The 223,280-nt window shown below is 73.6% G+C and carries 220 protein-coding genes, 2 tRNA genes, 1 other RNA gene and 3 pseudogenes (2 of these 226 only partly in view); 114 read left to right on the forward strand and 112 right to left on the reverse strand.

Translation table 11 applies throughout. From position 1 onward, the window contains the following. Positions 1-452: the 3' portion of an ABC transporter ATP-binding protein gene (locus tag NXY84_RS03135; RefSeq protein ID WP_258725715.1), read on the forward strand. The gene continues 289 nt to the left of window position 1, outside the view; only the last 452 of its 741 coding nucleotides appear in the window; its start codon lies off the left edge, out of view; it ends in the stop codon at positions 450-452. Then, positions 449-1,804 (forward strand): FtsX-like permease family protein, encoded by a 1,356-nt coding sequence (locus tag NXY84_RS03140; protein ID WP_258725716.1) that lies wholly within the window; start codon positions 449-451, stop codon positions 1,802-1,804. The genes NXY84_RS03135 and NXY84_RS03140 overlap by 4 nt, the downstream gene beginning before the upstream one ends. Before the next feature lie 98 nt (positions 1,805-1,902). On the opposite strand, the gene NXY84_RS03145 is transcribed toward NXY84_RS03140, so the two are convergent. Together NXY84_RS03145 and NXY84_RS03150 are read right to left on the reverse strand one after the other, a co-directional pair. Further along, complete coding sequence (locus NXY84_RS03145) at positions 1,903-3,060, reverse strand: hypothetical protein (RefSeq protein WP_258725717.1); 1,158 nt, start codon at positions 3,058-3,060, stop codon at positions 1,903-1,905. Positions 3,061-3,184: 124 nt separating this feature from the next. Then, on the reverse strand, positions 3,185-4,003 hold the full coding sequence (locus NXY84_RS03150) for an SGNH/GDSL hydrolase family protein (RefSeq protein ID WP_258725718.1): 819 nt from the start codon (positions 4,001-4,003) through the stop codon (positions 3,185-3,187). A 147-nt stretch (positions 4,004-4,150) separates the two neighbouring features. Here NXY84_RS03150 and NXY84_RS03155 point away from each other — a divergent pair, with 147 nt between their 5' ends. After that, the gene (locus tag NXY84_RS03155; protein ID WP_258725719.1) at positions 4,151-5,290 is read left to right on the forward strand and encodes a hypothetical protein; all 1,140 of its coding nucleotides are present in this window, start codon (positions 4,151-4,153) and stop codon (positions 5,288-5,290) included. Positions 5,291-5,346: 56 nt separating this feature from the next. Further along, a complete protein-coding gene (locus NXY84_RS03160) occupies positions 5,347-5,721 on the forward strand; it encodes a VOC family protein (protein WP_258725720.1) in 375 nt (124 codons plus the stop codon). A 106-nt stretch (positions 5,722-5,827) separates the two neighbouring features. Here the strand turns inward: NXY84_RS03160 and NXY84_RS03165 are convergent, their stop codons facing one another. After that, a complete protein-coding gene (locus NXY84_RS03165; RefSeq protein ID WP_258725721.1) occupies positions 5,828-7,126 on the reverse strand; it encodes a glycoside hydrolase family 16 protein in 1,299 nt (432 codons plus the stop codon). Between the two features lie 311 nt (positions 7,127-7,437). Between NXY84_RS03165 and NXY84_RS03170 the strand changes: the two genes are divergently transcribed. Continuing rightward, positions 7,438-10,878 carry a hypothetical protein gene (locus NXY84_RS03170; protein WP_258725722.1) on the forward strand — a complete coding sequence of 1,147 codons (3,441 nt, stop codon included), beginning with the start codon at positions 7,438-7,440 and terminating at the stop codon, positions 10,876-10,878. 55 nt (positions 10,879-10,933) lie between these two features. Here NXY84_RS03170 and NXY84_RS03175 read toward each other — a convergent pair whose 3' ends face one another. Next, complete coding sequence (locus tag NXY84_RS03175) at positions 10,934-11,692, reverse strand: class I SAM-dependent methyltransferase (protein WP_258725723.1); 759 nt, start codon at positions 11,690-11,692, stop codon at positions 10,934-10,936. A 108-nt stretch (positions 11,693-11,800) separates the two neighbouring features. Between NXY84_RS03175 and NXY84_RS03180 the strand changes: the two genes are divergently transcribed. The 3 genes from NXY84_RS03180 to NXY84_RS03190 all read left to right on the forward strand — a co-directional run bounded on the left by NXY84_RS03180 (position 11,801) and on the right by NXY84_RS03190 (position 13,541). After that, positions 11,801-12,223 carry a hypothetical protein gene (locus tag NXY84_RS03180; protein ID WP_258725724.1) on the forward strand — a complete coding sequence of 141 codons (423 nt, stop codon included), beginning with the start codon at positions 11,801-11,803 and terminating at the stop codon, positions 12,221-12,223. Beyond that, positions 12,223-12,474 carry a helix-turn-helix transcriptional regulator gene (locus NXY84_RS03185; protein WP_258725725.1) on the forward strand — a complete coding sequence of 84 codons (252 nt, stop codon included), beginning with the start codon at positions 12,223-12,225 and terminating at the stop codon, positions 12,472-12,474. The genes NXY84_RS03180 and NXY84_RS03185 overlap by 1 nt, the downstream gene beginning before the upstream one ends. Positions 12,475-12,659: 185 nt before the next feature. Beyond that, complete coding sequence (locus NXY84_RS03190; protein WP_258725726.1) at positions 12,660-13,541, forward strand: DUF4386 domain-containing protein; 882 nt, start codon at positions 12,660-12,662, stop codon at positions 13,539-13,541. A 52-nt stretch (positions 13,542-13,593) separates the two neighbouring features. On the opposite strand, the gene NXY84_RS03195 is transcribed toward NXY84_RS03190, so the two are convergent. The 5 genes from NXY84_RS03195 to NXY84_RS03215 form a co-directional block, all read right to left on the reverse strand. Beyond that, positions 13,594-14,103: a septum formation family protein gene (locus tag NXY84_RS03195; protein ID WP_258725727.1), complete on the reverse strand. Its 510-nt coding sequence runs from the start codon at positions 14,101-14,103 to the stop codon at positions 13,594-13,596. A gap of 256 nt (positions 14,104-14,359) precedes the next feature. Continuing rightward, positions 14,360-14,803 carry a hypothetical protein gene (locus NXY84_RS03200; RefSeq protein WP_258725728.1) on the reverse strand — a complete coding sequence of 148 codons (444 nt, stop codon included), beginning with the start codon at positions 14,801-14,803 and terminating at the stop codon, positions 14,360-14,362. Positions 14,804-14,875: 72 nt separating this feature from the next. Then, positions 14,876-15,883 carry an NAD(P)-dependent alcohol dehydrogenase gene (locus NXY84_RS03205; RefSeq protein ID WP_258725729.1) on the reverse strand — a complete coding sequence of 336 codons (1,008 nt, stop codon included), beginning with the start codon at positions 15,881-15,883 and terminating at the stop codon, positions 14,876-14,878. Then, complete coding sequence (locus NXY84_RS03210; protein ID WP_258725730.1) at positions 15,883-16,176, reverse strand: hypothetical protein; 294 nt, start codon at positions 16,174-16,176, stop codon at positions 15,883-15,885. The genes NXY84_RS03205 and NXY84_RS03210 overlap by 1 nt, the downstream gene beginning before the upstream one ends. Then, a complete protein-coding gene (locus NXY84_RS03215; RefSeq protein ID WP_258725731.1) occupies positions 16,173-16,526 on the reverse strand; it encodes an ArsR/SmtB family transcription factor in 354 nt (117 codons plus the stop codon). The genes NXY84_RS03210 and NXY84_RS03215 overlap by 4 nt, the downstream gene beginning before the upstream one ends. A 145-nt stretch (positions 16,527-16,671) precedes the next feature. On the opposite strand from NXY84_RS03215, the gene NXY84_RS03220 reads away from it, so the two are divergent. From NXY84_RS03220 to NXY84_RS03230, 3 genes are all read left to right on the forward strand, one after another. Beyond that, on the forward strand, positions 16,672-16,827 hold the full coding sequence (locus tag NXY84_RS03220; protein WP_258725732.1) for a hypothetical protein: 156 nt from the start codon (positions 16,672-16,674) through the stop codon (positions 16,825-16,827). 337 nt (positions 16,828-17,164) lie between these two features. Then, the gene (locus tag NXY84_RS03225) at positions 17,165-19,771 is read left to right on the forward strand and encodes a SpoIIE family protein phosphatase (protein WP_258725733.1); all 2,607 of its coding nucleotides are present in this window, start codon (positions 17,165-17,167) and stop codon (positions 19,769-19,771) included. Positions 19,772-19,804: 33 nt separating this feature from the next. Continuing rightward, positions 19,805-20,254, forward strand: coding sequence for an ATP-binding protein (locus NXY84_RS03230; RefSeq protein ID WP_258725734.1), 450 nt, complete (start codon positions 19,805-19,807; stop codon positions 20,252-20,254). Position 20,255: 1 nt separating this feature from the next. Here NXY84_RS03230 and NXY84_RS03235 read toward each other — a convergent pair whose 3' ends face one another. The 3 genes from NXY84_RS03235 to NXY84_RS03245 form a co-directional block, all read right to left on the reverse strand. After that, positions 20,256-21,443, reverse strand: a complete 1,188-nt coding sequence (locus tag NXY84_RS03235) for a low temperature requirement protein A (RefSeq protein WP_258725735.1) — start codon at positions 21,441-21,443, stop codon at positions 20,256-20,258. Between the two features lie 378 nt (positions 21,444-21,821). After that, positions 21,822-21,906: transfer RNA gene (locus tag NXY84_RS03240), tRNA-Ser, on the reverse strand. 44 nt (positions 21,907-21,950) lie between these two features. Then, a complete protein-coding gene (locus NXY84_RS03245; RefSeq protein ID WP_258725736.1) occupies positions 21,951-22,571 on the reverse strand; it encodes a helix-turn-helix domain-containing protein in 621 nt (206 codons plus the stop codon). 65 nt (positions 22,572-22,636) lie between these two features. Between NXY84_RS03245 and NXY84_RS03250 the strand changes: the two genes are divergently transcribed. The 3 genes from NXY84_RS03250 (at position 22,637) to NXY84_RS03260 (ending at position 26,207) form a co-directional block, all read left to right on the forward strand. Beyond that, positions 22,637-23,695 (forward strand): NAD(P)/FAD-dependent oxidoreductase, encoded by a 1,059-nt coding sequence (locus NXY84_RS03250; protein ID WP_258725737.1) that lies wholly within the window; start codon positions 22,637-22,639, stop codon positions 23,693-23,695. Continuing rightward, positions 23,695-24,468, forward strand: coding sequence for a class I SAM-dependent methyltransferase (locus NXY84_RS03255; protein WP_258725738.1), 774 nt, complete (start codon positions 23,695-23,697; stop codon positions 24,466-24,468). The genes NXY84_RS03250 and NXY84_RS03255 overlap by 1 nt, the downstream gene beginning before the upstream one ends. A 209-nt stretch (positions 24,469-24,677) precedes the next feature. Beyond that, positions 24,678-26,207: a DUF4232 domain-containing protein gene (locus NXY84_RS03260; protein ID WP_258725739.1), complete on the forward strand. Its 1,530-nt coding sequence runs from the start codon at positions 24,678-24,680 to the stop codon at positions 26,205-26,207. A gap of 72 nt (positions 26,208-26,279) precedes the next feature. On the opposite strand, the gene NXY84_RS03265 is transcribed toward NXY84_RS03260, so the two are convergent. Beyond that, the gene (locus NXY84_RS03265) at positions 26,280-27,545 is read right to left on the reverse strand and encodes a hypothetical protein (protein ID WP_258725740.1); all 1,266 of its coding nucleotides are present in this window, start codon (positions 27,543-27,545) and stop codon (positions 26,280-26,282) included. 94 nt (positions 27,546-27,639) lie between these two features. Here NXY84_RS03265 and ffs point away from each other — a divergent pair. The 6 genes from ffs (at position 27,640) to NXY84_RS03300 (ending at position 36,330) form a co-directional block, all read left to right on the forward strand. Beyond that, positions 27,640-27,736, forward strand: an RNA gene (gene ffs, locus NXY84_RS03270) — signal recognition particle sRNA small type. A gap of 219 nt (positions 27,737-27,955) precedes the next feature. Continuing rightward, a complete protein-coding gene (locus NXY84_RS03275; protein WP_258725741.1) occupies positions 27,956-31,057 on the forward strand; it encodes a hypothetical protein in 3,102 nt (1,033 codons plus the stop codon). A 152-nt stretch (positions 31,058-31,209) separates the two neighbouring features. Beyond that, positions 31,210-33,726, forward strand: a complete 2,517-nt coding sequence (locus NXY84_RS03280; RefSeq protein ID WP_258725742.1) for a DNA polymerase III subunit gamma and tau — start codon at positions 31,210-31,212, stop codon at positions 33,724-33,726. A 331-nt stretch (positions 33,727-34,057) separates the two neighbouring features. Continuing rightward, positions 34,058-34,657 (forward strand): recombination mediator RecR, encoded by a 600-nt coding sequence (recR, locus tag NXY84_RS03290; RefSeq protein ID WP_034634711.1) that lies wholly within the window; start codon positions 34,058-34,060, stop codon positions 34,655-34,657. Positions 34,658-34,742: 85 nt separating this feature from the next. Beyond that, entirely contained in the window at positions 34,743-35,348 is a 606-nt protein-coding gene (locus NXY84_RS03295) for a DUF5063 domain-containing protein (protein WP_258727105.1), read from the forward strand. Between the two features lie 352 nt (positions 35,349-35,700). Then, positions 35,701-36,330: an HAD family acid phosphatase gene (locus NXY84_RS03300; RefSeq protein WP_258725743.1), complete on the forward strand. Its 630-nt coding sequence runs from the start codon at positions 35,701-35,703 to the stop codon at positions 36,328-36,330. Positions 36,331-36,476: 146 nt separating this feature from the next. Here the strand turns inward: NXY84_RS03300 and NXY84_RS03305 are convergent, their stop codons facing one another. Both NXY84_RS03305 and NXY84_RS03310 read right to left on the reverse strand, forming a co-directional pair. After that, complete coding sequence (locus tag NXY84_RS03305; protein ID WP_258725744.1) at positions 36,477-37,634, reverse strand: ABC transporter permease; 1,158 nt, start codon at positions 37,632-37,634, stop codon at positions 36,477-36,479. Continuing rightward, positions 37,631-38,665, reverse strand: a complete 1,035-nt coding sequence (locus tag NXY84_RS03310; protein ID WP_258725745.1) for an ABC transporter ATP-binding protein — start codon at positions 38,663-38,665, stop codon at positions 37,631-37,633. Before NXY84_RS03310 ends, NXY84_RS03305 begins: the two co-directional genes overlap by 4 nt. A gap of 325 nt (positions 38,666-38,990) precedes the next feature. On the opposite strand from NXY84_RS03310, the gene NXY84_RS03315 reads away from it, so the two are divergent. From NXY84_RS03315 to cbhB, 8 genes are all read left to right on the forward strand, one after another. Continuing rightward, positions 38,991-40,274 carry an aspartate kinase gene (locus NXY84_RS03315; RefSeq protein WP_258725746.1) on the forward strand — a complete coding sequence of 428 codons (1,284 nt, stop codon included), beginning with the start codon at positions 38,991-38,993 and terminating at the stop codon, positions 40,272-40,274. 2 nt (positions 40,275-40,276) lie between these two features. Next, positions 40,277-41,350: an aspartate-semialdehyde dehydrogenase gene (locus NXY84_RS03320; protein WP_258725747.1), complete on the forward strand. Its 1,074-nt coding sequence runs from the start codon at positions 40,277-40,279 to the stop codon at positions 41,348-41,350. A gap of 172 nt (positions 41,351-41,522) precedes the next feature. Continuing rightward, the gene (locus NXY84_RS03325) at positions 41,523-41,930 is read left to right on the forward strand and encodes a GntR family transcriptional regulator (RefSeq protein ID WP_258725748.1); all 408 of its coding nucleotides are present in this window, start codon (positions 41,523-41,525) and stop codon (positions 41,928-41,930) included. After that, complete coding sequence (locus NXY84_RS03330; RefSeq protein ID WP_258725749.1) at positions 41,927-42,931, forward strand: ABC transporter ATP-binding protein; 1,005 nt, start codon at positions 41,927-41,929, stop codon at positions 42,929-42,931. Before NXY84_RS03325 ends, NXY84_RS03330 begins: the two co-directional genes overlap by 4 nt. Next, positions 42,928-43,704 carry a hypothetical protein gene (locus tag NXY84_RS03335; RefSeq protein ID WP_258725750.1) on the forward strand — a complete coding sequence of 259 codons (777 nt, stop codon included), beginning with the start codon at positions 42,928-42,930 and terminating at the stop codon, positions 43,702-43,704. The genes NXY84_RS03330 and NXY84_RS03335 overlap by 4 nt, the downstream gene beginning before the upstream one ends. 187 nt (positions 43,705-43,891) lie before the next feature. Beyond that, positions 43,892-44,866, forward strand: coding sequence for an ABC transporter ATP-binding protein (locus NXY84_RS03340; protein ID WP_258725751.1), 975 nt, complete (start codon positions 43,892-43,894; stop codon positions 44,864-44,866). Position 44,867: 1 nt separating this feature from the next. After that, positions 44,868-45,698, forward strand: coding sequence for an ABC transporter permease (locus NXY84_RS03345; protein WP_258725752.1), 831 nt, complete (start codon positions 44,868-44,870; stop codon positions 45,696-45,698). Between the two features lie 488 nt (positions 45,699-46,186). Next, entirely contained in the window at positions 46,187-49,162 is a 2,976-nt protein-coding gene (gene cbhB / locus NXY84_RS03350; protein WP_258725753.1) for an exoglucanase CbhB, read from the forward strand. Between the two features lie 121 nt (positions 49,163-49,283). Here the strand turns inward: cbhB and NXY84_RS03355 are convergent, their stop codons facing one another. From NXY84_RS03355 to NXY84_RS03370, 4 genes are all read right to left on the reverse strand, one after another. Then, entirely contained in the window at positions 49,284-50,159 is an 876-nt protein-coding gene (locus tag NXY84_RS03355) for a hypothetical protein (protein ID WP_258725754.1), read from the reverse strand. After that, positions 50,156-50,704: an RNA polymerase sigma factor gene (locus tag NXY84_RS03360; RefSeq protein ID WP_258725755.1), complete on the reverse strand. Its 549-nt coding sequence runs from the start codon at positions 50,702-50,704 to the stop codon at positions 50,156-50,158. Before NXY84_RS03360 ends, NXY84_RS03355 begins: the two co-directional genes overlap by 4 nt. Positions 50,705-50,790: 86 nt before the next feature. Continuing rightward, complete coding sequence (locus NXY84_RS03365; RefSeq protein WP_258725756.1) at positions 50,791-51,996, reverse strand: RNA polymerase sigma factor; 1,206 nt, start codon at positions 51,994-51,996, stop codon at positions 50,791-50,793. A 22-nt stretch (positions 51,997-52,018) separates the two neighbouring features. Then, on the reverse strand, positions 52,019-52,417 hold the full coding sequence (locus tag NXY84_RS03370; protein WP_258725757.1) for a YciI family protein: 399 nt from the start codon (positions 52,415-52,417) through the stop codon (positions 52,019-52,021). Positions 52,418-52,596: 179 nt separating this feature from the next. Between NXY84_RS03370 and NXY84_RS03375 the strand changes: the two genes are divergently transcribed. Beyond that, complete coding sequence (locus NXY84_RS03375) at positions 52,597-52,827, forward strand: hypothetical protein (RefSeq protein ID WP_258725758.1); 231 nt, start codon at positions 52,597-52,599, stop codon at positions 52,825-52,827. Between the two features lie 64 nt (positions 52,828-52,891). Here the strand turns inward: NXY84_RS03375 and NXY84_RS03380 are convergent, their stop codons facing one another. Together NXY84_RS03380 and NXY84_RS03385 are read right to left on the reverse strand one after the other, a co-directional pair. Further along, positions 52,892-53,518, reverse strand: a complete 627-nt coding sequence (locus NXY84_RS03380; protein ID WP_258725759.1) for a TetR/AcrR family transcriptional regulator — start codon at positions 53,516-53,518, stop codon at positions 52,892-52,894. After that, positions 53,511-54,371 (reverse strand): alpha/beta fold hydrolase, encoded by an 861-nt coding sequence (locus NXY84_RS03385; RefSeq protein ID WP_258725760.1) that lies wholly within the window; start codon positions 54,369-54,371, stop codon positions 53,511-53,513. Before NXY84_RS03385 ends, NXY84_RS03380 begins: the two co-directional genes overlap by 8 nt. A 147-nt stretch (positions 54,372-54,518) precedes the next feature. Between NXY84_RS03385 and NXY84_RS03390 the strand changes: the two genes are divergently transcribed. After that, positions 54,519-55,040, forward strand: coding sequence for a DinB family protein (locus tag NXY84_RS03390; RefSeq protein ID WP_258725761.1), 522 nt, complete (start codon positions 54,519-54,521; stop codon positions 55,038-55,040). Positions 55,041-55,069: 29 nt separating this feature from the next. On the opposite strand, the gene NXY84_RS03395 is transcribed toward NXY84_RS03390, so the two are convergent. After that, positions 55,070-55,465, reverse strand: a complete 396-nt coding sequence (locus NXY84_RS03395; RefSeq protein WP_258727106.1) for a RidA family protein — start codon at positions 55,463-55,465, stop codon at positions 55,070-55,072. 122 nt (positions 55,466-55,587) lie between these two features. On the opposite strand from NXY84_RS03395, the gene NXY84_RS03400 reads away from it, so the two are divergent. From NXY84_RS03400 to NXY84_RS03430, 7 genes are all read left to right on the forward strand, one after another. Further along, positions 55,588-56,592, forward strand: coding sequence for a helix-turn-helix transcriptional regulator (locus tag NXY84_RS03400; protein ID WP_258725762.1), 1,005 nt, complete (start codon positions 55,588-55,590; stop codon positions 56,590-56,592). Positions 56,593-56,779: 187 nt separating this feature from the next. Continuing rightward, on the forward strand, positions 56,780-58,414 hold the full coding sequence (locus tag NXY84_RS03405; protein ID WP_258725763.1) for a sensor histidine kinase: 1,635 nt from the start codon (positions 56,780-56,782) through the stop codon (positions 58,412-58,414). After that, the gene (locus tag NXY84_RS03410) at positions 58,402-59,070 is read left to right on the forward strand and encodes a response regulator transcription factor (RefSeq protein WP_258725764.1); all 669 of its coding nucleotides are present in this window, start codon (positions 58,402-58,404) and stop codon (positions 59,068-59,070) included. The genes NXY84_RS03405 and NXY84_RS03410 overlap by 13 nt, the downstream gene beginning before the upstream one ends. Continuing rightward, positions 59,067-60,323, forward strand: a complete 1,257-nt coding sequence (locus NXY84_RS03415; RefSeq protein ID WP_258725765.1) for a DUF4097 domain-containing protein — start codon at positions 59,067-59,069, stop codon at positions 60,321-60,323. The genes NXY84_RS03410 and NXY84_RS03415 overlap by 4 nt, the downstream gene beginning before the upstream one ends. Positions 60,324-61,258: 935 nt before the next feature. Further along, entirely contained in the window at positions 61,259-61,852 is a 594-nt protein-coding gene (locus NXY84_RS03420; protein WP_258725766.1) for an ATP-binding protein, read from the forward strand. Between the two features lies 1 nt (position 61,853). Beyond that, positions 61,854-62,687, forward strand: a complete 834-nt coding sequence (locus NXY84_RS03425) for a bis-aminopropyl spermidine synthase family protein (RefSeq protein ID WP_258725767.1) — start codon at positions 61,854-61,856, stop codon at positions 62,685-62,687. Continuing rightward, complete coding sequence (locus tag NXY84_RS03430; RefSeq protein WP_258725768.1) at positions 62,680-63,258, forward strand: hypothetical protein; 579 nt, start codon at positions 62,680-62,682, stop codon at positions 63,256-63,258. The genes NXY84_RS03425 and NXY84_RS03430 overlap by 8 nt, the downstream gene beginning before the upstream one ends. A 10-nt stretch (positions 63,259-63,268) precedes the next feature. On the opposite strand, the gene NXY84_RS03435 is transcribed toward NXY84_RS03430, so the two are convergent. Further along, positions 63,269-63,919 (reverse strand): hypothetical protein, encoded by a 651-nt coding sequence (locus NXY84_RS03435; protein ID WP_258725769.1) that lies wholly within the window; start codon positions 63,917-63,919, stop codon positions 63,269-63,271. 1 nt (position 63,920) lies between these two features. Next, complete coding sequence (locus tag NXY84_RS03440) at positions 63,921-64,466, reverse strand: ImmA/IrrE family metallo-endopeptidase (protein ID WP_258725770.1); 546 nt, start codon at positions 64,464-64,466, stop codon at positions 63,921-63,923. A 494-nt stretch (positions 64,467-64,960) separates the two neighbouring features. Here NXY84_RS03440 and NXY84_RS03445 point away from each other — a divergent pair, with 494 nt between their 5' ends. After that, entirely contained in the window at positions 64,961-65,608 is a 648-nt protein-coding gene (locus NXY84_RS03445; RefSeq protein WP_258725771.1) for a hypothetical protein, read from the forward strand. A 202-nt stretch (positions 65,609-65,810) separates the two neighbouring features. Here the strand turns inward: NXY84_RS03445 and NXY84_RS03450 are convergent, their stop codons facing one another. After that, positions 65,811-66,053, reverse strand: a complete 243-nt coding sequence (locus tag NXY84_RS03450) for a hypothetical protein (protein ID WP_258725772.1) — start codon at positions 66,051-66,053, stop codon at positions 65,811-65,813. Positions 66,054-66,372: 319 nt separating this feature from the next. On the opposite strand from NXY84_RS03450, the gene NXY84_RS03455 reads away from it, so the two are divergent. Further along, entirely contained in the window at positions 66,373-66,801 is a 429-nt protein-coding gene (locus NXY84_RS03455; RefSeq protein ID WP_258725773.1) for a tyrosine-type recombinase/integrase, read from the forward strand. Continuing rightward, entirely contained in the window at positions 66,798-66,953 is a 156-nt protein-coding gene (locus tag NXY84_RS03460; protein WP_258725774.1) for a hypothetical protein, read from the forward strand. Before NXY84_RS03455 ends, NXY84_RS03460 begins: the two co-directional genes overlap by 4 nt. 101 nt (positions 66,954-67,054) lie before the next feature. On the opposite strand, the gene NXY84_RS03465 is transcribed toward NXY84_RS03460, so the two are convergent. After that, positions 67,055-67,128, reverse strand: a tRNA-Pro gene (locus NXY84_RS03465). A gap of 322 nt (positions 67,129-67,450) precedes the next feature. On the opposite strand from NXY84_RS03465, the gene NXY84_RS03470 reads away from it, so the two are divergent. The 6 genes from NXY84_RS03470 to NXY84_RS03495 all read left to right on the forward strand — a co-directional run bounded on the left by NXY84_RS03470 (position 67,451) and on the right by NXY84_RS03495 (position 77,164). Then, positions 67,451-68,521: a hypothetical protein gene (locus tag NXY84_RS03470; protein ID WP_258725775.1), complete on the forward strand. Its 1,071-nt coding sequence runs from the start codon at positions 67,451-67,453 to the stop codon at positions 68,519-68,521. Positions 68,522-68,535: 14 nt separating this feature from the next. Further along, positions 68,536-70,932 (forward strand): glycoside hydrolase domain-containing protein, encoded by a 2,397-nt coding sequence (locus NXY84_RS03475; protein WP_258725776.1) that lies wholly within the window; start codon positions 68,536-68,538, stop codon positions 70,930-70,932. Positions 70,933-71,386: 454 nt separating this feature from the next. After that, positions 71,387-75,487 carry an SGNH/GDSL hydrolase family protein gene (locus tag NXY84_RS03480; protein WP_258725777.1) on the forward strand — a complete coding sequence of 1,367 codons (4,101 nt, stop codon included), beginning with the start codon at positions 71,387-71,389 and terminating at the stop codon, positions 75,485-75,487. Further along, positions 75,484-75,942 (forward strand): hypothetical protein, encoded by a 459-nt coding sequence (locus tag NXY84_RS03485; protein ID WP_258725778.1) that lies wholly within the window; start codon positions 75,484-75,486, stop codon positions 75,940-75,942. Before NXY84_RS03480 ends, NXY84_RS03485 begins: the two co-directional genes overlap by 4 nt. A gap of 26 nt (positions 75,943-75,968) precedes the next feature. Beyond that, a complete protein-coding gene (locus tag NXY84_RS03490; protein WP_258725779.1) occupies positions 75,969-76,574 on the forward strand; it encodes a peptidoglycan-binding domain-containing protein in 606 nt (201 codons plus the stop codon). A 137-nt stretch (positions 76,575-76,711) separates the two neighbouring features. Next, positions 76,712-77,164, forward strand: coding sequence for a peptidoglycan-binding domain-containing protein (locus tag NXY84_RS03495; RefSeq protein ID WP_258725780.1), 453 nt, complete (start codon positions 76,712-76,714; stop codon positions 77,162-77,164). 183 nt (positions 77,165-77,347) lie between these two features. Here the strand turns inward: NXY84_RS03495 and NXY84_RS03500 are convergent, their stop codons facing one another. Both NXY84_RS03500 and NXY84_RS03505 read right to left on the reverse strand, forming a co-directional pair. Next, complete coding sequence (locus NXY84_RS03500; RefSeq protein ID WP_258725781.1) at positions 77,348-78,286, reverse strand: metallophosphoesterase; 939 nt, start codon at positions 78,284-78,286, stop codon at positions 77,348-77,350. After that, positions 78,286-80,718: a transglycosylase domain-containing protein gene (locus NXY84_RS03505; RefSeq protein ID WP_258725782.1), complete on the reverse strand. Its 2,433-nt coding sequence runs from the start codon at positions 80,716-80,718 to the stop codon at positions 78,286-78,288. The genes NXY84_RS03500 and NXY84_RS03505 overlap by 1 nt, the downstream gene beginning before the upstream one ends. Before the next feature lie 313 nt (positions 80,719-81,031). On the opposite strand from NXY84_RS03505, the gene NXY84_RS03510 reads away from it, so the two are divergent. Genes NXY84_RS03510 through NXY84_RS03520 form a run of 3 tightly spaced genes read left to right on the forward strand, consistent with a single transcriptional unit; the run spans position 81,032 to position 81,958 of the window. Beyond that, positions 81,032-81,322: a WhiB family transcriptional regulator gene (locus NXY84_RS03510; protein ID WP_034630741.1), complete on the forward strand. Its 291-nt coding sequence runs from the start codon at positions 81,032-81,034 to the stop codon at positions 81,320-81,322. Positions 81,323-81,332: 10 nt separating this feature from the next. Further along, positions 81,333-81,491 (forward strand): DUF4177 domain-containing protein, encoded by a 159-nt coding sequence (locus NXY84_RS03515; protein ID WP_141371944.1) that lies wholly within the window; start codon positions 81,333-81,335, stop codon positions 81,489-81,491. Next, positions 81,491-81,958 carry a RidA family protein gene (locus NXY84_RS03520; protein ID WP_258725783.1) on the forward strand — a complete coding sequence of 156 codons (468 nt, stop codon included), beginning with the start codon at positions 81,491-81,493 and terminating at the stop codon, positions 81,956-81,958. The genes NXY84_RS03515 and NXY84_RS03520 overlap by 1 nt, the downstream gene beginning before the upstream one ends. A gap of 136 nt (positions 81,959-82,094) precedes the next feature. Here the strand turns inward: NXY84_RS03520 and NXY84_RS03525 are convergent, their stop codons facing one another. Together NXY84_RS03525 and NXY84_RS03530 are read right to left on the reverse strand one after the other, a co-directional pair. Further along, positions 82,095-82,772 (reverse strand): Crp/Fnr family transcriptional regulator, encoded by a 678-nt coding sequence (locus tag NXY84_RS03525; protein WP_309485051.1) that lies wholly within the window; start codon positions 82,770-82,772, stop codon positions 82,095-82,097. A gap of 54 nt (positions 82,773-82,826) precedes the next feature. Continuing rightward, the gene (locus NXY84_RS03530; protein ID WP_258725784.1) at positions 82,827-83,246 is read right to left on the reverse strand and encodes a hypothetical protein; all 420 of its coding nucleotides are present in this window, start codon (positions 83,244-83,246) and stop codon (positions 82,827-82,829) included. Positions 83,247-83,406: 160 nt separating this feature from the next. Here NXY84_RS03530 and nth point away from each other — a divergent pair, with 160 nt between their 5' ends. Then, on the forward strand, positions 83,407-84,111 hold the full coding sequence (nth, locus tag NXY84_RS03535; RefSeq protein WP_258725785.1) for an endonuclease III: 705 nt from the start codon (positions 83,407-83,409) through the stop codon (positions 84,109-84,111). Positions 84,112-84,165: 54 nt separating this feature from the next. Here nth and NXY84_RS03540 read toward each other — a convergent pair whose 3' ends face one another. Both NXY84_RS03540 and NXY84_RS03545 read right to left on the reverse strand, forming a co-directional pair. Further along, complete coding sequence (locus NXY84_RS03540; RefSeq protein WP_258725786.1) at positions 84,166-85,095, reverse strand: alpha/beta fold hydrolase; 930 nt, start codon at positions 85,093-85,095, stop codon at positions 84,166-84,168. Positions 85,096-85,241: 146 nt separating this feature from the next. Then, positions 85,242-85,988 (reverse strand): winged helix-turn-helix transcriptional regulator, encoded by a 747-nt coding sequence (locus NXY84_RS03545; RefSeq protein ID WP_258725787.1) that lies wholly within the window; start codon positions 85,986-85,988, stop codon positions 85,242-85,244. A 200-nt stretch (positions 85,989-86,188) separates the two neighbouring features. Between NXY84_RS03545 and NXY84_RS03550 the strand changes: the two genes are divergently transcribed. Then, positions 86,189-86,953, forward strand: coding sequence for a hypothetical protein (locus NXY84_RS03550; protein WP_258725788.1), 765 nt, complete (start codon positions 86,189-86,191; stop codon positions 86,951-86,953). A gap of 20 nt (positions 86,954-86,973) precedes the next feature. Here the strand turns inward: NXY84_RS03550 and NXY84_RS03555 are convergent, their stop codons facing one another. Continuing rightward, positions 86,974-87,345 carry a DsrE family protein gene (locus tag NXY84_RS03555; RefSeq protein ID WP_258725789.1) on the reverse strand — a complete coding sequence of 124 codons (372 nt, stop codon included), beginning with the start codon at positions 87,343-87,345 and terminating at the stop codon, positions 86,974-86,976. A gap of 211 nt (positions 87,346-87,556) precedes the next feature. On the opposite strand from NXY84_RS03555, the gene NXY84_RS03560 reads away from it, so the two are divergent. From NXY84_RS03560 to NXY84_RS03585, 6 genes are all read left to right on the forward strand, one after another. Next, a complete protein-coding gene (locus NXY84_RS03560) occupies positions 87,557-88,162 on the forward strand; it encodes an FABP family protein (RefSeq protein ID WP_258725790.1) in 606 nt (201 codons plus the stop codon). Next, the gene (locus tag NXY84_RS03565) at positions 88,162-89,457 is read left to right on the forward strand and encodes a YgfZ/GcvT domain-containing protein (protein ID WP_258725791.1); all 1,296 of its coding nucleotides are present in this window, start codon (positions 88,162-88,164) and stop codon (positions 89,455-89,457) included. Before NXY84_RS03560 ends, NXY84_RS03565 begins: the two co-directional genes overlap by 1 nt. 22 nt (positions 89,458-89,479) lie before the next feature. Further along, positions 89,480-90,610 (forward strand): FUSC family protein, encoded by a 1,131-nt coding sequence (locus NXY84_RS03570; protein WP_258725792.1) that lies wholly within the window; start codon positions 89,480-89,482, stop codon positions 90,608-90,610. A gap of 218 nt (positions 90,611-90,828) precedes the next feature. Beyond that, positions 90,829-91,173, forward strand: a complete 345-nt coding sequence (locus NXY84_RS03575; protein WP_258725793.1) for a DUF2516 family protein — start codon at positions 90,829-90,831, stop codon at positions 91,171-91,173. A gap of 25 nt (positions 91,174-91,198) precedes the next feature. After that, entirely contained in the window at positions 91,199-91,639 is a 441-nt protein-coding gene (gene dtd / locus NXY84_RS03580) for a D-aminoacyl-tRNA deacylase (RefSeq protein ID WP_258725794.1), read from the forward strand. Positions 91,640-91,927: 288 nt separating this feature from the next. Continuing rightward, positions 91,928-93,871, forward strand: a complete 1,944-nt coding sequence (locus NXY84_RS03585) for a hypothetical protein (protein WP_258725795.1) — start codon at positions 91,928-91,930, stop codon at positions 93,869-93,871. A 27-nt stretch (positions 93,872-93,898) separates the two neighbouring features. On the opposite strand, the gene NXY84_RS03590 is transcribed toward NXY84_RS03585, so the two are convergent. Next, positions 93,899-94,189, reverse strand: coding sequence for a hypothetical protein (locus NXY84_RS03590; protein WP_258725796.1), 291 nt, complete (start codon positions 94,187-94,189; stop codon positions 93,899-93,901). Between the two features lie 168 nt (positions 94,190-94,357). On the opposite strand from NXY84_RS03590, the gene NXY84_RS03595 reads away from it, so the two are divergent. Next, positions 94,358-94,885, forward strand: a complete 528-nt coding sequence (locus NXY84_RS03595; RefSeq protein ID WP_258725797.1) for an O-acetyl-ADP-ribose deacetylase — start codon at positions 94,358-94,360, stop codon at positions 94,883-94,885. A 24-nt stretch (positions 94,886-94,909) separates the two neighbouring features. Here NXY84_RS03595 and NXY84_RS03600 read toward each other — a convergent pair whose 3' ends face one another. The 6 genes from NXY84_RS03600 to NXY84_RS03625 all read right to left on the reverse strand — a co-directional run bounded on the left by NXY84_RS03600 (position 94,910) and on the right by NXY84_RS03625 (position 99,585). Beyond that, positions 94,910-95,119 carry a hypothetical protein gene (locus tag NXY84_RS03600; RefSeq protein ID WP_258725798.1) on the reverse strand — a complete coding sequence of 70 codons (210 nt, stop codon included), beginning with the start codon at positions 95,117-95,119 and terminating at the stop codon, positions 94,910-94,912. A gap of 107 nt (positions 95,120-95,226) precedes the next feature. Then, positions 95,227-96,093: an aldo/keto reductase gene (locus NXY84_RS03605; protein ID WP_258725799.1), complete on the reverse strand. Its 867-nt coding sequence runs from the start codon at positions 96,091-96,093 to the stop codon at positions 95,227-95,229. Positions 96,094-96,277: 184 nt separating this feature from the next. Then, complete coding sequence (locus NXY84_RS03610; protein ID WP_258725800.1) at positions 96,278-96,778, reverse strand: AAA family ATPase; 501 nt, start codon at positions 96,776-96,778, stop codon at positions 96,278-96,280. Between the two features lie 66 nt (positions 96,779-96,844). Next, complete coding sequence (locus tag NXY84_RS03615) at positions 96,845-97,282, reverse strand: protein-tyrosine phosphatase family protein (RefSeq protein WP_258725801.1); 438 nt, start codon at positions 97,280-97,282, stop codon at positions 96,845-96,847. Between the two features lie 165 nt (positions 97,283-97,447). After that, positions 97,448-98,290 carry an SDR family NAD(P)-dependent oxidoreductase gene (locus tag NXY84_RS03620; protein WP_258725802.1) on the reverse strand — a complete coding sequence of 281 codons (843 nt, stop codon included), beginning with the start codon at positions 98,288-98,290 and terminating at the stop codon, positions 97,448-97,450. Between the two features lie 122 nt (positions 98,291-98,412). After that, positions 98,413-99,585, reverse strand: coding sequence for an ROK family transcriptional regulator (locus tag NXY84_RS03625; RefSeq protein WP_258725803.1), 1,173 nt, complete (start codon positions 99,583-99,585; stop codon positions 98,413-98,415). Positions 99,586-99,764: 179 nt separating this feature from the next. Here NXY84_RS03625 and NXY84_RS03630 point away from each other — a divergent pair, with 179 nt between their 5' ends. From NXY84_RS03630 to NXY84_RS03650, 5 genes are all read left to right on the forward strand, one after another. Next, positions 99,765-101,249, forward strand: coding sequence for a sugar ABC transporter ATP-binding protein (locus NXY84_RS03630; protein ID WP_258727107.1), 1,485 nt, complete (start codon positions 99,765-99,767; stop codon positions 101,247-101,249). Further along, positions 101,246-102,322 (forward strand): ABC transporter permease, encoded by a 1,077-nt coding sequence (locus tag NXY84_RS03635; RefSeq protein WP_396126367.1) that lies wholly within the window; start codon positions 101,246-101,248, stop codon positions 102,320-102,322. The genes NXY84_RS03630 and NXY84_RS03635 overlap by 4 nt, the downstream gene beginning before the upstream one ends. 96 nt (positions 102,323-102,418) lie before the next feature. Next, complete coding sequence (locus NXY84_RS03640) at positions 102,419-103,501, forward strand: substrate-binding domain-containing protein (protein WP_258725804.1); 1,083 nt, start codon at positions 102,419-102,421, stop codon at positions 103,499-103,501. Positions 103,502-103,539: 38 nt separating this feature from the next. Continuing rightward, positions 103,540-104,793 carry a Gfo/Idh/MocA family protein gene (locus NXY84_RS03645; RefSeq protein WP_258725805.1) on the forward strand — a complete coding sequence of 418 codons (1,254 nt, stop codon included), beginning with the start codon at positions 103,540-103,542 and terminating at the stop codon, positions 104,791-104,793. A 1-nt stretch (position 104,794) separates the two neighbouring features. Then, on the forward strand, positions 104,795-105,799 hold the full coding sequence (locus tag NXY84_RS03650; protein ID WP_258725806.1) for a sugar phosphate isomerase/epimerase family protein: 1,005 nt from the start codon (positions 104,795-104,797) through the stop codon (positions 105,797-105,799). Here the strand turns inward: NXY84_RS03650 and NXY84_RS03655 are convergent. Together NXY84_RS03655 and NXY84_RS03660 are read right to left on the reverse strand one after the other, a co-directional pair. Further along, on the reverse strand, positions 105,786-106,016 hold the full coding sequence (locus NXY84_RS03655; protein WP_258725807.1) for a hypothetical protein: 231 nt from the start codon (positions 106,014-106,016) through the stop codon (positions 105,786-105,788). The two genes, NXY84_RS03650 and NXY84_RS03655, sit on opposite strands and share 14 nt — an antisense overlap. Positions 106,017-106,160: 144 nt before the next feature. Then, a complete protein-coding gene (locus NXY84_RS03660; protein ID WP_258725808.1) occupies positions 106,161-107,165 on the reverse strand; it encodes a CAP domain-containing protein in 1,005 nt (334 codons plus the stop codon). A gap of 111 nt (positions 107,166-107,276) precedes the next feature. On the opposite strand from NXY84_RS03660, the gene NXY84_RS03665 reads away from it, so the two are divergent. Further along, positions 107,277-108,137, forward strand: a complete 861-nt coding sequence (locus tag NXY84_RS03665; RefSeq protein ID WP_258725809.1) for a formate/nitrite transporter family protein — start codon at positions 107,277-107,279, stop codon at positions 108,135-108,137. Positions 108,138-108,218: 81 nt separating this feature from the next. Here NXY84_RS03665 and NXY84_RS03670 read toward each other — a convergent pair whose 3' ends face one another. Further along, complete coding sequence (locus tag NXY84_RS03670; protein ID WP_258725810.1) at positions 108,219-108,671, reverse strand: DUF6069 family protein; 453 nt, start codon at positions 108,669-108,671, stop codon at positions 108,219-108,221. A 97-nt stretch (positions 108,672-108,768) separates the two neighbouring features. Here NXY84_RS03670 and NXY84_RS03675 point away from each other — a divergent pair, with 97 nt between their 5' ends. From NXY84_RS03675 to NXY84_RS03690, 4 genes are all read left to right on the forward strand, one after another. Next, on the forward strand, positions 108,769-109,215 hold the full coding sequence (locus tag NXY84_RS03675) for a MarR family winged helix-turn-helix transcriptional regulator (RefSeq protein WP_258725811.1): 447 nt from the start codon (positions 108,769-108,771) through the stop codon (positions 109,213-109,215). A gap of 140 nt (positions 109,216-109,355) precedes the next feature. After that, positions 109,356-110,378: a LacI family DNA-binding transcriptional regulator gene (locus NXY84_RS03680; RefSeq protein WP_258725812.1), complete on the forward strand. Its 1,023-nt coding sequence runs from the start codon at positions 109,356-109,358 to the stop codon at positions 110,376-110,378. Between the two features lie 197 nt (positions 110,379-110,575). Next, positions 110,576-110,977 (forward strand): RidA family protein, encoded by a 402-nt coding sequence (locus NXY84_RS03685; protein WP_258725813.1) that lies wholly within the window; start codon positions 110,576-110,578, stop codon positions 110,975-110,977. 309 nt (positions 110,978-111,286) lie between these two features. After that, positions 111,287-112,576: a glycoside hydrolase family 6 protein gene (locus NXY84_RS03690; RefSeq protein ID WP_258725814.1), complete on the forward strand. Its 1,290-nt coding sequence runs from the start codon at positions 111,287-111,289 to the stop codon at positions 112,574-112,576. A gap of 99 nt (positions 112,577-112,675) precedes the next feature. Here NXY84_RS03690 and NXY84_RS03695 read toward each other — a convergent pair whose 3' ends face one another. Further along, the gene (locus NXY84_RS03695; RefSeq protein ID WP_258725815.1) at positions 112,676-114,646 is read right to left on the reverse strand and encodes a sensor domain-containing diguanylate cyclase; all 1,971 of its coding nucleotides are present in this window, start codon (positions 114,644-114,646) and stop codon (positions 112,676-112,678) included. 111 nt (positions 114,647-114,757) lie between these two features. Continuing rightward, the gene (locus NXY84_RS03700) at positions 114,758-115,474 is read right to left on the reverse strand and encodes an NUDIX domain-containing protein (protein WP_258725816.1); all 717 of its coding nucleotides are present in this window, start codon (positions 115,472-115,474) and stop codon (positions 114,758-114,760) included. A gap of 49 nt (positions 115,475-115,523) precedes the next feature. On the opposite strand from NXY84_RS03700, the gene NXY84_RS03705 reads away from it, so the two are divergent. Further along, entirely contained in the window at positions 115,524-116,279 is a 756-nt protein-coding gene (locus NXY84_RS03705) for a DeoR/GlpR family DNA-binding transcription regulator (protein ID WP_258725817.1), read from the forward strand. 9 nt (positions 116,280-116,288) lie between these two features. Here the strand turns inward: NXY84_RS03705 and NXY84_RS03710 are convergent, their stop codons facing one another. The 4 genes and pseudogenes from NXY84_RS03710 to NXY84_RS03720 all read right to left on the reverse strand — a co-directional run bounded on the left by NXY84_RS03710 (position 116,289) and on the right by NXY84_RS03720 (position 119,272). Then, complete coding sequence (locus NXY84_RS03710; protein WP_258725818.1) at positions 116,289-116,477, reverse strand: hypothetical protein; 189 nt, start codon at positions 116,475-116,477, stop codon at positions 116,289-116,291. Positions 116,478-116,482: 5 nt separating this feature from the next. Beyond that, positions 116,483-116,908, reverse strand: a pseudogene (locus NXY84_RS21825) (DinB family protein); the annotation flags it as partial. 205 nt (positions 116,909-117,113) lie between these two features. After that, positions 117,114-118,175 carry a lytic polysaccharide monooxygenase gene (locus NXY84_RS03715; RefSeq protein WP_258725819.1) on the reverse strand — a complete coding sequence of 354 codons (1,062 nt, stop codon included), beginning with the start codon at positions 118,173-118,175 and terminating at the stop codon, positions 117,114-117,116. Between the two features lie 200 nt (positions 118,176-118,375). Beyond that, positions 118,376-119,272 (reverse strand): Cof-type HAD-IIB family hydrolase, encoded by an 897-nt coding sequence (locus NXY84_RS03720; protein WP_258725820.1) that lies wholly within the window; start codon positions 119,270-119,272, stop codon positions 118,376-118,378. Between the two features lie 41 nt (positions 119,273-119,313). Between NXY84_RS03720 and NXY84_RS03725 the strand changes: the two genes are divergently transcribed. After that, positions 119,314-120,153 carry a PhzF family phenazine biosynthesis protein gene (locus NXY84_RS03725; RefSeq protein ID WP_258725821.1) on the forward strand — a complete coding sequence of 280 codons (840 nt, stop codon included), beginning with the start codon at positions 119,314-119,316 and terminating at the stop codon, positions 120,151-120,153. 174 nt (positions 120,154-120,327) lie between these two features. Next, positions 120,328-120,711 (forward strand): hypothetical protein, encoded by a 384-nt coding sequence (locus NXY84_RS03730; RefSeq protein ID WP_258725822.1) that lies wholly within the window; start codon positions 120,328-120,330, stop codon positions 120,709-120,711. A gap of 69 nt (positions 120,712-120,780) precedes the next feature. On the opposite strand, the gene map is transcribed toward NXY84_RS03730, so the two are convergent. Further along, positions 120,781-121,563 (reverse strand): type I methionyl aminopeptidase, encoded by a 783-nt coding sequence (gene map, locus NXY84_RS03735; protein ID WP_258725823.1) that lies wholly within the window; start codon positions 121,561-121,563, stop codon positions 120,781-120,783. Between the two features lie 66 nt (positions 121,564-121,629). On the opposite strand from map, the gene NXY84_RS03740 reads away from it, so the two are divergent. After that, entirely contained in the window at positions 121,630-121,926 is a 297-nt protein-coding gene (locus NXY84_RS03740) for a helix-turn-helix transcriptional regulator (protein WP_258725824.1), read from the forward strand. A 78-nt stretch (positions 121,927-122,004) separates the two neighbouring features. Here the strand turns inward: NXY84_RS03740 and NXY84_RS03745 are convergent, their stop codons facing one another. Next, positions 122,005-122,949, reverse strand: coding sequence for a GlxA family transcriptional regulator (locus NXY84_RS03745; RefSeq protein ID WP_258725825.1), 945 nt, complete (start codon positions 122,947-122,949; stop codon positions 122,005-122,007). A gap of 70 nt (positions 122,950-123,019) precedes the next feature. On the opposite strand from NXY84_RS03745, the gene NXY84_RS03750 reads away from it, so the two are divergent. Continuing rightward, entirely contained in the window at positions 123,020-124,072 is a 1,053-nt protein-coding gene (locus tag NXY84_RS03750; protein WP_258725826.1) for a saccharopine dehydrogenase family protein, read from the forward strand. Here the strand turns inward: NXY84_RS03750 and NXY84_RS03755 are convergent. Next, positions 124,039-124,437: a VOC family protein gene (locus NXY84_RS03755; protein WP_258725827.1), complete on the reverse strand. Its 399-nt coding sequence runs from the start codon at positions 124,435-124,437 to the stop codon at positions 124,039-124,041. The two genes, NXY84_RS03750 and NXY84_RS03755, sit on opposite strands and share 34 nt — an antisense overlap. A 101-nt stretch (positions 124,438-124,538) precedes the next feature. Between NXY84_RS03755 and NXY84_RS03760 the strand changes: the two genes are divergently transcribed. Next, complete coding sequence (locus NXY84_RS03760) at positions 124,539-125,489, forward strand: helix-turn-helix transcriptional regulator (protein WP_258725828.1); 951 nt, start codon at positions 124,539-124,541, stop codon at positions 125,487-125,489. 26 nt (positions 125,490-125,515) lie between these two features. Here the strand turns inward: NXY84_RS03760 and NXY84_RS03765 are convergent, their stop codons facing one another. After that, positions 125,516-126,184: an NADPH-dependent FMN reductase gene (locus NXY84_RS03765; RefSeq protein WP_258725829.1), complete on the reverse strand. Its 669-nt coding sequence runs from the start codon at positions 126,182-126,184 to the stop codon at positions 125,516-125,518. A gap of 100 nt (positions 126,185-126,284) precedes the next feature. Between NXY84_RS03765 and NXY84_RS03770 the strand changes: the two genes are divergently transcribed. Continuing rightward, the gene (locus NXY84_RS03770) at positions 126,285-127,136 is read left to right on the forward strand and encodes a helix-turn-helix transcriptional regulator (RefSeq protein WP_258725830.1); all 852 of its coding nucleotides are present in this window, start codon (positions 126,285-126,287) and stop codon (positions 127,134-127,136) included. 69 nt (positions 127,137-127,205) lie between these two features. Here the strand turns inward: NXY84_RS03770 and NXY84_RS03775 are convergent, their stop codons facing one another. After that, entirely contained in the window at positions 127,206-127,721 is a 516-nt protein-coding gene (locus NXY84_RS03775) for a hypothetical protein (RefSeq protein WP_258725831.1), read from the reverse strand. 123 nt (positions 127,722-127,844) lie between these two features. On the opposite strand from NXY84_RS03775, the gene NXY84_RS03780 reads away from it, so the two are divergent. Both NXY84_RS03780 and NXY84_RS03785 read left to right on the forward strand, forming a co-directional pair. Continuing rightward, positions 127,845-128,294 (forward strand): hypothetical protein, encoded by a 450-nt coding sequence (locus NXY84_RS03780; protein WP_258725832.1) that lies wholly within the window; start codon positions 127,845-127,847, stop codon positions 128,292-128,294. Between the two features lie 491 nt (positions 128,295-128,785). Beyond that, a protein-coding gene (locus NXY84_RS03785; protein WP_258725833.1) for an IS5 family transposase occupies positions 128,786-129,686 on the forward strand; the annotation gives its coding sequence in 2 pieces (ribosomal slippage) (positions 128,786-129,136 and positions 129,138-129,686; 900 coding nt in all). An 83-nt stretch (positions 129,687-129,769) separates the two neighbouring features. On the opposite strand, the gene NXY84_RS03790 is transcribed toward NXY84_RS03785, so the two are convergent. From NXY84_RS03790 to NXY84_RS03815, 6 genes are all read right to left on the reverse strand, one after another. Continuing rightward, complete coding sequence (locus NXY84_RS03790; RefSeq protein ID WP_258725834.1) at positions 129,770-130,129, reverse strand: hypothetical protein; 360 nt, start codon at positions 130,127-130,129, stop codon at positions 129,770-129,772. A 616-nt stretch (positions 130,130-130,745) separates the two neighbouring features. Continuing rightward, positions 130,746-131,234: a hypothetical protein gene (locus NXY84_RS03795; protein WP_258725835.1), complete on the reverse strand. Its 489-nt coding sequence runs from the start codon at positions 131,232-131,234 to the stop codon at positions 130,746-130,748. Between the two features lie 326 nt (positions 131,235-131,560). Next, a complete protein-coding gene (locus tag NXY84_RS03800; RefSeq protein WP_258725836.1) occupies positions 131,561-132,901 on the reverse strand; it encodes an NtaA/DmoA family FMN-dependent monooxygenase in 1,341 nt (446 codons plus the stop codon). A 196-nt stretch (positions 132,902-133,097) separates the two neighbouring features. Continuing rightward, positions 133,098-133,628 carry a flavin reductase family protein gene (locus tag NXY84_RS03805; protein WP_258725837.1) on the reverse strand — a complete coding sequence of 177 codons (531 nt, stop codon included), beginning with the start codon at positions 133,626-133,628 and terminating at the stop codon, positions 133,098-133,100. A 17-nt stretch (positions 133,629-133,645) separates the two neighbouring features. Then, entirely contained in the window at positions 133,646-134,431 is a 786-nt protein-coding gene (locus tag NXY84_RS03810) for an SDR family oxidoreductase (RefSeq protein ID WP_258725838.1), read from the reverse strand. Continuing rightward, on the reverse strand, positions 134,428-135,900 hold the full coding sequence (locus NXY84_RS03815) for a DHA2 family efflux MFS transporter permease subunit (protein ID WP_258725839.1): 1,473 nt from the start codon (positions 135,898-135,900) through the stop codon (positions 134,428-134,430). Before NXY84_RS03815 ends, NXY84_RS03810 begins: the two co-directional genes overlap by 4 nt. 127 nt (positions 135,901-136,027) lie before the next feature. On the opposite strand from NXY84_RS03815, the gene NXY84_RS03820 reads away from it, so the two are divergent. Then, positions 136,028-136,630 carry a TetR/AcrR family transcriptional regulator gene (locus tag NXY84_RS03820; RefSeq protein ID WP_258725840.1) on the forward strand — a complete coding sequence of 201 codons (603 nt, stop codon included), beginning with the start codon at positions 136,028-136,030 and terminating at the stop codon, positions 136,628-136,630. 204 nt (positions 136,631-136,834) lie between these two features. On the opposite strand, the gene bglX is transcribed toward NXY84_RS03820, so the two are convergent. The 7 genes from bglX to NXY84_RS03855 form a co-directional block, all read right to left on the reverse strand. Beyond that, the gene (bglX, locus tag NXY84_RS03825) at positions 136,835-139,093 is read right to left on the reverse strand and encodes a beta-glucosidase BglX (RefSeq protein WP_258725841.1); all 2,259 of its coding nucleotides are present in this window, start codon (positions 139,091-139,093) and stop codon (positions 136,835-136,837) included. Between the two features lie 147 nt (positions 139,094-139,240). Continuing rightward, entirely contained in the window at positions 139,241-140,242 is a 1,002-nt protein-coding gene (locus tag NXY84_RS03830) for a formylglycine-generating enzyme family protein (RefSeq protein ID WP_309485052.1), read from the reverse strand. Then, positions 140,190-141,839 (reverse strand): sulfatase family protein, encoded by a 1,650-nt coding sequence (locus tag NXY84_RS03835; protein WP_258725843.1) that lies wholly within the window; start codon positions 141,837-141,839, stop codon positions 140,190-140,192. The genes NXY84_RS03830 and NXY84_RS03835 overlap by 53 nt, the downstream gene beginning before the upstream one ends. 124 nt (positions 141,840-141,963) lie before the next feature. Continuing rightward, the gene (locus NXY84_RS03840; protein WP_258725844.1) at positions 141,964-142,293 is read right to left on the reverse strand and encodes a DUF202 domain-containing protein; all 330 of its coding nucleotides are present in this window, start codon (positions 142,291-142,293) and stop codon (positions 141,964-141,966) included. Then, entirely contained in the window at positions 142,290-142,649 is a 360-nt protein-coding gene (locus tag NXY84_RS03845; protein WP_258725845.1) for a YidH family protein, read from the reverse strand. Before NXY84_RS03845 ends, NXY84_RS03840 begins: the two co-directional genes overlap by 4 nt. Before the next feature lie 53 nt (positions 142,650-142,702). Beyond that, positions 142,703-143,341: a PadR family transcriptional regulator gene (locus tag NXY84_RS03850; RefSeq protein ID WP_258725846.1), complete on the reverse strand. Its 639-nt coding sequence runs from the start codon at positions 143,339-143,341 to the stop codon at positions 142,703-142,705. Positions 143,342-143,415: 74 nt separating this feature from the next. Then, positions 143,416-144,876: a glycoside-pentoside-hexuronide (GPH):cation symporter gene (locus tag NXY84_RS03855; RefSeq protein ID WP_258725847.1), complete on the reverse strand. Its 1,461-nt coding sequence runs from the start codon at positions 144,874-144,876 to the stop codon at positions 143,416-143,418. Positions 144,877-145,787: 911 nt separating this feature from the next. Here NXY84_RS03855 and NXY84_RS03860 point away from each other — a divergent pair. Then, positions 145,788-146,855 (forward strand): alkene reductase, encoded by a 1,068-nt coding sequence (locus NXY84_RS03860; RefSeq protein ID WP_258725848.1) that lies wholly within the window; start codon positions 145,788-145,790, stop codon positions 146,853-146,855. 22 nt (positions 146,856-146,877) lie between these two features. Next, positions 146,878-147,327: a MarR family winged helix-turn-helix transcriptional regulator gene (locus NXY84_RS03865; protein ID WP_258725849.1), complete on the forward strand. Its 450-nt coding sequence runs from the start codon at positions 146,878-146,880 to the stop codon at positions 147,325-147,327. A 169-nt stretch (positions 147,328-147,496) separates the two neighbouring features. Here the strand turns inward: NXY84_RS03865 and NXY84_RS03870 are convergent, their stop codons facing one another. The 5 genes from NXY84_RS03870 to NXY84_RS03890 form a co-directional block, all read right to left on the reverse strand. Beyond that, positions 147,497-148,066: a DUF6368 family protein gene (locus tag NXY84_RS03870; RefSeq protein ID WP_258725850.1), complete on the reverse strand. Its 570-nt coding sequence runs from the start codon at positions 148,064-148,066 to the stop codon at positions 147,497-147,499. A 136-nt stretch (positions 148,067-148,202) separates the two neighbouring features. After that, positions 148,203-148,436, reverse strand: coding sequence for a hypothetical protein (locus tag NXY84_RS03875; protein WP_258725851.1), 234 nt, complete (start codon positions 148,434-148,436; stop codon positions 148,203-148,205). 186 nt (positions 148,437-148,622) lie between these two features. Further along, positions 148,623-148,883 (reverse strand): DUF7660 family protein, encoded by a 261-nt coding sequence (locus tag NXY84_RS03880; protein WP_258725852.1) that lies wholly within the window; start codon positions 148,881-148,883, stop codon positions 148,623-148,625. Between the two features lie 146 nt (positions 148,884-149,029). After that, positions 149,030-149,638 (reverse strand): ankyrin repeat domain-containing protein, encoded by a 609-nt coding sequence (locus NXY84_RS03885; protein ID WP_258725853.1) that lies wholly within the window; start codon positions 149,636-149,638, stop codon positions 149,030-149,032. 144 nt (positions 149,639-149,782) lie between these two features. Continuing rightward, on the reverse strand, positions 149,783-150,460 hold the full coding sequence (locus NXY84_RS03890; protein WP_258725854.1) for a hypothetical protein: 678 nt from the start codon (positions 150,458-150,460) through the stop codon (positions 149,783-149,785). A gap of 479 nt (positions 150,461-150,939) precedes the next feature. Here NXY84_RS03890 and NXY84_RS03895 point away from each other — a divergent pair, with 479 nt between their 5' ends. Further along, positions 150,940-151,233, forward strand: a complete 294-nt coding sequence (locus NXY84_RS03895) for a hypothetical protein (protein WP_258723440.1) — start codon at positions 150,940-150,942, stop codon at positions 151,231-151,233. A 118-nt stretch (positions 151,234-151,351) separates the two neighbouring features. Here NXY84_RS03895 and NXY84_RS03900 read toward each other — a convergent pair whose 3' ends face one another. After that, positions 151,352-151,516 carry a hypothetical protein gene (locus tag NXY84_RS03900; protein ID WP_258725855.1) on the reverse strand — a complete coding sequence of 55 codons (165 nt, stop codon included), beginning with the start codon at positions 151,514-151,516 and terminating at the stop codon, positions 151,352-151,354. Positions 151,517-151,712: 196 nt separating this feature from the next. Here NXY84_RS03900 and NXY84_RS03905 point away from each other — a divergent pair, with 196 nt between their 5' ends. Then, entirely contained in the window at positions 151,713-152,189 is a 477-nt protein-coding gene (locus tag NXY84_RS03905; RefSeq protein WP_258725856.1) for a hypothetical protein, read from the forward strand. Positions 152,190-152,308: 119 nt separating this feature from the next. Continuing rightward, the gene (locus tag NXY84_RS03910; protein WP_258725857.1) at positions 152,309-152,830 is read left to right on the forward strand and encodes a hypothetical protein; all 522 of its coding nucleotides are present in this window, start codon (positions 152,309-152,311) and stop codon (positions 152,828-152,830) included. Between the two features lie 223 nt (positions 152,831-153,053). Here the strand turns inward: NXY84_RS03910 and NXY84_RS03915 are convergent, their stop codons facing one another. The 4 genes from NXY84_RS03915 to NXY84_RS03930 all read right to left on the reverse strand — a co-directional run bounded on the left by NXY84_RS03915 (position 153,054) and on the right by NXY84_RS03930 (position 155,915). Continuing rightward, a complete protein-coding gene (locus NXY84_RS03915; RefSeq protein WP_258725858.1) occupies positions 153,054-153,425 on the reverse strand; it encodes a hypothetical protein in 372 nt (123 codons plus the stop codon). A 220-nt stretch (positions 153,426-153,645) separates the two neighbouring features. After that, entirely contained in the window at positions 153,646-154,029 is a 384-nt protein-coding gene (locus NXY84_RS03920; protein WP_258725859.1) for a hypothetical protein, read from the reverse strand. A 179-nt stretch (positions 154,030-154,208) separates the two neighbouring features. After that, positions 154,209-155,237: a suppressor of fused domain protein gene (locus NXY84_RS03925; protein ID WP_258725860.1), complete on the reverse strand. Its 1,029-nt coding sequence runs from the start codon at positions 155,235-155,237 to the stop codon at positions 154,209-154,211. A gap of 216 nt (positions 155,238-155,453) precedes the next feature. Then, complete coding sequence (locus tag NXY84_RS03930; RefSeq protein WP_258725861.1) at positions 155,454-155,915, reverse strand: hypothetical protein; 462 nt, start codon at positions 155,913-155,915, stop codon at positions 155,454-155,456. A gap of 274 nt (positions 155,916-156,189) precedes the next feature. Between NXY84_RS03930 and NXY84_RS03935 the strand changes: the two genes are divergently transcribed. Beyond that, positions 156,190-157,050: a hypothetical protein gene (locus NXY84_RS03935; RefSeq protein WP_258725862.1), complete on the forward strand. Its 861-nt coding sequence runs from the start codon at positions 156,190-156,192 to the stop codon at positions 157,048-157,050. Between the two features lie 284 nt (positions 157,051-157,334). Next, positions 157,335-157,664: a hypothetical protein gene (locus NXY84_RS03940; protein ID WP_258725863.1), complete on the forward strand. Its 330-nt coding sequence runs from the start codon at positions 157,335-157,337 to the stop codon at positions 157,662-157,664. A gap of 78 nt (positions 157,665-157,742) precedes the next feature. On the opposite strand, the gene NXY84_RS03945 is transcribed toward NXY84_RS03940, so the two are convergent. Continuing rightward, positions 157,743-158,048, reverse strand: a complete 306-nt coding sequence (locus NXY84_RS03945) for a hypothetical protein (RefSeq protein ID WP_258725864.1) — start codon at positions 158,046-158,048, stop codon at positions 157,743-157,745. A 317-nt stretch (positions 158,049-158,365) separates the two neighbouring features. On the opposite strand from NXY84_RS03945, the gene NXY84_RS03950 reads away from it, so the two are divergent. From NXY84_RS03950 to NXY84_RS03960, 3 genes are all read left to right on the forward strand, one after another. Beyond that, positions 158,366-158,803: a hypothetical protein gene (locus NXY84_RS03950; protein ID WP_258725865.1), complete on the forward strand. Its 438-nt coding sequence runs from the start codon at positions 158,366-158,368 to the stop codon at positions 158,801-158,803. Between the two features lie 120 nt (positions 158,804-158,923). Continuing rightward, positions 158,924-159,733: a hypothetical protein gene (locus tag NXY84_RS03955; protein ID WP_258725866.1), complete on the forward strand. Its 810-nt coding sequence runs from the start codon at positions 158,924-158,926 to the stop codon at positions 159,731-159,733. 318 nt (positions 159,734-160,051) lie between these two features. After that, the gene (locus tag NXY84_RS03960; protein WP_258725867.1) at positions 160,052-160,573 is read left to right on the forward strand and encodes a hypothetical protein; all 522 of its coding nucleotides are present in this window, start codon (positions 160,052-160,054) and stop codon (positions 160,571-160,573) included. A 211-nt stretch (positions 160,574-160,784) separates the two neighbouring features. Here NXY84_RS03960 and NXY84_RS03965 read toward each other — a convergent pair whose 3' ends face one another. From NXY84_RS03965 to NXY84_RS03995, 7 genes are all read right to left on the reverse strand, one after another. Beyond that, positions 160,785-162,023 carry a PQQ-binding-like beta-propeller repeat protein gene (locus tag NXY84_RS03965; RefSeq protein WP_258725868.1) on the reverse strand — a complete coding sequence of 413 codons (1,239 nt, stop codon included), beginning with the start codon at positions 162,021-162,023 and terminating at the stop codon, positions 160,785-160,787. A 491-nt stretch (positions 162,024-162,514) separates the two neighbouring features. Then, positions 162,515-162,886 carry a hypothetical protein gene (locus tag NXY84_RS03970; RefSeq protein WP_258725869.1) on the reverse strand — a complete coding sequence of 124 codons (372 nt, stop codon included), beginning with the start codon at positions 162,884-162,886 and terminating at the stop codon, positions 162,515-162,517. A gap of 284 nt (positions 162,887-163,170) precedes the next feature. After that, on the reverse strand, positions 163,171-163,953 hold the full coding sequence (locus tag NXY84_RS03975; RefSeq protein ID WP_258725870.1) for an alpha/beta fold hydrolase: 783 nt from the start codon (positions 163,951-163,953) through the stop codon (positions 163,171-163,173). Further along, positions 163,950-164,525: a helix-turn-helix domain-containing protein gene (locus NXY84_RS03980; RefSeq protein ID WP_258725871.1), complete on the reverse strand. Its 576-nt coding sequence runs from the start codon at positions 164,523-164,525 to the stop codon at positions 163,950-163,952. The genes NXY84_RS03975 and NXY84_RS03980 overlap by 4 nt, the downstream gene beginning before the upstream one ends. Before the next feature lie 263 nt (positions 164,526-164,788). After that, on the reverse strand, positions 164,789-165,367 hold the full coding sequence (locus NXY84_RS03985; protein ID WP_258725872.1) for a recombinase family protein: 579 nt from the start codon (positions 165,365-165,367) through the stop codon (positions 164,789-164,791). Positions 165,368-165,611: 244 nt separating this feature from the next. After that, on the reverse strand, positions 165,612-166,283 hold the full coding sequence (locus NXY84_RS03990; RefSeq protein ID WP_258725873.1) for an SMI1/KNR4 family protein: 672 nt from the start codon (positions 166,281-166,283) through the stop codon (positions 165,612-165,614). After that, entirely contained in the window at positions 166,283-167,782 is a 1,500-nt protein-coding gene (locus NXY84_RS03995; RefSeq protein WP_258725874.1) for a NucA/NucB deoxyribonuclease domain-containing protein, read from the reverse strand. The genes NXY84_RS03990 and NXY84_RS03995 overlap by 1 nt, the downstream gene beginning before the upstream one ends. Positions 167,783-168,153: 371 nt before the next feature. Between NXY84_RS03995 and NXY84_RS04000 the strand changes: the two genes are divergently transcribed. The 3 genes from NXY84_RS04000 (at position 168,154) to NXY84_RS04010 (ending at position 171,434) form a co-directional block, all read left to right on the forward strand. Beyond that, positions 168,154-169,332 (forward strand): ATP-binding protein, encoded by a 1,179-nt coding sequence (locus tag NXY84_RS04000; RefSeq protein ID WP_258725875.1) that lies wholly within the window; start codon positions 168,154-168,156, stop codon positions 169,330-169,332. A gap of 141 nt (positions 169,333-169,473) precedes the next feature. Continuing rightward, positions 169,474-170,922 (forward strand): helix-turn-helix domain-containing protein, encoded by a 1,449-nt coding sequence (locus NXY84_RS04005; RefSeq protein WP_258725876.1) that lies wholly within the window; start codon positions 169,474-169,476, stop codon positions 170,920-170,922. A 35-nt stretch (positions 170,923-170,957) separates the two neighbouring features. Continuing rightward, complete coding sequence (locus tag NXY84_RS04010; protein WP_258725877.1) at positions 170,958-171,434, forward strand: hypothetical protein; 477 nt, start codon at positions 170,958-170,960, stop codon at positions 171,432-171,434. On the opposite strand, the gene istB is transcribed toward NXY84_RS04010, so the two are convergent. From istB to NXY84_RS04040, 6 genes and pseudogenes are all read right to left on the reverse strand, one after another. Next, on the reverse strand, positions 171,418-172,248 hold the full coding sequence (gene istB, locus NXY84_RS04015) for an IS21-like element helper ATPase IstB (protein ID WP_258725878.1): 831 nt from the start codon (positions 172,246-172,248) through the stop codon (positions 171,418-171,420). The genes NXY84_RS04010 and istB overlap by 17 nt on opposite strands. Beyond that, positions 172,248-173,914: pseudogene (gene istA, locus NXY84_RS04020) on the reverse strand (IS21 family transposase). The gene istB and the pseudogene istA overlap by 1 nt, the downstream one beginning before the upstream one ends. A gap of 95 nt (positions 173,915-174,009) precedes the next feature. Next, a complete protein-coding gene (locus NXY84_RS04025) occupies positions 174,010-174,420 on the reverse strand; it encodes a hypothetical protein (protein ID WP_258725879.1) in 411 nt (136 codons plus the stop codon). Positions 174,421-174,764: 344 nt separating this feature from the next. Next, entirely contained in the window at positions 174,765-175,325 is a 561-nt protein-coding gene (locus tag NXY84_RS04030; protein ID WP_258725880.1) for a recombinase family protein, read from the reverse strand. Positions 175,326-175,917: 592 nt separating this feature from the next. Continuing rightward, positions 175,918-176,238, reverse strand: coding sequence for a hypothetical protein (locus NXY84_RS04035; protein ID WP_258725881.1), 321 nt, complete (start codon positions 176,236-176,238; stop codon positions 175,918-175,920). Between the two features lie 53 nt (positions 176,239-176,291). Then, positions 176,292-176,741 carry a hypothetical protein gene (locus NXY84_RS04040; protein WP_258725882.1) on the reverse strand — a complete coding sequence of 150 codons (450 nt, stop codon included), beginning with the start codon at positions 176,739-176,741 and terminating at the stop codon, positions 176,292-176,294. A gap of 422 nt (positions 176,742-177,163) precedes the next feature. Between NXY84_RS04040 and NXY84_RS04045 the strand changes: the two genes are divergently transcribed. Continuing rightward, positions 177,164-177,724: a recombinase family protein gene (locus NXY84_RS04045; protein WP_258725883.1), complete on the forward strand. Its 561-nt coding sequence runs from the start codon at positions 177,164-177,166 to the stop codon at positions 177,722-177,724. Between the two features lie 30 nt (positions 177,725-177,754). Here NXY84_RS04045 and NXY84_RS04050 read toward each other — a convergent pair. The 7 genes and pseudogenes from NXY84_RS04050 to NXY84_RS04080 form a co-directional block, all read right to left on the reverse strand. Continuing rightward, a pseudogene (locus NXY84_RS04050) lies at positions 177,755-178,082 on the reverse strand (ATP/GTP-binding protein); the annotation flags it as partial. Between the two features lie 114 nt (positions 178,083-178,196). Beyond that, the gene (locus NXY84_RS04055) at positions 178,197-179,408 is read right to left on the reverse strand and encodes a YeiH family protein (RefSeq protein WP_258725884.1); all 1,212 of its coding nucleotides are present in this window, start codon (positions 179,406-179,408) and stop codon (positions 178,197-178,199) included. Continuing rightward, on the reverse strand, positions 179,408-179,572 hold the full coding sequence (locus NXY84_RS04060; RefSeq protein ID WP_258725885.1) for a hypothetical protein: 165 nt from the start codon (positions 179,570-179,572) through the stop codon (positions 179,408-179,410). Before NXY84_RS04060 ends, NXY84_RS04055 begins: the two co-directional genes overlap by 1 nt. Positions 179,573-180,066: 494 nt before the next feature. After that, on the reverse strand, positions 180,067-181,056 hold the full coding sequence (locus NXY84_RS04065) for a cutinase family protein (protein ID WP_258725886.1): 990 nt from the start codon (positions 181,054-181,056) through the stop codon (positions 180,067-180,069). A 209-nt stretch (positions 181,057-181,265) separates the two neighbouring features. Then, positions 181,266-181,649: a VOC family protein gene (locus NXY84_RS04070; protein WP_258725887.1), complete on the reverse strand. Its 384-nt coding sequence runs from the start codon at positions 181,647-181,649 to the stop codon at positions 181,266-181,268. A gap of 39 nt (positions 181,650-181,688) precedes the next feature. Next, a complete protein-coding gene (locus tag NXY84_RS04075; RefSeq protein ID WP_258725888.1) occupies positions 181,689-182,000 on the reverse strand; it encodes an ArsR/SmtB family transcription factor in 312 nt (103 codons plus the stop codon). 101 nt (positions 182,001-182,101) lie between these two features. Next, complete coding sequence (locus NXY84_RS04080; RefSeq protein WP_258725889.1) at positions 182,102-182,698, reverse strand: SAP domain-containing protein; 597 nt, start codon at positions 182,696-182,698, stop codon at positions 182,102-182,104. Between the two features lie 44 nt (positions 182,699-182,742). On the opposite strand from NXY84_RS04080, the gene NXY84_RS04085 reads away from it, so the two are divergent. Beyond that, positions 182,743-183,219 carry a hypothetical protein gene (locus tag NXY84_RS04085; protein ID WP_258725890.1) on the forward strand — a complete coding sequence of 159 codons (477 nt, stop codon included), beginning with the start codon at positions 182,743-182,745 and terminating at the stop codon, positions 183,217-183,219. 190 nt (positions 183,220-183,409) lie between these two features. Continuing rightward, complete coding sequence (locus tag NXY84_RS04090; RefSeq protein ID WP_258725891.1) at positions 183,410-183,826, forward strand: acyl-CoA thioesterase; 417 nt, start codon at positions 183,410-183,412, stop codon at positions 183,824-183,826. 58 nt (positions 183,827-183,884) lie between these two features. On the opposite strand, the gene NXY84_RS04095 is transcribed toward NXY84_RS04090, so the two are convergent. The 6 genes from NXY84_RS04095 to kdpF are packed head-to-tail and all read right to left on the reverse strand — an operon-like array spanning position 183,885 to position 191,613. Then, positions 183,885-184,562: a response regulator gene (locus tag NXY84_RS04095; protein ID WP_258725892.1), complete on the reverse strand. Its 678-nt coding sequence runs from the start codon at positions 184,560-184,562 to the stop codon at positions 183,885-183,887. After that, on the reverse strand, positions 184,559-187,153 hold the full coding sequence (locus NXY84_RS04100) for an ATP-binding protein (protein WP_258725893.1): 2,595 nt from the start codon (positions 187,151-187,153) through the stop codon (positions 184,559-184,561). The genes NXY84_RS04095 and NXY84_RS04100 overlap by 4 nt, the downstream gene beginning before the upstream one ends. Positions 187,154-187,160: 7 nt before the next feature. Beyond that, on the reverse strand, positions 187,161-187,736 hold the full coding sequence (kdpC, locus tag NXY84_RS04105; RefSeq protein WP_258725894.1) for a potassium-transporting ATPase subunit KdpC: 576 nt from the start codon (positions 187,734-187,736) through the stop codon (positions 187,161-187,163). 30 nt (positions 187,737-187,766) lie between these two features. Beyond that, on the reverse strand, positions 187,767-189,863 hold the full coding sequence (kdpB, locus tag NXY84_RS04110; RefSeq protein WP_309485053.1) for a potassium-transporting ATPase subunit KdpB: 2,097 nt from the start codon (positions 189,861-189,863) through the stop codon (positions 187,767-187,769). Further along, positions 189,860-191,524, reverse strand: coding sequence for a potassium-transporting ATPase subunit KdpA (gene kdpA, locus NXY84_RS04115; RefSeq protein ID WP_258725895.1), 1,665 nt, complete (start codon positions 191,522-191,524; stop codon positions 189,860-189,862). Before kdpA ends, kdpB begins: the two co-directional genes overlap by 4 nt. Next, complete coding sequence (gene kdpF / locus NXY84_RS04120) at positions 191,524-191,613, reverse strand: K(+)-transporting ATPase subunit F (protein ID WP_258725896.1); 90 nt, start codon at positions 191,611-191,613, stop codon at positions 191,524-191,526. The genes kdpA and kdpF overlap by 1 nt, the downstream gene beginning before the upstream one ends. Positions 191,614-192,036: 423 nt before the next feature. Here kdpF and NXY84_RS04125 point away from each other — a divergent pair, with 423 nt between their 5' ends. Further along, entirely contained in the window at positions 192,037-192,315 is a 279-nt protein-coding gene (locus NXY84_RS04125) for a hypothetical protein (protein WP_258725897.1), read from the forward strand. Positions 192,316-192,387: 72 nt separating this feature from the next. Here the strand turns inward: NXY84_RS04125 and NXY84_RS04130 are convergent, their stop codons facing one another. Beyond that, the gene (locus tag NXY84_RS04130) at positions 192,388-193,050 is read right to left on the reverse strand and encodes an HAD family hydrolase (protein ID WP_258725898.1); all 663 of its coding nucleotides are present in this window, start codon (positions 193,048-193,050) and stop codon (positions 192,388-192,390) included. A gap of 530 nt (positions 193,051-193,580) precedes the next feature. Between NXY84_RS04130 and NXY84_RS04135 the strand changes: the two genes are divergently transcribed. Then, positions 193,581-194,231 (forward strand): DedA family protein, encoded by a 651-nt coding sequence (locus NXY84_RS04135; RefSeq protein ID WP_258725899.1) that lies wholly within the window; start codon positions 193,581-193,583, stop codon positions 194,229-194,231. 123 nt (positions 194,232-194,354) lie between these two features. Here NXY84_RS04135 and NXY84_RS04140 read toward each other — a convergent pair whose 3' ends face one another. Beyond that, positions 194,355-195,335 carry a hypothetical protein gene (locus tag NXY84_RS04140; protein WP_258725900.1) on the reverse strand — a complete coding sequence of 327 codons (981 nt, stop codon included), beginning with the start codon at positions 195,333-195,335 and terminating at the stop codon, positions 194,355-194,357. 113 nt (positions 195,336-195,448) lie between these two features. Next, positions 195,449-195,709, reverse strand: coding sequence for a hypothetical protein (locus NXY84_RS04145; RefSeq protein ID WP_258725901.1), 261 nt, complete (start codon positions 195,707-195,709; stop codon positions 195,449-195,451). 226 nt (positions 195,710-195,935) lie between these two features. On the opposite strand from NXY84_RS04145, the gene NXY84_RS21835 reads away from it, so the two are divergent. From NXY84_RS21835 to NXY84_RS04170, 5 genes are all read left to right on the forward strand, one after another. After that, a complete protein-coding gene (locus NXY84_RS21835; protein ID WP_396126368.1) occupies positions 195,936-196,262 on the forward strand; it encodes an NUDIX hydrolase in 327 nt (108 codons plus the stop codon). Between the two features lie 208 nt (positions 196,263-196,470). Then, positions 196,471-199,056, forward strand: coding sequence for an ATP-dependent Clp protease ATP-binding subunit (locus NXY84_RS04155; RefSeq protein ID WP_258725902.1), 2,586 nt, complete (start codon positions 196,471-196,473; stop codon positions 199,054-199,056). A gap of 252 nt (positions 199,057-199,308) precedes the next feature. Beyond that, a complete protein-coding gene (locus NXY84_RS04160; RefSeq protein ID WP_258725903.1) occupies positions 199,309-200,109 on the forward strand; it encodes an IclR family transcriptional regulator in 801 nt (266 codons plus the stop codon). Positions 200,110-200,238: 129 nt separating this feature from the next. Beyond that, a complete protein-coding gene (locus tag NXY84_RS04165) occupies positions 200,239-201,591 on the forward strand; it encodes a sensor histidine kinase (protein ID WP_258725904.1) in 1,353 nt (450 codons plus the stop codon). Next, positions 201,588-202,235 carry a response regulator gene (locus tag NXY84_RS04170; protein WP_258725905.1) on the forward strand — a complete coding sequence of 216 codons (648 nt, stop codon included), beginning with the start codon at positions 201,588-201,590 and terminating at the stop codon, positions 202,233-202,235. The genes NXY84_RS04165 and NXY84_RS04170 overlap by 4 nt, the downstream gene beginning before the upstream one ends. Before the next feature lie 109 nt (positions 202,236-202,344). Here NXY84_RS04170 and NXY84_RS04175 read toward each other — a convergent pair whose 3' ends face one another. After that, positions 202,345-203,298 (reverse strand): DUF4862 family protein, encoded by a 954-nt coding sequence (locus tag NXY84_RS04175; protein ID WP_258725906.1) that lies wholly within the window; start codon positions 203,296-203,298, stop codon positions 202,345-202,347. Positions 203,299-203,588: 290 nt separating this feature from the next. Here NXY84_RS04175 and NXY84_RS04180 point away from each other — a divergent pair, with 290 nt between their 5' ends. From NXY84_RS04180 to NXY84_RS04215, 8 genes are all read left to right on the forward strand, one after another. Next, positions 203,589-204,629, forward strand: coding sequence for a TRAP transporter substrate-binding protein (locus NXY84_RS04180; RefSeq protein WP_258725907.1), 1,041 nt, complete (start codon positions 203,589-203,591; stop codon positions 204,627-204,629). A 39-nt stretch (positions 204,630-204,668) separates the two neighbouring features. Continuing rightward, positions 204,669-205,271 carry a TRAP transporter small permease gene (locus tag NXY84_RS04185; protein WP_258725908.1) on the forward strand — a complete coding sequence of 201 codons (603 nt, stop codon included), beginning with the start codon at positions 204,669-204,671 and terminating at the stop codon, positions 205,269-205,271. Further along, entirely contained in the window at positions 205,268-206,575 is a 1,308-nt protein-coding gene (locus NXY84_RS04190) for a TRAP transporter large permease (RefSeq protein WP_258725909.1), read from the forward strand. Before NXY84_RS04185 ends, NXY84_RS04190 begins: the two co-directional genes overlap by 4 nt. Positions 206,576-206,660: 85 nt before the next feature. Further along, positions 206,661-207,500, forward strand: coding sequence for a 5-dehydro-4-deoxy-D-glucuronate isomerase (gene kduI / locus NXY84_RS04195; RefSeq protein WP_258725910.1), 840 nt, complete (start codon positions 206,661-206,663; stop codon positions 207,498-207,500). A gap of 28 nt (positions 207,501-207,528) precedes the next feature. Beyond that, on the forward strand, positions 207,529-208,362 hold the full coding sequence (locus tag NXY84_RS04200) for an IclR family transcriptional regulator (protein WP_258725911.1): 834 nt from the start codon (positions 207,529-207,531) through the stop codon (positions 208,360-208,362). 39 nt (positions 208,363-208,401) lie between these two features. Then, positions 208,402-209,208 carry an SDR family oxidoreductase gene (locus NXY84_RS04205; RefSeq protein WP_258725912.1) on the forward strand — a complete coding sequence of 269 codons (807 nt, stop codon included), beginning with the start codon at positions 208,402-208,404 and terminating at the stop codon, positions 209,206-209,208. 133 nt (positions 209,209-209,341) lie between these two features. Next, complete coding sequence (gene eda / locus NXY84_RS04210) at positions 209,342-209,971, forward strand: bifunctional 4-hydroxy-2-oxoglutarate aldolase/2-dehydro-3-deoxy-phosphogluconate aldolase (protein WP_258725913.1); 630 nt, start codon at positions 209,342-209,344, stop codon at positions 209,969-209,971. Positions 209,972-210,108: 137 nt separating this feature from the next. Then, positions 210,109-211,212: a sugar kinase gene (locus tag NXY84_RS04215; protein WP_258725914.1), complete on the forward strand. Its 1,104-nt coding sequence runs from the start codon at positions 210,109-210,111 to the stop codon at positions 211,210-211,212. A gap of 132 nt (positions 211,213-211,344) precedes the next feature. Here the strand turns inward: NXY84_RS04215 and NXY84_RS04220 are convergent, their stop codons facing one another. Beyond that, positions 211,345-212,502 carry a hypothetical protein gene (locus tag NXY84_RS04220; protein WP_258725915.1) on the reverse strand — a complete coding sequence of 386 codons (1,158 nt, stop codon included), beginning with the start codon at positions 212,500-212,502 and terminating at the stop codon, positions 211,345-211,347. Between the two features lie 178 nt (positions 212,503-212,680). On the opposite strand from NXY84_RS04220, the gene NXY84_RS04225 reads away from it, so the two are divergent. Together NXY84_RS04225 and NXY84_RS04230 are read left to right on the forward strand one after the other, a co-directional pair. Beyond that, on the forward strand, positions 212,681-213,640 hold the full coding sequence (locus NXY84_RS04225; protein ID WP_258725916.1) for a hypothetical protein: 960 nt from the start codon (positions 212,681-212,683) through the stop codon (positions 213,638-213,640). Positions 213,641-213,802: 162 nt separating this feature from the next. Then, positions 213,803-214,843 carry a LacI family DNA-binding transcriptional regulator gene (locus tag NXY84_RS04230; protein WP_258725917.1) on the forward strand — a complete coding sequence of 347 codons (1,041 nt, stop codon included), beginning with the start codon at positions 213,803-213,805 and terminating at the stop codon, positions 214,841-214,843. 76 nt (positions 214,844-214,919) lie between these two features. Here the strand turns inward: NXY84_RS04230 and NXY84_RS04235 are convergent, their stop codons facing one another. Then, positions 214,920-215,603 carry a GAF and ANTAR domain-containing protein gene (locus NXY84_RS04235; protein ID WP_258725918.1) on the reverse strand — a complete coding sequence of 228 codons (684 nt, stop codon included), beginning with the start codon at positions 215,601-215,603 and terminating at the stop codon, positions 214,920-214,922. A gap of 274 nt (positions 215,604-215,877) precedes the next feature. Between NXY84_RS04235 and NXY84_RS04240 the strand changes: the two genes are divergently transcribed. Continuing rightward, complete coding sequence (locus NXY84_RS04240) at positions 215,878-216,924, forward strand: aldo/keto reductase (RefSeq protein ID WP_258725919.1); 1,047 nt, start codon at positions 215,878-215,880, stop codon at positions 216,922-216,924. After that, on the forward strand, positions 216,921-219,608 hold the full coding sequence (locus NXY84_RS04245) for a glycoside hydrolase family 95 protein (protein ID WP_258725920.1): 2,688 nt from the start codon (positions 216,921-216,923) through the stop codon (positions 219,606-219,608). The genes NXY84_RS04240 and NXY84_RS04245 overlap by 4 nt, the downstream gene beginning before the upstream one ends. Positions 219,609-219,724: 116 nt before the next feature. Here the strand turns inward: NXY84_RS04245 and NXY84_RS04250 are convergent, their stop codons facing one another. Both NXY84_RS04250 and NXY84_RS04255 read right to left on the reverse strand, forming a co-directional pair. Continuing rightward, positions 219,725-220,594, reverse strand: a complete 870-nt coding sequence (locus NXY84_RS04250; protein ID WP_258725921.1) for an amidohydrolase family protein — start codon at positions 220,592-220,594, stop codon at positions 219,725-219,727. A 131-nt stretch (positions 220,595-220,725) separates the two neighbouring features. Next, positions 220,726-222,201, reverse strand: a complete 1,476-nt coding sequence (locus NXY84_RS04255; protein WP_258727110.1) for an alpha-N-arabinofuranosidase — start codon at positions 222,199-222,201, stop codon at positions 220,726-220,728. Positions 222,202-222,526: 325 nt separating this feature from the next. Between NXY84_RS04255 and NXY84_RS04260 the strand changes: the two genes are divergently transcribed. Next, a protein-coding gene (locus NXY84_RS04260; protein ID WP_258727111.1) for a Gfo/Idh/MocA family protein crosses the window boundary here: on the forward strand, positions 222,527-223,280 show its 5' portion. Its footprint extends 617 nt past the window's final position; the window shows 754 of its 1,371 coding nt (coding positions 1-754); its start codon is at positions 222,527-222,529; its stop codon lies off the right edge, out of view.

Here is a 223,280-nt window from a genome sequence, read left to right on the forward strand (position 1 = left end):
GGTCGATGCTGCGCCGCCGCCGGCTCGGGTTCGTGTTCCAGTTCGGCCAGCTGCTCAGCGAGCTGCCCGCCGTCGAGAACGTCGCGCTGCCGCTCATGCTGCAGGGCGTCGGCCGCGCGGAGGCGACGCGCCGGGCCGCCGAGTGGCTGGGGTCGCTCGGGCTCGCCGGCAAGGAGGGCCGCCGGCCCGGCGAGCTGTCCGGCGGCGAGGCCCAGCGTGTCGCGGTCGCCCGGGCGCTCGTCACGGGGCCCGAGGTGGTGTTCGCCGACGAGCCGACCGGCGCGCTCGACCAGGCCACCGGGGCGGACGTCATGCGCGCGCTGACCGGCGCGACCGCCGCGGCCGGCGCGAGCCTCGTGCTCGTCACGCACGACGAGCAGGTCGCCGCGTGGTGCTCGCGCCGCATCCACGTGCGTGACGGGCACGTGACCGACGGCGGCGGCGCCCGGTGAGGGCGGTCCTCGCACTCGCCCCCCGGCTGCACCGCTCGGGCGGGTCGCTCACCACGGGCCTCGCGGTCGCGGCGTTCGGGGTGACGACGGCGTTCACGCTCAGCGTGCTCGGGGGCCTGCTCGGCTTCGTCGAGCGCGCCGACGACCCGCCCGCGCCCTTCACCCCGTTCGACGCCGGGCCGTACGTGATCATGGCCGCGATCGCGGCGGTCCTGCTGCTCGTGCCGCTGGTGTCGCTCGGCGGCGCGGCGGCGCGGCTCGGGGTCGCGCGGCGCGATGCCCGGCTCTCCACGCTGCGGCTCCTCGGGGTGACGCCGGCCGAGGTCGTCGCCCTGACCGTCGTGGAGACCGCGCTGCAGGGGTTCGTGGGCGCGCTCGCCGGGGCGGTCGGCTACGCCGCGCTGATGCCGGTGTGGACGCGGATCCCGTTCCAGGGCGTGCCGTTCACGGCCGGGGAGCTGTGGGTCGGCGTGCCGGCGCTGGCTGCGGTGCTGCTCGGGGTCCCGCTCCTCGCGGCGGTGAGCGGCACGGTCTCGCTGCGCCGGGTCGTCGTCTCGCCGCTCGGGGTCGCCCGTCGCCAGACGCCGCCCGGGATGCGCTGGTACCGCGCACTGCTGCTGGTCGTGGCGCTCGGCGGGTTCGTCGCCGTGACCAAGGTGGTCAGCGACCTCGAGGCCGCCGTGGTCTACGGGGTCATGCTCGGGATGCTGGCGCTCGCGTTCGTCGGGCTCAACCTCGTCGGGCCCTGGATCATCGGTCTGACGGGCCGGCTCATGGCGTGGCGCGCCCGCAGCCCCGCGACGCTGCTCGCGGCCCGGCGCCTCGTCGACGACCCGCGCGCGTCGTGGCGCGTCGTCGGGGGCCTGGGCCTCGCCGCGTTCGTGGCCGGGTGCCTGTCGATCCTCCCCGCGATCGCCTCGACGGACCCCGTCGGCACGGACCCCGTCGAGAGGCTCCTGCTGCAGGACGTCGTCACCGGAGGGCTCCTGACGCTCGCGATCTCGTTCACGGTCGCGGCCGTCTCCGCGGGGATCCAGCAGGCGGCCTCGGTGCTGGACCGGCGCCGCGAGCACGCCCTCCAGCGCCTCGCGGGCGTCCCGGTCGAGCTCTTCGACTCGGCGCGGCGACGTGAGGTGCTGCTGCCGCTCCTGCTCGTGGCCGGCACGTCCGCCGGTGTCGCGCTCGTGCTGTCGGCGCTCGTCTTCGGCGCCGCGAGCGCGACCGACGGCTCGGGGCTGCTGCTCGTGCTCGGCTTCCTCGCGGGCGGCGTGCTGCTCATGCTCGCCGCGACGGAGACGAGCCGGCCCCTGCTGCGCTCGACGCTGCGCGACACCGTCGTGCGGGCGGACTGAGACGTGCACCGCCCGGGCCGGAGGGGGCCCGGGCGCTGCGCACGAGGGACAGCGGGTGCGGGCGGCCGGAGGGACCGTCCCGCACCCGCTGCTCCGTGTCAGGACCGGCGCTTCGGGGGGACGTGCAGTACCGCGCGCACCCCGTCGTCGTACACCATGGAGAGCACGTGGCCCGCCCCGCTCTGGTCGGTCACCGCGACGGCGCGGTGCGTGGCGCCGAGCGGCGTCAGCGTGCCGTCGACCCAGGCGAACGCCTGCTGGACGGGGGTGCCGTCCGGCCGGGCGAAGCCGATCCGCCCGGAGACCTGGCCGCGGTCGTTGACCTCGGACGCCTCGCTCCAGGCGCCCTCCGGCGTCCCGATCGGGTCCATGTACCCGTCGGCCCACACGAACGCGCGCCGGCCCGAGTCCGTGGGGTCGGCGCCCTGGCTCCAGCCGACGACCACGTCGTGCTCGTTGACCGCGTTCGCGCTGGCCCACACGTCGCCGGGCAGCGTCCCGAGGTCCTCGGCCGCGCCGTCGCGCCACAGCACGGCGGACAGCAGGCGGTCCGCCTCCGAGGCGCGGCCCACGACGTGCCCGCGGTCGCTCAGGTCGGTCGCGAAGAACCGCCCGTCCGCGTCACCGAGGCGCGTCATGGTCCCGTCCCGCCACACGTAGCTGACCTCGCGGTCGTCGAAGTCCTCGGTCCGGCCGAGCACCGTCCCGGACCGGTTGAGGTCGACGATCCCGCTCGACGTCCACGTCGAGGGGTAGGGCACCGGCCCGACCTCGACGAGCGTCCCGGCCGTCCACACGAACGGCGAGGTCGTCCACGGGTCGGTCTCCGACGGCTGCGCGGTGCCCCCGACCTGCCCGCGCTCGTTGATCTCGGAGCCGTACTCCGTCCCCGGGAGCAGCGTCGTCGTGCCGCGGTACCAGCGGAACGCCTGGGTCGGCTGCCCCTCGGCGAGCTGCACGTAGCCCGCGATCTCGCCGCGCTCGTTGATCGCGGTCGCCCCGCTCTGCCACGCGTTCGGGGTCAGGTCCGTCAGCACGCCGTCCCGCCAGAGGAAGGCGTGCCGGAGGCCGCCGGCGGTCTCGGACTGCCCCACGACGTGGCCCTTGTCGTTCACGTCGGTCGCGTCGGTGCGCGGCCCGCCGAGCGTCCCGAGGTCGACCGACGTCCAGCCGGCCGGCGGTGGTGCGCTCCACGCGGTGGCCGCGAGCGGTCCGGCGAGCGCGAGGCACGCCGTGAGCGCCCCGACGGTGGTCACGGCGACGAGTCTTCTCCGCATAGGTGATACCCCCTGGAAACGGCCACCGCCGTGTGCGGTGTCCGGTTCGTCCCGTTCTACGGGGTGCGCGGTGACCCGGACAAGGCACGCCGCGGGTGAAGACTCACGGCACGAGCGTGGGCAGCCGCTCCGCGAGCGCGCCGGCGAGGACGGCGTACCCGGTCTCGTTGGGGTGCAGCCCGTCGGCGCTCAGGTACGGGCGCAGGCCCTGCTCGCCCGAGGTCGCGGAGGCCACGAGCTCGGCCGCGTCGACGAACGGGACCCCGGCCGCCTCGGCCGCGGCCCGGACCGCCGCGGTCGTCGCGTCCTCCTGCGTGCCGCCCAGCAGCACCGACACGAACGGCCCGAGCACGACGACCGTCGCCTCCGGGAGCCCGGTGCGCAGGTCGGCGAGGACCTGCGTCGCGGCCGCCTGCACCTCGGCGGGCTCGTAGCCGCGGAACGCGTCGTTGCTGCCGCCCGCGACGACGACGACCTCGGGGGCCGCGGCGACGACGTCGTCGACCCGGTCGGGCATGGCCTCCCCGCGGCCCGGCGCGACGAAGCCGCTCCCGGAGACGCCGTCGACGACCGCGATCGGCCAGCCCAGCGCCTCCGCCGTCTGCCACGCGTACCCGCGCTCGGGCGGCGCACCGACGCCGACGGTCAGCGAGTCGCCGAGGAACGCGATCGACGGGGCGTCGGGGTCCGGCAGCGCCGCGGGGCCCGGGGCCGGGGGGCTGGACGCGGGGGGAGCGGACGGGGTGGGCGCGGGCGTCGTGGGCGACGGGGTGGCGGTGGCCGTGCGGGACGGCGCGTCCGCGGCCGGCGACGACGTGCGCCCGGGCCCCAGCAGCGCCCAGCCCGCGGTGCCGACGGCCACGACGGCGAGCGCGGCGAGCGGCACGGCGACGCGGCGGGACGGGGGCGTCAGCTCGGGCACGCCTCACGGTAACCGGCGGGCGCGGATCGCTCCTGCGCAGGGCAGGATCCGCACCGACCGGCGTCCCGCGTCGCGTCGACCTCGGGCGGGCACCGGCCGACCGGCGGCCGATGCACCGGCGACCGGCGCGCTCCTAGCGTCGGAGCCGTGACCGACGCCGTGCAGGAGCCGCAGCCAGCACCGGGACCCGGGGGACGGGAGCCCGCCGGGCGGCCCTCCCGCAGCGCGGACGCGCACGGGATACCGCGCCGTCGCGTCCGCTGGGCGCTCGCGGCCGGCCTGCTCGTGCTCTCGCCGGTGGGCGCCGAGTACCTCGTCGGCTACGACACGAGCACCGGCGGCCCGGCGGCGCTGCTCGCCGGGCTGCTGTTCTTCGTGCCGCTGTACGGCGCGCCGGCGCTCCTGCTGCGCGAGGTCGCGGTGCGCGCCGGGCTGCGCTGGCCCGGGGTGCTGCTGCTCGCGACGGCGCTCGGCGTCGTGCAGGCCGGCGTGGTGGACCAGTCGCTGTTCAGCCTGTCGTACCGCCAGATCGAGGGCTGGGAGGAGGCGGCGCGCGCGACCCTGGTCGAGCCGTGGGGCGTCGCGGTCGGCAACGCGAGCAGCTTCCTGGTCGGGCACGCCGTGTGGAGCTTCACGGTCCCGATCGTGCTGGTCCAGTCGCTGCGGCCGGACGCCGCCCGCCGGCCGTGGCTGCGGGTGCCGGGGCTCGTCGTCGCGGCGCTGCTCTACGCCGCGGCCGCGCTCCTGGTGCACCTCGACCACCTCGAGACCGAGACCGACCACGCGTCGACCGGGCAGGTCGCGGGTGCGTGGGCCGTCGCGGTGCTGCTGGGCGTCGCCGCGCTGACGCTCGGCCGTCGCGTCGCCCCGCGCCGGTCCGGGCGGGTCCCGCCCGTCGGCGTGCTCGCGGGCGCGGGCCTCGCCGGCGGGCTGCTCGTGACGCTGTCCGGCGAGACGTGGGCCGGGGTCGCCGTCACGGCGGCGGGGCTCGTCGCGGCCGGCCTCGCGCTGCGGCGGTGGGCGCGCACGGAGGGCTGGGCGGGCCGCCACGTCGCCGCGGTCGCCGCCGGGGCGCTCGTCGCGAGGGCGGCGGTGGGGTTCCTCGTCGCGCCGCTCGGGGACGTGCCCGCCGGGCCGAAGTACGCGCACAACGCGGTCGCCGTGCTCGGGTCGGCGGCGCTCGGCTGGTGGGCGGTGCGGCGCAGCGGTCGCTCGGGCGACCCGTGGGACGGGGAGCGGCGGGCGGGCGGCGATGACTTCGCCCGGAGCCGACGGTCTACCCCGTGAGCCCGGCCCTCCCGGCGCGGGCCGCGACGGTGCCCCGGCACCCGGAAGGAGCGACCATGCTGCGCGAGTCGAAGGCGTTCAGCGGGTTCTCGGTCGACGACGTCCCGCGGGCGCGGGAGTTCTACGCGGAGACCCTCGGGCTCGACGTCACCGAGGAGAACGGCATGCTCACGCTCCGGCTCGGCGGCGGGGCGCACGTCCTCGTCTACCCGAAGCCGGACCACGTGCCCGCGACGTTCACCGTGCTGAACTTCCCCGTCGCGGACGTCGAGGCCGCCGTCGCGTGGCTCGGTGGGCGTGGCGTCGCGTTCGAGCACTACGAGGGCACCGAGATCGAGACCGACGCGCAGGGGGTCTTCCGGGGTGGCGGGCCGCTGATCGCGTGGTTCACGGACCCGGCGGGCAACGTGCTCTCGGTGATCGAGGACTGAGGCGGGCTGCTGCCGGCTCGGGCGGCGCGGGGCTCGGGGTGCGGACGGCGCGGGGTGCGGCCCGGCTCCGGACCGCACCCCGTCGCTCACCCCGTCGGGCGCCCGGTCAGGAAGTCGAGCAGGGCCCGAGGTCCTGCCACGCGCTGCTCGTGCCCGGGGCGGCCCGGCGGGTCGCCCGCGTCGCACGCCAGGCGTGGTCGGCGTGCGTGATCGTCGCGCCCGGCCAGTAGAGCCGGTTGCGGGCCCACGAGCGCAGGTGGTCGCACAGCGGCGCGGCCGGCGGGTTCGGCGCCACGGTCGGCACCGGGGTCGGGGTCGCGCTCGGCGTCGGCGCGGGCGTGCTCGCAGTCGGCGTCGGTGCGGGGGTCGGAGTGCCCGGCGGCGTCGCGGGAGGCGTCGTCGGGGTGCACGTCCCGAGCTTCACGGTGTCGGTGTGGCTCGTCCCGGCGGCGCGCAGGGCGGCGATCCGGGCGCTCACGTCGGCGGGCGCGAGCACCTCGCGGTCCGCGTGGAACACGTAGTCGATTTCCTGCTCGTAGCGGCTCACGCCGCCCGTGTGCGACGCGAGGTCGATGAACCAGAGGTTCGCGTTGAGCGACATCGGCGTCTCGGGGTAGACGTGCCCCGTGTGGTCGGCGACGAGGCGGCCGTCGAGGTAGTACCGCACGTGGCCGGAGTCGACCTGCAGCACGAGGTCGTGCCAGCCCTCGAGGCTCCCGGGGATCGTGCTGCTGACGTTGTCGGCCTTCCAGGGGTCGTTCTGGTAGGTCTCGTAGGTCGTCGTGAACAGCGTGGGCCTCGTCGCGCCCCAGCCGCCGTTGGGCAGGTACTCGAAGTCGGCCTCGCCGTACGCCGGGTCGTTGGGGAAGTCGAGCGGCGTGATCGTGAAGAGCGTCTGGACGACGGGGTCGCCGTCGGCCCCGCTGATCGGGGCGTCCGTGAACCGCACCCGGCTCGCGTAGGTGCCCTCGAAGAACTTGCGCTGCTGGTAGACCTCGGCGTTGACCGTGCCGGCGGCGGTGCCGTCGGTCTGGGCGCGCAGGCGCATCGTCCGCGCCGCGCCGCTGCCGGGGAAGTCGACGTTGGCCGCGGACCACGTGTTCCCGGAGACGCCGGGGCCGCCCGCGCCGGTGCGGACGGTCCAGCCGCGCGAGCGCAGCGCGGGGTCGGACGAGGACGTGTAGGCGAAGTCGTCGAACAGCTGGCCGCAGCCGCCGGCGACGGCGGCGGGGCGGACGCCGGGGGACTGCGCGACGGGGCCGGCGGGTGCCGCGCCGGGGGCCGACGCGGCCGGTGGGGCGGTGAGCAGCGTCGCGGTGAGGACGCCGGGGAGCAGCCCGACGAGGGCGGCGCGGCGGGCGGCGGACGTGCGGGTGGTGAGGGGTGCAGCGCTACGTGAGGTCACGGCGGCGCCTTCCTGTCGGGGTCAGGGATGGTCGGCAGAATGTCACGTTTCGGTCACGGTCCGGTCAGTAAGCAGATGAGACCTCTCTCATGCTCGGCGGGCACCCGGAACCCGCCGGCGAGCCCCGCGGCCCGGTGCCCGCATCGGGCCGGCGCCGGCCGAGGTCCCGCGTCGGGTCCTTGCCCGCACCGGCACCGGCATGACACGCTGGCGTGAGAGCGCTCTCTCGGAGCCGGTCCCGCACGGTCGCGGAACCGCCGGGGACGCGCGCCCGACGAGTCCGCCGCACCAACCCGACGCAAGGAACCCGCATGTCCCTGCAGGTCGCCGCACCCCTGTCCGCCACCGACGCCGGCCCGGTCACCGGACGCACCCTCGAGATCGAGGGCCGGCCGTTCTACCAGATCACCGCGTACGACCAGATCCCGCCGTTCTTCATGACGCTCGTCGGCGCGAGCGACCTGTGGGTCTTCATCTCGAGCAGCGGCGGCCTCACCGCCGGCCGCGTCGAGGCCGAGCACGCGCTGTTCCCGTACTACACCGAGGACAAGGTCGCCGAGGGCGCCGGCCGCACCGGCGGGCTCACGCTGCTGCGCGTCACCGGCGCCGACGGGGGCACGACCGTCTGGCAGCCCTTCGCCGAGACGCGCCCGGGGGACCCCGCGGCCCGGCGCACGCTGTCCAAGGACTACCTCGGCACGACCCTCGTCTTCGAGGAGGTCCGCCCCGACCTCGGCCTGCGCGTGCGCGTCACGTGGCAGACCAGCGCCCGCTACGGCGTCGTGCGCACGGGCGAGCTCACGTCCACCTCCGACGAGCCGGTCGACGTCGAGCTGCTCGACGGGTTCGTCAACCTGCTGCCCGCGGGCGCGACCGTCCAGGTCCAGAACGAGCTCAGCTCGCTGCTCGACGCGTACAAGCGCAGCGAGGTCGACGGTGCGACGGGCCTCGGGATCCTGTACCTGAACTCGAAGCTCACCGACAAGTCCGAGCCGAGCGAGTCGCTGCGCGCGAACGTCGCGTGGTCCCTCGGGCTCGAGGCCGCCGACCGGCTCGTCTCGACGCGCCAGGTCCGGGCCTTCGCCGCCGGGCAGCCCGTGCACGGCGAGATCGACGTGCGCGGCGAGCGAGGCGCCTACCTCGTGCGGACGGGGTTCCGGCTCTCGCCGGGGGAGACGCGCCGCTGGCAGGTCGTCGCCGACGTCGAGCACAGCGCCGCCGACGTCGTCGCGCTGCGCACCGAGCTCGCCGAGCCGGCCGCCGTCGCGCAGCGTCTCGCGGCCGACGTCGAGGAGACCCGCACCGCGCTCGAGGCGCTCCTCGCGACGGCCGACGCCGCGCAGCTCACGGGCGACGAGCTCGCCGCCGCCCACCACGCAGCGAACGTCCTGTTCAACACGATGCGCGGCGGGGTGCCCGTGGACGGCTACACGGCCGAGGCGGAGGACGTGCGCCGGTTCGTCGCCGAGCGCAGCCCGCGGACCGCCGAGCGCTGCGCGGACCTGCTCGCCGGGCTGCCCGAGCGCTTCGGCATCGACACGCTCGTCGCGCTCGCGGACGAGCACGGCGACGCGGACCTCGGGCGGCTCGCGCGCGAGTACCTGCCGCTCATGTTCAGCCGCCGCCACGGCGACCCGAGCCGCCCGTGGAACAAGTTCCGGATCGCGCTGCGCGACGCCGACGGGCGCACGCGCGTCGACTTCCAGGGCAACTGGCGCGACATCTTCCAGAACTGGGAGGCGCTCGCCTGGTCGTTCCCGGAGTACGTCGAGTCGATGGTCACGGTGTTCCTCGACGCGACCACCGCGGACGGCTACAACCCGTACCGGATCTCCCGCCAGGGCATCGACTGGGAGGTCCCCGAGCCCGAGAACCCGTGGGCCAACATCGGGTACTGGAGCGACCACCAGATCGTCTACCTGCTCAAGCTGCTGGAGACGTCCCGGCGCTTCCACCCCGGGCGGCTCGACGCGCTCGTCGACCGGGCCGTCTTCACGCACGCCGACGTGCCGTACCGGATCGCGTCGTACGCGAAGACCCTCGAGGACCCGTACGACACGATCGCGTTCGACGACGCGGCGCAGGCGGCCATCGAGCGCCGGGTCGAGCGCGAGGGTGCGGACGGGCGGCTCGTGCACGGGCCCGACGGCGAGCTCGTGCGCGTGACGCTCGCGGAGAAGCTGCTGCTGCTGCTGGCCGCGAAGCTCGTCAACCTCGTGCCCGAGGGCGGGATCTGGATGAACACCCAGCGGCCCGAGTGGAACGACGCGAACAACGCGCTCGTCGGGCGCGGGCTCTCGGTCGTGACGCTCGCCTACGTGCGGCGCTACCTCGACGTGGTCCGCGACCTGCTCGTCGACGACGTCGTCGTGACCACCGAGCTGCGCCAGCTGCTCCGGGACGTGACCGACGCGCTCGGCCGCCACGCGGGCGGCACCGAGACCGGCTTCGACGACGTGGCGCGCCTCGCGGTCATGGACGAGCTCGGCGCGGCGGGCACCGCCTACCGGTCGCGCGTCTACGACGGGTTCAGCGGCGCCGTGACCACGGTCGCCGCGGCGGACGTGACCGCGTTCCTCGACGTCGCGCAGCGCTACGTCGACTCCGGGCTGCGGGCCAACCGGCGCGACGACGCGCTGTCCCACTCCTACAACCTGCTCGACCTGCGGCCGGACGGCGCCGGGGTGCGCCGGCTGAGCGAGATGCTCGAGGGCCAGGTCGCGGTGCTGTCGTCCGGGGTGCTGAGCCCGGCCGAGGCGGTCGAGCTGCTCGACGGCCTGCGGCGGTCCGCGCTGTACCGCGCGGACCAGCACAGCTACATCCTCTACCCCGACAAGGACCTGCCGAGCTTCCTCGACCGGAACACCGTGACCGCGGCCGACGCCGCCCGGGTGCCGCTCGTCGAGCGGCTCGTCGCCGCCGGGGACCGGTCGGTCGTGCTGCGCGATGTGGCGGGCGACGTGCACTTCGCCCCGGACGTCCACAACGCGGGTGACGTCGCGGCGGCGCTCGACCGGGTCGGCGTCGAGGTGTCCGACGAGGACCGTGCCGCGCTGCTCGGGCTGTTCGAGGACGTGTTCCACCACGCCGAGTTCACGGGCCGGTCCGGGACCTTCTTCGCGTACGAGGGGCTCGGCTCGATCTACTGGCACATGGTCTCCAAGCTGTTGCTCGCGGTGCAGGAGAACCACGAGCGCGCGGTCACGGAGGGCGCGGACCCGGGCGTCGTCCGGCGGCTCGCCGAGATCTACGAGGACGTGCGCCGCGGGCTCGGGTACTGCAAGACCCCCGAGGTCTACGGCGCGTTCCCGATCGACCCGTACTCGCACACGCCGGCCGGCAAGGGAGCACGCCAGCCCGGTATGACCGGTCAGGTCAAGGAGGAGGTGCTCACGCGCCTCGGAGAGCTCGGGCTGCGCGTCGAGGACGGCCGCGTCGTGTTCCGGCCGGTGCTGCTGCGCGCCGAGGAGTGGACGAGCGCGCCCGCGACGTTCCGCCACCTCGACGTCCGGGGCGCGACGCAGCACGTCGAGCTGCCCGCGGGGTCGCTCGCGTTCACGTTCTGCCAGGTGCCGGTCGTGTACCGCCGGGCGGCGGCCGGGGCTCCGACCGCCGTGACGGTCGAGCGGGCCGACGGGTCGTCGGTGGCGCTGCCCGACGCGGCGCTCGACGCCGGGCTGAGCGCAGAGGTGTTCCGGCGGACGGGCGAGGTCGTGCGGATCACGGTCGAGACGCCGGGTCCGGTCGGCTGACCGAGGCGCCCGACGCGGCGGGGGCACCCACCGCGTCGGGCGCGGCTTCCGTCCCTCACGCCCGGCCGCGCGCGCTCCACGCCGACGCGCGGACCTCGAACGGCGCCGTCGGCAGGAGCTCCGCGCACCGGGCGCGCAGGGCGGCGCGCCCGTCGGCGTCGAGGCCCGCGACGTGCGCCCCCGCCGGGCCGACCCCGAGCGTGAACGGCTCCCACCAGTCGTCGAACGACGCGAACGGCACCGAGACGCTCAGGCACGACTGCTCGACGTCACCGATCCCCGCCGCGACGAACAGCTCGGCGAGGTGCCCGGCGCGCGCGCCCGCGAGCCCCGACTCGTCGCGCGCCGCCGGGGTGAGCTCGTGGACCGCGCCCCAGAACGCCGCGAGCGGGCCGCCGCCGCCCGCGTGGTCCCACACGCACGCCGCGACGACGCCGCCCGGCCGCGTCACGCGCGCCATCTCGCGCAGGCCGCGGACCGGGTCGGCCAGGAAGTGCACGACGAGCTGGGCCAGCGCGGCGTCGACCGTGTCGTCGTCGAAGGGGAGGTCCTCGGCGGACGCCGCGCGCACGTCGACGCCGGGCAGCCGCGCGCGCACCGCCTCGACGAACGTCGGTGAGGGCTCGACGGCGTGCACCGCGCCGGCGCCGAGGCGCCCGACGAGCTCCGCGGTGAGGGCGCCGGGGCCGGAGCCGACGTCGAGCGCGCGCATCCCGGGCCGCACGCCCGCCCAGTCGGCGAAGCACGCGGCCAGCGGTCCGGAGAAGCGGCCCATGAACCGGTCGTAGGCGTCGGCGGCGACGTGGAAGGTCACCTCCCGAGAGTAGGGCTGCAGACCGCGTCGCGGTGTCAAAGATTATTGACACGGTGTCTGGTCTGGCATACTTCGGACCGTCACCACCCCCCGTCCGAGGAGCCCGGCATGTCGTTCGAGGAGAAGGGCGCCTGGCTCTACCTCGGCGCGGCCGTCGTCACCTACGTCGGGTACGTCGTCGCGCTGCTCGTGCGTGCCGGCGGGTCGGCGCTCAGCCAGGCGCCCTGGGTCTCGACGATGCTCTGGGCCATCGGCGCGTCGATCGTCCTCAGCGTCGCCGGTCAGGTGGTGCTCGGCGTCGCGCGCCCGTCCGAGGCGCACGAGAAGGACGTGCGCGACGAGGAGATCAACCGGCGCGGGGAGTTCGTCGGCGGCATGACGCTCGGCGTGGCGATGGTCGTGCCGTTCGCGCTCACGCTGCTCGAGCAGCCGCACGTCTGGGTCGCGAACGCGATGTACCTCGCGTTCACGGTCGCGGCCGTCGTCGGGAGCGTCGCCAAGCTCGTCGCCTACCGCCGGGGCTTCCGGTGATGGCGAAGCAGACGCGGGTCACCAACCGGATCCGCACGCTGCGCTTCACGCACGGCGAGATGACGCAGGCCGAGCTCGCGCGCCGGGTCGGCGTGACCCGCCAGACCGTCCTCGCGATCGAGCAGGGCCGGTACTCGCCGTCCCTCGAGGTCGCGTTCCAGATCGCGCACGTCTTCGGGGTCCCGCTCGACGACGTCTTCCAGTACCCCGACGGCGACGCGGCCGACGTGCCGGACCGACGGGTCGACTGACCCCCGGCCGCGCTGGGCGATCCACCACTCGCGCTTCCGTGGCCACCGGTCCCGCGCCGCCTCGGTTGCGTGGCGGCTCCTCGCCGTCGGCGGCGAGCTCCGTCAGCCCTGCCCTGCCCTTGCGCCGGACCACGACGCACCCTGCCCGTGGCCCTCCCCCGCCGCACCCAGAACCAGGAGTCGTCATGCCCACGACCGAGCCCGCGACGCACGCCGCCCCGCCCGCTCCCGCATCGGCAGCGCCCGCCGCCGCGCCCGCAACGCCCGCCGCCGCGTCCCCAACACCCGCCGCGCCCGCCCCGGCGTCCGACCCGGCCGCAGCCCTCGCGCCTGCCGCCGCCGCGCCGCCGTCGTCCGCGCTGCGGCACCCGCAGCCCGTCGCGCGGCTCGCCGCCCTGCTCTACCTGCTGCTCGCCGTGCTCGGCGCGTTCGCGCACCTCGGGGCCCGGGCGGCCGTGCACGTGCCCGGCGACGCGGCCGGGACGGCGGACCGGGTGCGTGCGCACGCGTCGCTCGTGCGGGTGGCCTTCGTCGCGGACCTCGTCCAGGCGACGATCCTGCTGTTCGTCGGCGTCCTGCTCTACGCGCTGCTCGGGCACGCCGCCCGGGCCGTCGGGCGCGTGATGGTCGGGCTCGTCGGGGTCGCGACGGCGATCATGTGCCTCAACCTCGTGCACCACCTCGGCGCGCTGCTCGTCGCGACCGAGCCGGCGTACGCCGCCGCGTTCGGGCCGTCGGGGGCGGACGGCGTCGTGCTCCGGCTCCTCGACCTGCACCGGAACGGGTACCTCGTCGCGCAGGTGTTCTTCGGCCTGTGGCTCGCGCCGCTCGGGTGGCTCGTGCTGCGCTCGCGGATGGTGCCGCGCGTGATCGGGGTGCTGCTGGTCGTCGGGTGCGCGGGGTACCTCGTCGACCTGCTGGTCGGGTTCCTCGCGCCGGCTGCGGCGTCGGCCGTGACGCCGTTCGCGACCGTGCCCGCCGCGGTCGCGGAGCTGAGCCTCATCGGGTGGCTGCTCGTCCGCGGAGTGCGGGTGCAGGGGCGACCCGCCGGAGCCCGGCCCCGCTGAGCGCTGCCGCCGCCGGCGACGGGCCGCTCGGGCCCGCCGCCGGCCTGCGGGATCAGCGCTGGGCGCCCGCGAGCGTGCCCGTGACCTGCCCGTCCGGGGAGGAGACGAAGCAGAGGATCTCGCGGTCCTCGTTCTCGTCCCACGAGACCTGCGTCGGGAAGAACGACGCCAGCTCGAGCACGGACTCGTCGTAGGACATGCCCACGAACGTCGCGAACTCGTCGTAGCAGAAGGAGTCGGCCGCCTCGGCGACCGCCTCGTCACCCGGGTAGTCGCCCTCGGGCAGGTCCGTGCGCGCGTACGCCTCGCTGTCGTGCGGCTCGCCACAGGGGACGGTCGGCACGGAGGAGACCTCCTCGACCTCCTCGGTGACGGTCTGGTTGAGGCAGTCGCCGACCTTCAGCGAGAAGACGTCCGCCTCGCTCGACTCGACGATCTCCCCGGACGTCTCGTCGCGGACGGCCGGCTCGGCCTCGGGCTCCAGCAGGCCGCAGCCGGTGAGGCCGACGAGCACGGCGGCGAGCAGCAGGGGGGAGGTGACGCGGGGGCTGAGGGTGCGCATCTTCTTCTTCTCGATCGAGGGTGAGCGCACCGGTGCGACGCGCCCGCGCGAGGCTAGCGAGCACGCGCGGCGACGCGCCCGGTCTTTTGGTCACGATTCGGCTCCGGGTGCGCGATCTCACCCGGCCACGCGATGCGAGGGACGCGGCGCGACACGGCCCGGGGGGGCCGGGTCGGCTCAGGCGGGTGACGGGGCCGACCCGGCTCCAGGGCTGTCTCGCGCCGGTGCGCGGCGTCAGCCTCGGGTCCTGCCGGCGTCAGCTGCAGTAGTCGCAGACGCCCGTCGCCGGCAGGACCATCGAGCACGTCGGGCACAGGACCGGGGTCGCCTCGCGCGTGGCGCTGGCCCGCGGCGTGGTGGTGCGCGGCGTGGACGTGCGCGGGGCCCGGGGGGTCTTGACCGGGGCCGCGCGGACGACGCCGGCCGGCTCGGTCACGTCGAAGCCGCGCTTGCGCAGGATCGCGACGGCGTTGGCCATGCCGCTGCTGAAGGCGTCGGGGGTCGCGAGCCGTCCGGTGGCGAACCGGTGCGCGACGCCGAGGACCGCCGTCACGTCGTAGGGGCGGCCCTCGTGGAGCAGCGCGTAACCCGGGGTCGGGGCGAACCCGTAGAGGTTCAGGAACGCGTCGCCGCCGCGCTCGTCGTACTCGGCGAGGGCCTGCAGGACGTGCTGCCGCGACACGGAGGAGAAGGTGGCCACGAACAAGGAGCCTAAGCGGGGCCCCGACCTCGCCGCACACCGCGCGACGACGCGCGGGGCGCCGGCCGGGCCTCAGGCCACGACCACGACCTTCCCCGCGACGTGCCCGCCCGCGACGTGCTCGATCGCGGCGGCCGCCTCGGCCAGCGGGTACGTCCGCTCGACGACCGGGGTCAGTGCTCCGGCGTCGACGAGCTCGGTCAGGGCGACGAGGTCGGCGGTGGTCGGGGACATGGTGAACGGCCGGATCGTCCGGCCGCCGACGAGCGACAGCGCCGCGCCGCGCGCCATGCGGGGGAGCGGGCCGAGGACGCGGCCGCCGTGGCCGCTGTTCATGAGCAGCGTCCCGCGGGGCGTGAGCAGCCGGCGCAGGCGCCGCAGCGGGACGGTCGCGACGTTGTCGAGGATCACGTCGTACCGCTCGGCGCGCTCGGTGAGGTCTTCGCGCGTGTAGTCGACCACGTGCGCCGCCCCGAGCCCGCGCACCAGCTCGACGTTGCGTGTGCTGCACACCCCCGTCACCTCGGCCCCGAGGGCCACGGCGAGCTGCACGGCGGCGTGCCCGACGCCCCCGGACGCACCGATCACGAGCACCCGCTGCCCCGGCCCGACCTGGGCGACCTGCAGCGCGCGCCGCGCGGTCAGCCCCACCATCGGGACGGCGCCCGCCTGGGCGAACGTCAGCCGCTCGGGCTTCGGGGCGAGCACGGTGTGCGGCAGCCGGGCGTACTCGGCGTACGACCCGGTCGTCTTCCCGAAGTCCCCCTCGCCGTAGACGTCGTCGCCGGGACGGAACGTCGACACGTCCGCGCCGACCGCCACGACCGTGCCCGCGACGTCCTGGCCGCGCGTCGCAGGCCTCGGACGACGCAGGCCGAGGACGACCCGCATCATCGCCGGGCGCCCGGTCGTGAGGAACACGTCCGCCGGGTTCACGCCCGCGGCGCGCACCCGCACGAGCACGTCGCCGGGCCCGAGCGCCGGCACCGGGACCTCGCGCACCGTGAGCACCTCGGACGGCGTCCCGTAGCGGTCCTGCGCGACCGCCGACATCGTGCGCGGTACCGCCTCCGTGGCCATCACTCCACCGTCCGCAGGATCTGCTCGATCGACGCCGTCCGGCTGCGGAGCTCCGCGACGTCCGCCGCGGTGCGCTGCTGGGCGTCCATCGTCTTCTCGGCGAGCTGCTCGTACCGGTCGACGAGCTGGCGCAGGTCGTTCTCCCGGGCGGCGTCGACCTTGAGCTTCCGGTTCTCGGAGACGAACGCGATCACCGCCGCCGTGAGGAGGAAGACGAACAGGACGATGCCGAGGGTCAGGACGACGTTCGGCCAGGGGTTCGGCGCCGGCAGCGCGAGGCTCAGGTGGGTCACGTGGGCTCCTTCGGGGCGGGACCCGCGGCGGGGTCCGACGGGGTGAGGGTCGACGCGGCACGGGCCAGCGTCGCGGGGGTCAGGCTGAGCGCGAAGTCGGCGACCTCGAAGAACTTCATGGCCTTGCCGTCGGCGGAGAGCTCGAGGCTCCCGACGACGAGCCCGACGGCCTCGAGGCGCTGCAGGTGCATGTGCAGCAGGGGACGGCTGATACCGATCTCGCGGGCCAGGTGGCTCACGTAGTCCCGGCCGCTGGTCGTCAGCGTGGCGAGGACGCGCAGCCGGATCGGGTTGGCGAGCGCGGACAGCACGGCGACGAGCTCGTCACCGGTGGGCGGGGGTGCTGTCATCGGGCTCCGTCATGTGTCAGACAATTCTTACGGGTGGAAGGTAGCGCGTGGGCTCGGTCGCGCACAAGAGCACGTCTCCGTGGCGACGTGCCGTGCCGGCCTGTGCCGCACGGACACCGGGGTCCCCCGGCGAGCGTGGCTGCTCATGGCTGCCGGCGACGATCGCGGTCATGGCGGCAGCTCCGGCTACGACGACCAGGTCGACGCCTACTCGTGGGACAGCAAGGTCCCGAACCACACGAAGCTGTCGGTCGGCGATCACATCGCGTGTGTGGGACACGAAGCTCTTGTGCAGGCGTGAGACGGTGGTGGGGGCGATGGCTCGTGCGGGACTCGTCGCGGCCGGTGGGGTCCTCGGCGCGCTCGGCGCCGTCGCGCGGACCGGTCAGGGCGGACCACCCCTCAGCTGGAGAGCGTGACCCTCTGCAGCTCCCCGAGAAGCACCCCACGGCCAGGACGGCGACCGTCACCTCGTGAGCCGGTCCCGCATGTCACGCGCTCGTCCGTGCGCTGCGACCGTCGTCGGCCCGTGCGCGCCCGGGTGTGCGGGTGCACAGCGGTGGATCGACCTGCGTGCGCGATCGGGAAGCCGGATGCTAGGCAGGTGCCGCACCGCGGCACCGGAGAAGGGAGACGGTGTGACCGACCCGGCAGGCAGCCCGGACGACGTGACGGCTGCGCGTGCGCTGACCGCGGACGGTGACCGGACCGCTGCCGCGCACCGGCTGCTGCGGTCGGGCCAGGCCGAGGCGTCGTTGCAGTCGCTCACCGTGCTGGCGACCCGGTTGCTGGGCGTGCGGTCGGCGGAGATCTCGTTGCTGACCGACGAGCGGGTCATCGTCGCCGCGGTGGACGCAGAGCCGGGCCCGGCGGGGACGCGCACTGCACTGGAGGGCTCGCTGTGCGCTCGGGTGGCGGCCGCTGGTGAGCGCCTCGTCGTGCATGACGCCGCCCATGACGCTCGGGTCGCCGGCGCGGCCGGGCTCGCCGCGGGGCAAGTCGGTGCCTACCTCGGGGTGCCGCTGATCAGCGACGACCGGCGTGTGGTGGGTGCGATGTGCGCGTACGACCCGCAGGTGCGCGCGTGGTCGGAGCGCGACGTGCGAACCCTGGAGCACCTCGCTGCGGCCGCGGTCGCGCAGCTGGAGGTCACCGCGCTGCGTGCCGTGTTCGCGGCCGCCGACCAGGGTGAGCTGCTGACCGCCGCCGCGCAGGCGGCCGGGATAGGCACGTTCCAGTGGGACCTGCGCACCGGGGCGTTGCGATGGGACGCGGCTCTGCTGGAGGTGTTCGGGTACGACGAGGAGTCCTTCGGCGGCACGATCCAGGCGTTCGACGCCCGGGTGCACGCCGATGACCTGGCGCCGGTCACGGCGGCGCTGAACGCGGCGATCGCCGCGTGCGGGGTGTACGAGGCGGAGTTCCGGGTGCAGCGCCCGGACGGCACGGTGCGTTGGCTGGTCGCACGCGGGCAGGCCCTGCCGGGCCCGCACGGGACGGCGCAGGAGGTCATCGGCGTCACCACTGACGTCACGGCGCTGCGCCAGGGCGAGCAGCGTGTTCGCCAGGTGCTCGAGGACATGACCGTCGCGTACTACCACCTCGACGAGGCCTGGCGGTTCACCTACGTCAACGCCGAGGCCGAGCGCGTCCTGGACAGCACACGCGACCGTCTGATCGGCGGTGTCGTGTGGGAGCTCTTCCCCGCAGCGGTGGGCTCCACGATCGAGGAGAGCTACCGCGCCGTGGTCCGGACCGGGGAGCCGGTCGTGTTCGACGCGTACTACCCCGCGCCGCTCGACGCCTGGTACGAGGTGCGGGCAGTGCCCGAGCGCGGCGGGGTCGCGGCGTACTTCACCGACATCACCGACCGCCAGCGGGCACTGGCGGTCGCCGAGCGCGCGCGTGCCCGGTCGGCTCTCCTGGCCGACGTCGCCACGAACCTCGCGGAGGTCCTCGACCCGACCCAGGCGTTGGAGGCGGTGCTCCCGCACCTGGTCCCGCAGCTGGGCGACTTCGCGATCGTCAGTCTGCTCGAGGAGGGCCACGGCCCGTGGCGGCACCGTCTGCGTGACGTCGCCGCTCTGCACGCCGACCCCCGCCTGCAGCCGGTGCTGGAGGGCTACCTGCGTGCGCGGCTCCCCGCGCTGACCGAGACGTCCCCGGTCGCGCGCGCCCTGACCGGCGGCCGCCCCGTCAGGCTGACGGGCTCTCCTGCGCACGTCGGCATCGTCGACGCCGGACCCGCGCGGGAGCTCCTCGATCGTCTCGCGCCGCACGCGAGCCTGGCCCTGCCGCTACGAGGGCGGGGGCGCACCCGGGGGCTGCTCACGCTCTACCGCGGAGCAGGACGGGGGCCCTTCACCGACGGTGAGCTCATCACCATGCGGGAGGTCGTCGCCCAGGTCGGCCTGGCACTGGACAACGCGCACCTGCACGCCACCCGCCGGCACCTGGCCGAGGAGCTGCAGCGCAGCCTCCTGACCGCGCTGCCGGAGCCCGACCACCTGCACCTGGTCGCCCGGTACGCGCCGGCCGCGACCGGCGCGCAGATCGGCGGTGACTGGTACGACGCGTTCGTCGTCCGCGACGGCAGCACCTGCCTGGTCATCGGCGACGTCGTGGGGCACGACCTGCGGGCCGCCGTGACCATGGCCCAGGTCCGCAACGTCCTGCGCGGCGGCGCCCACGCCGTCGTCCAGCCGCCGGCGCACATCCTGTCCTCCCTCGACTGGGCCATGCACGACCTCGCCGTCGGATCGTTCAGCACCGCGATCCTGGCCAAGATCGAGCAGACGCCCGAGCAGGCCGAGGCGGGCCTACGGATGCTGCGCTGGTCCAACGCCGGGCACCTGCCCCCCGTGCTGCTGCACCCCGACGGGCGCGCCGAGCTGCTCGAACGCCCCGCCGACCTCCTGCTCGGGATCCGCGCCCACACCCGACGGCACGACCACACCCACGAGCTTCCGCCGGAGTCGACCGTCCTGCTCTACACCGACGGGCTCGTCGAGCGCCGCGGCGAACCCCTGAGACGCGGGCTGGAGCGACTGCGTCAGCACGTCGAGACGCTCGCCGACCTGCCGCTCGAGGACCTGTGCGACCGCCTGGTCCAGGACCTCGCAGCCCACACCGAGGACGACGTCGCACTCCTCGCGGTCCGGGCCCACCGCGAGGACCGACCTCGCCCCGCCTCGGCCGGCCCTCGACGCACGCCCCGCGAGGCCGCGCAGCAGGAGGGGCCATGAGCCGTCGCCGCGCTTCACGGGCAGGAACGGCGCGTGGCTGACCGACGCACGGCCCGCGACCACGCCATGCCCGCACGCCTGCCGACGGGCACCTACCGTGCGCTCCGAGGATGGGTGCTCGACAGCCCCGCGGAGCTCACCTCGCTCCGGCACGGCGTCGTGGACGCCGTCACCGGCCACGCCGGCTCGGCGCCTGTCTCGGCCCGGCTCTGCGACGCGATCGCGCTGGTGGTCTCCGAGCTCGCGACCAACGCCCTGCGGCACGCCGGCCCGCCCGCCGTCGTCGAGCTGCGTACCGACGCGACGTCCTACCTGCTCGACGTCGCCGACAGCGCCGTGAACGCCGGTCCTGTTCTCGCGGGGATCAGGCGGGCGGGCGAGGGTGGCTTCGGCCTGCAGATCGCCCACCAGCTCGCCCAGGAGGTCGGCTGGTACGCCGGGGCGACCACCAAGCACGTGTGGGCGCGGTTCCCGGCCGCCTGAACTAGGCGTTCTCGTCGACGGGGAGCTTGCCGCGTCGTTGCTCGCGCAGGCCCGCGAGGATGACGACGATCATGGCGACGCCGATCGCCGTCACCGAGACGGCGGGGATCAGCTCGTCCACGTACCCGACAGCGAGGACGACCGGGACCGCCGCGGCGGGCCAGGGCCACACGGCGCGCCACCCGTGGTCGCCGGAGATCATCACCGCGGTGCCGACGAGGAACAGCGCCGCACCCCCGCACAGCGCCCACCGCCCGCCCGGGCTGAGCTCACCGGCGGGGTGGACGATGTACTGCTCGATCCCGACCCCCACGGCCGCCAGACCCAGGGTCAGCGGCAGGTGGCCGTAGGCGTACCGGTCGGCGCTGGGCGTGCGCTGCGGTCGGTCGCTGGAGGTCAGCCGCTCCTTGCCGGCCGCCGCCCCGAGGTCGAAGTAGTTCCACCACAGGGCCGCCGCCACGGTGAACCCGACCGCGGCGACGAACACGGAGGTGGGGTTCCAGTGGGTGTCGTGCATGCCGACCACGACCGAGGCGATCGACTCGCCCAGGACCAGGATGACGAACAGCCCGAACCGCTCGGGCAGGTGCTCGACGTGCAGGGGGGCGTTGTCTCCCTTGCGGGTGGCGATCAGCGGTGCGGTCGCCTCCAGCGCGACGCCCAGGCCCCACAGCCAGAACTTCGCCGGGCCGGGCACGAACAGCGACGCCGCCCACAACGCCGCCCCGACCGTCGTGCCGGCCAGGTAGATCGTGATCGTCGTGCGCGCCTCGTGGACGTGTCGCCACGCCCGGGCGTACAGCGCGAGCAGGAGCACCCGGGTGATGAGGTAGCCGACGGTGAAGGCCGTGGTCTCGGCGCCGGTGGGGTCGCTCGCCGCTGCGGCCATGATCGCCACACCGAACGCGCCGGCGAGCTTCGCCAGCCGGTACAGGACGTCGTCGGTGTCGAACCGGTTGGCGTACAGGGTGATGGTGACCCACGACCACCACGTGATGGTGAACATCGCGGCGAACACCGCCGCTCCGTGCCACGTGAGGTCGAGCGCGAACGCGCCGGCGATCTCAGCGACCACCAAGACGTACGCAAGGTCGAGGAACAGCTCCAGCCGGGATGCCGAGCGGTCCTCGCCGGTGCGCAGCTGGGGTGGGCGGATGAGCCGGGTCGACTGCTCGCTGTCGTTCGTCATACGGGCTCCTGACGGCTGGGCTGTGCGGTCGCTGGTGGTGCTCGTGCCGGTGCACGAGGCGGAGGAACGTGGTCCAGGCGCTCGCACCCGGGGGACGCATCGACCGCCGCTCACAGGAGCCGGGTCGAGCCACGAGCTGGTCGGCACGAGCGTGACGGCGCGGGTGCGCACGACGCGTTCGGTCCGGATGGGGTGCGCACGCCCTCCGAGGGGCGGGCTCGTCGACGACGCCCGACCTTCCTTCGGATCCCCTCCAGGATGCGATCGACCCGAGCAGCCCGCATCCGCAGCACCGCGCGGACCCGACCGGGGCCGGTGCCTCGGCACGACGAAGGGCCCGTGACCTGCATGTCTGCAGGTCACGGGCCCATCGACCGGCGGAGGATGGGGGATTCGAACCCCCGAGGGCTTTCACCCAACACGCTTTCCAAGCGTGCGCCATAGGCCACTAGGCGAATCCTCCCGGCCGCACGAGGATACCGGAGGTCGCGCCCGCTGCCGAACGGCTCACCCGCCGGCCGCGTCGGCCGCCCCGGCGCTGCCTCGCCGCCGGGGCCGCGCGCGCACGTGCATCCGCTCGCCCTGCCGGCCGAACAGCGACAGGAACTCGACGGGCTCCCCGACGACGGCGGGCCCGAACCAGTGCGGCGTGCGGGTGTCGAACTCGGCCACCTCGCCGGGCTCGAGGACGATGTCGTGCTCGCCGAGGACGACGCGCAGCCGCCCGTGGAGCACGTACATCCACTCGTACCCCTCGTGGACCTTGGGCTCGGGCTCGGGGAGCGTGTCCTGCGGGGCGATGCGGTGCTGGAACGCGCGGGGTCCGCTGGCCTGGCGGCTCAGGGGGACGGTCGTCAGGTAGCCGTGGGTGGTCGGGCGGCCGTGCACGCGGGGATCGCCGGTGGGTGGGGCGCCGACGAGGTCGTCGAGGGCGACGTTGTGGGCCTTGGCGAGCGGGAGCAGCAGCTCGAGGGTCGGGCGGCGCTGGCCGGACTCGAGCCGCGAGAGCGTGCTGAGCGAGATCCCGGTGGCCGTGGCGAGCTGGGTGAGCGTCACGCCGCGGCGCAGCCGCTGGGCGCGGAGCCGGGGGCCGACACCGGTGAGCACCTGGTCGAGGTCGTCCGTCATGCCGACATCTTGCTGTTCCGGCAAGGAGTGTTGTCAAACGGGAGCGTCCGCGCGACAGTCGACCCATGAACACGAGAACGAGTCCCAGCAAGGAGTCGGGCGCCCTGCTCGACGCGGTCGTCGTCGGCGGCGGAGCGGCCGGGCTGAGCACCGCCGTGACCCTCGGCCGCGCGCACCGCTCGGTCGTCGTCGTCGACGCCGGCCACCCGCGCAACGCCCCCGCGACGCACATGCACAACTTCCTCTCGCGCGACGGCATGAACCCCGCCGAGCTCCTCGAGATCGGGCGCGACGAGGTCGCCCGTTACGGCGGCACGGTCCTGAACGGGCTCGCCGTGAACGCGGAGCGGCACGACGACGGCACCTTCACCGTGACGCTCGACGACGGCCGCACCCTCCGCTCGCGCCAGCTCGTCGTCGCCACCGGCCTGACCGACCGGCTGCCCGACGTGCCCGGCGTCGCCGAGCGCTGGGGCCGCGACGTCCTGCACTGCCCCTACTGCCACGGGTGGGAGGTCAGCGGACGGGCGATCGGCATCCTCGGGCGCGGTGCCTTCTCCGCGCACCAGGCGCTGCTCTGGCGGCAGTGGAGCGACGACGTGACGCTCTTCCTCGACGAGACCCCCGAGCTCGCCGACTCGGCGTGGGAGGAGCTCGCGGCGCGCGGTGTGCGCGTGGTCGAGGGTGCGGTCGAGCGGCTCGAGGTGGCCGACGACCGGCTCACCGGCGTGCGGCTCGCGGGCGGCAGGGTGCTGCCGGTCGACGCGCTCGTCGTCCCCTCCCGGATGCACGCCAACGCCGAGCTCCTCGCGGGCCTCGGGGTCGCGACCGAGGACGTCGAGATGCAGGGGTCGGTCGTCGGCTCGCGAGTCCCGACCGGGCCGATGGGCGCGACGGACGTCCCCGGGCTGTGGGTCGCCGGCAACACCGCCGACGTCGCAGCGCAGGTGATCGTCGCGGCGGCCGACGGCGTGCGCACCGGCGCGGCCGTGAACTTCGCACTCGTCGCGGCCGACACGCAGGCCGCGGTCGCCCGGCGCCGCGAGCCGTTCTCCGCGCAGGACGAGCGCGAGCTCGACGACCTTCGGACCGGCTCGGGTCTCCGTGGGCTGGGGGTGGCCTGATGACGACGCAGCACCCCGCCGGCGACCACGACGCGGCGCACCACCACCGCACGCACGCGGTGCCCGACGACGCGGCCGAGGCTCCCGAGACCTCAGCCCCCGCGCCGCACGGTCACGCCCACACCCACGCCGGCCCCGACGACGACGTCCCCGTCTTCGACGCGGAGTTCTGGGAGAACCGCTACGCCTCGATGCCGCGCGTCTGGAGCCGCCGCCCCAACGCGCACCTCGTCACCGACACCGCCGCGCTGCCGCCGGGCCGCGCGCTGGACGTCGGCTGCGGCGAAGGGGCCGACGCCCTGTGGCTCGCCGAGCGCGGCTGGCAGGTGCTCGCCGTCGACCTCTCGCCGACGGCCCTCGCCCGTGCCGCCGAGCACGCCGCCGAGCGCGGGCCGGAGGTCGCCGGACGCATCGTCTGGCAGGAGGCGGACCTCACGGCGTGGACGCCGCCCGCCGGCGACTTCGACCTCGTGACCGCGCACTTCGTGCACCTGCCTGCCGGCACGCGCGAGGGCGTGCTCGCCGCGCTCGCGGCGGCGGTGGCGCCGGGCGGCACGCTGCTCTACGTCGGGCACGACGTGTCGGACCTGCAGACGACGATCGGCCGACCGAACGTGCCGCACATGTTCTGGGCGGCGGAGGACGTCGCGGCGGCGCTCGACCCGGCGGCGTGGGAGGTCGAGGTCGCCGAGGCCCGCCCGCGCGACGCCACCGACGCCGAGGGCCGGACGGTCCGCATCCACGACGCGGTCACCCGGGCACGCCGCCGGTGACCCCGAGGCCCCGACCGGAGCCGGACCGGCACCGGTCGGCGGTCACGGATCCGTCGTCGTGAGGGCCCGCACGCCGTGACGGACGTGGCGAGCGACGGACCGCCGCCCGGACCCCCTTCCCGGCCGCCCGCGTGAGGGTTCCGTGCGCGCGGCGCGCGGGTCCTGGTCAGTCCCCGCGGCGCCCGGACGCCGCTGGCTAGCGTCCGGGCATGCCCTCGCCCGCGACGCCCGACCGACGACGGCTCTCCCTGGCCTGGCGGCTCGGCGCGCTCGCGGTCGTGGCGCTGCTCCTGACCGCGGCCGTCGCCGCGGGCCGCCGCCCGCCCGCGACCGTCGCCGACCCCGTCGCGCAGGCGCTGGCCGAGCTGCGGGAGGTGCCCGGCGTCGCGCACGCGGGCGTGCGGCTGACCCGCCCCGATGACAAGCCGCGGTACGACGCGCTCCCGCCCGACGGCCTCGACGACGACCACGACGAGGCGCGGCGCGAGCCGGGCGCGTGGCTCGCGACGGTCAGCGTCGAGCCGCGCAGCGCCCTGACCGTGTCCGACACCGTCGAGGTCGCCGAGCGCGTCGACGCCGTCATGGCGGGCGTCGCGGCCCGCGTCGCGGCGGTCGACCTCGCGTGGGAGGTGTGGCTGCACGACGACGCCGACCTCCGTGCGACCGAGGTCCGGCTCACGGGGGTCGACGACGTCGGGGAGGCGGTGCGCGGGGCCCGTGCGCTCGCGGACCGCGACGGCGTGCGGCGTGTGCGCGTCGACCGCGGGCGCGCTGACGTCGTGGTGGTCCGCCTGGCGCGCGCCCCCGGGCTCCCGTCGGCGGCGGCCCGCCACGGGCTCGAGCTCGCGAGCGTCGTGACCGTCGACGGGCGGGGCGACGTGCGGGTCGGCTCCCCGCAGCAGGCGCTCGCGGACCCGTTCGTCGAGCTCGCCGCCGCGGTGGAGCTCGTCCCGTCGGTCACGCGCGTCGCGCTGTCCGACCTGGGCGAGACCTCCGGGGCGTACCTGTCCGTCGAGGTCGCGGACGACGCGGCGACCGACCGGGTCGACCGGTGGCTCCGGGCGCCGAGCCGAGCGCCGGCCTCGGGCCGCACCGTGTCCTACGAGCTGCACGCGCCCGGGCGCACGTCCACCGGGTACATGGGCGGCGTCGAGCCCGAGCTGCCCGAGCCGGTCCCGGTCGAGCCGTCGGTGCCGGCCACACCCGACGACGCGCTGCCCGACGACGCGATCCCCGACGACGCGCGCGCCGGAGCGTCGGCCGGGCCGGACGCTCCGTCGTATGCCGACGACCCCACCGCACCCGCGTGCACCGGCGCCGACCTCGGCGTGCGGATCGGCGGGTCCGACGCCGCGCTCGGGTCGCGCTTCCTGCAGCTCGTCGCGACGAACGTCTCCGGACGGCCGTGCGCCGTCGAGGGGGCTCCCGCGCTCGGCTTCCGCGGCCGGTCCGGCGCGCTGCTCGCGGGCGTGACGACCCCGCCGCGCGACGACGAGGTCGCCGCGACCCGGCGCGTCGTGGTGCCGTCCGGCGCGGAGGTCCGATCCACCATGAGGTGGGGCGCCTCGTCGGTGGGGGAGCACAGCGACCCGGCGACCGCCGTGCTCGTGACGCCGGCTCCGGGGGCGCCCGTCGTCGAGCTGCCGGTCGCCGGCGAGGCCGGGATCACGAGCTACCTCGACCTCCTGGACGGTGCCGTGGTCGACGTGCAGCCCTGGGGCATCGGCGCGGGGGGCTGACCGCCGCCGACCGGCGTCGGGCTCCCGGGCCGGGCTGCCGGCCCGCACGGCTCGGCCTGTCGGCCGCGGACCTCACCCCGGGGTGTGCCAGCGGTGCACCGTGCCGTCCGCGAGCGCGAGCAGCCCACGCGTCCCGCGCAGGGTCGCGACCCACTCCACGGCCGCGGTGCCGCGGGCCACGGCGGCACGGGCCCAGACGTCGGACCAGACGAGCGACGGCCCCACGACGGTCGCGGCCAGCACGGTGGGCTCCGGGATCCCGGACCGCAGGTCGACGGCGGGGGCGACGTCCGGCGCCACCGCGGTCGCGACGCCGCCTGCGGCCACGGGCAGGGTCGCGAGCACGAGCCGCCGGTCGCGCGGGTGCTCGATCTCGACGTGCCACGGCTCGCGCTCCACCGGTCGGTGGGCGGTCCCCTCCCTGGCGTCGGCGTCGGCGGCGGCACCGGCGTCGAGGCGGTCCGGGGCGCCGGTGGCGTGGTCGTTCCCGGAGCGGGCACGGGCTACGGCGTCGAGCCCGGGGCGGGCGGCAGCGACGGCGGTCGTCGTCGTCGTCGTCGTCGTTGTCGTTGTCGTTGTCGTTGTCAGAGCGTCGGGTGCGGTCACGCCCCCGAGCGCCGCAGCGGCCGTCGCCGCGGGACCCGCGGCGAGCCCGGGCTGCGGACCGCGGAGCAGGAGGTCACCCCCGGCCTCGACCGCGAACGCGAGACCCGGGGCGCCCGCGAGGTGCCGCGCGGCACGCTCGAGGGCCCACGTGGTCACGAGCCCGCCGGGGGCGAAGACGCCCTCGGTGCCCCCGTCGCCGGCCCACGCGTCGACCGCGCCGTCGGTGCGCACGTGCGCCGCGACGCACAGCTCGTGGAGCTCGCGCAGCACCGGGTGCGCGTCGGCCAGCGCGAGGTCGCCCTGCGCGAGCCGCGTCAGCTGCGACCCCGGACGGTCGGTGCCGACGAGGCGCTCGACGGCCGAGAGCTCCGCGAACATCGAGCGCACGGCGCCGTCCGCGTCGGGTCCGTGCGCGGCGGGCCCGCGCGCGTGCACCGAGACGGTGACCCCCAGCACGCGGCGCACCCAGTCGCGCCGCTCGGCGTCGTCACCGGCGGTGCGACGCGTGCCGAGCGCGCCGTCGAGGACGGGGTGACGCGGGACGTCGGCGACGTCGGGGGAGCCTGCGGGCCCGGTCGTCCCCGCCGGCGCGACGGAGAGGACGGTGCCCGGACGACCGCCGCGGCCGTCCTCCCGCGGCGCCGAGCGGCCCGGTGCGGCGACGAGCGTCAGGCGCGCTCGACCGAGGGTCGCAGGGGCGCGGGAAGCGGTGCGGCTCGTCGTCGTCGTCATCCCCCGACGTTTCCCGGACATCCTGGGACGAGCCTGGCGCGAACCTGGGAGGAACCTGGGGATCGGGTGGTCGGGGGACTGCGTTAGGCTTGTCGTCGACCCCTCGTGCGGCGTCATCTCGCTGAACCCCCCCAGGGCCGGAAGGCAGCAAGGGCAGGTGAGCTCTGGCGGGTGTGCGGGGGGTCCTTGCATGCCCGACGCCGTCCGCGCCCGGGCGTGGCCTGCCGCCGCGCGTGCGCCGCTGCCTCGCGACCCCGGACCGCCGCCACCCCGGCGTGCGTCCCCGGACCTGCACCGTGTCCCGCGTATCAGGCAGCCCGCCCCTGGCTCTCCTTCTCTGCGCGACCGGGCGCGCGTGCGCGACGAGGCGCCGCCGCAGCACCGGTCGCCCGGCCCGAGGGGTTGAGGACATGCCGGTTCGCCCGTCCTACGTCGAGCTCCGCATCCACGGGGTGTCCGGGACGACGCCCGAGGACATGCTCGGGACGACGCAGGTGGAGGATGTCGCGGGCGACGAGCTCGTGCGCTTCGTGCGCGCCGCCGAGCCGTCCGCGCGGGAGCTGCCCGGTGACGGGGTGCTCGAGGCGGTGAGCTGGGGGCGGCTCACGTCCGGGCTCGCCGCGCAGGCCGCGTGGGTCGTCATGCTGCCCTTCGCGCTCGTCAACCTCGCGATGTGGACGAGCCGGTCGTTCACGGAGACCGGATCCCGACCCCGGGCCGCCCGGGCGCGCGCCGCCGCCTCGCGCGGGTGCGTGCGCCTGCTCGGGCTCACGATCACCGTCGTCGTGACGCTCGCAGCCGCACTCCTCGCGATGGACCTCGTCGGCTGGCAGTGCGGGCGGGTCGCGTGCGCCGTCGTGAGCGACCGGCTGGCGTTCGCCGAGGGGTGGTCGCGCGGGGCCCGCGTCGCCGCCGCCTCCGCCGTGCCCGTCGTCGTCCTCGCGGCGATCGCGTGGCTCTCGCACCGGGTGAGCCTGCGCTACGAGGCGGCCTCGCCGTCCGACGTCGCCGCACCGCGCGCCGCAGGCCCGGCGTCCGGCACGAGCGCGGGGGCCGGTCCGCATGCGGGCGCGGGCACCACGTCCGGCGACGGCGCGACCTCCGCCACCGGCACGGTCACGGCTCCTGATCGTGGGACGGCCGCCGCGCTCTCGGGCGGTGCGACGGCCGGGACGAACGCGCACCCGCACCCCACCACCCCGCTCGTCGAGCAGCAGCCCACCCTCTTCTCGCCCCTCATGTGGCACGCCGAGCCGATGGTGCAGCGCCTGCGGTGCGTGCACCTGAGCGTCGGGTGGGCGTCGGTCGGGGTGCTGCTCGTGTGGGCGGTCCGCGACCAGGTCGGCGCCGCGGTGCTGCACGGCGGCGCGGACTCGGCGCTGTGGTGGGCGGCGACCGTCTGCCTCGTGCTGGTCATCGTCGCGGGCGGCCTGCTCGTCGCGCTCCCGACGCGGTGGGTGGCCTGGACCGAGCGGCCGCTCCGGCGCCAGGGTTCCGTCGCGACCGCGCTCCAGGTGCTCGCGCTCGCCGGGGTCGGGCTCGCGGCGGCGTCGTTCGCGCGGACCGTCGACGGGCTCGCGGAGGACGTGACCGGGCCGATCCCGGGGCTCGGGGGCGTGCTCGCCGTCGTCGTGTGGGTGCAGGTGGGGGTGCTGCTGGTGCTCGGCGGCGTGCAGCTGAGCTGGTCGCGGATCGAGCACGCGGTCGACCGCGCGGCCGTCTGGCTGCTCGACCGCGTCGTCCCGCGGCGGGTGCGGCGGCTGCTCACGACCCGGGCGGCCCTGCGGCACCCGGTCCGTACCGCGCGTGCGCTGCGGGGCCTGCGCGACCGGGCGCGCACCCGCTCCGCCGACCGCGCCGAGCCGCAGCCGGACCGCGCCGAGGCGCAGCCCGACCGCGCCGACGGGCACCCGGCCGGTGGCGACTCGCAGCCGGACCGCGCCGACGCGCGCCCCGGCCGCCCGCGCCGCACGCTCACCGCGCGCCTGCGCCACGGCGTCGTGCGGCGCCGGGCCCGCGCGCAGCGGCGTGCCGAGCGCCGGGCCGCACCGGTGGCCCCACGACCCGAGTCGCAGCTGCCCGCGTTCCTCGGGCTCGCGCCGTGGGTCGTCGCGGCGAGCGGCGTCCTGCTCGCGTACGTCTACACGGCCGGGGTCACGCTGCGGGTCGGCGCGCTGCTGACCCCGACCGACCCCGACGAGGGTGCGCTCGCGGTCCCGGCGCTCCTGACGTGGGCGTCGGGCGGGTTCGCGGTCGTCGTGGCGCTCGCCGTGCTCGCGGGCGCCGTCGCGTTCCTGCTCGTCTCGCGCGTCCCCGCGCGGGACGTCGTCGGCGTCGTCGAGACGTTCGTCCACCACCACGCCCTCCCGTCAGCCGAGCGGCCGGCCGCCCACCGGGCGTGGCGCGACGACTTCCGGATCCGGCGCATCGTGCGCGCCCGGCGGCTGCAGCGGCTCGTGCAGGCCCGGTGGATCCTCGACGGGCTCGGGTGCGCGGGCGTCCTCGGCGTGCTCATCGCCGTCGCGGCTCTCACGTCGAGCATCGAGCCGCTCGCGAGCCTCATGCGCGGGCGGCCTGCGCCCGGAGCGGTGCCCGAGGTCACGGTCGCCCCCGACGCCGCGGCCACGGACCTCACCTGGCCCGTCACGGTCGGCCACGGGCTCAGCGCGGCCGGCTCGTGGGCGCTGACCGCGCTGGCCGTGAGCGTCATCGGGCTCGTGGTCGCGGGGTGGCGCTCGCCCGTCGTGCGCCGGCGGGTGGGGGTCGCGTGGGACGTGCTGTCCTTCTGGCCGCGCGGCGGGCACCCGTTCGCGCCGCCGAGCTACACCGAGCGCGCCGTCCCGCAGATCGTCGCGCGCACCCGGTTCCTCGCCCGCGAGCCCGCGCACCGTCCTCGCGTGCTGCTCTCGGGCCACTCCCAGGGATCGGTCCTCGCGGCGGCGGTCGTCGCGCAGCTGCGGACGCTCGACGCCGCCGAGGGGTCCGCCGTCGGTGACGGCACGCTCGCCCGCGTGGCGCTCCTCACGCACGGCAGCCCGCTCGGGCGCCTCTACCAGCCGCTGTTCCCGCAGTACTTCGGCGGTGCCGAGCTCGTCCGGACCACCGCGCAGCCGGACGACGACGCGGGCGGCCGGTCCGCGCGGCACGAGGTCGGCGGACCGGAGCAGCTCCGCGCGCTCGACGCCGCGCTCGGCGGGCGCTGGCTCAACCTGTGGCGCGACACCGACCCGATCGGCTCGAGCCTCGCCTCGGCGCTGAAGGGCCACGACATCGAGTGCCGGGACCCGCTCGACTACCTCCTCGACGAGGAGCGCGCGGCGTACCCGACGGTGCACGGGCACAGCGACTACCCGGGCGCGCGCGAGTACGGCCGGGCGCGCGAGCACCTCGTGGGGGTACGGGCGTCGCTCGCGGACCTCGACGGGTGCACGCGCTGCGTGCGGAGGACCGGGCGGACGACGACGAGTGCGGGCGACCCGGTCGTGGAGCCGTTCCCGGTGCCCGCGCCCTGAGGCCGTCGGCTCGTGCTCGGCGCGCGTCCGGCGCCGTCCCTCGGGCCCGACCAGGGCCGTCACCGCCGGAGCGGCGGTGCGCCCGGCCGTGCACCCTCCGGGGTGCTGCTCGGGCGCTCCCCGGTGTCAGCGGCGGCGTCTAAGGTTCGTCTGTGACGACTGCGCTGTACCGCCGATACCGGCCCGAGACGTTCGCGGAGGTCGTCGGGCAGGACCACGTCACGGCCCCGCTCCGGCAGGCGCTGCGCAGCGGCCAGGTCAACCACGCGTACCTGTTCTCCGGGCCGCGCGGGTGCGGCAAGACGACGTCCGCGCGCATCCTCGCGCGCTGCCTGAACTGCGCCGAGGGCCCGACGGACACCCCGTGCGGCGTGTGCGAGTCGTGCGTCGAGCTCGCGCGCGGCGGCCCGGGCAGCCTCGACGTCGTCGAGATCGACGCGGCGAGCCACGGCGGCGTCGACGACGCCCGTGACCTGCGCGAGCGCGCGACGTTCGCCCCCGCACGCGACCGGTACAAGATCTTCATCCTCGACGAGGCCCACATGGTCTCGCCGCAGGGCTTCAACGCGCTGCTGAAGATCGTCGAGGAGCCCCCGCCGCACATCAAGTTCATCTTCGCGACGACCGAGCCGGACAAGGTCATCGGCACCATCCGCTCGCGCACGCACCACTACCCGTTCCGGCTCATCCCGCCGGACGTGCTCGTGACGTACCTCGAGCAGCTCTGCGCGACCGAGGGCGTCACGGTCGGCGCGGGCGTGCTCCCGCTGGTCGTGCGCGCGGGCGCCGGGTCGGCGCGCGACACGCTCTCGGTGCTCGACCAGCTGGTCGCCGGGTCCGGCCCGGGCGGGATCGACTACGAGGGCGCCGTCGCGCTGCTCGGCTACACGCACGCGTCCCTGCTCGACGACCTGGTCGACGCCATCGCCGCGCGTGACGGCGCGAGCGCGTTCCGCGTCGTCGAGCGCGTGATCTCGACCGGGCACGAGCCCCGTCGCTTCGTCGAGGACCTCCTCGAGCGGCTGCGCGACCTCATCGTCATCGCGGCGTCGGGCGAGGCCGCGGGAGCCGCGCTGCGCGACCTCCCCGCCGACCAGCTCACCCGCATGCGCGCCCAGGCGGCGCACCTCGGCGGTTCCGAGCTCTCGCGCTCCGCGGACCTCGCGAACGCGGCGCTGAGCGAGATGACCGGCGCGACGTCGCCGCGCCTGCACCTCGAGCTGCTCATCGCACGCCTGCTGCTCCCGGCGGTCGACGACTCGCTGTCCGGCCTCGGTGCGCGGCTCGACCGGCTCGAGCGCGGGCTGCCGGCCGGTGCCGGGTCCGGCGCGACGTCTCCCGTGCCACCTGCGCCCAGGACCGCGGTCGCCACGCCGGCGGTCGCGCCGACCCCGGCTCCCCTCGCGCCGGCCGCTCCCGCGGTGCCGCCGGCGAAGGCGCCCCCGGCCCTCGCCGCGTCGGTCCCGCCGACCGACGCCGAGCCGCCGCAGCCCGCGCGCGCGGCCGAGTCGGCCGTGCCGGCTCCGGAGCCCGCCGACGCCGTCGATCCCGCGGCCCCCGGCCCGCCCGCGGCCGGCCCGGCACCGGTGTCTCCGGCCGCAGCCGCACCCGCGTCCGCCTCGACCCCGGACCGCGCTGCCCCGGACAGCCCTGCCCCGGAGCCCCCCGCCTCGGACCGCCCCGCCCCGGAGCGCCCGGCCGTCGCTCCGGCTGCACCGACCCCCGCCTGGGGCGCCGGCGCGGCGGTCGAGGTCCCCGCGGTCGCCGCGCCGGCACCTGCGGCGGCCGGCGCCGGGCAGGACACGGAGATGCTGCGTCGCCGGTGGCCCGAGGTGCTCGACACCCTGAACCGCCTCAAGAAGGCGACCTGGGTGCTCGTGAGCCAGAACGCGCAGGTCGCCGACCTCGACGCCTCGATGCTGCGCCTCGCGTTCACCGCGCCAGGCATCGCGACGGCGTTCCGCGGCGGCCAGCACGCCGAGATGGTGCAGCGCGCGGTCCGCGAGACGCTCGGCTTCGACGTGCGCGTCGAGCCGGTGCTGCACGAGCCCGGCGCGACGGGCGGAGCCGGGCCGGCCCCAGCCCCGGCCGGCGCCGGGGCGGGCGGTGCACCGGGCTCCGCACGCCCGGGCGGCAGCGGACCCACGATGTCCGCCGCCGAGGCCGCGGCGTCGTGGGACACCCCCGCGCGTCCGCCGGTCCCGCCTGCCCCAGCCCCTGCCGCCGGCGCCCGACGTCCCGGCGCGGGAGGTCCCGCGGCGCCCGGGGCGTACGACGACGACCCGGGTGCCTCCGAGCCGCCGCACGACCTCGCCGACGGCGACCCCTACGCGGGCATCCCGATCCCGCCGGCCGACGACCCGTACGACGACGCGCCCCCGGCGCGCCCGAGCGGCTCGGCCACAGGCCCGCGCGCGGCCGGCGGAGGCCATACCCCTGCGGGTGGCGCCGCCGGCGGCGGACCCGCCGAGCCCCCCGTCACGGCCCGGGTCGCCGCCGAGCGCGCGTACGCCGCGAGCCGGGGTGCGACGCGGAGCGCGCCCGTCGAGGACTTCCCGTCGCCCGACGACCCGGACCTCGCGACGTCGGGCCTCACCGGTGCGCCGCTCGTCGCCCAGCTCCTCGGCGGCACCATCATCGACGAGCAGACCGACGACCCGATGGGCTGAGTGCCCGGGAACGACGCTCGGGCCGGGGCACTCCCACGTCTGGACGTGCGTCCGCACAGCGGGTGACCCACTGCGCCGTCGGCACGCACAGCGCGTGGCACTCGGCGACGGGCTTGCCGAGGAGGTCGACGAGCGCCGCGTGCAGCGTGGGGGTCGGTGACCCCGCCGGACGTCAGCAGCAGCTTCACGGTGCCTCGCGGCTTCCGGGGGAGCGGCCGCCGCGGTGGACCGCGGTGGGCGCGGGAACTCATCGACGTCCGGCGGGCTGCCCGGCGGGCGGTCGTCGGCGCGCTCCCGGTCCGCGGGGTCCCCGGGCACGTAGGGTGGGTGTGTGTACGAGGGTGCGGTCCAGGACCTGATCGACGAGCTCGGGCGGCTGCCCGGCGTCGGTCCCAAGAGCGCGCAGCGGATCGCGTTCCACGTGCTCGCCGCGGACCCCGCGGACGTGCGGCGGCTGGTCGACGCGCTGACCGAGGTCAAGGCGCGTGTCCGGTTCTGCGAGGTCTGCGGGAACGTGTCGCAGGAGCCGCAGTGCCGCGTCTGCCGCGACCCGCGCCGCTCGCCGACCACGATCTGCGTCGTCGAGGAGCCCAAGGACGTCGTCGCGATCGAGCGCACGCGCGAGTTCCGCGGCAAGTACCACGTGCTCGGCGGCGCGATCAACCCGATCGCAGGCATCGGGCCGGACGACCTGCGGATCAAGGACCTGCTCACGCGCCTGCAGGACGGCACGGTCACCGAGGTGATCCTCGCGATGGACCCGAACGTCGAGGGCGAGGCGACCGCCACGTACCTCGCACGGATGCTCGTGCCGATGGGCCTCACGGTGAGCCGGCTCGCGTCTGGCCTGCCCGTGGGCGGGGACCTCGAGTACGCGGACGAGGTGACCCTCGGCCGGGCGTTCGAGGGCCGACGACGGATCAGCGCGTAGGGGAGTGGCGACGATGGCGGACGAGACGACGCAGGGCCCGACGGACGGCGGCGCGGTCGCCGGGGCGGACCTGCCCGGCGTGGACATGAGCGGCGAGCCCGGGCGTGCGGCGGTGACCCCGCCCGCGGTCGACGAGGACCTCGCGGACCTGCTGGGCGTCGCGCAGTCCGTCGCCGAGGAGTCCCGGAGCTTCCTGACGACGATCACCGAGGTCGGCGCCGGCACGAACCCCGAGGCCGCGATCCCGCTGCTGCTGCTCGCGGTGTCGGACGTGCTCGCGGTCGGGGCCCGGCTCGGCGCGATCGTCGACGTCGTGCCGCCGGACCGCTACGAGCCGGACATCGGGCCCGACCCGGACGTCGACCCGCTGCGCGTCGCGCTCGCGAACGTGCTCGAGGGCATCGACGAGTACGCCGAGGTCGTCGACCCGGTGCTGGGCGCCGAGCTCACGGGCTCGACGCTGTCGGGCGAGCTCGTCGCGATCGCGGGCGCGCTGGTCCAGGGCCTGCGCCACCACGAGCAGGGCCAGGAGCTCGAGGCGCTGTGGTGGTGGCAGTTCTCGTACCTGTCGAGCTGGGGCGAGCGCGCGTCGAGCGTGCTGCGCGTGCTGCAGGTCGTGCTCGGGCACCTGCGGCTCGACGTCGAGGACGACGTGGCGGCCGAGGCGGAGTACGACGCGCTGCAGCCCTGACGTCCGCGGGCGGGGACCTGCGGCTCGCGGGAGGGAGCCGGGGGACGACGGCGGCCCGACGAGCCCCGCAACCGTCGGCACCCGCACCTCGCCGTCGGCGTCTGCGGCGTCGGCCGCGAGGCTGGGTCGTCGACCTTGCCCTGATCCGGAGCCGCGGCTAGCGCTGCTGGCGGGGACCTCCCCTTCGGGCACAACTGGGCCGTGACCTGCAGCGCAACGCTAGTTACTGATCGGTATCAACCCGTAGCGTGCGGACGGCCCGGCCCTCCTGCCCGTGCAGCGGCCGAGCATCCTCATCCGGACGACTCAGGGGGTTGTGACCATGCGTGGACTTCGTCGAGCAGCGGGTGTCGTGGCGGTGGCGGCGGTTCTGGCCTCGGGGGTGCCGGCCCCTGCCGTCGCCGCTCCGGACGGCGGGACCGCCGGCGAGGTCACGTCCGTCGACCCCACCCGGCCGGGTCCGCTCACGCAGCAGGACCTCCAGGCCCTCGCCCTCCCGCCGTACTCCCAGTGGCTCGCCGACGTCGCGGCGGTCACGGACGAGGCCGCGTTCCACCTGGGCACCCGGTTGCCCGACCCGTCGGGCGCCCGGACGGCGATCGTCCTCGACATCGACAACACCGCGCTGCAGACGACCTACCGTCCCGGGCTGACGAGCCCGGCGACGCCCGGTGTGCTCGAGCTCGCGCGGCAGGCCGACGCCGCCGGCGCGGCCGTGTTCTTCGTGACCGCCCGGCCGGAGATCCTGCGCGGCCAGACGCGCGCCAACCTCGACCGGGTGGACTACCCGCGCGACGGTCTGTACATGCGTGGCTGGTTCGACTTCCGCTCCGACACGGACCTCAAGACCGCGAACCGCGCCGCGATCGAGCGGCAGGGGTACACGATCGTCGCCAACATCGGCAACAACGACAGCGACCTCGCCGGGGGTCGCGCGGAGCGCACCTTCAAGCTGCCGGACTACGGCGGCCAGCTGTCCTGAGGGTGCCTCGCGAGCCGCTCGGTCCGGTACCACGCGGTCGTGACCCGGTCACTGCACGAGCCCGGCGCCCTCCGGGGTGGGAGCGCCGGGCCCGTCGCCCGCGCGGCCCCCGCGGCCACGCAGGTCCTCCGGGGAGCCCACGTCCGTCAGGCCACGCGGGTCCCGCGGGCGAGGCTGCGCTGCGGGATCCGCAGCCGCCGCACGGCGAGCACGACGGCCGCCGCCCCGAGCAGCAGGTTCGCGGCGAGCCCCCACGGCCACACCGCGCTGTCGTCGACGTCGCGCTCGGCGACCGGCGAGACGTACGACTCCCCGCGTTCCTGACCCGTCCAGCAGTAGTCCTGCTCCGGCGCCGGCCCGGCGCGCAGGCTGCGGACGCCCTCGCGGATGCCGCCGAGCAGGTCGACCCCGGTGGACGCGTCGTCCCGGTCGGCCGCGGGGGCGGCGTCCGCGACGACGACGAACGGGTTGACCGCGAGCAGCCACCACGTGCGCTCGGTGTGGCTCACGTACTGGGTCTGCGTCTCCCAGACGCACTCGGGGACGCGCTCGTCCTCCCAGTCGTAGGTGCTCGGCACGGTCCAGACGCGCACCTCCTCCGCCTGGTTCGACACCGCCGGGATCGTCAGGCCGAAGACGAGCAGGCTCAGCACGGTGAGCCCCGCGACGGCGAGGTACGTGAGCACCGCGGAGCCGGCCGAGCGGGCGGTGAGCGCCGAGAAGCCGAGGCCGATCGCGCAGACCGCGGCGAGGAGCAGCGCGAGCACCACGAGGCAGACGACGACGCTGAGCACCGGGGTGCCGCCCGCGGCGAGGCCGGCGACGAGGACGGGCACGCTCACGACGAGGAACGCGAGCGCCGCGGTCCAGGACGCGAGCAGCTTGCCGAGCACGATCTCGGCCGGGGACAGGAGCGTGACCTGCAGGATCGCGAGCGTGCCGGCCGAGCGGTCTCCGTTGATCGCGGTCGCGCTCAGCGTGGGCGCGACGACGAGCCCGAGGAACAGCACGAAGAACACGACGAGCCCGAAGATCGCGGGCCCGAACGGCTCCTGGTCGACGCCCGTCCCGGACGACACCGACGCCATCGCGGCCCAGCCGAGCGCGGTGATCGCGCCGACGACGAGGAACCACACGAGCAGCGCGACCTTCCACCGCGTCGAGCGCACGCGCTGGCGGAGCTCGAGCGTCGCGACGGTCCGCACGCCGTGCCACGTGACCCGCCAGGTGCCGGGTCCGGAGGGGACGCCGCGGGCGCCGGGCGCGGCGGGGACGGCCCCGCCGCCGGTCGTGACCGTGCTCATCGTCGCTCCTCGTCCAGCGTCAGGTAGGCCTGCTCGAGCGCTCCGCCGGCGGGCGCGAGGGACACCAGGGGGACGCCCGCGGCGACGGCGTCTTGCACGAGCCGGGCGGCGCCCTCGTCACCGTCGACGTCGAGCAGCACGCTCCCCGGGTCGGGTGCGCCGGGCTCGGGCGGCGCGAAGCCCGTCGGGGGCTCGCCCGCGTCGTCGGGCGCCCAGGCGGCGCCGACCGACGTGAGCCACGTGGTGAGCGCCGTGCGGGAGAGCGCGCGCACCCGCCACGGTCGCCGGCTGCCCGGTGCCGTGAGGACCTCGGGCGTGACGGTGCGTCCGCGCGAGAGGAACACGGCGTCGTCCACGAGCTCGTCGAGCTCCGAGAGCACGTGGCTCGACACGAGCACGGTCGTGCCGCGCTCGGCGAGCGAGCGCAGCAGGACCCGCAGGTCGACGCGGCTGCGCGGGTCGAGGCCGCTCGCCGGCTCGTCGAGCAGGAGCACGTCGGGGGAGTGCACGAGCGCCCGCGCGAGCCCGAGGCGCTGCTTCTGCCCCCGCGACAGGACGCTCGCGGGGCGGTCGGCGTACTCGGTGAGGTGCACCGTCTCGAGCAGCTCGGCGGCACGCGCTCGGGCCGGCACCGGCGGGATCCGGTACGCGGCGGCGAACGTCAGCAGGACCTCGCGCGCCGTGAGCGAGTCCCAGGTGCCGAACACGTCGGGCATCCACCCGGTGCGGGCGCGCGCGGCGACGCCGTCGGTCACGGGGTCGTGGCCGCCGACGCGCACGTGCCCCGCGTCCGGCACGAGGAGCCCCGCGAGCACGAGCAGCAGCGTCGTCTTGCCCGAGCCGTTGGGCCCGATGAGCGCGGTCACGCGCCCGGGGCGGGCCTCGAACGAGACGCCGTCGAGCGCACGGACCGCACCGAACGCGCGGTGCACGTCGTGCACGACGACGCCCGCGTGCGCGCCGGGACCCGGCGGTGCGGGCTGCGGCGCGGCGGCGGGCGGGGGCGCGGCATCGTCCGTGGTGAGCGACATGGCGTCACGCTAGGGCAGCGACCGGGGGAGCCGGGGGCGGACGCTGTGCACATCCTGTGCGCGCCGCGGGGCGGTACGGAGGCGTCACCCGGACGGCCCCGGGCGCGAGCGGCGACCCGGTCGGCGGAGAGCCGGTCGACCCGCCGGCCACGCACCCGTCCAGCGAGCGGTCCCGCCATGCGAAATCGCGACGGTCCGTCCACCGGACCGATCTACACTCGCCCCGTCCTGTCCGGCAGCGGTGCGTCCGCCCGCACCCCGCCCCGCCGGGCGCCGCCGGCCCCCGCCGTCGACCGCCCCCGTCGACTCCCCCGGAGCACACCCCGTGGCCCTCATCGTGCAGAAGTACGGCGGCTCGTCCGTCGCCGACGCGACCAGCATCAAGCGCGTGGCGAAGCGGATCGCGGAGGCCAAGCGCGCCGGCAACGACGTCGTCGTGGTGGTCTCCGCCATGGGGGACACGACGGACGAGCTCATCGACCTCGCGAACCAGATCACGCCGCTGCCGCCGTCGCGCGAGATGGACATCCTGCTGACCGCGGGCGAGCGCATCTCGATGTCGCTGCTCGCGATGGCGATCGCCAACCTGGGCGTCGAGGCGCAGTCGTTCACCGGGCAGCAGGCCGGTGTCATCACCGACACCGCGCACGGCAAGGCGCGCATCATCGACGTCACGCCGAGCCGCATCCGCGCGACGCTCGACGACGGGTCGGTCGCGATCGTCGCCGGGTTCCAGGGCGTCACGCAGCACACCAACGACGTCACGACGCTGGGCCGCGGCGGCTCGGACACGACCGCGGTCGCGCTCGCGGCGGCGCTCGACGCGGACGTCTGCGAGATCTACACCGACGTCGACGGCGTGTTCAGCGCAGACCCGCGCATCGTTCCGTCCGCCCGCAAGCTCGACCGGATCAGCTACGACGAGATGCTCGAGATGGCGGCGAGCGGCGCCAAGGTGCTCGTGCTGCGCTGCGTCGAGTACGCGCGCCGCTACGGCGTGCCCGTGCACGTGCGCTCGTCGTTCTCGGGCCACACCGGAACACTGGTGACGAACAGTCCCGCCGAGGGACCCGAAGGAGAAGGCCAGATGGAGCAGCCGATCATCGCGGGCGTCGCGCACGACCGCAGCGAGGCCAAGGTCACGGTCGTCGGCGTCCCCGACGTGCCGGGCAAGGCCGCGCGCATCTTCCACGTCGTCGCGGCCTCGGGCGCGAACATCGACATGATCGTGCAGAACGTCTCGGCCGCCGCGACGGGCCGCACGGACATCTCGTTCACGCTGCCGCAGTCGGACGGCGCCGCGGCCATCACGGCGCTCACGGAGCAGCAGGGCGAGATCGGCTTCGCGTCGCTGCAGTACGACGACGCGATCGGCAAGCTCTCGCTCATCGGGGCGGGCATGAAGTCGCACCCGGGCGTCTCCGCGAAGCTCTTCGAGGCGCTCTCGGACGCCGGCATCAACATCGAGATGATCTCGACGTCGGAGATCCGCATCTCCGTCGTCACGCGCGCGGAGAGCCTGGACGACGCGGTGCGCGCCGTCCACACCGCGTTCGAGCTGGACTCCACCGAGGACGAGGCCGTGGTCTACGGCGGGACGGGGCGTTGAGCATGACCGAGGGAGCAGCCCAGCAGCACGGCCTGCGCGTCGGCGTCGTCGGTGCGACCGGGCAGGTCGGTGCGGTCATGCGCCGCCTGCTCGAGGAGCGCGACTTCCCGGTCGCCGAGATCCGCTTCTTCGCCTCCGCGCGCTCGGCGGGCACCACGCTGCCGTGGAAGGGCACCGACGTCGTCGTCGAGGACGCCGCGACGGCGGACCCCACGGGGCTCGACATCGCGCTGTTCTCCGCCGGGGGCGCGACGTCCAAGGCGCAGGCGCCGCGGTTCGCGGCCGCGGGCGTCACGGTGATCGACAACTCGTCGGCGTTGCGCATGGACCCCGACGTGCCGCTCGTCGTCTCCGAGGTCAACCCGGACGCGATCCGCGAGGCGCGCAAGGGCATCATCGCGAACCCGAACTGCACGACGATGGCCGCGATGCCGGTGCTGCGCGTGCTGCACGAGGAGGCGGGCCTGCAGCGGCTCGTCGTCTCGACGTACCAGGCGGTCTCGGGCAGCGGGCTCGCGGGCGCCGAGGAGCTCGACTCGCAGGTGCGCGCGGTGCAGGACCAGGACACGGTGGCCCTCGTGCACGACGGCCGCGCGGTGACGTTCCCGGACCCGCAGAAGTACGTCGCGCCGATCGCGTTCAACGTGATCCCGCTCGCGGGCAACCTGGTCGACGACGGCTCGCACGAGACCGACGAGGAGCAGAAGCTCCGCAACGAGTCGCGCAAGATCCTCGGCCTGCCGGAGCTGCTCGTCTCGGGCACGTGCGTGCGCGTCCCCGTCTTCACCGGGCACTCGCTGTCGATCAACGCCGAGTTCGCCCGCCCGCTCTCGCCCGAGCGCGCGCGCGAGCTGCTCGCGGACGCACCGGGCGTGGAGCTCGCGGACGTCCCGACGCCGCAGCTCGCGGCCGGTGCCGACCCGTCGTTCGTCGGCCGGCTGCGCCAGGACCCGGGCGTGCCCGAGGGGCGCGGGCTGGCGCTGTTCATCTCCAACGACAACCTCCGCAAGGGTGCCGCGCTCAACGCGGTGCAGGTCGCGGAGCTCGTCGCGGCGGGGCTGCGCACGGGGGTCTGACCCGCACGAACCTGCACCTGCACGCATCGCCACGAAGGCCCGGTCCACGTCGGACCGGGCCTTCGTGCGTCCGCGCCCGCCCGTCGGGGCAGCACCCCTTGTGCCGGCGGCGGTCCTGTGGTTCATTAGTCCAGTAACGAACCACTAGACCAGAGACGAGGGGGCGGACGCCGTGTTCGATGGCCGGGACCCCATCTACCTGCAGATCGCCGATCAGATCCGCAGCAGCATCCTCGACGGGACGCTGCAGGAGGAGGAGCAGGTCATGTCCACCACGCAGTACGCGACGACGTACCGCATCAACCCGGCAACCGCCGCGAAGGCGTTCGCCGAGCTCGTCGACGAGGGCGTGCTCTACAAGCGCCGCGGCGTCGGCATGTTCGTCGCGACGGGCGCCCGCAGCGCGCTGCAGGCCGACGGGCGCGAGCGCTTCTTCGCCGAGGTCGTCGACCCGGTCGTCGACCAGGCCCACGTGCTCGGCATCGAGGTCGCGGACGTGGTCAAGCGCATCGAGGACCGTGCCACCCGGCTCGGCTCCGAGGGCGAGACGCGCGGCGTCGCGCAGGGAGGTGCCCGATGAGCGGCTTCGGCGTCCAGGTCCGCGACCTCACCGTGCGCTACGGCGACGCGACCGCGGTCGACGGCCTGACCCTCGACGTCCCGGCCGGCGCGATCACCGGGCTGCTCGGCCGCAACGGCTCGGGCAAGACGACGCTCCTGTCGACGCTCGCGGCGTTCCGGCTCCCGACGTCGGGCCGGGTGCTCGTCGACGGCGAGGACCCCTGGGAGAACGAGCGGGTCATGGCCGGCACGTGCCTGATCCGCGAGAGCGGCGACGTGCTCGCCGACGAGAAGCTCGCGGCGACCCTCGACTTCGTCGAGCAGGCCCGCCCGCACTTCTCCCGCGAGCTGGCCGAGCGGCTGCTCGACACCTTCGAGCTCGACCCGAAGGCCAAGCAGAGCAGGCTCTCGCGCGGCAAGAAGTCGGCGTTCGGCGCCGTCGTCGGGCTCGCGACCCGCGCCGAGCTCACGATGCTCGACGAGGTGTACCTCGGCATGGACGCCCCGTCGCGGTACGCGTTCTACGACGCGCTGCTCACCGACTACGTCGAGCACCCGCGCACGATCGTGCTCTCGAGCCACCTCATCGAGGAGATCGAGCGGCTCTTCGAGCACGTCGTCGTGATCGACCACGGCACGCTGCTGCTCGCCGAGCCCGCCGACGAGCTGCGCACCCGCGGGCTCACCGCGACCGGCCCGTCCGACGCCGTCGAGCGGTTCGCCGTGGGGCGCACCGTGGTCGGGCGCCAGCAGCTCGGCCGCACCGCGCAGGTCACGCTGTTCGGCCCGCCGGCCCGCGACGACGACGCGCGCGCCCGGGAGCTCGGCGTCGAGCTCGGGCCCGTCGACCTGCAGGACCTGTTCGTGCACCTCACGGCCCGGGCCGGCGCGACGGGCGACACCGCCCGCACCGGCGGCCTCGGGGCCGCACCGTCCGACGACCCTGCCGGGGACCCCGGCTCGCTGACCGGGACCGGTGCCGCCGGCTCCGACCCGACCGTCACGGAGGTCCCGCGATGAGCGCCACGACCCTCGCCCGCCCGACCGTCCGCCGCCGGACCCCGACGGCCCGCACCGTGCGGCACCTGCTCACGATGCTGCTCTACCTCGCGGTGTGGTTCTGGGGCATCGCCGTCGTCGTCCTGACCGTCGCGATCCTGCTGGTGAACCGGTTCGGGGACGTCACGACGAGCGTCGTGCAGTTCTCCCGGCAGGGCGGCATCTGGTTCCCGTTCTCGCTCACGATCATCATCGCGACGACCTACCTGCCGACGCACGTCGCCGCCGGGATGACGCGCCGGGCGTTCGCCACCGCCGCCCTCGTCGCGGCGGGCGTCACCGCCGCCGTGTACGCGGCGGTGCTGACGCTGCTGATCCAGGCCGAGCGCGCGGTCTTCGACCGGGCGGGATGGACGCACACGCTGTCGGACGTCGGGCTCTCGGCGACGTCCTCGGGCACGGCGGTCGACATCGGCCGGCTGTTCCTCGACTACCTGCTGATGTTCGGCAGCGGCGCGGTGTCCGGCCTGCTCGTCGGCATCGTCTACTACCGGGCCGGCGGGTGGTGGGGGACCCTCGCGCTCCCGCTGACCATCGGTCCCCTGTTCCTCGTCACCGCGCTCCTCGCGAGCGACGCCGGGCCCTTCGACCTGGCCTGGGTCGTCGAGCGGTTCGGGCCCGGCGGGGACGACGCGCCCGCCCGCGTGGCGCTCTGCGTGCTGATCCTCGCCGCGCAGGCCACGGCGTTCCACCGCCTCACCCGGCGGGCCGCGCTCAGTCCCGTCACGACCTGACCCCCGGGCGGGCCGTCACGGCGGCCCGCCCGCACCACCCGCAGTCACAGCTCCACGGGACGGCACCCCGCCGCACCCGCGGGTCCGCACACCCTCAGCACGCCCTCAGGCATTAGCACGCACCGCCGGCGCACCGCCCGTGCGCACCTCGCCACCACGCGAACCACCCGAACCCCGGAGGGACGACATGACCGCCACACCCGTGATCCAGGTCGAGCACCTGCGCAAGTCGTACGGCTCGACGCTCGCCGTCGAGGACGTGAGCCTCACGGTCCACCGCGGCGAGATCGTCGGGATCCTCGGCCCGAACGGCGCGGGCAAGACGACGACGGTCGAGTGCCTCGCCGGGCTGCGCGACCGCGACTCCGGCCGCGTCGACGTCCTCGGTCTCGACCCCGCCCGGGACCGTGCGGCGCTGCGCGAGGTGCTCGGCATGCAGCTCCAGGAGAGCGAGCTGCCCGCCCGCATCACGGCCCGCGAGGCCGCCGAGCTGTACGCGTCGTTCTACGCGGACCCCGCGGACCCGCTCGAGCTGCTCGACGACCTCGGGCTCGCGGACCGGCGGGACGCGCAGTTCCGGGCGCTCTCGGGCGGCCAGAAGCAGCGCCTGTCGATCGCGCTCGCGCTCGTCGGCAACCCGCAGGTCGCGGTGCTCGACGAGCTCACGACGGGCCTCGACCCGCAGGCGCGGCGCGACACGTGGGACGTGGTCCGCAAGGTCCGCGACCGCGGCGTGACGATCCTGCTGGTCACGCACCTCATGGAGGAGGCGGAGCGGCTGTGCGACCGCATCGTCCTCATCGACGCGGGCCGGGTCGTCGCGACGGGCACCCCGGCCGAGCTCGCGGCGCAGTCGGCCGGGGAGCACGTGCTGCGGTTCCGGTCGCCGGAGCCGGGCGTCGCGGCGGTCCTCGCGGGGGTCCCCGGCGTGCACGGGGTCGACGGGCCCGACGACGGCCTCGCGTACGAGGTCCGCGGCGGCCCGGAGATCGTGCAGGACGTCATGGTCGCGCTGTCGGCCGCGGGCGTGCGCGCGAACGACGTGCGGCTCGAGCGCGGCACCCTCGAGGACGCGTTCCTCACCCTGACCGGCCAGGACCGGTCCCGCGACGCCGGCGCCGGCCGTCGCTCCCGTTCCCTGCTGACCCGTTCGGAGGCCTGACATGACCGCCGCCCCGCTCACCCCGACCCCCGCGCCCGCCCCGGCGGCGCGCACCGCGGCCACGACCGCGACGAGCGCACGCGTGCTCGCGCACGTGACCCGCACGGAGGCCCGGCTGTTCCTGCGGGAGCCGTCGGCCGCGTTCTTCGGGCTCGCGTTCCCCGCCGTCCTGCTCGTCGTCCTCGGGCTGTTCATGCCATGGGCCGACCAGCCGTTCGACGACAAGGACCCGGTGCTGTCGCAGATCACGGCCATCACCGGCTACACCCCGATCGTGCTGGCGCTGGCGATCGCGACGGTCGGGTTCTCGACGTTCCCGACCCCCATCGCGACGTACCGCGGCAACGGCGTGCTGCGCCGGCTCGCCACGACGCCGCTGCCGAGCTCGCGGGTGCTCGCCGCCCAGGTGCTCGTCAACGTCGCGACGCTCGTCGTCGCCTCGGTCCTCGCCGTCGTCCTCGGCGTCGTGGTCCTCGACATCTCGCTGCCGGCCGACCCGCTCGCGCTGGTCCTCGGCTTCGTGCTCGGCGCCACGTCGACCATGGCGGTCGGCTGCCTCATCGCGGCCCGGGCGCCGAACACGTCCTCGGCGAACGGCGTCGGGATGCTGCTGTACTTCGTGTCGCTGTTCTTCGCCGGCGTGTGGATGCCGCTCCCGCTGATGCCGGAGATCGTGCAGACGATCAGCCAGTACACCCCGGTCGGCGCCGCGTCGCAGGCGATGGGCGCCGCCTGGTACGGCCAGCCGTTCCCGGCGACCGAGCTGCTGGTCATGGCGGCGTGGACGCTCGTCGGGGTGCCGGTCGCCGCGAGGATCTTCCGCTGGTCCTGAGACCCGCTCCACGACGCCCGGGCGACCCGTCGCCCGGGCGTCGTCGCGCCCCGGCGCACGCCCGTCCCGAGCACCCACGAACGCCGAATCGTTTCACGGGGCTGTCGCCGGTGAGGGCGGGTGCCACTGTGGGCGCTGTTCGCGCGCCGGGCGCACGGACCGTGCCGACGACGGCCGGTCCGCGGGTCCGCCGCACGGACGGCCCCGGACGAAGGCCCGTGGCCGCGAGGTTGTAGGAGCGCTCCCATCGACGTCGATCGCGAGCGTGCACGAGGTCCCCGCTGCCGCGGCGGGGGCGACGCAGGGCAGCACGCGCAGACCGGCACCGCAGCGACGCGGGCCGGTCCGACGCGGAGAGCCCGTCCCCCCGGTCGAGCCAAGGACGGCACGGCCGGGACGGCCCGGCGGCGGGGCCACCGGCGTTCCCGGCGCAGCGGGACCGCGTCCCGGGCACCCTCACCGGCGCCCTTCGACGAGAGGAACTTCGCATGTCAGGACTCACCCGACGACGTGTCGCCTGGGCGGTCTCCGCCCTGGGCGTGTCGTCGCTCGTAGCCGTGTGCGGGATGCAACCCGCGCTGGCGTCACCCGCGCCCGCGGCCGCCGCTCCCGCGGTCGCGCCTGCCGCGATCGAGGAGGGGGGCGAGTACCAGCAGCGCTTCCTCGAGATGTACCAGGACATCAAGGACCCGGCGAGCGGCTACTTCAGCCCGCAGGGCATCCCGTACCACTCGGTCGAGACGTTCATCGTCGAGGCCCCGGACTACGGGCACGAGACCACGTCGGAGGCGTACAGCTTCTGGATCTGGCTCGAGAGCGCCTACGGCGAGGCGACCGGCGACTGGAAGCCGCTCAACGACGCGTGGGCCACGATGGAGAAGTACATGATCCCGCAGGCTGCGGACCAGCCCACCAACTCGTTCTACAAGCCCTCGGCGCCGGCGTCGTACGCGAGCGAGTACAACCACCCGAGCAACTACCCGTCGGCGCTCGAGTCGGGTGTCTCGGTCGGCCCCGACCCCATCGCGGCGGAGCTCAAGGCCGCGCACGGCACCGACGACATCTACGGCATGCACTGGCTCGCGGACGTCGACAACGTCTACGGCTTCGGAGCTTCCCCGGGCGCGGGCTGCACCAACGGCCCCGGCGCGGGCACGTCGTACATCAACACGTTCCAGCGCGGCCCGCAGGAGTCGGTCTACGAGACCATCCCGCAGCCGTCGTGCGACGAGTTCGAGTTCGGCGGCAAGAACGGCTTCCTCGACCTGTTCACCAAGGACGCGTCGTACGCCAAGCAGTGGAAGTACACCAACGCCCCCGACGCCGACGCGCGTGCGATCGACGCCATGTACTGGGCCAACCAGTGGGCGACCGACCAGGGCAAGGCGTCCGAGATCTCGGGCACCGTCGCGAAGGCCGCCAAGATGGGCGACTACCTGCGCTACGCGCTGTTCGACAAGTACTTCAAGAAGATCGGCTGCACCTCGAAGAGCTGCGCCGCCGGCACCGGCAAGGACAGCGCCCACTACCTGCTCTCCTGGTACTACGCCTGGGGCGGCGCGACCGACCCCAGCGCCGGCTGGGCGTGGCGCATCGGCTCGAGCCACAACCACTTCGGGTACCAGAACCCGATGGCGGCCTGGGCCCTGTCGACCGACTCGGCGCTCAAGCCCAAGGGCGCGACGGCCGTGTCCGACTGGACCAAGAGCCTCGAGCGCCAGCTCGAGTTCTACCAGTGGCTGCAGTCCGCGGACGGCGGCATCGCCGGTGGCGCGACGAACAGCTGGGACGGCGCGTACGCGACGCCGCCGGCCGGCACGTCGACGTTCTACGGCATGGGCTACACCGAGGCCCCCGTCTACCACGACCCGCCGTCGAACTCCTGGTTCGGCATGCAGGTGTGGTCGATGGAGCGCATCGCGCAGCTCTACAACGCGTCCGGCAACCCGAAGGCCAAGGCGCTGCTCGACAAGTGGGTCCCGTGGGCCCTCGCGCACACCAAGGCGAGCGGCGCCGACTGGGCCGTCCCGTCGACGCTCAAGTGGACGGGTCAGCCGGACACCTGGAACCCCGCGAGCCCCGGCACCAACGCCGGTCTGCGCGTCGAGGTCGCCAGCCAGGGCCAGGACGTCGGCGTCGCCGGCGCGCTCGCCCGGACGCTCATGTACTACGCCGCCGAGGCCGACCACGCCGAGGCTCAGGCCGCGGCCAAGGGTCTGCTCGACGCGATCTGGACCAACAACCGCGACTCGATCGGCGTCTCCACGACGGAGACCCGCGAGGACTTCAAGCGTCTCGACGACGTCATGACCTCGACGACCGGCGACGGCGTCTACGTCCCCGCCGGTTGGACGGGCACGATGCCCAACGGCGACGTCATCAAGCCGGGCGTGAGCTTCCTCGACATGCGCAGCTTCCTCAAGAACGACCCGGCGTGGCCCAAGGTCAAGGCGTACCTCGACGGCGGACCGGCCCCGACGTTCAACTACCACCGGTTCTGGGCGCAGACGGCCATCGCGACCGCCCTGGCCGACTACGACCGCCTGTTCGGCGACGGCGGCACCGTGCCGCCCGTCGACACGCAGAAGCCGACGGTCCCCACCGCCCTGACCTCGACGGCGAAGACGGCCACGAGCGTCACGCTGGGCTGGACGGCCTCGACGGACAACGTCCGTGTGACGGGGTACGACGTGTACCGCGGCACGACGCGGGTGGGCTCGGCGACGGGCACGACCTACACCGACACGGGCCTCACGGCCGCCACGGCGTACTCGTACACCGTGCGGGCGAAGGACGCGGCCGGCAACGTCTCCGACCCGTCGACGGCGCTCAGCGTCACCACGAACGAGGGTGGCGGCACCGTCGACACGACACCGCCGTCGGCGCCGCTCGGCCTCGTGTCGCCGAGCAGGACGACCACGTCGGTCGCCCTGACGTGGCAGCCGTCGACCGACAACGTGGCCGTGACCGGGTACGACGTGTACCGCGGCACGACGCGGGTCGGCTCCACGACGACCACGTCGTACAGCGACACCGGCCTGACGGCGAGCACCGCGTACTCGTACACCGTGCGCGCCAAGGACGCCGCCGGGAACGTCTCGACGCCGTCCGCGGCGCTGAGCGTCACGACGAGCCCCGACGTCACGCCGGGCGCCTGCAAGGTCACCTACACGACCAGCGACTGGAACTCCGGGTTCACGGCGTCGGTCAAGGTCACCAACACCGGCGCGGCGCTCTCGAGCTGGAAGCTCGGCTTCTCGTTCGCGGGCGGCCAGAAGGTCCAGCAGGGCTGGAGCGCGGTCTGGTCGCAGAGCGGCACGGCCGTCACCGCGGACAACGCGCCGTGGAACGGCACCCTCGCCGCGGGCGGGACCATCGACGTCGGGTTCAACGGGTCGCACACCGGCTCGAACCCGAAGCCGACCGCGTTCACGCTCAACGGGGCTCCCTGCACCGTGGGCTGACGCCCGCAGCACGGAGCACCACGCACGCCCCGCAGGGTCGGTCCGCTCGTCCGGACCGGCCCTGCGGCCGTGCGCGCCGACCGGCCCGACCGTCGCCGTCCTCAGCAGCCCACCCTCGCGGTCACTCGCCGCACTCGTACCCGCCGGACATGGCCGTGACGACGGCGTCGGGCCCGCCCCCGACCGACGCGAACGCGTACGTCATCGGGAAGTCTCCGGTGGACCAGTGATACACGGACGGGCTGAACCAGGACTCCCCTCCGTCGAGGTCCGGGTACAGCGCGCGGGCCGCGGAGACGGTCTCGCCCAGACGCAGGCCCTCCGCGGTGCGGGTCCCGACCGCACGCCACGGGCCGTCCCACCCCGGCTCGTCCGGCGCGAGCTGCTGCACGCTCCACCCGGCGACGGTGGGCTCGACGGGCGCGCCGGTCGCGTCCCGGGTGCGCAGCAGGAGCGCGACGTTGCCCCACCGCAGGCTCGCCCCGGGGTCGCCGTTCGCGGGGCAGCGTCCCGGGCCCTGAGCGTTGACGTCCTCGGGCGCGGCGCCGAACAGCCCGGTGAGGTGCGCGACGACGGCGCCCGCGTCGGCCCCGGCCCCGAAGCCGGCGACCGCCCCGCCTTTGCCGAGCACGAGCTCCGGCTGCTCCACGACGGGCGGTGCCGCGGACGTCGGCTCGCTCGACGTCCGCGCGGGGCTGGCGGACGGCGTAGGGGTCGGCTCGGGTGCCGTGCTCGGGCTGACGCTGACCGCGGGGCTCGGCGTGAGGGCCGGGGGCGCTGGACGTGGTCCGACGAACCCCTGGGCGGCGAGCACGCCGACGAGCGCCACCACGGCGACCCCGGTGCCCGCAGCACCTGCACGGAGCGTGCGACGCCGGACGACGCGGCGCGCGACGCGCTGGACGTGCACCCCCGGGTCCGGTGCGCTCCGGGCGGCCAGCGCGCGGCCGCTCTCCTCGCCGAACTCCTCCAGCACGGACCGCAGGTCGCGGGTCATGTCGCGCTCCTTCCGCTGCGGGTGTCGACCGGGACGGTCATCGGGTCCGTCACGGTGATCTCGTCACCGAGGACGGCACGCAGAGCACGCGTGCCGTCCGAGAGGTATCGCTTCACGGCCCCCTCGCTGATCCCGAGCCCGGCAGCGATCGCCGGCACGGTGAGGTCGTCGATGTGGCGCAGCACTACGCAGGCACGCTCCCGCGCGGGCAGCGTCGCGAGGGCCGCCCGCACGTCCAGCCCGGCCACGGCGACGTCGTCCGGTGAGCGGCGCCCGTGGTCCTCCACGAGCAGGTGCGCCTTGCCCCAGCGCGAGCGCCGCCGACGCACGCCGTCGAGGAACCCGCTGCGGATCGCGGCCCGGACGTACGCCTCGGCGCCCCGCGGGTCGTCGAGAGCGCGTCGCCGGGCGAACACGCGCACCAGCGCCTCCTGCAGGAGGTCCTCCGCCTCGTCCGCGTCGAGCGTGAGCACGTACGCGTACCCGAGGAGCGACGCGCGCCGGGTGCGCACGACCTCCTCGAGCAGCTGTCTCCACTGCGGCACCGTGCGTCCCCTCCCCGTCGCGACCCTCGTCACCACCTAGAACGCGCCGGGTGCTCGAACCGTTGGGCAGCGGACGGCCGGGCGGCTCAGGCCAGGCGGGCCGCCCGGAGAGTGAGGTACTCGCGCTCGCGGAGGTTGGTCGCGGCGGCGGCGGCGTGCCGGTAGGCGTCGACGGCGTCGCGCGGTCGCCCGTCGAGCTCGAGCAGGTGGGCCCGGACGGCGTGCAGCCGGTGCCCGCTGCCGAGGCGCTCGGCCACACCGTCGAGCGCGGCCAGACCGCGTGCGGGGCCGTGCACCATCGCGACGGCGACGGCCCGGTGCAGCGCCACGACGGGGCTGCCGGTCAGCGCGAGGAGGCGGTCGTACAGCGCGAGGACCTGGGGCCAGTCGGTCGCCCCGGAGCTCGGCGCCTGGTCGTGCAGCACCGCGATGCAGGCCTGGAGCGTGTGCTCGCCCGGGCGTCCGGCGCGCAGCGCGTCGGTCGCGAGACGGACGCCCTCGACGACGAGGGCCCGGTCCCACAGCGAGCGGTCCTGCTCGGCGAGCGGCACGAGCTCCCCGTGCGGGCCGGACCGCGCGGGCCGGCGGGCCTCGGTGAGCAGCAGCAGCGCGAGCAGGCCGGTGACCTCCGCGTCGTCCGGCACCGCGGCGTGCAGCAGGCGGGTCAGCCGGATCGCCTCGCCGGTGACGTCGACCCGCAGCAGGTCGGGGCCGGCGCTGGTCGCGTAGCCCTCGTTGAAGAGCAGGTAGAGGACGTGCCGGACGAGGGCGAGGCGCCGCGGGACGTCGTCGGGCGCGGGCATCGCGAACGGGACGTCCGACGCCCGCAGCGTCGCCTTGGCGCGGCTGATGCGCTGGGCCATGGTCGCCTCCGGCACGAGGAACGCCGCCGCGATCTCGCGCGTCGTCAGGCCGCCGACCGCGCGCAGCGTGAGCGGGATCGCCGCGGCGGGAGTCAGCGCCGGGTGGCAGCACAGGAGCATGACGGTGAGCGTGTCGTCGTGCTGCTCGACGTCGTCCGGCGGGCGCTGGTCGCGTGCGGCGGCGACCTCCTCGCGGCGCCGGCGGGCGGTGACCTCGCGGTGCTCGTCCGCCAGCCGCCGCGCCGCGACCCGCACGAGCCAGCCGACCGCGTTGTCCGGGACGCCGTCGCGCGGCCACTGCTGCGCCGCCGCGAGCAGCGCCTCCTGCACGGCGTCCTCGGCGGCGGCGAAGTCCGCGTGCCGCCGCGCGACCGCCCCGAGGGCCTGCGGCGCGCACCGGCGCAGCAGGCCCTCGACGTCGGTGGTCATGGTGGCGGTGCCTGTCGGCTCGTCACTCGGGCGACGGCGCGCTCATGACCTCGCGCACCTCGATCCGCTGCTGGATCGGCCGGCCGCCCTGGGCCGGCGCCGCCGACGCCCTCGCGGCGATCTCGACGGCGCGGTCGACCGAGTCGACGTCGACCAGCCAGTAGCCCGCGAGCAGCTCCTTGCCCTCGGGGTAGGGCCCGTCGACGACGACCGGTGCCCCGACGCCGTCGCTGACGACGAACTTCGCCTGGTCGGGCGACGCCAGCCCCTGCCCGTCGACGAACTCGCCCCGCTCGACGAGCTCCTCCTGGAGGGCGGCCTGGAACGCGAAGTGCGCCTGCAGCTCCTCGGGGGTCCAGCGGTCCATCGGCTCGCACGCGGACTCCACGCCGCCGTAGTCCATCATGATCATGTAGCGCATCGCGCGTCTCCTTCGTCGTGACGGCCCTCGGTGGTGCCGTTCGACAGGGTGTCGCACCCGGCCCTCCGTTCTCGACATCGTGCCCGCGACAGCCCGTGGGATGGCGCGGCACGGCGCGGACGCCGACGATGGGATCGACCTGGTCCGCGACGGCCCGGGCACGGCAGGGGAGGACGACCATGAGCGACGCACCGCAGGCACCGGACGCCGGGGAGCCCGACGGCGGCTACGGGTACCCGACCCTCGAGCAGGAGGTCACCCCGGAGGTGCTCGAGTCGGGCGCCGAGCCGGACGGGTCGGGCGACTCCCCGGAGGGCGGCGCCGGGTCCACGGAGGACAGCGGCGAGGCCGACGTGCCGACGCCGGGCGAGCTCGAGGACGACCCGTCGGCGGTCGAGCCGACCGACTGAGAGGGAGGGCGGACGCCCCCGGCGCGGCGGCTGCCTGCTGGCGAGCGCCGGCGGCGTCGCTCGCTCAGGGCGTCGGCCCGGCGCCGTGCGGTGCGGCGGGTGGCGGCGCGTCCGCCGCGGTGGCGGAGGCGGTGGCGTGGAGGCCGTGGTCGATGAAGTCGATCAGCCACGCGAAGCTGTCGTCGACGTCCGTGTCGTACCGGAAGCCGGTGGCCACCTCGAGGGTGACGAAGCCGTGCAGCACGCTGCGCAGCATCCGCAGCGCGTGGATCTCCTCCTCCGGGGGCAGGCCGTACCCGCGCAGCACCGCCGTCAGGGCGCTCAGGGCGCGGCGGCTCGCGGCGACGAACGGGTCGTCGGGCCCGCCGGGTCGAGCGCTGTTGATCGCGGCGTAGCGGCCGGGGTGCTCCTTGACGTAGGTGCGCATCGCCTGGGCGGCGGCGGCGAGGGCCTCGCTGCCGGCCCGGCCCTGGATCGCGTCGCCCATGGCGTCGCCCAGCTCGTCGGAGGCCAGGACGGCGATGCGGTGGGCCAGGTCGGCCTGCCCGTCGACGTGCTTGTAGAGGGAGGGCGTCTTCACGCCGAGCCGCTCGGCGACCAGGCCCATGCTGAGCCGGGTGAAGCCGACCTCGTCGGCCAGGGCGGCGCCGGCCTCGGTGACGACGGCGGGGACGAGACCTGCCCTAGGCACGGGCCAGCGTCCGGGTGAGGAAGGGCAGGACGAGGGCGAGGAGCTCCTCGGGGGTCTGCGCGTGCGGGTAGTGGCCGGCGCCGTCGATCACGGCGAGCTCACCGAGACCCGGGGGCAGGTCGGCGAGGATGCGCTCGCCCTCGGCGCGGGGGTCGGCCCAGTCGGGGTCGAGGCTGCCCTCCACGACGAGGACCGGGCACGTGACGTCGGGCAGCCGGGCGCCGGCGTCGGCGGGGCTGGACTTCGCCATGGCCTGCAGCACCTTCATCCGCGCGGGCTCGCTCATCGAGGTGCGGATGCGGTCGCGCTCGTCGGCCCAGTCGGCCGGGGTGGTGGGGTAGGCCAGCTCGAGGTACTTCATCCACGACGGCACGCTGCCCAGCAGGAGGGTCCGGGCCAGCAGGGTCCCCGAGGCGCGGTACCGCTTGCTCCGCAGCAGGCCGCCCAGGTCGGCGGACTGCGCGCGGGTGAAGGGGGCGAGCTCGACGACGCCGGCGATCAGGTCGGGGGCGTCGGCGGCGGCGATGGTGGCGGCGCCGCCGCTGATCGACTGGCCCACGAGGACGGCCCGGTCGCTCGAGGTGCCGACGAGGTGGCGGACGAGGGCGAGGAGGTCGCCGGCGATGTCGGTGCGGCTGTAGCCCGTCCACCCGTGGCTGGAGTCACCGCAGCCGCGGAGGTCGAGGTTGGCGACGCGGTAGCCCGCGGCAGCCAGGGCGGGGACCAGGAAGCGGTACGAGCGGCGGCTGTCGCCCATGCCGTGGGCGAGCACGACGAGGGGCCCCTCGCCGAGGACGTCGTACACGAGGGTGCCCTCGTCCAGGTCGAGGCGGTGGGTCGTGGGTCCGGTCATGATGCCCTCCAGTGGCTAATGGGTGTAGCCAAAAGCTATCGACGTTAGCCACGGAAGTCAATGGGCTCGCGCACTCCTCTTCCCGGGCGAGCCGCGCGACGCGACGGCCCGGCGGTCGCGACGCGGCTCTCCGGCTACGGTCGCCGTATGGCTGTCTCGGGCGGGGAACCGCAGGTCGACTCCGCTGACGCGGCGGTGCAGCTCGTCGCGTACCTCGACTTCTGCCGCGACGCGGTGGCGCGCAAGGTGTCCGGGCTCGCGGAGCCCGACCTCCGCCGGTCGGTGCTGCCGTCCGGCTGGACCCCGCTGGAGCTGCTCTGGCACCTCGTGCACATGGAGCGCCGGTGGTTCGTGTGGGGCTTCCTGGCTGAGCAGGTCGACGACCCCTGGGGCGACCACGCCGACGGGGTCGACGGCGGTCGGTGGGCGGTGCCGGAGACCGTGACGGTCGCGGACGTCGTCGAGCGGCTGCATGCGGGCGGCAGACGGACGACGGCGATCCTCACGTCCGTGCCGCTCGGCGAGCGCGGCAGCCAGGGCGGGCGGTTCACCGCGGAGCCGACCCCGACGCTCGCGTGGATCGCCTTCCACGTGCTCCAGGAGTACGCCCGCCACGCCGGCCACCTCGACGTCGCGCGCGAGCTCGTCGACGGGGCGGCCGGCGAGTAGGGCGGCGCCCCGGCTCGCCGGTCGCGCCGTCATGCGACGGCGGTGCCCTCGAGCTCGACCATCAGGCCGGGGACCGCGAGGCGCGTGACCCCGAGCAGCGTGCTCGCGGGGGCGACCCCGGCGGCGGCGAGCCGCGACGCGAGCACCCCGTAGTGCTGCAGGAGCAGGTCGACGTCGGTCGTGAAGACGTTCAGCCGCACGAGGTCGGCCAGCGACAGGCCGGCACCACCGAGGACGGCCTCCAGGTTGTCGAGGCTCAGCGCGACCTGCGCCGCCATGTCGCCCCCGTGCTGCGGCGCCCCGTCGGCGTCCGTCGCGGTCTGCCCGGAGCAGTACAGCGTGCGGGTGTGCCCGGAGACGAGCTCGCCCTGGTGGAAGCCGAGCTGCTGGGACCACGTCACCGGGTTCACTGCCGTTCGTTCGATCGTCACGTCGGGTCCTTCGGTCGTCGGGAGGTGCGGACGCCGGCCGGCAGCACGCCGGCCCGCACGAGCAGGCTCTCGACGAATCACGACACCCTCTGTCGTGTATTCGTTACGGTCGTCGGGTGCGCGCCGACCGGCTCGTCTCGCTCGTGCTGCTGCTCCGCCAGCACGGCCGCCTCTCCGCGGAGGCGCTGGCCCGCGAGCTCGAGGTCTCGACCCGCACCGTGCTGCGCGACGTCGAGGCGTTGTCCGCGGCCGGCGTCCCGGTGTACGCCGAGCGCGGCCGGCACGGCGGCTTCGCGCTGCTGCCCGGCTTCCGGACGGAGCTGACCGGCCTCAACCACGACGAGGCGCTGGCGTTGCTCGTCGCCGGGTCGCGGCGAGGCGCGGAGGCGTTCGGCCTCGGGGCGGCGCTCGCGTCGGCCGTGCTCAAGGTCGTCGACGCGCTCCCCGCGAGCAGTCGGGCCACCGCGGCGCGGGCGGCCGAGCGCCTGCTGGTCGAGCCGGACACCGACCTGCTGGCGCGCCGGGCGGACGTCGACGACGTCCCGGGCGCCGTCACCGCGGCGGTCCGGCGGGCGGTGCTCGCCGGGCTGCGGCTGCGGCTGCACTACGCCGCCGCGGGGCAGGCGCCGGACTGGCGGACGGTGGACCCGGTCGGCCTCGTCACCGTGCGCGGCCGGGCCTACCTGCTGGCCGCCAGGTCCGGCGCCGACCGCACGTACCGGCTGTCCCGGGTCCTCGCTGCCGAGGTCCTCGACGAGCCCGCGCAGCGCCCCGAGAGCGTCGACCTGGAGCGCGCGTGGCTCGACCGCAGCGCCCGCTTCCGGGCCGGCGACGACCAGGTGACGGTGGGCATCCGGGTGCGGGTCGCGCGGCGCGACGAGCTCGTGGGCACCGCGCTCGCCGTCGCGGGCGAGGAGACCGACACCGACGGCTGGCTGCGGGTCGAGGCCACGTTCCAGGACCCGCGGCACGCCGAGTGGGTGGTGTGGCAGCTCGGCGTGGACGCCGAGGCCCTGTCCCCGCCGTGGTTGCGGGCGGCCCTGCACGAGCGCGCCTCGGCCGTCGCCGACCGCTACCGGGAGGCCGCGCCGCCCGGCGACCGCCGCGGACCCAGCGACTGACCCGGAGCGGCCGCCCGTGCGTCCGACGAGGCGCCGGCGCCGTCGACGCGGAACGGGCCGGGCGGTCGGGCGCCCGGACGGACGCCGCGCCCGGCCGGACGGGCACCCGGGGTGGGGGAGCCCCCACCCGGCACGAGGGGGACCGCAGGCTGGGGCAGCGTGCACGCCGGGGCCTAGCGTCGTCCCCATGACCTCCGACGTCCCCGCGCCGACCCCGGCGCCGGCCCCACCGAGCGGCGCCGACGCGCCCGCGGACCCGGCCACCGAGCCGTCCGCGGCGTCCGCGCCCCCCACCGCCCCGACGCCCGCCCCGATCCCCGCCGGCGCACCTGCTGCGGGCGCGACGACCGCCGTGCAGGGGGTCCCCGCGTACGCACGCCCGGCCCTCGCGACGCCGGGCTCGACCCCGACAGCCGTGCTCACCGCCCCGGCGCCGGGCGGCGGCGTGCGGCCCGCCGGCGCCCCCGCCGCGTCCGCACCGGCCCCCACCCAGAGCGTCGACGACGACCTGCGCGTCGTCGCCCCGGCGCTCACCGGCGGCCGCGAGCTGCTCCGGGCGCCGGTCAGCGCCGCGACGTGGCGCGCCGTGTCGCAGGCGACCGTCGGCCTGTGGCTCCTGCTGGGCGCCTCGATCGCGCTGGTCCTCGCGCTGGGCTTCTCGATCGCGTTCGCGGTGCTCGTCGTCGGCATCCCGCTGCTCGTGCTCACGCTGCTCGTCGCCCGGCCGCTCGCCGGGCTCGAGCGCAGCCGCCTGCACGCCCAGCTCGGCGTCGACATCCCCGCACCGGAGTACCGCAGCCCCGTCCAGGCGCGCCTGTGGCGTCGCGCCTGGGGCGTCCTGACCGACGTCCGGAGCTGGGCCCACCTGGCGTACGCGCTCCTGGGCCTCGGGGTCACCGTCCTGCAGGCCCTGCTGGTCTGGGTGCTCGGCGGGTTCGCGCTCGCGATGGTCTTCTTCCCGCTGTACGTGGCGTCCACGGACGTCCCCGTCAGCCGGGTCCCGTTCCTCGTCGTCGTCGGGCTCGTCGGCACCTGGGTGTGGCCGCTCGCGCTGCAGGCCCTCACGCTGCTGCACGTGCGCCTCGCGCGGGGCCTGCTCGGGTGGCCCCGGAGCGCCGCCGCCGTGCAGGCCGCCCGCGTCGCCGCGCAAGCGGCGCAGGACCGGGCGTCGCAGGCCGAGGTCCGCGCCGTGCAGCTGCGGGAGACCCGCACGCGTGCGGTCGGCACCGCGGAGGACGACCGCCGCCGCATCGAGCGCGACCTGCACGACGGCGCCCAGCAGCGCCTCGTCGCGCTCGGCGTCGAGCTCGGTGTCGCCAAGCGCGCCGCCGCGCAGGACCCGGTGGCCGCCGCCGCGGCGCTCGACCACGCGCACCGCGAGGTCAAGGAGACGCTCGCCGAGCTGCGCGACCTCGTGCGGGGCATCCACCCGGCCGTGCTGACCGACCGCGGGCTCGACGCCGCGCTCTCGGCGCTCGCCGCGCGGTGCACCGTCCCGGTCACGGTCGACGTGCCCGACCCGGCGTCGCTCGCCGCCGCCGGCCCGAGCGCGCAGGCGGCCGCCTACTTCGTGACCGCCGAGGCCCTCACCAACGTCGCCCGGCACTCGGGCGCCCGCACCGCGACCGTCCGTGCCACGGTGCGCGACTCCGTGCTCCGCCTCGAGGTCGTCGACGGCGGCCGCGGCGGCGCGACCGCCCGGCCCGGCAGCGGGCTCGACGGCCTGCGCAGCCGCGTCGAGGTGCTCGACGGCACCCTGACGCTCGACAGCCCCGTCGGCGGCGGCACCCGACTCACCGTGGAGGTGCCGTGCGCATCGTGATCGCCGAGGACTCCGTCCTCCTGCTGGACGGCCTGACCCGGCTGCTCGAGGCCGAGGGCCACGAGGTGACCGGCCACAAGACCGCCGACGAGCTCGTCGCCGCGATGAGCCGCGCCGACGCCCTCCCGGACCTGCTCGTGACCGACGTCCGCATGCCGCCGTCGCACACCGACGAGGGCCTGCGCGCCGCGGTCCACCTGCGCAGCATCCACAAGCGGCTCCCGGTGCTGGTCCTCTCGCAGTACGTCGAGCAGCGCTACGCCGCCGAGCTGTTCGCGGGGGACGTGCGCGCTCTCGGCTACGTGCTGAAGGACCGCGTCGCCGACGTCGACGAGTTCCTCGACGTCGTCGGCCGGGTCGCCGGGGGCGGCACCGTGATCGACCCCGAGGTCGTCGCGCAGCTGCTCGCCCGCGGCCGCCGCGCCGGGCTCGACGCCCTCACGGCGCGCGAGCGCGACGTCCTGGGCCTCATGGCGGAGGGCCGCTCGAACGCGGCCATCGCCGAACGTCTCGTGATCGGCCTCGGCGCCGTCGAGAAGCACGTGACATCCATCCTGACCAAGCTCGACCTCGCCCCCGACGGTGACGACCACCGCCGCGTGCTCGCGGTCCTGCGCTGGCTCGAGCACGCACCCACCGGAGGAGACCGACCATGACCACGCACCACGAGCCGCTCGCGGACACCGCGGTCCTCACCCCGGAGGTCCCCGGCGCCCCGCACACGCCCGACGCACCCCCGCCCGGTGGCGGGAACCCGCCGACGGGGCTGCCGCCCGCGCCGTCCCCGCGCGGGCCCGGCGCCCGGGCGCTCACCTGGGCCGGGGGGATCGTCGGCGGAGGGCTGCTGGTGCTCGCGGCGTTCCAGGGGTCCGACGCGCTCGCGCAGAGCACCGCCACGGAGCAGCGCGACTTCGCGCCGGCCGACGTCGTCGAGCTCGTCGCCGACGGCCCCGTCGACGTCGCGGTCGGGACCGGGGACGTCGAGGTCGTGGCGCGCAGCCGCTCGGGGTTCGTCGACCCCGTCTTCGGCGGCCAGCTCGAGGGTGACCGGCTCGTCGTCGAGCACCGGTGCACGGGCATCTGGTTCGGGAGCTGCACCGCGGGCCTCGACGTGCGGGTCCCCGAGGGCACCGAGCTGGTCGTGCGGTCCTCGTCCGGCAGCATCGTGGCGTCCGGGATCGTGGGTGACGTCGACCTGAGCTCGGGGGACGGGAGCGTGACGGTCGACGGTGTCGACGGCACCGTGCTCGCCGTCTCCGGCTCGGGCGGGGTCGAGGTGCACGACGCGACGGGCGGCGTCGAGGCGCGCTCGTCGGACGGGCACGTGCGGGTCGTCGACGCGGGCGGTGACGTCCTCGCCGGCTCCGGGTCCGGCGGCATCGAGGTCGTGGGCGTGCGAGGGAAGGTCGACGCCCGCACCAGCGACGGGTCGGTCGACGTGCGGGACTCGGGCGGCGAGGTCATGGCCCGCTCCGGCAGCGGGCGCGTCGCGGTGGCGGACGCCGGGGGCCGGGTCGAGGCGCAGAGCTCGGACGGGTCCGTCGAGGTGCTCGGCGCGGACGGCGACGCGCTCGCGGTCTCGGGCAGCGGCCAGGTCTCGGTCGTCGGCGCCCGCGGACGGGTCGAGGCCCGCTCGTCCGACGGCCAGGTCGACGTGAGCGACGTCACGGGCGACGCGACGGCCGTGTCCGGCAGCGGCTCGGTCACGGTCGCGGGGGTCCGGGGGAACGTCGAGGCGTCCTCGAGCGACGGCCCCGTGACGGTGCACGGCACGGGCACCCCGGTCCGGCTCGAGATCTCGACCGCCGACGGCCAGCAGGTCGTCGAGGCCGCGACCGACCCGTCGGCGTCGCGCTCGGTGTCGATCCGCTCGGGCAGCGGCACCGTGTCCTACCTCGGGCCGCGCTGACCCGGAGCGCCACCGGGTCGGTCGGGCGTCGACCGCCCGGCCCGGCGAGCGCGGCACCGGGTCCCGGCGAGCAGGACCCTGCTGCGGGTGGCACGACAGAGGGCCCGGACCAGCGTTCGCTGGTCGGGGCCCTCTGCTCTCTCCCGGTCGGGGGGCGGGATTCGAACCCACGACCTCTTCGTCCCGACCGGGTCCGCGGCCCTGTCTCGCAGGGTCCGTACGGGCTGCGTGAGTTGCGATCGTCGGCTCAGTTTCGGTTCGCGTCGCCGCGGTGGTGGCGCGAGTAGTCCCCCTTGTCGTGAATCAGAGTCGGACGTCGTTCGGATACCCGCATGCCTTTGTCGCCGTGTGGTCGGGTCAAGGGGGGGCCGCCTTCGGCCATCGCGTAGCGACGCGGAGCGCCCTTGACGCGACTGCGCGGTGGCAAAGACCGTCGTGGAGCCGATCGCCGTCTGTGGTGAGGAGTCGACGAGCTGCGAGCCAGCTGCGTCTCCGTCGGGATGGCGCGTGGGTGGGGTGGGGTGCGGCGGGGTGCGCGGAGGGAGCGCAGCGACCGCAGCGCGGGGCTCCTGCCGCGGGGCCTCGACCTACCCACGCGGCGCCGCGCGGAGCGCGGCCTTGAGTCAGTAAGGAACTTCCTCCCCGGGCAGGTCGGATTGAGAGGTCGAATCACAATCGGGTCCGTGGCCTGGCTCAGCGCCTGGCTTAGCGCAGGGGCCAGGCAGCCTAGCGGGGGTGTAGTCAACGTCCGGGGACCACGCGGCACGCGCCTCTTGCTTAGCTGCCCTCCGAAGCGGCGTGGTGCCTGGCTCGGCTCGTGCGGCGTATCTCTCGTGGAGGGTGGCCCAACGACATGCCGGGCACCCCGTTGCAGAGGATTTGCCCGCCTCTCGGTGCAAGCGCTGCTAAGTTCACCGGAGCGAAAGGGGGCGAGCATGCTCGGCACCGAGCGCAGTCATCGGCAGGTCATCTACCTCACCGGTGCTCCTGCCACGGGCAAGACGACTACTGCAACCCTGTTGGGGGGAATGGTCGACGCAAAGGTTCTCAGCTATGGCGCACTGCTGACCGAGCGAACGGCGAGCGTGGCGTCGCAGAGCGAACTCAGGGAACGCTCGGCCCAAGTCATCGAAGAGCGCGATGTGAAGGACCTAGACGCTGAGATTGCGGCGCTCATTCGCGAATCTACGGCACCATGCATCATCGACTCGCACGCCGTGACGAAGGAAGCGTGGGGGTTCAGAGCCGTACCGTACAGCCACGAGACGATCAGGCAGCTGGGCATTACGTCGATTGTCGTACTCTACGCCTCACCGCAGGAGATTGGGCGGCGGATTGGCAGCGACTCGCAAGGGCGGCCTCTCCCCGACGAGCTCGACCTTCGGATTCACCAGGACCTGCAGATGAACTTGGCGCTAACGTACGCGCACACATGCCATGTACCGGCGTACTTCGTGAAGTCGGAGGGAGAGCCCGCGGCGGTGGCCAGGCAAGTGGCCAGGGCCTGTGGTTTCGAGGATCGGGGTTGAGTTGACCACTAACGGCGAGATCGACCTCAAGGCGGCAGTGAACGCTATTTCTGACGTGATCACGAATCGCCCGCGCCCGCTGCGCGAATTCGACCAAATTCACATGAAGGCCGGCGACATGGTGATGCAGGCCGAGTTCGTTGCACGGTGGGCGGCGGGCAAGCGGCTCGTCTTCATTGGGGACGGAGATGCGATCAGCGTCTGCGTGGCCTACCTGTGTGAGCGAGGCATTTTTCCCTACGGCCCCACGCAGATACTGGTGCTCGATTTCGACGAGCGCGTGATCGGGGCTGTGAAAAGATTTGCGGATAAGGAAAGAATACCGACGCTCGATGCAACCCTCTACAACTGTATTGACGAGCTCCCGCCGTTGAGCGACTTTGACGCCTTCTACACGAACCCGCCGTGGGGTGCGAGCAACGGTGGTACCAGCGTTCACTTGTTTGCGTACCGCGGGATGCAAGCGACAAACTTCGCCGGGGAAGGACTCGTCGTCATAGCCGACGACGAGGAGTTGGATTGGGCGCAGGCTGTCCTCGGTGCGACCCAGCGGTTCGCGTCGGACCAAGGATTTTATGTGAAGCGTATGACGCCTCAACTGCATGCCTACCACTTGGACGACGCGCCCGACCTACTTTCTTGCAATCTGGTGTTTCGCGCCTTGCCGCGCTCGGCGCGCCCGGAGTCGCAGCCGCTGGTGGTGGATGCCGCGTTGCTCGAGAACTTCTACGGTGCCGGAAAGGCGCCGCGCGTACACTACGTGCGTGAACTGAAGCGGCTCGACTACGGTAAGGCCCACCAGGACGAGTACAGGTTGGAGTTGCTTGATGGGTAGCATCCCTTGGGCGGAGGCGCAGGATCCCCGCACCGGCATTTTGTTCATGAAGGTCGGGACTCACGCGAATGAGTCGCTTGACGAGATCATTACGCGCAAGCAGAAAGAGATCGAGCGTGCCGGCTTTGCCCTGTGGGGCTACGGGGGCAACACGTGCCACCCGACGTCGATGGTACAGCCGTTCGCTCAGTCGCTCGCTTCTCGGGGATCCCAGCTTGTGCTTGCGATGAAGCCCATGGAGTCGAAGCACTTTGCGGAGCCCCTGCGTGCAAGCGAGTACTCCGTCGATGGGCTGGAGTGGGAAGCGATTCCGGAAGCCGTCAACGCGCTGGGGTCTCGGTATGCGCTTTGGATTGATAGCCTCGAAGAAGCGGACCTAGAGCTACCCCTTGACATGACTAAGGTGGGCCTAGGGCCGAGTGCTGGCCGCGCTGGAGACCGGTACGTGAAGGGGCGCGTGGATAAGGCCTGCCTGGAGTACGATCCCACGCTCATGAGCGAGGGTACCCAGGTAGCGTCGATCGGCTTGGTTGCCCATATGGCTGAGCCCTACGCGGTGTTCCTCCGCTAGTCCGGAGTGTTTATCTCATAAGCACAACGGGACACGACTTGCGCAAGTGCTCGATGTAGGAAGTAAGTCCCGTCGCCACGTCGTCAAGTGTGACTACATCTTGGTTGCACGCGAACGCTAGAGCAACGGCGAGGTCGGCGGCGCGGTCAGTGCAAACCCCTTGCCTGCACGCGTCGACGCCGATTTCTTGCGCGAGTCGGAGGATAATCTGCTCGAAGCAGATGGCGACGCCGGTGATTAGAGCGGCGTCGAGCACCAGCGGACCGACCACTTCGAGGGCGCCTAGGGCCCTTTTGTCGCCTGTAAGGAAGTGAGCGAAGCGGCGGTCCGCCACGATGGCGATGAGCTGGCTCTCTCCTGTGTCGAGAGGCAAGCCGAGCTCTTGGGCACGATCCTCCAGGGCGGCCGCCACGGCAAGCTCGGATGAACTTGGCTCTAACAGTTCCGCTGTCGCCATGAAGTCCTGGAACTGTGCCAGCGCTGCTGCGCGGGTTTCGATCGGCGTCTTCTTCTGCAATCGCGCGCCGACGACGAATGGTGCCGCGCCAAGGACCCCGGCGGCCTCTGGCCCGATCAGCCCTTGGAAGGACTCGGAGGTTAGGAATAGGTATCTCGACAGCTTGATCAGGACATCATTGTCGACGGCGCTTCGCTGGGCCAAGTCACTTCCCCATGACTGTATCGAGGTATTCCTGCTGGTCCATGCCGAGCGCATCCCAATGCAACATCTTGCGAGCGAGTCGGTTGATCGCCCCACCGACGTCACCCTCGCCGAGGATTTTCAGCGCGGCCGTTCCTCGCGCCCACTCGTTGTGCTGGCGCGCGAAGATGAGCGCAATGGTCCCTGGGTCGATGCCCCATTCCCTAGAGTAGTCGACTGCAGCGGTCGCTAGCTGAGCCGGATTGAAATCACCCGGAGGGCGGGTGATGTCCAATTCAGTCCTGCCCGTTAGGAGCTGTAGCGCGAAGGCATTTGCTGCCTCCTCCTCGTCATCCGGCTGCTCCCTGGCAGGATCCTCAATGTCGAGCAAGCTGGATGAGGTCCCGGTGTGGCCCAGGAATATGTGGCCCAGTTCGTGGGCGACGGTGAAGGCCGCCTTTGCAGGGAACCGCGTGCTTTCGCCGATGATAATGGCGAAACCGTCGTGCCATTGCGCGCAAACAGCGTGCATGCGCTTCTGGGGGAGAGGAAAGACAAGCGTCTGCACAACTGGTATACCACAAGCCCAGCTCAGCGTTAGGACGTCCCGTAGCGAGTACCCGGCCAGAAGTCGGCGAAGGTCAAGGGCGCCTTGCCTTGCTACTGGTACTCGTGGTCGAGGCGCACCGGCGGCGAGGATCGACGCCAGTGAAACCGCGAAGGAGCTGAGGATGTCCTGCTCAGTGGCTGATGTGCTTCCGAGGTTCTTGAAGCGGGCTGTGTCCTTCCAAGCGAACACGGGCTCTGTGTCGCCGAGCAAGGAGGATGGCTTGATCCCTAGCCGCCTTGCGATCGTCAGTTTCAACTCGGCGCGCGCGGAGATTGAGGCCTCCGCAGCGGCGCTCCACCACTCAGGCCAGACGGCGTCTATTGCTAGGTCCGAATAGCCGACCGAGTGGAGCGTTTGTCGGAGCGAGTTCTCGTTCTCGTTGATGGCGGCACCTCCCCATTTATTCGCGTGGCGCGTTGTGCCTGGCGGGCTGAGTCTAGTACCCTCTAGGCATGGCTGTGGAGGATATTGCGCCCCCGTCTTGCTTCTGTTGGACCAAGTTCGGCACTGAGGCCGGCGACACGATAGATGTCATACGTGCGCGGAAGGAGAGTGAGCGACAAGCTGGAGGCGGCCTCTTCTACTGGGGTATTGGCAACAGTATCGCCCCGTCGATCCAGGCGCTCGTAGAGACTGCGTCTAATCCAGAGGTGCTATTCACGCCGATGCTGTCGAAGCCGGCTGTCGGGGATGTCGCCCCAGAGCGCGTCGTCTCGTGGCGCTCCGGGTTGGGTATCGATGGGCGGCCTTATTCGCTGCGGAGCGGCGTCGTCACTAGTAAGGCCAGTGCCGCTTCCTCTCCCAAGAGGCACTATGCGTTGGTGTGCTACTCGGTCGATCCGCTCGATGTAGACGGCTTTCCGGTCAACTTTGCCGCGGAGTCTGTAGTGAACCTCCGTTCTGGTGCTCCAGTGGGTTCTTCGCAAGTGACATCGGTGGTGCGCTATGTCGATGATGCGCCGGCAGCGAGGCGGCGGTACACCGTCGCGTTCCGTGCGACGCTCGTTGCCCCGTATTTTGTCACGCTGCTTGACGCCGGCACCGCCGTGCAGGGGACGAAGGTTAGTGCGGACTACGAGCAGGAACTTCTCTGGGCTTAGCCCGAGGTACCCCCTATTGGGTCGAGGTCGCTGTCGTGTGTGCGGCGCTTGCTCGTGCTCGGCACGAGGCGCGCGCGGTGCTCGCGGCTTGCGCGGTGCGCTAGGCTTGCGAGCGGTGCCGTACTGGTCGGCTACGGGACGCCGCGAGGTGGTCATTCTTCTCGGTCGCCGCCGCCCCCCACTCGCCGTAGGCGCGTTTGCATCAGAGGTCGGGTCGGGGAGGGGCCGGGTGCAGCTGCGCAACCGCGCGCACGGCGTCATCGGTCCAGTAGTCGGCACGGACGCGGTCGACCATTCCCTCGTCGTCGACGACGTAGGCAGTGCCGGGCTGGCCGCGCCCGATGCTGTGGGCCGGCGCGACCGCGGCCATGGAGCTGGGTGATGCCCGGGCGAGCGCGAAGACGGTGGAGAAGAACAGGTTCTGGCGAAGCGCGTAATCGAGCACCTGGATGGGCGGAAGTTCAAGGACCTGCGGGCTGAGGAAGTCGAACGCTGGTTGCAGGTCCTTGCCGGGGCGCTGTCGACTCGATCCCTGGCTGACGTGCGCTCGGTGCTCAACCGCTCGGTCAGGCGAGCGATGTCCCGCGGTCTAGTGGCGCGGGTCGTCGTCGAGTTCGTGGAAGTGCCAAGGGGGCGTGCCGGGCGCGCGTCACGGTCGATGACCGTTCAACAGGCTGCCGATGTGCTGACCCTCACGGCGGGTCATCCAATGCACGCGTGCATCGTCGTGTCGCTGGTGACGGGCCTGCGGACGGAGGGAGTCCGTGCCCTGCGTTGGGTTCACCTGGACCTGGTCGGCGAGCGGATGCGGGTCGCCCGGCGTCGGTTGCGGTGTGGCGGTCTGCCGGGTCGGAGGCGACACCAAGACGGCGAAGTCGCGACGGACGATCGCGCTCTCGGGTCTCGCCGTTGCGGTGCTGCATCGGCACCGAGCGGCCCAGACCGCGGCGCGCTTCGCGGCCGGCTCCAGCTGGCAGGACTCCGGGCTGGTCTTCACGTCACGGGTCGGGACGATGCTCGACGCGTCGAACGTGCGTGACGCGTTCCGGTCTGCCCTGACGTTGGTGCCGGGCATCGAGCCGGCGGAGTGGACTCCGCGGGACCTACGTCATTCGTTCGCCTCGATCATGTCCGAGCGCGGTGTGCCGCTGGAGGAGATTCGCGGCTGCTCGGCCACTCGGGCACCGCCGTGACAGAGGCGGTCTACCGCGAGGAACTGCTGCCGGTGATCCAGACCGGCGCGCGGGTGATGGACAGCGTCTTCTTGCACGTCGAGGTGGACCCGCTGTCGGGCATGGAAGCGCTGTTCAGCGTCGCGGAGGCGATGGGTCGAGAGCCCGCGTAGTCCCCGGCAGTCCCCCAGGTCATTGCGAGGCGGGATGGGCCAGGGAACGACGAAGGCCCGCAGCCAGCGTTTCCGCTGACCACGGGCCTCTGCCCATCGAGTCGGGGTGGCGGGATTCGAACCCACGACCTCTTCGTCCCGAACGAAGCGCGCTACCAAGCTGCGCCACACCCCGGTTGAGCCTGCTCAGGATAGCGGAGTCGGAGGCGCAGGTCGAAACGGGCCCGACCGGCCCGCCCCCGCCCGCCCCGGCCGCGCCGCAGAGCCACCCCGACCTCGGACGCGGACCGGCCGTGCGCGGGGGGCGCCGCTACGCACAGCGCGCGCACAGGCTGCGCGGACACCCGACTACGCGCTCCGCGGAACCTCCGCGACGCACCGTGCGTGAGGGTTGCCTCATCCGGTGGGCGTCTGACACCGTGTTTCGTCGCGGCGGCTCCGGTCGTCGCTCGTTGTCGTCGACAGGGTCGTCGCCGGCCTGGACCTAGGGGGGCACAGTGGACATCACCCGTCGCACCGCGCTCGCGGTCCTCGGCGCCGGGGCCGGCGCGGTCAGCCTCGCGACGACCGCGCACGGTCACGACGGGCCCCCGGCCGAGCCGGTACCCGCGGCGGGCCCGTGGTCGTCGACCGCGGTCGAGACGACGACGCTCGCGTGGTTCGACGCCGCCTTCACCACCGAGACGCTCGCCGAGGTGCCCCGGGTCCTCGAGGTGCGGGGCCTCACGCCGTCGACGCCGGAGCTCACGGGCGTCCTGGTGTTCGACCCCCGGCTCCTCGCACGCCGTGGCGACGTGATGCTGTCGAGCGCGGGTCGTGTCTGGACCGTCCCGGTCGCGGAGCACCGCACGGCGGAGGGCGTGACGGAGCTGCGGTTCGGGCTCACGAGCGCGCCGGGCGCCGCGCCGGACGACGTGCCGCACGACGCGCCGACGCTCGTGCTCCTGCCGCTCGTGCCGCGCGCGCTGTACCCGGCGGAGAACGTCGCGGACGTCGTCCCGTTGACGCTCACGCTCACGGGCGGCGCGGGCGAGTACCGCTGGGCCGACGTGTCGACGAGCACCCCGCGCGCGCCGTGGGGCGCCGAGCTCGCCGCCGCGTGGACGTCGTGCGGCGTGGGCGCAGCCGGTGCGGCGCGCAGCTACCGATTCCCGGTGGGCGTCCGCGTCGCCGGCGTCGGGCCGGGTCCGGTCCCGGCGGGCACCCGGCTCACGGTCGACCTCGACGCCCGGCTCGTCGCCGCGGTGGCCGCGCCCGAGCTGCGCCTCGACGGCGCCCCGCTCGACCGCTCGCGCGCGGAGGTCACCTCGACGCGCGCGGGCGACCTGCTGCGGACGGTCGTGCGCCTGCGCGACGAGGTCCCGGCGGGCACGGTGCTCGACGTCGCGCTCGACGTGACGCCGTCCGGCTCGGCGCAGGACGTCGCGGGGCTCCACTACGCCACGGTGACGCTCGCCGGGGTCGACGACGCGGCCCGCCCGCAGCGCGCGACCGGCCGGTGCTCCGTGAGCGACCTCACGTCCTCGGGGACCCCGCACGCCGAGTCCGCCACGTGCGGCACGACCTGAGCGGGGGACGGACGATGGCGGACTTCTGGGTCCAGGAGGCGCAGGCCTGGGTCAACGGCACCTACGGCGGGGTCGCCGGCTACACGCCGGTCGAGGTCGACGGGGTCACGGGCTGGCGCACGGTCTTCGCCCTCACGCGCGGGCTCCAGGTCGAGCTCGGCATCACGGCCCTCTCGGACAACTTCGGCGCGACGACGACCGCACGGTTCGCCGCCCAGGTCGGGACGCTGACCCCGCAGAGCCCCGCGTCGAACGTGGTGCGGATCCTGCGGTGCGCGCTGTGGTGCAAGGGCTACCAGGGCGGCGACGTGCGCGACGGCGCGTTCGACGACGCGCTCGCGCTCTCCGTGGTCCGCGTCCTGCAGGACCTCGGGCTCCCCGGCACGACCCCCGCGGTCGACGTCAAGGTCATGAAGAGCCTGCTCAGCATGGACGCCTACCTCACCGTGCCGGGCGGGCGCGACGGGGTCCGGGCGTTCCAGCAGTGGCTCAACTCGCGCTACCTGACCCGGCTCGACTTCGCGGTCGTCCCCTGCGACGGGCGCTACGCGCGGGACGTCCAGCGCGGGCTCATGCTCGGCGTCCAGTACGAGATCGGGATGGCCGACGGCGTCGCGAACGGGAACTTCGGCCCCGGGACGCAGGCCGGCCTGCGGGGACCGGCGTACGTCGAGCCGGGCAGCACCGACGACCGTGCCGCGTTCGTGCGGCTCTTCCAGGGCGCGCTGCTGTGCAACGGCTACGCCTCGCCGTTCGACGGCACGTTCGGCGCCGGGACCTCGGAGGCCGTCGCGGCGTTCCAGGACTTCGTGCAGCTCGCCCCGACGGGCGTCGGGGACTTCGCCACGTGGGCGTCGCTCCTCGTGAGCTCGGGCGACCCGGACCGCCCCGGCACCGCGGCGGACACCTCGACGCCGCTGACCCCCGCCATGGCGGCCGCCCTGCGCGAGGCGGGCTACCGGACCGTCGGGCGGTACATGAGCGTCGCGACGAAGCGCTACCGCCGCGCGGAGCTCGACGACGTGCTGGCCGCCGGGCTCGCCACGTTCCCGATCTACCAGGAGTTCGGCAACGAGGCGAAGTACTTCACCGACGAGATCGGCTACGGCCACGGGCTGGCCGCCGCCCGCCGCGCCCGCCAGCTCGGGTTCCGGCCCGGCGCGGTGATCCACTTCGCCGTCGACTACGACGCCACGAACGACGACATCGACGCGCGCGTCCTCCGGTACTTCGAGGGCGTCAACCGCGGGATCGGCGCCGCGCGGGCGGGGGAGTACCGGGTCGGGGTGTACGGCTCGCGGAACGTGTGCGCCCGGGTGTGCGCCCGCGAGCTCGCGATGAGCGCGTTCGTCGCGGGCATGTCCCGCGGCTGGAGCGGCAACCTCGGCTTCCCGCTGCCCCCGCAGTGGGCGTACGACCAGGTGCAGACCCTCACGGTCGGGGCCGGGGCCGGCGTCGTGACGATCGACAAGGTCGTCCGCTCGCCGCGCGCCGAGCCGGTCGCCGCCGACGGGCTCGTCGAGACCCCGCGCGGCACCGACGACGCGGGCTTCCACCAGATGTTCTGGTCCCTGACCCAGCTCCGCTTCGAGGCCGAGGTCGCGCTCCGCGGGGCGTCCGACGAGGCCCGCGCCCAGGCCGACGACCTCGTGCTGCACCACGCGCAGACCGGCCGGTACGCGACCGCCGCGTGGGTCGCGTCAACGCCGCTCGCAGAGACCAGGCTCTCCGACCCGCCGGCGTCCGAGCTCGCGGCCGCACGCGCCCGGTTCCTCGCGACCCCCCCGCCCGCCGCCAACCCAGCCGACTACGACGGCGACCTGGCGCACCTCGCGGCGAGCGCACGCGTCTGGTCGATCGCGGGCTTCGCCGACGACCCAGCGACCGTGGGCCGCGGCGACCTCGGCAGCTGGGCCCTCGACCTCGTCGCGCTCTGGGCCCAGTACGTCACGGTCCGCGAGTCCGGCCCCGAGCCGCGCGGCGGTGCCCAGGCCTGGCTCGCCGAGCGGATCGGCACGGGGACGGGCGCGCTCACCCGCGCCGACCTCGTCGCGGACGTCGACGCCTACCTCGTCTCGCGGGCCCGGGAGGCGGACCCGTCGCGGGGCGTCGCGGACGTCGTGCGCGAGATCCTCGTCCGGTCCGAGCAGGATCCGACGTGGCGCTTCGCGGAGTTCCTCGACGCACGCTTCGGCGGCCGGCACGTGACCGCCCGCAGCGCCGTGGCGGCCCTCGTCGACCCCCGGACGCCGTGGCGCGACGGCCCGGTGGCGCAGTTCTCGGGCACCCGACGACCCGGCGAGCGCAGCTCCGCGGTCACGAGCCGGCGCGAGCTCGGGGGCGAGCCCCGGGCGGTCGCCCAGGCGTTCGTGACCGTGCTGTGGCGGCTCGCGGGGCGCCCGCTGAGCTGAGTGGCCCCCCCGTGCGCCGGACTCGATCCTGGGCGTGAGGACGGCCGGCGCCGTCGCGGTCATGGCCCGGGCAGCCGGAGCGCCGCCTGCCACCCCTGTCGTCGGCATCGGCGCCTCAGAACCCGAGGCGGTGTCGCGCTCGAGCCCGGCCTGACGTGCCGGCCGGACCCATCCGAGGGGCGACGGCGGGACGCCTGGGTGCCGCCGCCCGAAAGGGGCGCGGGTCATGCGTGCGTGCGCCGGCCGGTCCTACGGAAAGCGGGATCCGCACAATAGTTATTACCAATATTACCCCTTGTCTCAACCAATGTGACTGTGCCAGTCTTTCGTGCGCCCCGGTGCCCGGGGCAACGACTCGCTCATCGTGAGTGCACAGCTGCACTCGTCTGGGTACGTCGTCGACGTGCCCGAGACGGCGAGTCGGCGGTCCGCCCTGTCAACGGTTGGAGACCGCGTGAACCGGAACCGCGTCCGCAGCATCGTCGCGCTGGGCGTCGGCCTGTGCCTGATCCCGTGGGGGGCCGTCGCGGCGCCGGACGCAGGTGGCGCGGCTGACCCGAACAGCGCGGAAGCCCCGTCGACCGACCCCACCGAGGCGCCGGTGCTCGTCCCGGTCGTGCCCGAGGAGCGACGCGAGGACGTCCTCGGAGCGGAGTGGCGTGACTCCGGCGACCGGGCCTGGCTCCTGCACGGTGACGCCGACGGACTTCATGTGATGGTCGCCGAGGCGGCGGAGGCGTTCGCGTGGCGGAGCGTCGCTGCGCTGTGGGAGCCGGGGTACGACACCGACCGCTGGATCGGCAACGCGTGCGCGACGGCGAGCGGTGAGCGGCTCGTCGTGACCTACGCGCCACGCCACTTCACCAACCACCACGACGCATTCCTGCGAGGTGCGTTCACCGCGGTCGTCGACCTGGACGCCGGAACCGTGACCCGGCTTCCCACGAGGGCCAGCCTCGAGTACTTCACGCCGACGTGCGGCTACGGCGAGGAGGCGCTGCTGACCCTGTCGACCGAGGAGGGCGCGCCCGCGACGAGGCTCGTGACCGTCGACGCCGAGCACCTCACGGTCGCTGAGCCGGTCGACGTCGAGGCGCGCCTGACCTCCGGAGTGCTGACCGGAGCGGGCCTCGTGGCCTCCGCCGGCGAGTCGCTCGTGCGCGTGGCTGACGACGGCGCCTTGGAGACCCTCGTGGCGACGACGGCCGTGCCCTTCGCACTCACGGCAGACGCCGACGGCGGTGTCGTCTACGCCGACCACGACGGCACGGAGGCGACGCTGCACCGCATCGACGTCGCCCGCGTCGAGAGTCCCGAACCCGACGTGGAGGTCGAGGCGTTCGCCAGCGCGCCGCTCACGGGTCTCGGCGTGCACGGCACGGTGGACGGCGAGGTGGTCCTCACCGGCGACGTCGACGTGACCGGCCCGCTCCCTGTGCACGTCACGACGGCCGAAGCCCCGGCCGACGCTGTCCCGACGATGCTGGGGGAAAGCACCCTCGACGTGACCGCCACCGTGACGAGCGAAATTTCCACCGAGGACGACGACGCCGGGCTCGGCACGCTCTCGCGAGTGGACGTCACACTGCGGAACCGCGCGACCGGCGAGTCCGAGGAGCTCACCGCGTCTCCTGACGTGGACGCCACCGCGCCCGACCTCGGCCTGGGCGCGACGGGCCAGGCCGACCCTGCGGGTACGACGACAGGCGTCCGCGAGGGTGCGGACGCCCTGTCCCGTGCCGCAGCGGAAGGTGCCCCACCCGTCAGTGCAGCGGCGGCTCCCACGGACGCGCGTGCGGGCGACCCGAACAGCCCCATCGAGGCGGAGCGCACGTGCTCCGTGCCACGTAACGACCCCCAGAGCCAGGCGATGCAGCCCAAGCCCCGACAGGTGGAGTGGGCCGTCAACCAAGCGATCAAGAACAACCTGCGGATCCCCCGCCCGGCCAACTGGATGGATCTCGGGATGCCGGCGTACAGCGCCCAGGGACTCTTCCCGCGCGTCGAGCTCGACGGTGGCGGGGAGATCCCGGCGCAGATCGTCCTGGGAGTCCTGATGCAGGAGTCGAACCTGTGGCAGGCCTCCGGCCAGGTCCCGCCGGGGATGGCAGGGAACCCGCTGACCGGCAACTACTACGGCTTCGACAACCGGGCGTCCTCCCCGGACGACCGCTGGGCGGTCCGGTGGTCGAAGTCGGACTGCGGGTACGGCGTCGGACAGATCACCGACGGGATGCGCCTCGCGGCCTTCAACGAGGTGGGCAAGCCACAGGCGTACGCGCACTCCACGCAGCGTGCCATCGCGCTCGACTACACCGTCAACGTCGCACTCGCCGTGCGCATGCTCGCGCAGAAGTGGAACCAGACGCGGGCGGCGGGACTCGTGGTGAACGACGGCAACCCCGCCCGGATCGAGAACTGGTTCTTCGCGACCTGGGCGTACAACTCCGGCTTCTACCCGGAGTCCGCGAAGGCGACGGAGAACAGGAACGGAGCGTGGGGCGTCGGGTGGTCGAACAACCCGGCGAACCCGAGCTACAACCCGACACGCAAGATGTTCGGCCGGTCGTCCGCCGACGCGGCGAAGCCGCAGGAGTGGCCGTACCCGGAGAAGGTGATGGGTTGGGCGGCGTATCCGCCGCAGCTGCTGGAAGCACCCGAGAAGTTCGTCGTCGGGTACCGGCAGGCGTCGTGGAACGGGGCGACGACGGACGAGGCCAACGCGCGGCGCGAGGCGGCACTGCCTCCGAAGCACACCTTCTGCACCACGGCCAACGACTGCTACCCGGGGACGAAGCACACGGGTGAGGCCCCGGACGTCGCGGGGTACGACGTCGGGGCCTGTGCGCACCGTGACGCCCAGGGGAAGTACGACGGGCGGTGCTGGTTCCACGGTCCGGTGACGTGGAAGGCGGACTGCTCGGTCTCGTGCGGACGCGGATTCATCAGGTTCGACGCCTCGTACAAGGACGAGGAACAGGCGTGGGGTGACCCGTACCCCGGGAACTGCGCCCTGGACGGGCTGCCCGAGGACGCCCTCGTGGTCGACGACATCGCGGACTACGTGCCGATCGTCCAGCCGGGCTGCGAGAGAGCGGGCCGGAACGCGGGAAAGTTCACGCTCAGCTTCGCGGACGACGGCGGCCTCTACCCGTCCAAGTCCGACTTCCATCAGATCGGTGGAGGCTTCAACGGCCACTTCTGGTTCGGGCACACACGTACCGCGCACCTTCGAGGCGGCACCATGCAGGTCGAGGGCAGCTGGGAGCTCGACGACGCCGTCCAGGGGTGGACCCGGGTCTTCGTGCACATGCCGGACCTCGGGGCGCACACCCAGCAGGCGGTCTACACCATCCACACCGGCGTGGGTGCGCCTCAGCAACGAGTGCTCCTCCAGCGAACCCTCGAGAACCGGTGGGTCTCCTTGGGTGTCTTCGAGATGCAGGGCCGCCCGAAGGTCACTCTGACGACCACGACCCGGAACGGCGACTCGCAGTCGTACGACCCGAACGGCACGTACGTCCCGAAGAGCGAGGACATCGCGTTCGACGCCGTGGCGTTCCAGACCCTCGATGCGAAGCCACGGGACATCGTCGTCGCGCTCGGCGACTCGTACTCGTCCGGGGAGGGTGCCTCCGCCGAGTTCGGGGTCGACTACTACCGGGAGACCGACAACAACGGCGGGAAGCCGCTGATCCGCAACGCGTGCCACCGGTCGCCGTTCACCTGGTCGCGCGTGGCGACGCTCCCGGACAGGACGCAGAGCGTCGGTGAGCTGCTGGACGACCATGACGAGACGATCGATTACCAGCTGCTCGCGTGCTCCGGCGCACGGGTGCACAACGTGCTCGCGAACTACACCGTGCAGCTCGACGACGCCCACTACAGGGACGCGTGGAACCTGCTCAACTCGGGGATGTACGGCGAGGTCAGCCAGATCGACCGCGGGTTCCTCACCTCGGACACCACGCTCGTCACGCTCTCCATCGGGGGCAACGACGCGAAGTTCAGCGACGTGCTCCAGAAGTGCCACCTCGACCTGATCGAGACCTGTCAGAAGGCCCGGCTCGGCACCGACACCGATCCGATGGAGGTCACGATCCCTCAGCGGATCGAGGGTCCAGTCAAGGACTCCGTCGTCACAGCCCTGAGGGCCATCCACGACCGCGCACCGAACGCTCGCGTCGTGCTGATGGGATACCCCGAGCTCCTCAGCCGCGACGGCTTCTGCGCGGAGATGATCGGGCCCTCGGAAGCGGTGTGGCTGAACGGGCTCGCGGACACCCTCGCAGACAGCATGTTCGAAGCCGTCGCGATCGCGAACTCGGGACCTGGGCCGGACTACGCGGACTTCGCCGACCCCAGGAGGGAGTTCGACGGGATCGGGGTCTGCGGTACGCCCGAGACCATCCACGGGCTGGTGCTCGGGCGTACGCCGGGCGATCGTCCGTTCACCGAGTCGCCGATCTCCGCGCAGTCCTTCCACCCCAAGATCGAGGGCTACGAGCACTACGCCACGGTCCTCGAGCGGACGCTCGCCGGAGACGCGGGATGACGGCGCTGCGCCGGGTCGTGCTCGCTGCCGGGCTGGGGGTTCTCGCGCTCAGCATCAGCGGCTGTGGACCGGACGAGTCGGTCTCGGTGGGCATGGCGACGACCGAGGCCCGCTCGCTCGCCCGGGACGACGCGACTGCGCTCCAGGAGGCGTTGAGCGCCGGGGGCGACGCGGCGGCGGTCCGTGACGCGGTTGAGTCCTGGGCGCGTACGGCCCTGGGCGAGCAGGCGGGGATCCAGGAGCGCAGCGACGGTGCGGAGCTGGTCATGGTCTACGACGTCTTGGAGAACCAGGGAGGGGGGTGGTTCTCCAGTGAGGTCGTCGTCCGCTTGTGCACGCGACTTCTCGTGCAGGGTGCGGGCGACGTCCGGGTCGTCCTCGAGGGGGCCGAGTGTCCCGCTGACCTGTCCGCTCCCGGGTACGGGGACAGCTTCACCGAGGTGGGGCTCGAATGAGGCCACCTCCCCCTCCCGCCTCCGACATGACGAATCAGCTGCGCACGCTCGGCGCCCGTCACGCACGACCGCACGTCGAGCGGAAGTTCTCGTCCGTGCTCACCCTGCGTGAGCACGGCGCAGGGGGCGGGTTCGGATCCCGCTCGGCCGTTCACCCAACCCGTCTCGAAAGGACGACGATGAAGCGAATCATCTCCAGTGCCGCTGCACTCACGGTGGCGCTGCTCGGCGCAGTCGCGATGCCGACGGCGGCGCAGGCCGCCGGCATCGGCGCGTGCAGCCACTCCGGTCTGCAGAGCACGTACGCCTATGCGGGCGCGACCGGGGTCAACGCGTGGATGACGCAGCCGATGACGCACTCGGGATCGGGCTACCTGGCCACCGACTGCTACGTGCACCGTGGCGCGGCCGGGCCCCACGTGGTCGCGATCCAGAACGCACTCAACGCCTGCCACGGGGCTGGACTCGTGGCCGACGGCATCTTCGGACGGGCCACCGAGTCCGCGCTCCTGGCGGTCCAGGCCTCCCGGGGCATCGGGCAGGACGGAAGGTACGGGCCGCAGACCCGGGACCACATGAGCTGGGTCGCGACCACGAGCCTGAACGCAACGACCTGCTGGCACCGGTTCTGAGCCACGCAGGGCGAGGTGGACCCCGAGGGAACCATCAGGCCGGGCCACCGTGGCGGCGCGCCGCCTGTGTGCTCTCCGTCCGTGCCGGCGCCCTGCGCGTCCCCGTACGACACACCACCGAAGAGAAGGAGAACCACATGAAGCGCATCATCTCCGGCGCGGCCACGGTCGTCCTGGCGAGTCTCGCCGCAGTCGTCCTGCCGACGACCGCACAGGCTGCAGGGATGCCCGCATGCGACTACGCAGGTCAGCAGAGCACCTACTACTACGCGGGCTCGGTCGGAGTGAACGCGTGGACGAGCCAGCCGATGGCGTCCTGGCACCCGGGTTACGCAGCGACGGACTGCTACGTCCACCGGGGAGCCTCGGGGCCTGAGGTGGTCGCGATCCAGTCGGCGTTGAACACCTGCCACGGCGCCGGCCTGGTCGTCGACGGGATCTTCGGCCGGGCCACCGAGTCCGCACTGTTCGCGGTGCAGGCGTCCAGGGGCATCGGGCAGGACGGAAGGTACGGGCCGCAGACACGCGACCACATGAGCTGGGACGCCGTCACCTCGGCGAACTCGCACAGCTGCTGGCACCGGTACTGAGGATCGGTCGACGCCCGACGGTTCCCGTCGCCAGAACGGGGAGGCAATGAATCGAGCGCGGGACGCTGACGACGGCTGAGGGAGGGCCCAGGTTGCGGGTCGTGGGCGACCGGGGGCGGCAGCCGAGAACGAGGGCTGCCGCCCCCGGTCGTCCTGCGCCACGGGACGCCGAGGAGGGGCGTGTCAGCGCGCGACGAGCGTGATCAGCGTCGCCTCCGGGCGGCACGCGAAGCGCACGGGGGCGTACGGCGACGTCCCGAGCCCCGCGGAGATGTGCAGCCACGTCGACCCGTCGCCGCCCGAGCGGTCCGGTCGCGCCCCCGGCCAGCCGTGCAGACCCTTGGCGCGCCCCCGGTCGAGGTCGCAGTTCGTCACGAGAGCGCCGTAGAACGGCACCGCGAGCTGCCCGCCGTGCGTGTGACCGGCGATGACGAGGTCCGCGTCGTCGGCGTGCATCGCCTCGAGCACCCGCCGGTACGGCGCGTGCGTGACGCCGAGGTGCAGGTCGACGGGCGTCCCCCCGGTGCGCGCGTCGTCGGCGTCTCCTGCCTCGGGGAAGCGGTCCTGGTCGAGGTGCGCGTCGTCGACCCCGACGAGCGAGACCCGCCGCCCCGCCACGTCGAGCACGTCGCGCCGGTTGGTCAGGTCCTTCCACCCCGCGCCACGGAAGCGCGCAGCGAGCTCGCGCCAGGGGAGCTCCGTCGACGTCCGTCGGGTCCCTCGCGAGTCCGGGAGGAGGTAGCGCCCGGGGTTCTTCGGGACGGGCGCGACGTAGTCGTTCGAGCCCATCACGAACGCGCCGGGCTTCGCGAGGTGCGGCTCGAGCGCGTGCAGCAGGGGACCCATCGCGCCGACGTGCGCCCAGTTGTCGCCCGTGTTGATCACGAGGTCGGCGTCGAGCGACGCGAGGTCGCGCACCCAGTCCACCTTGCGGCGCTGGCCGGGCACCAGGTGCAGGTCCGCGAGGTGCAGGACGCGCAGCGGCGCCTCGCCCGCGGGCAGCACCGGGACCGTGACCTCACGCAGGGCGTACCAGCGCACCTCGACGAGCGAGGCCCAGGCGAGCGCGCCCACGCCACCGAGCGCGAGCCCGCCGAGGGCTCGCGCCGTACCGGACGGCATCAGGGCTGACCGGGGTTGGGCTGCCCGTTGCCGTTGCCGCCGCCGTTGCCCGGGCGGCCCGGCTGCTGGCCGCCACCCTGGTCCGGAGCTGCGCCGCCCTGCGGCTGCTGCCCGTTGGAGAGGGTGAGCGTGATAATCGCGCCGGACGGCGCCTCGCCGCCGGGTGACTGCGCGGCGACCCGTCCCCCGGCCTGGAACGAGGGCACCTGGTTCGGGTCGATGCTCACGGTGAAGCCAGCCTGCTCGAGGCGACGGGTCGCCTCGCCGACCTCCCAGCCGATGACGCCGGGGACACCGACCTGCTTGCCGTTGAGCTCGTTCGACGAGACCTCGCCGAACCCTGGCACTGCCTGGCCGGCGAGCGCCTGGTCCATGAACCGCTTCCACGTGGGCGCCGCGATGGAGGCGCCGTACATGTTCGGGATCTTCTTGCCGTTGACCCAGACGTCCTGCATCGGCTTCCAGTTGTCGGGGTACCCGACCCACACCGCCGAGGCCATGACGGGGGTGTACCCGACGAACCAGGTGTGCTCGTTCTCCGACGTGGTGCCCGTCTTGCCGGCGGACGGGTACGCGGGCCGGTCGACGCTGCTCGCCGTGCCGTCCCAGACGTTGCTGAGGGCGTAGTTGACGGCGTTCGCGATCCGCGGCTCGAGCGCGGCGTTGTTGCAGTCCGCCGCCGGCACCGGTAGGTCCGCGCCCGCCGCGTCCTGCACCCGCAGGATCGCGATCGGCTTGCAGAACGTGCCGCCCGAGGCGAACGCCGCGAACGCGCCGGCCATCGCGAGCGGCGACGCGGAGTCGGAGCCGATGACGTTGGACGGGTACGCGTTGAACGGCTCGCCGTAGCCGGCCTTGTTCGCCTTGGTGACGCCGAGCTGGGCGGCTCCGTCCATGACCGCGCACAGGTCGAGCTGCATCGCCATGCTCATGTACCCGCGGTTCACGGAGTTCTTGGTCGCGTCGAGCACGCTCATCATCGAGCCGCCGCCCTCGGAGTTGCGCGCGGGGAACTCCTGCGACGACAGGCGGGAGCCGCACGCCCGGAACTGGTTCGTGTTGAGCTTCTTGTTGCCCTCGCTGCCGTTGACCTGCTCGCGGAGGCTGTGGCCCTGCTTGAGCCACTCGACGAGCGTGAACGGCTTGAACGTCGAGCCGGGAGGGAACCCGTTGCCGGCGCCGTACTGGAAGTCGGCGTTCCAGTTGACCGACGTGTCCGTGGGGCTGGGGGTGTTGCTGTAGTTGCGGTTCTGCGCCATCGCGAGGATCTTGCCGGTGCCGGGCTCGACGACGGAGATCGCGGACCCGATCCCGGACGCGTCGTCGATCGGCACGCCCGCCTTGACCTCGGCGTCCGCGACGGCCTGCAGGCGCGGGTCGAGGGTCGTCGTGATGGTCAGGCCACCGCGGTAGAGGAGGTCGGTCCGCGCCTTCTTGTCCGCGCCGAACGCGGGGTCGTTCGCGATCACCTTGGTCACGTAGTCGCAGAAGTAGCCGGACCCGGGCACGGCCTCGCCCGCCGAGCTGCAGTCGAGCTTGGTGTTCTGGACGCGCAGCGTGGCCTCGATCGGCGTCGCGACGCCCGCGTCGTGCTCCTCCTGCGTGATCAGCTTCTGGTCGAGCATGAGCCCCAGGACGGTCGCGCGGCGGTTCGTCGCGTCGGCGGGGTTCTTGACGGGGTCCCACTTGGTCGGCGCCTGCGTGATCCCGGCGATCGTCGCGGCCTCGAGGTAGTTGAGCTCGGCCGCGGGCTTCGTGAAGTAGTACTGCGACGCCGTCTCGACGCCGTAGATCGCGATGCCGAACTGCGCGATGTTGAGGTAGTTCTCGAGGATCTGGTCCTTCGGCATGCTCTTCTCGAGCGCGATCGCCAGCTTCGCCTCGCGGAGCTTGCGGCTGATGCCCTCGGCGCCCTCGGCGGTGCGGGCGGCCTCCAGGGCCTCGCGGTCGTCCTCACGCTTGGCCTTCTCGATGAGCACGTTCTTGACGTACTGCTGCGTGAGCGTCGACGCGCCCTCCTTCTGGTCGCTCAGGAGGGTCTTGACGGTCGCGCGCGCCATTCCGGTCGGGTCGATGCCGCCGTGCTCGTAGAACCGCTTGTCCTCGACTGCGAGGACGGCCTGGCGCATGATCGGCGCGATCTGGTCGAGCGGGACGACGATGCGGTTCTCGTCGTAGAAGGTCGCGAGCACCGAGCCGTCGGCCGCGAGCATCGTCGACTTCTCCGACAGCGGCCGCTGCTCGCCGAGCTCCGACGGCAGGTCGTCGAACGCGGTGACCGTCAGGTCGGTCGCGCCGTTCGTGACGGCGACGGCGGGCAGGATGAGCCCGGCGGCGAGCAGCCCCCCGACGCCGGCCATGAGGATGAACGCGAGCAGCAGCGCGAGCGCCTGGAACGCGTTGACCTGACGGCCGCGCACAGAGGTAGCCATGATCCGTAGGGTACGTGAGGCGGCTGACGACGCGACGTGGCGACCGTCACGCGGGTCCCCGTCTTTACGCGACCTGCACACCTCCTCCGCCGCTCCTCCCGCGCCCGCACAGGATCGCGAGCCGTCGCGGTGCTGTCCGGCGGGCGGCCAATAGCCCTGCACGGGGCAAATCGGGTGAAAACGGCAGAAGATGACCCGATCGGAGGACTGTGGGTTGGTGTCACCAGGCACTACGGTCCCCGCAGGGCGCTCAGGCGCTACGGGGCGCCGGATCGACCGGCGGAGGTCGACGAGAGGTATCTGCGTGGCGACGATGCTGCAGGACGCGCACTGGGTCGCTGGGGCCGCGTGCGGCGTCGGCAAGGTGTCCCCGGACGCGCTGTTCGTCGAGGGAGCCGCCCAGCGGGAGGCGAGATCGGTGTGCACCGGGTGCCCGGTGCGGCTGGAGTGCCTCGCGGACGCGCTCGACAACCGGATGGACTTCGGGGTCTGGGGAGGCATGACGGAGCGCGAGCGCCGGGCTCTGCTGCGCCGACGGCCCGAGGTCCGGTCGTGGCGGGCGGAGCTCGTCGGGACGGGGGAGCCGGTCGGGGCCTCCCGCTAGGGTGTGGCCCATGGCCACCACGTGGGAGTACGCGACCGTCCCCCTGATCATCCACGCCACCAAGGCGATCCTCGACCAGTGGGGCGCTGACGGCTGGGAGCTCGTCCAGGTGATCCAGGGGCCCGATGCGGGCCTCGTGGCGTACCTCAAGCGACCCAAGGGCGCGTGATGGGGGCGTCCGAGCGGCTCGCCGAGCTCGGCCTCGAGCTCCCGCCCGTCGCGGCGCCCGTCGCGTCGTACACGCCGGCGGTCCGGACCGGGCAGTACGTCTACACCTCGGGCCAGCTGCCGTTCGTCGACGGCGCGCTGCCTCGGACCGGCAAGGTCGGTACCGGCGAGGGCCTCGTCGACCCGGCCGACGCCGCGGAGCTCGCACGCACGGCCGCGCTCAACGCCCTCGCCGCGGTCGCGTCCGTCGCCGGCGGCCTCGACAACGTCGTCCGGATCGTCAAGGTCGTGGGCTTCGTCGCGAGCGACCCGACGTTCACCGGGCAGCCCGCGGTGATCAACGGCGCGAGCGACCTGCTCCGGGACGTCCTCGGGGACGCGGGCGTGCACGCGCGCTCGGCGGTCGGCGTCGCGGTCCTGCCGCTGGACTCGCCCGTCGAGGTCGAGGTCGTCGCCGAGATCGCCTGACGGCACCGCCTGACGGCGCCGCTCGACCGGCAGTGCCCGACCGGCACCGCCTGACCCGCGCACCCGAAACGACGAGGGCCCCGACCGCACGTGCGGTCGGGGCCCTCGTCGCCGCGTGCGTTGTGCGACGTGCGGCTCAGCGCGCGCGGCGCTCCAGGCGGTCGACGTCGAGGAGCACGACCGCGCGGCCCTCGCGCCGCACCCAGCCGCGCGCGGCGAAGTCGGCCAGCGCCTTGTTCACCGTCTCGCGGGAGGCGCCCACGAGCTGGGCGAGCTCCTCCTGCGTCAGGTCGTGCGCGACGCGGATGCCCTCGTCGACGGTCTCGCCGAAGCGGGTCGCGAGGTCCAGCAGCGCCTTGGCGACGCGGCCGGGCACGTCGGAGAACACGAGGTCCGCGAGCGCCTCGTTGGTGCGCCGGAGCCGGTGCGCGAGCGCCTTGAGCAGGTGCATCGCGACGGTCGGGTTGGCCTCGAGCCACGCGATGAGCGCCGAGTGCGCGAGCTCCAGCAGGCGCGCGTCGGCGACGACGGTCGCGGTCGCGGTGCGCGGGCCCGGGTCGAACAGCGAGAGCTCGCCGAACATCTCGCCCGGCCCCTGCACCGAGAGCAGGTTCTCGCGGCCGTCGCTCGAGCGCCGGCCGAGCTTGATCTTCCCGGACGTGATCACGAAGAGCCGGTCACCGCGCTCGCCCTCGTGGAAGAGCACGTCACCCCGGCTGACCTCGATCGGGGACATCGACGCGATCAGTGCACGGGCCGCCTCGGGGTCCATGTTCACGAACAACGGGGCCGACAGTACGACGTCGTCCTCCACGCTGGACCTCCACCCGCTCCGCCGGACACTGCTGCCAGGGGACAGTCTGCCGCATCAGCCCCGGTCAGGGCGGACGAGGGTCCGGGCGGGCGGCGCGGCGGGCTCCTCGGCGAGGTGCTCGACGAAGCGGTCGGTCGCCGCGGCGAACGCCACGTCGACCTCCGCCTGGTAGCGCGCGAGCCGGCCGTCGAGGTCGCGCAGCGCCTCGAGCTGGTGCACCTCGGCCATCGGGAGACCGGCTCGCAGCGAGCGGAGCAGCTCCACGTGCCGCGGCACGTCGTGGTCGGCGCCGGCCGGGAGGAGGGTCTCGCCGTCGACGCCGAGCGGCTCGGGGACCGTGATGACCGCGATCGCGACGTCGAGGCGGGCCCGGACGAGCCGGCGCCAGTGCGCGACGCGCCGACGCTCGGCGTTGAGGGCCGCACGGTGGTCGCTCAGCCGGTCGGCCGTGGACGTCTCCACCACCAGCGACATCCGTCCGCTCCCGTCTCCGCGCCGCCGCCGGTCGGCGGTTCACCCGGTAGTTCGACGCGGGAGGGGGCGGACTTGAGGTCCCGGGGCGTCCGGGCAGGTCACGATCACCCGGCGGGCCCAACGAGGACCACGCGGACGCCCCGCCCCGTAGGCTGCCCGTGTGACGACGCGCCGGTGGAACACCGAGACCCACCTGGCGCGCGTGCGCCGGGCCCGGCGCATCAACCGGGTGCTCGCCCTGCGCTACCCCGACGCGCACTGCGAGCTCGACTTCACGACGCCGCTCGAGCTGCTCGTCGCGACCGTGCTCTCCGCGCAGACCACCGACGTGCGGGTCAACCAGGTCACCCCCGAGCTGTTCTCGCGCTACCCCGACGCCGCGGCGTACGCGTCGGCGAACCGCGAGGACCTCCAGGACGTGCTGCGCCCCACCGGGTTCTTCCGCGCCAAGGCGGACGCGGTCATCGGCATCGGGCAGGCGCTGGTCGAGCGGTTCGGCGGCGAGGTGCCGGCGCGGCTCGACGACCTGGTGACGCTCCCGGGCGTCGGCCGCAAGACGGCGAACGTCGTGCTCGGCAACGCGTTCGGCGTCCCCGGCATCACGGTCGACACGCACGTCGGCCGGCTCGCGCGACGGCTCGGCTGGACGGAGTCGGAGGACCCCGTCAAGGTCGAGCAGGAGCTCGGCGAGCTCGTCGAGAAGCGCGAGTGGACCATGGCGTCGCACCGGCTGATCTTCCACGGGCGGCGCACGTGCTTCGCCCGGAACCCGGCGTGCGGGGCGTGCCCGGTCGCGCTCGACTGCCCGTCGTACGGGGTGGGCGAGACGGACCCGGAGCGCGCCGAGGCGATGCTCAAGGGCTGACCCGGCTGACCCGGCTGACCCGGCTGACCCGGGCTGACCGCGGCTCCCGCGGCGTCAGACCGGCGCGACCTCGCGGAGCCAGCGCAGCAGCAGCTCGTTGACCCGCTCGGGCGCCTCCTCGGCGAGGAAGTGCCCGGTCCCGGGGATGAGCTCGAACCGGTACCCGGCGCCGAGCCCGCGGGCGACCCGGCCCGTCGCCGCGGCGTAGGGCGCGGAGCGGCAGCCGTCCGCACCGCCGTGGAGCTGCAGCACCGGGACGGCCTCGGCCGCCCGCAGCGCGGCGAGGTGGCGCTGGCCGTCCATGCGGGGCCCCGAGCGCACGAGCCAGCGCACCTGCTCCATCGCCGAGTGCGCCGCGAACGGGACCGACGCCGCGCGCCGGTACGTCGTCGCGACCTCGGGCGTGAGCCACGCGGTGCCACCCGACCACTCCCGCAGGAGGCGGACCACGAGGTCCGTGCGGGTCAGCGCGCGCTCGGGCAGGAGCGGGAGCTGGAAGAACGCGAGGTGCCGGGCCGCGCGCAGCCGGAGCGCCGCGCCGCGCTGCGAGCGGGCCTGCAGGGGATGCGGGGCGGAGAGCGCCGCGACCGCGAGCGTCACGTCGGGCTGGTAGGCGGGCATGGCCCACGCGACCTCGCCGCCCGTGCCGCTGCCGACGACGACCGCGCGGTGCGAGCCGAGCGAGCGCACGAGCCCGGCGACGTCCCGGACGAGGGTCGGCACGTCGTAGCCGATCGGGGGCTTGTCGGAGCCGCCCGACCCGCGCAGGTCCATCGCGGCGACCCGGTACCCGGCCTCCGCGAGCGCGGGGACCTGGTGGCGCCACGCCCACCAGAACTGCGGGAACCCGTGCAGGAGGACCACGAGCGGGGCGTCGTTGTCGTCCGGCCCGGCGAGGGCGACGTGGAAGCGGGCGCCGTTCGCGGCGACGTGCTGGTGCCGCCAGGGTCCGTCGATGAGCAGGGTGGAGGAGTCGACGGTCACCCCGGGGAACCTACCGCCTGGCGGGGTCCGCGGGGTGCGCCGTCATCCGTCCGGGGTGCACCCGGGCAGCACGCGAGGAGCACGCGAGGAGCACGCGAGGAGCACGCGAGGAGCACGGTGCTGCCCGGGCGGGCGGGCGGGCGCCGTCAGGCGTCCGAGGGGAGCCCGGCGTCCTCGAGCGGCTCGGCGTCGGCCTCGAGCGAGGCGGCCGTCCGGCGGTCCTTGGGCGGGTCGAACCGGTAGCCGACGTTCCGCACCGTGCCGATGAGCTGCTCGTGCTCGGGCCCGAGCTTGGCGCGCAGCCGCCGGACGTGGACGTCGACGGTCCGGGTGCCCCCGTAGTAGTCGTACCCCCAGACCTCCTGCAGCAGCTGCGCGCGCGTGAAGACGCGGCCCGGGTGCTGCACGAGGTATTTGAGGAGCTCGAACTCCTTGTAGGTGAGGTCGAGCGGGCGCCCGCGCAGCCGTGCGGTGTACCCGCCGGCGTCGATCGTCAGCTCGCCCGAGGAGATCTCCTGCGGCGCGTCGTCGTACCCCGCGGTCGCCGCGCGCTCCATGACGAGCCGGAAGCGGGCCTCGACCTCGGCCGGGCCGGCGTGCTCGAGGACGATGTCGTCCGCGCCCCACTCGGCGGTGACGACCGTGAGGCCGCCCTCGGTGAGGACGAGCACGAGCGGGACGGTCAGCCCGGTGGCGCGCAGCAGCCGGCACGTCGTGCGGGCGTTGACGAGGTCGCGGCGTGCGTCGAGCACGAGGATGTCGGCGTCGGGCGCGTCGACGAGCGCCGACGGCTCGACCGGGAGGACCCGCACCCGGTGCGACAGCAGGCCGAGTGCCGGGAGCACCTGTGCCGAGCCCCCGGAGGACGGTGTGAGGAGCAGCAGATCTGCCACCGGCGGACCTCCTAGCCTGGGAGTGGCCTTCACGGTACAGGCTCGGCGCGGTCCTCGACGCGGCTGTCCGGGTGGGCCGGTCTGCGACAATCGTCGCCGTGCCCCGCTCCTCGACCCCGTCCGTGCCCGTGACCCGTCCCCTCGTGGCGCCCTCCGCGGCGTGCGCGGCGGCGGTCCCCGGACGGGTCGGGTAGGTCCCGGTGCAGGTCTCCACCCGTGCGGTCAGCACGGCCGTGCTCGCGGCGCTCGTCGCCGTCGCCGGCTACGTGAGCGACCCGACCGTCCTCGACGTCCCGTACGCGGAGTACGCGCTGCCCGGTGTCGTGGCGCTCCTCACGGTCACGTTCGCGATCGGCTGGCCGGTCCTCGCCCAGCTCCCGGGCCGAGTGGGGTCCTCGATCGTCATCGCGCTCGTCGGCGTCGGGTCCGTGGCCGTCGTCCAGCGGACCGTCGACGAGCCGTACCTGCGCGGCCTGCCGATCGTGTTCGCGTTCTCGGTGCTGCTGGCGTTCGTCAACGAGCTCGCGCGGCGCGGCGGGCGCGAGCGGCTCGTCGAGTCGGTCACCGGCACGGTCGCCGGGACGCTCATCGCGGTCACCGCCGCGGGCTGGGTCGCGACGCAGCACACGCCGGGCGGGGCCAGCCTGCTCGTGGCCGGGGCGCTCGCGCTCGCGGCCGGCTCCGCGGCGTCCGCCCTGCCGTTCCACGGCTGGGCCGGCGCCGGCGTGACGACCGGTGCCGCCGCGGCGGCGGGTGCCCTCGGCGGGCTCGTGCTGCCCTCGATCGACCCGCTGGCCGGTGCGCTGCTGGGCGTCGGGGTCGGGGTGCTCGTGAGCTCGCTCCAGGAGCTGTTCGACCGGCTGCCCGCGCTCTCGCGCCGGCCCGCGGCGATCGCGGCCCTCGTGGTGCCCGTGCCCGTCACGGGGATCCTCGTGTACGTCGTCGGGCGCGTGCTCGTCGGCTGAGCCGGCCGGCGCGCGACCCGTCAGTAGACGAGCGCCTGCGCGCCCTCGGCGAGCGACTCCTCGACGAACACCGCCGCACCCGCGATCCGCACGCCGGGCAGCACGTCGTCGGGCCCGATGCCGCGGCGCGCCGCGCACTGCGTGCAGACCGTGACCCGGCCGCCCTCGAGCACCGTCTCGATCAGGTCCGGCGCGGCGGCCGCGTGCTCGAGCACGAGGTCGGCCGCGCGGCCCGGGACGCCGAACCACGCCGACTCGCCGGTCAGCCACAGGCTCACGTCCACGCCCGCCGCGACGCCGGCGGCGGCCACGGTCAGGGCCTGGTTCGCGGCCTCGGGCCGGTCGGTGCCGGATGTCGACTTGATCACGAGCGAGCGCCTGGGGGTCGTCACGGGAAGAGCGTAGGGGTGGGGGTCGTTAGGATCGGGGGATGCACACGCTCGAAGCAGTGTTCATCGGTCTCCTGGTCGCTTCCGCGCTGACCATCGGCTGGTTCTCGGTGTACGTGGTGTACCGGCTGTTCAAGGGCCAGCGCTGACCACCGGGTCCTGAGGCCGGGCTGCTGCGGGCGCGTCCCGCACGGTCCGACAGAGGAAGGCAGCCATGGCATTCACCCTGCCCGAGGGACTCGCTCCCGAGGTGTACCCGCTCGCGTGGCTCGTCGGGCGCTGGTCCGGCGAGGGCGTCGTCGGGTACCCCGGCATCGAGGAGGCTCCCTTCACGCAGGAGGTCGAGTTCACCCACGACGGCGGCCCGTACCTCGCGTACACGTCGACCATCCGCCTCGTGGAGGTGCCCGACGACGCGGCCGCGCTGGTCGCGGACGGCGTGGCGCCCGACGGTCCCGCGCACGACGACGTGCCGCCCGGTCCCGTCGACGGCCCGGGGCCCGTGTGGGCCACCGAGTCCGGCTACTGGCGCGTCCCGCCGGAGCGGACGGAGGAGCTGACCGACGAGCAGCACCCCGTCGAGGTGCTCCTCTCCGACCCGTCCGGCCACGTCGCGCTCTACGTCGGCGCGGTCGGCAAGGGGCGCATCGACCTCGTGAGCGACCTCATCGCGCGCACCGCGACCGGTGCCGAGGTCAGCGCGGGCAAGCGGCTCTACGGGCTCGTCGAGGGCGACCTCATGTGGGCCCACGACATCGCGGCGTTCGGTCACCCGATGCAGTCGTACGCGTCCGCCCGCCTCGTCCGCGACGAGTCCTGATGACTACGGGCACCGGGCCGGAGCTCGGGCAGGCCGTCACGGGGACGCCGGACACCCCGCTCGCCGAGGGCGCCGGGACGCTGACCGGGGCCGGTGGCGCCGTCGGGCACGGGATCACCGAGGGCGACGCGACCGCCGTCGTCGCCCCGCCCCGGCACACCTCGCCGCTGCTGCGCCGCCGCGGGGCCGTCGCCGGCGCCGGGCCGGACGCGGGCGTCGCGTGGCACTACGGGGACCCCACCGCCGAGCAGCGCGCGCTGACCCGCGGGGGAGCGGTCGTCGACCAGTCGCACCTCGGTGTGGTCCGCGTCGCCGGCCCGGACCGGCTCACGTGGCTGCACTCGATCACGTCGCAGCACCTCACCGGCCTCGCGCCCCGGACCTCGACCGAGCTGCTCGTGCTGAGCCCGCAGGGGCACGTCGAGCACGCCGCGGGCGTCGTCGACGACGGCGAGGCGACCTGGCTGGTCACCGAGGGCGCGCACGCCCCGACCCTCGCGGCGTGGCTGGACCGCATGCGCTTCACGCTGCGTGTCGAGGTCGCCGACGTGACCGACGACTGGGCCGCGATCGGCGAGCCGGTCTCCGCCGAGGGCGCCGAGGGCGAGCCGATCACCTGGCGCGACCCGTGGCCGCACACCGCCCCGGGCGGCACCCGCTACGGGCCCGACGACGCGCAGCACCCCGGGCTCGACCGCGCGTGGCGGCTCGTGCTCGTGCCGCGCGCCGAGCTCGCCGAGGCCGTCGCCGCGCGCGAGGCCGCCGGCTGGCCGCTCGTCGGCACGTGGGCCAGCGAGGCCGTGCGCGTCGAGGCGTGGCGCCCACGGCTCGGCCGTGAGGTCGACCACCGCTCGATCCCGCACGAGCTCGACTGGCTCCGCACCGCGGTGCACCTCGTCAAGGGCTGCTACCGCGGGCAGGAGACCGTCGCGCGCGTGCACAACCTCGGGCGGCCACCGCGCCGGCTCGTGATGCTGCACCTGGACGGGTCCGGTCACCTGCTGCCCGAGCCGGGTGCGGAGGTCCGCGAGCTCGGGGACCTCGCGAGCGGCGGGCAGGCCGGACGCGCGGTGGGTCACGTGACGAGCGTCGCGCGGCACCACGAGCTCGGCCCCGTCGCGCTCGCGGTCGTCAAGCGCTCGACCCCCGTCGACGCCCAGCTCGTCGTCGACTGCGACGGCGGCGCCGTCGCAGCCGGGCAGGAGGTCGTCGTCGCGGGTGAGGGGGTCTCGGCCGACCGGCCCGCCGCCCGCGGACCCCTGACGCGCGGCCTGGGGCAGCGCCCCAGCCTGTGACCGTCCGGGCGGTGGTGCGCGCGTGAGCGAGGCAGCCGCGCCGGACGAGCCGGGGCTCCGCCGCGCGGCTCGCGTGCTCGTCTCGGCGCGCGTGCGCCAGGGCCGGGCCCGCGTGCGGACGTCGTTCGTGCCGACGCTGCAGGCCGCCGTCGCCGCCGGGCTGTCGTGGGCGCTCGCGTACTACGTGCTCGGCCACGAGTTCCCGTTCTTCGCGCCGGTGTGCGCGTGGGTCGCGCTGGGCTTCAGCGCGGACCGCCAGGTGCGCCGCGTCGCGGAGCTCGCGGTCGGCGTCGCGATCGGCGTCGGGCTCGGGGACCTCGTCGTGCACGCCATCGGGAGCGGCTTCTGGCAGGTCGCGCTCGTGCTGTTCGTGTCCGCGATGCTGGCCCGGTTCATCGACCGCGGGCCGGTGCTGACCACGCAGGCGGGCGTGCAGGCGATCGTCATCGTCGGCCTGCCGGCGCTCGCCGCGTCCGGCAGCAGCCCGCTCGGGCGGTGGACCGACGCGCTCGTCGGCGGTCTCGTGGCGCTCGCGGTCGCGGCGCTGAGCCCCGACGACCCCCGCCGCCGGCCGCGCGCGCAGGCCCGGCAGGCGGTGCTCGAGCTCGCCGGGATGCTCGACGTGCTGGCCCGCGGGCTGCGGACCGGCTCGGCGCACGACGTCGAGGACGCCCTGATCCGGGGCCGCGCGTCGCAGCCCGCGCTCGACGACTGGCGGGAGGGCGCCGCGAACGCCCGGAACCTCGCGCGGGTCTCGCCCGCGGGCCGCCGGCACCGCGACGAGCTCGGCGCGCTCGGGGCCTCGGCGGTCTACGTCGACCGGGCGATGCGCAACGCGCGGGTGCTCGCCCGGCGCGCGCTGTCCGCGGTCGAGGGCGGCCGCGACCGGGACCTCGCCGGGGCCGCCGCGACCGTCGACTCCCTCGCGCGCGCCGCGGAGCAGCTCGCGGGGGACCTCGGGGCGGGCACCGACGCCGAGGGGACCCGCCGGGCGCTGCTCGCGGTGGCCCAGCGCCTCGACCCGTTCCGGCTCGCGCCCGACGACTGGCAGGTGCAGAGCCTCGTGCTGCTCGTGCGCTCGCTCACCGTGGACCTCCTCGAGGCCGCGGGCGTGCCCGAGGGGCAGGCGCGCGAGGCGCTGCCGGAGCTCTGAGGGGCGCCGCGCTCCGAGGCCCCGGCCCTGGTGCGATCCCGCACCTGGACCCGGACCTGGACCGGACCTGGACCGGGGACCGCGGACCCGCTCCCGGGACCCTGGTACCGCTGCCGCTCCCGGGACCCTGGTACCGCTGCCGCTCCCGGGACCCCGGTTCCGCTGCCGGTCCCGTGGGCCGCTGGGTCCGCTGCGCGCCGGGCACGTAGGCTCAGCCCGTGATCGGTGCCGTGCAGACCCTCGTCTACGTCGCGTTCTACGTCGTCATCTTCCTGCTGGCGGTGTGGGCGCTGATCGACCTGCTGCGCCGGCCGGCCGGGGCGTTCGTGAGCGCCGGCAAGCGGACCAAGAAGTTCTGGGGGATCCTCCTGGGCGCCGCCACGCTGCTCGCGTTCGTCGCGCTGCCCTACCCGATCGGCTACGGGTACCTCAGCTTCCTCGCGCTCGGCAGCGCCGTCGCCGCCGTCGTGTACCTCGTCGACGTGAAGCCGGCCATCACCCCGTACTCGGGCGGACGCGGACCTCGTGGGCGTGGACCGTCGGGCCCGCGCGGCGGCTGGTGACCGGTCCGGCGCGGCGGTCGCGGCCGTGAGGGCCGTGGTCCAGCGCGTCACGCGCGCGTCGGTCACGGTCGACGGGGAGGTCGTCGGGCGGCTCGACCAGCCGGGGCTCGTCGCCCTCGTCGGGGTGACGCCCGGCGACGGGCCGGCGCAGGTCGAGCTCGTCGCCCGCAAGATCGCGGACCTGCGGATCCTGCGCGACGAGCAGTCCGTGCTCGACGCGGGCGCGCCCGTGCTCGTCGTCAGCCAGTTCACCCTCTACGCCGACACCCGCAAGGGCCGCCGGCCCACGTGGAACGCCGCCGCGCCCGGGCCCGTCGCCGAGCCGCTCGTGGACGCCGTCGTCGAAGCGCTGCGGGCGCGGGGCATCGAGGTGGCGACCGGGGTGTTCGGGGCCGACATGGCCGTCGAGCTCGTCAACGACGGGCCCGTGACGATCCTGCTGGAGTCGGTGCCCGAGCCCGCGTGAGGTCAGGCGGTGCCCGCAGCGGCGACCGCGAGCGTCCCGGACAACCGTCCACATTCCGGGCGCCTTTGCTCCCGGAATGCCCTGCGGCGCACGTTCCTCCAGGTCAGAGCCGTTGCGCCGGTCGGGTGAACACCGGGTCGCCCCCGTGGACACCGCACCGGGCGGTGCCATCGTGAGCGCCGCGCACGGTCCCACGGTCTTCCGGCGGAGTCACCGGCGGACGAGGGCACCGGGTCGGGGTGGGTCGGTGCGCGCCCGGCGGCCGGCGCACCGGCAGGGGGACAGCACATGCACGAGACAGCCATCCGGACCGCGAGGGTCGTGCTCGGCCCGTTCGTCGACGACGCCGGGGCGCCGTGGAGCGGCGCGGTGACGGTCACGTCGTCGACCGCGCGGGTCTGGGCGTCCACCGGAGCCGTCGTCGCGCCCCGGCCGGTGCCCGTCGCGCTCGCCGCCGACGGGACGGCGACGCTCGACCTGCCCGTCACGGACCAGCCGGGCTTCACCGACGGGGCCGGGCGCGCGCTCACCGGGTGGACCTACACGGTCGACGTCGCGCTCGACGGGGCGCCCTACGCCCGGCACACGTTCGCCCTGCCGTCGCGGGTCGCGGCCGGCGGGCCGGTGCGGCTCGTCGTGCTGCCCGACGGCGGCAGCGTGGCGGCTCCGGTCGGCGTGCCGGCTCCGGTCGGCGTGCCGGCTCCGGTCGGCGCGCCGGTTGCCGCGACCGGGACGGGACCTGGCTCGGCGGTGGCGTCGGTGCCCGCGTCCGGACCGACCTCGGCGGGCGCGTCGGGCCCCGCGCCGGTGCCGGACCGCACCGAGGTGCCCGCGTCGGGCCTCGCGTCCGCGCCCGGCCCGACTCCCGTGCCGGGCGCACGGCCGGCGTGGCCGGCCCTGAGCCCGCCGCCGGGGGCCCGCCCGGCACCCGGACGCGCCCAGGACCGCGCGCTGTCGCGGCGGGAGACGTTCCGCGCGGGTGCCGTCGCGCTCGGCGCCGCGGCGCTGACCGGGTGGGCCGCGTCGCCCGTCGGTGCGGCGCCCACCGCCCGCACCGCCGCCGCGCCGAGCCCGGAGCCCGTGGTCCCGGCGCTCGCCGGGGCCGTGACGCTCGGGCAGGTCGTCGAGCAGGACGTGACGATCGGGTCGGTCGAGAAGCCGCGGACGCTGCGGATCAGGTCGTCCGGCGCCGGGGGGAGCGAGCGCAGCCCCGACCAGTACGACTCGACGGGGCGGATCGTGCTCGAGTCCTACCAGCCGCACTTCAAGTGGTACGGGGAGTCGATCCGGGTCCAGCTCAAGGACCCCCGCGCCAAGGGGATGCTCGCGTACCAGGCGCACTGGCCGACCCCGCACTACGCCGGCGGCGACTTCTCGGGGCGCGCGGTGCACCCGAAGGACCCGGTCACGATCGCCTGGATCGGCGCGCACTTCCTCGACAACGACGACCCCATGCAGCTGCGCAACAACCTGCGCCACGGGCACCTGAACTTCGAGGTGCCCGACTCGCGCGGCGACCTGCAGACGCGCTTCGAGATCAAGCTCATCGACACGGTCACGGGCAGGATCGGCACGGACCGCTCGGCGATCCGGACGAACCTCGCCGACTTCGAGCACCAGGTCGGCGCCGCGGGCGAGCAGCTGCGGATCGTGGGCAGCGACAGCCGGAACAAGGACCTCGCGTTCAGCCTCGAGCACGGGCCGAACCAGCCGCGGTGGGTGCTGCGGGCGGCGGCGGGTGGCGCACGGCTGCAGTTCCGGCGGTACGCGCCCGGCGCGGTGCACGTCGACTCCCCGCTGCAGCTCGACCCGGGTGACGGGCGGGTCCTCGTCGGCGGCGACGAGGGCTCGGCGGGCGGACTCGTCGTGCGACGGCGCGACGGCGTGGCGCTGACCGTGCAGACCCTCCTGCCCGGTGGGCACGGGATCCTGGTGAGCGGGCCAGCCGGGGACCCGACGGCGCGGGTCGTCGAGGGGGATGCGACCGGGGACGCGATCCGGCGCTTGGTCGTCCAGGTCGACGGCACGATCGCGTGGGGCGACGGGAGCGCCGAGCGCGACACCCTGCTCTACCGGCGGGGGCCCCACCAGCTCGGGACCGACGGCGGGGTGTTCCTGCGCGACAGCGGCGTGCCCGACGCGGCCCCCACGGGCGGGGTGCTGTTCGTGCAGGACGGCGCGCTGAGGTACCGCGGGTCGGCGGGGACGGTGACGACGCTCGCGGCGGCCTGAGCGGCCGGCTTCAGGAGGGGACCGGGTTCAGGAGGGGCTCGACGCCTCGCCCGGGTGGTCGTCGGCGGCGTGCGACGGCGCAGGGTGCGACGAGGCGTCGTGCGGTGGGGTCGTGTCCGGCGTGGGCGCCGGCCCCCGCTCGATCCGCCACCCGCCGACCTCGGCGTACGACGAGTCGCGGATCGTGTCGTGCTGGCCGTCGGTCAGGGGGTAGTGCTTGAGGTTGCCGGCCCAGTAGCGCAGCGCGCGGCCGAGCTCGTCGAGCACGGTCTGGTCGGGTGTCGCGTCGTCGAGCTCGACCTCGAACGTGAAGCGCATGGCGGGTCCTTCCTCGTCGGGGGTGGACGTCCCGATCGTCCCGCGGGGTGGGCGTCCGCGAAAGCCGGGGCGGGTTCGGGCGGGGCGGGGACGCCAGCGCGCGGCTCTGCCACGGCGCTCGCGCGGTCCGGCGTCGCGGTAGCCGCAGGTCCGGGGCAGCATGGCCGCATGAAGATCGACGCGGTCCAGGGGGACCTCACGCGGGAGCGGGTCGACGCGATCGTCAACGCCGCGAACTCGACCCTGCTCGGCGGCGGCGGGGTCGACGGCGCTATCCACGCCGCCGCCGGACCGGCGCTGCTCGAGGAGTGCCGGCGCGTGCGGAGGACCGCGTTCCCGGACGGGCTCCCCGTCGGAGAGGCGGTCGCGACGGGCGCCGGGGCGCTCGCGGCGCGGTGGGTCGTCCACACCGTGGGGCCGAGCTGGAACCGGGGGCAGCGCGACGAGGCGCAGCTCGCGTCCTGCTTCACGCGGTCGCTCGACGTCGCCGCCGAGGTCGGGGCGCGGTCCGTCGCGTTCCCCGCGGTGAGCGCCGGCGCCTACGGCTGGGCGATGGGCACCGTCGCCGCCGTCGCGGTGCGGGCGGTGCGGGACTGGGACGCGGCGCGGCCCGGGGAGGTCGACCTCGTGCGGTTCGTGCTGTTCGGCACGGCGGCGCTCGCGGAGTTCGAGCGGGCGCTCGGCACGGAGGTCTGAGCGGCGGGCCCGCGCGTCGTGCTGTCAGCGGCGCGGCGCGCTGTGCCAGCGGAGGGTGAGCCAGCCTGCAGCCGCGAACGCGACCCAGGAGAAGCTCGCCGACGGGCCGAGCGGCGGCGCGTCCCGGGCGCCGAACCACCACATCGCGCAGCCCAGGACGAACAGGCCGACGGCGGCGGAGATCAGCGCGGAACGGTTCGGGACGTAGCGCGGGCGGCGGTCGGCGGGGTGCACGGGCACACCGTAGGGGACGACGCGCGTCGCCCAGGGCCTGCAGCGGCGCGACGCGCGTCGGGCCGCCCGCGGGGAGGCGGGCGACCCGACGTCGGTGGTGCGGTGGGTCAGGCGACGGCGGCGTCGAGCTCCGCGATCTCCTCCGGGCCGAGGATCAGGTCTGCGGCCTTGACCGAGTCCTGGATCGTCTCGGGGCGCGACGAGCCCGGGATCGGGATGACGACCGGTGCCTGCGCGAGCTCCCACGCGAGCGCGACCTGCTGCGGGCTGACCCCGTGCGCGGCCGCGACGCGCTCGAACGCGCCGTGCGTGTCGCCGAGCGAGGACGCCTTCGAGATCCCGCCGAGCGGGCTCCACGGCAGGAACGCGAGGCCGAGCTGAGCGCACAGCTCCAGCTCGGGCTGCGACGATCGGAACGCCGGGGAGTACTGGTTCTGCACCGACGTCAGGCGCCCCCCGAGCACGTCCTGGGCCTCGCGGATCTGCTCCGGGTTCGCGTTCGAGATGCCGGCGAGGCGGATCTTGCCCGCGTCGAGGAACTCGTTGAGGACCCCGACCGACTCGGCGTAGGGGACCTCCGGGTCGGGGCGGTGGAACTGGTAGAGGCCGATCGCCTCGACGCCGAGCCGCTGGAGCGACGCGTCGAGCGCCTTGCGGAGGTGGTCGGGCGAGCCGTCGACGTACCAGGAGCCGTCGCCGGGGCGCAGGTGGCCGCCCTTGGTCGCGACGAGCACCTCGGAGGCGTCGCCGCCCCACGTGCGCAGCGCCTCCGCGATGAGCTCCTCGTTGTGGCCGACGTCGGTCGCCGTCAGGTGGTACGCGTCCGCGGTGTCGATCAGCGTGACGCCCGCGTCGAGCGCGGCGTGGATGGTGGCCAGGGCGCGGTCGCGGTCGGGGCGGCCCTCGATCGACAGGGGCATCCCGCCGAGTCCGATGGCGCTGACCGTGACGTCTCCGAGCTGTCGTGTCTGCATGCGGTCCAGTCTGCGTCGTATCGGTTCGACCGGCAGCGCGAGCGTGCGCAGGTTCGCGGGGAGCGGAGCCGGTCCCCCGGGGAGCCGTGCCGGACCGGGGTCGGACCGCCCGGCTGCGTCGTCCGCGTCGGCGGGGCGAGCGGGGACCGCGGCCCGTCGGTGCCCGCTCCTCGTGCGACGCCCGCTACCCCGGCTCCGCGCACCGGCGGAGGATCTCGTCGACGACCTGCTCGACCGGGGCGGTGGAGTCGATCGGGATGCCGTCCGCCGGGACGTCCGACCTCGTCGCGTGCCACCGGACGATGCGCTCTCGTTCCGTCGGCCGGCCGCCGCCCCACTCCCCGTCCGGCCGCGCGTCGAGCCGCCGGTGCAGCGTCTCCAGGTCGACCTCGAGGACGAAGACGCCGTCGAACAGGTCGAGGAACGCCGGGAAGTTCCGTGAGCCGCCGCAGAAGAACGTGGCCTCGTGGCGCTGGTCGGTGGCGAGGGCGCGGACCCGGGTCACGTCCCAGAGGTGGTTCTCGTGGGCACCGACCTCCGTCGGCTCACCGGTGCGCGGGTCGCCCTGGTAGGCGAGCTCCCGGTCCCCGTGGACGACGTGGTGGCCGCGCCGCTCCAGCTCCTCGGCCACGGTGGTCTTGCCGGTGCCGGAGAGGCCCTCGACCAGGTAGTTCCGTATGCCCATGCGGGACGGTACGACGAGGGAGCGCGAGGCGCCGACCGCTTTTCCGAGAGGGAAGCCCGCCGGGCGTCAGCCCCGTCCCGGTGCGAACCGGCGCACGAACAGCCACTGACCCGGGGTCTCGACCGCGCGCGGGTGGTACCCGCGGCGCACGTACGAGACGGCCTCCCGGGCGGGGAGCCCGTCGAGCACCGCGAGGCACGCGAGCGCCGTCCCGGTGCGCCCGCGCCCGCCCTCGCACGCGACCTCGACCCGCTCGTCGGCCGCCCGGCGCAGGACCTCGCGCAGCGCGTCCTCCGCGTCGGCGGGGTCGCTCGGTGTGCGGAAGTCGGGCCACCGCACCCAGCGCGACGGCCAGGGCAGCGGGTCCGGCGGGCTGCCGAGGAGGTAGACGCCGGAGTCGGGGTCCGGGCCCGCGGGCGTCGGTCGGCGCAGGCCTCGCCCGCGGACGCGCAGCCCGCTCGGCAGCGTGAGGGCGCCCTCGTCGGACGGGTCCCAGGTGCTCATGGGCGGACGCTAGCGAGCCGGGCCCGGCCGGGACCAGGGCCGGGTCGGGGCCGGGACCAGGACCGGGCCGCGGCCCGGACCAGGAGCACGCCCGAGACCAGGACCGGCACGCCGGATCGGGACCACGACCGGCGTCGTCCGGCCGCGTCCAGGGCCCCGGCGCGCTCAGCGACCCCGGACCCGGGGGGCCTGCGTCGGCTCGGCGTCGTCCTCCGGTCGCCGCATGAGGGAGCCCATGAGCAGGGCGAGCCGGCGCCGGGTCACGAGCCGGCTCACGGCGACGAAGGCCCGGTTCGCCGCGCCGGAGACGACGCTGGGCGGCGGGTTGCGGCGGTCGAGCGTGCGCAGCGCCGTGGCGACGACCTGCTCGACCGTCTGCCGGCGGGTCCCGTCGCCGCTCGTACGCCACTGCGCGACGTCGAAGAACTCGGTCTCGGTCGCGCCGGGGGACAGCGCGAGCACCCGCAGCCCCGTCCCGCGGGCCTCGCCCCACAGGGCCTCGGTGAAGCTGAGCACGAACGCCTTCGTCGCGCCGTAGACCGCGAGGTTGGGGTTGCCCTGGTACGCCGCGATGCTCGACAGGTTGACCAGCACACCGGTCCCCGCCGCGCGCAGGTCGTCGATCAGCGCGTGCGTGAGCTCGACGAGCGCGAGCACGTTGAGCGTGATCTCCTCGCGCACCCGGTCCGGGTCCTCGTCGTGGAACGGGCTGTGCGTCGCGAAGCCCGCGTTGTTGACGAGGCTCGTGACGCGCAGCCCCTGGCGGTCGAGCTCGGCGACGAGGTCCGCGACGGCGGACGGCTCCCCGAGGTCGAGCGGGATCACGGTCGTCCGGACGCCGTGCGCGGCGACGAGCTCCGCGGCGAGCGCGTCGAGGCGGTCGCGCCGCCGGGCGACGAGGACGAGGTCGGAGCCGCGCGCCGCGAGCTGCCGGGCGAACTCCGCGCCGATGCCCGAGCTGGCGCCCGTGACGAGCGTCGTCTGGTCGCGGTAGTCGACTGCGGGCATGGCGGGTCCTCCGGGCGTGCGCGGGCTCCTCGGACGCCGGTCGGCGGGGGAGCGGTGCTCCCACTCTGCGCGCGCGTGCGCCTGGGGGCACCTCGGCGCGTGGGCGGCCTGTCCCGTCGGGCTCAGCCCAGCAGCTCCTCGAGCGCGCCGCTCGTGAGGAGGTGGTCGACGACCATCGTGCTGGCCCCGAGCACCCCGGCGCGGCCCTTGGTGCGGCTCGACACGATGCGCAGGTGCTGCGTCGCGAGGGGCAGCGAGCGGCGGTAGACGACCTCGCGGATCCCGGCGAGCAGGTGCTCGCCGGCCTCGGCGACGCTGCCGCCGAGCACGATGACCGACGGGTTGAGCATGCTCACGCACGTCGCGAGCACCTCGCCGATGGCCCGGCCGGCGTCCCGGACGGTGCGCAGCGCCGTCACGTCGCCCGAGCGGACCAGCGCGACGACGTCGGCGCTCGTGAGCGCGGGCAGCCCGGCGGCGGCGAGCTCGGCGGCGATGGCCCGGCCGCCCGCCACGGCCTCGAGGCACCCGGTGTTGCCGCAGCGGCACAGCACGTCGCGCCCCCCGGGGACCGCGATGTGCCCGACGTCGCCCGCAGCGCCCTGGGCCCCGCGCCGGATCGCGCCGTCGCTGATGACGCCCGCGCCGATGCCCGTCGCGACCTTGACGAACAGCAGGTGGTCGACGTCGGCGAACTCGGTGGCGTGCTCGCCGAGCGCCATGACGTTGACGTCGTTGTCGACGAGGACGGGCGTGCCGAGCAGCGCGCCGAGGTGCCCGGCGACGTCGGCGTCGTCCCAGCCGGGCATGATCGGCGGGTTCGTGGGCCGTCCGGTCGCGTGGTCGACGGGTCCGGGCAGCCCCACGCCGGCGCCGACGAGCTCGGACGTGTGCCGCCCGGTGTGCTCGACGAGCTTCGCCGCGACGGTCGCGACGTGGTCGAGCACCGGGCCGGGGCCGTCGGAGATCGCGATCGTGTCGAGGTGCTCGGCGAGCACGGTCGAGGCGAGGTCCGTCACGGCGACGCGCGCGTGCGTCGCGCCGAGGTCGATCGCGAGCGTGATGCGGGCGCCGGGGTGGAACGCGAGCGTCGCGGGCGGGCGGCCGCCGGTCGAGCTGGCCTCGCCCGCGGGGGTCACGAGGCCGGCGGCGAGGAGCTGGTCGACGCGCGCGGAGACGGTCGAGCGGGCCAGGCCGGTGAGCTGGCCGAGCTCGGCGCGGGTGCGTGGCTGCCCGTCGCGCAGGAGCTGGACGACACCGCTGAGGTCCCCGGAACGCCGTTCACCTGCACCCATGCACGTCAGTCAAGCACATCTGCAGAAGTCCGTCGGTGGTCAGGCAAGTTTTGCTTGACATCCGGCAGAAGTGGACTAGCGTCCGTCGCATGGTCGACGACGACTCCCGCTCCGGCGCTGCCCGCCCCGGCGATCCCCGCTCCGCGGAGACCCGCGACAGCGGTGCCCCGCTGCTCCAGATGCGCGGCATCGTGAAGCACTTCCCCGGCGCCAAGGCCCTCGACGGCGTCGACCTCGACATCCTCCCGGGCGAGGTGCACTGCCTCCTCGGCCAGAACGGCGCGGGCAAGTCGACGCTCATCAAGGTCCTCGCCGGTGCGCACAAGCCCGACGCCGGCACGCTCACCTGGCGCGGCGACCCGCTCGCGGTCACGACCCCGGTCGCCGCGATGCGCGCGGGCGTCGCGACGATGTACCAGGAGCTCGACGTCGTCGACGGGCTCACGGTCGCGGAGAACGTGTACCTCGGCCACGAGCTCACGAGCGGCGGCTTCACGCAGCGCCGTCGGGCCCACGCCCGGACCCGTGAGCTGCTCACGCGGCTCGGGCACGGCGACATCCCCCCGCACCGCGAGGTCGGGCACCTGTCGGCCGCGGGCAAGCAGGTCGTCAGCATGGCGCGCGCGCTGTCGCACGACGCCCGGCTCATCGTCATGGACGAGCCCTCGGCGGTGCTCGACTCCGAGGAGGTCGCGAACCTCTTCCGGGTCGTGCGCGAGCTCACCGCGGCGGGCGTCGCCGTCCTCTACATCTCCCACCGGCTCGAGGAGATCCGCCAGATCGGCGACCGCATCACGGTGCTCAAGGACGGCCGGACGGTCGCCTCGAACCTCCCGGTGGCGACGACCCCGACCGCCGAGCTCATCCGGCTCATGACCGGGCGCGCCGTCGAGCAGGTGTTCCCCGCCCGGCCCCCCGTCGCGCCCGACGCCCCGACGCTGCTGAGCGTCGACGGCCTCGCGCTGCACGGGGTGTTCCACGACGTGTCGTTCAGCGTGCGGGCCGGCGAGGTCGTCGGGCTCGCGGGCCTCGTCGGGTCCGGGCGGTCGGAGATCCTCGAGACGGTCTACGGCGCGCGCAAGGCCACCGCCGGACGGGTCGAGGTCGCCGGGACCGCGCTGCGGCGCGGGTCGGTCGACGCCGCGGTGCGCGCCGGGATCGGGCTCGCCCCCGAGGAGCGCAAGAGCCAGGGTCTGCTGCTCGACGAGCCGCTCTACCGCAACGTCACGCTGTCGACGTTCGGGCGGTTCGCGCGCGGGCCGATGCTCGACGAGCCGGGCGAGCGTGCAGCAGCCCGCGCGCAGATCGAGGCGCTCGAGCTGCGCCCCGCCGACCCGGACCGCGCGACCCGCACGCTCTCGGGCGGCAACCAGCAGAAGCTCATGCTCGCGCGCTGGCTCGTGCACGGCTGCAAGGTCCTGCTGCTCGACGAGCCCACGCGCGGCGTCGACGTCGGTGCGCGCGCCGAGATCTACGCGCTCGTCCGGGCGCTCGCGGACGCCGGGACGGCCGTCGTCGTCGTGTCGAGCGAGATCGAGGAGGTGCTCGGGCTCGCGCACCGGGTCCTCGTCGTGGCCGACGGCCGGGTGCTGCACAGCGGCCCGGCGGAACAGATCGACGAGCACCGCGTCCTCGACCTGATCATGGAAGGAAGTGCCGCGTGAGCGAGCAGATCCCCCCGCTGGCCACCGCCGGCTCCGTCCCGCCCGACCCGGACCACCCCTCGCCGCTGCAGCGCACGGGCCAGACGCCCGGCGCGAGCGGATCCGGCCCACGTGGCCTCCTGCACGGCGCCGCCGGGCGCAACATCGGCCTCGTCATCGCTCTCGCGCTGCTGTGCGTGGTGGGCGTCGCGACCGCCGGCGACCGGTTCGCGAGCCTCGACAACGTCATGACGATCCTGCGGCTCGCCGCCGTGATCGGCGTGCTCAGCATCGGGATGACGTTCGTCATCACGGGTGGCGGGATCGACCTGTCCGTCGGGTCGGTGCTCGGGCTCGCGTCGGTGTGGGCGACGACGGTCGCGACGCAGACGATGGCGCAGGACACGCACTGGATCGTCATGGTGCTGACCGCGCTCGCCGTCGGCACGGTGTGCGGGCTGGTCAACGGGGTCCTGATCGCCTACGGGCAGGTCGTGGCCTTCATCGCGACGCTCGCGATGATGGTCGGCGCGCGGGGCCTCGCCGAGGTCATCGCGAACCGGCGGACGCAGATCGTCCGGGTGCCCGAGTTCCTCGACGTGTTCCGCGCCGAGCCGCTCGGTGTCTCGGTGATCGTCTGGATCTTCGTGGTCGTCGCGGTCGCCGGCTGGGTCGTGCTCAACCGCACGACGTTCGGTCGCCGGACGCTCGCTGTCGGCGGCAACCCGGAGGCCGCGCGGCTCGCGGGCATCCGGATCCGCCGCCACACGATGTACCTGTACGCGATCTCGGGCCTGACCGCCGGGATCGCCGGCGTCATGATGCTCGCCCGCACGACCGCCGGCTCCTCGACGAACGGCCAGCTCTACGAGCTCGACGCCATCGCGGCCGTCGTCGTCGGCGGGACGCTCCTCGCCGGCGGGCGCGGCACGATCGTCGGCACCGTGTTCGGGGTGCTGATCTTCGCGACGCTCACGAACGTCTTCACGCAGAACAACCTGTCGATCTCGGCGCAGTCGGTCGCGAAGGGCGCGATCATCGTGCTCGCCGTGCTGCTTCAGCAGCGGTTCGCGGCCCGCTCCCGCAGCAGCTGAGCCACCCCCATCCCACCCGCGCATCGCCCCCGGGCCGCTCCGTCCGAGCACGCCCGCACCCCCGCACGGCCACCGCAGGAGTCAAGGAGGATTCCCATGTCCGCACGCACCGTCCGACCCACCGGGACCACCACCCGCACCGCCCGCCGCCGACTGCTCCTCACCGCCGGCGCGCTGCTCACGACCGCCGGCCTCGTCGCCGGCTGCACGTCCAACGAGCCCGCCGAGGACGACGACGCCCCGCAGGCCGAGTCGAACTCGGGCGGCGAGAACGACGAGTCGGGCGAGACCGTCCGCATCGGCTTCTCGGCGCCGGCCGCGGACCACGGCTGGATGGGCGCCATCACGAAGGCCGCGGTCGACGAGGCCGACAAGTACGACGACGTCGAGCTGATCGTCGCCGAGGCCACCAACGACGTGAACCTCCAGATCAGCCAGGTCGAGACGTTCATCAACGACGGGGTCGACGCGATCGTCCTCCTGCCGTTCGACGGCGCCGCCCTCACCGAGGTCGCGACGGAGGCGATGGAGGCCGGGATCACGGTGATCAACGTCGACCGCGAGTTCTCCAGCCCCTTCGCCGCGCGCACCACGGTGCTCGGCGACAACTACGGCATGGGCGTCAGCGCGGGAACCTACGTCTGCGAGCAGGTCGGCGACAACCCCGACGCGGTCGTGGCCGAGATCGCCGGGATCGACTCGCTGCCGCTGACGCAGGACCGCAGCCAGGGCTTCGCGGACGCGCTCGCCGACTGCGGGCTCGACGTGGACAACCGCGTCGCCGCCGACTTCACCGTGCAGGGCGGCCAGCAGGCCGCTGCGAACCTGCTCCAGGCCGCGCCGCAGATCGACGCGCTGTGGAACCACGACGACGACCAGGGTGTCGGCGTCATGGCCGCGATCGACGAGGCCGGGCGCGACGAGTTCGTCATGGTCGGTGGCGCCGGCTCCGCGAACGTGATGCGCTCGATCGAGGCGGACGACACGGTGCTCAAGGCCACGGTCATCTACCCGTCCACGCAGGCCGCCGACGGCGTCCGGCTCGCCCGGCTCATCTCGCAGAACAAGTCGATGGGTGACCTCGTCTCGGTCTCCGTCCCGCGCACCGTCCAGCTGTACGCGCCGGTCGTGACGAAGGACAACGTCGACCAGTACCTGCCGAGCGCGTTCGAGTCCTGAGCGGCACGGACGAGCGGGTCGACGGGAAGGGGAGGGGCATGGCGCAGCACGAGGACGGCCGGCTCGGCGTCGGGATGATCGGGTACGCCTTCATGGGCGCCGCGCACTCGCAGGCGTGGCGCGTGGCGCCGCGGTTCTTCGACCTCGCGCTGCGCCCGGAGATGACGGTCGTCGCAGGGCGGGACAGCACCGCCGTCGAGGCCGCGCGCACCCGGCTCGGCTGGGGTGCGGCCGAGACGGACTGGCGCGCGGTGGTCGCCCGCGACGACGTCGACCTCGTCGACATCTGCACGCCGGGCGACACGCACGCCGAGATCGCGATCGCGGCGTTGCAGGCCGGCAAGCACGTGCTGTGCGAGAAGCCCCTCGCCAACACCGTGGCCGAGGCGGAGGCCATGACGGCCGCCGCCGAGGCCGCGGCCGAGAAGGGCGTCCGGGCGATGGTCGGGTTCACCTACCGGCGGGTCCCGGCGATCGCGCTGGCCCGTCAGCTCGTCGCCGAGGGGCGCATCGGGCAGGTGCGGCAGGTGCGGGCGCAGTACCTGCAGGACTGGATCGCCGACGCCGAGGCGCCGCTGTCGTGGCGGCTCGACAAGGCCGTCGCCGGGTCCGGGGCGCTCGGGGACATCGGGGCGCACGTCGTCGACCTCGCGCAGCACGTCACCGGCCAGGTGCTCACGGGCGTGAGCGGGCTGCTCGAGACGTTCGTGCACGAGCGGCCCGTCGCGGCCGGGTTCTCCGGGCTGCACGGCTCGGCGGGCACCGAGCGCGGGCCGGTCACGGTCGACGACGCCGCGGTGTTCTTCGGGCGGCTCTCGGGCGGCGGGATCGCGACGTTCGAGGCGACGCGCTTCGCGTGGGGTCGCAAGAACGCGATCCGGCTCGAGATCAACGGCTCGCACGGGTCGATCGCGTTCGACTTCGAGGACATGAACGTGCTCCACCTGTACGACGCGACCGACGAGGCGCGCGTCGCCGGCTTCCGCCGGATCGTCGTGACCGAGCCCGAGCACCCGTACGTCGGCGCGTGGTGGCCCGCGGGGCACGGCCTCGGCTACGAGCACGGGTTCGTGCACCAGGTCGTCGACCTGGTGGGCGCGCTCGCGGCGGGGGAGCAGCCGACCCCGTCGTTCGCGGACGGCCTGCAGGTGCAGCGCGTGCTCGACGCCGTGGAGCGCTCCGCGGCCGACCAGAGCCGCTGGACGTTCGTCGACCCCGGCCCCGCCGCGCCCCCGCGCGCGTCCGACGACGGCCTGCCCGGTGCCGTCGTCCCCGAACCGAAGGAGAGCTGACGTGGCACGACCGATCACGCTGTTCACCGGCCAGTGGGCCGACCTGCCGCTCGAGGAGGTCGCGCGGCTGGCGTCCGGGTGGGGCTACGACGGGCTCGAGCTGGCCTGCTGGGGCGACCACCTCGACGTGCGCCGCGGCGCCGAGGACGACGCGTACATCCAGGACCGGCTCGACCTGCTCGAGCGGTACGGGCTCAAGGTCTGGGCGATCTCGAACCACCTCACCGGGCAGGCGGTCTGCGACGACCCGATCGACCAGCGTCACCACGAGATGCTCCCGCCCGACGTGTGGGGCGACGGCGACCCCGAGGGTGTCCGGCAGCGCGCGGCCGAGGTCATGCAGCTCACGGCCCGCACCGCCGCGCGGCTCGGCGTGAAGACGGTCGTCGGGTTCACCGGCTCGGCCATCTGGAAGTACGTCGCGATGTTCCCGCCGGTCACCCCGGAGCTCGTCGACGCGGGCTACCGGGACTTCGCGGACCGCTGGAACCCGATCCTCGACGTGTTCGACGAGGTCGGCGTCCGGTTCGCGCACGAGGTGCACCCGAGCGAGATCGCCTACGACTACTGGACGACCGTGCGGACCCTCGAGGCGATCGGTCACCGCGAGGCGTTCGGCCTCAACTGGGACCCGAGCCACTTCGTCTGGCAGGACCTCGACCCGGTCGGCTTCCTGTGGGACTTCAAGGACCGGATCTACCACGTGGACTGCAAGGACGCGAAGCGCCGGGTCGGCAACGGGCGCAACGGCCGGATGGGCTCGCACCTGCCGTGGGCCGACCCGCGCCGCGGCTGGGACTTCGTGTCCACCGGGCACGGTGACGTCCCGTGGGAGGACTCGTTCCGGATGCTCACGACGATCGGGTACGACGGGCCCATCTCGGTCGAGTGGGAGGACGCCGGGATGGACCGCCTCGTCGGCGCGCCCGAGGCGCTCGAGTTCGTCAAGCGCATGGCGTTCCCGCCGCCGACCGCCTCGTTCGACGCGGCGTTCAGCACGCGCTGACGGCGAAGGGAAGGGCCCGGCGCCGGCGCAGCCGGTGGCGGGTGGGGTCCGGCGCGGGGGTGCCGGGCCCCACCCGTGCGTGCGGACCGCGGCGGGCCGGCTGCGCTGCGACCCGCGCCCGCTCGACGACCGCGTGCGAGTCCCGCGACACCTCCGGCAGGTCCTCGCGGGGAAAGGTCATCGCGCCGTCGTCGAACGAGATCAGGTACCGCTTCATCGCGTGCCTCCTCGCCGGGCGACCGCGCGCCGCCCTCGCGGGTCGTGACCGCCGCCGCCCCGGGAACTCATCGGGGCGGCGACGGTCACGACGCGCACGGGCAGGACGTGGTCCGCGGGTCGGGCGGACGACGGCCGGACCGGCTCAGCCGAGGAAGACCTGCGCGCAGAGCATCCCGCGCGGGCCGGAGACGCAGCCGATCCCGACGGAGCTGTACGACCGCAGGATGTTCGCGCGGTGGCCCTCGGAGTTCATCCAGCCCGTCATCATCGCGGCCGGCGTGGGGTAGCCGAGCGCGATGTTCTCGCCGACCGAGCGTGCACGGCACGCCGTGAGGATCGGTCCGAGGGGGTCGTGCTCGAACCGGTTCTCGGCGACGAGGATGCCGGCCCGGGCGACGGCCTGCTGCGTGGCGCAGTCCGAGACGGCGAGCGCCGGCAGCCCCGCGGCGGCCCGCTGCTCGTTCGTGAGCGTGACGAGGGACGCCGCGTACTGCTGGTCCGCGGTGAGGCCGGGGGGCGGCGGCGCGGGGGTCGTGACGGGCGGCGTGGTGCCGGGCTGCGAGGCCGACGGCACGGGGGTCGGCCGGGGGCTGCGCGTCGGCGCCGGGGCCGGGGTGCGGGTCGGTGCGGGGGAGGCGGTCGGCGGCACGCCGGGGGCGGTGGGGAGCGGCGTCGGTGCGGCGGTCGGGGCGGCCGTCGGGGTGGGCGCGACCGTCGGCACCGCGGTGGGCTCCGGAGCGATGGTCGGGACGATCGTGGGGGACGGCGTGGCGGTGGGCGCCGGCGTCGGGCGCGGGTGGCCGGGGCGGGGCCAGCGACCGTGGCGGTAGCCCGACCAGCCGCGGTCGGCCGAGTACGCGGTGTACCAGGCGGCGGGGGAGTGGCCTGGCTGCCAGTCGCGCCCGGCGGTGTAGGCGGCGTACCAGCCGCGCGCGGAGGCGTGTGCGCCGGAGCCGCCGTCGCGTCCGGGCGCCTCGGAGTGCCAGGGCGCGACGGCCCACGCGGACGCGGCGCCGGTGCAGAGCGCCAGGGACATGACGACGATCGCCCGGGCGCGGAACCGGTGCCGTCGCGCTCGCGCGACACGTGCACGGCGGACGTCACGCCGTGTGGCCTCGGTCGGGGTCGTGCTCTGGGTCGGGTTCATCCTCAGCACGTTATAGAACCGTTATCCGGCGTGACCGCCCGTTGGGATTGGAGTTCTCTCATCCGGCGGGCGTCGCGGCCGGCGCGTCGCGTGCGTGCGACCGTAGTCGCCATGACCGCCGACGAGCACGGGCTGTTCCCCGGCAAGCACTTCATCAGCACCGCGCTCGAGGCGCTCGAGACCAAGACCGCGATGTCCGGCGAGCTCGCCCGTCGCTACCTCCAGCGCGCGGGGATGGCCGGCGTTCTCATCGGGATCTTCTACGGCACCTACTTCGCCGTCCTCGCCGCGTTCACGAGCATCGACGTCGGTGCGGGCACGCTCCAGCCGCTCGGGCGGATCGCCGGGGCGCTGGCGTTCGGGTGGGCGCTCGTCTTCATCTACTACACGAAGTCCGAGCTGCTGACGTCGAACATGATGATCGTCTCGATCGGCGCGTACCACGGCCGCACGACGTGGGGGAAGGCGCTGCGGCTGCTCGGGCTCTGCTACGTCGGGAACCTGCTCGGCGGGCTGTTCGTCGCGGTGCTCGTGCGGTTCTCGACGCTCGTCGACGGGGTCGCGCTCGACGTCATGCTCGCGTCGGTCGAGCACAAGCTCGACTACGTGGCGTCCGGTCCGGCCGGCTGGGTCGACCTGCTCGTGCGCGCCGCGCTGTGCAACTTCATGATCAACATGGCGATGCTGCTGGTCTACAACGGGCTCATCAAGGACGACCTGACCAAGAGCCTGGCGATGATCGTCTCGGTGTTCATCTTCGCGTTCCTGGGGCTCGAGCACTCGGTCGCGAACACTGTGCTCTTCTCGATCGTCGGGCTCACGGAGGGCATCGACGTCGGGCTCGCGGCCGGGAACGTCGGCATCGCCCTCGTCGGCAACTTCCTCGGCGGCGGCGTGCTGATCGGGCTGTACTACGCCTACGTCAACGACGACTCGCAGTACCTGCGGACGCGCCCGCCCGCGGAGGGCTGACCGGCCGGCCGGCCGACGCACGGCCTGGACCCTCCGCGCACGCCCGTCCGGCGAGCGGGACGGGCGTGCGCGACGCCCCGGTCAGCGCGACGCCGCGGAGGCGGCGCGCCGGACGAGCACGAACCACACGACGCCCACGACGACGTGCATGAGCGCGAGCCCGACCTGCGTCCCGGTCGTCGCGTCCACGGCGAACGGCATCGGCACGGTGAGCAGGCCGAGGGCGAGGCCCACGGCGGCGAGCGTGCGCCACGCGCGGGCGCCCCACCGGCGCAGCGGGAGCAGCAGCGCGGTCGCCACGAGGAGCGGGACCACCGTCATGACGACGACCATGACGAACGTGACCTCCGAGGCCGCCGCGTCGGGCGTCTGCCGCACGAGGTGGTCGGCGCCCAGGGCGCGGGACACGACGAGCACGAGCAGGTTGGCGACCAGGGCGACGCCCGCGGCGACGAGGCCGGTGCGCCAGGTGGTCGCGGCGCTCACCCGGAGAGGTGCGGCCGGGCGTGCGGGGGCGGACGTGTCGGTGCTCATCGTTGCGCTCCTCGATGGTTGACGTGCTCAAGTATCGGTAGCGTCGCGCACGGTGCTTGACCATGTCAACCATGGACACGACCAATATGCTGGCGACATGAAGGACGGGGACGAGGACACCGGCTGCGGAGGCGGCTGGGCGCCGCAGCCGACGCTGAGCCAGCGGCTCTTCGCCGTCGCCGAGCTCGCGCGGGCCGGGTTCGCGGAGACCGTCGGCCGGCACGGGCTCACGCCCGTCCAGGCGCGCGCGGTCCTGATGCTCGACGAGCCCGTCCCCATGAGCTCGGTCGCCGGCCACCTCGCGTGCGACGCGTCGAACGTCACGGGCCTCGCGGACCGGCTCGAGGCCCTCGGCGTCGCCGAGCGGATCCCGAGCAGCGACCGCCGCGTCAAGCTCCTCCGGCTCACGGAGCGCGGCGCGGCGCTGCGCGGCGAGCTCGGCCGCGAGCTCGCCCGGGGCTCCGTCGTGACGGACCGGCTCACTGCGGCCGAGCGCGCGCAGCTCGAGGTGCTGCTCGACAAGATGCTGACGCCTGACGCCTGACGCCTGACGCCTGACGCCTGACGCCGGACGGGCGTCGTCGGGCTGAGGTCGGTGCGTCCGCACGGGCGGAGCCGCGCCGCCGCTACGGTGACCTGCGACCGCCCGGGGACGCCGGGTGTGCGCGACCTGGAGGTGCTGCCGTGGACGTCCCGCACCGCCGGCCGACCCTCGACGAGGTCGCCCGCCGCGCCGGGGTGTCGCGCACCGTCGCGTCGCGCGCGGTGAACGGGGGGCCCGACGTCAGCCGGGCCAAGCGGGAGGCCGTCGCCCGGGCTGTCGAGGAGCTCGGCTTCGTGCCCAACGCGACGGCGCGGGCGCTCGCGACGCACCGCGCGGGGGCGGTGGTGCTCGCGGTCGCGGGCGACGACCCGGCGCTGTTCGCCGACCCGTTCCACGCGCGGCTCGTCATCGGGGTCGCCTCGGTCCTCGAGGAGGCGGACCTCGACCTCACGCTGCTGCTCGCCGCGTCGGCCCGGGGGCAGGCGCGGCTCGAGCGCGCGCTGCGGGCGGGGCGGGCCGACGGCTTCATGGTCGTCGCAGCCCGCGCGGACGACCCGCTGACCCGGTTCGCGGCGGCGACCGACCGGCCCGTCGTCTTCGGCGGGCATCCGCCGCACGGCGAGCCGGCCGCGTACGTCGACGTCGACAACGCCGCCGGTGCCCGCCTCGCGACCGAGCACCTCCTCGCGCTCGGCCGGCGCCGCGTCGTGCACCTGGGCGGGCCCGCCGGGCTCGACGCGTCGGCCGCACGGGAGCGGGGGGTCGCGGAGGCGCTCGCGGCCGCGGGTGCCGCGCCGGCCCCGGTCGAGCGCGCCGACTTCGACGAGGCCGACGCGTCACGGGCCATGGCCCGGCTCCTCGTGGCGCACCCCGATCTCGACGGCGTCGTCGCCGCGTCCGACAACATCGCCGCGGGGGCGCTGCGGGCGCTGCGGGCGTACGGGCGCTCGGTACCGGGGGACGTGGCCGTCGTCGGCTTCGACGACCTGCCCGTCGCGCAGCAGACCGAGCCCGCGCTCACGACCGTGCACCAGCCGATCGAGGACCTGGGTCGCGAGCTGGCGGCGATGCTCGTGCGCCTCCTCGGGGGTGGCCCGGCGTCGCCGGTGATCCTCCCGACGCGCCTCGTCGTGCGGGGGTCGGCCCCTGCCGTCGGCGGGTAGCGGGCCGGTCCGGCGCGCACGGGCCGGGTCCGTGCGGCGTGCGCGGGTCCGCCCCGCGCAGCGGCTGGCGAGCCGGTCGCGGCCCGGTTCGGCTCCGCCGTCGGGCGGTGGACCCGCCGTCGACCCCGCGCTGCCCGTCGGGGCCGTGCCCCGGCCGGGAGGGGCGTTGTGTCGGACGCCGGTGGCAGCGTGGGCGGATGGAGATCACACGTCTGCAGCCTGCCGGCCTCGTACGGAGCCCGGCGTTCAGCCACGTCGCCGTCGTCCCGCCGGGGGCGACGACGATCTACGTGGGCGGTCAGGACGGCGTCGACGAGACGGGGGCGCTCGTGTCCGGCGACGTCGCCGAGCAGTCGGTCCGCGCGATGGAGAACGCGCGCGTCGCGCTCGAAGCGGCGGGCGCGACGCTCGCCGACGTCGTGCAGTGGTCGGTGCTGCTCGTCGCGGACGCCGACCTGAACGCCGCGTACGGCGCGATCGCGCCCCTGCTCGCCGGCCCCGGGGCGCCGCCGCTCGTGATCGCCGCCCGGGTCGCCGGGCTCGGAGTGCCGGGTGCGCTGATCGAGGTCAGCGCGATCGCCGCGGTGCTTCGCGACTGAGCGCGGGGCGCGGCACTCGCCCCCGAGCGGGTGCACGGGGGGGTGCGGGGCGCTGGGCCGGCGCGGCGCCGCGGGTGCGGGGCGCCAGTGGGTGCGACAGGGCTGCGCGGGCACCGGGCGGGTGCAGCGCGGCGGAGTGCGGGGCACCGAGTGGGTGCGACAGGGCCGGGTGCGGGGCAGAGCAGCCGGTCTTGACGGGCGCGCCGGGCAGGGCGCAGGATGGCGGCGCAGACTGGAAGCGCTTCCAGTTTCTCTCGCCCGACCCGCTCCAGTCGACACCGACGTCGGCACGACCCCCGGAGAGTCACCATGGCAACCCCTGCTCGCAGGCGGTGGGGCATCGTCGCCCTGACCGTCTGCGCCCTCGGCCTCAGCGCCCTCACCGCCTCGCCGGCCTCCGCGGCCAACGACGTGCTGGATCCGACGACGCGCCTCTACGTCGACCCGCACAGCACCACCAAGGACGCCGCGAAGACCCTGCGCGGGCAGGCGAAGCGCGACGCGCTCACGCTCAGCCGCATCCCGAGCGCCACCTGGTTCACCGAGGGCACGCCCGCCGAGGTCCGGCACGACGTGCGCACGCTCGTGCGGCGCGCCGGCCACAAGGTCCCCGTGCTCGTCGCGTACAACCTGCCGTTCCGCGACTGCGCGCTGTACTCGGCCGGCGGCGCGGCGGGCCCCGACGCGTACAAGGCGTGGGTCGACGCGTTCGCCGCCGGGATCGGCGACGAGGAGGCCGTCGTGATCCTCGAGCCGGACGGCCTCGGAGTCATCCCCTGGTACACGACGCTCGACGGCCAGCTCGAGGGCTGCCGCCCCGCGGAGCTCGACCCGGCGACGACGGGTGCCCAGCCCTCGGCCGAGCGCTTCGCGCTGCTGCGGTACGCGGTCGAGCGGATCGCGCAGCAGCCGAACGTCGCGCTCTACCTGGACGGCACCGGGCCGTCGTGGCTCGCCGTCCCGGAGATCACCGACCGCCTGCTCAAGGCCGGGGTGCAGGGCGCCGACGGCTTCTTCCTCAACGTCTCGAACTACGAGCGCACCGAGAACGACGTCCTCTACGGCACGTGGATCTCGCAGTGCCTCGCGTACGCGACCGTCGTCGCGCCGGGCAGCGTCGCAGAGTGCGGGCACCAGTACTGGAGCGGCGGTCCCGCGAACGACTGGACCGGCGTGGTGCTGCGCAACACCGGCATCTGGAGCGACACGGCGGAGGACCCGACGCTCAACACCGCCGGGATCACCTCGCGGTACGAGCTCGTGCTCGGCGGCGTCGAGCCGACGACCCACTTCGTGGTCGACACGAGCCGCAACGGGCAGGGCCCGTGGACGGCGCCCGCGGGGAAGTACACCGACGCCGAGACGTGGTGCAACCCGCCCGGCCGCGGCGCCGGCCTGCGCCCGACGACCCAGACGGGGAACGACCTCGTCGACGCGCTGCTGTGGATCAAGGTCCCCGGCGAGTCCGACGGGCGCTGCCTGCGCGGCACGCCCGGCCCGACCGACCCCGAGCGAGGGATGGTCGACCCGGCCGCCGGCCAGTGGTTCGTCGAGCAGGCGCGCGAGCTCGTCGAGCTGGCTCAGCCTCCCCTCCGCTGAGCCGCACCGCAGCGAGGCTGCGGGTGCGACCGAGGGCCCCGGCGGTGAGTGCCGGGGCCCTCGGCCGACGCGTGGGTCCGTGGGCGTCCGCCGAGAGGCTCAGGCCGCCGGATCGCTCGCGCGCGTCCCCGTGGGCCGGACGACGTCGACGCCGTCCTGGGGTGCCGGGTCCTCGACCGTGAGCGGCGAACCGAGCGGCCGGGAGCCGGGACGGTACCGCTGGAAGCCGCCCTCGCCGCGCCGCTTCGCCTCGTACATGGCGATGTCGGCCTGGCGCAGGAGCTCCGCGGGGTCGTCGCCGGGTGCTCCGTCCACGACACCGAAGCTGGCCCGCACGACGAGCCGGTGGCCCTCGACCTCGACGGGCGCGAGCAGCGCGTCGACGATGCGAGCCAGGACCGCGTCGACCGCGTCGCGGTCGAGCCCCGAGAGCAGGATCGCGAACTCGTCGCCGCCGAGGCGGGCCACGGTGTCGCTCGCGCGCAGGGCGGCGCTCATCCGCGCCGCGACCTCGACGAGGAGGCCGTCGCCCACCGCGTGCCCCAGCGTGTCGTTGACGGACTTGAAGTCGTCGAGGTCGACGAGCACGAGGCTCAGTCGTTCTCCGGGGGCCGCGCTCGACACCGCGGCCCGGACGCGGTCGCCGAACAGCGCGCGGTTCGCGAGCCCCGTGAGCGCGTCGTGCGTGGCCTGGTGGCTCAGGCGCTCCTGCACCTCGCGCGTCTCGGTGACGTCGCGGGCGTTGCTGACCAAGCCCTCGACGTGCGGCTCGTGGACGAGGTTCGACGCGACGACCTCGAGCCACCGCCACGACCCGTCCGCGTGCCGGAGCCGCATCTCGTAGGTGGCCGTGGCGCCGGGCGTTCCCGCGACCGACGCGACGCCGGCGCGCGCCACGCCGTGGTCGTCGGGGTGCGCGAGCTCCAGGACGTGCCGCCCCAGCAGGCTGTCGGGGTCGCGCCCCAGCACCCGGAGGACCGACGGGCTCACGTAGCGGATCGCGCCCCCGGGCTCCGTGATCGTGACGATGTCGCTGCTGTTCTGCACGAGCAGGCGGAACTGGCGCTCGTGCGTGCCGATCACCGACAGCAGGGCGGCGTTCTGCCGGAACGCGAGGAGCTGGCGGACGATCACCAGTGCGGTCAGGGTGACCGCCGCGGCGACCACCACGAGACGGTCGGGTGCGTCCTGCACGGACGTGCGGACGAGCAGGGCCGCGACGGCGACCACCGCGACGTAGGGCAGCGTGCTGAAGGTGCGCGGACGGGCAGCCGGCGCACCGGCCCGCGCGGCGTCGGCGATCTGCAGGTGCGCGCTCAGGGCGATGGTCACCGAGGCGATCGGGTTGAGGAGGAGCTGGACGTCCACGTCCGGGCGGACCGACAGCAGCAGCACCCCGACCGCCGACCCGAACCCGCCGACGAGCGCGGACACCGCGCGGAGGTAGAGGGCGCGGCGCGGCACGACGCCGGAGCCGGCGAGCGCGGCCTTGGCGGCGAGGAGCACCGCCATGAGCGCCGGGGCCATCACGGGTGCGACGTGCGAGACGGTGGCGCGCGTGATCTCGCCGCCGGCGAACGTCACGACGAGGTGCCACATGAGGACGCCGGCCGCGACCACGAGCGTGGCGACGTCCAGCGTGAGCTCGGCCTTCTGGGTCCGGGTGCGCAGCCCGAGCGGGATCCGCACGATCGACGCAGCGAGCAGGACCGCACCCGTCACCTGCAGCACGGTGTGCGCCGGTGCCGGGACGTCGGACGCGCCGGTCGCGATCACGAGGCGCACCCCGATCGACACGGCGATGAAGGCCATCCCCGCGGCTGTCAGGCGCCAGACGGTGCGGGCCGCCACGGGGGTCGTGGGGTGCTGGGCCGCGCGCCAGCAGAGCACGACCGCGAGCGTCGCGACGAGCGGGTTGAGGACGTGGCCGAGGGCGGGCAGCGCGGACCACCCGGTGGTCAGCTCCGCCACGAACGCGACCGTGTTGAGGGCGGCCAGCGCGACCAGGACCCACGCGAGCGTGGCGCGGGGCGCGGAGGGGACGGCGTCGCCCGCGACGGCGTGGTTCATCGGGCACCCTCCTGGACGACGCCCCGGGCGGGGCGACGCCCAGCAGATCGGCGCTCCCGGTGCCGCCGTGAGTGTCGCCGCGGGTGGATCCGCCGAGCGCCGTCGGCCGGCTCAGCGGGTGCGGAACGGTCCGTGCAGCGCCGCCCACTGCAGCAGCAGGATCGTCTTGGCGTCGGCGATCTCGCCGGTCAGCGTCATCGCGAGCGCGCGCTCGAAGGGCAGCTCGACGACGTCGATCTCCTCGCCCTCGTCGGCGACGCCGCCGCCCGCGGTGGTCCGCTGCGCCGGGGTGTACCGCGCGGCGGAGAAGTGCAGGCGCTCGGTGACGGAGCCAGGGCTCATCCAGACGTCGAAGACGTGCTCGAGCTCCCCGATCTCGACGCCCGTCTCCTCGGCCGCCTCGCGGCGGATCGCGGTCTCGGGGTCGTCGTCGTCGAGCAGGCCCGCGGCGGTCTCGAGGAGCATCCCGTCGGGGTGCCCGTTCACGTAGACCGGGAACCGGAACTGGCGTGTGAGCAGCACGGTCGAGCGCTCCGGGTCGTGGAGCAGCACGGTCGCGCCGTTGCCGCGGTCGTAGGTCTCGCGCTGCTGGCGGGTCCAGCGGCCGTCGGCGCCGAGGTACTCGAACGTCGTGCGGCGCAGCACGTGCCACGCGGCGGCGAGGAGCTCGACGCCCAGGACGCGGACGCGCGGGTTGCCGGTGAGGTCGAGGCCGGTGCGGTCGAGGTCCGTGCGGCCCCGGTGGTCGGGGACGCGGGTCCCGGGCTGCGCGGGGCCGGCGTCGGGCGTGGGGGTGGGCTCGTCGAGCGAGGGCGTGTGGAGAGGCATGTGTGGCACACTACGTGCATCACTCGGCAGGAACAAGGAGAAACGTGCAATGTTGACCGCGCAGCGCCGCGACGTCCTGCTGGCCCGGCTGCGCGACGAGGGTCGCATCGTCGCCAAGGACCTCGCCGCCGAGCTCGGCCTGTCCGAGGACACCGTCCGGCGTGACCTGCGCGAGCTCGCCGCGGCGGGACTCTGCCAGCGCGTGTACGGCGGCGCCCTCCCCGCGTCCCCCGCGACGGCCGACTACGCCGCGCGGCGCACGGTCGGGGTGCCGAGCAAGGAGCGCGTCGCCGCAGCAGCCGCCGCGCTCGTGACCCCGGGCAGCACCGTGATCCTCGACGGCGGCACCACCGCGCTCGCGGTCGCCCGCGCCCTCGCGCCCGACCTCGACGCGACGGTCGTCACGCACAGCCCGACCGTCGCGGCGGCGCTCGTCGAGCACCCGCGCGTCGAGATCGTGCTGCTCGGCGGACGGATCTTCAAGCACTCGGCCGTCGCGTGCGGGGCTGCCGCGGTCGAGGCCGCCGAGCGCGTGAGCGCCGACGTGTTCCTGCTCGGCGTCACCGGCGTGCACCCCACCGCCGGGCTCACCACGGGCGACGCCGACGAGGCCGCGATGAAGCGGGCGCTCGCCCGCCGCGCCGCCGACACCTACGTGCTGGCCAGCGCCGAGAAGATCGGCGCCGCGTCGCCGTTCACGGTGCTGCCGCTCGCCGAGGTCGCGGGCGTCATCACGGACGTCGACCCGGCGGACCCGACGCTCGTCGAGCTCGCGGCCGCGGGGGTCGTCGTCGTCCGCGCGTGAGGCCCGGGCCTACCCGGCGGTGCGTGCTCGGTACAGGTCCCGCAGGAGCGCGATCTCGGCCGCGTGGTGCAGCAGCTCCTGGTTGACCCACCACACCGTGTCGAGCAGCGGGTCCTCGGGGTCGCTGCCGTAGGGGTACGTGCTGCGCCCGACGGCGTCGAGGGCTCGTCGTCGGCACCCGTCAGGACCGCTCGCCACGCGTCCGCCCCGCGCTGGAACGCCGCGACGCCCTCCGCGGCTGTCCCCGGGATCGCGTACGCCTCCTCGGTGTGCGCGTGCGTGCCCGTGAGGTGATCGGCGCGGCCCTCGAGCATCTCCGCGAGGTGCACCAGGCGCCACGCGATCGTCGTGACCGGCGGCGGGTACGGGTGCGGCCGGCCGCCGTCGCGCACCCACGCGCCGGCGCCGACCAGGACGGTCGCGCCCGGTCCCGGGCCGTCCGCGCGGCGCCGCACGGACCAGCATCCGCCGACGGGCTCCCACAGGTACTCGTCGTCCGTCAGCGGCGGGACCGCGACCGGCTCGCCGTCGCCGCTGTCGAGGGTCGGTCCGACGAGGCGGTGGACCAGGCGCTCGCGGCCGACGTCGAACTGCGCGAGCAGCGGCGCGAGACGTGCGGGAACGCTCATCGTGACCTCCGCGGTGAGGGAGGGGCGGGGTGTGCACGACCGTAGCCGGGGGTCGTGCCGGCCGTCTGCCCCGCCGGTGAGGTCAGCACCTCGGGGCGTCCTCCGGCTCCCGCGGTCGGTCGCGGGGTGCACGGGCGCGCGACGCCCGGCCCGGCACGAGGGGGGTGCCGGGCCGGGCGTCAGGCCGACGTGCGAAGGAGCGGAGTCAGGCCCCCGCGCACGTCGCGGTCGGCGTCCCGGGGGTGCCGGACGCGAGGAACCCCGCGGTGGTGCTCGCGCCGGGAGCGAGCGTGCTGTTCCACGACGCGCTCGTCAGGGCCCCGTCGGACGCCGCTGCGTTCCACGCCTGGGTCACGGTCGAGCCGGGGACGGTCGCCCGCCAGCCGGTCGTGCCCGCGGCGCCCGCGGTCACCGTGAGCTCGCCCTGCCAGCCGCCGGGCCACTGCCCGACGACCCGCACGGCCGCCGTGCACGTCCCGGTGCCCGGCGTCGGGGTGGGCGTCGGTGTCGGGGTCGGCGTCACGGTGGGCGTCGGGCTCGGGGTGACCGTCGGCGTGGGGGTCGGGGTGACGGTCGGCGTGGGCGTGGGCGTCGGCGTGGGAGTCGGGGCCGGCCCGCCGATGCTGATGTCGCTGCACAGGTAGTACGACTGGTCGGAGTGGCTCGCCTGCCAGATCGTGTAGAGGATCGCGCGCCCCGACCGGCCGCTGAGGTCGACGTCGGTGCGGTACTCGCCGGCCGGGGCGTACCGGCCGGTGACCTGGAGCAGCTGCATGTCGGACCAGGCGGGCGCCGCGCGGGTCGGGTCGAAGCCGGGCTTCGTGACGTAGACGCGCAGGTAGTCGGCGCCGTGCTTCGCCTGGTCGGTCAGGGTGAGCGTGAACCGCTGCGGCACCGTCGCGGCGACCCAGGAGCCGGGGGTGTCCAGCGCGGCGTACCGGTCGCCGCCGGTCCGTCCGCCCGAGCAGAGCTGGCCGTCCGGGATCGCCTGCTCGTGGCGGCCCGCGACACCCTCGCGGTAGAGGCCGTTCCAGTTCCACATCGCGGTGGTGTCGGCCTGCCACGCCTGCGCGCACATCGGGTCCTGCGCCGCCATCGCCGGGTCCTGGAAGCGCGAGCCCCAGACGTCCCAGCAGCGGTAGTTGCGTGACGGCGGGTCGGTCACGGAGCCGTGCGCCGCGGCGGGCACGGCGGCGACGACGGTCGTGGCGACGACGGCCAGCGGTACGGCGAGCGCGAGGGTGCGCAGCCGGGTTCTCCAGGTCATCCGAGGTCTCCCGTTCGGTTCGGGACGCGTCCGCGGGCGCCGCCGCGGGAGGCCCGGCGACGCTGCCGGTCCGCGGCGACGAGGAGCACGTCGTGGCTCACGGTCGCCCGGCGGCGGCCTCCGCGGAAGACGTTGAAGCGTTTCGATGCGGAAGCGCTTCGACGTGCGCGGGCAGGCCCGGCTCGCTCCCGCGTCCGCCGTCAGGGTGCGGCGACCGTGGTCCCCGCACCGGGCGGCTCGACGCCCTCGACGGCGATCCCGAGCACCGCCGCGATCGTCCGCACGACGCCGTTCTCGTCGTTGCCCGGCGCCACGAACCGTGCACGCGCCCGGACCTCGGGGTGCGCGTTCGCCATCGCGTACGACCACGCGGCGGCGTCGAGCAGCTCGCGGTCGTTGAGGTAGTCCCCGAACGCCATGGTCTGCTCGCGCGTGACCCCGAGCGCGCGCTGCACGGTCTCGAGCGCGGCGCCCTTGTGCGTCGTCGGGTTCATGACGTCGACCCAGTGCGCTCCCGAGACGACGACCTGCTGCGTGTCGCGGAAGCGCGCCAGCGCGGGCTCGGTCGTCGTGGCGGCGTCCCCGAAGTCGAAGACCGCGACCTTGAGGACGTCGTCGTCGACCGCGGTGAGGTCGTCGACCCGCGCGAGGAGCGCGTAGTACCGGTCGCACTCGTCGACGAACGCGGCGTCGTGCCGCTCGACGTACGCCGACCGCGTCCCGCACACGACGACGCCGACGTCGGCGCCCGACGCCGCGAGCGCGCGCACCGCCTCGACGACCTGCAGGACCACCGCGGGGTCGACGGCGTCGGTGCTCAGCACCTCGCCCTCGCGCACGACGATGCCGCCGTTCTCGGCGATGAAGCACAGCCGCGGCGCGTGCCCGTCGAGCTGCCGGGCGAGCGTCGCGAGCTGCCGGCCGCTCGCGGGGCAGAACGCGATGCCGCGCGCCTCGAGCTCGTCGAGCAGCGGCCACAGCGTCGGCGGGACCTCGTGGTCCGGGTCGAGCAGGGTCCCGTCCATGTCGACCGCGACGAGGCGGATGTCGGGCACGTCGGGCCCGTCGGGAGGCGTCACGGGGGTGGGGGTCGGCACCGTCCCATCGTCCCAGGGGCTCGCTGGCTACGCTGAGCCGCATGAGGCAGCGTGCGTTCGCCCAGGTCGACGTGTTCACCGCGACGCCGTACCGCGGCAACCCGGTCGCGGTCGTGCTCGACGGCACGGACCTCACCGACGACGCGATGGCGGCGTTCGCCCGCTGGACCAACCTGTCCGAGACGACGTTCGTGCTCCCGCCCACCGACGCGGCGACCGCGGACTACCGGCTGCGCATCTTCACGCCGGGCGGCGAGCTGCCGTTCGCCGGCCACCCGACGCTCGGCAGCGCGCACGCGTGGCTCGCGGCGGGCGGCGTGCCGCGCGCGGACGGCGAGCTCGTGCAGGAGTGCGGCATCGGGCTCGTGCGCCTTCGCCGCGACGCCGGTCGGCTCGGGTTCGCCGCGCCGACGCTGCGTCGGTCGGGCCCGGTGTCGCCCGAGCTCCGCGCCCGGGTCGAGGCCGCCCTGGGGCTGCCCGACGACGCGATCGTCGCGTGCGAGTGGGTCGACAACGGTCCGCCGTGGATCGGCGTCGTGCTGGCCGACGCGCGCGAGGTCCTCGCGATCCGCCCGGACCCGACGCCGGTCGGCGACCTGTTCGTCGGCGTCGTGGGGCCGTGGGACCACGCGCACGAGGCCGACGTCGAGGTGCGGGCGTTCGTCTTCGGCGAGTGGTTCGCCGAGGACCCGGTCACGGGGAGCCTCAACGCCGGCCTCGCGCGCTGGCTCATCGGCACGGGCGCGCTCCCGACGCGGTACGTCGCCGCGCAGGGCACGGCGCTGCGGCGCGAGGGGCGCGTGCACGTCGAGCAGGTCGGCGAGGACATCTGGGTGGGTGGCGACACCGTGACCTGCATCGACGGGACCGTGCGGCTCTAGGCGGCGTCCCGGGCGTCGCGGTCGGGCGTGACCCGGAGAGGTCTCCCGTCGTGCGGGACGACGGGGCGCCCAGGTGGACCGCACCCCGACGGGTGACATCTCTCCGGCGCGCTCCAGGACGGTGCCGGCGATGTCGATGCGGTGGTCCTCGACGACGAACAGGGAGGTCCCGCGATGCGCATCGGCTTCGACATCTACCGGGTCGGTCCGGATCACGATCACCAGGAGCCTGCGAGCGCGTGGGGCTGGACGCCGCGTCGTGGCGAGGTACCCACGGGTGAGACGGTCGTGCAGGACCACGACTTCAGCCTGACGTACACGGGGACCGACTCGGAGCTGGCGGCCGCGTTCGCCCGCGGGGCCAAGCTCGTGGAGATCGTGCGGCTGTGGCCGGACCTCGCGTTCTACCCCTCGACGGCCGGGAACACCGTGCCCGACGGGTCGGTCTTCCCCGTCCGCGGCGAGCCCCGGCCGACGAGCACCCTCAGCGCCCTCCGGGGTCGGTTCGGCCGCCGCTCCGCGGGTGCCCACGCGGCGAGGGCCGCGACCCAGCCGTGAGGCCGGGGGCCGTCCGTGCCCACCGGGGTGCGGTCGGGACCGGTGCGCGGGACGGCGCCCGGGCCGGCGTCACAGCGCGGCGCGGCTCGGCAGGGTCAGGATCTCGGCGCCGTCGTCGGTGATCGCGACGGTGTGCTCGCTGTGCGCGGTGAGGCACCCGGTCGCGCTGCGCAGCGTCCAGCCGTCGGCGTCGGTCACGAGCTCGTCGGTGTCGGCCATCACCCAGGGCTCGAGCGCGAGCAGCAGCCCGGGGCGGAGCGTGAACCCCCGGCCGGGGCGCCCGGTGTTCGCGACGTGCGGGTCCTGGTGCATCGTCGAGCCGACGCCGTGCCCGCCGAACTCGGTGTTGATCGGGTACCCGGCGTCGCTGAGCACCGTGCCGATCGCGTGGGAGAGGTCACCGATGCGGGCGCCCGGGCGCGCGGCGGCGATGCCGGCGGCGAGGGCGCGCTCGGTGGCGTCGATCATCGCGAGGAGGCCCGCGGGTGCCGCGGCGCCGACGACGAAGCTCACCGCGGAGTCCGCGACGAGGCCGCGCAGCGAGACGGCGAGGTCGAGCGTGAGCAGGTCCCCCTCGGCGAGCGCGTAGTCGTGCGGCAGGCCGTGCAGCACCGCGTCGTTGACGGACGTGCAGATGTAGTGCCCGAACGGACCGCGCCCGAACGACGGCGCGTAGTCGACGTAGCAGGACTCCGCGCCGGCCTCGACGATCATCGCCCGGGCCCACCGGTCGATGTCGAGCAGGTTGGTGCCGACGGTGCAGCGGCTGCGCACCGACTGCAGGATGTCCGCGACGAGCGCTCCGGCCGCCCGGGCCCGGGGCAGCTCGGAGGCGCTGAGGATCTCGATCATGGGGTGCTCCTGCCGGTGTTCCAATAACTATCCCGGTCAGAGTATCCCGGTATTACTATCGGCGTCATGGTCAGGCTGCCGCTCACCCCCGCCGACGTCGAGCGCGGCCGCCGGCTGGGCGCCCTGCTGCGCCAGGCCCGCGGCGAGCGGTCGATGCTGGCGGTCGCGCTGGACGCGGGCGTCTCGCCCGAGACGCTGCGCAAGATCGAGTCCGGCCGCGTCGCGACGCCCGCCTTCCCGACGATCGCGGCGATCGCCGCCGTCCTCGGTCTCTCGCTCGACGCGCTGTGGGCGGAGGTCGGCCCGGCGCACGGCGGCGTCGCGGCCGCGCGACGCGGGTCGGGGGAGCGGCTGGTCTCCTAGCGCGGTCCGTCGACCGCCGGGGACGTCGTGTCGCGGCGGCCGACGGATGACCCGCGCTCCCGGGTGGGCGGCTGCGGATCACCCCAGCCGGAACGTCGTCCGATAGGCCGTCGGCGTGACGCCGAGGGCGCGGTGGAAGTGGCGGCGCAGGGTGGTCGCGGTCCCCATGCCGCAGCTCGCGGCGACCTCGTCGACCGAGGCGTCGGTGCGTTCGAGGAGCTCCTGGGCGCGGGCGATCCGCTGCTGGTGGAGCCAGTCGAGCGGCCCGGTCCGGAGCTCCGCGCGCATCCGGCGTGCGAGCTGGCGGGTGCTCAGGTGGGCGTGCCCGGCGAGGTCGCGCACGGTCAGGGGCTGGTCGAGACGGGCGCGCGCCCACGCGAGAGTCGGTTCTAGTCCGTCGGGGCTCCGTGGCTCCGCGGGAGGCGTGACGAACTGCGCCTGCCCGCCGCTCCGGTGCGCGGGCACGACGAGGCGCCGCGCGATGCCGTTCGCGGCCGCTGCGCCGAGGTCGCGGCGCACGAGGTGGACGCACAGGTCGAGCGCCGCCGTCTTGCCGGCCGACGTGAGCACGTCGCCCTCGTCGACGTAGAGCACGTCGGGCCGGACGTCGACCTCCGGGTACCGGCGCGCGAGGTCCTCGGCGTGCATCCAGTGCGTGGTGGCGGCCCGGCCGTCGAGCACCCCGGCCGCCGCGAGCACGAACGCCCCGGTGCACAGCGCCGCGATCCGCGTGCCGCGCCCGTGGGCCGCGCGCAGCGCGTCCAGGAGCGCCGGGTCGGGGTCGTCGTCGAGGTCGTCCGACGACGGCACGAGCACGGTGTCGACGTCGGCGGTCCCGGCGTACGTCGTGGTGGCCAGGTGCGGCAGCCACGGGTGCGGGGAGCCGTCGGCGGTGCAGACCACGAGGTCGTACCACGCGCCGGTGGGTGACAGCTCGGACCGGTCGACGCCGAAGACCTCGGAGGCGATCGCGACCTCGTAGAGCATCGCCGAGCCGTGCATGACGAGGGCCATCCGGGGCATGTCGCAAACTGTACGGCCGCAGTCGTTCCGGACACTCGTCGGGACGGGCCCCGTTCTCGACGATGGCTCCATGAACACCACCGACCGGGTCCTCGTCTACGGCGCCACGGGTCACACGGGGCGCTTCGTCGTCGACGAGCTCCAGCGCCGCGGGCTCGTGCCCGTGCTGGCCGGCCGCAGCGCCGAGCGCCTGGCGGGGGTCCCGGCCCGGCACGCCCACCTCGACCGCCGCGCCGTCCGCACCGACGACCCCGACGGGCTCCGGCGGGCGGTCGCCGGCGTCGGCGCCGTCGTCAACTGCGCCGGGCCGTTCCTCCACACCGGACTCCCGCTCGCGCACGCCGCGGTCGCGTCGGGCGCGCACTACCTCGACGTCACCGCCGAGCAGCCGGCGGTGCAGGCGCTCTACCGCGAGCTCGACGGACCCGCGCGGGCGGCGGGCGTCGCCGTGGTCCCCGCCCTGGCCTTCTACGGCGGCCTCGCCGACCTCCTGGTCACGGCCGCGCTCGACGGCGGCTCGCGCGCCGACGAGGTCGAGGTCGCTATCGGCCTGGACCGGTGGTGGCCGACCGCGGGCACCCGGGTGACCGGGGAGCGGAACACCGCGACCCGGCTGGTGGTGCGCGCCGGCGAGCTGGCCGAGCTGGAGAGCCCCGCGCCCTCCGGCACGTGGCGCTACCCGCCGCCGCTCGGCGAGCAGGCCGTCGTGCAGCTGCCCTTCTCGGAGGTCGTCACGATCGACCGCCACCTCGACGTGGGTGAGCTGCGCTCCTACCTCAACACGGCCCCGCTCGACGACCTCCACGACCCTGCCATCCCGGCGCCGGCCGCGACGGACGAGAGCGGCCGCTCGGCGCAGCAGTTCGTCGTGGACGTCGTGGTGCGCCGGGGTGCGGACACCCGGCGCACCTGGGCGACCGGGCGCGACATCTACGCGGTCACCGCGCCGATCGTCGTCGAGGGAGCCGTCCGGCTCCTCGACGGGCGCTACGGAGGGCCCGGCGCCGCCGCTCCGGGCGAGGCCTTCGACGCCACCGACGTCCTCGCCGCGCTGGAGCGGGACGCCGGCGCCCTCGTCGTCCGGTCTGCTCAGGCGTGGTCCCGGTCGAGCATCTCGAGGTAGTGCGGGTTCGTCATGACGCCGAGGACGTTGCCGAACGGGTCGACGACCGACGCGGTGACGAAGCCCTCGCCGCGCTCCGTGACCGGCTGGCGCAGGGTCGCCCCGAGCGCGAGCAGGCGGTCGAGGGTCGCGGTCAGGTCGTCGACGTGCCAGTGCACCACCGCGCCTCCGGGGACGTCCGGCTCGCCTTCCGGGGCGTAGCTCCGCTCGATGATCCCGAGCTCGACCTGGTGGTCCCCGATGCGGAACTCGTGGTACCCGGGGACCTGGAAGTACGGCGCGGTGCCGAGCAGCTCGGCGTACCAGCGCGACGCGGCGGCGTGGTCGGCGGCGTAGATGTTCACGGTGGCGACTCCACGAAGCATGTCGGTTCCTTCCGTTGGGGGGCGGTCCGTCCCGCCCGACATCTCCAGACTGGGTGCTGAAGTGCTCACGGAGTGAGCACTTTTCTGAGCACACTGACGACATGCGCGCGGACCGGCTCGTCGCCACGCTCCTGCTGCTGCAGACCCGCGGCCGGGCGACCGCGGCGGAGGTCGCGCGCGAGCTCGAGGTCTCGGTCGCGACCGCCCGCCGGGACCTCGAGGCGCTCGCGGCCGCCGGGGTGCCGGTGTACCCGCAGGCCGGCCGGGGCGGCGGGTGGCAGCTCGTCGGCGGGGCGCGGACCGACCTCACCGGGCTCACGGCCCCCGAGGCGCGCGCCCTGTTCGCGCTCCTCGGCCCCGCGTCGTCGGGGCGGGCCTGCCCCGAGGCGCGCTCGGCGCTGCGCAAGGTGCTGCGCGCGCTGCCCCAGACGTTCCGCGCCGAGGCCGCCGCCGCGGCGGACGCCGTCGTGGTGGACCCCGTCGGCTGGGGCGAGCAGGGTCGTGCGCGCCCGCGGCTGGCCGACGAGCTCGAGGCCGCCGTCGTGCGGCGCCGCCGCGTGCGGCTGCGGTACGCGGGTCGCACGCGCGAGGTGACCGAGCGCCTCGTGGACCCCTGGGGTCTCGCCGACAAGGACGGCACCTGGTACCTGCTCGCCGGGACCGACCGCGGGCCCCGCACGTTCCGGCTCGACCGCGTCGAGCACACCGAGGTCACGGAGCTGCCGGCGCAGCGACCCGACGACCTCGACGTCGAGCGGCTCTGGGACCGCACGGTCGAGGAGGTCGAGCGCACGCGCTCGACCTTGCGTGCGACCGTCCTCATCCACGCGCACCTGCTGCCGATCCTCCAGGAACGGATGGGCCGGCACTGCGAACCCGCGGGGACGCACGACGACGGGCGCGCGCGGGCGTACGTGACCGCACCGCGCGCGCTCGACGTCGCCCGGCACCTCGCGGGCTGGGGCGGCGACGTCGAGGTCGTCGAGCCGGCGTCCGTGCGCGTGGAGCTCGCGCGGCTCGGGGAGGAGCTGGTCGCCCGGAACCGCGGCTGACCGGCGGGGCCCGCGGGGCGACCCGCTCACGCTGAACGGCTCGGTGCCGCCGACGGACGCAGCGCCGACGCCCACGCGACGACCTCGTCGAGCAGCGCCCGGAGCGCCTCCGCCTGGTGCTCGCGGGGCGACAACCGCCCCGTCGCGGTGGGGTCGCCCGGGTCGGTCCCCGCGTAGTCCACGTCGGCGAACAACGACAGACCGACCTGGGTGGGCACGACGGCCGTCCGGACCTCGGTGAGCACCGCGCGCAGGTGGTCGGCGGCCCGCGTCCCGCCCTGCACCCCGTAGCCGACGATGCCGGCCACCTTGCCGTTCCACTCGGCGTACAGGTGGTCGATCGCGTTCTTCAGCGCTGCCGGGAGGGAGTGGTTGTACTCGGGGGTGACGACGACGTAGGCGTCGAAGCGGTCGACCGCGGCGGACCACCGCCGGGTGTGCTCGTGCGCGTACGAGCCGAACATCGCCGGGACGGGCTCGTCGAGGAGCGGGAGCGGGTGGTCGGCCAGGTCGAGGACCTCGACGACCGTGCGGCCGGTGACCACGGCGTCGTGCCCGGCCGCGACGTCCGCGACCCAGTCCGCGACCGCCCGTCCACGCCGGCCGGGTCGGGTGCTGCCGACGACGACCGCGAGCCGCGTCGTCGTCCCGTCCGCTGAGAGGTCCGTCAGGGCAGGTGCTGAGAGGTTCGTCATGGCACGACCGTCCCGCGCGCGCTGCCGGCGGGGGAGGCCGCGACGAGGCTGGCCCTCGCGGGGACACCCTCGCGCACGTGGCGGACGGCACACTGGGCGGGTGATCGAAGGAGAGCTCGGCGCGTTCCTGCGCAGCCGCCGCGAGGCCCTCGGGCCCGTCGAGGCGGGCCTGCCCGACGGCCCGCGACGGCGCACCCCCGGGCTGCGCCGGTCCGAGCTCGCGACGCTGGCGCAGGTCAGCGTCGAGTACCTGACCCGGCTCGAGCAGGGCCGCGACACCCGCCCGTCCGCGCAGGTGCTCGGTGCGCTCGCGGACGCGCTCCGGCTGACCGCCCCCGACCGCGCGCACCTCCAGGAGCTCGTGGCCCAGACCCACGGGCCGCAGCTGTGCCCCGAGGGTCGGCCGCCCTCGGCCCGCACCGTGCGCCCGACCGTCCAGGCGCTGCTCGACACCCTGACCACGCCGGCGTACGTGCTGGACCCCCGCGCCGACCTCCTCGCCTGGAACGACGCGTTCGACCGGCTCGCCCGCCCCCTCGGTATGCTCGACGGCGAGCGGCCCAACCTGCTCTGGTACGCGCTCGCGGACGAGCGGGCCCGCGAGGTCTACCCGGACTGGGACGACGTCGTGGACCAGGGGGTCGCCGACCTGCACGAGCACCGGCGCGGCGACCCCTCGACCGACGTGCTCGCCGACCGCCTCGCCCGGACGGTCGGGGAGCCGTTCGCGGCGCGGTGGCGGAGGCGACCGCTCGCGGGCGTCCGGAGCGGCGTGCGAGCGGTGCAGCACCCGCGGGTCGGGTTGCTGCGGCTCGCGTTCGAGACCCTGACGCTCCCCGACGCCGACCACCAGCGCCTCGTCGTGCACCTCCCGGCAGACGCGGCGACCGCCGTGGGCCTCGACCGGCTCGCAGGACGGGAGCCCGGAGCGCTGCGCTCGGTCGGGTCCTGAGCGGACGGGCGCTGCGTCCCGGAGGTGCCGTCCGCGCGGCCCCGGACGTCGGGGTGGCGGGCGCCGTGCTCAGCGGATGAGCTCGACCTCGGCGACCCGGAAGCCCTCCGCCACGGAGCCGGCCAGGCCCATCTCCAGCACGACCGGGCCGTCGAGGCTCTCGACCTCCCACGAGCACACGACACCGTCGAGCGCCGCCCCGCCCTGGTCCGAGCACCCCCGCCAGAGCATCCGCGGGTCGTCCATGACGACGGGAAGCCCGTCGAGGACGCCGTCGACGCCGTAGGGGCTCGTCGGCACCTCGCGCTCGGTGACCCACGCCTCGTACACGCACGACGCCGCGTGCTCGGCGCTCACGGGGTCGACCGGCTCGGCGTCGCAGTCGAACACCGGGGCGCTCGACGCGGGGGCGCCGGCCGACGGGGCGCTCGACGACGGGGCGCTCGACGACGGGGCGCTCGACGACGGGGCGGTCGGCTCCGTGGAGGAGGCCGGCCCGGTCGCCGGAGCCTGCGCGCACCCGACGACGACCGCCACGAGGGCGACGGTGAAGGTGAGGACGGCGACACGACGGGGTGCGCTCATGGCGCTGACGGTAGTGGCCGGCGGGCCGATCGCCGAGGGCGGCGGCCCGCGGACGGCGAGACGGGCTCGGCGCGACCGGCCCCGTCGTCGCGCACGCGGACCCGACCGTGCCACGCTGAGCCCATGAGGCTGTTCGGTCGGCACGCCGAGGTGCGCGCGGAGGTGGGCGACGGGTTCGTCGCCGGCGAGGCCGTCGCGCTGCAGACGTCGTTCCAGGCGGCGCTCACCGGGCGTGAGCGGTCGGCGCGCGAGCCGGTGCCGGCCGAGCTGCAGCTCGACGGCGGCAAGGGCGGGCGCGTCGTGCTGGTCTGGCGCAACGTCGTCGTCGGCTTCGTCCCGCCCGCGCACGAGGCGGACCTGCGCGGACAGCTCCACCGCGCGGGCAAGGACCGGCTGGTGTGCCCGGGGCAGGTGTACCGCGACGGCGACGTGTGGCGCGTGTGGGTCGGCGCCCGCCCGCCCGCCGGCGCACCGGAGCCCGAGCCCGGCTCCGACCGGCTCGCCGCCCCGCCCACGCGCATCTTCGGGCTCGCGCTGCCGCGCCCCGTCGACGACGACGAGGACGAGGACTGAGCGCACCCTGCCCGCGCGTGACCGCCACCCTGACCGCAGGCTGACCGCGGGCGGGGCGCGCCGCTCGCACGTGACTCGCCCATGCGACACGCCGACGTCGCCGCTCGTTCACGCGGGGTGTCGCGCAGCGCCACGCGGGACGAACCGGACGCGCGCCTGTGGAGGCGCCTGTGGAGAGCACTGTGGGGCTGCTGTGCAGGACGCTGAACCCGCAGGTCGGACGCGTGTCCAACCTCCACGTGGCCTGGTGTTGTCCACAGCGGGTGGGAAACGACACGGATGTAAGCACAAGTGGTTGTGGTCACTGCCAAGCCGGACCACTAGGTGTAGTGTCGAGACGTCTCGAACGTGACGAAGGCCACCCCAGTCGTCAGATGCTGGCCGGCATCTGTGGGGTGGCCCTCTCGTCAAGCACGGCGCACGAACCCGCTCGAAAAGTGAACTAGGGCGCGTCTCCCAACCTCCGCTGCGGTCGCCGGGATGCTGTGCGGGTGTCTCGTCGTGCGGTGTTGACCGATGCTCAGTGGGAGCGGATCGCTCCGCTGCTGCCCTTGGACGTGGGCAAGCCGGGACGCCGGTTTCGCGATCACCGGCAGGTGGTCGAGGGCATCGTCTACCGGTACCGGACCGGGGTCGCCTGGCGCGATCTGCCGGCGGAGTTCGGGCCGTGGCAGACGGTCTGGAAGCGACACGCCCGGTTCTCCAGGGACGGGACCTGGGACAACGTCCTGACCGAGCTGCTCGCCCAGGCCGACGCGGCCGGTGACATCGACTGGGCGGTTTCGATCGACTCCACGATCAACCGGACCCATCAGCACGCCGCGACCCTGCCCCGCACCACGGGGGGCAGGCGCGAATCACAGGAATCAGTTATCGGAGCCGGCTGACCATGCGATCGGCCGGTCCCGGGGCGGGCTGTCCACGAAGATCCACCACGCGGTCGACGGCCGAGGGCTCCCGCTGGTCGTCATGGTCGGACCGGGGCAGGGCGGCGATGCCCCGATGTGTCTGCCGGTCCTGGACGCGATCCGCGTCCCGCGCCTCGGACCGGGCCGTCCGCGCACGCGCCCGGACTCGGTGCTGGCGGACAAGGCGTACTCCTCCCGGGCGATCCGCACCGAGCTGCGCCGTCGTGGGATCGTCGCGGTCATCCCCGAACCGCGCGACCAGCAAGGACACCGCAAGAGGCGCGGCTCACGCGGCGGTCGGCCCGTCACCTATGACCCCGACGCCTACCGCGGCCGCAACGTCGTCGAGCGGTCCTTCAACGCCCTCAAGCACTGGCGCGGCCTCGCCACCCGCTACGACAAGCTCGCCCTGACCTACCGCGGCGGCGCCGTCCTGGCCGCGATTCTGGCCTGGCTCCGCGCACCGTCGGGTGCGAGGCCCTAGCCAGTCGCTGCGGCTGTCACAGGCTGAACCAGCAGTACACGTGCCCTCCGTCGGCGCGTGCCTGGCGCGCGAGTGCGGAGAGCTCACGGGCGAACGTGGCCAGGTCTGCGGGATCGGCGCCCTCCAGCTCTTCGGTCTGGGGACCAGGGGACGACGACCTCTTCAAGCCGGCTGTCACTCACTTCGGCGAGGACCCGGGCCAGCTCGTCCGTGATCCGGAGAACGAGCTCTTCACCTCCGTTACGGTCCGCGACCGGCGACGTCGGTGCGTCGTCGAGAACCTCCTCGAACGTCCTGCCCGTCAGCAGTTCCTCGAGCGTCCCCAGATGCACGACCGGCTCGATCCCACCGCCGTCCACCGCGTGCGGCGGGATCGAGCCCCCGTGAACCAAGGCGGCGGCATCGTCCGTCAAAGCGACGAAGTACTCGGTGAGCAGACCCATGGCCTGATCATGCCGCCTCGCCCTGCATCAGACGCTGACCCACACCGAACGTCGCTCGCTCAGCCCATCGCCTCGGGCCGTTAGGAGACACGTCCTAGGCCCGACAGGGTCACCCCGCGCAGCTCGTCCATGCCCGAGAGGGAGACAGTCGCGACGCCGGCATCTCTGGGGCCCGGCGCGCGCGTGATCGGAGGGGACAGGCGCATCCCTCGGAGGTCCCAGCGACCCGCCACCTTCTCCAACCCGAGCCCGTCGAGCGGCTGCCCGGCCCTCAGCCGCTGAACGACCGACCTCTCGCGGTCACCCACGCTCACCTCCACTTGGCATCGCACGGCGAGCCACACATTGCCGCACGCGGTACGCCGGACCCCGCAGGACGCGCAACGCTTCTACGCGCCGTCGCGAGCGTCGAGGTGCACTCAAACGAACGTTTGAGTACATGTACCCGTGCGGGGGCCTTGACCACCGCGCACGGTGGCTCCTCCGAGGTGTCCGTTCAGACAGGGAAGGCCCCGCTGCTCGTTCGTGCAGCGGGGCCTTCCCTGAGCTCACCGGCGTGCCGCCGTGTTGGCAGCCGGTGTTGCAGCGCCTGGACCGCGGGCGCTGCGGGTGGGTGTCAGTGCGTGTCGTGGGTGCGGTGGGTGTCGTAGTCGTGGTCGTCGCCCTCGATCTCCTTGGCGAGCAGGTAGGACCCGACGGCCCAGACCGCCGCGCCGAGGAACCCGACCCACACACCCAGGTCGGTGGCGAGGTCGTCGCCGCGCTCGAGCCCGCCCATGGGGTTCAGCGCGAAGGCGAGGCACTGGATGGTGGCGGCGATGCCGACGGCCATCGAGACCAGGGTCAGGCCGCGGTGCTGGCCGCGGCGGGCGCGCTTGCCGGCGTAGATGAGGGCCACGAGCAGGCCCAGGCCGAGGTAGGCGATGAACGGGACCAGGGAGTCGGTCTCGTAGCCGGTGCGGGGGTCGGCGTCGTCGGCGGGGTTGACCCAGTTGAGCAGGGGGGAGATGTTGAAGACCACGATGCCGAGACCGGCGACAGCAAGGCCGGTGCTCTTCGCGCGGCGGGTGTCATGCGTCCCGGTCGAGCCCTTCGATGCGTTCATGGGGGATGTCTCCGTCTGTCCGTGAGTATGGCCCACCGAAGCGTGGCTGGGCCGCCCGCAAGGTTGGCATCGCTCCCATGCTTCCGCCACCGCTGGGGCCCTCGGGCGTCGGTGTGCTGGACCAAGCTGCGTCGGTGCACCTAATAGAACGTTTGAATACATGCACTCAGGCGCAGAGCCCGGCCCGCGTGCAGGTACCGCGGTGTGCGGTCGTCGTGGCGTTAGCGGATCCGGGCTGCACGGTGTGGGGCCGAAGGTGCTGCGCATGGTCGAGGTTGAGCTCGAGCAGCACGGTCTTCGGTGGCCTGAGGACCACGTCCCGTTCCTTAGGCTTCGCGGCGTGCGGCCAGGCGCGGGTCCGGACCGAGTTGCTCAGGAAGACCGAGATGGTCGCGCAGCGTCGCTCCCTTGTAGTCGTCGGGACGCAGACCGCGCTGACGCAGGACGGGCACGACCTGGTCGACGAAGGCGTCCATCCCGTCGTGCAGGTCGTCGATGATGACGGAGAAGCCATCGGCGGCCCCGGCCTGCACCCACTCCTGGAGCATGTCGGCGATCTGCTCGGCCGTTCCCAGCAGGGATGGAGATTGATCGAGGACTCCGTGACCGAGGATCTCGTGCGGGGTGCGCCCCTGGCGGGCGAGCTCCAGGGCGCGGACTGCTTGAGGGGCTCCGGGGTGGGGGCGAAGGGCCGCGACCTGAGCGTTGGTGAGCGGCTTGTCGCGATCGGCCGGGTCCAGGCGCAGTCCGAGGACCGCTGACAGCTGGGCTAGGCGTTCCTCGAGCCCGGCGGCCTCTTCCAGCCCCATGCGTCGCTGAGCGGCTTCCTGCAGGGTGGCGCCGACGGTGACGAAGGCGAAGGCGAGGAACTTCACCTCGTCCGCGTCTCGACCGGCTTCTACAGCCAGCGCGCGCATCATGTCGCGTTGGGCTTTGCCCTGTTGGATCGACGATGGCCCGGCGATGATCCCGTTGGCGTACTTGGCGGCGGCCTGGACACCGAGGCCGCTGGCGAAGGGCATGAAGATCACCGGTTGCCCCTGCTCGGATGGCGGGATCTGCAGGGGCCCACGCGAGGCGACGTAGCGGCCCTGCATGTTGATGGGGCGGATGTGTGCGGTGTCGGCGAACCGTCCGGTGGTCTTGTCGGGGGTGCCGGCGGCTCTGCCCCAGCTTCCCCACAGCGCCTGGGTGATCTGGATGACCTCGTCGAAGCGTTCGTACTTCTCCTCGCGCGGGGGAACGGGGAGCCCGTAGTTGGCGAAGGCCTCCGGCTCGTAGCTGGGGATGGCCTGCCAGCCGGCGCGACCGTGACTCATCACGTCCAGCGCGCGCACTTGACGGGCGAGTGTGTACGGCTCGACGAAGGAGGTCGACACCGTGGTGACCAGGCCGATCCGTCGGGTGGCGGGGGCGATCGCAGCCAGAGTCAAGGTCGGCTCCATCGTCACGATGGGCGGACGTGATTCGAGATCACCCCAGATGAAGACCCGGTCGGGGAAGAACAGGTAGTCCAGTCCGCCACGCTCGGCGGTCTGAGCGGCGCGCACGAAGGTCGTCACGTCGGTGTAGGCGCCCGGATCAGCCGAAGGCATCCGCCACGCTCCTGGATGGTTGCCGTGCATCTCGCCCAGGACCGCTCCGAGCAGGAACGAGTTTTCGGTCATGACAGTCATCCTTCGGTCGTGGGTGCCTGGCCCAAGCGGGTCAGCGTTGATGAAGTTGAGGCCGACAGATCCGCGACGCCGACCGGGGCGACGCTCGGCGGGCGAGGACCTTGGTGGCGCGAGGCGAGAGCGGGACCGACTTAGTGCGACGGGAACCGTGGCTCGCGGATGACCTCGTCGTGCCGGCTCGCCGGGGTCAGGGAGCGGCGGGCCGGGGGGTGAGGGTCCGGAAGCCGGCGCCGTGCCAGACCAGCGGCTCGGTACCAGGGGCGCCGGCAAGGGCGTGCACCCGCAGGAGGATGAGGTCGTGGTCCCCGGCTCGGGTCTGGGAGTGCACGCTGCATTCCAGCCAGGCGGCCGCGCCGGCGATCAGGTGGGCGCCGCTGGCAGTGGTGGTGGTCTCCAGCCCGGTGAACCGTTCCCCGCGAGCGGTCGTTGAGGCGAGCTGGATGGCGGCCTGGTCGTGGGCCGCGCCGAGCACGGACACTCCGAGCCGGGGCCGGTCACGCAGCCGGGGCCAGCTGGTGGAGGTGTGCTGGACGGCGAGGAGCACCAGGGGCGGGTCGAGGGAGATACCGACCTGGAAGGAGGTGGCGACCAGGACGACCGCTTCGCCGTCGACGTCCGCGGAGACCGCCGCGACCCCGGAGGGGAACAGGGCGAAGACCTGGCGGAGGAGGGCGTGGTCACGGCCGTGGTCGAGGAGTTGTGGGATCGAGGTGGTCACGTCAAGGGACATCGTTCTCAGATGGAGTCGGGTCGGTGGATGCTCTCGGCGCCACCATCGATGAAGATGACCTGCCCGGTGACGTGGGTGTTCTCCGCGCTGGCCAGCCAGGCCAGCAGCGCGGCCGGAGCCTCCGGCGGTGCGGCCGGTCCGTTCAGCGGTGACGGCGCACCTGCATCGAGCGTGGCGCGGCCCTCTGCCGTGGCCAGGACCGGGACGGTCATCGGGGTGGCGGTGACGCCGGGGGCGACGGCGTTGAGTGCTATGCCCGCACCGGCCCAGTGCGCGGTCGGGGCCTGGGCACGGACCCAGCGGGCCAGGGCGTACTTCGACGTCGTGTAGATGGGGCTGCCCCCCGACGCGTTGAGCGTCGTGCCGATCCGCTCAGCTTCCCGGCGTGCTCCGGGCTCGTCGCCCGCCATCAGACGCTCGAACAGTGCGTCGTCCGTCTCCTGGATGGCGGCGATCGAGGAGACCACCACGGCCCGCGGGGCCGCGGACCGGGCGAGCAGGTGATGGAGCCCCTCGACTGCGGCCGTGGCGCCGAAGTAGTTGACGCTGAGGGTCACCGGGCTGGGCGCGACGAGACCGGCTACGGCGATGACGGCATCGACATGACCGCCGCTCGCCGCCGAGACCTGCTCGACCAGGGTTGCGCGTCCCTCGTCCGTGCTGAGGTCTGCAGCGACGTCGGAGCCTCGCAGGTCGACTCCGATGACCCGCTGCCCCTCCGCGCGCAGACGCGCTGCGGTCGCCTTCCCGATCCCGGACGCGGCCCCGGTGATCACCGTTGTCCTGGTCATGCCTCTCCTCGTGCTCCGGTGACGACAGCCCGGCGGGGCAGGAACAGCGCTGCGGCCGCGCCGGCCAGGGTGAGCACGCCGGCGGCGATGCACGTGGCCCGCATGCCCTCCAGGGAGACTGCGTCCGCCGATCCAGCGGCCTGCGGGTCGCTGAACAGGGTCAGCACGGCGATCAGCACCGCGATGCCGGCGGCCCCACCGAGCTGCTGGAGGGTGTTCAGCACGGCGCTGCCGTGCGTATACAGGCTCTCCGGCAGAGAGCCCATGGCCAGGGTGAACAGCGGGGTCCACATGAACGCCATACCGATGCTGATCAGCAAGTGCAGGGCCAAGATGGCCGCGATGGGGGTGTCGGTGGTCGCGGTGCTGAGCACCCACCAGGCAGCGGTAGCCAGGACCGCGCCGAAGGTGATGAGTGTGCGAGGTCCGGCCTGCTCGTAGAACCGGCCGACCGCAGCCGCGGTGATCGCAATCGCCGCGCCCCCGGGGATCAGGAGCAGCCCGGTCTCGAACGCGCCCAGGCCCAGGGCCTCCTGCAGCAGCAGGGGGAGCACGACATTGACGCCGAACGCGGTCATCACCAGCAGCAGGAAGATGCACGTGGACAGACTGAAGTTGCGGTGCTTGAAGACCCTCATGTCCAGCAGCGCCGCGTCCCGGCGCTGCAGTCGCTGCTGGCGCAACACGAAGGCCCCGATCCCCAGCACACCGACCAGCAGGGCGCTCAGGGCGACCGTCCGTGCGGGCCCGCCGTGGGCCTCTGCCACCGTCGACAGCCCGTAGAGCACGGCACCGAAGCCGATCGCGGCAAGAACCAACGAAGCGAGGTCGATCCGGACCGGCGCGGGCGTCGTGATGTTGCGCATCTTCCAGCCACCGATCACCAAGGCCAGCACGGCCAGCGGCAGGACGAGCAGGAAGTTCCACCGCCAGTTCAGCTGCGCGACGACGATCCCCGAGACGGCCGGACTGATCGCTCCCGCGACAGCCGGGACGGCCGTGGTCACCGCCATCATCTGCCCGCGCCGCCCCTGCGGCGCCAGGCGGAACGCCGTCGTGGTGAGCAGCGGCAGCAAGATCGCGGTGCCGACCGCCTGGGTGACGCGCCCGACCAGCAGCACCTCGAAGGTCGGGGCCACAGCCGCGATCGCCGTTCCCAGGGCGAACAAGGCCATCGTGACGATGAACAACGGGCGCATCGCGAAGCGCTGCATCAGGAAGCCCGTCGCCGGGATGACGACGGCCATGGTGAGGGCGTAGGCGGTCGTCAACCACTGCCCGACGGCCGCGCTGACCGCCAGGTCGTCCATGACCTGCGGCAGAGCGACACCCATCACCAGCTCGCTGAGGACCATGACGAAGGCGCCCAGGGCCAGGACGGCGATGACGACGACCTCGTCACGGGCCAGGCGCTCCTTCGGTGCGCCCAGCGGGGACACGACCAGGGTCGGGTCGAGTGTCTGGCTCATGTACGAGGCCTCGAGATCGTCGAAGATGGACGGAGGGCATCTCCGTTTCGCCTCCGCGAGCCTAAGGAGGGTGCCTCCGTTTCGTCAAGGAGGTAGTCTCCGTTTCGTCGACGAGAGGGATGTGACCGTGACTACTGCAGCAGGCGCTTCGACCAGGACGCGCGCGGACAAGCAGCGCAACCGCACGCACATCCTCGAAGTCGCCGAGGACTTCTTCGGCGAACAGGGCGTCGGCGGTTCTCTGGATGCCATCGCCAAGCGAGCCGGCGTCGGGCCCGGCACGCTCTACCGGCACTTCCCGAACCGCGAAGCGCTCCTAGCCGCTCTGCTGCAGGCCCGCTACGACGAGCTGTTCGCCCGCCGTGACAGCATCCGCCGCGAGCAGAGCAACCCCGGCGTGGCTCTCGAGCTCTGGCTCGAGGCGCTCAGCGAGTACGTCACGGCCTTCGACGGACTGCCCGATCCCCTGCGGGTCGCGTTGTCGGAGAAGTCGTCCCCGCTGGCGATGAGCTGCGAGCACTTCCTCACCGCGACTGGGGAGTTCCTCGCCGCGGCGCAACAGGACGGCAGCGCCCGGCCATGGGTGCGCAGTCGCGATCTGGTCCTGAGCGTGCTGGCCACCGCATGGGTGCGTGGCGCCGCTCTTGCTGACGATTCCTCGGCCCAGGCCCTGTCCGCCCTTCAGCGGACGGGATGGCAGACCCCCACCCCAAGCGCACCGCAGTCGTAGCCAGCACGCCGGTCGGGGGCGATGCTGCGCAGAGGGCCACGTGACAGATCACTGCGCGGTGTACTTAAACGAAGGTTTCGGTACATGTACCGAGGCGCGCCGCGCCGACGGACTCGGAGGTCGTTGGATCGGGTCGAGTTCGCGTTGGCCGACGGCGCGTCACACCCCCGCATCGACCGGTGCGCGGGGGTGTGGGTGTGTGGGTCAGGCGGTGGTGGCGAACGTGGCGGTGAGCTGCACGGTGGAGTCGCTGCCGATGCCGACGTCGAAGGTGGTGGCGTCGACGATGAAGTCGCGGGCGGCGGCGTTCCAGTAGCGCAGTTCGTCGGGTCCGATCTCGAACTGGACGGTCCGGGCTTCGCCGGCGCCAATGTGGAGGCGCTGGAAGCCCTTGAGCTCGCGCACGGGGCGTGCAGCGGCGCCGTGGCGTTGGTGGATGTAAAGCTGGGCGACCTCGTCGCCGGCCCGGTCGCCGGTGTTGGTGACGGTGATGGATGCGGTGAGGTGCCCGTCGCGGGACACCGTCTCCCGGCTCAGCGTGAGGTCGGAGTAGGTGAACGTCCCGTAGCTGAGCCCGTGTCCGAACGGGAACAGGGGGGTGCTCTCCTCGTCCCAGTACCGCTTGCCCTGGTTTTGGGGTTCGAACGAGGTGGTGTGGGAGTAGATCATCGGGACCTGGCCGACGGTCCGCGGCCAGGTGAAGGGCAGTTTGCCGCCGGGTGCGACGTCGCCGAGCAGGAGGTCGGCGACCGCGGCGCCGCCTTGGGTGCCGGGGTACCAGATGTCGAGGATTGCTGGGACGTTCTTGGCGGCCCACCGCAGGTCGAGCGGGCGACCGTTCATGACGAGCAGCACGACGGGCGTGCCGGTCGCGGAGACCGCGTGGAGCAGCTCGAGCTGGCGGCCTGGGAGCTCGAGGGAGGACCGCGAGGCGGCCTCGCCGATCATGCCGTGCCACTCGCCGAGGACGAGGACGGCGACGTCGCTGGTGCGGGCGAGCTCGACGGCGCGCTGCAGCTCGGCGTCGTCGTCGAACCCCTCGGGGTCGGGGTTGGCGTTGCCGGGAAACATCTCGAACATGGAGGGGAAGGTGCGCTGCGCGGGGCGCACGCCGGGGGCGTAGCGGACCTCGGCCTGGTCGCCGAGCCGGTCGCGGAGCCCGGCGAGGACGGTCACGGTCTCGTCGAGGTTGTAGTCGAAGACCCAAGGGCCGAGGGTGTCGCGCTTGGAGTCGGCGAGCGGGCCGAGGACTGCGACGCTGCGCAGCTGCTCGGCGTTCAGCGGCAGGAGGGTGCCCTCGTTGCGCAGCAGGACGGCGGAGCGCTGGGCGGCCTCGCGGGCAACCTGGCGGTGCGCGGGGTCGGCGAGCACGGTGCGGGCGTGGTCTTCGTCGACGTACGGGTCGTCGAACAGGCCGAGGCGGAGCTTGACCTCGAGGATCCGCCGGACGCAGGCGTCCACGGCCTCGATGCTGACGGCACCGGACTCGACGGCCTCGGGCAAGTGGGCGTACGCGGGGTCGCTGATCGCCATCTCGAGGTCCAGGCCAGCGTCGGCGGCGCGGGCCGCAGCGTCGGTGAGGTCGGAGGCGAAGCCGTGGGTGACGAGGTTGCGCACGGCGTTGGCGTCGCTGACTAGGAAGCCGTTGAAGCCCCACTGGTTGCGCAGCACCTCGGTGAGCAGCCACCGGTTGCCGGTGGCGGGCACGCCGTTGAGCGGCATGTACGCGGTCATGATGTTGCCGGCCCCGGCGTCGATCGCGGCCTTGAACGGGGGAAGGTAGATGTTCCAGAGCTGCTGGTCGGACAGGTCGACCTCGTCGTAGTCCCGCCCGCCGATCGCGGCGCCGTACCCGGCGAAGTGCTTGGGGCCGGCGACGACGCGCTCGGGGGTGCCGAGCTGGTCGCCCTGGAAGCCGCGGACCTGCGCGGCGGCGACGGCAGAGCCGAGGTAGGGGTCCTCGCCGGCGCCCTCGACGATGCGGCCCCAGCGGGGGTCGCGGGCGATGTCGACCATCGGCGCGAACGTCCAGTGGATGCCGACGGCGCGTGCCTCGCGGGCGGCGACGGCCTGGCCGCGCTCGATCGTCTCGGGGTCCCAGGACGCGGCCAGCGCGATGGGCACGGGCAGGATGGTGCGCAGCCCGTGGATGACGTCGAACCCGAACAGCGCCGGGATGCCCTGGCGGCTGCCCTCGACGGTGAGCCGCTGCAGGCGGTTGGTCTCGGCCGGGTCGGTGACGAAGAGCAGGGACCCGGCTTCGCCGCGTTCCAGGGCGTCCTCCACCTCGCCGCGCTTCTGCGGCATGTCGCCGACGGTGCCTTCGCCCTCGGGGAGGTTGAACTTGAAGTACTGGGTGAGCTGGCCGGCCTTCTCCGCGAGCGTCATGTCGACGAGGAGCTCCTCGACGCGGGCGCGGATCGCCGGGTCATCGAGGCCACGGGGGTTCTGGGTGACGGTCATGTCGGTCCTTCCAGGAGAGGGGAGTGGGCGAGCCGCGGTCAACGGACGTGGTGATGGGCACGATCACCACCGCCCCGTAGATGCTTGTGTTGCCAGCAACCCGCAGGAGCAGCGGCCTGAGCGTCCCGACTCGGGCCGCTGGCCGCGTCAGGCCGTTGGCAGAGCGGCTGTGCGGAAGCCGCAGTTGCTGCTGGAGGAGTCGGGGCTGTTCCCGGTGCGAGCGGCGACCCGGTATCGGGTGCAGTACGAGTCGTGGCAGAGGAAGGATCCGCCGCGGGTGACTCGGCCGCGTCCGATGGTGGGGCCCTGGGGGTCGTTGCCGGGGGAGGAGGTGTAGTACCGGGGCAGGAACCAGTCGGCGCACCATTCCCAGACGTTGCCTGACATCTCGTACAGCGCGAAGTCGTTGGGCGGGTAGCTGCGGACGGGACAGGTTCCGGTGTATCCGTCCTCGGCGGTGTCGTGTGTCGGGAACTGGCCCTGCCAGATGTTGCACAGGTGCTCCCCGCTGGGCCCGAGGAGGTCGTCCCCCCAGGGGAAGCGGCGTCCGGCATGGCCGCCGCGTGCGCCGTACTCCCACTCGGCCTCGGTGGGTAGGCGTCGACCTGCCCAGCGTGCGTACGCGCGCGCGTCGTCGTGAGAGACGTGGACGACCGGATGGTCGGGGGTGTCCTGCCAGTTGGAGCCGGGTCCGGCGGGGTGTGCCCAGTCGGCTCCCACGACGTCGAGCCACCAGGTGGCTCGTGGAGCAGCGCCGCGCACGACGGCGCTCGGGTGCTTGTGCAGGTGGAACACCGCGGACGAGCCGTACGTCTCGGCGTCGGTGCGGTGCCCGGTGTCGGCGACGAACGCGGCGAACTGCTCGGCCGTGACGGTCGTGGTGTCCATCCGGAACGGGCTGACCGTGACGTCGTGGAGCAGGTGCTCACCGTCGGTGGGGAAGCCCTCCCCGAACGGGTCACCCATCGTGAACGTCCCGCCCGGGATCCCGACATCCTCGTGCTCCGGGTGACCGGTGAACGGACCCGGCGTGACCGGGGGGCGCGCGGGGACGGTCGCCGCGTGCTCTCCGCGGCTGCCGGGACCGCAGCACGGGCTACTCACGGCTGGCCGCCACTGCCTCGGCGTCGTCGACGAGCTCGGGGACACCGGCCCGCTCTGCCTTCTCGGCCGCCGGCTGGTCCGTGGACGCCGAGCGGCTCGCCTCGATCATCGCGATGAACCTCTCCTTCTCCTCGGGGGTGTGCGGCTGGTTCTGTGCGTGCCAGGAGACGGGGCTCGCGGCGTTGTCGGGATGCAGGCGGCGGTTCAGGTCGTCGGCGAGGTGCGAGCGGCCGGTGGCGCGCAGGTGGGCCATGTAATCCTCCGGGTCGTTGTACAGCCGGGGCCCCACCTGCAGGGACTGCTGCATTGGGTCCGGGAGTGCACCCGGGGTGCCCGCGTAGTGGTGCCACCACTCGCTGAGCCGTCCACGCATGGCGTCGAGCAGCTGGGGCTGGGTGTCCTTGAGGTCGTGGGTGAGGTACGGGTCGTTGGTGACGTCGTACAGCGACTCCCACTCGGCGCGGAACGAGCCGGGGTGCAGGGTCTTGATGTACAGGTGGTCGCGGGTGCGCACGGCCCGCTGGTAGGTGTGGGCGCCGTGGCCCCACACGAGGTAGTCGCGGGAGGGGATGGCCTGCCCGTGCAGCGCCGGCGCGAACGAGGTGCCTTGCCAGCGGCTGGGGACGTCGATGTCGAGCAGGTCGAGGATGGTCGGGGCCAGGTCGATGTTGTACAGCAGGGCGTCGTTGCGCCGGTGCTCGAGCTGGCGGTCGGTGATGCCGGGCCAGAAGATGATGAGCGGCAGGTGGTGGACCGGCTCGCTGGCCAGCCCGTGCTCGGCGTAGAGCCCGAGCTCGCCGAAGGACTCGCCGTGGTCGGAGCTGACGATGATCGCGACGTCGTCGGCGAGGCCGAGGTCGGCGATGGCGCGCCGCAGGCGGCCGAACTCGGTGTCCCAGAAGTGGATCCCGCCGTCGTACCCGTTGATGAGCTTCTCGAAGTCCGCGCGGGTGCGGATCTCCTCGGGCATGTTGTACGGCACGCGGGAGGTCTGCGGGCGGACGCTGTAGTGCAGGTCGAGGGCGGACCGAGGACCGTAGATCTCGGCGTGAGCGTCGATGGCGTCCTGGTCCGGCCAGGCGGGTGCAGGTCCGGCGGCGGCTGCGGCGTCGGTCCACTCGGGCGCCTGGAGGTAGTCGGTGTGGGGGTCCCAGTAGGTCAGGTGCAGGTACCAGTCGTCGGTGTCGGTGTGACGGCTGATCCAGTCGATCGCGGCGTCGGTGACGGCGTCGGCGGGCTCGTCGCCGACCTCGGGGGTCGAGCGCACGCTCTCGCGGAAGTTGCCGAGGAAGAAGTGGGCGCGGTGCCGCTCGGCGAAGGAGGAGACCGACGAGGTCAGGCACCCGTTCTGGCCGAGGATCTGGCCGAGCAGGGGCCGGTCGTAGGCCGGTCCGTGGCCTGCGTCGAGGCGGTAGCGCGCGTCGAGCCCGAAGTGGCCGACCACTCCGTTGGTGATGCCGAACTGCCCGCTGGTCAGGGCCGTGCGGGAGGGCAGGCAGGGGGAGTCCGAGCAGTAGTAGCTCTCGAACACCACGCTGTCCTGCGCCATGGCGTCCAGGTTCGGTGTGATGTCGCGGGGGTACCCGTAGGCCCCTGTGTGGTCCGGGCGCAGGGAGTCGACGTCGACGTAGATGATCTTCATGGTCGGTCCTTCGGTCGAGAGCGGGAGATGAAAGCCGAGGGGGCGGCCCTGGCCGGGAGGGGCGCCCGGCGGAGGTGCGGTGCCGCGGGGCCGGTGGTCGGTGGGGGTCCGTAGCGGACGATGCTCAGCGCAGTGCGATGAGGAGGAGCCCGGCGCCGGCGCCGGCGCTGGTGGTCAGGGCGAGCTGCAGGAGCAGGGCCGCGTCTGGTAGCGGGTGCGTTCCGAGCCGCAGGCTGGTGCTGACGCGTCGGGCGCGGCGCCCGGCGAGCGTCCACATCACGGCCGCGGACGCCAGACCGGCGATCCCCAGGGTGAGGGACCACGGGCCGAGCGTGGGCGGCAGCACGCGGAGTGCGACGGCCGCTCCCACGGCGATGGCCAGAACGGTGCGACGCCACGCGAGAGCTGTGCGTTCGGGCTGCAGGCCCGGGTCGAACAGTCGCGGGGACGTCATCGCAGCACCACGCCGAGCGTGAGTGCGGCGGCCACCGCCGAGATCCCGACGGCAACCGGCAGGGCGACCTTGGAGCCCGGCAGCGGTTCACTCTGGCGCAGTGCTCGCTCGACGGTCCCCCAGCTGACCCACGCCAGGATCGGCACGGCGAGCCCCAGAAGAAGGAGCAGGGTGGCCGCTGCGCGACGCAGGTCTGGCTGCATCGGCAGGGCGAGCGCCTCGAGCGCGACGCCGGCCGCGACGAGGGCGAGGGCGGTGCGGATCCAGGCGAGGAACGTGCGCTCGTTCGCCAGCGTGAACCGTGGGTCAGGTTCCGAACCGGTCTCGTAGACCCACCGGGGGAAGCGGCGCGTCATGAGTCGCGGGCTCTCGACATGGTGTCCTCCTGATGCGTGCATGGCGTGAGGACTCAGCTCGTGCGATCGGCCGCATCGGCGTCGTCGCGTGTCCGGTCACCGCGCCCCGGGCGAGCAGCGCGGGCCGATGCAGCCAGGCGGTCCAGGCGGGCCTCGGTGAGCTCGAGCCACGTGATGAGCACGGAGGCCAGGAGCCGGCCCCGTTCTGAGGCCAGGAGATACACCTCCTCGGCCCAGGCGGTCTCGTCCGCACCCGCGTCCTCGGCGAGGATCGTGGGGTCGTAGGGCGACGGGTGCTGGTGCTGGGCCCGCCGGTAGCTCAGCTCGGTGCGGACCAGGCGGAGCAGCGCCTCCGGTCCCAGGTGCTGGGTGAAGAACATGCGCACCTGGAACTCCGGGTCCATCGGGCGCGGGACCGGCTCGTACTCCGATGTCGCCCACTCATGGAAGGTGTCGCGGCCGGCGTCGGTGATGCTGTACAGCCTCCCGTCGGGACCCGAGGAGCGCGGGTCCGTGACGCTCTCGGCCCACCCTCGCTCCTCGAGTCGTGCGAGCTGGCGGTAGATCTGGGAGGGGACGGCGGTGTAGCCGATGGTTCGCCCATAGGTACCGAGCCACTTGCGGACGTCGTACCCGGTGCGCGGTCGCGCGCGCAGCAGCCCCAGGACGATGACGTCGAGTCGGTTGATCATGCGAGGTCCCTCCGGTGGGTCATTCCGACAGCATGTCGCGTGGTGCAGAGCGCCGCGCGAAGGCGAAGGCAGGATCAGACGGGCACGATCGGCTCGGTCTTCGCCTCGGCCTCCAGCGCGACGGCCTTGCGCGCCTCGGTCTCGTCGCGGATCTGACGGAACTTGTCGTCCGTGAGCGGGTAGCGGATGAAGACGAGCATCGCGATGACGGCAGCGCCCGCGGGGATCAGGCCCATGACGACCTTGATCGCGATGATCGCGCTGGCCGGCTGGACCGGGTTCGGGTCGGCTGCGGTGGCGGCGAGGTAGCCGCCGGCGGCCAGCGCCCACGCGCCCAGGGCGCCGCCGATGGACTGGCACAGCTTGCGCGAGAAGGCGAAGATCGCGTACGTCGAGCCCTCGCTGCGCTTGCCCGTCTTCCACTCGCCGTACTCCACCGTGTCGGCCTCCAGGCCGAACATGACGGTGTTGATCAGGCTCGCGCCGACACCCTTGATCGCCAGAGTGAGGAGCACCAGCCACAGCATGTCGGCGGGCGCGAAGAACAGCCCTACACCGCCGACGACGGTAAACATCCCGCAGTACTGGTAGACCGTCTTCTTGCCGAGCTTGCGGATGATCGCCGGGATGAACGGCGTAATCAGCAGGGAGATCCCCGAGTTGACCAGGACGATCAGGCCGACCAGAGCGATGTTGTCGAGCACGTACGCGGCGTAGAAGGCGGTGGCGCCGCTGACCGCGAACAGACCGGTCATGTAGAACAGGCTCGACCCGCACAGGTAGGCCAGCGGCTTGTTGACCTTGAGGGTGTCGAAGGTCTCGCGGATGCTGATGCTCGGCTGGAGCCGGACCACCTGCTCGCGGCACGCCCACGCGGTAAACCAGAAGGCCGCGGTCCCGATCACGACGAACGCCAACGTCACCTGGGTGAACATCGTCTGCACATCGGCCTGGTAGGCCAGCAGTTGCTCCGCGGTCTCGACCGCGGCCTTCTGCGCCTTCAGCCGGTTGATCAGCGTACCCACGACGTACGTCAGGATGATCCCGCCGATCGCGGCACCGAACGCCCGTGAAGCGACCAGCTTGGCTCGACCGTTCACCGACTGGGTCACCGCCGAGGCCAGCGAGCCGTAGGCGATGTTGACCAGCGAGTAGACGAAACCCAGTGCGGCGTACGTGATGTACGCGTACAGCAGCTTGGTGTCGGGTTCGAGACCCGGCGGCACGTAGAAGGTGATGACGCTCAGCGTCATCAAGGGCAGTGCACCGAACATGATGTACGGCCGGAACTTGCCCCAGCGGGTCATCGTGCGGTCCACCGCGCGTCCAGCGATCAGGTCCGCGAACCCGTCCCACAACCGGACGATGAGGAACATCGTCCCGACTGCGGCGGCAGGGATGCCGGCCACGTCCGTGTAGTAGTACAGCAGGAACGTCGCAGCCAGGGAGAAGGCCAGGTTGAAGCCGAAGTCACCGGCTCCGTACCCCAGAACCGTCTTGAACGACGGGTTCTCCAAGCTCTTCAGACTTGCCATAGGAAGGCTCCTCGGTGCTTCGTGCGAAGCGCGGCACGGCAACAGCGGCGCGCGGAGGGGGAGAGCGGAGGTGGGGGTGGATGGCCCGACGTAGCCCATCAGTGGACTAGATGCTCAGGACCATAGGCCCGGTTTGGTCGAGTTCACAAGAGGGCAATCAGTTCCACTTGTGAACTAGCACAAGCGATGCAGGTCAGCACGTCGTGTCACACCGAACTACAACTGTGAACTTCTAATCCGGATCCTCGACCGACGGTCCCCGTCGCAAGCGCGGTGCCGCATCGTGGGTGAGCACCAAGGCATGCATCCGGCGGGGCCGAGGGCGGACGGCATAGCCCTGCGTCATCGTTTGGAGCCGCTCGACGGGGGGGGGGGGGGGGGGGCACTTCCCACGCCGACCGGGGTGTACTCAAAACGATCGTTTGAGTACATGCACCCACGGGGGGTCTCGCTCCCGAACACCCTCGAGCCGGCCCGTGAGGCCGCGCACACCGCCCTGATCTTCGACCACGGCGGTCCGGCGCATGAACGGTAGGTCAGATCACGGACGGCGCACCCCGCGGTGAGCCCATGCAGGGGGAGGGGATAGGTGAGCACGATGGCCGACAGTGATGGGTCGAGGAGCTCCTCGACGAGAGCGCGCGGGCCGCGGTGATGGTGGCCAGCCAGGTAGGCGTGCCCGCAGGAGACGCGGAAGGGCCCAAGCCCCATGTGGACACGGAGTGCTTCGGCGCCACGGCGTCGAGGCCCATCAGCCAGCAACGTCATACCTCGAAGCCGGTGTCCTCCGCGTCCGGGCGGTGGTGGTGGCCGGCGAGGCCCGCACGTTGTTGACGGCGCGGCATATTCGTGGTGACGTTATGAAGCGTATGCAACCAGCCTTGTGTCTTCCACGCTTGGAGTTCTGCCGGATGACTGTCCTGATGAAGCCGCTCACCCTGGGCGCGCTAGCGCTGCCCAACCGCGTGATCATGGCGCCGTTGACCCGTCGGCGGGCCGGGGAAGGACGCGTGCCGACCGAGCTGATGGCGGGTTACTACGCCCAGCGAGCCGGGGCTGGCCTCATCATCAGCGAAGCGACGTCGGTCAGCCCCCAGGGTGTGGGTTACCCGGGCACCCCCGGCATCTGGTCGTCTGAGCAGACCGAGGGGTGGCAGCGGGTGACCCGCGCCGTGCACGAGCGTGGCGGGCGCATGATGCTGCAGCTGTGGCACGTCGGGCGCATCTCCGACCCGGAGCTGCTGGGCGGTGAGTTGCCGGTCGCGCCTAGTGCCGTCACTCCCGCCGGCCGGGTGAGTGTGCTGCGTCCCAAGCGCGCCTACACGCGGCCGCGGGCGCTGGAGACCGACGAGGTCGCCGGCATCGTCGAAGACTTCCGGCGCGGCGCGCTCAACGCCAAGACGGCCGGTTTCGACGGCGTGGAGCTGCACGCGGCCAACGGTTACCTCATCGACCAGTTCCTGCAGGACAGCACCAACCACCGCACCGACCACTACGGCGGCAGCGTCGAGAACCGGGCCCGCTTCCTGCTGGAGATCACCGATGCGGTCGCCGGTGTGTGGGGCGTGGACCGGGTGGGTGTGCACCTGCGCCCACGCGGGGAGGAGCACGACATGGGCGACAGCGATCCGCGCGAGCTGTTCGGCTACGTGGCCGAGCAGCTAGGCGCCCGCGGAGTGGCGTTCTTGTTCGTCCGCGAGATCGAAGCCGCAGACAGCCAGCTGGCGCACATGCGGAAGCGCTTCGGCGGTCCGGTCATCGCCAACGAGGAGATGGACCACGCCGGCGGTGCCCGGTTGATCGAAGCGGGTGTCGCCGATGCGGTGGCCTTCGGGCGCGACTACATCGCCACCCCCGACCTGGCCGAGCGCATCGCGGCCGGTCAGCCGTGGAACGAGCAGAACCTCCGCACCTTCTACCCCCAGCCCGGGGTGGACCTCGCCGTCGGCTACACCGACTACCCGTCCCTGGCCCACTGACCGCGGCAGGTACGGTCGGCTCATGGCCTTCTCCGACGACGACACTGAGGTCCGGGCCCAGGGCTGGCGCACGCTGGCGCTCTTCCACGACCTGATCGCCACCGAGCTGGAAGCCGCGCTGCAGCAGTCGGTGCAGCTGTCGGTGGTGGAGTACACCTTGCTGGACGTGCTCAGTCGGCAGGTCGGTGAGCATCACCTGCGCATGGCCCAGGTCGCTCGCGCCACGGCCCTGTCCCGCAGTGCTACGACCCGCCTGGTGACCCGCCTGGAAGAACGCGACCTGATCACCCGGTTCCTGTGTGTCGATGACCGTCGGGGCATCTACACCGAGCTGACCCCCGCCGGTCACGCCCTCCTGGAGCAGGCACGACCTAGCCACGACAAGGCCCTGCAGCATGCACTGGAGCAGGCCGAAGGCGTCCCAGAGCTCGCGACTCTCGTGCGTGTCGTCGTGCCCGACTCCCAAGCCTGACTGCTCGGCCATCGAAATGACCGCGACGTCGCTGGTCCACCAGCGACCCGGGCAGTACATGCACGCAAACGATCGTTCGAGTACATGTACGTGCGTTGTGCTCGCGGCTCCGTGAGGAGTCGTTCGCCGCGGGAGGCCGGCGACTCGTGCACCCGTACAGTGCGCCGGGTCACACCACGGGGAGGAAGTGCTCGTCGAGGACCCAGGCGTCGATGAAGTCGGCTGAGACGACGTGCGTGTACCAGTACAGCCCGGGGTCAACTTCGTAGGGCTTCTCGAGGACGAGGCCTGGGTGCCCGGCGACGTAGGCGCGCGACGTGGCCAGCCCCCTGGCCCGGTCAGAGGGTGCGTTGGGAGGGAAGATAAGTCCTCCGAGGTCGACGAGCGCATTGTCTGCACGCCGGGCGAGCTCGGCGCACAGCCGCATCATGGTCCGCCCGGCCGTGACGTCACGGGTGTACGCGATCAGCACCACAGATGTCTCTGGCGCATAGCCGGCGACCGCGGCGAAGTTGTCGACTGACCCCGTCATCTCGGTGTGCTTAGGGGGCTCGAGGATGACATCGAGGTCGTGCTGCGAATCGAGCACAACACGAGCCACACCTTGCCCCTCGGAGGTGGATGCGTGCACCGGCTCCGCTGAGCGGCTCAGATACCTGCACGCTGTTGCCACCAGGTCCCACAGCTCATCGCGCGACATCGCACGCCGCAGCTCAACCGACGCGTCCGGACCACTCATTGGCGCAGCCTACGCACGACCTAGGCGACGCTTCTGGGTGCTGCAGCCTCCGACAGGCGTCAACCATGCCTCGCCACGGCGCACCTAAACGATCGTTTGCGTGCATGTACTGCCGCCTCCGACGCGTGCTCTCGACTCAGGCTGGCCAGATCGTACGACCGTTGACCTTCAGGTCAGAGGCGGCTACGACACCGCCATCCACCGCCATCCACAACACTTCCCCGACGTGGCCCGGCGACAGTGCCAGCTCGATGAGCACATCTGGGCCGGCCGCGACCTCGACGGTCAATGAATCAGTCGGCTCCAGCGACGGGCTGTCGCCATACGGCTCGACGTTCACGACTCGGGCTTGTCGGTCGTCATTCGTCACGCGCACTCTCAGCACACCTGGAGCGTCGCAGACCGGTGCCCGTGAGGGCGGCGACCCGCTCAGGCGCCACTCGAGTTGACAGGCTCATGCCCTCAGCGGGTGCACTTATACGAAGGTTTGAGTACATGCACGCAGGCTCGGCGCCGGTGACGTTCGCTGATCAGACCCGTTCCGAACGGGCCGGCGTCACTCGTAGACGAGGGCTGCCGAGAAGATCGCGGCCACCATGGACCAGGTGGGCTGCGCCGGCACGGGGCCCTCCATCACGTTTCGGAAGAAGCCGTCCATGCCTCTCGTCCACGCGCCAGCGGCGCTGACGTAGTCGTCGGTCCGGAGGTGCTCGAACCGATGACGAGACCGCCGCACGTCGATAGCCATCTGCTCTAGATGGCGGACGAGGTCTTCTCGGGTCTCGATGGTGTTCAGTCGCGCGTCCGGCCAGTCCATAGCGTCATCTTCGCTCGCTGCGAGTCCGCCAGATCCCGCCTCGGTCATCTCGTGACGCGGTGTCTTGTGACGTACGCCGCTTCGTCGGACGCGCGCCCTGTACCTAAACGATCGCTCAAGTGCATGTACGCGGCCTGAGCCGGTGGTCAGACGTCCGCAAGCCCGTCAAGGTGGTTGGCGACGTCGGTGTGTCCGTGGAGCAGGGCGAGCTCCGCTGGCGTGCTGCCGTCCGTGCGGACTGTTGGATCGGCGCCTGCGGCGAGGAGCGCGCGCACGCATGCGAGAGACCCTGCTTCGGCTGCCGCGACGAGCGGCTCGTCCTCGTGCGGGTCCGCTCCGGCGGCGAGTAGCAGCTCCAGCACGGGCAGGTTGCCGTTGTCGGCCGCGCGGGACAGCGGGGTCCACCCGAGGCGGTGGCTCTGGGCACGGACGTTCGCACCGGCATTCAGCAGCGCGGCGACGCTGCGCGCGTCGCCGGGGCCGGCGGCGTTCAGGAGCACGGTGAAGCCGTCGAGCGTCGCCGCCTGGGGGTCTGCCCCCGCCGCCAGCAGCACCTCGACGACCTCGGGGTGCCGCCGGGAGGCTGCGGCGTGCAGCGCACTCCAGCCCTCCTCGTCGGTCTCGGCGACGTCGGCGCCCTGCGACAGCAGCGAGCGGACGAGTTCTACGTCGCCCGTCGCTGCGGCGTGCACCAACGGCGGCAGGCCCGCGAGGAACTCCTGCTCGTCCTGGTCCACCTGCTGCTCGAGAGACACACCGCCATCGTGACACCGCCGGGGTCGGGCACGGCGGGTGCTGCGCCTCTGGCAGTAAAGCGACTTGTGCAGTTCCCGCACCCGCAGGGTCGGCGTACCTAAACGAACGTTTGAGTGCATGTACTTGGCGCCTCGTGGCTGAGGTCAGGGTCGCGGCACGTGGCGCCATCCTCGACGGGTGGGCGCGGTCGAGGTCAGGCCGGCGTAGTCGAGGAGGTGCTTCGGGTCGGTGTCGACCGCAAGCCATGTCGTCACGGGCTCCGCGACGCTGGTCGGTGCCCAGGCGATCGCGATATGCGTGGTCATCACTTCGCGGGCCTGCAGCGGAGGGTAAGACCAGATCAGCCCGTCGGGGCCGTCGGTCACGGTCTCGTCACTGAGCCTGCCCCGCCAGGAGGCCGGGGCGTCCTGCGACTCCACGAGGGCGGGGAGGAGCAGGTCGTCGGGCCCTCCGATGTGCAAAGTCCACTCGGGGGACTCCACCTCGACCGCGGCCAGGTCCTCTCCCCAGTTCGTGCCCGCGGTGTACCCGGGCGGCGTGCGTCCGCACACGGTGACCGATGAGGTCTCGCGTTCGGTCAGCACCGACCACGCCACACCCCAGCACGCCTCCGCGGTGAACACGCCGAACGTGTTCCACACCTCGTCGTACTGGACGACGAGGCACCGCACCTCCAGGCGCGAGCCCGTCCACCACCGCACGACCTCGGCACCCGACGGGAGCACGACCGTCTCGGTGTGCACAGCCTCAGCGCCGGTGTCCACGGTAAGCGACACCCGGACGGGTCCCAGCGGCGTCGGCACCTCGCGCTCGCACAGCATGCCGACAGCCTCGCACCCAGGCGTACTCAAACGATCGTTTGAGTACATGTACTCCTGTGGACGAGCGCGATGGGCCCTAGAGGCCGCGCTGGCCTGGTGCAGGGGACGCGCCCTACGGGCGGGAGCGGTCGGTGGGTGAGCCAGGCCGCGCGTGCGGCTCGGCGGTTCAGCCGCTCGAGCGCGGTCTTCGACCGCCGCGGTGACTCGACGCCCAGGTCTCGGCACCTCGCGCGCCGCCTCTCCGCGGGCGGCTTGGCCGATCGGCGAACCTGGGTAGGTTTCGGTCCATGTTGGGTCGGACACGCAGCGAGGCCACGACGACGTTCACAGACGCAGTGAGCCTCTGGCGTCTGCACCACGGGAACACTGCCGAGGTCATCGACGCGGCTGTCGAGTGCCTCCTGGCGGAGCTGGACTCGCCGACGCTCTGCGAACTCGCTGGGGAGTCACCCGCCCGCTCACGGTTCGACCTAGCGCCGATGATCGAGCAGACGCTGCAGGAGCTGGGCCTGGCGAATGTCCTGACCGTCAGTCCTGACGCGGGCGCGATGGCCGTCATGGCTCGTCGGTTCGAACGAGGTGAACTGAGCGCCCGGGATCTCTGCGACTGGGCCCACCGCAGCATCGGTCACGACGGCGACGGCAGCTGTCAGGTCTTCGTCGAGCTCGACGACGTGTTCGACACGGTCGAGTACTACGACGACGAAGACGAGGAGAGCCTCGAGCGGCGCACTGTAGAAGCCGTGCACGCGTTCCTCAACGCTCGGCGATAAGCGCCTGCGGTCACGCTCGTGAGATGGATGCGGATCCCACAGCGCCTTGGGGGTGTACCTAAACGAACGTTTGGGTACATGTACGCGTCGGCGCGGAGCGGGCTATCCGGCGCCACGGTCACCTCCCGAGCAGCCGCCGTGCCGTCGAGCCGATGAGTACCAGCACGCCGAGAACGATCACCACCCACCACCGAGACTCGTCTCTCGCGACGAGCATCGTGCCGCCCAGGACGACGAGACAGAGCGCCACCACGACGTAGCGCGCGAATGACTGTCCGCTCAACTTGTTCACCTTGCGGTCACGCCCCTTCGCTGCGGTGCGTAAGTCGTGCCGATCATGGTGTCGCCAGCTCGGCGCGTGCGAGGGGGTGCACTTAAACGAACGTTTAAGTGCGTGTACGGAGCGGCCGTAAAGCGGGGGCGGAGCGGCGAGGGCGCTGAGGCCACTCCGGGCACGGTGCAGGCCTCAGACTGACGCGATGACCGAGCCGACAGAGCCGCTCGACGACCTTGCGAGCAGGTGGTGGGCCTACCGAGTGATCTGGTCCGCTGGTCGCGAGGACTGGTTGCAGTTCGAGGCGTCTGACGATCCGGACGTGGTGGCCGTCCGGGAGGCATCCACGGACGTCTTCATGCTCATGAATGCGGGCGAGCCTGTGGCGCTCGAGTTGGCGCGGGTGCTCGCGCACACCGCGCCGGACGAGGACGGACTCGGGGCTGTCTGCATGGGGCCGCTGCAGGTGCTGCTGTTCCACCACGGCGACGACCTCGCCCCCCAGATCGACGCGCTGGCCGGCCGGGACGAGCAGTTCGCCGCCGCGCTCGCGTGGGTCAGCGTGCCCGACGGGCGTCTCGGCGGAACTGCGCACCGCATCCTCTTGCGGTGGATGCCGCACCTCGAGCACGTCGCGATCCGCCGACCGCGCCGAAAGGGCCCCAGGTGGAAGGACCGATGAGAGCCACCAGGACCCGCTCCACCGCTCCCCGCGGGTGTACTCAAACGATTGTTCAGGTGCATGTACTTTCGCGGGGTGGCCGGCGTCCGCGTGCACGTGACGTCGGCGAGACTGTGGAGATGGTCCCGACCTCCGAGCTCAGCTTCGTCGTCGAGGTCGAGGACGACCCCCGCGGCTGGGTGATCGTGTCGCCGCTGATCGACGGCGTGCACCTGTCCGATCTCGTCGAGCGGTTCGAGCTGGACCACGGCATGGCTCCCGCTGGTGGGTACGACGGGACGGCCGTGGCCGGCGAGTCCCCTCGAGTGTTCGCCCACGGTGGTGTGGACGCGGTGGAGCTGGCCCGCCACTTCCTTGGAGACCCGGCCGACACCACGAGCCGTGGCCGGCGGTGGCGCTTCGGCCGCTCCAGGAACACACGCGTGCGGCTCCTGGCCTGCGACGGCTGCTGCGAGTCCGGCTGCTGGCCGGGGGAGATGATCGCCACCCGAGCTGACGGGGTCGTGGAGTGGGCCGCGTTCCGCAACCCGCACCGCCGCGACCGGGACTACGCGGGTTTCGGGCCGTTCCGCTTCGACGAGCAGCAGTCCCTCGCGGCGATCGGTGACCTACAGCGCGCGCTCCTCATGCACAGCGCCTGAACGTCTGCGTCCGCTTACGCGACCCCGTACTTAAACGAAGGTTTTAGTGCATGTACTCCTGGTCTCGTCGAGCTAGGGGCAGGACCTGTGTCGCTCGATGACCCAGGCGCCCACGAGGCCGAGCCCGATCGCGCCGCCTGGGGCGGAGAACTGCGGTCAGCACCTGGATGAGCGTCACGCAAAGGACGTTTGCCCCAGCGAGCGTGCGCAGTAGCCACTGGCCTCAGAGAGGACGCGACCAGGGGCTTCCTTGCTCTGTGGTGAGGAATGTCGACAGCCACTCGTGGAAGTCGACCCGCCGCGGGAGGCCGGGTGGGCGGTGACCGAGGCGCTCGGCGTCCTTCCAGACTTGGCGATGCTCTGCGAGGGCGGTGAGCCAGGACCTTCTTGCGTCTAGAAGAAGGTCGCCGGCCTGGACGACCTGCTCGGCGGTCCAGCCGGTGTCGCTGACGTTCAGCATGCTCCGGAGCCGGCTGCGTGTGTCGGCGAAGCCGAACGGGCTGAACTCGCCGATGCAGGAGTGCAGGCTCTGGACCCGGACGTTGAGCGGGAGGGACGTATCTAGCGCTCGCCTGGCTGAGTTGTTGAAGCTCAACGCGTCACTGCTGCGTAGCTCATGCCTCGAGGGCAGCCGAGTGAGGGGAGGGCGGCACACCACATCATCGGTGCGCGGGGCTCTCAGCCTGAGCGAATTGATGCCGCGCCGTGGAGTTCCGCTCGTCGCTCGGTGCACCTAAACGATCATTTGAGTACATGTACGCGGTCGGGCTGCGCTGCAGCAGCCGGATGGCCGTGTCGTCGGGCCGTTCGGCTGCCTACGAGAGGGCGGCTGTGAGCTGGGCTGAGAATCGTCCGACCTGCGCTTCGGGGAGCTGGACGACGACCGTGTCCCAGGTCTCGTACACGAACACCAGGGGCCGGTCTCCGGCCCACACCCACACCCGCTCGGGGTTCGCCGCCAAGAGCTCGATGCCTGCCGACACGCTGAACGGACCGACGAAGCACAGACCGCGCCCACCGCTCGCCTCGAGGCCGACCCGCCGAGCAAGGTCTGCGTCGCTCGGCATGACCTCGACCCGCATGCGGTCGGCGCCTTCCTCTGCGGCCCAGCACCAGACGACCGACAAGGCCAGGTCGATCCGCCGGTCCTGCTCGTCCTCGGCCAGCGTGGTGAACGACTCCGGCAGATCCCGTTCCACGATCGGCAGGCTCTGCCCCTCATACCGTCGGACGCCCGACGCCGCGTGCACCAGGTAGCCGCTCGTGGGGTACGGCCGTTCAACTGTCACCACGCCAGTCTGCCGATCCCTTGCCCTGCGGGCCTCGACGTGAGAGGTCGACACCTGCACCTAAACGAACGTTTAGGTGCATGTAACGCTCAGCCGATGGTGCGGAGTGGCGTGTCGTCGTGGTCGCGGACGGTGGTGCGCTCGACGAGGAAGTCGACGGTGGGCAGCTCGGCCACTCGGTAGGTGCCGGCGCGGGGGAGCAGCTGCGCGGCTACGGCGTGGGCCTGTTGGAGGGTCAGGCCGATGACCCAGTGACCCGGTTCGTGCTCGTGCGGGTCCACGTGCGTCTCGGGTGAGAACGTCACGCGGGCGTGCTCGCTCTCGAGGGAGAAGTCGTCGCCGGCGCCGATGCGCAGGGGGAGGGCGACGCGCAGGGTGTCCACCACGTCGGCGCCGAGGGTGACGGTCAGGGGTGCTCGCCGTCGGAACCGTGCGAGGCGACCGGGCTGTGTGACGGTGAGCCGCTCGACAACCAGTCCTCCGAGGGAGGACCCGTCTGTGGCGCGGCCGGCCTCGACAGCAGCGACCGCGCGCGGGTCGGTGAGGATCGAGTCCCGGTCGAGCCGAGTCACCAGGAGCGGGTAGTACCGCTCGTAGAGCGCAGCGAACCCGGTGTCGGTCCAGGTCTTCTTCGCGGCAGCCTCGTCGGCAGTCAGGCCGACCACCTGCAGAAAGTCGATCGCGTCCGCGCCGGCCTCGCGGGTGTCCCCGCGAGGGCCGCGTCCGAGCTCGGGGTCCTCCATGAACAGGACGTGTCCGACGGGTGTGCTCGAGCCCTGCTGGATCGGGCCGTACAGGTCCATGGTGTGGCCGGGCCCGAACGGGTTGAACGTCTCCACGACGTAGCGCGTGAGATTCTGCAGCAGGTTCGCCATGAACACCGGGGGGTGTTCGTGCTCGGGGCTGTCGGTGCGGGCCAAGCGGGCCGTGAGTTCGAAGGTCCAACCGCGACCGTCCTCGGGATCGTCGAGGACATGGCGAGCATCTGACGAGCCGACCGCGGTCGAGGTCAAACCGACTGCGACGTAGTGCCAGTGCGGCACAGGTTCGGTCCGGGTGTAGACGAGCACCTCATCCAACGGATCGGGGCCCCCGTCCTGCCAGCGGTGCTCGGTCACCCAGCGGAAGTCCGGCTCCGTGTGCCCGTACACCGCACGCAGCGCAACGTCGACGCCCGGGGCGCCAGCCTCATCAGTCACGCACCCCAGCATTCCCTGAGCCGAGGCCTGCGGAGCGCCACCACGAGGTGAAGCGGCCCCCTGCCACGAGCTCGGGTGCACTCAAACGATCGTTTGAGTGCATGTACCCCGGCTAGCTGGCGCTCAAGATCGGCGCTACGGGGTGGGGGTCGCGGTGCGCTCAAGGAGTGCGCGCGCCTCCGCGACGATGTCCGCGTTGGTCTCGGCGCGGTGTGAGGGGAGTTCCTCCCACTGGTCGGCGAGTGCGACGAACGCCGTCAGGTCGACGACGTGCTCGAGCTCGCGCCAAGCCTCTCGCCAGATCCAGGCCGCCCCTTCGTAAGGGCTCAGGCCTCCGGCGACGATCTGCTCGGCAGTCCACCGGGTGAGGCTCCACAGTGCCTCATGCTCGGTCACTGCGAGGTCGAGCTCGTCGAGCACGGCACAGAACAACTCGCGGCACTCGTGGACAGCGCTGGCTCGTTCGCCCGCGAGCTCGCGTAGGGCAGGCGAGTCCAGTCCTCGAAGCAGCGCATCCGTGGCGAGAGCCGGTAGCTGCTCGACCGGTTGAAAGCCGAGGGCGAACCGCCACGCCGCGACCTGGAGAGGATCTGTCACTCGACGATTCTGGCTCAGCCCTGCCGTTCTCACGTCGACCCCGCGGACCCCCGTGCCGAGGTGCACCTAAACGAACGTTTGAATGCATGTACGCCCTGCCCGTGCCTCGAGGTGCCCGGATCTTGTGATCGGATGTGCCGTTCTCTCGGTGAGGGCGCGCGCCGGCCGTGAGTTTCGGCCGGTGGGGGTTCGCTGACAGGCCGCGCCACATGGGCTACCTGTGTCGGACGGCGATCGGTGGCGCCGACGCGGCGCTCAAGCAGATGGAGGTGTGGTGGTGCCGACGCTGTCGCGTATCTATGTCTGGCCGCCCATCGGATGGCCCGACAAGCTGTGGACCGCAACGCTGGACGGCGACATGTTTGCCCGGACCGCTCGGCGCGTGTGTGAGCGGTACACCGAGGGGCTGGCCGCCGCCGGGCTGCCGGCTCGGCGCCGTGAGCTACAGATCGGCTCGGGGACCCTCGCCGAACCCGGCGAGGCCGACGCATCCGTCGTGGTCTTCACGGCGGCCGACGGCGATGGCGCGCGGATCGATATGCCCCCCGGCGTTGCTGCGTTGACCGCGCAGGAGCGGGCCATGTTCGTCCTCGACGTGGTCGACGGAGTCCTGCGTGAGCTCGCACCGCACCGTGGCTGGAGCGCAGCAGCGCTGGATCAGCTGCGCGCTCACGTGGAGGGCCACGACCTGTCCTGGACGTGGGCCAGCCCCGGGAAGACGAGCCGCGGGCGGCAGTACATCGCACGGGCGGTCTTCGACCTCCTCGACGACGGATACGGGTCGGTCACCCTGGAGATCCGGTCGACGTCCAACGGGGCGCTGCTCAGCCGCACCGCACCGCACCTGGCCTTCAGCACACAGCGAGGCTTCGAACGAAGCGCGGCGAGCATCCGCTGGGTCGCTAAGGACGCCGTCACCTTCCATCCCTACATCGGACTTCTCAGAGACCCTGGCGAGATCGTCGCCTTGCGCGTCGACGACCCGGCGCCCGACTCCTCTCTCGTGCGCCCTGCGTTGTGGCCGCGGCTGCCCGACGTCGATGCCCCCAAGGGCGACACCTCGCGCTACCCCGAGCCGGAATCCGCGGCGCAGCGCCGACCCGCAGTCCGAACCACATACTTCGGCCGGGTCTGAGCCCTCGCGGTGCCCTGGCCAGTCGGTCGCGGCGTGGTCTTGTTGGACCGCGACAACCACCAGCGACCGGCCGGTTCCGCTCGGTACTGGCCACGGACCGGCGGCCACGCGACACACCCGGTCACGGTGCCAAGAGGACGGTCCGTCTCGAGCCGGAGAGGAGAACACGGCCGTCGCGCAGCGATGCACACCCCCGTTGGACGGGTACATGCACTCAAACGTTCGTTTGAGTGCACATCACGCCGCGCGGCCCCCTGCTCGGCGGTCTGCGGCATGCTCGGCCTGTGTCTGAGAGCCGCAACTTCTGGGGTGGGCCGTCGGGTGAGCTGTTCGCAGACATGGTCCTGGAGCGGCTCGCCGGGGAAGGATTCGCTTGCGAGGTCGAGGTGATGCCGTGGTCCGAGCACGAGCTCGAGGGCGGATTCAGCGTCACGGTCCGGTCCCCAGAGCCGGGCGTCCTGTGCTGGGTCGTTGACTGGGTGCACGGCGTGCGGATACTCGATCCCGACGCGGACGACCTCACCGTTGCACAGGCGTTGGACTACATCAGCCTGCGCAGCCACGGACGCACGGCGAAGGAAGCGTCGAGGGCGGTTCGGCACCGCTCTCGGTGAACTCGTCCGGCGGGTGCCCTCGAGCTCGACCGGACCGCCGGGTCCTGACACGCCGCAGATTGCGTGGCGGCGTTGGTCTCAGACGGGTGGCGGATCATCACCGGTCGAGTGCGGCGCCGGTCGCAAGGACGACGCTCCCACCGTCGTGGCGGTGCCCTGCGCGCCGGACGGCGCGGTGTGGTGCTGGTCGAGCCACGTCCTGCGGAGTCCGCGCGTCCGGAGGAGCCCGATCAGCGTCGCGACGGCTGGCAACCCGGCGTTCCAGCGCTCGTCGTCCGGGACGATGAAGAACAGCAGCACGAACACGGCGAGCACGAGGCTCAGGACGACGGTCAGCAGCGCGAACCCGACACGTGGCAGGACGGGCAGCCGTCGCTCGGCCATGGCATCTCCTGGAGGTCGCGCGGTCCGCATCGGCGTGCTCGCTGTCTCGCGCGCAGAGGCGTTCTGCCGTCCGGTACATCACTCGGGTCACTGCTGCGCCCACGCCCACAAGACGGCGCGGGGACACGCTAACGCGAGGGCAGCCACGCGCCGGACACGCTAAAGCGAATCGGACAAGCCCGATACGGGCCTACACCTCGTCCGGCGGATCGGCGACGCTTCGTCGTGAGGCACGCACCCTAAACGATCGTTTGAGTACATGCCCTCGGAGCTGCTCGCTTCTGGCTTCACGGACCATAACTGGCGAGACTCGCGTCATGGCGGCCTCTTCCGACGCAGCTTTCGACGGTGGACGCCTCGTGTGCGCGGCCCTCGACGACACCATGACCCGGTCGGGTTTCGCGCCGGGCCAGATCGGTACCCACCCAGGCGGGGTAGGCGTGGTGTTCTGCTCCGAGCACCGCGCGTTCCGCGACCGGTTCCCGTCGCTGGCACCGGAGATCCACTACGCCGAGCAGGGCGCCTACACCGACCTCAACGTGGAAGTCGCGCTCGTCGGTGGGGCCCACCTGACCGAGATCGACCTCGACGGGTGCCGCCTCGAGCGACTGCTGGGCGACGTAGACGGCGATGACCTCAGGCCGCAGCTGACGTCCATGACCGACGGCCCCCTGCAGGACGGCCTGCAGCGCCTCGACCATCTGCTCCAGAAGGTCTTCCGGCGGGCAATAGCAGGCGGAGAGAGCCATCAGTAGCTGACTGCGGGCTCGGCCGCCGTTCGTAGCCCGGCCGCGTACATGCACTCAAACCTTCGTTTAGGTACACGAAGGATGGGGGTCAACGCAGGCCTAGGCGTGCGTGTCTAGCCTCGTGGCATGCATGTCAGAGAGGTGGAGCGTGCCGGCCGCGTGTACGACGTGGCGTACTTCGCCGACGGGCCGCCGTCGCCCGACGATGTCGCCGCCGTGGTGGATCGGCGGGTCTCGGGGATCTCGCTGGAGAGGGACGCGCTGGTCCGCGGGGTGCGGGGCCAACTCTCCTGGCTGCGCGACGTGACCGACCTCCGCTACCTGAGCATCAGCTCGCGGGGCGCCGTGAGCATCCCTCCCGAGGTCTTGCCTCGACTGGAGTGCCTCAGCTGGCACGGCCCATCCAGCCAGACCTTGACCACTAGCCAGATGCCGAGCCTCCGCGCCTTGGCGCTGAACCCGGCCCGCCGGCTCGTCGGAGATCTGCGATCGTGCCCGGACCTCGCCTGGCTCACCCTCGCCTACTTCGACCGCTCCGACCTTGCCCTCGTCGACGGATGTGCCGGACTGACATCCCTCAAGCTCGCAGGCCGCCGGCAGATCCTTGGAGCCCATTGGTCCGAGCCGCCGGTGTCCCTGCAGGTGCTCATGCTGCAAGGTCTCTATCTGGCGAACCTCCCAGACTTCGGACCGAAGAGCGCGCTCCGGAACTTCCGTGCGGACTTCATCCAGCCGCTCGAGTCACCTCCCGCACTCGACCTGCGCATGCTGCGCGGCTGCGCGTCGTTGGAGTGGCTGGCGATCGAACGGCTGGGTGACCTGCACAACCTCGACGTCCTACGCGGCCTGACAGGTCTACGCGACGTCAAGGTGCGCGAGGGCCACTTCACCCCGACCGCCGTCCCTGGCGTGCCGCTCAGCATCCTGCCGGCGTAGGGCAAGTTCGCCATGAGCTCTCTGAACAGTTCGACTGGAGGTCGCGTGCGACGAGCCACGGTCGTCGTCGCCGGCTCAGGCCGCTCAGGACTGAGCTAGCGTCTCGCCGTGACGCTCACTCAGGTGCTAGCCGTGGTCTGCGCCGCAGGCGGCGCGATCGGCATTGGCCTCGTGGGCGCATGGGTGATCGATCGCATCAGGCACCACCCCTAGCTCGGCAGAGCCGGAAGTACATGCACTCAAACGATCGTTTAGGTGCATGTACTTCGGCGGGGTGGCCGGCGTCCGCGTGCACGTGACGTCGGTGAGACTGTGGAGATGGTCCCGACCTCCGAGCTCAGCTTCGTCGTCGAGGTCGAGGACGACCCCCGCGGCTGGGTGATCGTGTCGCCGCTGATCGACGGCGTGCACCTGTCCGATCTCGTCGAGCGGTTCGAGCTGGACCACGGCATGGCTCCCGCTGGTGGGTACGACGGGACGGCCGTGGCCGGCGAGTCCCCTCGAGCGTTCGCCCACGGTGGTGTGGACGCGGTGGAGCTGGCCCGCCACTTCCTTGGAGACCCGGCCGACACCACGAGCCGTGGCCGGCGGTGGCGCTTCGGCCGCTCCAGGAACACACGCGTGCGGCTCCTGGCCTGCGACGGCTGCTACGAGTCCGGCTGCTGGCCGGGGGAGATGATCGCCACCCGAGCTGACGGGGTCGTGGAGTGGGCCGCGTTCCGCAACCCGCACCGCCGCGACCGGGACTACGCGGGTTTCGGGCCGTTCCGCTTCGACGAGCAGCAGTCCCTCGCGGCGATCGGTGACCTACAGCGCGCGCTCCTCATGCACAGCGCCTGAACGTCTGCGTCCGCTTACGCGACCCCGTACTTAAACGAACGTTTGAGTGCATGTACCCGTGCGACAAGGGCGTGCAGGGCCGCTCCGAGTGCTCTGATGACGAATCTGGTGACGGGCGCGCTCGGGCTCGATGGTCTGCTGCGGCCCTCGAGCAGCGCGGGGGACGTCGGCCTGCGGGGAGGCCTCGACGAGTTGTTGCGCGAGTACGCGGCTACGGTCCCAGAAGGGCGGTCTGTCCTGACCCCGAGAGAAGCACGCGGCCGTCGGGCAGGGGCTGCGCCCTGCCACCGTCGAGCGTGGAGGGGATGCGCCAGACCTGCTCGCCGGTCTCGACGTCGCGGGCGACGAGGAAGCTCTGGGCGTCCTCGCGCGACTGGGTGAGGACCACGCGTCCGTCGGTCACGATGCTGCCGCCGGACTCGGGAGCCAGCTGGTCGTGCTCCCAGACGGTCGCCCCGGTGCGATCGTCGACGGCGATGATCCGGTCCTGGTCCCGGAGGACGACGCGGCCGGCGAGCACGACGGGGCTGGCCCACGTGGGCCAGCTCCAGAGTTCGTCGCCGGTGCGTGAGTCGATCGCCATGATGCCGTCGTGCTCCGAGGGCTGGACGAGCAGCGTCCGCGCGGCGCTGCCGTCGTCGACGGCCGGGTGGATCGCGTGCGCTGCGGTCGTGAAGCGTCGCGTTCCGTCGCCGTCGGCCACGACGAGCTCGACGCGTTCGTCGATCGCGGAGGTGACCGCCGTCCCGCCGTCCGGCAGGGTGAACCTGTCGAGCTCAGGTGTGTCGGTGCCGCTGGCGGGGTCGGTCTCCTTGCCGGTCCGCAAGTCGAGCGTCACCGACACCTCACCCGCCTCCCAAGTCATCGTCTCGCTGCCCGAGTAGAGGCTCACGCCGCCGACCCGCCCGACGTGAGGACCGGTGTACTCCCAGGCCCGCTCACCGGTGCGCAACGACCATCGGCTCCCGACCAGCCGGCCCTGGCCGTCCAGACCCATCGTCACGACGCCGTCGTCGATCTCGGTCGGGTGGCCCGAGCCCGGAAGGACGAGGTGCCGCACCAGCGCACCGGAGACCGGGTCCAGGACGCTGATCTCGGACTGCGGCCCCGATGCCAGGCTCGTATCGGACCCGGTCAGGACGTTCGGGAAGCTCGCGCCCTCGAAGGGGATGGCGTCGAGGCACGCGAGGACCGCCGACCCGGGCTCCAGCACGTTCACCGGCCCCAGCCGCCGGCCGTCACGGGTGCCGCCGTCGTGGAGCACGAACCAGCACCCGAAGGTGCCGCCCGCAGGGTGCTCCCAACGGGTCGCGCCGTCGTCGAGCCCGACACCGAGCACACCGCCACCCTGCCGGTCGTTCAGCACGAGGACGTCGCCGATGACGCCGACCACTCCCTCGCGCGGCGCGCGCCACACCTCCGACCACGGCACTGCGAGCGATCCGGTCAACCCTTCCGTCCGTGAGAGTCGGCTCGTCTCAGCGCGGTCTGCGCGCCACTCGACACCCGCGCCGACGACGAGCGCCAACACGACCACGCCGGCCACGACAGCCCAAGCGCGGCGCGGGACGAGGCGCACCAGCTCACGCCAGTCGGCGCCGCGCTCAGCGGGCGGCGTCACCGGGCCCCCGGCCTCCACGAGCTCGACGTCAACCTGTCCCTGCCCCGGCGCACGCACGACGCGACGCTACCGCCACGCCCGAGACCGGACCGCAGTTTCTGTCCCTCTACGCGCCTGCACAGTGCAGTCAAACGAAGGTTTGAGTGCATGTACTCCTGGTCTCGTCGAGCTAGGGGCAGGACCTGTGTCGCTCGATGACCCAGGCGCCCACGAGGCCGAGCCCGATCGCGCCGCCTGGGGCGGAGAACTGCGGTCAGCACCTGGATGAGCGTCACGCAAAGGACGTTTGCCCCAGCGAGCGTGCGCAGTAGCCACTGGCCTCAGAGAGGACGCGACCAGGGGCTTCCTTGCTCTGTGGTGAGGAATGTCGACAGCCACTCGTGGAAGTCGACCCGCCGCGGGAGGCCGGGTGGGCGGTGACCGAGGCGCTCGGCGTCCTTCCAGACTTGGCGATGCTCTGCGAGGGCGGTGAGCCAGGACTTTCGTGCGTCTAGAAGAAGGTCGACGGCCTGGACGACCTGCTCGGCGGTCCAGCCGGTGTCGCTGACGTTCAGCATGCTCCGGAGCCGGCTGCGTGTGTCGGCGAAGCCGAACGGGCTGAACTCGCCGATGCAGGAGTGCAGGCTCTGGACCCGGACGTTGAGCGGGAGGGATGTATCTAGCGCTCGCCTGGCTGAGTTGTTGAAGCTCAACGCGTCACTGCTGCGTAGCTCATGCCTCGAGGGCAGCCGAGTGAGGGGAGGGCGGCACACCACATCATCGGTGCGCGGGGCTCTCAGCCTGAGCGGATTGATGCCGCGCCGTGGAGTTCCGCTCGTCGCTCGGTGGACCTAAACGATCGTTTAGGTACGTGTCTCGCGATCAGGCGCGTGCGTCGGAAGTGCGGTGTCCGGCGCTCCCGCCACGGCACGTACCGGTGGTCCGCGTGGGCCAGCGTCCTTGCGTCAGAGGTCGTCGTAGGTGGTGGCCTCATGGCTCAGGCCGGAGCCGCCAGCTGGACCGGTGGCGGCGCTGCGGCGACGTGCGCGTCGACCATGGCGGCGAAGAGCTGGGGATCCTGCCCCACCCAGGCGTGGCCGAGGCCTGGTACGACGCGCGCGGCGCCGCGGGGGAAGGCGGCGGCGATCGGAGTGAGGGACTGCAGGATCAGGGCGTGCTCGCGCTCACCGGCGACGGCGAGCACGCGGCTCGGCGATGCGGCGGCCGCTTCGGGCAACCGGTAGTCAAGGAGCTCGGCGCCGACCCGTAGGTGGGTTCCGGGAGCCACCGTGCTGGCGGCGTGCACGTAGCCGTCGACGTCTGCGGGCGGCACTCCCAGGGTGCGGGCGTTGGCCCGGATCAGCGGTGGCCAACGCAGTAATGGTCCGGTCAGGCGACCGGCGACCCGCATCATGCGTGGGTTCGGGAACGGCAGCACGTTGACGCCGCTGACCACGGCGCCCGGGACGAGGTCTGGACGGGTGGCGGCGAGGTCGGCGGCCAGGTAACCGCCCAGCGACAATCCGATGACGTGCGCCTGGCTGCCGTGGGCGCGGGCCAGGATCAGATCTGCTACCGCGGCGGCGGTGTCGGCCATCGACTCCCAGCGTCGCCGACTGCTGTCGCCGTGGCCGGGCAGGTCGACCACCAGCAGGTGCAGCCGGTTGCCGAGGAGGTCGACCACGCGCCGCCACATCCAGCCGCTGGTACCGGCACCGTGCAGCAGTGCCACGCTGGGCGCGGTGGCCGGGCCGGTTTCCTGGACCGAGAGCTGGATCATGCGTCGGCCCGCCGTCCGTCGACGGCCGGGAGCAGAACGGTGCTGAGGATCCGGCGCTTCCTGTCCGGTGCCGCGGGCAGCCGCAGCCGTGGTTCGAGCACTCGATGCATGTCCTCGAGCAGGTCCTGCAGCTCGGTGTCGGACAGGTGGAGCGCGGTCTGCCGGTAGCCCACCATGTCCCGCACGAGGTCGGCGTCGTCGCTTCCCGAGTACCGGTCGAAGTCGTCGAGCAGCGCGGAGACGAACGCGAGGAAGCCTTGCCGGTGCTCGTCGAGGGACAGGGCTGCGACCTGCTCGGCGCCGAGGGACCCGGCACCGGCTCGCAGTTGGTACGTGCGTTCCACGGCTCCGCGCACGCGCCGCTCGCCAACGACCTCCAGCACCTGTGCCTCGGCCAGGACGGTGACCTGTCGGTACAGCGTCGCCGGCGGCACATCGGGCAGTGCAGCGTGCAGCGCAGCGGTCGTCAGCGCGCGCCCACCCAGGAAAGCCTGCACGATGCGCAGCCGTAGCGGGTGCAGAAGGACCTCGGCCACGCCCGGCATCGTTCTCATGGATGCGAACGATATCACGATCGATAATCAACTTACGCTTCAGCCGCTCACCGGGCGCGATGCGCTGAGACCTGCCGCGGAGGCTGCGCCGCGCCGGGACCGAGCCGGCTCGTGGTTGAGGGGCGGCAAGCCCGATGGCCCACGTCACGGCGCACTCGATTAGCCGACTTCGGACGGTCGAACCGGTCACCGTCCTTCGCAGCCTCAACTGTTCAAAAGTCGCGTACCTTTCCCGCGGCCGGTTGAGGGCTGGGCGAATGAGTTGTGTGACAGGTCGGAGGTCAGCTCGCCGGGGCGATGTGAGTCGGCTCGGTGGCCTGTAGCGCCCGGTAGACCGTGGCGCGGGAGACGGCGAAGGTTCGCACGAGGTCGGTAATGCTCTCCCCGCCGTCGCGTAGCGCGCGGACCTGACGTGCTTGGGCGGGGGACAGGCGTGGGGGCCTGCCGGTGTGCCGGCCGCGGGCGCGCGCGGCAGCGCGGGCTGCGGCCGCGCGCTCGTGCATGAGCTCGCGCTCGTACTCGGCGAGCGCCCCGAAGATGCCGGCGAGCATGCGTCCGGTGGGGGTGGCGTAGTCGATGCCCTCCCGCAGGGACCGCAGCAGGACGCCGGCGGCCGTCAGGGCTTCGATCGTTCGGATGACTCCGGACAGGGATCGCCCGAGACGGTCGAGCGCGACCACCACAATCGTGTCGCCGGCCCGGGCGTAGTCCAGCAGCGCGGCGAGCCCGGGCCGGGACTCACTCGCCCCCGACATGGTGTCGGTGAAGATCCGCTCGCACCCCGCCGCGGTCAACGCGTCGCGCTGGGCCTCGAGGTTCTGGTGGTCGGTGCTGATCCGGGCGTAGCCGATGAGCGTCACCCGCGGATCGTCTCAGAAGTCGACGCGTACCACGCCGCCGACACGCATCGTTTCGAACCGACTTGTGAGACGGGATGCCACGCGTGGCGCTGTGCGCCAAGACGTCGCAGTGAAGGGTGTCTCACTTCCAAGGAAACGAGACGGTCACTTCCGCGCTCCGGTGCAGCGTCCAACTCGTCGAGGAGTGGACGCGCCTTTGGGCGGGATCGGTTTTACGGTGGCGGCGCCGCTCTCGTAACTGCGTCTAGTACGGCGAACGGGAGTCGAACCGGGGATCGCGAGGACCAATCACGGCGTAGGCGACGGGGTTGCCTCGCAGGTCGTCCGGCACGAGCGTCTCATCCGTGACCCAGGTGCCAGCTGTGGGGCTCCATGTCGTCGCGCCGAGCTGGAGCAACCTGACCCACCATCCGACGACTTCAGACCAGCGCTCCGCCACGTCCGGCGCATGGGCGGCCAGGGTCTCCCGCTCCACGTATGAGATGCGCGTCCGGTCTTTCGTCGCCTCGGCGAGGTCGGCAGCAAGATAGGAGTGCTCACTTCCGACGATGGGAAGCCAACTCGTTGGCCAGAAGGCCTCGGCGGGCAGCTCCGGCGGTTCAGCGGACAGCTCCGCTGTCTGCAGCCACCTCTGACGTTCAGCCAGGGTCCCTTCGAGCGACCGAAACGCCCAGCCCGCGCCCACAGCGACGGGAAACCAGCCCGGGCCGTGGGGCGTCTGACGCGGGACGGTTCCGTCATGCCAGGCCCACCACGCCACCAAGTCGTCGGGCAACGTGCACCCAGGGAGCGCGTGTGCGATGGCAGCGGCGGGGTCCCGATGGGGCGGCGCCAGCATGTCCGCAACCGGTGCGCCCGCCTCCCGCACGAGCTGCTCATACTCCGAGTACAAGGTGAGCGCGGCCCGAAAATTCATCAGTAGCTCCTCGCGCACACACGTGACGTAGGTAGCGGATTCGCCGTTCGATCGGAAGCGGTCGGCGCGACGAGCGGGATCACCACGAACTTCCCCCCATCCTTCGGCACGCGACAGTTCGAGAAGAAACCGCTTAGGAGCGATCCTTCATTCCTGTTGTCGTCATAGTTGATCACCTCAAGGGAAGCTTGAGGTTTACCGCGGGCCAGGGGTCCCCCTTCCAGCGCTGAACTAAACGGGTACTCGTCGCATGCGCGAGGAGCGTAGGACTCGTTGCATGGTGGAACGTTCAGATACCACCGTTCAGTGCGCGGGGTTTGGCGGGTCAAGACCATCCAGCTCGGCTGCGCCGCGATCGCTCTGGCGTCGTGTCGAGCGGCTTCGAAAACGTTCGACCCAGGGAGGAATATTGGCAAAGATTCACATGCCACGGACGGCGCGTAGCCAGCCGCAGTTGCGGTGGTGTAGCACGTCCTAGCCACACTCTTGAGCACATCCTCGGGTATCGGTCGACTTGCGTTCGTTCGCTGCCGAAGTGACGTCTCGATGATCTGCATCCGGTGTTCGGGGGCGCCTGGCCACACAGCGGGACTGCTCGGATCGTCTACGGGGGCAGGGGCTGGTTGTAGTGGAGGCGATTGCGAAGGGGCGAGCGGGAGTGCGTAGGTGCCGGCCATGATGACGGCCATCGCAGCTGCACCATAGGTCACTGCAACATGTCTTAGCGCCGCGGCGGTTCCTGCCGCGCGGGCGGTCTGGTCGCACGAATGGAAGGCGTTGCTGGTAGAGCCCTCGCCGGGCGTTCGTAGCGTGTTGAGCGGCAGGCAGACCTGTTCCGGTGCGATGGCGCGTGAGGCTACGAGCGCGACTGCTGCGGCAAGGTCGACATCATTGATGATCTTGCCTTGCGGGCTCGATGCCGGCACGACCACTTTCGCAGTGGTGAAGGGAGTGATGTCCGGGTCGGTCGACCGGATCACCGCCCACAGTCGGGTGTAGCCATAGTATCCGCGGGCGTGCGAAACCTTGCCGGTCAGACCGCTGAAGCTGCCCAACGAGCGACTTCCCCATGTCGAGGAATAACCGAAGATTTCCGTGGTGCAGTTGCCCCAGCATGCGCGGTTCCACATCGTCAGGCTCAGGGATCCGGCGGTGAGGTAGTAGTAGGTAGCGTCGATATTTGTGACCTGGAGCCGAGGCGTCTCTTTGCCCACAGGCTGACGCACTTCCGTCCACGCCCCGTACAGCGCCGTTCCTTGTTGCGTCGCACTCGAAGCCGTGTAAATGACTGGTCGCGCATGCGTGTACGGGCGTCCGGGGTCGTTGGGGTATCCCGTGTCGGGGTCGGCCACTGTCAGGCTGACGGGACTTAAGATGTAGTCCTGACGGCCAGTAACCGAAGGCCAGCCAACGCCAGGGAGCAGAGCCTCGTCTTCGCTGTCTGGTGCTTCGGATCCCTCGATGTAGAAAGTCTCGAAACGTGCCAGGCATTCAGCCATGCAGTGCGTCGTGGCGAACTCTGACGAAATAGACAGGGTCCAGCCACTCGAGCTCTTTGTATAGAGGATTCCCTCGGTTGGCGCAGGTCCAGGAAGTGGCCCGGCAGGTGCGAGAGCATGGACCCCGGTTGATGTGCTGACCACTGTCAGGGACACCAGCATCACAGAAAATGCCATACGAAAGACTTTGTACACGCGTCCCCCCGCGGTCAGCAGCGCCCAAGGGGGACGTCGCAGGCGGCGAGCGTATCGGCGCCTTCATCCGCTGCGGCACCTCCGACCGGGTGACGCGGGCCGGTGAGGTCGACGGTTCTAGACCGATTTCTATTAAACTATAGCGTTCGCCGCTATACCTCAGTAGCATCGGGTACATGCGCAGCGATCTGAATCCGTACGCCCCTGGGTCGGGTCTTCGGCCGCGGGTTCTCGAGGGTCGGGACGCCGAGCTGGTCGCGCTGGACACGGCGGTGGCGCGTGCACGTCAGCGTCTGCATAGCCGGGCGATCGTGCTGTCGGGTCTGCGGGGGGTGGGCAAGACGGTGCTGCTCAACGCGTTCCGGGACCGCGCGCAGCAGATGGACTGGATCACGGTGCCGTTCGAGGCGCGGGGGGCCGAGCGCGGGCGTGAGGCGGTGCGGGCGAAGCTGGCGCGCGAGCTGGTGGTCGCCACACGCCGGACGAAGGTGGTCCGCAAGAGTGCGAAGGTCGCGGACGCGATCAAGTCGGTCGGGTCGTTCTCGGCCTCGCTCGGGGTGTCCGGGGTCTCTCTGGGGATCGAGCGCAAGCAGGGGCGCGCGGACTCCGGGGTGCTGGAGATCGATCTGGAGGAGATGGTCAGCGACGTCGCGACCGCGCTGCGGGAGGAGGGGCTGGGCCTGGCGTTCTTCATCGACGAGATGCAGGACCTGGACGAGGAGCTGTTGGTGGCGCTCCTCGCGGCCCAGCACATGGCCGGGCAGAACGACCTGCCCTTCTTCGTCTTCGGTGCGGGACTGCCGAACCTGCCCTCGGTGCTCTCCGATGCCCGGTCGTATGCGGAACGGCTCTTCGACTACCGGCAGATCGGTGCCCTGGACCGCGATGCCGCGGCTGCGGCGCTGGCCGAGCCGGCCCGGATGATGGGGGCCTCCTTCTCCGCCGAGGCGCTCGACCGGTTGGTCGAGGCAGCAGGGGGGTATCCGTACTTCCTGCAGGAGTTCGGGAAGGCGGTCTGGGACGTCGCTCCCGAGCACCCGTTCACGCTCGACGACGCGCAGGCCGCGATCGTGGTCGGCACCACCCAGCTCGACCAGGGGTTCTTTCCTGCGCGCTGGGACCGTGCCTCGCGAGCGGAGCGGGACTACCTGAGGGCGATGGCCGCAGACGGTGACGCGGGGACCCGCTCAGCCACCGTCGCCGCCCGGCTGGGCCGGGAGCTGTCCAGCCTCAGCCCCACCCGCGCCGAGCTAATCCGCAAGGGTCTGATCTACGCGCCCGAGCACGGCCGGGTCGCGTACACGGTGCCGGGAATGGCCGACTTCATCCGCCGCCAGTACGCGTCCTCCGAGTAGCGATGCGGATTGCCAACGACGCGTCGGCGCCACCAGGCGCCGGCCCCACGAACTGCACGACGGGCCCGGTCGGGCCTTGACGTGAAGGTGCCCCGACGGTGTTTGCACCACCGCCGGGGCTGAGGAAGCACCCCAACTCAGATGGAGGTTCCCCGTGAAGATTCTCGCGTACCTGCTGGGTCGTCCCGACCCCGCACCCGACGCCGACGTCGACGACCGGGACGCGGTGGCGATCGCGCTTGGGCTGCTGGCCCCGTTCGGGTCGGCGGGCCGGTGAGCACGGTGCAGGGGGCACCGGCGGCCGAGGCCGCGCGTCGGGCTCGGCAGCACGCGACGGTCGTCGCGTCGCTCGCCGCGGTGGTCCCGACGGTCCTCGCGGCGCAGGGCATGGCCGCCTTGGCGATGGACGTGCTCGGGTTCTCGCTCATCGCCGCGGTCGCCCTGGCGGGGTTCCTGGAGCTCGCGCTGATCAGCTCGGCGCTGCTCGCGCGCGCCTCGGCGTTGGCGGGTCGCCCGGGCGGGGCGGACGCGGCGGCGGTGTGGGCGGTCTCGGCGGTGTCGGGTCTGCTGGCCGGCGCGCACGAGTTCGTCGGACCCGAGGTCGACGGTGTGCGGTCGTGGGAGTCCGACCCGAGCTCGCTGCTCGCGGCCGGGGTGCGGGTGGCCGCACCGCTCGTGGCGGCGTGGTTGTGGGAGCGGGTGCTGACCGCGGCGCGCCGCGAGCATGCCGAGCGCACGCTGGTGGAGGTGCGCCGGGACCGGCGCTTGCTCGCGGTCGCGCGCGCGGCGCTGGCGGTGCGCCGCCTGGAGGAGGCAGGTCGGGTGCGGGCGGGACGGGCGCGGTGGGCGCGCCGGCGTCTGGACCGCGCGCACCTGGCGGCGCTGCGGGTCGTCCCGCCGGGCGCTGATCTGCCGGCGGTGCTCGCCGCGGTGGGTGCGGTCGATCTGCTCCCCGCCGGCACCGTGGTGGGACACCTGCACGCCGGCGTTCCGGGACGGGAGGTGCGTCCCGCGGGGCGGGACACCGCGGCGGGACGGGACACGCTTCCCGTCCCGGCCGCCGGTCGCGTCCCACTCGTCGAGGACGCCGAGCGAGACGACGAGGGCAACCCGCCCGGCGGGACGGACGTCGACGACGTGCGCCCGTCGCAGCCGGGTGGGACGCCCGCCGAGGTCCCCGATGGCGCCAGCGTCGCGCCGGCGATCGAACGGGACACCGCCGAGCGGGACACGGCGGAGGAGCGCGAGCTCGTCGAGACGTCAGGGGCGTCTGCGCGTCCCGCGCTGGCGCGGGACGGTGCTGGGACGATCGGGACAGTGGGACGTCCGCGCACCGTGGTTCGCGTCGCGGAGCTTGCGACCCGGGAGGCTGCGATCGCGGACCTGGCCGGACAGGGGTTGTCCCAGCGGGCGATCGCCGAGCGGGTCGGGGTGTCGAAGTCGACGGTGTCCCGCGTTCTGCAGGCCACGGGACACCCGCCCGTCCCAGAGCGTCCCGCCGCCGTCGCGGCGGGGGTGGGTGGCCGTGTCAACCCCATCTGGCCCCACGGTGACGGCTTGAACTGGCCCCACCGCTGCTCGGCGACGTGACGGACTCCCTGGGGCTTGGCACTAGCGTGCGTCTGGTGAAAGCCGACATCGCTGACTGGTTAGCGAGAGAGCTTCGCGTCGCGAAGTCACTGGACGCGTCGGTGCCTTTGACGGGCCGACCAAACTGGGCGGCTGGCGTTCTAGCTGCGGCGGTCCAGGCTGCGGATCAGCCCGACTGCGCTCCTGACCTGATTGCGCTTGTGACGGACGTCGCGTCCGATGACCTCAGGTGGGAGGAAGGGCACCGCGTCTTCCAGAAGGTCCGCGATGAGACGTTGAGGCTGGCATCGCGTGAGAACCAGCGGACCTGCCTGCTGGTCCTGTCCATCGCCGAGTCGACGGCGAAGGTCGTCTACAACTCTTCGGGGCAGCCTGCGCCGTTTGATGCTGACTCTGGGACGGTGCTGGTTCGTCGGGCGGCTGAACTAGCAGTTCTCCTCGACGACGCACGAGCGACTGATCTTCTGTGGCGTGCCGTTCGCGGTCGGCCGCGGGCTAGGTCCGCGAGTTAGCAGCTTGTCCGGCTCGTTGAGCCCGGGTGTGGGCGAGCCGGTAGCTCGTCGTGCCGGTCTCGATGATGTTGCCGCCGAAGGTGAGTCGGTCGACGATGGCGGCGCAGAGGCGTGGGTCGGTGAAGGTCTTGGTCCAGCCGGAGAAGGACTCGTTGGAGGCGATGGCGACGGAGTTGGTCTCTTCGCGTTCGGTCAGGACCTGGAACAGCAGCTCGGCGCCGCGTCGGTCGAGCTCCATGTAGCCGAGCTCGTCCAGGCAGAGCAGGTCGACGCGGCCGTAGCGGGCGATGGTCTTGGACAGGACCCGCTCGTCGGCGGCCTCGACGAGCTCGTTGACGAGCTTGGCCGCCAGGACGTACTTGACCCGGTGCCCGGCCATCGCCGCAGCAGCGCCCAGGCCGATGAGCAGGTGGGACTTACCGGTGCCGGAGTCCCCGATCAAGCACAGCGGCTCGCCCCTGGTGACCCAGGCGCAGGCGGCGAGCTGAGCGATGAGGGCGGGTTGGATGTGGGGGTTGGCGGTGTAGTCGAAGTCCTGCAGCCACTTCTCCCGGGGGAACCCCGCGGCGGTGATCCGTCGGGCGCAGCGGCGCCGGTCGCGGTCGTCGCACTCGGCCATGAGGAGCTCGGCGAGGAACCCGCGGTAGGTCAGCTGCTCGCGTTGTGCGGCGTCGGCGACCTCGGCGAACCGGGCGCGCATCGTGGGCAGGCGCAGCATCCGGCACGCCTGGTCGACCGCGGCGTCCGCGGCCTGATCGGTGACCCCGGCCCGACCGGCCCGGACCGCAGCGACGTTGCTCGTGGTGGTGGTCATCAGGCTCCTCGGGATCCGGTCGCGGGCGGGTGGGTCAGCAGCTCGTCGTACTGGGTGACCGACGGCAACGGCCGTCCGTCGCCAGGCAGGTCTCCGGCGCGGGCGCGGGCGTCGATGAGGCGGCGTTCGGTCAGGCTCGCGACCCGGTCCCGGCGCGCTGGGACGACCGGCGCGACCACGTCGAGCGAGCCCGCGGGTGAGCCGAAGGTCGGGGTCGCGCCGCGCAGCTGAGCGGCCTTGCGGGCCTCGACCGCGACCACGTCCGGGCTCGCCGAACCGACCGCGACCGCCGCGGCGAGGCCGGCGACGACGTCACCGTGGGAGAGGTGGCGGTGCAGGAGGAGGACCTCGACCATCGCCGGGGTGCCGCCGGTGTCCCCGTGCGCCCGGCGGGCCAGCGCCCAGAACGCGTCGTGCGCCGGGGTGAACGTCCCGGCGGCGCGGGCCTGGGCCAGGGCCGTCGCTCCGGGCAGCGCTCCGGGTTTGCGGGCGAGGACCTCCAGGTAGTGGTCCAGCAGCAGGGTCTGGGAGCCTTTGCGGACCGAGCGGGCGTGCCGGGCGACCTCGGTGCGCCCGTCGAACACCACCAGCTCGGACGCCCGCAAGGAGACCTTGACCCGCCGATCAGTCGGGCCGGGACGGAGTAGTGCGCCATCCGCACCGTCACCCGGGCGTAGCGGTCGACCCGCGGGGTCAACGTCAGCCCGGGGTCGATGCCCTCGACCGGCAGGGGTCGCAGCAGCGGCTGCTCGAGGGCGAAGTCGTGCCCGACCGTCAACGTGCGGTTGTCGATGCGCCGGCGGTCCTCGGCGGCGTCGATCTGCTCGAGGCGGGCGTTGAGCTTGGCGAGGGTCGCGACGTCGGGCATGGGGACCAGGTGGTTGCGCCGGAACCGTCCGACCTCACCCTCGACCCCGCCCTTCTCGTGCGCGCCGTCGATCCCGGGCCGGCAGTAGAAGCTGTCGAAGCCGTAGTGCGAGCGGAAGGCCACCCACCGGTCGGACTCGGTGCGGTTGCGCCCGAACATCACCCGGGTCACCGCGCTCTTGAGGTTGTCGTAGCGGATCTTGTCCACCGGGGTCCCGCCCAGGACCCGGAACGCCTCGAGGTGTCCCTCGATGAACGCTTCCTGCCCCTGGCTCGCGAACACCCGGTGCACGGCCTTGCCGGAGTAGGACAGGCGCAGCGTGAACAGCGCGCACTTGGTCAGCTCCCCGTCCAGGCGCACCCACACGTCACCGAAGTCGACCTCCGCCTCCGCGCCCGGTGCGTGGGTCTGCGGGACGAACGCGGCCTCGACGTCCAGGCCCGCTTCGGCCCGGATCTGCGGGCGGCGCTTGGCGACGTAGTCACGCACCGCCGAGTACGTCAGCTCATCCATTCCGTGCTCGTCGACCAGACGTGCCAGGACCCGTCGTGCGGTGTGCTGCTGCTTGCGCCACGCGGTCAAGTCCTCGATGAGCATCGCGTCGATCAGCGGCTTCGCCGGCTCGAGCTTCGGGGCGACCCGCACCGGGACCTTCCGCGGGGCCGGGACCGCCGAAGCCAACGCCGCCCGCACCGTCCGCCGGTGGACCCCGTGCCGCTCCGACAACGCCCGGATCGACAGGTCCTCGCGGCGGGCATCGCGGCGGATCGCTTCGTAGAGCTCCACCCGCGTCCCCAACCCGGCCCCCCACCAGAGTCGTTCTCACGACTATGGCGGCGCGAACCCACCTCGACCGACAGCGACGCCCCGGCGTGTCGACAGGTGGGGCCAAATCAAGCCGTCACACCCACCCCCCAGAGCCGTCGGGTGGTCAGGTGGGGCCAGATCAAGCCGTCACGATGGGGCCAGATCAACCTGACACAGCCAGTCCGGAATGGCAGCTCGAGGCTGGCGGCGCACCGCACGTCAGGGTCCTCGGCGCGCTGCCGCTGCCAGGCCAGCTCGTCCAGCGCGTCTCCGCTGGTTGGCTTCGTGTGCATCGGCGCGGGCGGAGGGATGCCGGCGCCGGAGTCGGCGAGCAGCATCAGCGTCAGGGCCGCAGGGCCGAGGACCGCGCTGACCGCGACGCACGACGGCACGCGGTCAACGATGCGCTGCGCGCACGCCTGCAGCAAGGCGCCGAGCTCGGGCGCGTTGACCTCAAGGCGCTCAAGGACCAGGCGGCTCGCAGGGATGAAGTGCATGACGGGCCTCGCGGGAGTGCGCGAACCCGGCGCGGCCCGCGGGACATCCAGTCTGCAGGACCGTCGGCGGCCACGCTCCACTAACCCCGTCTCTGCCTCCTTGTCATGTCACTACAAGTCGTCTGGCTCGGACGGAATCGGTCGTCGCCGGCCACCGGCCGGCGGTGTCGGAGTCCGAGGTCCTCTGCACGACCTCATGCTGATCACCGGGTGGTGTGCAGAGGAGGGCGGACCCTCCGCTGACTCGGACTCATGTGCACGACGTTCGATCTGCCTCGCACTTCTGTGCACCACCGGGCGCCTGGGCGGCGCGGTCATGCGTCGGTCAGCCTGGTAGGCGCCGGTCAGCCGGGTGCGGGCGTGGCGCGCAGGTAGCTGTAGAGCGTCTCGCGGCTGATGCCGAACTCCTTGGCCAGGGCGGACTTCGGTTCGCCGGCGGCGGCGCGTTCGCGCAGCTGCTGGGCGCTCTCGGGGGTGAGGGCGGGTCGGCGGCCGGTGTAGACCCCGCGCTGCTTGGCCGCGGCGATGCCTTCGCGTTGGCGCTCGAGGATGAGGGCGCGTTCGAACTCGGCGAACGCGCCCATGACCGACAGCAGGAGGGTGGACATGGGGGAGTCCTCGCCGGTGAAGGTCAGCCCCTCCTTCGTGAACTCGATCCGTACGCCCTTGGCGGTGAGGGTCCGCACGAGGCGGCGCAGGTCGTCGAGGTTGCGGGCGAGGCGGTCCATCGAGTGCACGACGACGGTGTCGCCGTCGCGGACGAACGCGATGAGCTCGTCGAGCTGGGGCCGGGCGGTGTCCTTGCCCGACGCCCGGTCGGTGAAGACTCGCTCGACCTCGATCCCGTCGAGCTGGCGGACGGTGTTCTGGTCCAGGCTGCTCACCCGGATGTACCCGACGCGCATCAGCCGACCCTCTCCATCCGCAATCTGTCAGGCTGAACTCTAAGAAGCCACCGGGCAAGCGTCAAGAAACGCCGATTCGGACCCTATCCGGACGCGGATCGCCGCCGTTCGGTGGTGTGGTGTTGGGGTCTACCTCAACCGGACGCGCGCCAGATCGAGACGGCGCGCCTGAGTCGAGCGCTACAACCAGATCCTGGCCGAGGAGCCCGTCATCGGCTGCGTCTGGACCTGCGAGACCGAATGCACCACACGACGGGGCCGGGTAGTGCGTTCGGTTAGCGTGAGCGTCACGATGCCCCCAGTGCCCGTCCCCCGCGCGCTGGGGCATCGTCTGCATGCCGTCGCCGTCGACGCGGACCGGGGTAGAGGGTGGTGAGCGCCTACGCGAGCACGTGCACGAGGTGCGACCACCTGGCGACTGAGCACCGGCGCGGACCTCGACGGCCCTGTGCCTCGCTGTGGTGCGGGCGTCGGCAGGGCGTTGCATGCGATTGCGCGATGACTGGGTTCTCCGCAGTCGGACGCCGAAATGCAGCGTGCGGCCCCCTCGCGAGCGAGGGGGCCGCACGTCAGACGGAGGAGATCTGCCGCATCAGGGTTCGAAGATGACGGCGACTGCTGTCCCGTTGGAGGGGTTCGGCAGGCACACGACGATCGCCGGGAAGTAGAGGATCATCAGCCCTGGTCTGGCGGCGTTGCACGCAACCAGGTTGCCGAAGGTCTTGACCACCTTGTCCCAGGGGATGCCCATGGGACTGACTGTCCCGGCCGGGTACGTGCCTGGGGTGCTCGTGCCGAACGTGATATCCGGCGCCGATGACACTGCAGCAGCTGTCACGTGACGAGCCGCTGGCTCGGCCGCGTTCGCCACCGGGGCCTGGACCATCAGCACTCCGAGCAGCAGCGCGATCACGCCCGCTGTACGCCTTCTCAGCATGTTCCCCCCTGATTGTTGGCTGCGAAGCCTTAGGGCTTCGCGTCGGGCCGATTGGCCCAACGTTCGAAGACTCGCGGAACGTACGCCTCCGGGTCTTGAAGCTCTCGAATACAGCGCTCGTCGCTGTCCCACTCGATCGCTCCGGCTGCGACAGCGATCTCGTAGTAGGCGACTATCCCCTCCGGAGTTGACCGGAACATGTCGGCCATCTCTGACAAGGAGGCCGTGTCCTCGCCCCCGTTCTTGAACCGCACGGGGTAGCGGAGCTCGATCGCGGCCGCTCGGGGCAGGATGTTCCCACCGGATTCAGAGTCCTTGTCGAGATAGCGCCATGGCGGAACGCTCGGGCGGTCCTGTGACGCCGGTCCGATCAGATTCCCGGCCAACGTGGCCTTCACGCCGTACTCGGGATGCTTCCGGTCGAGCTCCAACAACTCCGCGCGGACCTTGGCGTACGGGTCTGGGTCGGGTGCAGTCATGGTGGTCCCCTCCTGGCTTCTTGCTTCGTAAACGACCGTAGTGAACGGCACCTACGACGGTCCAGGACGGCCAGCACTCCCCGGCGGGCGAGGTCTGTCGACAAACATCGTCTCCGTACCGGTTTGTTCATACAAGACTTGCATCGCCAGCGAGGAGTGCTGTAAAAGCGAACGTCGTCGACGTGGTCCAAGACGCACGCGCCATCAGCCGCGCGGTCCGCAGGTGCCCGGAACGCGCCCCGACCGACCTCCGGCCGGGGCTGTCGGCCGGCCAGGTGCAGCGGAGCACGAGCAGCCGTGCAGGCGACTGCGAACACCGACAGCCGGCCACACGACACGCCCGGCCGGAAGTGGCCGGAAGTCGTGGCCGAAACCGGCGTGGCCGCTGACCGGTCATCGACGAGTTCCGTACGGTCACGGGCATGGCTCTCCTCGGCTACGCGCGGGTCTCGACCGACCTCCAGAACCCCGACCTCCAGACCGACGCACTGGCCGCTGCCGGGTGTGACCGGACATGGATTGACCACGCGAGCGGCGCGGCCGCGTCGCGGCCACAGCTCGACGAGCTCGTGAACTACGCGCGCCCGGGGGACACCTTGGTCGTGTGGCGGTTGGACCGCCTCGGCCGATCCGTGGCCCATCTGGTGGCCGCGGTGGCCGATCTCGACGGCCGCGGGATCGGGTTCCGGTCGCTGACGGAGGCGATCGACACCACGACGGCCAACGGCCGGTTGATGCTCCACGTCTTCGCGGCCCTCGCCGAGTTCGAGCGTGACCTCATCCGAGGCCGCACCGTGGCCGGTCTGGCCGCTGCCCGGTCACGTGGCTGGGTCGGTGGCCGGCCCACGGTCATGACCGCGGACAGGCGCGCGGCCGCCGACGAGCTACTCCGCCACCCCGGGGCGAGCGTGGCCAGCGTCGCCCGCGCCCTGGGTGTCTCGCGCGCTTCGCTACGGCGCTACCTCGCCACGCGGGCGACCTGAGCGGAGGTCCGGCGAGGTCGTACGAGCCACGTCTGGTGTCCCAGGCGCGCGGGTCGGCCCAGGAGGTGAGCAGGTCCTGCTCGGCGCGGGAGAACGGGACCGCGGAGTTCAGCTTCGGCATCTCGGCGGGCGGGAGGCCGCCGGTGATGACCATGCCGGAGCGCTCGACGAACCCGCGCGCCTTCATCCGGTCCTCCTCCGTGGGCAACGCCAGGAGGTCGGACATGGTGTGGGAGACCATCGCCATCCCGACTCCGCGTTGACGGTTGAGGCGGGTGAGGGCGTCGACGCGGTCGACCATGCCCTTGCCTGCGCGCAGGGCGCGCCAGAGCTCGTCGAGGATGACGAAGTAGTGCCTCGGGTGCCCGGCTCCGGAGCCGCCAGATCCAGCGACGCGGTCCGAGGGCCACCGGGCGGGACTCCCCGGCCGGTGGCCCTCGTCGTGCGGTGCGGTGACGGGCCCGCGACCGGATCAGGTCAGCTCGAAGCCCCGGAACAGGACGCTCGCGAACGCGAGCCCGGCGACCAGGTTGAACGCCGTCGCGGCGGCGAAGACGCCCACGGGCCGCCACCCGGCGTCCTTCAGCGCCTTGGCCCGGAACTCGAGCCCGATGCTGACGAACGCCAGGATGAAGAACAGCGTCCGCAGGTCGTTCGCGACGGCGATGACCGGCTTGCCCGCGTCGGCACCGACCTGCGCGAGGTACACGGTCGCGATCACCGACGCGGCGAGGAAGCCGAGCACGAACTTCGGGAACCGCCGCCAGACCTCGCCGACGCCGGGCGCCTGCGCGTCGGGCCGTCGCTCGACCTTGAACGCGAAGTACGCCGTCAGGGCGATCGCGACGACGCCGATGAGCGCGTTCTGGGTCGACTTCACGATGGTCGCGAGCGCCAGGACGTCCTCGCCCGCGATCGACCCCGCCGCGGCGACGGCCGCCGTCGTGTCGATGTTCCCGCCGATCCAGGCACCGGTCACCGCGGGGGACAGGTCGAGCAGCCCCGCGAGCCACGGCAGCAGGAAGATCGACGGCAGCGCGAAGACGATCACGAGGCTCGCCGCGTACGCGAGCTGCTCGCGCTTCGCCTGCACCGCGCCGGCCGCCGAGATCGCCGCGCTCACGCCGCAGATCGACACCGCGGACGCCAGCAGCGCGCGGAGCTTGTCGTCGAGGCCGGCCCGCCCGCCGATCCACCACGTGAACAGGAACACCGACGTGATGAGCAGCAGCGCCTGCGCGATCGCCGGCAGCGCGGCCGAGACGATGAGGCTGAGGTTGACCGACGCGCCGAGCAGCACGACGCCCGTCTTGATGAAGAGCTCGGTGCGGAACGCGGCGGCGACGCGCTCGCGCAGGTGGAGCGCGAGGAGCACGGCGTTGCCGAGCAGCCCGAGCGCGATCGCGTAGACCGGGAACTCGACGGACTTCGCGACGCCGCCGAGCGGCGTCCCCTCGGTCCAGAGAGGGACGTTCTGCTCGAGGTACCGCGTGAGCGCCGCGAGCGCGACGACGAGCGCGAGCCCGCCGACGACGGCCGCGGGCGTCGGGCGGCGCGCCGCGTCGACGTCCGCGGTGCGGTCGGTCACGTCGGTCGTGGCGGCCGGCGCCGTCGGGTCGGGCCGGTCGTCGGACGGCGTCCCGGGCCGGTCGGGTCCCGTGCCGGGACGGGTCGTCGCGCTCATCACGGCACCACGTCGGCGCCGAGGACGCCGGTGAGGACGAGGCCGAGCAGCACGAGGCCGACGACGGTGGCTGCCCAGTCCTCGTTCAGGTGGAAGCGGCGGGTCTGCTCGGGGGACGCGGTGCCGGTGGGATCGGCGGGGCTGGGGGTGTGCGGGGTGGCCATGCTGGGGCTCTCCTGACCTGGGGCGGTGTCCGGTGCGCAGGTGCGCGGGCGAGCGGTGGCTCGCGAGGGGTGGACGGGCGCCGGGAGGGGCGGTCAGGGTGCCGCGACGTGCGACGGCAGGGTCGGTCCGGCGTCGAGCAGGCCCGAGGTGGGCGGGCTGGTCCGGAGGGACCGCGGAGCCTCCCGGCTAGCGACAGGTACAGGCGCGCGCGCACGCGGCAGCGCGGGGGGCGCTGCGGGGTGCGGGCGGCCGGGAGGTCACGCGAGGGATCGTGCTCCCGCACCCAGCCGTGCGCCAGCGATGTCCGGATCCTGGACGCTGGTGAGACGCGCGGCGCCGAGGCGGCGTGCGCAGGCGGGACGAGCCGGGACCCCGCGCCCGGCAGTGCGGCCGAGGGCGCACGCGACGAGGGCTGCGGCGCACCTCGGCGCCGCAGCCCTCGTCGTCCTTCAGCGGTGGGCCGTCGTCGCGACCCCCGTCGGGCTCCCGCCGATCAGCAGGACAGCACGCGCTCCCAGCCGTCGCCGGTCTGCTGCACCGACGCGCGCACGAAGCTGCTCACCCGGCCGAGGCGGTCGCCGCTGCCGACCGCGTACGCCACGCCGAGGCGCCGCTCGGCGCGCCCGGCGTCGACGTGCGCGCGCGTGCTCGCGCGGACGCAGGCAGCCGCCGTGGGGGACGGCGCGGGCGTGGGGACCGTGGTCGGCGCCGGGGTCGGGGTCCCGGGCGCCGTGGGGGAGGGCGTGGGCGTGCCGGGGGCGGTGGGGGTCGGGACGGGAACGGTCGTGGACCGCACGAGCGCCGCGGCGAGCTCGGCGCCCTCCGTCACGTTCCCGTTCGTGCGGTAGGCGAGGTGGGCGGCGAACGACGAGCCGCCGCCGCAGACCGGGTCGCCCGTCGCGCAGAAGTCGCGTGCGCGGGCCGCGTACGTCGGGCTCGCCGTGGCGATCGTGCGGCCGCTGATCCCGAGGGGGTTGCCGAAGACGACGATCGCCGCGACGCGCGGCTCGAGCGCCGCGGGGATCGCGGTGCCCGTCGTCGTGCCCGTACGGATGCCGAGCGCGATGTCGACGACCGTGGCGCCCTGCGAGTAGCCGCCGAGGACGAACCGCGTCCCGGGGCACGCGGCCGCCGTCGCGGTGAGGTGGTTCGTGAGGTTCGTGGCGCCGGGGCCGGCGCTGCGCTGGGACGACTCCGCGGCGTAGTCGACGGCGTAGGAGGTGACGGTCCGGTCGCTCAGGGCGCTCGTGAGCGACCGCACGAACGGGGTGCCGAGGACGCCCAGGCCGGGCGCCTCGCCCGTGCCGCGCGCGAAGAGCACCTCGACGTCCGAGCAGGCCGGCGCCGCGGCCGCGGTGGGGGCGGCGAGCGTGGAGAGGGCGCCGGACGTCGCCACGAGGGCGAGCGCGGCGGCGAGGGTCCGTCGGAGACGGCGGGCGGCGCGGGGGCGGGACGGTGCTGCGGGCGGCGTGAGCTGGTGCACGAGTTCTCCTCGTCGGGGGACAGGTCCGACCGGGTGATCGCTCACACGTCCCGGACGGTGCCCACGAGGTGTGACCGGCACCACCCGGCCACGGGGACCGTAGGAGAGCCCGGACAAAGCGGACAAGGGCCTGTGCGGCCCGTCCCCCGCACGGAGGACCGCCGATCGGGTGGCGCCCGGTGCGGGCCGGGTGCCACCCGCGCACGGACTCAGCCCGCGAGCTGGATGAGGTTCCCGCACGTGTCGTCGAGCACCGCGGTCGTGACCGGACCCATCTGCACGGGCTCCTGCACGAACCGCACGCCCGCGGCCACGAGCCGCTCGTACGTCGCCTGCACGTCCTCGACCGCGAACGCCGTCATCGGGATGCCGTCGCCGACGAGCGCCGCTCGGTAGGGCGCCACCGCGGGGTGCGCGCTCGGCTCGAGCACGAGCTCGGGGCCGTTCGGGTCGTCCGCGGAGACGAGCGTGATCCAGCGGTACTGGCCCATGGGGATGTCGTTCTTGACGATGAACCCGAGCACGTCGGTGTAGAAGTCGAGGCCCTTCTGCTGGTCGTCGACGTAGATGCTGCTGAACTGGATCCGGGGCATGGTCGGTCCTCTCGGTGGCGGTGCTCGGGTCGTGCGGGGTCAGGGGTTGCGGGGTCCGGGGTTCGGCGTGCCCTCGGGAGCCGGCTGCGGCCACCGCTCGCCGATCTGCGCGAGCGGGCGCGTGTCGAGGTGGTGGAACTTGTACCGGCCGTCGCGGCGCACCGTGACGAGGCCCGCCTGCTCGAGCACGTCGAGGTGCTGCGAGACGGCCTGCCGCGTCGAGCCGAGACCGTGCTTCATCGTGAGCCGGGCGCAGATCTCGAACAGCGACTGGCCGTCGCGGTCCACGAGCTCGTCGAGGATCGCGCGCCGCGTCGGGTCTGCGATCGCCCGGTACACCTCGTCGGCCATGCGTCCACCATAGGCAAGTGCAGACTTGCCTGACAACCCTGCCCGCACGCCGCGGCTCTGCGGTCTGCGGTCTGCGGCTCTGTGGTCTGCGGCGACGCCGCTCAGCCGCCCGGGGCCGGCTCGCGCACGTCCTCCTGGCCCGAGCCGGCCTCCCGGGCGTCCACCGGCAGCGCCCGGTGCGCCCGCCAGGCGTCGAGCGCCTCGGTGTGCGACCGCCCGGGGTGGGCGGCGTGCCACGCCCGCAGGAAGCGGTTCAGCTCGAACTGCGCGCCGATCTCCCGCGGTGCGCAGTCCCGCGTCGCGTGCCAGTGCGCGACGACGTCGCCGAGCGTCAGGCCGGCGCGCGAGCCCACGAGCTCGCGCAGGTGGCCGTCGAACCGGAAGCCCGGCCCGATCCGTCCGGCCAGGTAGGTCCGCAGCTCCTGGCTGCAGCGCTGACCCAGCGGGAGCTCGGTCGCGTCGGTCAGCGGGCGCACCAGCGGTGACGGGGCGGGGCGCCGCGCCGCACGCTCCGCCGACCGAGCGGGTGCCGGCCGCCCGTCGAGCGCCGCCGCGAGGCGTTCCGTGAGCTCCTGCTTGCTGCCCGACGTCCGGACGCCCAGGGTGCGCGCGAGCACGGCCAGCTCCTCCCGCAGCCAGTACCAGCGCAGCAGCTCCCCGCCGGAGAGGGCAGGTGTCAGGTCCGGGCGGGCGCTCATGGTCCGATCCTGGCGGCAGCCACCCACGCGCCGGCGCATCGCCTATGCCAACGCGCAGGCCGAGCAGCTGCTCGCGGCGCTGCTACCCGGCGCCGCTCGACGCCTGGTACGAGGTCCGGGTCAGCCCCGACGGGGAAGGGCTCGCGCTCTGCTTCCTCGACATCACCGCACGCCGCCGGGACGAGGAGGCCCATGACCTCGCCGCCCGCCGCCTCTCCGGGGTCGCGGAGGACGCGCTCGGCCTCGCCGAGGCCGACGGCCTGACCGAGCGACCTCGTGGTGGGGGTGGTCGTCACGGCGGTCCTCGCGACCGTCACAAAGGGGAGCGGCGACGGGCCCCGCACCCTGCGCTGGTCGAGCGCCGGGACGAGCACCTCGGCGACGGGCTCGCGCGGCTCCGGCGCAACGCGGCTGCGCTCGGGGGACAGCCGCTCGAGGAGCTGTGCAGCACGCTGCTCGCGCGCCAGTCGCACGGTCACGAGGACCACGTCGCGCTCATCGCCCTCCGCGCCCGCGACTGACGCGCCACCGGAGCGACCCGGTGGCCGCCGCGTCTCCTCAGCCGCGCTCCCGCCCGCGGCTTAGGGTGACGCGGTGTCCCACGAACGGTCCCACGAACCGCCCCACGAACCACCCCACGAACCGCCCCACGAGCCGGCCCCGGAGCCGTCCTCCCGGCCGGCCGAGCGCCCCCACCGCGGCCGGGTCGTCATGCAGGTCCGCTGGTCCGACGTCGACCTGTTCGGCCACGTCAACAACGCCGCCTACCTGCGCTACCTCGACGACGCGCGCTTCACCCTGTTCCCCGTGATGGGCGTCGACGAGCACGGCGCGCTCACCGCGTCGCTCCTCGTGGTCGTCAAGCACGAGATCGACTACCTCGCCCCGCTGACCTTCCGCCCCGCGCCGTTCGCGGTCGAGGTGTGGGTCCCGCGCATCGGCACGTCGTCCGTCGACTTCGCGTACGAGATCGTCGACGCGGCCGACCCCGGGACGGTCTACCTGCGGGCGCGCTCGCGCATGGTCCAGCTCGACCACGCGACCCACACGGCCCGCGCGTTCACCGCCGAGGAGCGCGCGCTCTTCGAGACCTACCGCGAGGACGGGCCGGCGCTGCACGGCTGGTGAGCCGGCGCGCCGCGACCTCGGCGTCGTCCCCCGACCCGGGGCAGCCTCCCCGAGACCCTCAGGGCTCGAGCCGGTACCCCATCCCCGGTTCCGTGAGCAGGTGGCGTGGGTGCGCCGGGTCCGGCTCGAGCTTGCGCCTCAGCTGGGCGACGTAGACGCGCAGGTAGTGGGTCTCGCGGTCGAGCTGCGGCCCGCGGAGCTCGTGCAGCAGCTCGCGGCGCCCGACGACCTTGCCGACGTTGCGTGCGAGCACCTCGAGCATGTGCCACTCGGTCGGCGTCAGGCGGACGGGCTCGCCGTCGGCGCGGCGCACGAGGCGCGCGGCGAGGTCGACGCGGAACGCCGCGGTGGTCACGACGGGCGGCTGGTCCTCCTGGGGGCGCCTGCGCACGGCCGCCCGCAGGCGCGCGAGGAGCTCGTCCATCCCGAACGGCTTGGTGACGTAGTCGTCGGCGCCGGCATCGAGCGCCTCCACCTTGTCGTCGCTCGTCCGGCGGGCCGAGAGGACGACGACCGGCACGCCGGACCAGGCCCGCAGGGCCCGGAGCACCTCCAGGCCGTCGAGGTCGGGCAGCCCGAGGTCGAGCACCACGAGGTCCGGGTGCCGGCTCGCCGCCGCTTCGAGCCCGGCCGCTCCCGTGTGGGCGACGGTCGCGTCGTAGTGGTGGGCGCGCAGCGTGACCGCGAGCGCGCGGGCGAGCGCGGGCTCGTCCTCGACGACCAGGACGCGCGTCACGGGGGACCCTCGGGCACGGGCACGGGCAGGGTGAGCACGAGCGTGAGCCCGCCGCCGGGGGTGTCCTCGGCCTCGAGCGTGCCGCCGTTGACCTGGACGAAGCCGCGCGCGACCGCGAGCCCGAGCCCGACGCCCTGGCCGCGCGGGGCGTCGCCGAGCCGTTGGAACGCGGCGAACATCTGCGCCTTGCGGTCGTCGGGGACGCCGGGCCCGTGGTCGACGACGCGGACCACGAGCCGGTCGCCGACCTTCTGCGCGGCGACCCGCACCGGCACCCCGTCGGGTGCGTACCGGACGGCGTTCTCGACGACGTTCGCGAGCGCGCGCTCGAGCAGCCCGGCGTCGGCCCGGACGAGGGGAAGGGTCTCGGGGACGTCGATCACCACGGAACCGGCGGGCAGCGAGTCCACGGCTCGCGGCACCACCTCGTCGAGGGCGACGGGCGCGAGCCGCGCGTCGACCGCGCCGGCGTCCAGGCGGCTCATGTCGAGCAGGTTGTCGATGAGGAGCTGCAGCCGGTCGGCGTGGGTGTCGATGTCGGCGAGGATCGCGGCCCGGTCGCCCGCCGAGATGTCGACGGCGCTCGACCGCAGCCCGCTCGCGCCGGCCTTGATGACCGAGAGCGGGGTCCGCAGGTCGTGCGAGACCGCCGCGAGCAGGGCGGTGCGCAGCACGCCGCGCTCCCGCTCGTCGCGGGTCGCGCGGGCCTCGGACCGCAGGCGCTCGCGCTCGAGGGCGGCCTGGACGTGCTGCCCGACGGCGCTCGCAAGGCGGAGCTCCGGACCGGCGAGCGTGCGCCCGTGCAGGTGCAGCGCGAGGTCCTCGGCGACCCGCACGGTGTGCACCCGCTCGTCGCGCTCGGCGCTCCCGGAGGCCGGGTCCGGCGCTCCGCTGACGTCACGCCGCCCTGTCCCGCCGTCGACGGCCCCGACCCGCGCAGCGTGCGGGGCCTCGACCCCCGTCCGGTCGAGCACGACCGCGCGCACCTGGAGCGTCTCGCGGAGCTGGTCGAGCATCGCGGGCACGACGTCGCCGCCGCGGAGCACCGTCCCGGCCACGGTCATCAACGCGTCGGCCTCAGCGCGGCTGCGGGCCGCCTCGGTGGTCCGGCGCGCGGCGAGGTCCACGGCGGCGGAGACCGCGACGGCGACGGTGACGAGCACCGCGATCGCGAGCACGTTCGCCGGCTCCGCGATCGTCCAGGTCCGCACGGGAGGCGTGAACAGGAAGTTCCCGAGCAGCCCGCTCACGACCGCGGCGACCAGGGCGGGGCGCAGCCCGCCGACGAGCGCGACGCCGACCGTGACGGCCAGGAAGAGCATGAGCGTCGTCGGCAGCGAGTCGAGGCCGGTGCCGGCGAGCAGGGCGAGCGAGAGGAGCGCGGGTCCGAGCAGCGCGAGCACCCAGCCGCTCGTGACGCGCCGCCGCGTGATCGCACCCCGGCGCGGGGACGTGCGCCGACCGCGCCCCGCGTGCTCGTGCGTGACGACCAGGACGTCGATGTCCCCGGACCCGCGGATCACCTCGGCGGCGATCCCCGGCGCGACCGCGGCGGCGAGCCGGGACCGGCGGGTCGCCCCGAGCAGGATCTGGTTGGCGTTGGCGCCACGGGCGAAGTCCAGGATCGCCTCGGCGACGTCGTCGGCGAGGACGGCGTGCCACGTGCCACCGAGGTCCTCGACGAGCGTGCGGTAGCGGTCGAGCGAGTCCGGCGGCACCCCGGTCAGGCCGTCGCCGCGCAGGACGTGCAGGGCGACCAGCTCACCGCCGCTGGGGCGCTGGGCGAGGCGGGCGGCGCGCCGGATCAGGGTCTCGCTCTCGGGCCCGCCGGTGACGGGGACGACGATGCGCTCCCGGGTCGGCCACGTGTCGACGATGCCGTGCTCGCGGCGGTACACGGTGAGCGCGTCCTCGACCCGGTCGGCCGTCCACAGCAGCGCGAGCTCGCGCAGCGCGGTGAGGTTGCCCAGCCGGAAGTAGTGCGCGAGGGACGCGTCGACCTTCTCGGCCGGGTAGACGTTGCCGTGCGCGAGCCTGCGACGCAGCGCCTCGGGGCTCATGTCGACGAGCTCGATCTGGTCCGCACGCCGTACGACCTCGTCCGGCACCGTCTCGAGCTGCCGGACCCCCGTGATGGTGCGGACGACGTCGTTGAGGCTCTCCAGGTGCTGGACGTTGACCGTCGTCACGACGTCGATCCCTGCCGCGAGCAGCTCCTCGACGTCCTGCCACCGCGCGGCGTTGCGGGACCCCGGGACGTTGGTGTGCGCGAGCTCGTCGACGAGCGCGAGGCCGGGAGCCCGCGCGAGGACGGCGTCGACGTCGAGGTCGGTGAACGTCGCCCCGCGGTGCTGCACGGTGCGGCGCGGCACGGTCTCGAGCCCGTCGAGCAGCGCCGCGGTGTGGGTGCGCCCGTGGGTCTCGACGAGAGCCACCACGACGTCGACGCCGCGGTCCCGGCGGCGGCGGCCCTCGTCGAGCATCGCGTACGTCTTGCCGACGCCGGGCGCCGCCCCGAGGTACACGCGCAGCCGGCCGCGCGGTCGCGGGACGGCGTCCGCCTGCCGTGCGGACGTGCGGGTCGTGGTCATGGTGCGCTCAGTCAAGCATCGCCAGCGCGGCGTTGACCTCGACGACGTCGACCCGCACCTCGCCGAGCACACCGAGCGTGCGGCCCTCCGTCGCGTCCTCGACCAGGTCGCGGACGAGCGCCGGGTCGAGGTCCCGGGCTGCGGCGACCCTGGCCACCTGGAGGTCGGCGTACGCCGGCGACACGTGCGGGTCGAGGCCCGACCCCGAGGCGGTCACCGCGTCGGCGGGCACGGCGTCCGGCGGGACGCCCTCGCGCGCGGCGACCTCGCGGCGCCGCTCGTGCACCGTGGCGAGCAGGTCCGGGTTCTCCGGGCCGAGGTTCGACGCGCCGGACGCCAGCGGGTCGTACCCGTCCCCGGCCGCGGACGGGCGGGGCTGGAACCACTCGTCGCCCTCGAAGGACTGGCCGAGGAGACGCGACCCGACGACGACCCCGTCGACCCGTAGGAGCGAGCCGTCGGCGCGGTCCGGGACGAGCCGGCCGACGGCGTGCACGGCGAGCGGGTAGGCGAGCCCGAGCACGACGGTGAGGACGAGCAGGACCCGCAGCCCGGCGGCGGACTGCCGGAGGAAGGACAGCATCAGGGGATCAGCTCCAGAGGGGGGCGGTGGTCAGAGGCCGGGCAGGAGGGACACGAGGAGATCGACGGCCTTGATGCCGAGGAAGGGGGTCACGAGGCCGCCGACCCCGTAGACCAGGAGGTTGCGGCGCAGCATCGCCGCGGCCCCCGCGGGCCGGTACCGCACACCGCGCAGCGCGACCGGGACCAGCGCGACGATGACGAGGGCGTTGAAGACGACGGCGGACAGCAGGGCGGACTCCGGCGAGGACAGCCGCATCACGTCGAGCGCGTCGAGCTGGGGGTACGTGCCCGCGAACATCGCGGGGATGATCGCGAAGTACTTGGCGACGTCGTTGGAGACCGAGAACGTCGTGAGCGCTCCTCGCGTGATCAGGAGCTGCTTGCCGATCGCCACGATCTCGATGAGCTTGGTGGGGTCGGAGTCGAGGTCGACCATGTTCCCGGCCTCCTTGGCCGCGGACGTCCCGGTGCTCATCGCGACCCCCACGTCGGCCTGCGCGAGGGCCGGTGCGTCGTTGGTCCCGTCGCCCGTCATCGCGACGAGACGGCCCTGGGCCTGCTCGCGTCTGATGAGCTCCAGCTTGTCCTCCGGTGTGGCCTCGGCCAGGACGTCGTCGACGCCCGCCTCCGCCGCGATCACCCGGGCGGTGACCGCGTTGTCGCCGGTGATCATGACCGTGCGGATCCCCATGCGGCGCAGCTCGTCGAAGCGCTCGCGCAGGCCTGGCTTCACGACGTCCTTGAGGTGCACGACGCCGAGCGCCCGCGCGGGTGCGTCCCCCTGCCGTTCCGCGACGACGAGCGGGGTGCCTCCCGCCGCGCTGATCGCGTCGACCAGCGCCGCGACGTCCGTCGAGGGGGCGCCGCCGTTCTCGCGCACCCAGGCGCTCACCGCCCCCGCTGCGCCCTTGCGGATCTGCCAGGTCCCGGTGCGCTCCGTGAGGTCGACCCCGCTCATCCGTGTCTGGGCGGTGAACGGCACGAACGTCGCGTTCGGCAGCTGCGTGCGGAACCGGGCCCGTCTGTCGTAGCGCTCCTTGGCCAGCACGACGATCGACCGACCCTCGGGCGTCTCGTCCGCGAGGCTCGAGAGCTGCGCGGCCTCGGCGACCTGGTCGTCGGTCACCCGGGGCGCGGGCAGGATCTCGACGGCCTGGCGGTTGCCGAGCGTGATGGTCCCGGTCTTGTCCAGCAGCAGCACGTCGACGTCCCCGGCGGCCTCGACCGCGCGCCCGGACAGCGCCATGACGTTGCGCTGGACGAGCCGGTCCATCCCGGCGATGCCGATCGCGGAGAGCAGCGCGCCGATCGTCGTGGGGATCAGGCACACGAGCAGCGCGACGAGGACGACGAGAGGCTGGCCCTGGCCGGAGTAGACGGCGAACGGCTGGAGCGTGACGACCGCGAGCAGGAAGACCAGGGTCAGCGCCGCGAGGAGCAGGTTGAGGGCGACCTCGTTGGGCGTCTTCTGTCGGGCCGAGCCCTCGACCAGCGCGATCATGCGGTCGAGGAACGTCTCGCCCGCCCGCGCGGTGATGCGCACGACGACCCGGTCGGACAGCACGCGCGTGCCGCCCGTGACGGCGCAGCGGTCGCCGCCCGACTCCCGGATCACCGGCGCGGACTCCCCGGTCACGGCGGACTCGTCGACGCTGGCGATCCCCTCGACCACGTCACCGTCGCCCGGGATGGTCTCACCGGCCTCGACGACGACCCGGTCCCCCACGGAGAGTGCCGTGGCGGCGACCGGCTCCTCGGTCCCGTCGTCGCGCAGGCGCCGGGCGAGGGCGTCGGTGCGGGCGCGGCGCAGGGAGTCGGCCTGGGCCTTGCCGCGTCCCTCGGCGACGGACTCGGCGAGGTTCGCGAACACGACCGTCGCCCACAGCCACGCGGCGACCGACCACGCGAACACGCTCGGGTGCAGCGCGGCGAGCACGGTCGCGGCGACCGAGCCGACCCAGACGACGAACATCACGGGGTAGCGGAGCTGGTGGCGCGGGTCGAGCTTGCGCAGCGCGTCGGGCAGGAAGCGCGCGAGGAGCCGCGGGGAGAAGGCTCCGGCGGCGACGCGCGAGCGTGGGGCCGCCTCCGGGGCGGACGGGCGGGGCGGGTTCAGGACGGTCACAGCAGGGCCTCCGCGACAGGAGCGAGAGCGAGAGCGGGGAAGAACGTCAGGCCGGCGACGACCACGACGACGAACGTGAGCAGGCCGACGAACACGGGCCCGTGCGTGGGGAGGGTCCCGGGGGTGGCCGCGACCCGGTGCTGGCGCGCCAGGCTGCCGGCGAGCGCCAGCACGAGCACGACGGGGACGAACCGGCCGAGCAGCATCCCGATCCCGAGCGCGGTGTTCTGGTAGACGGTCCCGGCGCCGAACCCGGCGAACGCCGAGCCGTTGTTGTTCGTCGCGGACGCGTAGGCGTAGAGGATCTCGGAGAGCCCGTGCGCACCCGGGTCCTGCACCGAGGCCTCGACCAGCGCCGGGGTAGCGGCGGTCGTGGCGGCCCCCAGGAGCAGGAGTGCGGGCATCGTCAGGACGTAGAGCGCGACGAGCGTGACCTGGGTCCGGCCGATCTTCTTGCCGAGCAGCTCCGGGGTGCGCCCGACCATGAGGCCGGCGAGGAAGACCGCGAGCACCGAGAGCACGAGGAGCCCGTACAGCCCCGCCCCGACGCCGCCCGGCGCGACCTCTCCCAGCATCATGTTCAGCAGGGTCACCCCGCCGCCCAGTGCGGTGAAGGAGTCGTGGGAGCCGACGACGGCACCGGTCGACGTCCCGGTCGTGGAGGCCGCGAACAGCGCGGACGCCGCCGGCCCAAAGCGCAGCTCCTTGCCCTCGAGCGCCGCGCCGGCGGCCTGGGGGACCGACCCGAGCGCGCGCGTCTCCGCCCAGGTGGTCACGGCCACTGCGGTCAGCCAGATCGTCGCCATGACCGCGAGGACCGCGCGGCCCTGACGGACGTCCCCGACCATCCGGCCGTACGTGCGCGGCAGGCTGAAGGGGATCACGAGCAGGAGGAGGACCTGCACGAGGTTGGTCCACGGGGTGGGGTTCTCGAAGGGGTGGGCGCTGTTGGCGTTGAAGAACCCGCCGCCGTTGGTGCCGAGCAGCTTGATCGCCTCCTGAGACGCGACCGGCCCGCCGACGATCGTCTGGCTCCCGCCGTCGAGTGTGGTCACGGTCACCGGTCCGGCGAGGTTCTGCACCACGCCACCGAGGACGAGGACGACGGCCGCGACGAACGCGAGCGGGAGGACGACCCGCACGGTGCCGCGGACGAGGTCGACCCAGAAGCTGCCGATCCGGTCCGTGTCGTGGCGGGCGAGGCCGCGGACGAGCGCGACCGCGACCGCGAGGCCGACGGCTGCGGACAGGAAGTTCTGCACGGCGAGCCCGGCCGCCTGGGCGAGGTGCCCCATCGCGGACTCGCCGGCGTACCCCTGCCAGTTCGTGTTGGTGACGAAGGAGACCGCGGTGTTCCAGGCGCTGTCCGCCGCGAGGCCCGCGTGCCCCAGCGAGAGCGGGAGCCGGCCCTGCAGCCGCAGCAGCGCGTACAACGCGAGCACGCTCACGAAGGAGAACGCGAGCAGCGAGCGCGCGTAGACGGGCCAGACCTGGTCCACCTCGGGGTCCACCCCGCCGGCCCGGTAGAGCGCACGCTCGACGCGCAGGTGCCGCGGGTCCGAGAACACGCGCGCGATGTGCTCGCCGAGCGGCACGTGGACCGCGGCGAGCACCAGGACCACGAGGCCTGTCTGCGCGAGGACGACAACCGAGGGCGACATCAGAAGCGCTCCGGCTTCAGCAGCGCCCACAGGAGGTAACCGGCGAGGGCGAGGGCCACGACGAGCGCGACCGCGGACTCGGCGCTCACAGCCGGGTCACCGCCTTCACCAGCGCGCCGAGGGCGACGAAGCCCCCGCAGGTCAGTGCCACGAAGGCCAGGTCGGCCACAGGGACTCCCAGGAGATCCACGCCGCAGGGGCGTGACGACCGATCTGGCCGCCGTGACCATTCACGGGGACGTGGGGGAGCCGCCCGGGCGATCCAGACGCTTCCCTGACGGAGCTGCCGGGTTCTCGGACGGGACCCGGACGCCGAGCTGTGCCGACGGCCCGGCCGGCACGGGAGCGCCCACGCCCGGTGCGGCGCGTCGGCGCGCCGTCCGGCCCCGCGCGACGTTCCGGCCCCGCACACGACACCGGAACGTCACGAACCCGATACGTGGAGGGTGTTCCCCCGCGGTCCTGCGGGGCGCATGCTGGGGCCCTCACTGGCCGACACGAGGGTGTGCCCGATGACCTACTCCCCGCCCGCCCCGGTCGTCTCCGGCGTCCCGTACGCGGTGCTCGACGTCGACGGGCGCAGCCCCCGGACCGTCGACGACTTCGTCGGCAGAGTCACGCTCACCGTCGAGGGGAGCACGGGCCGTCACGTCGTGCGCGGGGACGCGTCGGTGCGCGACGGCGCCGTCCGGCTGCACGAGAAGAGCGACGACGGCGGCGGCGGCAAGGACGTCCGCACCTGGCGGGTCACGCCGACCGACGCGGGCGGGTTCTGCGCCGAGACCGCCTGAGCACGGACGGCCCGGGCCGGAACAGCTCGGGCTGGGGCCGTCGGAGTCGTGACCGCCCGACCGGGCGGCTGCTCAGCCGCGCGCGAGCAGCGAGCTGAGCAGCTCCACCACCGGCACGAGGCCGTCGACCCGCACGAGCCGTGGGTGGGCGGAGACCCGCTGCGGCAGGCCGACCGACGCGTCCACCGCGAAGACGAGCGTCCCGGCGGCGAGCGCCGCCGCGACCCCGCTCGCGGAGTCCTCGACGACGAGGCAGCGCGCCGGGTCGATGCCGAGCGCGCCGGCCGCCGCGAGGTACGCCTCGGGGTGCGGCGCGAGCCGGTGCACGTCGTCCCCCGAGACCAGGGCGCGCAGCGTGCCCGCCGGCGTGGCGCGCCCGACGAGCTCGGCGAGCCCCCGGCTGCTTGTCGAGACCAGCGCGCTCGGCACCTCGGCCCAGCGCAGCAGCGTGAGCAGGTCCAGCGCACCCGCGCGCCACGGCAGCTCGAGCGCGAGCCCGAGCCCGACCTCCTCGTGCAGCAGCTCGGCGATGCGCTCGGCGGCGAGCGGCACCCCGCGCTGGTGCAGCAGCGCCGCGACCGCCGGCGCCGGGAGCCCCGCGATGCCGGCGGCGTCGAGCGCGCTCCAGGAGCAGCCGTGCAGGCGCGCGTGGTCGGCGGCGGCGGTCGACCAGAGCGGCCCGGAGTCCACGAGCGTCCCGTCGAGGTCGAGCAGGACGGCCGCGGGCAGGCTCACGGTCACCCCCGGTGCCGGGGGACGGACGCCGAGGCGGCGGGCGGGACGGGTGGCCGGGCGGCAGGCGGGACGGGTGGCCGGGCGGCGGGTGGGACGGGTGGCCGGGCGGCGGGCGGGACGGGTGGCCGGGCGGCGGGTGGGACGGGTGGCCGGGGCGGGACGACGGACCGGTCGGCGCCCGGCCACCGTGCGCGCCGCCAGACCTCCTGGGCGCGGTCGGGCCCGACGGCCGGCGTCGTGCGCGGCGGGCGGGCCGCGGACGGCGGCGGTGCGGGGTGGGGCATCACTGTGCTCCCTCGTGCCGGCGGCTCCCGGAGGGGGTAGGCCTTCGCCGTCCAGCGTCCTCGCGCGCGCCGAGCCGCCACAAGGTTCCGCGGGCGGAGTTCACGCGGGTTTCACGTGGCGGGTCCTGCGCTCACACGCCCGCAACACCGGCGACGCGCCGACGGCTCAGGACACGACGGGTGCGCACCGGCCGCGGGGGCGCCGCTCCGGGTGCCCGACCCCGCGCCGCATGTTCTGCTGGAGCGGTGCTCAGCCAAGCCGACCCGTCCCAGCTCACGGGCCTCGCCGGGTGGGCCGTGTCCACCGTGGAGCTGCTCGGACCCGTCGGGGTCGGCGTCCTCGCCGTCCTCGAGACCGTGTTCCCGCCCATCCCGAGCGAGGTCGTCCTGCCCGTCGCGGGCCTGCTCGCGGGCCAGGGCCGGATGTCGCTCGCGCTCGCGGTCGTCGGCGCGACGGCGGGCTCCGTGGTGGGCGCGCTCGTCCTGTACTGGGCGGGCAGGCGGCTCGGCTCCGAGCGGCTCCAGCGCGTCGCCGACCGGCTGCCGCTCGTCGAGCCCCGCGACGTCCAGCGCGCCGAGGTCTGGTTCGACCGGCACGGCGGCTCGGCGGTGCTGATCGGGCGCTGCGTGCCCGTGGTGCGCAGCCTGGTCTCGATCCCCGCGGGCGTCGAACGCATGCCGCTCGGGCGCTTCCTCGCGTACACGACCCTCGGCAGCGCGGTCTACAACGGGGTGCTCGTGACGCTCGGCTACGCGCTCGGCAGCCGCTGGACGCGCATCGGCGAGTACAGCGACTACATCAACTACGCGATCTACGCGGCGTTCGCTGTCGCGATCGGCGTGTTCGTCCGCAAGCGCCTGCGCCGCCGCTCGCACGAGGACGCCGCCGCGAGCTGAGGCGAGGTCTGCCGCCGCTCGTGCCATGGCACGCGGCACGCCGCGCCCGCCGCCGCCCGTGCGAGCCTGTCGGGGCGACGGGCCGCGCGGGCCGGGGTCGCCGCACGCGGCGGCCGCACGGGGTCAGCCCGGCCGCGACGCGAGCCGGGCCTCGATCCAGCGCAGCGTGTGCAGTCCCTGCTCGCGCTGCATGCGCCGCAGCCCGGGGATCTCCGGGACGCCCGGCAGGTGGCCCTCGCGCCAGGCCCGCCCGGCGAGCCCGGCGAGCGCGACGTCGACGGCGTCGTCCGGGGCGTCGGCCCAGCACGACCGGCGCAGCAGCAGCCCGGGGTCGTGGCCGCACGCCGCGACGTCGGCGCCGAGCCGCACGAGGTCGAGCCACCCCGGCGCGGTCCACAGGTGCGTCCAGTCCACGACGCGCAGCCGCCCGCCCGGCTCCCGCAGGACGTTGTCCCGGCGCAGGTCCCCGTGGTGCAGCGCCGTCCCGGGGACCAGCGCGTCGAGCCACCGGGCCTCGAGCTCGGCGAGCAGCGGGAGGGGGACGTCGACGGGCAGCGGGCGCCCCTGGACGTGCGCGACGGCGGACGTCGGCTGCGGGCGGACGTGCGCAGCCGCGGCCGACCGGGGAGCGAGGGCCGCCCAGGTGCCCAGCAGCGGCGCGAACGACGTCGCGTACGGCGTGGTCGGTGCGGGCAGGGGCGGGCACGGGTCGAGCCGCTCGCGCAGGCGGTCGACGACGGCGAGCAGCGGCGCGAGGTCGGCCTCGTCCCAGGTGGTCAGGGCCGTGCCCTCGACCACCTCGTACGCCGCGACGCGCCACGCACCGACGACCGCCGACCCCACCAGCCGGGGACCGAGGTCGCCGGCCACGTCGGCCAGGAGCACCCCGGTCTCGATGGCTTCCCCGAGCCCGCCGCCCACGGCCGCGGCCTTGACGAAGAGCCGGTCACCGCCGGAGCCGACGACCGTGGACGCGACCGACGGCGTGAAGCCGGCGCTCGCGGGCCGCTCACGGGTGACGGGAGAGCCGAGCAGCGCGTCGACGGCGTCGCGCACCTCGGCCGGGGTGTCGGCGAGGCGCGGGCGCAGCGTCGTGCGGGTCACGAGGTCACCAGGTCAGGGGCCAACGGGGCGAAGGCCCGGCGGTCGCGGCGCGACGCCGTGACGCCGTCGGGTCCGCGGTCGTCGCACCCGTCGGCGTCGACCGACCGTCCCGCTCAGTCCCCGCCGCCACCGCCGCCCCCGCCGCCGCCCCCGCCGCCGCCACCGTCGCCGCCCCAGCCGCCGCCGTCGTGGTGGTGCCCGCCGTCCCCGCCGGACGCCCCGCCGTCGCCGCCCCACGCGCCGCCGCCGTCGCGGCTGCGCGAGCGCGCCGGGCTCGGGCGGGGCGGGCGGCGCGCGGACCGGACCGCGAGCGCGAGCCCGCCGAGCACGAGCGCGACGAGCAGGAGGCCGAGCAGGGTGCCGATCAGATCCATGGGTGCTCCGTCCTGAGAGGTGGTCCGCATGCTAGGGCTCCGGCGGACGAGCCGTCCGCCGGACCGGTGGGTACGCTCGCGCAGGTGGAGACGCGGATCGCCGCCTACGGGGTCGTGGTCGACGACGGGCGGGTGCTGCTCGCCCACTGGGTGCTGGACGGCCACTCGGGCTGGACGCTCCCCCGGGGGCGGCATCGACCCGGGCGAGGACCCGGCCGACGCCGCGGTGCGCGAGATCCTCGAGGAGACCGGCTACACCGCCGAGCTCGAGGGGCTGCTCGGGATCGACTCGGTCGTCGTCCCGGCGGCGGAGCGGATCGTGCAGCCCGCCGTCGACGCGCACGCCATCCGCGTCGTCTACCGCGCGCGGGTCACGGGCGGGGAGCTGCGGGCCGAGGTGGGCGGGACGACGGACGCCGCCCGCTGGTTCCGGCTCGCCGAGGTGCCCGCGCTGGACCGGGTCCGGCTCGTGGACCGCGGGCTCGCGATGGCCGGGCTGCTCGACGGCGCGGCGGTCGGCAGCACGCGCGCCGTCCCGTACCGCGGCCGCTGACCGCGAGCCTCCACGCGCGACCCGTCCGACCCGTGGCTCCGCGGCCCCGCCACCCGTGCGCGCGCTGCGCTCCTGGGCGCGCGGGTGGCCGCGTCACGCCTGCGGCGAACACGGGCAGTAGGCGGGGGGTCACCCCGTTACAGTCGAACAACGCCGACCTGTCCCGGGCGCTCAGCCGGGACGAGCGCTGCTCGTGAGGAGTGTGCACATGTTCGAGAGATTCACGGACCGAGCCCGCCGCGTGGTCGTCCTCGCCCAGGAAGAGGCGCGGATGCTCAACCACAACTACATCGGGACCGAGCACATCCTCCTGGGGCTGATCCACGAGGGTGAGGGCGTCGCCGCCAAGGCGCTGGAGTCGCTCGGCATCTCGCTGGACGCCGTCCGCGCCCAGGTGCAGGAGATCATCGGGGAGGGCCAGCAGGCCCCGTCCGGTCACATCCCCTTCACCCCGCGCGCCAAGAAGGTGCTCGAGCTGTCCCTGCGCGAGGCGCTGCAGCTCGGCCACAACTACATCGGGACCGAGCACATCCTGCTCGGCCTGATCCGCGAGGGCGAGGGCGTCGCCGCCCAGGTCCTCAACAAGCTCGGCGCCGACCTCAACCGCGTGCGCCAGCAGGTCATCCAGCTCCTGTCCGGCTACCAGGGCAAGGAGCCCGTCGCCTCGGGCGGCCCCGCCGAGGGTCAGCCGTCCGGCTCCGCCGTCCTCGACCAGTTCGGGCGCAACCTCACGCAGGCCGCGCGCGACGGCAAGCTCGACCCGGTCATCGGGCGCGAGAAGGAGATCGAGCGGGTCATGCAGGTGCTGTCCCGCCGCACCAAGAACAACCCGGTGCTGATCGGCGAGCCCGGCGTCGGCAAGACGGCGATCGTCGAGGGCCTCGCCCAGGACATCGTGCGCGGCGACGTCCCTGAGACGCTCAAGGACAAGCAGCTCTACACGCTCGACCTGGGTGCGCTCGTGGCCGGCAGCCGGTACCGCGGTGACTTCGAGGAGCGCCTGAAGAAGGTCCTCAAGGAGATCCGCACGCGCGGCGACATCATCCTGTTCATCGACGAGATCCACACCCTCGTGGGTGCGGGTGCCGCCGAGGGCGCGATCGACGCCGCGAGCATCCTCAAGCCGATGCTGGCGCGTGGCGAGCTCCAGACGATCGGTGCGACGACGCTCGAGGAGTACCGCAAGTACGTCGAGAAGGACGCCGCGCTCGAGCGCCGGTTCCAGCCGATCCAGGTCGCGGAGCCGAACCTCAAGCACGCCATCGAGATCCTCAAGGGCCTGCGCGACCGGTACGAGGCGCACCACCGCGTCTCGATCACGGACGGTGCGCTCGTCGCCGCGGCCACGCTCGCGGACCGCTACGTCAACGACCGGTTCCTGCCCGACAAGGCGATCGACCTGGTCGACGAGGCTGGCGCCCGCCTGCGCATCCGTCGCATGACGGCTCCGCCGGAGCTGCGCGAGCTCGACGAGCAGATCGCCGAGACGCGCCGCGACAAGGAGTCCGCGATCGACGAGCAGGACTTCGAGAAGGCCGCTCGCCTGCGTGACGCCGAGAAGCAGCTCGGCCTCAAGCGGATCGAGAAGGAGAAGGCCTGGAAGTCCGGCGACCTCGACGCGGTCGCGGAGGTCGACGAGGAGCTGATCGCCGAGGTCCTCGCGCTCGCCACGGGCATCCCGGTGTTCAAGCTCACCGAGGAGGAGTCGAGCCGGCTGCTCCACATGGAGGACGAGCTGCACAAGCGCGTCGTCGGCCAGGAGGCCGCGATCAAGGCGCTCTCGCAGGCGATCCGGCGCACGCGTGCGGGCCTCAAGGACCCGAAGCGTCCCGGTGGGTCGTTCATCTTCGCGGGGCCCACGGGCGTCGGGAAGACCGAGCTCGCCAAGGCGCTCGCCGAGTTCCTCTTCGGGGACGAGGACGCGCTGATCCAGCTCGACATGTCGGAGTTCTCGGAGAAGCACACCGTCTCCCGGCTGTTCGGCTCGCCCCCCGGCTACGTCGGGTACGACGAGGGCGGTCAGCTCACGGAGAAGGTGCGCCGCAAGCCGTTCTCGGTCGTCCTGTTCGACGAGGTCGAGAAGGCGCACGCGGACATCTTCAACTCGCTGCTGCAGATCCTCGAGGACGGTCGCCTGACCGACTCGCAGGGCCGGGTGGTCGACTTCAAGAACACCGTCATCATCATGACCACGAACCTCGGCACCCGGGACATCGCCAAGGGCCTGCAGACCGGCTTCCAGGCCGGCGGGGACCTGTCGACGTCGTACGAGCGCATGAAGGGCAAGGTCAACGACGAGCTGAAGCAGCACTTCCGGCCTGAGTTCCTCAACCGCGTCGACGACGTGGTCGTCTTCCCGCAGCTCTCGCAGCCGGAGATCTTCGCGATCGTCGACCTGATGATCGCCAAGCTCGACGTCCGCCTGCGCGACAAGGACATGAGCCTCGAGCTCACGGACGCGGCGAAGAAGCTCCTCTCGGAGAAGGGCTACGACCCGGTCCTCGGGGCGCGGCCGCTGCGCCGGGCGATCCAGCGGGAGATCGAGGACGTCCTGTCGGAGAAGATCCTGTTCGGCGAGATCAAGCCCGGCCAGACGATCGTCATCGACGCGGAGGGCGAGGGCATCCTCGGGGAGTTCCACTTCATCCCGAAGCCGCGCACGTCGCTCACGAAGGACCCGGTGCCGGTCGGCGCCCCGGTAGGGACCCCCAACTCGGGGATCGACCTGCCGGCCGCGCCGCCCTCGGCCGGACCCGGTGAGCTCGGCGCGGGCCCGCAGACGCAGCTCGGCTGAGCAGGTGGGCTGAGCAGCACAGCACCACCGACCCGACCCGACCCGGGACCGCATCGCGGTCCCGGGTCGCGTCGCGTCCGGCGGCGTCCCCTCCGGTGGCACGGCGTCCGTCCGGGGCACCGCCCCGCGGGGTGTCGACTGGCGCGCGTGCCGAGGCCGGCACGGTGGTCCTCTACCGTGAGTCGGTGCCGGCCGAGCGTCGGCCCGACGGCGGACCGGGCGGACGGTCCAGGGCACAGGAGGCGGAGCGCGATGACGGACGCAGCACGTGAGGCCGGCTCGCCCGTCGAGGCGGTCGACCGTGCGCTGCTCGCGCTCCAGGCGCTCGCCCGGGCGGGGGCCCGCGGGCTGACCCTCGCCGAGCTCGCGTCGTCGCTCGACCTCAACAAGACCACCGTGCACCGCGCCCTCGCGGCGCTGCGGTTCCGCGGGTTCGTCACGCAGGACCCCGTCAGCGGCGCGTACGTGCTGGGACCGGCGGCGACGCAGCTCGGCGACGACTTCCTCAGCGACGAGAACCTGCCCGCGCTGCTGCGCCCCGCACTGGTCGCGCTGTGCGCGGCGGCCGACGAGCTCGTGCACCTCGGCGTGCTGAGCGGGTCGGAGGTCGTCTACCTCGACAAGGTCGAGCCCGAGCGCCCGCTGCGGGTGTGGTCGGCGGTCGGGCGGCGCAGCCCGGCGATCACGACCGCGCTCGGCCGCGCGCTGCTGTCCCACCGCGGGGCCGACGGTGCGGTGCTCGCCGGGTACCTGCGCGCCGCGGGGGACCGTGCCCACCTCGACCCGGACGGGGCCGCCGCGCTGCTCGCGCGCGCGCGCGAACGCGGGTTCGCGACCGAGGAGCAGGAGAACGAGGCCGGCATCAGCTGCGTCGCGGTCCCGCTGCTGCGCTCGGGCACCGCCATCGCCGCGGTGAGCATCACGGCACCCGCGGAGCGCATGACGCCGGAGCGGGTCGGGTGGCTGCACGAGCAGATCCGCGCGACGCTGCCGCCGTTGCTGCCCGCGGGCGTCGCGCTGCCGGCGCCCGCGCGCGTCGACGACGAGCGGTAGCGAGGCGCCGACGCGGGCCGCCGCCGCCCGCCGAGCCCGACGTCGCGAGCCGGAGGTCGACGAGCGGAGGAGCCGGTCTCCGTCGCGCGGCTGAGGTGCGTCGTCCCCGCGCTGCGCGACGATGGCGCCATGACCGCAGCAGCCCTCCCCGCCGCCGCTCCGCCGCGGCCGACGACGTCCCGGCGGGAGCAGCTGCCTGCCTGGGCGCTCGCGCTCCTCGTCACGGGGGTCCTCGTCTCGACGCCGCTCGACCTCACCTACGGGTTCGTCGGGCTCGAGGGCCGGCCGTCGGCGCCCCCCGCGTTCGCGGGCACGTACGCGGTCGTCAGCACGGTCGTCGTCGTGGCTGGCGTGCTGCTCGGGCGCCGGTACCCGGTCGGCGCGACCGCGCTGACCCTCGTGCCGTTCGTGGCGCTGCCGTGGCTCGGCGGGTGGGCGTGGGGGTGGTGGCTCGGGACGCTGGCCGTGGCGGCCCTCGCGGCGCTCGACGGCCTGCGTCGCGCGGTCGTCCCCACGCTCGCGGCAGGCCTCGTGATGGTCGCGTACTGCGGCACCGAGACCCCCGCCTTCCTGCCGATCGGTCCCGTGACGTCCGGGACGAGCACCGCCTACGAGACGCCGGTGCTCGTGATGTACCTCGTCGCGGTCGCCGGGGTCGTCGGGGTGTCGGCCGCGATCGGGTCGGCCGGCCGGTCGCGACGGCGTGAGGAGGACGCGCGCGCCGCCCAGCGCCAGGCGCTCGAGACCGAGTCGCTCGCGGGGGAGCGGGCGCGGCTCGCACGCGACCTGCACGACGTCGTCGCGCACCACGTCTCGCTCGTCGCGGTGCGCGCGGAGTCGGCGCCGTTCGTGCACCCCGGGCTCGACGACGAGGCGCGCGAGCTCCTCGCCGCGATCGCGGTCGACGCCCGCGAGGCGCTGACGGAGCTGCGGCAGGTGCTCGTGGTGCTGCAGCGCACCGGCGCCGAGGGCGAGCGTGCCCCGCAGCCGACCGCGTGCGACGTCGACGAGCTCGTGGCGAGCGCGGCCGCGGCGGGTCAGCCGGTGACGGTCGAGGGCCGGTGGCACGACGTCGCGGCGGGGCCCGGGTACGTCCTGTACCGCGCGGTCCAGGAGGGGCTGACGAACGCGCGCCGGCACGCGCCGGGGACGACGACGACGCTCGTGCGGTCGCAGCACGCGGGGACCGCACGCTTCCGGCTCACGAACCCGGCGGACGCCGCGGGTCCCACGGGGCGCGGGCTGATCGGCATGCGCGAGCGCGTCGAGGCCCTGGGCGGGACGGTGTCCGCCGGTGTCGTGGCCGGCGAGTTCGTGCTGGACGTCGCCGTGCCCGCGGGTGCACCGGCCACGAGCGGCGACGGGCCCGAGGTCACGTCCGGCGAGCCGGGCGCGCACGAGGCCGTGCCCGCCGGCCCCGCGGGGTCGTCCGCGGGCCGCGCCACCACGCCCGACGCGGCCGAGGCGGAGGGGGCCGCGTGACGCGCGTCGTCGTCGCCGACGACCAGCCCGTCGTCCTGCAGGGGTTCGCGGCCATCCTCGGCGCCGCCCCCGACCTCGAGGTGGTCGGTGCCGCGCCCGACGGCCGGGTCCTGCTCGACCTCGTCGCCCGGCACGCCCCCGACGTCGCGGTGGTCGACATCCGCATGCCGGTGCTCGACGGGATCGCGGCGACCGCCCGGATCAGCGCCGAGCACCCCGCGACGCGCGTGCTCGTCCTGACGACGTTCGACCTCGACGAGTACGTGTACGACGCGCTGCGGGCGGGCGCGAGCGGGTTCCTGCTCAAGGACGTCACGGCCGAGCGGCTCGTCGAGGCGGTGCGCATGGTCGCCGACGGCTCGATGCTGCTCGGTCCGTCGGTCACGCGCCGGCTCGTGCACGACGTCACGGCGCGGACCCCCGAGCCGGTGCCGGTGCCGGGCCTCGACGACCTGACGCCGCGCGAGCTCGAGACCCTGCGCGCGGTGGCCCGCGGGCTGTCGAACGCAGAGATCGCCGCCGAGCTCTGGATCACCGAGGCGACGGTCAAGTCGCACGTCTCGGAGGCCCTGCGCAAGCTCCGCTGCCGGGACCGGGTCCAGCTCGTGATCGCCGCGTACGAGTCGGGGCTCGTCGGCGCCTGAACCTCCCGCGCCCTGGCGGCCCGGGCCCGACCCCGGTCGAGCCCGGGCGGGCAGGCGCTCCGTAGTGGCGTCGCGGGGCCGTCAGGGAGGGGTCGGGCCGGGTCGGCGGTCACACCGCGGCGCGGGCCTCCGCGATCTGCTGCAGGGTCGCGGCCACGACGGCGACCCGGGTGGCGACGTCGGCGTCGACGGGCCGGACGGCGGCCTTGAGCCCGACCCGCGGGACGTCGCCGGCGGCCTTGAGCGTCGCCGCGATCTCGTCGGGCCCGAGCAGCGACACCGAGGACGCCTCGAGCGCCGGCGCGTCGCCCCGGGAGGGGATGTGGGTGTCGGCCCAGGGGGCGCCCCAGGCCGACTCGACGTCCGTCGCGCCGGACAGGGCGAGCACGCGCAGCAGGCCCGCGTCGGCGACGGCCTGCGTGTGCTCGACGGCGAGCGCGGGGTCGCGGCCCTCGATCGCGGAGCGGCCCCAGTTGACGGCCATGCCGAGGACGTCGGGCGCGAGCCCGTAGGACCGGACGGTCGCGAGCTCGTCGTCGAGCGTGAAGAACCCCTTGGCGGCGCTCTGCCCGGGCACGTGCGCGTCGCAGTGCTCCACGAGCAGCTCGGCGCCGGCGAGGTCCCAGGTGAGGACCTCGTCGAGCGAGCGGCTGAACGCCTCGCGGGACCCGTGCACGGGGCCGGGCGCGGTGTGGATCTCGATCGCGCCGACCCGGCGGCGGCCGTCGGCCTGCGCGAGCGTCGTCGCGAGGTCGCGCGCGCGGGCGACGTCCGCGAGCGCCCGCCGGCGCTGGGTCTCGTCCGCGGAGGCCAGGCCGTAGGCCGGCTCGGTGCCGAGCCGCACCATCATCGTCGGCACGAGCGACAGGACCAGGTCCCAGGTCGGCAGCACGTGCCGGGCGATCCAGGACGGGTCGAGAGTCCGCGTCCCCTCCGGTGCGACGGCGAGCTCGAGCCCGCCGAGGCCGAGGTCGGCGAGCGCGTCGAAGAACGCGTCCTCCTGCGCGGGGTCGGCCGGCGCCGCGATGTAGCCGGACAGGAACAGGTTCTCGAACGTGGTCATGCGTCCTCCGTCGGTGTGCCGGCTCCGGTGCCGGGCGTGGTGCGAGGCGTCGTGGGGGCGTGCGCCGGCCCGGGAGCGCGGCCCGTGGCCCGCTGCCCTGGACGGTTGACCGGACCGGATCGTCCGGCTACGGTTCCGCACTGTGGAACTGAGTTCCACGGAAGTCTGACACCGAGGTCGAGACCAGCGCAACACCGCTGCCGCAGCACCGACGCCGCGCCGGCACCCCCCAGGCGTTCCTTACGGAGCGCACGAGAGCCCACCGAGCGTGGGCCGACAAGGAGCTCACGATGAGGCGAAACACCGTCGTTTCCGTCACCACCGCGATCGGCGCCGTGCTCGCTCTGGCCGCCTGCAGCACCGAGGGCGGGTCCGCGGCAGCGGGTCCGAGCGAGGACGCGGGCTCGGCCGGCGGAGCCACGACGACCTTCAAGCTCGCGTTCAACCAACAGCCCAACCACCCGCAGTTCCGGGCCCTCGACGCGATGGGCGACCGCATCAAGGAGCGCACCGACGGCGCGTACGACATCGAGGTCTTCCCCAACGAGACCCTCGGCGCGCAGAAGGAGACCATCGAGCTCGTCCAGTCGGGCGCGATCGAGTTCACCATCGTCGCGAGCCCGCTGCTCGAGAACTACAACCCGGACTTCGTGGTCTTCAACCTGCCGTTCACGTTCGACTCGCAGGAGCACCAGCGCACCACGACGAACGACCCGGAGATCGTCGACGAGCTCTACTCCTCGCTCGACGGCGAGGGGCTGCACGTCCTCGCCTCGTTCCACGGCGGCGTGCGCTCGATGTACAACGCGACGGGCCCGATCGAGACGCCCGCCGACCTCGAGGGCATGAAGGTCCGCGTCATCGAGTCCGACACGAACATCGAGATGATGCGGCTCATGGGCGGCACCGGCACCCCCATGGGGATGGGCGAGGTGTACACCGCGATCCAGTCCGGAGTGATCGACGGCGCGGAGAACAACGAGCTGACCTACGCGAACGTCAAGCACTCCGAGGTCGCGCCCTACTTCAGCTACACGAAGCACCTCATGCTCCCCGACTACCTGCTCACCAACCCCAAGGTCCTGGACGCCCTGCCCGAGGACGTCCGCGAGATCTTCGAGGAGGAGCTCGCCGCCGCCGTCGAGGAGGAGGGCGAGCTCTGGGAGACCGAGATCGAGGTCGCCAAGGAGATGGCCGAGGCCGACGGCGCGAAGTTCAACGAGGTCGACGCGGACGCGTTCGCGGACGTGATCGCGCCGCTGACCGAGTCGAAGCTCGACAACGACTTCATCCGTGACATCCACGCGAAGGTCCGCGCCGCCGCCGAGTGAGCGCCGCCCCCACCCGACCCGTGAAGGACCAGACCGACGATGACCTCCACCCCCGGCACGCCGCCGTCCCCCGGCGCACCCCCACCCCCTGACGAGCCCGTGCGGCCCGCACCCGCGGCGGGACCACCCTCCTCGCCGTACACCGCGGTGCTCGACACGTTCCTGCGGGCCGTCTGCGTGACGCTCTTCGCGCTGCTCGTCGTGCTCGTGACGTGGCAGGTGCTCACGCGGCTCGTCCTGTCGGAGCCGAGCGTGTGGACCGAGGAGGCCGCGCGCTACGTGTTCATCTGGCTCAGCCTCATCGGCATCTCGATCGCGACCGGCGAGAAGGCGGACGTGGCGATCGACTACTTCGTCCAGAAGGCGCCGCTCGCCGCGCAGCGGGTGCTCGAGATCGTCGCGTACCTCGCCACGCTGAGCTTCGCGCTCCTCGTCATGGTGTGGGGCGGGTGGGCGAACGCGATGCAGAACTGGAATCAGGCCAACCCGGTGCTGCCGGTCTCCGCGGGGGTGCTGTACCTCGCGGTCCCGGTCGCCGGGGTGCTGGTCACGTTCTACCTGCTTCTGCACCTCGTCCAGACGCTCTCCCCGCGGTACGCGGGCGTCCAGACGATCGCGCCCGAGGACGGGGTCGAGCTGTGACCGACGTCGGGCTGGTGGCCCTGGTCCTCGTCGGCGGGATGGTGGTGCTGATGCTGATCGGCGCGCCCATCAGCATCAGCATCGGGCTCCCGTCGGCCGTCTCGATGATCCTCGTGCTCGGTCTCGAGAACGGCGCCTCGACGTCCGCGCAGCGGATGTTCCAGGGCGTCAACTCGTTCGCGCTGCTCGCGATCCCGTTCTTCGTCCTGGCGGGCGGGATCATGAACAACGGCGGGATCGCGACCCGGCTGATCAACCTCGCGAAGGTGCTGGTCGGGCGGACGCCCGCGCCGCTCGCGCAGACGAACGTCCTGGCGAACATGCTGTTCGGCTCCGTCAGCGGGTCCGCGATCGCGGCGGCTGCGGCGGTCGGCACCACGATGGCGCCGATGCAGGCCCGCGAGGGGTACGACCGGGCGTTCACGGCGGCGACGAACGTGGCCTCGGCGCCGAGCGGCATGCTCATCCCGCCGAGCAACCTCATGATCGTCTACGCCCTGGCGAGCGGCGGGACGTCGGTGGGCGCGCTGTTCCTCGCCGGCTACGTCCCCGGCATCCTCTGGGGTGCGGCGTGCATGGCGGCCGTGTGGTTCTACGCCCGGGGGCACCGCGAGCTGCGGGCCCCGGTCCGGGCGAGCCTCGCGGAGATCGGCCGTGTCTTCGTCCAGGCCCTGCCCTCGCTCACCCTCGTGGTCGTCGTGATCGGCGGCATCATCGGCGGGCTGTTCACCCCGACCGAGGGCTCGGCGATCGCGGTCGTGTACTCGCTGCTGCTGTCGTTCCTCTACCGGGCGATCGGGCTGCGCGACCTGCCGCGCATCCTCTACTCGGCGGCGCGCACCAGCTCGGTCGTGATCTTCCTCATCGGCGTCTCGTCGATCATGTCGTTCGTCATGAGCTTCACGCGCATGCCGCAGCTCATCGCCGACGCGCTGTTCGGGTTCACCGACTCCAAGGTCGTCGTCCTGCTGATCATGATGCTGATCCTGCTCGTCATCGGGATCCCGCTGGACGCGACGCCCGCGATCCTCATCTTCACGCCGATCTTCCTGCCGATCGCCGTGAGCTACGGGATCCACCCGGTGCACTTCGGGATCATGATGACCTTCAACCTGTGCATCGCGGTGATCTCTCCACCGTCGGCCCCGGTGCTGTTCGTGGGCGCCCAGGTGTCCGAGGTGCGGGTCGAGGCCGTCATCGTCCGGCTCATGCCGTTCTTCCTGACGCTCGTCGCGGTGCTCTTCCTCGTGACGTTCGTGCCGCAGCTGTCCCTGTGGCTGCCCGGGCTCTTCGGCCTCCTCTGACGCGGCGCGACGGGGGCGGTCCGCGCCGCCCCCGTCGGCCGCCCGCGACCCTGCTGGACCACCCAGACACCGTGAAAGGCACTCCATGGAACAGCGCTACGCCACCAGCCCCGACCAGGTCCCCGGCCTCGACACCGCCGGGCTGCGCAGCCGGTACCTCGTCCCCGACCTGTTCGTGGCCGGCGAGGTCCGCTCGGTCCTCACGCACCACGACCGGATGGTGCTCGCCGGCGCGGTCCCGACCGACGCACCGCTCGATCTCGTCGGCGCCCCCGAGATCCGCAGCGAGCAGTTCTTCGCCCGCCGCGAGGCCGGGATCGTCAACGTCGGCGGACCGGGCACGATCACCGTGGACGGCACCACGTACGACGCCGGGCACGGCTCGTGCCTGTACGTCGGCCGCGGCGCCGAGAAGGTCACGTTCGCGTCGACCGACGCCGCCGGCGAGGCGGGCCCCGCGCGGTTCTACGTCGCCTCGGCGCCCGCGCACACCGCCTACCCGACGACGTTCGTCGCCGCGGGGGAGGGCACCGTGCGTGAGCTCGGCGACCCGCTCACGTCGAACCGGCGCACGCTCACGCAGTACATCCACGAGAACGGCGTGCGCAGCTGCCAGGTCGTCATGGGGGTCACGCAGCTGCACCCGGGCAGCATGTGGAACACGATGCCGGCGCACACGCACGACCGCCGGACCGAGGCGTACCTCTACTTCGACCTGCCGGCGGACGCGCGCGTGGTGCACCTCCTGGGCCTGCCCGACGAGACGCGCCACCTGCTCGTCGGCAACCAGGAGGCGGTGATCTCCCCGAGCTGGTCGGTGCACTCCGGGGTCGGGACCGCCAGCTACTCGTTCGTGTGGGCCATGGCAGGCGAGAATCAGGCGTTCGACGACATGGATGGGCATCCCATCACCGACATGCGCTGACGCGCACCGACCGAACAGGCAGACGGACATGGTCACCGACTCGACGCCCGCACCAGGCACTCGACGAGGGGACCAGCCGCCGGGTGACGTGCCCGTGCCGCCGGTCGCGCCCGTCGCCCCCGTGCTGGGGGCGAGCGAGAAGACCCTGCTCGTGCTCGAGGCGGCGATGGCGCACGGCCGGTTCACGGACGTCGTCGAGGCGACCGGGCTCGCGAAGGCCACGACGCACCGGATCCTCGCGACGCTCATCGACCGGCAGTTCGTCTCGCTCGCCGCGGACGGCACCTACCTGCCGGGACCCAAGATCCTGTCGCTCGCGGGGCAGGCGATGGCTCGCATCGACATCGCAGCGATCGCGCAGCCGTTCGTCGACGAGCTCGTCGAGCGGACGCACTGCACGGTGCACGTGGGGGCCAAGAACGGCGACGAGATCGTCTACCTGGTCCGCGCGGACTCCGACAAGCCGTACCTCATGCCGTCGCGCGTCGGCCTGGCGATCCCGCTGCACACCTCGGGGATCGGCAAGGCCGTGCTCAGCGGCTTCACCGACCAGGGGCTCGAGCGCTTCGTCGAGCGCGTCGGCCTCCCGCGCCGCACCCCGCACACCATCACGACCCTCGAGGAGCTGCGGGCCGAGGTCGCCGAGATCCGGCGGCTCGGCTACGCGATGGACCGCGAGGAGAACGTCCCGGGCGTCGCCTGCGTCGCCGCGCCCATCCGGGACACCACGCACAGCATCACCTACGGGCTCAGCATCTCGACGCTGACGCTCGAGCACAGCATCGACCAGATCGAGGCGATGGCCCCCTTGGCCGTCGCGACCGCGGAGCGCATCTCCGCGGCACTCGGTCACACGGGCTGACCCTCCGGTCGGCTCGCCACCCTCACCAGGAGAGCCGACATGAGCACCGCCACCAGCCCCGCCGTCCCGCACAGCACCGCCGCGTACGCCGAGAGCCTGTTCGGGCTGTCGGGCAGGACCGCGGTGGTGACCGGCGCGAGCCGGGGGATCGGCCTCGCGATCGCCGAGGCGCTGGCCTCGGCGGGTGCGGACGTCATCGGCGTGAGCCACGACCTGCCGCCCGGCGAGAGCGACGTGCGCTCGGTCGTCGAAGGGCTCGGGCGCACCTTCGTCCCGCTGCAGGCGGACTTCTCGGACCGCGCGCAGGTCACGGCCCTCGCGGCGGACCTCGCGGCGCGGGACGTCGACATCCTCGTGAACAACGGCGGGACGATCCGCCGGACCCCCGCCGCGGTGCACTCCGACGAGGACTTCGACCACGTGCTCGACGTGAACCTGCGCTCGGCGTTCGTCCTGTCGCGCGAGGTGGGCCGCACGATGGTCGCCCGCGGCTCCGGCAAGATCGTGAACACCGCCTCGATGCTGAGCTTCCAGGGCGGGATCAACGTGCCCGGCTACACGTCGTCGAAGTCGGGCATCGCCGGGCTGACGCGCGCGCTCGCGAACGAGTGGGCCGAGTCGGGCGTCAACGTCAACGCCGTCGCGCCCGGGTACGTGGCGACCGCCAACACCCACGACCTGCGCCAGGACCGGGCGCGCAGCGACGAGATCCTCAGCCGCATCCCGGCGGGGCGCTGGGCGCTGGCCTCGGACATCGCGGGTGCGGTGCTGTTCCTGTGCTCGCACGCGGCGGACTACGTCAACGGCGCGATCCTGCCCGTCGACGGCGGCTGGCTCGCGCGCTGACGCGGCCGCGGGCCGGCGCGGCGGGCGCCACCCGCGCCCCGGACGTCCCCGGGGGTTGAGCCGCACCGCCTTGGTGTGCGACAGTCATTTCACACAACGACACGCCCATTGCGCCTAGCGAAACGGACGACCGATGGACACCTTGTCAGCCCTCGCCGCGGCCCGCCTCGTCCCCGTGGTGGTGCTCGACGACGCCGCCGACGCCGCGGCGCTCGGTGACGCGCTCGTCGCCGGCGGCCTCCCCGTCGCCGAGGTGACGTTCCGCACCGCCGCCGCAGCCGACGCCATCCGCGTCCTCGCCGACCGCGGCGACGTGCTCGTGGGCGCCGGCACGGTGCTCACCGTCGAGCAGGTCGACCAGGCCGTCGCCGCCGGCGCGGGCTACGTCGTCTCGCCCGGCACGAGCCGCGCGGTCGTCGAGCGCTGCCACGAGCACGGGATCCTCGCCCTGCCGGGGGCGGTCACCGCGACCGAGATCCAGGCCGCGCTCGAGCTCGGGCTCACGACGGTGAAGTTCTTCCCGGCCGGCACCTCGGGCGGCGCCCCCGCCATCGCGGCGCTCGCCGCCCCGTTCGGCGGCGTGCAGTTCGTGCCCACGGGCGGCGTGAGCCCCACGAACCTGCACGAGTACCTCGCGCTGCCGTCCGTCGCGGCGGTCGGCGGCTCGTGGATGGTCCCGCGCGACAAGATCCGCGCGCGCGACACCGCCGGCATCACCGAGCTCACGGCCGCCGCCGTCGCGCTCGCCGCGCGCGGCGCCTGACGCGCCGGCGCCCCCCGGCGCCCGACGACCCGACCGCGGGTCCGGCGGCGCACGGTCCCGGCGACCCGTCGCCGAACCGCGCCGCGGCGCACCCGCAGCACCCCCTACCCGCCCGACCGCCCGACGAGGAAGCCCCGATGACCGAGCTCCAGATCCGCCCCGCGTCCGAGTGCCGCTACGACATCGTCTCCCTCGGCGAGGTCATGCTGCGGCTCGACCCCGGCGAGGGCCGCATCCGCACCGCCCGCCAGTTCCGCGCGTGGGAGGGCGGTGGCGAGTACAACGTCGCCCGCGGCCTGCGCCGCGCGTTCGGGCTGCGCGGCGCGATCGTCACCGCGCTCGCCGACAACGAGATCGGCCGGCTCGTCGAGGACCTCGTCCTCACCGGCGGGCTCGACACCGAGCACATCCGCTGGGTGCCGTACGACGGCATCGGGCGCAGCGTGCGCAACGGCCTCAACTTCACCGAGCGCGGGTTCGGCGTGCGCGGCGCGGTCGGCGTGAGCGACCGCGGGCACACCGCCGCGAGCCAGCTCAAGCCCGGCGACGTCGACTGGGACCACCTGTTCGGCACGCTCGGCGCGCGGTGGCTGCACACCGGCGGCATCTTCGCGGCCCTCAGCGAGTCGGCGGCCGAGACCGTGATCGAGGCGGTCACCGCGGCCAAGCGCCACGGCACCGTCGTCTCCTACGACCTCAACTACCGCCCGAGCCTGTGGAAGGCGATCGGCGGCCAGGCCAAGGCCCAGGAGGTCAACCGGGCCATCGCGCCGTCCATCGACGTGATGATCGGCAACGAGGAGGACTTCACCGCGAGCCTCGGCTTCGAGGTCGAGGGCGTCGACGAGAACCTCTCCGAGCTCGAGCTCGACTCGTTCACGGCGATGATCGAGAAGGCCGCGGCGACCTACCCGAACTTCTCGGTGATCGGCACGACGCTGCGCACCGTGCGGTCCGCGACGGTCAACGACTGGGGCGCGATCGCCTGGTCCAAGGCCACCGGCGTCGTGCAGGCCACGCACCGCGAGCGCCTCGAGATCCTCGACCGCGTCGGCGGCGGCGACTCGTTCGCGTCGGGCCTCATCTACGGCCTGCTCGACGGGCAGCCGCTGCAGACCGCCGTCGAGTACGGCGCGGCGCACGGGGCCCTCGCGATGACCACGCCGGGTGACACCACGATGGTCACCAAGACGGAGGTGCTCAAGCTCGCCGGCGGCGGCAGCGCACGCGTCGACCGCTGACCGGCCGCGGGACCGGTGCCGATACCGGTCCCGCGCAGCACGACGGCCCCCGGGTGTGCGGTGCACCCGGGGGCCGTCGTGCGTCCGTCGCGTCCGTCGCGTGCGTCGGTACCGTCCGCGGCGACGGCCGGCTCAGCGCGTGCCGGCGCCCGCGACCTCGTGCCGATGCCCCTGCGCGGCCCCGGGTGCGTCGGCGCCGGACGAGCGCGGCGTGCCGAGCCGCCGTCCGCCGTCCGCCCGGTCCCCCCGGTCCGCGCCGGCCGGACCGGGGGGCGTCGGCGGCGTGCGCGGCGTGTAGTCCTGCACGAAGAACCCGCGCCAGCGCCCGCCGCACGAGGACGTCCAGCCGACCTCGTCGCGCTCGGACGTGAGGCGCACCTCGACGCCCGGCGCTGCGCTGTCGTGGACCAGCACCGTCGTCCGCCCGGTCGCCCGGTCGTGCTCGAACCCGTATGCCACGACCTGGTGGTTCTCGCCGGCCCCCGCGAGCGAGCGGGCCCGCACGAGGCCGAGCGGCACCGGGCGCCCCGCCCGCAGCTCCTCGACGAGGCGCGGCAGCTCGTCCTCGGTGCACCAGCGCTCGACCCCCGCGTAGAGCCACGTCGCGTGGTCCGGGTGGGCCGACCACTCGGCGAACCGCGCGGCCGACGGCACCCCGAACGAGTCGTCGGTGCGCGCGCGCAGGTACTCGGTGAGCGGGTGGCCGTCGGGCGGCACGTCGTCGGGCACGGGCGCCGACGGCTCCGCGGCCGGCACGGGCACGCCCGCGTACCAGTGGTCGAGCGCCGCGAACGCCATGCCGCCGCACAGCCCGCACACCGCGACGTCCCCGACGCCGGGCAGGGTCGCGACCACGCCCGCGAACGCGTCCGGGAACGCGAAGCCGTCGCGCTCGGGCCGGAAGCCGACGCACGCGTACCCGAGCCGGGTCCCCGACGCCCAGACGCGGCGCCCGTCGGGCCGCTCGAGCACCAGGTCGCCGTCGTCGAGCACGACGAGCTCCGTGCCCCCCGTGCCCCCCGTGCCCCCCGTGCCCGCCGTCCCCGAGTCCCACAGCACGTAGCCGTCGGGGCGGCGCACCACGAGGTCGCCGTCCTCCTGCAGCTGCGCGACGGCACCCGGGCTGCCCGCGGTCGCGCTGTCCCACAGGTGCGCGCGCCGGCCGCTCGCGAAGTACTCGTACAGCACCAGGTTCCCGTCGGCCTGCATCGTCAGGAGCGCGCGCCCGTTCGCCGAGGCGAGCGCCTGCCCGCTCCGCAGCGACGCGCCCGGACGCAGTCGTCGCTCCACGTGGACCCCCTCGGGTGGACGTCGCCGGGCCGTGCGGTGACGGCCCGGGCGGACCGTGCGGTGACGGTCCTGTGGGGGAGGACGCGCGCGCCGCGGTGCTGATACGCGGGTCGGTCCGGGGTGCGCGGGACGGCGCCCGCCCGTTCCGTCCCGCCGCCGCGTGCGCCACCATGTCGGGATGCGTCGACGCGGCACGTCCGGGCTCCGTGGCAGGTGCGTGCGCGCGCTGCTCGCCGGCCTGGCCCTGGCCGCGACGACCACGTGCGCGGTGCCCGACGACGCGTCGCCCGCACGCCCGACCGCGGCGTCCCCGTCGTCGACGGCCGCCTCCGCGCCGCTCCCGCCCGACGTCCTGGGCGCGCTGCGCCTCGAGGTGCGCCAGAGCCGCACGGACCGGGCAGCACGCGTCGTGCAGGTCGCGGTGCACAACGACGGGACGACCGACCTCGAGGTCGTCGAGGCCCGGCTCACGAGCCCGACGGTCGAGGGGGTCGCGGTGAGCGAGGACGGGCGGCGCGCTCCCGCGGGGACGCGGCGGGACGTGTCGGTCGCGCTCGGCGCCCCGGTGTGCGACGCGGGTCCGGCCGACGGGGCGGGAGCCGCCGGGGCGACGGTCCGGCTCGAGGTCGCCGACGGGGCCGGCCGGCGCGGGACGCTGGAGGCGACCCCCGAGGACCCCAACGGGCACCTGGCGCGCATCCACGGCGAGGACTGCGCCGCGGTCGCGGTCGCGGAGGGAGCGACGCTCGCGCTGGGTCCGCGGCTCGTGACGCGCCAGGAGCCCGACGGGCGGTGGGTCGGGACGGTCGAGCTCACGCTCGAGCCGCGCGCCGGCGGCCCCGAGGTCGTGGTCGACGCCGTCGACCGGACGGTCCTGCTCGACCCGGCGGCGGGCGGGCCGCAGTGGCCCGCGGCCCTGTCGACCGCCCCCGACGGCGCCCGCACCGTCGGCCTCGAGATCGTGCCCGCGCGGTGCGACCCGCACGCCGTCGCGGAGGACAAGCGCGGCACGGCGTTCGGCGTGCACGCGCGCGTCGACGGTGTCGCGCAGCCGGTCTTCCACGTCACGGCGGACAGCGCGCTGCGCGGGCTCGTGCACGAGTTCGTCGGGCTCGCGTGCGGGTGGCCCGCGTCCTGACCCGCGCCGCTCGCCGTTGCCCCGCCCCGCGTGCGGCGGCCACGGTGCCGCCGGTCGTCCGCCGGCGACCCGCCGCCGTGTCGCTGATCGCCTCCGACCCGCCGCCGCGCCGCTCGCGTCGCCCTCGGAGAGCGTTCTCTGCTGCGTGCTAGCGTCCCCGGCATGGCCGACCCCGCCACGTCCGCCGCGCGCCCGACGCTCGAGGACGTCGCCCGTGTCGCCGGCGTCTCCCGGGCCACCGTCTCCCGCGTGGTCAACGGCCGCCAGGACGTCGCCGAGCACCTCCAGGAGCTCGTGCGCGAGGCGATCGCCCGCACCGGCTACGTCCCCAACCGGGCCGCGCGCTCGCTCGTGACCCGGCGCTCCGGGCTCGTCGTCGTCGCGGTCGGGGGCGCCGCCTCGCCCCACGGCCCCCCGGACGAGGTCGACTTCCACGACCCGTTCGTCGGCCGCGCGGTCGGCGGGATCCTGCGCGCGCTGCGGCCCCGCGACGTCGACCCGGTCCTCATGCTCGCCGAGACGGACGCCGACCGGGCGCGGGTGCTCGCGCACCTGCAGCAGGGCCACGCCGACGGGGCGCTGCTCGTCTCGACGCGGCCCGACGACCCGCTCGCGCCGCTGCTGGTCGACGCCGGCGTGCCGTCCGTGATCTTCGCGCACCCCGCCGCGCCGCTCCCCGTCAGCTTCGTCGACGTGGGGAACAGGGAGGGCGGCGCGCTCGCGGCCGAGCACCTCGTCGCCCGGGGGCGGCACCGCCTCGCCGTGATCGAGGGTCCGCCGGACGTCCCGTCGGCGCAGGAGCGCCTCGCCGGCTTCCGCGACGTGGCCGCCCGCCACGGCCTGCCCGTCGTCACGGCCCCCGGCGGCTTCTCGTTCGTGAGCGGCGCGGAGGCGATGCGCTCGCTGCTGGCCCGCGGGCCCGAGCTCGACGGGGTGTTCGCCGCGAACGACCTCATGGCGCTCGGCGCGGTCGACGTGCTCGAGGACGCGGGCCGCCGGGTGCCGCACGACGTGTCGGTCGTGGGGTTCGACGACAGCGCGCTCGCCCCCGTCGCCCGACCGGCGCTCACGAGCGTGCGCCAGCCCATCGAGGAGATGACCGCGGAGATGGTCGCGATCCTGCTCGCGCAGATCGACGCGCCCGAGCGCCGCGTGACCGGGTCGATCTTCGAGGCGACGCTGCAGGTCCGCGCCTCGTCCTGAGCCGGGGTCGAGCGCGGCGCGGTCGCCGGCGTGCGGGGCGCGGGCGCACCGCGTGCGCGGGGCCGGACGGGGCGCGTCAGCGGCGGGCCATCAGCGCCCGTGCGGCGCTCGGGACGTCCACGCCGGCCCGCTCCGCCGCGTCCGTGAGCCGGCGCCGCGCCTCGTCCGCCCCGATGCGCTGCTCCGCCATGACGAAGCCGACGGCCTGCTCCACGACGTCGAGCTCGTCGAGGGTGCGGGTCGCGGCCCGCGCGACGTCCCGGGTCCGGAACGGTAGGTCCGCGTTGGACACGCCCAGGTCCCGGCCCCCGCCGACGACCTGCCGCAGCTCGGCCTCCATGCCGACGAACGCCCGGGGGTCGGCCGCGTACAGGTTGACGGCGCCGGCGATCTCCCCGCGCGTGACGAGCGGCAGCGACAGCGTGCTGCGGACGCCCTGCGCGGCGGCGGCCCGTGCGAAGTGCTGCCAGCGCCGCTCGTCGAGCACGTCGTCGAGCTGGATCTCGTCCCTGCTCGCGGCGCTCTCCACGCAGGGGCCGGTCGCGACGTACTGGACCGCGTCGAGCGCCGCGACCACCTCGGAGGTCGCCACGAGCGTGAACGTCAGCCCGCTGTCGACGAGGCTGATGCTCAGGCCCACGCAGCTGGGCACGATGGCGACGACGCGGTCCGCGAGGATGTCGATCATCGACGCGAGGTCGCGCTCGCTGGTCTCGTTGAGGGACCGGAGGGCCTGCGCGGTCTCGGGTACGGGTTCCACGGCTCTCCCGGCGTGCACGGAGGGGCGCCCGTCGTTCCGGGGGCACGCCTCCCAGGATGCCTGACGACCTCGGTGACGCGCATGCGCTCCGGTGACGGTCCACCCGCGCCCGGGGCGCACGAAGCCCGCGCTCCCGGCCTGCTCGGGCGCCGGCGCTCGTCCCGGGCTGCTCGCTCCGCGACGCCGTTGGTAGGGTCGCGGCAGCCCGCCGGGGCCCGTCGGTGCACGACGGCCGCGGCGGTCGCCGAGCAGCGACGACGCGCAGGAGGACCCCATGGCGGCAACGGGCGCAGGTACGAGCGACGGGCGGGCCGAGGACCGCCGCGAGGCGCTGACCAGGCACGTCGTGCCGAAGTCCGGGACGGTCGTGACGGGCCTGGGCCTCGGGACCGCGCAGCTCGGCAACCTCGGGCGCGTCACGACCGACGAGGAGGCGCACGGCGCCGTCGCGCGCGCCTGGGAGCGGGGCATCCGCTACCTCGACACCGCCCCGTCGTACGGCCTCGGGCTGTCCGAGCGGCGCCTCGGTGCGCTGCTCGCGGCGTACCCGCGCGAGGAGTGCACGGTCTCCACCAAGGTCGGGCGCCGGCTCGTGCCGAGCCCCGAGCGCGCGCACCTGCGCGACCACGAGGGCTTCGACGTCCCGGCGGACACCCGCCGCGAGTGGGACCTCACGCGCGACGGCATCCGGCGCTCGATCGAGGAGAGCCTCGAGCGCACCGGCCTCGACCGGATCGACATCGCCTACCTGCACGACCCGGACGACTTCGGCGACGAGGCCGTCGCGACCGCGCTGCCCGCGCTCGTCGAGCTGCGCGACGAGGGCGTGCTCGGGGCGGTCGGCGCGGGGATGAACCAGTCGGCGATGCTCGCGCGGTTCGTCCGCGAGACCGACGTCGACGTCGTCATGCTCGCGGGCCGCTACACGCTGCTCGAGCAGGGCGCCCTGGCCGACCTGCTGCCGCTCGCGGTCGAGCGCAGCGTCGCGGTCGTGGCCGCCGCGCCGTACAACTCCGGCATCCTCGCCCGACCCCGCCCCGCACCGGGGGCCCACCACAACTACGCGCCCGCGGACGCCGTGCTGATCGAGCGTGCCCACGCGATCGCCGACGTGTGCGAGCGGCACGGCGTGACGCTGCCCGACGCGGCGCTCGCGTTCCCGGCCGCGCACCCCGCGGTCGTGTCCGTCGTGGTCGGGGCGCGCACGGCCGCGCAGGTCGACGACGCCGTCGACCGGTTCCGCACGCACGTCCCCGCCGACGTGTGGTCCGAGCTGCGCGAGGCCGGCCTGCTCGACCCGTCCGCCCCGACGCCCGCGTGAGCGTCACGGCCGGCGACCTGACCCTGCACTACGCGGCCCCCGCGGCGGCGTGGACCGACGCGCTGCCGCTCGGCAACGGGCGGATCGGTGCCATGTGCTTCGGCGGACCGCTGCGCGACCGCATCCAGGTCAACGACGACACGTGCTGGTCCGGCTCGCCCGCGACGAACGCCGGGATCCCGCGGATCGCCCGCGGCGAGGGCCCGCAGGTCGTGGCCGAGGCCCGCGAGGCGCTGGCGCGTGGTGACGTGCGCGCCGCCGAGCGCCACGTCCAGCGGCTGCAGCACGGCCACTCGCAGGCGTACCAGCCGCTCGTCGACCTGTGGGTCGAGCAGCTCCCCGGGACGGACGGGCGCGCGGAGGCGGACGGGCGGGCCGGGGTGCACGAGCGGGCCGGGGTGGACGGGGGAGGCGCCGCCGTCGGCTCCGGCACGTCGTACGCGCGCTGGCTCGACCTGCGCGACGCCGTCGCCGGTCACGCCTGGACGTCCGGCGGCGTCCCGTCGGCGCAGGAGGTCTTCGTCAGCGCACCCGCGGGCGTGCTCGTGCTGCGTCGCGTCGTCGAGGGCCCGCGCGTGGACCTCGTGCTGAGCGTCACCTCGGCCCACCCGCTCGACGGCGTGCGCACCTCGACCGTGGAGCCGGACGGCGACGGGGTGCGTGGCGCCGGCTGGGCCGCGGCCGCGCGGATGCCGTCGCACGTGTGGCCGCCGCACGAGGACGTCCCGGAGCCGGTCGAGCGGAGCGCCGCCCCGGGGAGCGCCGTGACCGCGGTCGTGGGTCTGCGCGTCCTGAGCGACGGCGACGTGGTGGCCGGCGACGAGCAGCTCGCGGTCCGGGGGGCGCGCGAGCTCGTCGTGCTGCTGGCGACCGAGACGGACTTCGGTGGGCCGGGCGTCGTGCCCCACGGCGACGTGGAGCGGCTCCGGGCGGCGGTCGAGGCGCGGCTCGACGCGGCGGTGGCGGTGGGGCACGAGCGCCTGCGCGCGGAGCACGTCGCCGAGCACCGCGCGCTGCTGGACCGCGTCGTCCTCGAGCTGGGCGGCCCGGCGGACGCCCCTCTGCCGGACCCCTCCCACCGGACCTCGCGGCCGGTCCCCTCGGGCGGCGCCCCGCACGCCGTCGGCGCGGCACCCCGGCCGGCCCCGGTCCTGGTCCCGCCGCTGCGGTCGGAGCCGACGGACGTGCGCCTCGCGCGGCACGCCGCCGGAGCCCCCGACCCCGGCCTCGCGGCGCTCGCGTTCCAGTACGGCCGCTACCTCCTGGCCGCCGGCTCACGGCCCGGCACGCAGCCGATGGGCCTCCAGGGTGTGTGGAACGAGCACGTGCAGCCGCCGTGGTCCGGCAACTACACGCTCAACATCAACACCGAGATGAACTACTGGCCCGCGCTCGGCGCCAACCTCGCCGAGTGCCACGAGCCCCTGCTCACCTGGCTCGGGGCGCTCGCGGCGTCGGGCACGCGCACCGCGCACGAGCTCTACGGGGCGCGCGGGTGGGCGGCGCACCACAACTCCGACGTGTGGGGCTTCTCGCTCCCGGCGGGCGAGGGCGAGGGCGACCCGTGCTGGACGGCGTGGCCCCTCGCCGGTGCCTGGCTCTCGCGCCACCTGTGGGACCACTACGAGTACACGGGCGACGCCGCGTTCCTCGCGCGCGCCTGGCCGGTCCTGCACGGTGCCGCGCTGTTCGTGCTCGACTGGCTCGTCGCGCTGCCCGACGGCACGCTCGGCACCGCGCCGGCCACGAGCCCGGAGAACAAGTACGTCGCGGCCGACGGGCTGCCCGCCGCCGTCTCGACCTCGACGACGTCCGACCTCGCGATGGTCCGGGACCTGCTGGAGCGCACCCTCGACGCGCGCGCGGCCCTGCGTGACGGGCCCAGCGACGGCTTGCCCGGCGGCGACGGGTCCGGCGGCGACGGGTCTGGCGACGACCTCGAGGCCCGCATCGGTGACGTCCTGCGCCGGCTGCCCGCGGAGCGCGTGGGCGCCGACGGCCGGCTGGCCGAGTGGCTGACCGACGTGCCCGACGCCGAGCCGACGCACCGCCACCAGTCCCACCTCTACCGCGTGCACCCGGGCACGTCGATCGACCCCGACCAGGCGCCCGCGCTGGCGGCCGCCGCGGTCGCGAGCCTCGACGCGCGCGGGCCGGAGTCGACGGGCTGGTCGCTCGCGTGGCGGCTCAACCTGCGCGCCCGGCTGCGCGACGTCGCCGGCGTCGAGGCGTCGGTGCGGTCGTTCCTCACCCCGGTCGACCTCGACCTGCTGGGCCGGTCGGGCCCGCGCTCCGGCGCGGGAGGCGGGGTCTACCGGAACCTGTTCTGCGCGCACCCGCCCTTCCAGGTCGACGGGAACCTCGGCTTCACCGCGGGGGTCGTCGAGACGCTCGTGCAGGGGCACCGGGCCGTCGCGGGCGCGGACGGGGCCGTCCGCGAGGTGCACCTGCTGCCTGCGCTGCCGGCCGCGTGGGCCGAGGGCGAGGTGCGCGGGCTTCGGGTGCGCGGCGGCATCACGGTCGGGATCCGCTGGTCGGCCGGCCGGGTCTCCGGGGCGGAGCTCGTCGCGGACCGGGCGACCACGGTCGTCGTGCGCGAGGGTGCAGGGGAGGGGCCGCGCGTCACGCTGCACCTCGCCGCTGGGGTGCCGGCCCGGCTCGGCGCGGGGCTCGCCGCGGTCTGAGAGGTCGACGCTCGTCGTCCCGCGTCCGGGGCCGCCCGGTCCGGCACGGCGCGGCGCGGTTTCCCCGGTCGTCGCACCCGCGGTGTCACAGCCGCCTGTGACGGCCCGTCCAGCGGTCAGACCGCCAGCCCGTAGACCCGGGTCGCCGTCCCGCCCAGCACTTCGGCGCGCTCCGCCTCGTCGAGCCCGCCGAGCGTGTCGCGCGTCGCGGTCCACACCTCGGTGTACGAGCTCGCCGCGAGCAGCGCGAGCGGCCAGTCGCTGCCGATCATGAGCCGGCGCGGTCCGAAGACCTCGAGCGCGTGGTCGACGGCGGGCCGCAGGTCGTCGACCGTCCAGCCCGGCCCGGCCGCGGTGTTCAGCCCCGAGACCTTCGCGACGACGTTCGGCGCCTGCGCGATCTCGGCGATCATGCCCGCCCAGAGGTCCCAGACCGCCCGGTGGCCCGAGCGCAGCGCGGCGATCGGCGGCTTCGCGAGGTGGTCGAGCACGATCGTGAGGTCGGGGTGACGCTCGGCGAGCATCGTGACGTGCGCGAGCAGCGTCGGCGTCTCGGCGCTCACGTCGAACGTCATGCGCCGGTCCGCGAGCAGGCCCAGGCTCTTGCCCACGTCGTCGCGCAGCAGCCAGCTCGGGTCCGTCTCGAGGTGCACCATGTGCCGGACCCCGACCACGGGCTCGCTGCGCCACGCGTCGAGCTGCGCGGCGGTGTCGTCCGGGGAGACGAGCGGGACCCAGGCGACGACGCCCGCGACCTCGGGGTTGCCCAGGGCCTGGTTGAGCATGTTCTCGCTGTCGGCGCGGTTGTCCGCCGCCTGGACCAGCACGACGTGGCCGACGCCCTGCTCGCGCAGCTCCGGCGCCGCGTCACCGACCGTGAAGACCCGGTCGATCGACGTCAGGTCGTGGGTGAGCCAGGGGTAGTGCACGGCCTCGGGATTCCAGACGTGCACATGGGCGTCGACCACGGTGTCGGCAGGGGGCATGACGCGAACGTAGCATTCGGACGCGCTTTCTCCCAGGTTTCCTGGATAACCTCATCGAACCCTCACCAAAGGGTGTAAGGGGTCTGATCAATGCCTGGGTCATGCCCCTGTCACGAAGATTGTGACCTGAGTCAGATACGACTGCCCGTCCCGTGCAGAGCCGTCCACGACTCGGGCGCGAGCGTGACGGTGGTCGAGCCGTCCCCGGTGCCCGCGGGCGGGGCGCCGAGCGTCGACAGGCAGGCGGCCGCGACCTTCGCCGCGTGCTCCGGGCCCTCGACCGCGGGCTCGTGGTCCGCGAGCAGCTGCACGCCGCCGGTCAGCTCGACGCGCACGCCGGGGTGGGTCAACCGGACGTCCACGGGCTCGGCGGACCGGTTGACGAGGAACAGCGCGAGGGCGGCGTCCGTGCCGTCCACGTCGTCCCACGTCGCCGCGGCGGTCACGAGCGGGACCGCCCCGTGCAGCGCGGTCCGGACGGACGGCGCCTGGACGCGCAGGTCGAGCGCGACGCCGCGCGCGAGGCGGGCCGTCTCGGCGAAGGGGTGGAACGTCGGCTGCCGCCACGCGGGGCCGTCCGGCTCGGTCATGATCGGCGCGATCGCGTTGACCATCTGGGCGAGGCACGCGATCGGCACGCGGTCGGCGTGGTGCACGAGCGTCACGAGCAGGTCGCCGACCACGACGCCGTCGAGCGCCGAGTAGACGTCCTCGATGACCCGCGGGGCGTCGCGCTGCAGCGGGAGGTTCTCGCCGCCGGCGAACCGCGACTCGAGGTACCACACGTTCCACTCGTCGAACGAGATGCTGATCTGCTTGTCCGAGCGGCGCTGGGCCCCCACGGCGTCGGCGGTCGAGACGACGCGGCGGATGAAGCGGTCCATCGCGGTGCCGGAGCCGAGGAAGCTCGCCCGGTCGCCGTCGCGGTCCTCGTAGTAGGCGTGCATCGACAGGTGGTCGACGATGTCGTACGTGTACGACAGGACGGTCCGCTCCCACGAGGCGAACGTCGTCATCTGCATCGAGGACGAGCCGCACGCGACGAGCTCGATGCTCGGGTCGACGAGCTTCATCGCCTTGCCGGCCTCGGCCGCGAGCTTCCCGTACTCGTGCGCGTCCTTGTGGCCGATCTGCCAGGGGCCGTCCATCTCGTTGCCCAGGCACCACAGGCGCACGCCGTAGGGCTTCTCGCGACCGTTCGCGATGCGTAGGTCCGCCCACCTCGAGCCGGCCTCGCCGTTGCAGTACTCGACGAGCGCGGCCGCGGCGGCGACCCCGCGCGTGCCGAGGTTGACGGCCATCATCGGCTCGATGCCCTCGCGCTCGGCCCACTGCAGGAACTCGTCCGTGCCGATCTCGTTGGGCTCGATCGTGCGCCACGCGAGGTCGATGAACGGCTCACGCTCCTCGCGCGGGCCGACGCCGTCCTCCCAGACGTAGTTCGAGACGAAGTTGCCGCCGGGGTAGCGCACCGTCGTCACCCCGAGCTCGCGCGTGAGGTCCGCGACGTCGCGCCGGAATCCGTGCTCGTCGGCCGTCGCGTGCCCCGGCTCGTAGAGGCCGGTGTAGACCGCGCGGCCGACGTGCTCGACGAACGACCCGAACATGCGGCGGTCGACGGCGCCGACCCGGAAGTCGGGGTGGAGCACGACGTCGACGCTCTGACGCTCCGGCACGGGTGAGCTCCTCGGGGGTGGCCGGCTTCGTCGTCGGGCGCGGGCGCTCCGACCGCGCCCTCCCAGCGGTCCCGAGCAGCACGCCTGACGTCGTCGCGATCCCGGGCTACCATCATCAGGCGGCGGGAACGCGCTTTCCCACCGGGTGCGACGACGCCCCGGAGCGACGTCCGGCGCCGCCGAGGAGACCCGCGTGACCGACGTGCCGACCACCGTCCCGCAGCCCACGACGCGCCCCGCCGGCGAGCAGCCCGCGATGCAGGCCGCCCTGCAGCCCGCGGCCGCGCAGCACGGCACCGCCCCCTCGCGGCGCCGCCGCTACGCCGTCGCGGGCACCGGGCACCGCGCGCAGATGTACGTGGACGCCGTCCTGGGTGACCACGCCGACGTCGCGGAGCTGGTCGCGTGGTGCGAGCCGAACCCGGCGCGGGCCGACTGGTACGACGTGCGGGTCGGCGCGACGCTCCCGCGCTACGCCCCCGACGACCTCGAGCGCATGGTCGCCGAGCAGCGAGTCGACACCGTCGTCGTGACGAGCCCCGACCACACGCACGCCGACGTCGTCGCGCGCGTGCTCGACGCGGGCGCCGACGTGGTCGTCGAGAAGCCCCTCACCATCGACGCGAACGGCTGCCGCCGCATCACCGACGCGATCGCACGGACCGGCCGCGACGTCGTCATGACGTTCAACTACCGGTACTCGCCCCGCAACTCCGCGCTGCGCGAGGTCATCGCGTCGGGCGTGATCGGCGAGGTCACGTCGGTGCACTTCGAGTGGGCGCTCGACACCGTGCACGGCGCCGACTACTTCCGCCGGTGGCACCGCGAGAAGGTGCACTCCGGGGGGCTGCTCGTGCACAAGTCCAGCCACCACTTCGACCTGGTCAACTGGTGGCTCTCGGACGTGCCGGTGCGCGTGTACGCGTCGGGCGCGCTCCGGTTCTACGGCGACAAGAACGCCGAGGTCCGGGGACTCGGGGAGCGCCCCGCGCGGGGCACGGGGAACGCCG

It is taken from the genome of Cellulomonas sp. NS3, assembly GCF_024757985.1.
Classification (GTDB): Bacteria; Actinomycetota; Actinomycetes; order Actinomycetales; family Cellulomonadaceae; genus Cellulomonas_A.

What these genes read in the sequence shown, in the direction of transcription:
- NXY84_RS03905 (WP_258725856.1), top strand. Translation starts at nt 151,713, where the DNA reads ATGACCGAGCCGACAGAGCCGCTCGACGACCTTGCGAGCAGGTGGTGG.
- NXY84_RS03260 (WP_258725739.1), top strand. Translation starts at nt 24,678, where the DNA reads ATGCCCTCGCCCGCGACGCCCGACCGACGACGGCTCTCCCTGGCCTGG.
- NXY84_RS03665 (WP_258725809.1), top strand. Translation starts at nt 107,277, where the DNA reads ATGACCGCCGACGAGCACGGGCTGTTCCCCGGCAAGCACTTCATCAGC.
- NXY84_RS03670 (WP_258725810.1), bottom strand. Translation starts at nt 108,671, where the DNA reads ATGAGCACCGACACGTCCGCCCCCGCACGCCCGGCCGCACCTCTCCGG.
- NXY84_RS03375 (WP_258725758.1), top strand. Translation starts at nt 52,597, where the DNA reads ATGAGCGACGCACCGCAGGCACCGGACGCCGGGGAGCCCGACGGCGGC.
- NXY84_RS03910 (WP_258725857.1), top strand. Translation starts at nt 152,309, where the DNA reads ATGGTCCCGACCTCCGAGCTCAGCTTCGTCGTCGAGGTCGAGGACGAC.
- NXY84_RS03415 (WP_258725765.1), top strand. Translation starts at nt 59,067, where the DNA reads ATGACCACGCACCACGAGCCGCTCGCGGACACCGCGGTCCTCACCCCG.
- NXY84_RS03310 (WP_258725745.1), bottom strand. Translation starts at nt 38,665, where the DNA reads ATGTCGCTCACCACGGACGATGCCGCGCCCCCGCCCGCCGCCGCGCCG.
- NXY84_RS04125 (WP_258725897.1), top strand. Translation starts at nt 192,037, where the DNA reads ATGACCTACTCCCCGCCCGCCCCGGTCGTCTCCGGCGTCCCGTACGCG.
- NXY84_RS03690 (WP_258725814.1), top strand. Translation starts at nt 111,287, where the DNA reads ATGGCAACCCCTGCTCGCAGGCGGTGGGGCATCGTCGCCCTGACCGTC.
- NXY84_RS03775 (WP_258725831.1), bottom strand. Translation starts at nt 127,721, where the DNA reads ATGAGCGCACCCCGTCGTGTCGCCGTCCTCACCTTCACCGTCGCCCTC.
- NXY84_RS03880 (WP_258725852.1), bottom strand. Translation starts at nt 148,883, where the DNA reads ATGGACTGGCCGGACGCGCGACTGAACACCATCGAGACCCGAGAAGAC.
- NXY84_RS03370 (WP_258725757.1), bottom strand. Translation starts at nt 52,417, where the DNA reads ATGCGCTACATGATCATGATGGACTACGGCGGCGTGGAGTCCGCGTGC.
- NXY84_RS03620 (WP_258725802.1), bottom strand. Translation starts at nt 98,290, where the DNA reads ATGCCCGCAGTCGACTACCGCGACCAGACGACGCTCGTCACGGGCGCC.
- NXY84_RS03385 (WP_258725760.1), bottom strand. Translation starts at nt 54,371, where the DNA reads ATGACCGGACCCACGACCCACCGCCTCGACCTGGACGAGGGCACCCTC.
- NXY84_RS03995 (WP_258725874.1), bottom strand. Translation starts at nt 167,782, where the DNA reads ATGGCTGAATGCCTGGCACGTTTCGAGACTTTCTACATCGAGGGATCC.
- NXY84_RS03855 (WP_258725847.1), bottom strand. Translation starts at nt 144,876, where the DNA reads ATGGCAAGTCTGAAGAGCTTGGAGAACCCGTCGTTCAAGACGGTTCTG.
- NXY84_RS03655 (WP_258725807.1), bottom strand. Translation starts at nt 106,016, where the DNA reads ATGAAGCGGTACCTGATCTCGTTCGACGACGGCGCGATGACCTTTCCC.
- NXY84_RS03275 (WP_258725741.1), top strand. Translation starts at nt 27,956, where the DNA reads ATGCCGGTTCGCCCGTCCTACGTCGAGCTCCGCATCCACGGGGTGTCC.
- NXY84_RS04200 (WP_258725911.1), top strand. Translation starts at nt 207,529, where the DNA reads ATGGTCACCGACTCGACGCCCGCACCAGGCACTCGACGAGGGGACCAG.
- NXY84_RS03265 (WP_258725740.1), bottom strand. Translation starts at nt 27,545, where the DNA reads ATGACGACGACGACGAGCCGCACCGCTTCCCGCGCCCCTGCGACCCTC.
- NXY84_RS04225 (WP_258725916.1), top strand. Translation starts at nt 212,681, where the DNA reads ATGCGTCGACGCGGCACGTCCGGGCTCCGTGGCAGGTGCGTGCGCGCG.
- NXY84_RS03170 (WP_258725722.1), top strand. Translation starts at nt 7,438, where the DNA reads ATGTCCCTGCAGGTCGCCGCACCCCTGTCCGCCACCGACGCCGGCCCG.
- NXY84_RS03795 (WP_258725835.1), bottom strand. Translation starts at nt 131,234, where the DNA reads ATGAACGCATCGAAGGGCTCGACCGGGACGCATGACACCCGCCGCGCG.
- NXY84_RS03345 (WP_258725752.1), top strand. Translation starts at nt 44,868, where the DNA reads ATGACCGCCGCCCCGCTCACCCCGACCCCCGCGCCCGCCCCGGCGGCG.
- NXY84_RS03860 (WP_258725848.1), top strand. Translation starts at nt 145,788, where the DNA reads ATGACTGTCCTGATGAAGCCGCTCACCCTGGGCGCGCTAGCGCTGCCC.
- NXY84_RS04155 (WP_258725902.1), top strand. Translation starts at nt 196,471, where the DNA reads ATGTTCGAGAGATTCACGGACCGAGCCCGCCGCGTGGTCGTCCTCGCC.
- NXY84_RS03520 (WP_258725783.1), top strand. Translation starts at nt 81,491, where the DNA reads ATGGGGGCGTCCGAGCGGCTCGCCGAGCTCGGCCTCGAGCTCCCGCCC.
- NXY84_RS03990 (WP_258725873.1), bottom strand. Translation starts at nt 166,283, where the DNA reads ATGAATTTTCGGGCCGCGCTCACCTTGTACTCGGAGTATGAGCAGCTC.
- NXY84_RS04080 (WP_258725889.1), bottom strand. Translation starts at nt 182,698, where the DNA reads ATGAGCGCCCGCCCGGACCTGACACCTGCCCTCTCCGGCGGGGAGCTG.
- NXY84_RS03750 (WP_258725826.1), top strand. Translation starts at nt 123,020, where the DNA reads ATGAACACCACCGACCGGGTCCTCGTCTACGGCGCCACGGGTCACACG.
- NXY84_RS04085 (WP_258725890.1), top strand. Translation starts at nt 182,743, where the DNA reads ATGCCAACGCGCAGGCCGAGCAGCTGCTCGCGGCGCTGCTACCCGGCG.
- NXY84_RS03740 (WP_258725824.1), top strand. Translation starts at nt 121,630, where the DNA reads ATGGTCAGGCTGCCGCTCACCCCCGCCGACGTCGAGCGCGGCCGCCGG.
- NXY84_RS03505 (WP_258725782.1), bottom strand. Translation starts at nt 80,718, where the DNA reads ATGGCTACCTCTGTGCGCGGCCGTCAGGTCAACGCGTTCCAGGCGCTC.
- NXY84_RS03475 (WP_258725776.1), top strand. Translation starts at nt 68,536, where the DNA reads ATGGCGGACTTCTGGGTCCAGGAGGCGCAGGCCTGGGTCAACGGCACC.
- NXY84_RS03685 (WP_258725813.1), top strand. Translation starts at nt 110,576, where the DNA reads ATGGAGATCACACGTCTGCAGCCTGCCGGCCTCGTACGGAGCCCGGCG.
- NXY84_RS04145 (WP_258725901.1), bottom strand. Translation starts at nt 195,709, where the DNA reads ATGGATCTGATCGGCACCCTGCTCGGCCTCCTGCTCGTCGCGCTCGTG.
- NXY84_RS03730 (WP_258725822.1), top strand. Translation starts at nt 120,328, where the DNA reads ATGCGCATCGGCTTCGACATCTACCGGGTCGGTCCGGATCACGATCAC.
- NXY84_RS04075 (WP_258725888.1), bottom strand. Translation starts at nt 182,000, where the DNA reads ATGGCCGACGAGGTGTACCGGGCGATCGCAGACCCGACGCGGCGCGCG.
- NXY84_RS03725 (WP_258725821.1), top strand. Translation starts at nt 119,314, where the DNA reads ATGAGGCAGCGTGCGTTCGCCCAGGTCGACGTGTTCACCGCGACGCCG.
- NXY84_RS04030 (WP_258725880.1), bottom strand. Translation starts at nt 175,325, where the DNA reads ATGCGCGTCGGGTACATCCGGGTGAGCAGCCTGGACCAGAACACCGTC.
- NXY84_RS03865 (WP_258725849.1), top strand. Translation starts at nt 146,878, where the DNA reads ATGGCCTTCTCCGACGACGACACTGAGGTCCGGGCCCAGGGCTGGCGC.
- NXY84_RS04255 (WP_258727110.1), bottom strand. Translation starts at nt 222,201, where the DNA reads ATGTTCGGGTCGTTCGTCGAGCACGTCGGCCGCGCGGTCTACACCGGC.
- NXY84_RS03645 (WP_258725805.1), top strand. Translation starts at nt 103,540, where the DNA reads ATGGCGCAGCACGAGGACGGCCGGCTCGGCGTCGGGATGATCGGGTAC.
- NXY84_RS03765 (WP_258725829.1), bottom strand. Translation starts at nt 126,184, where the DNA reads ATGACGAACCTCTCAGCACCTGCCCTGACGGACCTCTCAGCGGACGGG.
- istB (WP_258725878.1), bottom strand. Translation starts at nt 172,248, where the DNA reads ATGACCACCACCACGAGCAACGTCGCTGCGGTCCGGGCCGGTCGGGCC.
- NXY84_RS04240 (WP_258725919.1), top strand. Translation starts at nt 215,878, where the DNA reads ATGGCGGCAACGGGCGCAGGTACGAGCGACGGGCGGGCCGAGGACCGC.
- NXY84_RS03245 (WP_258725736.1), bottom strand. Translation starts at nt 22,571, where the DNA reads ATGACGGACGACCTCGACCAGGTGCTCACCGGTGTCGGCCCCCGGCTC.
- NXY84_RS03800 (WP_258725836.1), bottom strand. Translation starts at nt 132,901, where the DNA reads ATGACCGAAAACTCGTTCCTGCTCGGAGCGGTCCTGGGCGAGATGCAC.
- kdpC (WP_258725894.1), bottom strand. Translation starts at nt 187,736, where the DNA reads ATGCTGTCCTTCCTCCGGCAGTCCGCCGCCGGGCTGCGGGTCCTGCTC.
- NXY84_RS04160 (WP_258725903.1), top strand. Translation starts at nt 199,309, where the DNA reads ATGACGGACGCAGCACGTGAGGCCGGCTCGCCCGTCGAGGCGGTCGAC.
- NXY84_RS03500 (WP_258725781.1), bottom strand. Translation starts at nt 78,286, where the DNA reads ATGCCGTCCGGTACGGCGCGAGCCCTCGGCGGGCTCGCGCTCGGTGGC.
- NXY84_RS03305 (WP_258725744.1), bottom strand. Translation starts at nt 37,634, where the DNA reads ATGAGCACGGTCACGACCGGCGGCGGGGCCGTCCCCGCCGCGCCCGGC.
- NXY84_RS03530 (WP_258725784.1), bottom strand. Translation starts at nt 83,246, where the DNA reads ATGTCGCTGGTGGTGGAGACGTCCACGGCCGACCGGCTGAGCGACCAC.
- NXY84_RS04055 (WP_258725884.1), bottom strand. Translation starts at nt 179,408, where the DNA reads ATGAGCGCGACGACCCGTCCCGGCACGGGACCCGACCGGCCCGGGACG.
- NXY84_RS03220 (WP_258725732.1), top strand. Translation starts at nt 16,672, where the DNA reads ATGGCTGCCGGCGACGATCGCGGTCATGGCGGCAGCTCCGGCTACGAC.
- NXY84_RS03340 (WP_258725751.1), top strand. Translation starts at nt 43,892, where the DNA reads ATGACCGCCACACCCGTGATCCAGGTCGAGCACCTGCGCAAGTCGTAC.
- NXY84_RS03255 (WP_258725738.1), top strand. Translation starts at nt 23,695, where the DNA reads ATGACGACGCAGCACCCCGCCGGCGACCACGACGCGGCGCACCACCAC.
- NXY84_RS03195 (WP_258725727.1), bottom strand. Translation starts at nt 14,103, where the DNA reads ATGCGCACCCTCAGCCCCCGCGTCACCTCCCCCCTGCTGCTCGCCGCC.
- NXY84_RS03790 (WP_258725834.1), bottom strand. Translation starts at nt 130,129, where the DNA reads ATGGGTCTGCTCACCGAGTACTTCGTCGCTTTGACGGACGATGCCGCC.
- kduI (WP_258725910.1), top strand. Translation starts at nt 206,661, where the DNA reads ATGGAACAGCGCTACGCCACCAGCCCCGACCAGGTCCCCGGCCTCGAC.
- NXY84_RS04040 (WP_258725882.1), bottom strand. Translation starts at nt 176,741, where the DNA reads ATGACTGCACCCGACCCAGACCCGTACGCCAAGGTCCGCGCGGAGTTG.
- NXY84_RS03510 (WP_034630741.1), top strand. Translation starts at nt 81,032, where the DNA reads ATGCTGCAGGACGCGCACTGGGTCGCTGGGGCCGCGTGCGGCGTCGGC.
- NXY84_RS03445 (WP_258725771.1), top strand. Translation starts at nt 64,961, where the DNA reads ATGGCTGTGGAGGATATTGCGCCCCCGTCTTGCTTCTGTTGGACCAAG.
- NXY84_RS03320 (WP_258725747.1), top strand. Translation starts at nt 40,277, where the DNA reads ATGACCGAGGGAGCAGCCCAGCAGCACGGCCTGCGCGTCGGCGTCGTC.
- NXY84_RS04165 (WP_258725904.1), top strand. Translation starts at nt 200,239, where the DNA reads ATGACCGCAGCAGCCCTCCCCGCCGCCGCTCCGCCGCGGCCGACGACG.
- NXY84_RS03605 (WP_258725799.1), bottom strand. Translation starts at nt 96,093, where the DNA reads ATGCAGACACGACAGCTCGGAGACGTCACGGTCAGCGCCATCGGACTC.
- eda (WP_258725913.1), top strand. Translation starts at nt 209,342, where the DNA reads ATGGACACCTTGTCAGCCCTCGCCGCGGCCCGCCTCGTCCCCGTGGTG.
- NXY84_RS03295 (WP_258727105.1), top strand. Translation starts at nt 34,743, where the DNA reads ATGAGCGGCGAGCCCGGGCGTGCGGCGGTGACCCCGCCCGCGGTCGAC.
- NXY84_RS04070 (WP_258725887.1), bottom strand. Translation starts at nt 181,649, where the DNA reads ATGCCCCGGATCCAGTTCAGCAGCATCTACGTCGACGACCAGCAGAAG.
- NXY84_RS03780 (WP_258725832.1), top strand. Translation starts at nt 127,845, where the DNA reads ATGAGGCTGTTCGGTCGGCACGCCGAGGTGCGCGCGGAGGTGGGCGAC.
- NXY84_RS03215 (WP_258725731.1), bottom strand. Translation starts at nt 16,526, where the DNA reads ATGACAGCACCCCCGCCCACCGGTGACGAGCTCGTCGCCGTGCTGTCC.
- NXY84_RS03870 (WP_258725850.1), bottom strand. Translation starts at nt 148,066, where the DNA reads ATGAGTGGTCCGGACGCGTCGGTTGAGCTGCGGCGTGCGATGTCGCGC.
- NXY84_RS03615 (WP_258725801.1), bottom strand. Translation starts at nt 97,282, where the DNA reads ATGAGCACCTGGGACCCGTCCGACGAGGGCGCCCTCACGCTGCCGAGC.
- NXY84_RS04005 (WP_258725876.1), top strand. Translation starts at nt 169,474, where the DNA reads ATGGAGGTTCCCCGTGAAGATTCTCGCGTACCTGCTGGGTCGTCCCGA.
- NXY84_RS03815 (WP_258725839.1), bottom strand. Translation starts at nt 135,900, where the DNA reads ATGAGCCAGACACTCGACCCGACCCTGGTCGTGTCCCCGCTGGGCGCA.
- NXY84_RS04215 (WP_258725914.1), top strand. Translation starts at nt 210,109, where the DNA reads ATGACCGAGCTCCAGATCCGCCCCGCGTCCGAGTGCCGCTACGACATC.
- NXY84_RS03335 (WP_258725750.1), top strand. Translation starts at nt 42,928, where the DNA reads ATGAGCGCCACGACCCTCGCCCGCCCGACCGTCCGCCGCCGGACCCCG.
- NXY84_RS03760 (WP_258725828.1), top strand. Translation starts at nt 124,539, where the DNA reads ATGCGCGCGGACCGGCTCGTCGCCACGCTCCTGCTGCTGCAGACCCGC.
- NXY84_RS04000 (WP_258725875.1), top strand. Translation starts at nt 168,154, where the DNA reads ATGCGCAGCGATCTGAATCCGTACGCCCCTGGGTCGGGTCTTCGGCCG.
- NXY84_RS03955 (WP_258725866.1), top strand. Translation starts at nt 158,924, where the DNA reads ATGCATGTCAGAGAGGTGGAGCGTGCCGGCCGCGTGTACGACGTGGCG.
- NXY84_RS03695 (WP_258725815.1), bottom strand. Translation starts at nt 114,646, where the DNA reads ATGAACCACGCCGTCGCGGGCGACGCCGTCCCCTCCGCGCCCCGCGCC.
- bglX (WP_258725841.1), bottom strand. Translation starts at nt 139,093, where the DNA reads ATGACCGTCACCCAGAACCCCCGTGGCCTCGATGACCCGGCGATCCGC.
- NXY84_RS03330 (WP_258725749.1), top strand. Translation starts at nt 41,927, where the DNA reads ATGAGCGGCTTCGGCGTCCAGGTCCGCGACCTCACCGTGCGCTACGGC.
- NXY84_RS03975 (WP_258725870.1), bottom strand. Translation starts at nt 163,953, where the DNA reads ATGATCCAGCTCTCGGTCCAGGAAACCGGCCCGGCCACCGCGCCCAGC.
- NXY84_RS03490 (WP_258725779.1), top strand. Translation starts at nt 75,969, where the DNA reads ATGACGAATCAGCTGCGCACGCTCGGCGCCCGTCACGCACGACCGCAC.
- NXY84_RS03180 (WP_258725724.1), top strand. Translation starts at nt 11,801, where the DNA reads ATGTCGTTCGAGGAGAAGGGCGCCTGGCTCTACCTCGGCGCGGCCGTC.
- NXY84_RS03250 (WP_258725737.1), top strand. Translation starts at nt 22,637, where the DNA reads ATGAACACGAGAACGAGTCCCAGCAAGGAGTCGGGCGCCCTGCTCGAC.
- NXY84_RS03835 (WP_258725843.1), bottom strand. Translation starts at nt 141,839, where the DNA reads ATGAAGATCATCTACGTCGACGTCGACTCCCTGCGCCCGGACCACACA.
- NXY84_RS03845 (WP_258725845.1), bottom strand. Translation starts at nt 142,649, where the DNA reads ATGACGCGCCGCTTCCCCCGGTGGGTCTACGAGACCGGTTCGGAACCT.
- NXY84_RS03840 (WP_258725844.1), bottom strand. Translation starts at nt 142,293, where the DNA reads ATGACGTCCCCGCGACTGTTCGACCCGGGCCTGCAGCCCGAACGCACA.
- NXY84_RS03405 (WP_258725763.1), top strand. Translation starts at nt 56,780, where the DNA reads ATGACCTCCGACGTCCCCGCGCCGACCCCGGCGCCGGCCCCACCGAGC.
- NXY84_RS04060 (WP_258725885.1), bottom strand. Translation starts at nt 179,572, where the DNA reads ATGGCCACCCCGCACACCCCCAGCCCCGCCGATCCCACCGGCACCGCG.
- NXY84_RS03515 (WP_141371944.1), top strand. Translation starts at nt 81,333, where the DNA reads ATGGCCACCACGTGGGAGTACGCGACCGTCCCCCTGATCATCCACGCC.
- NXY84_RS03420 (WP_258725766.1), top strand. Translation starts at nt 61,259, where the DNA reads ATGCTCGGCACCGAGCGCAGTCATCGGCAGGTCATCTACCTCACCGGT.
- NXY84_RS04250 (WP_258725921.1), bottom strand. Translation starts at nt 220,594, where the DNA reads ATGCCCCCTGCCGACACCGTGGTCGACGCCCATGTGCACGTCTGGAAT.
- NXY84_RS04175 (WP_258725906.1), bottom strand. Translation starts at nt 203,298, where the DNA reads ATGACCACGTTCGAGAACCTGTTCCTGTCCGGCTACATCGCGGCGCCG.
- NXY84_RS04100 (WP_258725893.1), bottom strand. Translation starts at nt 187,153, where the DNA reads ATGACCACGACCCGCACGTCCGCACGGCAGGCGGACGCCGTCCCGCGA.
- NXY84_RS03495 (WP_258725780.1), top strand. Translation starts at nt 76,712, where the DNA reads ATGAAGCGCATCATCTCCGGCGCGGCCACGGTCGTCCTGGCGAGTCTC.
- NXY84_RS03895 (WP_258723440.1), top strand. Translation starts at nt 150,940, where the DNA reads ATGATCGAGCAGACGCTGCAGGAGCTGGGCCTGGCGAATGTCCTGACC.
- NXY84_RS03190 (WP_258725726.1), top strand. Translation starts at nt 12,660, where the DNA reads ATGCCCACGACCGAGCCCGCGACGCACGCCGCCCCGCCCGCTCCCGCA.
- NXY84_RS03675 (WP_258725811.1), top strand. Translation starts at nt 108,769, where the DNA reads ATGAAGGACGGGGACGAGGACACCGGCTGCGGAGGCGGCTGGGCGCCG.
- kdpA (WP_258725895.1), bottom strand. Translation starts at nt 191,524, where the DNA reads ATGTCGCCCTCGGTTGTCGTCCTCGCGCAGACAGGCCTCGTGGTCCTG.
- NXY84_RS03660 (WP_258725808.1), bottom strand. Translation starts at nt 107,165, where the DNA reads ATGAACCCGACCCAGAGCACGACCCCGACCGAGGCCACACGGCGTGAC.
- NXY84_RS03485 (WP_258725778.1), top strand. Translation starts at nt 75,484, where the DNA reads ATGACGGCGCTGCGCCGGGTCGTGCTCGCTGCCGGGCTGGGGGTTCTC.
- NXY84_RS04025 (WP_258725879.1), bottom strand. Translation starts at nt 174,420, where the DNA reads ATGCACTTCATCCCTGCGAGCCGCCTGGTCCTTGAGCGCCTTGAGGTC.
- NXY84_RS03640 (WP_258725804.1), top strand. Translation starts at nt 102,419, where the DNA reads ATGTCCGCACGCACCGTCCGACCCACCGGGACCACCACCCGCACCGCC.
- NXY84_RS03160 (WP_258725720.1), top strand. Translation starts at nt 5,347, where the DNA reads ATGCTGCGCGAGTCGAAGGCGTTCAGCGGGTTCTCGGTCGACGACGTC.
- NXY84_RS03890 (WP_258725854.1), bottom strand. Translation starts at nt 150,460, where the DNA reads ATGCTGTGCGAGCGCGAGGTGCCGACGCCGCTGGGACCCGTCCGGGTG.
- NXY84_RS04045 (WP_258725883.1), top strand. Translation starts at nt 177,164, where the DNA reads ATGGCTCTCCTCGGCTACGCGCGGGTCTCGACCGACCTCCAGAACCCC.
- NXY84_RS03630 (WP_258727107.1), top strand. Translation starts at nt 99,765, where the DNA reads ATGCGCGGCATCGTGAAGCACTTCCCCGGCGCCAAGGCCCTCGACGGC.
- NXY84_RS03590 (WP_258725796.1), bottom strand. Translation starts at nt 94,189, where the DNA reads ATGCGCTTCACGTTCGAGGTCGAGCTCGACGACGCGACACCCGACCAG.
- NXY84_RS04090 (WP_258725891.1), top strand. Translation starts at nt 183,410, where the DNA reads ATGCAGGTCCGCTGGTCCGACGTCGACCTGTTCGGCCACGTCAACAAC.
- NXY84_RS03565 (WP_258725791.1), top strand. Translation starts at nt 88,162, where the DNA reads ATGACTACGGGCACCGGGCCGGAGCTCGGGCAGGCCGTCACGGGGACG.
- NXY84_RS03850 (WP_258725846.1), bottom strand. Translation starts at nt 143,341, where the DNA reads ATGATCAACCGACTCGACGTCATCGTCCTGGGGCTGCTGCGCGCGCGA.
- NXY84_RS03950 (WP_258725865.1), top strand. Translation starts at nt 158,366, where the DNA reads ATGGCGGCCTCTTCCGACGCAGCTTTCGACGGTGGACGCCTCGTGTGC.
- NXY84_RS03745 (WP_258725825.1), bottom strand. Translation starts at nt 122,949, where the DNA reads ATGCCCCGGATGGCCCTCGTCATGCACGGCTCGGCGATGCTCTACGAG.
- NXY84_RS04205 (WP_258725912.1), top strand. Translation starts at nt 208,402, where the DNA reads ATGAGCACCGCCACCAGCCCCGCCGTCCCGCACAGCACCGCCGCGTAC.
- NXY84_RS04230 (WP_258725917.1), top strand. Translation starts at nt 213,803, where the DNA reads ATGGCCGACCCCGCCACGTCCGCCGCGCGCCCGACGCTCGAGGACGTC.
- NXY84_RS03235 (WP_258725735.1), bottom strand. Translation starts at nt 21,443, where the DNA reads ATGACGAACGACAGCGAGCAGTCGACCCGGCTCATCCGCCCACCCCAG.
- NXY84_RS03960 (WP_258725867.1), top strand. Translation starts at nt 160,052, where the DNA reads ATGGTCCCGACCTCCGAGCTCAGCTTCGTCGTCGAGGTCGAGGACGAC.
- NXY84_RS03945 (WP_258725864.1), bottom strand. Translation starts at nt 158,048, where the DNA reads ATGGCCGAGCGACGGCTGCCCGTCCTGCCACGTGTCGGGTTCGCGCTG.
- NXY84_RS03560 (WP_258725790.1), top strand. Translation starts at nt 87,557, where the DNA reads ATGGCATTCACCCTGCCCGAGGGACTCGCTCCCGAGGTGTACCCGCTC.
- NXY84_RS04185 (WP_258725908.1), top strand. Translation starts at nt 204,669, where the DNA reads ATGACCTCCACCCCCGGCACGCCGCCGTCCCCCGGCGCACCCCCACCC.
- NXY84_RS03705 (WP_258725817.1), top strand. Translation starts at nt 115,524, where the DNA reads ATGTTGACCGCGCAGCGCCGCGACGTCCTGCTGGCCCGGCTGCGCGAC.
- NXY84_RS03610 (WP_258725800.1), bottom strand. Translation starts at nt 96,778, where the DNA reads ATGGGCATACGGAACTACCTGGTCGAGGGCCTCTCCGGCACCGGCAAG.
- NXY84_RS03585 (WP_258725795.1), top strand. Translation starts at nt 91,928, where the DNA reads ATGCACGAGACAGCCATCCGGACCGCGAGGGTCGTGCTCGGCCCGTTC.
- NXY84_RS03185 (WP_258725725.1), top strand. Translation starts at nt 12,223, where the DNA reads ATGGCGAAGCAGACGCGGGTCACCAACCGGATCCGCACGCTGCGCTTC.
- NXY84_RS03715 (WP_258725819.1), bottom strand. Translation starts at nt 118,175, where the DNA reads ATGACCTGGAGAACCCGGCTGCGCACCCTCGCGCTCGCCGTACCGCTG.
- NXY84_RS03700 (WP_258725816.1), bottom strand. Translation starts at nt 115,474, where the DNA reads ATGCCTCTCCACACGCCCTCGCTCGACGAGCCCACCCCCACGCCCGAC.
- NXY84_RS03810 (WP_258725838.1), bottom strand. Translation starts at nt 134,431, where the DNA reads ATGACCAGGACAACGGTGATCACCGGGGCCGCGTCCGGGATCGGGAAG.
- NXY84_RS03205 (WP_258725729.1), bottom strand. Translation starts at nt 15,883, where the DNA reads ATGGCCACGGAGGCGGTACCGCGCACGATGTCGGCGGTCGCGCAGGAC.
- NXY84_RS04180 (WP_258725907.1), top strand. Translation starts at nt 203,589, where the DNA reads ATGAGGCGAAACACCGTCGTTTCCGTCACCACCGCGATCGGCGCCGTG.
- cbhB (WP_258725753.1), top strand. Translation starts at nt 46,187, where the DNA reads ATGTCAGGACTCACCCGACGACGTGTCGCCTGGGCGGTCTCCGCCCTG.
- NXY84_RS03390 (WP_258725761.1), top strand. Translation starts at nt 54,519, where the DNA reads ATGGCTGTCTCGGGCGGGGAACCGCAGGTCGACTCCGCTGACGCGGCG.
- map (WP_258725823.1), bottom strand. Translation starts at nt 121,563, where the DNA reads ATGATCGAGATCCTCAGCGCCTCCGAGCTGCCCCGGGCCCGGGCGGCC.
- NXY84_RS03595 (WP_258725797.1), top strand. Translation starts at nt 94,358, where the DNA reads ATGAAGATCGACGCGGTCCAGGGGGACCTCACGCGGGAGCGGGTCGAC.
- NXY84_RS03755 (WP_258725827.1), bottom strand. Translation starts at nt 124,437, where the DNA reads ATGCTTCGTGGAGTCGCCACCGTGAACATCTACGCCGCCGACCACGCC.
- NXY84_RS03355 (WP_258725754.1), bottom strand. Translation starts at nt 50,159, where the DNA reads ATGACCCGCGACCTGCGGTCCGTGCTGGAGGAGTTCGGCGAGGAGAGC.
- NXY84_RS03625 (WP_258725803.1), bottom strand. Translation starts at nt 99,585, where the DNA reads ATGGGTGCAGGTGAACGGCGTTCCGGGGACCTCAGCGGTGTCGTCCAG.
- NXY84_RS03430 (WP_258725768.1), top strand. Translation starts at nt 62,680, where the DNA reads ATGGGTAGCATCCCTTGGGCGGAGGCGCAGGATCCCCGCACCGGCATT.
- NXY84_RS03365 (WP_258725756.1), bottom strand. Translation starts at nt 51,996, where the DNA reads ATGACCACCGACGTCGAGGGCCTGCTGCGCCGGTGCGCGCCGCAGGCC.